At 53.2% G+C, this 230,686-nt stretch carries 205 protein-coding genes and 1 riboswitch (1 of these 206 cut by a window edge); of the genes, 80 read left to right on the plus strand and 125 right to left on the minus strand.

Annotated elements, in window-relative coordinates:
• Positions 1–127: 127 nt before the first annotated feature.
• Positions 128–625, minus strand: a complete 498-nt coding sequence (locus LGT44_RS06630; RefSeq protein WP_230330760.1) for a hypothetical protein — start codon at positions 623–625, stop codon at positions 128–130.
• 124 nt (positions 626–749) lie between these two features.
• Here LGT44_RS06630 and LGT44_RS06635 point away from each other — a divergent pair, with 124 nt between their 5' ends.
• Both LGT44_RS06635 and LGT44_RS06640 read left to right on the plus strand, forming a co-directional pair.
• Positions 750–1,703 carry a D-hexose-6-phosphate mutarotase gene (locus tag LGT44_RS06635; RefSeq protein ID WP_230330761.1) on the plus strand — a complete coding sequence of 318 codons (954 nt, stop codon included), beginning with the start codon at positions 750–752 and terminating at the stop codon, positions 1,701–1,703.
• 33 nt (positions 1,704–1,736) lie between these two features.
• Entirely contained in the window at positions 1,737–2,204 is a 468-nt protein-coding gene (locus LGT44_RS06640) for a hypothetical protein (RefSeq protein WP_230330762.1), read from the plus strand.
• Between the two features lie 7 nt (positions 2,205–2,211).
• Here LGT44_RS06640 and LGT44_RS06645 read toward each other — a convergent pair whose 3' ends face one another.
• From LGT44_RS06645 to LGT44_RS06655, 3 genes are all read right to left on the minus strand, one after another.
• The gene (locus tag LGT44_RS06645) at positions 2,212–2,634 is read right to left on the minus strand and encodes a bacteriohemerythrin (RefSeq protein WP_145469313.1); all 423 of its coding nucleotides are present in this window, start codon (positions 2,632–2,634) and stop codon (positions 2,212–2,214) included.
• Between the two features lie 98 nt (positions 2,635–2,732).
• On the minus strand, positions 2,733–3,668 hold the full coding sequence (locus tag LGT44_RS06650) for a LysR family transcriptional regulator (RefSeq protein ID WP_145469312.1): 936 nt from the start codon (positions 3,666–3,668) through the stop codon (positions 2,733–2,735).
• A 109-nt stretch (positions 3,669–3,777) separates the two neighbouring features.
• Positions 3,778–4,353, minus strand: a complete 576-nt coding sequence (locus LGT44_RS06655) for a phosphoribosyltransferase (protein WP_225691630.1) — start codon at positions 4,351–4,353, stop codon at positions 3,778–3,780.
• Positions 4,354–4,458: 105 nt separating this feature from the next.
• Here LGT44_RS06655 and LGT44_RS06660 point away from each other — a divergent pair, with 105 nt between their 5' ends.
• Complete coding sequence (locus LGT44_RS06660) at positions 4,459–5,025, plus strand: phosphoribosyltransferase (protein WP_145469310.1); 567 nt, start codon at positions 4,459–4,461, stop codon at positions 5,023–5,025.
• An 83-nt stretch (positions 5,026–5,108) separates the two neighbouring features.
• Here LGT44_RS06660 and LGT44_RS06665 read toward each other — a convergent pair whose 3' ends face one another.
• From LGT44_RS06665 to alaC, 5 genes are all read right to left on the minus strand, one after another.
• Positions 5,109–5,855, minus strand: coding sequence for a substrate-binding periplasmic protein (locus LGT44_RS06665; protein ID WP_230330763.1), 747 nt, complete (start codon positions 5,853–5,855; stop codon positions 5,109–5,111).
• Positions 5,856–5,865: 10 nt separating this feature from the next.
• Positions 5,866–6,561: a TorF family putative porin gene (locus LGT44_RS06670; RefSeq protein ID WP_230330764.1), complete on the minus strand. Its 696-nt coding sequence runs from the start codon at positions 6,559–6,561 to the stop codon at positions 5,866–5,868.
• 54 nt (positions 6,562–6,615) lie between these two features.
• The gene (locus LGT44_RS06675; RefSeq protein ID WP_230330765.1) at positions 6,616–8,115 is read right to left on the minus strand and encodes a methyl-accepting chemotaxis protein; all 1,500 of its coding nucleotides are present in this window, start codon (positions 8,113–8,115) and stop codon (positions 6,616–6,618) included.
• A 268-nt stretch (positions 8,116–8,383) separates the two neighbouring features.
• Positions 8,384–9,682: a homoserine dehydrogenase gene (locus tag LGT44_RS06680; RefSeq protein WP_145469306.1), complete on the minus strand. Its 1,299-nt coding sequence runs from the start codon at positions 9,680–9,682 to the stop codon at positions 8,384–8,386.
• A gap of 37 nt (positions 9,683–9,719) precedes the next feature.
• On the minus strand, positions 9,720–10,910 hold the full coding sequence (gene alaC / locus LGT44_RS06685; RefSeq protein ID WP_230330766.1) for an alanine transaminase: 1,191 nt from the start codon (positions 10,908–10,910) through the stop codon (positions 9,720–9,722).
• Between the two features lie 175 nt (positions 10,911–11,085).
• On the opposite strand from alaC, the gene LGT44_RS06690 reads away from it, so the two are divergent.
• Complete coding sequence (locus tag LGT44_RS06690; RefSeq protein WP_145469304.1) at positions 11,086–11,598, plus strand: glycine cleavage system protein R; 513 nt, start codon at positions 11,086–11,088, stop codon at positions 11,596–11,598.
• 54 nt (positions 11,599–11,652) lie between these two features.
• Here the strand turns inward: LGT44_RS06690 and LGT44_RS06695 are convergent, their stop codons facing one another.
• The gene (locus LGT44_RS06695; RefSeq protein WP_230330767.1) at positions 11,653–12,420 is read right to left on the minus strand and encodes a sulfite exporter TauE/SafE family protein; all 768 of its coding nucleotides are present in this window, start codon (positions 12,418–12,420) and stop codon (positions 11,653–11,655) included.
• Between the two features lie 69 nt (positions 12,421–12,489).
• Positions 12,490–13,188 (minus strand): pirin family protein, encoded by a 699-nt coding sequence (locus LGT44_RS06700; RefSeq protein ID WP_230330768.1) that lies wholly within the window; start codon positions 13,186–13,188, stop codon positions 12,490–12,492.
• A 122-nt stretch (positions 13,189–13,310) separates the two neighbouring features.
• Between LGT44_RS06700 and LGT44_RS06705 the strand changes: the two genes are divergently transcribed.
• Positions 13,311–14,318, plus strand: coding sequence for a DMT family transporter (locus tag LGT44_RS06705; protein ID WP_230330769.1), 1,008 nt, complete (start codon positions 13,311–13,313; stop codon positions 14,316–14,318).
• A gap of 69 nt (positions 14,319–14,387) precedes the next feature.
• Here LGT44_RS06705 and LGT44_RS06710 read toward each other — a convergent pair whose 3' ends face one another.
• Entirely contained in the window at positions 14,388–15,032 is a 645-nt protein-coding gene (locus LGT44_RS06710) for a nitroreductase family protein (protein ID WP_230330770.1), read from the minus strand.
• A 147-nt stretch (positions 15,033–15,179) separates the two neighbouring features.
• Here LGT44_RS06710 and LGT44_RS06715 point away from each other — a divergent pair, with 147 nt between their 5' ends.
• From LGT44_RS06715 to metG, 3 genes are all read left to right on the plus strand, one after another.
• Positions 15,180–16,088, plus strand: a complete 909-nt coding sequence (locus tag LGT44_RS06715) for a LysR family transcriptional regulator (protein ID WP_230330771.1) — start codon at positions 15,180–15,182, stop codon at positions 16,086–16,088.
• 281 nt (positions 16,089–16,369) lie between these two features.
• Positions 16,370–16,484: riboswitch (guanidine-I (ykkC/yxkD leader) on the plus strand.
• 83 nt (positions 16,485–16,567) lie between these two features.
• Positions 16,568–17,629 (plus strand): putative urea ABC transporter substrate-binding protein, encoded by a 1,062-nt coding sequence (locus tag LGT44_RS06720; protein ID WP_230330772.1) that lies wholly within the window; start codon positions 16,568–16,570, stop codon positions 17,627–17,629.
• A 139-nt stretch (positions 17,630–17,768) separates the two neighbouring features.
• Entirely contained in the window at positions 17,769–19,889 is a 2,121-nt protein-coding gene (metG, locus tag LGT44_RS06725) for a methionine--tRNA ligase (protein ID WP_230330773.1), read from the plus strand.
• A 115-nt stretch (positions 19,890–20,004) separates the two neighbouring features.
• Here metG and LGT44_RS06730 read toward each other — a convergent pair whose 3' ends face one another.
• Positions 20,005–20,997, minus strand: coding sequence for a hypothetical protein (locus tag LGT44_RS06730; protein WP_230330774.1), 993 nt, complete (start codon positions 20,995–20,997; stop codon positions 20,005–20,007).
• Positions 20,998–21,206: 209 nt separating this feature from the next.
• On the opposite strand from LGT44_RS06730, the gene LGT44_RS06735 reads away from it, so the two are divergent.
• The gene (locus LGT44_RS06735) at positions 21,207–21,995 is read left to right on the plus strand and encodes an RluA family pseudouridine synthase (protein ID WP_328296337.1); all 789 of its coding nucleotides are present in this window, start codon (positions 21,207–21,209) and stop codon (positions 21,993–21,995) included.
• A 371-nt stretch (positions 21,996–22,366) separates the two neighbouring features.
• On the opposite strand, the gene LGT44_RS06740 is transcribed toward LGT44_RS06735, so the two are convergent.
• Positions 22,367–22,945, minus strand: coding sequence for a hypothetical protein (locus LGT44_RS06740; RefSeq protein ID WP_230330775.1), 579 nt, complete (start codon positions 22,943–22,945; stop codon positions 22,367–22,369).
• A 166-nt stretch (positions 22,946–23,111) separates the two neighbouring features.
• Here LGT44_RS06740 and LGT44_RS06745 point away from each other — a divergent pair, with 166 nt between their 5' ends.
• The 12 genes from LGT44_RS06745 (at position 23,112) to LGT44_RS06800 (ending at position 32,608) form a co-directional block, all read left to right on the plus strand.
• Positions 23,112–23,360: a hypothetical protein gene (locus LGT44_RS06745; protein WP_230330776.1), complete on the plus strand. Its 249-nt coding sequence runs from the start codon at positions 23,112–23,114 to the stop codon at positions 23,358–23,360.
• A 97-nt stretch (positions 23,361–23,457) separates the two neighbouring features.
• Complete coding sequence (locus LGT44_RS06750) at positions 23,458–24,342, plus strand: urease accessory protein UreD (RefSeq protein WP_230330777.1); 885 nt, start codon at positions 23,458–23,460, stop codon at positions 24,340–24,342.
• 44 nt (positions 24,343–24,386) lie between these two features.
• Positions 24,387–24,689 (plus strand): urease subunit gamma, encoded by a 303-nt coding sequence (ureA, locus tag LGT44_RS06755; RefSeq protein WP_145469284.1) that lies wholly within the window; start codon positions 24,387–24,389, stop codon positions 24,687–24,689.
• 59 nt (positions 24,690–24,748) lie between these two features.
• Positions 24,749–25,069, plus strand: coding sequence for an urease subunit beta (locus LGT44_RS06760; protein ID WP_145469283.1), 321 nt, complete (start codon positions 24,749–24,751; stop codon positions 25,067–25,069).
• Positions 25,062–26,774 carry an urease subunit alpha gene (gene ureC, locus LGT44_RS06765; RefSeq protein ID WP_230330778.1) on the plus strand — a complete coding sequence of 571 codons (1,713 nt, stop codon included), beginning with the start codon at positions 25,062–25,064 and terminating at the stop codon, positions 26,772–26,774. Before LGT44_RS06760 ends, ureC begins: the two co-directional genes overlap by 8 nt.
• Before the next feature lie 36 nt (positions 26,775–26,810).
• On the plus strand, positions 26,811–27,383 hold the full coding sequence (ureE, locus tag LGT44_RS06770) for an urease accessory protein UreE (RefSeq protein WP_145469281.1): 573 nt from the start codon (positions 26,811–26,813) through the stop codon (positions 27,381–27,383).
• A complete protein-coding gene (locus LGT44_RS06775; RefSeq protein WP_230330779.1) occupies positions 27,373–28,071 on the plus strand; it encodes an urease accessory protein UreF in 699 nt (232 codons plus the stop codon). Before ureE ends, LGT44_RS06775 begins: the two co-directional genes overlap by 11 nt.
• 179 nt (positions 28,072–28,250) lie before the next feature.
• Positions 28,251–28,892 carry an urease accessory protein UreG gene (gene ureG, locus LGT44_RS06780; RefSeq protein ID WP_230330780.1) on the plus strand — a complete coding sequence of 214 codons (642 nt, stop codon included), beginning with the start codon at positions 28,251–28,253 and terminating at the stop codon, positions 28,890–28,892.
• 175 nt (positions 28,893–29,067) lie between these two features.
• Positions 29,068–29,637, plus strand: a complete 570-nt coding sequence (locus LGT44_RS06785) for a HupE/UreJ family protein (protein ID WP_230330781.1) — start codon at positions 29,068–29,070, stop codon at positions 29,635–29,637.
• Positions 29,638–29,862: 225 nt separating this feature from the next.
• The gene (locus LGT44_RS06790; RefSeq protein ID WP_230330782.1) at positions 29,863–30,252 is read left to right on the plus strand and encodes an EF-hand domain-containing protein; all 390 of its coding nucleotides are present in this window, start codon (positions 29,863–29,865) and stop codon (positions 30,250–30,252) included.
• A 149-nt stretch (positions 30,253–30,401) separates the two neighbouring features.
• Positions 30,402–31,088, plus strand: coding sequence for a M15 family metallopeptidase (locus LGT44_RS06795; RefSeq protein ID WP_230330783.1), 687 nt, complete (start codon positions 30,402–30,404; stop codon positions 31,086–31,088).
• A gap of 161 nt (positions 31,089–31,249) precedes the next feature.
• Entirely contained in the window at positions 31,250–32,608 is a 1,359-nt protein-coding gene (locus LGT44_RS06800; RefSeq protein ID WP_230330784.1) for an SLC13 family permease, read from the plus strand.
• A gap of 77 nt (positions 32,609–32,685) precedes the next feature.
• Here the strand turns inward: LGT44_RS06800 and LGT44_RS06805 are convergent, their stop codons facing one another.
• Complete coding sequence (locus LGT44_RS06805) at positions 32,686–33,156, minus strand: bacteriohemerythrin (protein ID WP_145469274.1); 471 nt, start codon at positions 33,154–33,156, stop codon at positions 32,686–32,688.
• Positions 33,157–33,421: 265 nt separating this feature from the next.
• On the opposite strand from LGT44_RS06805, the gene LGT44_RS06810 reads away from it, so the two are divergent.
• The 10 genes from LGT44_RS06810 to LGT44_RS06855 all read left to right on the plus strand — a co-directional run bounded on the left by LGT44_RS06810 (position 33,422) and on the right by LGT44_RS06855 (position 39,894).
• On the plus strand, positions 33,422–34,282 hold the full coding sequence (locus LGT44_RS06810; RefSeq protein ID WP_230330785.1) for a Tim44 domain-containing protein: 861 nt from the start codon (positions 33,422–33,424) through the stop codon (positions 34,280–34,282).
• 752 nt (positions 34,283–35,034) lie between these two features.
• Complete coding sequence (locus LGT44_RS06815; protein ID WP_230330786.1) at positions 35,035–35,373, plus strand: hypothetical protein; 339 nt, start codon at positions 35,035–35,037, stop codon at positions 35,371–35,373.
• Between the two features lie 94 nt (positions 35,374–35,467).
• Complete coding sequence (locus LGT44_RS06820) at positions 35,468–36,178, plus strand: hypothetical protein (protein ID WP_230330787.1); 711 nt, start codon at positions 35,468–35,470, stop codon at positions 36,176–36,178.
• Between the two features lie 83 nt (positions 36,179–36,261).
• Complete coding sequence (locus LGT44_RS06825; RefSeq protein ID WP_225693365.1) at positions 36,262–36,627, plus strand: hypothetical protein; 366 nt, start codon at positions 36,262–36,264, stop codon at positions 36,625–36,627.
• An 82-nt stretch (positions 36,628–36,709) separates the two neighbouring features.
• Positions 36,710–37,315, plus strand: coding sequence for a DUF1643 domain-containing protein (locus tag LGT44_RS06830; RefSeq protein WP_230330788.1), 606 nt, complete (start codon positions 36,710–36,712; stop codon positions 37,313–37,315).
• Between the two features lie 27 nt (positions 37,316–37,342).
• Positions 37,343–37,867, plus strand: a complete 525-nt coding sequence (locus LGT44_RS06835) for a hypothetical protein (protein WP_230330789.1) — start codon at positions 37,343–37,345, stop codon at positions 37,865–37,867.
• 172 nt (positions 37,868–38,039) lie between these two features.
• Positions 38,040–38,276, plus strand: coding sequence for a helix-hairpin-helix domain-containing protein (locus tag LGT44_RS06840; protein WP_230330790.1), 237 nt, complete (start codon positions 38,040–38,042; stop codon positions 38,274–38,276).
• Positions 38,277–38,291: 15 nt separating this feature from the next.
• A complete protein-coding gene (locus tag LGT44_RS06845; protein WP_230330791.1) occupies positions 38,292–38,699 on the plus strand; it encodes a hypothetical protein in 408 nt (135 codons plus the stop codon).
• A gap of 53 nt (positions 38,700–38,752) precedes the next feature.
• Positions 38,753–39,277: an N-acetyltransferase gene (locus LGT44_RS06850; RefSeq protein ID WP_230330792.1), complete on the plus strand. Its 525-nt coding sequence runs from the start codon at positions 38,753–38,755 to the stop codon at positions 39,275–39,277.
• A 2-nt stretch (positions 39,278–39,279) separates the two neighbouring features.
• On the plus strand, positions 39,280–39,894 hold the full coding sequence (locus tag LGT44_RS06855; RefSeq protein WP_230330793.1) for a class I SAM-dependent methyltransferase: 615 nt from the start codon (positions 39,280–39,282) through the stop codon (positions 39,892–39,894).
• 12 nt (positions 39,895–39,906) lie between these two features.
• Here LGT44_RS06855 and LGT44_RS06860 read toward each other — a convergent pair whose 3' ends face one another.
• Positions 39,907–40,584: a phosphatase PAP2 family protein gene (locus tag LGT44_RS06860; protein ID WP_230330794.1), complete on the minus strand. Its 678-nt coding sequence runs from the start codon at positions 40,582–40,584 to the stop codon at positions 39,907–39,909.
• 305 nt (positions 40,585–40,889) lie between these two features.
• On the opposite strand from LGT44_RS06860, the gene zigA reads away from it, so the two are divergent.
• Positions 40,890–42,128, plus strand: coding sequence for a zinc metallochaperone GTPase ZigA (gene zigA, locus LGT44_RS06865; protein ID WP_328296338.1), 1,239 nt, complete (start codon positions 40,890–40,892; stop codon positions 42,126–42,128).
• Positions 42,129–42,150: 22 nt separating this feature from the next.
• Here the strand turns inward: zigA and LGT44_RS06870 are convergent, their stop codons facing one another.
• Complete coding sequence (locus LGT44_RS06870) at positions 42,151–42,762, minus strand: DUF3299 domain-containing protein (RefSeq protein ID WP_230330795.1); 612 nt, start codon at positions 42,760–42,762, stop codon at positions 42,151–42,153.
• Positions 42,763–42,883: 121 nt separating this feature from the next.
• On the opposite strand from LGT44_RS06870, the gene LGT44_RS06875 reads away from it, so the two are divergent.
• The 5 genes from LGT44_RS06875 to LGT44_RS06895 all read left to right on the plus strand — a co-directional run bounded on the left by LGT44_RS06875 (position 42,884) and on the right by LGT44_RS06895 (position 50,746).
• Positions 42,884–44,335: a hypothetical protein gene (locus LGT44_RS06875; protein WP_230330796.1), complete on the plus strand. Its 1,452-nt coding sequence runs from the start codon at positions 42,884–42,886 to the stop codon at positions 44,333–44,335.
• Positions 44,336–44,407: 72 nt separating this feature from the next.
• The gene (locus tag LGT44_RS06880; protein ID WP_230330797.1) at positions 44,408–46,534 is read left to right on the plus strand and encodes a TonB-dependent receptor; all 2,127 of its coding nucleotides are present in this window, start codon (positions 44,408–44,410) and stop codon (positions 46,532–46,534) included.
• A 5-nt stretch (positions 46,535–46,539) separates the two neighbouring features.
• Positions 46,540–47,292, plus strand: coding sequence for an ABC transporter ATP-binding protein (locus tag LGT44_RS06885; protein WP_230330798.1), 753 nt, complete (start codon positions 46,540–46,542; stop codon positions 47,290–47,292).
• Complete coding sequence (locus LGT44_RS06890; protein WP_230330799.1) at positions 47,286–48,533, plus strand: FtsX-like permease family protein; 1,248 nt, start codon at positions 47,286–47,288, stop codon at positions 48,531–48,533. Before LGT44_RS06885 ends, LGT44_RS06890 begins: the two co-directional genes overlap by 7 nt.
• A gap of 149 nt (positions 48,534–48,682) precedes the next feature.
• Positions 48,683–50,746: an alkyl/aryl-sulfatase gene (locus tag LGT44_RS06895; protein ID WP_230330800.1), complete on the plus strand. Its 2,064-nt coding sequence runs from the start codon at positions 48,683–48,685 to the stop codon at positions 50,744–50,746.
• A 134-nt stretch (positions 50,747–50,880) separates the two neighbouring features.
• Here the strand turns inward: LGT44_RS06895 and LGT44_RS06900 are convergent, their stop codons facing one another.
• The 3 genes from LGT44_RS06900 to LGT44_RS06910 all read right to left on the minus strand — a co-directional run bounded on the left by LGT44_RS06900 (position 50,881) and on the right by LGT44_RS06910 (position 53,751).
• Entirely contained in the window at positions 50,881–51,906 is a 1,026-nt protein-coding gene (locus LGT44_RS06900; RefSeq protein ID WP_023010676.1) for an AraC family transcriptional regulator, read from the minus strand.
• A 36-nt stretch (positions 51,907–51,942) separates the two neighbouring features.
• Positions 51,943–52,848 (minus strand): alpha/beta fold hydrolase, encoded by a 906-nt coding sequence (locus LGT44_RS06905; protein ID WP_230330801.1) that lies wholly within the window; start codon positions 52,846–52,848, stop codon positions 51,943–51,945.
• Between the two features lie 135 nt (positions 52,849–52,983).
• Entirely contained in the window at positions 52,984–53,751 is a 768-nt protein-coding gene (locus LGT44_RS06910) for a class II aldolase/adducin family protein (protein WP_230330802.1), read from the minus strand.
• A gap of 80 nt (positions 53,752–53,831) precedes the next feature.
• On the opposite strand from LGT44_RS06910, the gene LGT44_RS06915 reads away from it, so the two are divergent.
• On the plus strand, positions 53,832–54,545 hold the full coding sequence (locus LGT44_RS06915) for a Crp/Fnr family transcriptional regulator (RefSeq protein WP_145469253.1): 714 nt from the start codon (positions 53,832–53,834) through the stop codon (positions 54,543–54,545).
• 8 nt (positions 54,546–54,553) lie between these two features.
• On the opposite strand, the gene LGT44_RS06920 is transcribed toward LGT44_RS06915, so the two are convergent.
• The 3 genes from LGT44_RS06920 to LGT44_RS06930 all read right to left on the minus strand — a co-directional run bounded on the left by LGT44_RS06920 (position 54,554) and on the right by LGT44_RS06930 (position 58,550).
• A complete protein-coding gene (locus tag LGT44_RS06920) occupies positions 54,554–55,072 on the minus strand; it encodes a YbaN family protein (RefSeq protein WP_145469252.1) in 519 nt (172 codons plus the stop codon).
• Between the two features lie 24 nt (positions 55,073–55,096).
• A complete protein-coding gene (locus LGT44_RS06925; protein WP_230330803.1) occupies positions 55,097–57,418 on the minus strand; it encodes a CCXG family PEP-CTERM protein in 2,322 nt (773 codons plus the stop codon).
• 151 nt (positions 57,419–57,569) lie between these two features.
• Complete coding sequence (locus LGT44_RS06930; protein WP_145469250.1) at positions 57,570–58,550, minus strand: GlxA family transcriptional regulator; 981 nt, start codon at positions 58,548–58,550, stop codon at positions 57,570–57,572.
• Between the two features lie 204 nt (positions 58,551–58,754).
• On the opposite strand from LGT44_RS06930, the gene LGT44_RS06935 reads away from it, so the two are divergent.
• The 4 genes from LGT44_RS06935 to LGT44_RS06950 all read left to right on the plus strand — a co-directional run bounded on the left by LGT44_RS06935 (position 58,755) and on the right by LGT44_RS06950 (position 64,971).
• Entirely contained in the window at positions 58,755–60,545 is a 1,791-nt protein-coding gene (locus tag LGT44_RS06935; protein ID WP_230330804.1) for an acyl-CoA dehydrogenase, read from the plus strand.
• Between the two features lie 26 nt (positions 60,546–60,571).
• A complete protein-coding gene (locus LGT44_RS06940; protein WP_230330805.1) occupies positions 60,572–61,354 on the plus strand; it encodes a crotonase/enoyl-CoA hydratase family protein in 783 nt (260 codons plus the stop codon).
• Between the two features lie 158 nt (positions 61,355–61,512).
• Positions 61,513–63,633 carry a methyl-accepting chemotaxis protein gene (locus LGT44_RS06945; protein WP_230330806.1) on the plus strand — a complete coding sequence of 707 codons (2,121 nt, stop codon included), beginning with the start codon at positions 61,513–61,515 and terminating at the stop codon, positions 63,631–63,633.
• A 207-nt stretch (positions 63,634–63,840) separates the two neighbouring features.
• On the plus strand, positions 63,841–64,971 hold the full coding sequence (locus LGT44_RS06950) for a CvfB family protein (protein WP_225691581.1): 1,131 nt from the start codon (positions 63,841–63,843) through the stop codon (positions 64,969–64,971).
• A gap of 79 nt (positions 64,972–65,050) precedes the next feature.
• Here the strand turns inward: LGT44_RS06950 and LGT44_RS06955 are convergent, their stop codons facing one another.
• From LGT44_RS06955 to LGT44_RS06965, 3 genes are read right to left on the minus strand one after another with little or no spacing between them, the layout of a single operon-like run.
• Positions 65,051–65,482 (minus strand): hypothetical protein, encoded by a 432-nt coding sequence (locus LGT44_RS06955; protein WP_145469245.1) that lies wholly within the window; start codon positions 65,480–65,482, stop codon positions 65,051–65,053.
• An 11-nt stretch (positions 65,483–65,493) separates the two neighbouring features.
• On the minus strand, positions 65,494–65,958 hold the full coding sequence (locus LGT44_RS06960; protein ID WP_145469244.1) for a type III secretion system chaperone family protein: 465 nt from the start codon (positions 65,956–65,958) through the stop codon (positions 65,494–65,496).
• A gap of 11 nt (positions 65,959–65,969) precedes the next feature.
• Positions 65,970–67,178, minus strand: coding sequence for a M48 family metallopeptidase (locus tag LGT44_RS06965; RefSeq protein WP_186435925.1), 1,209 nt, complete (start codon positions 67,176–67,178; stop codon positions 65,970–65,972).
• 881 nt (positions 67,179–68,059) lie between these two features.
• Here LGT44_RS06965 and LGT44_RS06970 point away from each other — a divergent pair.
• The 5 genes from LGT44_RS06970 to LGT44_RS06990 all read left to right on the plus strand — a co-directional run bounded on the left by LGT44_RS06970 (position 68,060) and on the right by LGT44_RS06990 (position 71,891).
• Positions 68,060–69,232 (plus strand): hypothetical protein, encoded by a 1,173-nt coding sequence (locus LGT44_RS06970; protein ID WP_145469241.1) that lies wholly within the window; start codon positions 68,060–68,062, stop codon positions 69,230–69,232.
• 10 nt (positions 69,233–69,242) lie between these two features.
• Positions 69,243–70,166 (plus strand): metal ABC transporter substrate-binding protein, encoded by a 924-nt coding sequence (locus LGT44_RS06975; protein WP_230330807.1) that lies wholly within the window; start codon positions 69,243–69,245, stop codon positions 70,164–70,166.
• On the plus strand, positions 70,163–70,975 hold the full coding sequence (locus LGT44_RS06980) for a metal ABC transporter permease (RefSeq protein WP_230330808.1): 813 nt from the start codon (positions 70,163–70,165) through the stop codon (positions 70,973–70,975). Before LGT44_RS06975 ends, LGT44_RS06980 begins: the two co-directional genes overlap by 4 nt.
• Before the next feature lie 109 nt (positions 70,976–71,084).
• Positions 71,085–71,441, plus strand: coding sequence for a MerR family transcriptional regulator (locus LGT44_RS06985; RefSeq protein ID WP_230330809.1), 357 nt, complete (start codon positions 71,085–71,087; stop codon positions 71,439–71,441).
• A gap of 69 nt (positions 71,442–71,510) precedes the next feature.
• Positions 71,511–71,891, plus strand: coding sequence for a carboxymuconolactone decarboxylase family protein (locus LGT44_RS06990; protein WP_230330810.1), 381 nt, complete (start codon positions 71,511–71,513; stop codon positions 71,889–71,891).
• A gap of 63 nt (positions 71,892–71,954) precedes the next feature.
• Here the strand turns inward: LGT44_RS06990 and def are convergent, their stop codons facing one another.
• The 3 genes from def to LGT44_RS07005 all read right to left on the minus strand — a co-directional run bounded on the left by def (position 71,955) and on the right by LGT44_RS07005 (position 73,647).
• Positions 71,955–72,464: a peptide deformylase gene (def, locus tag LGT44_RS06995; RefSeq protein WP_230330811.1), complete on the minus strand. Its 510-nt coding sequence runs from the start codon at positions 72,462–72,464 to the stop codon at positions 71,955–71,957.
• Positions 72,465–72,482: 18 nt separating this feature from the next.
• Positions 72,483–72,947, minus strand: coding sequence for a GNAT family N-acetyltransferase (locus LGT44_RS07000; RefSeq protein ID WP_456243404.1), 465 nt, complete (start codon positions 72,945–72,947; stop codon positions 72,483–72,485).
• A gap of 145 nt (positions 72,948–73,092) precedes the next feature.
• Positions 73,093–73,647, minus strand: a complete 555-nt coding sequence (locus LGT44_RS07005) for a DUF924 family protein (RefSeq protein ID WP_230330813.1) — start codon at positions 73,645–73,647, stop codon at positions 73,093–73,095.
• A gap of 180 nt (positions 73,648–73,827) precedes the next feature.
• Between LGT44_RS07005 and LGT44_RS07010 the strand changes: the two genes are divergently transcribed.
• Complete coding sequence (locus tag LGT44_RS07010; protein ID WP_230330814.1) at positions 73,828–75,423, plus strand: ABC-F family ATPase; 1,596 nt, start codon at positions 73,828–73,830, stop codon at positions 75,421–75,423.
• A 727-nt stretch (positions 75,424–76,150) separates the two neighbouring features.
• Here LGT44_RS07010 and LGT44_RS07015 read toward each other — a convergent pair.
• From LGT44_RS07015 to ffh, 4 genes are all read right to left on the minus strand, one after another.
• Positions 76,151–77,080 (minus strand): bestrophin family protein, encoded by a 930-nt coding sequence (locus LGT44_RS07015; protein ID WP_230333543.1) that lies wholly within the window; start codon positions 77,078–77,080, stop codon positions 76,151–76,153.
• A 25-nt stretch (positions 77,081–77,105) separates the two neighbouring features.
• Positions 77,106–78,413 (minus strand): Na+/H+ antiporter NhaC family protein, encoded by a 1,308-nt coding sequence (locus LGT44_RS07020; protein ID WP_230333556.1) that lies wholly within the window; start codon positions 78,411–78,413, stop codon positions 77,106–77,108.
• Between the two features lie 339 nt (positions 78,414–78,752).
• A complete protein-coding gene (locus LGT44_RS07025) occupies positions 78,753–80,012 on the minus strand; it encodes a hypothetical protein (protein WP_230333545.1) in 1,260 nt (419 codons plus the stop codon).
• A gap of 946 nt (positions 80,013–80,958) precedes the next feature.
• A complete protein-coding gene (gene ffh / locus LGT44_RS07030; protein WP_230331148.1) occupies positions 80,959–82,383 on the minus strand; it encodes a signal recognition particle protein in 1,425 nt (474 codons plus the stop codon).
• Positions 82,384–82,554: 171 nt separating this feature from the next.
• On the opposite strand from ffh, the gene LGT44_RS07035 reads away from it, so the two are divergent.
• The 6 genes from LGT44_RS07035 to nhaD all read left to right on the plus strand — a co-directional run bounded on the left by LGT44_RS07035 (position 82,555) and on the right by nhaD (position 88,155).
• Positions 82,555–83,352 carry a cytochrome C assembly family protein gene (locus LGT44_RS07035; protein WP_145469228.1) on the plus strand — a complete coding sequence of 266 codons (798 nt, stop codon included), beginning with the start codon at positions 82,555–82,557 and terminating at the stop codon, positions 83,350–83,352.
• Between the two features lie 97 nt (positions 83,353–83,449).
• Positions 83,450–84,736 (plus strand): HlyC/CorC family transporter, encoded by a 1,287-nt coding sequence (locus LGT44_RS07040; protein ID WP_145469227.1) that lies wholly within the window; start codon positions 83,450–83,452, stop codon positions 84,734–84,736.
• Positions 84,737–84,911: 175 nt separating this feature from the next.
• Positions 84,912–85,124, plus strand: coding sequence for a ParD-like family protein (locus LGT44_RS07045; RefSeq protein WP_145469226.1), 213 nt, complete (start codon positions 84,912–84,914; stop codon positions 85,122–85,124).
• A complete protein-coding gene (map, locus tag LGT44_RS07050) occupies positions 85,114–85,893 on the plus strand; it encodes a type I methionyl aminopeptidase (protein WP_230331147.1) in 780 nt (259 codons plus the stop codon). The genes LGT44_RS07045 and map overlap by 11 nt, the downstream gene beginning before the upstream one ends.
• 111 nt (positions 85,894–86,004) lie before the next feature.
• Positions 86,005–86,652 carry a cyclic nucleotide-binding domain-containing protein gene (locus LGT44_RS07055; RefSeq protein ID WP_145469224.1) on the plus strand — a complete coding sequence of 216 codons (648 nt, stop codon included), beginning with the start codon at positions 86,005–86,007 and terminating at the stop codon, positions 86,650–86,652.
• 249 nt (positions 86,653–86,901) lie between these two features.
• Positions 86,902–88,155, plus strand: a complete 1,254-nt coding sequence (gene nhaD / locus LGT44_RS07060) for a sodium:proton antiporter NhaD (RefSeq protein ID WP_225691568.1) — start codon at positions 86,902–86,904, stop codon at positions 88,153–88,155.
• A gap of 75 nt (positions 88,156–88,230) precedes the next feature.
• Here nhaD and LGT44_RS07065 read toward each other — a convergent pair whose 3' ends face one another.
• The 3 genes from LGT44_RS07065 to tilS all read right to left on the minus strand — a co-directional run bounded on the left by LGT44_RS07065 (position 88,231) and on the right by tilS (position 91,122).
• Complete coding sequence (locus LGT44_RS07065; RefSeq protein WP_145469222.1) at positions 88,231–88,965, minus strand: glutathione S-transferase family protein; 735 nt, start codon at positions 88,963–88,965, stop codon at positions 88,231–88,233.
• A gap of 144 nt (positions 88,966–89,109) precedes the next feature.
• Positions 89,110–89,550 carry a hypothetical protein gene (locus LGT44_RS07070; protein ID WP_225691567.1) on the minus strand — a complete coding sequence of 147 codons (441 nt, stop codon included), beginning with the start codon at positions 89,548–89,550 and terminating at the stop codon, positions 89,110–89,112.
• Positions 89,551–89,751: 201 nt separating this feature from the next.
• Positions 89,752–91,122 carry a tRNA lysidine(34) synthetase TilS gene (gene tilS / locus LGT44_RS07075; RefSeq protein WP_230331146.1) on the minus strand — a complete coding sequence of 457 codons (1,371 nt, stop codon included), beginning with the start codon at positions 91,120–91,122 and terminating at the stop codon, positions 89,752–89,754.
• 129 nt (positions 91,123–91,251) lie between these two features.
• Between tilS and LGT44_RS07080 the strand changes: the two genes are divergently transcribed.
• Entirely contained in the window at positions 91,252–92,016 is a 765-nt protein-coding gene (locus tag LGT44_RS07080; protein ID WP_230331145.1) for an EAL domain-containing protein, read from the plus strand.
• A gap of 67 nt (positions 92,017–92,083) precedes the next feature.
• Here LGT44_RS07080 and dnaE read toward each other — a convergent pair whose 3' ends face one another.
• Together dnaE and LGT44_RS07090 are read right to left on the minus strand one after the other, a co-directional pair.
• Positions 92,084–95,578 carry a DNA polymerase III subunit alpha gene (gene dnaE, locus LGT44_RS07085; RefSeq protein WP_230331144.1) on the minus strand — a complete coding sequence of 1,165 codons (3,495 nt, stop codon included), beginning with the start codon at positions 95,576–95,578 and terminating at the stop codon, positions 92,084–92,086.
• A gap of 101 nt (positions 95,579–95,679) precedes the next feature.
• Positions 95,680–96,531 (minus strand): ATP-grasp domain-containing protein, encoded by an 852-nt coding sequence (locus tag LGT44_RS07090; protein ID WP_230331143.1) that lies wholly within the window; start codon positions 96,529–96,531, stop codon positions 95,680–95,682.
• 248 nt (positions 96,532–96,779) lie between these two features.
• Between LGT44_RS07090 and LGT44_RS07095 the strand changes: the two genes are divergently transcribed.
• The 3 genes from LGT44_RS07095 to LGT44_RS07105 all read left to right on the plus strand — a co-directional run bounded on the left by LGT44_RS07095 (position 96,780) and on the right by LGT44_RS07105 (position 98,065).
• Positions 96,780–97,076, plus strand: coding sequence for a YceK/YidQ family lipoprotein (locus LGT44_RS07095; protein WP_186435924.1), 297 nt, complete (start codon positions 96,780–96,782; stop codon positions 97,074–97,076).
• 76 nt (positions 97,077–97,152) lie between these two features.
• Positions 97,153–97,548 carry a GFA family protein gene (locus tag LGT44_RS07100; RefSeq protein WP_230331142.1) on the plus strand — a complete coding sequence of 132 codons (396 nt, stop codon included), beginning with the start codon at positions 97,153–97,155 and terminating at the stop codon, positions 97,546–97,548.
• A 70-nt stretch (positions 97,549–97,618) separates the two neighbouring features.
• Entirely contained in the window at positions 97,619–98,065 is a 447-nt protein-coding gene (locus LGT44_RS07105; RefSeq protein ID WP_145469214.1) for a GNAT family N-acetyltransferase, read from the plus strand.
• Positions 98,066–98,120: 55 nt separating this feature from the next.
• Here LGT44_RS07105 and der read toward each other — a convergent pair whose 3' ends face one another.
• From der to LGT44_RS07165, 12 genes are all read right to left on the minus strand, one after another.
• Positions 98,121–99,605 carry a ribosome biogenesis GTPase Der gene (der, locus tag LGT44_RS07110; protein WP_225691562.1) on the minus strand — a complete coding sequence of 495 codons (1,485 nt, stop codon included), beginning with the start codon at positions 99,603–99,605 and terminating at the stop codon, positions 98,121–98,123.
• A gap of 81 nt (positions 99,606–99,686) precedes the next feature.
• Positions 99,687–100,925 carry an outer membrane protein assembly factor BamB gene (gene bamB, locus LGT44_RS07115; protein WP_230331141.1) on the minus strand — a complete coding sequence of 413 codons (1,239 nt, stop codon included), beginning with the start codon at positions 100,923–100,925 and terminating at the stop codon, positions 99,687–99,689.
• Positions 100,925–101,587: a YfgM family protein gene (locus tag LGT44_RS07120; RefSeq protein WP_225691560.1), complete on the minus strand. Its 663-nt coding sequence runs from the start codon at positions 101,585–101,587 to the stop codon at positions 100,925–100,927. Before LGT44_RS07120 ends, bamB begins: the two co-directional genes overlap by 1 nt.
• Positions 101,588–101,631: 44 nt before the next feature.
• Positions 101,632–102,912, minus strand: coding sequence for a histidine--tRNA ligase (gene hisS, locus LGT44_RS07125; RefSeq protein ID WP_230331140.1), 1,281 nt, complete (start codon positions 102,910–102,912; stop codon positions 101,632–101,634).
• A 27-nt stretch (positions 102,913–102,939) separates the two neighbouring features.
• A complete protein-coding gene (ispG, locus tag LGT44_RS07130) occupies positions 102,940–104,052 on the minus strand; it encodes a flavodoxin-dependent (E)-4-hydroxy-3-methylbut-2-enyl-diphosphate synthase (RefSeq protein WP_145469523.1) in 1,113 nt (370 codons plus the stop codon).
• A 5-nt stretch (positions 104,053–104,057) separates the two neighbouring features.
• A complete protein-coding gene (gene pilW / locus LGT44_RS07135; RefSeq protein ID WP_225691558.1) occupies positions 104,058–104,858 on the minus strand; it encodes a type IV pilus biogenesis/stability protein PilW in 801 nt (266 codons plus the stop codon).
• Positions 104,859–104,874: 16 nt separating this feature from the next.
• Complete coding sequence (gene rlmN, locus LGT44_RS07140) at positions 104,875–106,005, minus strand: 23S rRNA (adenine(2503)-C(2))-methyltransferase RlmN (protein ID WP_145469208.1); 1,131 nt, start codon at positions 106,003–106,005, stop codon at positions 104,875–104,877.
• Between the two features lie 83 nt (positions 106,006–106,088).
• The gene (gene ndk / locus LGT44_RS07145) at positions 106,089–106,514 is read right to left on the minus strand and encodes a nucleoside-diphosphate kinase (protein ID WP_145469207.1); all 426 of its coding nucleotides are present in this window, start codon (positions 106,512–106,514) and stop codon (positions 106,089–106,091) included.
• Between the two features lie 144 nt (positions 106,515–106,658).
• Positions 106,659–107,819: an aminotransferase class V-fold PLP-dependent enzyme gene (locus tag LGT44_RS07150; protein ID WP_230331139.1), complete on the minus strand. Its 1,161-nt coding sequence runs from the start codon at positions 107,817–107,819 to the stop codon at positions 106,659–106,661.
• 124 nt (positions 107,820–107,943) lie between these two features.
• A complete protein-coding gene (iscR, locus tag LGT44_RS07155) occupies positions 107,944–108,429 on the minus strand; it encodes a Fe-S cluster assembly transcriptional regulator IscR (protein ID WP_145469205.1) in 486 nt (161 codons plus the stop codon).
• A gap of 104 nt (positions 108,430–108,533) precedes the next feature.
• Positions 108,534–109,358, minus strand: a complete 825-nt coding sequence (gene cysE / locus LGT44_RS07160) for a serine O-acetyltransferase (protein ID WP_225691555.1) — start codon at positions 109,356–109,358, stop codon at positions 108,534–108,536.
• On the minus strand, positions 109,355–110,140 hold the full coding sequence (locus LGT44_RS07165; protein ID WP_230331138.1) for an RNA methyltransferase: 786 nt from the start codon (positions 110,138–110,140) through the stop codon (positions 109,355–109,357). Before LGT44_RS07165 ends, cysE begins: the two co-directional genes overlap by 4 nt.
• A gap of 232 nt (positions 110,141–110,372) precedes the next feature.
• Between LGT44_RS07165 and LGT44_RS07170 the strand changes: the two genes are divergently transcribed.
• Positions 110,373–111,137 (plus strand): inositol monophosphatase family protein, encoded by a 765-nt coding sequence (locus LGT44_RS07170; RefSeq protein WP_230331150.1) that lies wholly within the window; start codon positions 110,373–110,375, stop codon positions 111,135–111,137.
• Between the two features lie 90 nt (positions 111,138–111,227).
• Here LGT44_RS07170 and entS read toward each other — a convergent pair whose 3' ends face one another.
• Genes entS through LGT44_RS07220 form a run of 10 tightly spaced genes read right to left on the minus strand, consistent with a single transcriptional unit; the run spans position 111,228 to position 129,984 of the window.
• A complete protein-coding gene (gene entS, locus LGT44_RS07175; RefSeq protein WP_230331137.1) occupies positions 111,228–112,457 on the minus strand; it encodes an enterobactin transporter EntS in 1,230 nt (409 codons plus the stop codon).
• A 24-nt stretch (positions 112,458–112,481) separates the two neighbouring features.
• Positions 112,482–119,903: an amino acid adenylation domain-containing protein gene (locus LGT44_RS07180; RefSeq protein ID WP_230331136.1), complete on the minus strand. Its 7,422-nt coding sequence runs from the start codon at positions 119,901–119,903 to the stop codon at positions 112,482–112,484.
• Positions 119,900–120,118, minus strand: coding sequence for an MbtH family protein (locus LGT44_RS07185; protein WP_230331135.1), 219 nt, complete (start codon positions 120,116–120,118; stop codon positions 119,900–119,902). Before LGT44_RS07185 ends, LGT44_RS07180 begins: the two co-directional genes overlap by 4 nt.
• A 15-nt stretch (positions 120,119–120,133) precedes the next feature.
• Positions 120,134–121,429 carry an enterochelin esterase gene (gene fes, locus LGT44_RS07190; RefSeq protein WP_230331134.1) on the minus strand — a complete coding sequence of 432 codons (1,296 nt, stop codon included), beginning with the start codon at positions 121,427–121,429 and terminating at the stop codon, positions 120,134–120,136.
• A 32-nt stretch (positions 121,430–121,461) separates the two neighbouring features.
• Positions 121,462–124,608 carry a multidrug efflux RND transporter permease subunit gene (locus LGT44_RS07195; protein WP_268866405.1) on the minus strand — a complete coding sequence of 1,049 codons (3,147 nt, stop codon included), beginning with the start codon at positions 124,606–124,608 and terminating at the stop codon, positions 121,462–121,464.
• A gap of 3 nt (positions 124,609–124,611) precedes the next feature.
• Positions 124,612–125,781 (minus strand): efflux RND transporter periplasmic adaptor subunit, encoded by a 1,170-nt coding sequence (locus LGT44_RS07200; RefSeq protein ID WP_230333548.1) that lies wholly within the window; start codon positions 125,779–125,781, stop codon positions 124,612–124,614.
• Positions 125,782–125,816: 35 nt separating this feature from the next.
• Positions 125,817–126,569 carry a 2,3-dihydro-2,3-dihydroxybenzoate dehydrogenase gene (gene dhbA, locus LGT44_RS07205; protein ID WP_230331132.1) on the minus strand — a complete coding sequence of 251 codons (753 nt, stop codon included), beginning with the start codon at positions 126,567–126,569 and terminating at the stop codon, positions 125,817–125,819.
• Positions 126,570–126,571: 2 nt separating this feature from the next.
• The gene (locus tag LGT44_RS07210) at positions 126,572–127,456 is read right to left on the minus strand and encodes an isochorismatase family protein (protein ID WP_230331131.1); all 885 of its coding nucleotides are present in this window, start codon (positions 127,454–127,456) and stop codon (positions 126,572–126,574) included.
• Between the two features lie 9 nt (positions 127,457–127,465).
• Positions 127,466–129,112, minus strand: coding sequence for a (2,3-dihydroxybenzoyl)adenylate synthase (locus LGT44_RS07215; RefSeq protein WP_230331130.1), 1,647 nt, complete (start codon positions 129,110–129,112; stop codon positions 127,466–127,468).
• A complete protein-coding gene (locus LGT44_RS07220; protein ID WP_230331129.1) occupies positions 129,109–129,984 on the minus strand; it encodes an isochorismate synthase in 876 nt (291 codons plus the stop codon). The genes LGT44_RS07215 and LGT44_RS07220 overlap by 4 nt, the downstream gene beginning before the upstream one ends.
• 626 nt (positions 129,985–130,610) lie before the next feature.
• On the opposite strand from LGT44_RS07220, the gene LGT44_RS07225 reads away from it, so the two are divergent.
• A complete protein-coding gene (locus tag LGT44_RS07225; RefSeq protein WP_230331128.1) occupies positions 130,611–131,807 on the plus strand; it encodes a TolC family protein in 1,197 nt (398 codons plus the stop codon).
• Here LGT44_RS07225 and LGT44_RS07230 read toward each other — a convergent pair.
• On the minus strand, positions 131,790–132,515 hold the full coding sequence (locus tag LGT44_RS07230) for a 4'-phosphopantetheinyl transferase family protein (protein WP_230331127.1): 726 nt from the start codon (positions 132,513–132,515) through the stop codon (positions 131,790–131,792). The two genes, LGT44_RS07225 and LGT44_RS07230, sit on opposite strands and share 18 nt — an antisense overlap.
• Before the next feature lie 102 nt (positions 132,516–132,617).
• The gene (locus tag LGT44_RS07235; protein ID WP_230331126.1) at positions 132,618–134,585 is read right to left on the minus strand and encodes a TonB-dependent receptor plug domain-containing protein; all 1,968 of its coding nucleotides are present in this window, start codon (positions 134,583–134,585) and stop codon (positions 132,618–132,620) included.
• Between the two features lie 248 nt (positions 134,586–134,833).
• On the opposite strand from LGT44_RS07235, the gene LGT44_RS19970 reads away from it, so the two are divergent.
• Positions 134,834–134,962: a hypothetical protein gene (locus LGT44_RS19970; protein ID WP_255449035.1), complete on the plus strand. Its 129-nt coding sequence runs from the start codon at positions 134,834–134,836 to the stop codon at positions 134,960–134,962.
• A 66-nt stretch (positions 134,963–135,028) separates the two neighbouring features.
• Here the strand turns inward: LGT44_RS19970 and LGT44_RS20125 are convergent, their stop codons facing one another.
• Entirely contained in the window at positions 135,029–135,520 is a 492-nt protein-coding gene (locus tag LGT44_RS20125; RefSeq protein ID WP_274704259.1) for a cold-shock protein, read from the minus strand.
• A 133-nt stretch (positions 135,521–135,653) separates the two neighbouring features.
• Here LGT44_RS20125 and LGT44_RS07245 point away from each other — a divergent pair, with 133 nt between their 5' ends.
• Complete coding sequence (locus tag LGT44_RS07245; protein WP_145469187.1) at positions 135,654–135,914, plus strand: SlyX family protein; 261 nt, start codon at positions 135,654–135,656, stop codon at positions 135,912–135,914.
• Positions 135,915–136,015: 101 nt separating this feature from the next.
• On the opposite strand, the gene LGT44_RS07250 is transcribed toward LGT44_RS07245, so the two are convergent.
• From LGT44_RS07250 to LGT44_RS07260, 3 genes are read right to left on the minus strand one after another with little or no spacing between them, the layout of a single operon-like run.
• Complete coding sequence (locus LGT44_RS07250) at positions 136,016–137,908, minus strand: Gldg family protein (RefSeq protein WP_230331125.1); 1,893 nt, start codon at positions 137,906–137,908, stop codon at positions 136,016–136,018.
• 18 nt (positions 137,909–137,926) lie between these two features.
• Positions 137,927–138,661, minus strand: a complete 735-nt coding sequence (locus tag LGT44_RS07255) for an ABC transporter permease subunit (protein ID WP_230331124.1) — start codon at positions 138,659–138,661, stop codon at positions 137,927–137,929.
• Between the two features lie 8 nt (positions 138,662–138,669).
• Positions 138,670–139,587 (minus strand): ABC transporter ATP-binding protein, encoded by a 918-nt coding sequence (locus LGT44_RS07260; protein WP_225691541.1) that lies wholly within the window; start codon positions 139,585–139,587, stop codon positions 138,670–138,672.
• Positions 139,588–139,904: 317 nt separating this feature from the next.
• On the opposite strand from LGT44_RS07260, the gene plsB reads away from it, so the two are divergent.
• Positions 139,905–142,358, plus strand: a complete 2,454-nt coding sequence (plsB, locus tag LGT44_RS07265; protein ID WP_230331123.1) for a glycerol-3-phosphate 1-O-acyltransferase PlsB — start codon at positions 139,905–139,907, stop codon at positions 142,356–142,358.
• 68 nt (positions 142,359–142,426) lie between these two features.
• Here plsB and LGT44_RS07270 read toward each other — a convergent pair whose 3' ends face one another.
• From LGT44_RS07270 to ppc, 6 genes are all read right to left on the minus strand, one after another.
• Positions 142,427–143,230: a class I SAM-dependent methyltransferase gene (locus tag LGT44_RS07270; RefSeq protein WP_225691539.1), complete on the minus strand. Its 804-nt coding sequence runs from the start codon at positions 143,228–143,230 to the stop codon at positions 142,427–142,429.
• A gap of 13 nt (positions 143,231–143,243) precedes the next feature.
• A complete protein-coding gene (locus LGT44_RS07275) occupies positions 143,244–144,041 on the minus strand; it encodes an undecaprenyl-diphosphate phosphatase (protein WP_145469182.1) in 798 nt (265 codons plus the stop codon).
• Between the two features lie 20 nt (positions 144,042–144,061).
• The gene (tsaB, locus tag LGT44_RS07280; RefSeq protein ID WP_230331122.1) at positions 144,062–144,754 is read right to left on the minus strand and encodes a tRNA (adenosine(37)-N6)-threonylcarbamoyltransferase complex dimerization subunit type 1 TsaB; all 693 of its coding nucleotides are present in this window, start codon (positions 144,752–144,754) and stop codon (positions 144,062–144,064) included.
• 146 nt (positions 144,755–144,900) lie between these two features.
• Complete coding sequence (locus LGT44_RS07285) at positions 144,901–145,758, minus strand: hypothetical protein (protein ID WP_230331121.1); 858 nt, start codon at positions 145,756–145,758, stop codon at positions 144,901–144,903.
• A gap of 1,165 nt (positions 145,759–146,923) precedes the next feature.
• Entirely contained in the window at positions 146,924–147,580 is a 657-nt protein-coding gene (gene adk / locus LGT44_RS07290) for an adenylate kinase (RefSeq protein ID WP_145469179.1), read from the minus strand.
• 205 nt (positions 147,581–147,785) lie between these two features.
• Entirely contained in the window at positions 147,786–150,440 is a 2,655-nt protein-coding gene (gene ppc / locus LGT44_RS07295; protein ID WP_230331120.1) for a phosphoenolpyruvate carboxylase, read from the minus strand.
• 168 nt (positions 150,441–150,608) lie between these two features.
• Between ppc and LGT44_RS07300 the strand changes: the two genes are divergently transcribed.
• On the plus strand, positions 150,609–150,941 hold the full coding sequence (locus LGT44_RS07300) for a type 1 pili tip component (protein ID WP_225691535.1): 333 nt from the start codon (positions 150,609–150,611) through the stop codon (positions 150,939–150,941).
• Between the two features lie 11 nt (positions 150,942–150,952).
• Here LGT44_RS07300 and mazG read toward each other — a convergent pair whose 3' ends face one another.
• The 4 genes from mazG to cysM all read right to left on the minus strand — a co-directional run bounded on the left by mazG (position 150,953) and on the right by cysM (position 156,454).
• Positions 150,953–151,777 carry a nucleoside triphosphate pyrophosphohydrolase gene (mazG, locus tag LGT44_RS07305; RefSeq protein ID WP_230331119.1) on the minus strand — a complete coding sequence of 275 codons (825 nt, stop codon included), beginning with the start codon at positions 151,775–151,777 and terminating at the stop codon, positions 150,953–150,955.
• Positions 151,774–154,023, minus strand: coding sequence for a GTP diphosphokinase (gene relA / locus LGT44_RS07310; RefSeq protein ID WP_145469175.1), 2,250 nt, complete (start codon positions 154,021–154,023; stop codon positions 151,774–151,776). The genes mazG and relA overlap by 4 nt, the downstream gene beginning before the upstream one ends.
• Positions 154,016–155,347, minus strand: a complete 1,332-nt coding sequence (gene rlmD, locus LGT44_RS07315) for a 23S rRNA (uracil(1939)-C(5))-methyltransferase RlmD (protein WP_230331118.1) — start codon at positions 155,345–155,347, stop codon at positions 154,016–154,018. The genes relA and rlmD overlap by 8 nt, the downstream gene beginning before the upstream one ends.
• A gap of 213 nt (positions 155,348–155,560) precedes the next feature.
• Positions 155,561–156,454 carry a cysteine synthase CysM gene (gene cysM / locus LGT44_RS07320; protein ID WP_145469521.1) on the minus strand — a complete coding sequence of 298 codons (894 nt, stop codon included), beginning with the start codon at positions 156,452–156,454 and terminating at the stop codon, positions 155,561–155,563.
• A 200-nt stretch (positions 156,455–156,654) separates the two neighbouring features.
• Between cysM and LGT44_RS07325 the strand changes: the two genes are divergently transcribed.
• Positions 156,655–159,486 (plus strand): response regulator, encoded by a 2,832-nt coding sequence (locus tag LGT44_RS07325; protein WP_230331117.1) that lies wholly within the window; start codon positions 156,655–156,657, stop codon positions 159,484–159,486.
• Positions 159,487–159,511: 25 nt separating this feature from the next.
• Here LGT44_RS07325 and acpS read toward each other — a convergent pair whose 3' ends face one another.
• The 12 genes from acpS to rpoE form a co-directional block, all read right to left on the minus strand.
• Complete coding sequence (acpS, locus tag LGT44_RS07330) at positions 159,512–159,919, minus strand: holo-ACP synthase (RefSeq protein ID WP_230331116.1); 408 nt, start codon at positions 159,917–159,919, stop codon at positions 159,512–159,514.
• An 11-nt stretch (positions 159,920–159,930) separates the two neighbouring features.
• Positions 159,931–160,677 carry a pyridoxine 5'-phosphate synthase gene (gene pdxJ / locus LGT44_RS07335; protein ID WP_230331115.1) on the minus strand — a complete coding sequence of 249 codons (747 nt, stop codon included), beginning with the start codon at positions 160,675–160,677 and terminating at the stop codon, positions 159,931–159,933.
• A 59-nt stretch (positions 160,678–160,736) separates the two neighbouring features.
• Complete coding sequence (gene recO / locus LGT44_RS07340; protein WP_230331114.1) at positions 160,737–161,408, minus strand: DNA repair protein RecO; 672 nt, start codon at positions 161,406–161,408, stop codon at positions 160,737–160,739.
• Between the two features lie 3 nt (positions 161,409–161,411).
• Positions 161,412–162,308, minus strand: coding sequence for a GTPase Era (gene era / locus LGT44_RS07345; RefSeq protein WP_145469171.1), 897 nt, complete (start codon positions 162,306–162,308; stop codon positions 161,412–161,414).
• Positions 162,308–163,024, minus strand: coding sequence for a ribonuclease III (gene rnc, locus LGT44_RS07350; protein WP_230331113.1), 717 nt, complete (start codon positions 163,022–163,024; stop codon positions 162,308–162,310). The genes era and rnc overlap by 1 nt, the downstream gene beginning before the upstream one ends.
• Positions 163,021–163,383: a DUF4845 domain-containing protein gene (locus LGT44_RS07355; RefSeq protein WP_230331112.1), complete on the minus strand. Its 363-nt coding sequence runs from the start codon at positions 163,381–163,383 to the stop codon at positions 163,021–163,023. The genes rnc and LGT44_RS07355 overlap by 4 nt, the downstream gene beginning before the upstream one ends.
• Position 163,384: 1 nt before the next feature.
• Positions 163,385–165,184: a translation elongation factor 4 gene (lepA, locus tag LGT44_RS07360; protein WP_225691527.1), complete on the minus strand. Its 1,800-nt coding sequence runs from the start codon at positions 165,182–165,184 to the stop codon at positions 163,385–163,387.
• A gap of 693 nt (positions 165,185–165,877) precedes the next feature.
• On the minus strand, positions 165,878–167,266 hold the full coding sequence (locus tag LGT44_RS07365) for a DegQ family serine endoprotease (RefSeq protein ID WP_230331497.1): 1,389 nt from the start codon (positions 167,264–167,266) through the stop codon (positions 165,878–165,880).
• Between the two features lie 13 nt (positions 167,267–167,279).
• Positions 167,280–167,726 carry a SoxR reducing system RseC family protein gene (locus tag LGT44_RS07370; protein WP_230331496.1) on the minus strand — a complete coding sequence of 149 codons (447 nt, stop codon included), beginning with the start codon at positions 167,724–167,726 and terminating at the stop codon, positions 167,280–167,282.
• 7 nt (positions 167,727–167,733) lie between these two features.
• Positions 167,734–168,816 (minus strand): MucB/RseB C-terminal domain-containing protein, encoded by a 1,083-nt coding sequence (locus tag LGT44_RS07375; protein ID WP_268866407.1) that lies wholly within the window; start codon positions 168,814–168,816, stop codon positions 167,734–167,736.
• Positions 168,813–169,388: a sigma-E factor negative regulatory protein gene (locus LGT44_RS07380; protein ID WP_145469164.1), complete on the minus strand. Its 576-nt coding sequence runs from the start codon at positions 169,386–169,388 to the stop codon at positions 168,813–168,815. Before LGT44_RS07380 ends, LGT44_RS07375 begins: the two co-directional genes overlap by 4 nt.
• 18 nt (positions 169,389–169,406) lie before the next feature.
• Positions 169,407–170,006, minus strand: a complete 600-nt coding sequence (gene rpoE / locus LGT44_RS07385; RefSeq protein ID WP_145469163.1) for an RNA polymerase sigma factor RpoE — start codon at positions 170,004–170,006, stop codon at positions 169,407–169,409.
• Between the two features lie 271 nt (positions 170,007–170,277).
• On the opposite strand from rpoE, the gene nadB reads away from it, so the two are divergent.
• Positions 170,278–171,885 (plus strand): L-aspartate oxidase, encoded by a 1,608-nt coding sequence (gene nadB, locus LGT44_RS07390; protein ID WP_225691524.1) that lies wholly within the window; start codon positions 170,278–170,280, stop codon positions 171,883–171,885.
• Between the two features lie 41 nt (positions 171,886–171,926).
• On the opposite strand, the gene LGT44_RS07395 is transcribed toward nadB, so the two are convergent.
• Positions 171,927–172,319, minus strand: coding sequence for a hypothetical protein (locus LGT44_RS07395; protein ID WP_230331494.1), 393 nt, complete (start codon positions 172,317–172,319; stop codon positions 171,927–171,929).
• The gene (locus LGT44_RS07400; RefSeq protein ID WP_145469160.1) at positions 172,303–172,557 is read right to left on the minus strand and encodes an FAD assembly factor SdhE; all 255 of its coding nucleotides are present in this window, start codon (positions 172,555–172,557) and stop codon (positions 172,303–172,305) included. Before LGT44_RS07400 ends, LGT44_RS07395 begins: the two co-directional genes overlap by 17 nt.
• A 232-nt stretch (positions 172,558–172,789) precedes the next feature.
• Here LGT44_RS07400 and ygfZ point away from each other — a divergent pair, with 232 nt between their 5' ends.
• Both ygfZ and LGT44_RS07410 read left to right on the plus strand, forming a co-directional pair.
• A complete protein-coding gene (gene ygfZ / locus LGT44_RS07405; RefSeq protein WP_230331493.1) occupies positions 172,790–173,788 on the plus strand; it encodes a CAF17-like 4Fe-4S cluster assembly/insertion protein YgfZ in 999 nt (332 codons plus the stop codon).
• A gap of 37 nt (positions 173,789–173,825) precedes the next feature.
• Positions 173,826–174,662, plus strand: a complete 837-nt coding sequence (locus LGT44_RS07410) for an HDOD domain-containing protein (RefSeq protein ID WP_145469158.1) — start codon at positions 173,826–173,828, stop codon at positions 174,660–174,662.
• Between the two features lie 7 nt (positions 174,663–174,669).
• Here the strand turns inward: LGT44_RS07410 and LGT44_RS07415 are convergent, their stop codons facing one another.
• Complete coding sequence (locus tag LGT44_RS07415; protein ID WP_230331492.1) at positions 174,670–175,794, minus strand: enoyl-CoA hydratase/isomerase family protein; 1,125 nt, start codon at positions 175,792–175,794, stop codon at positions 174,670–174,672.
• A gap of 165 nt (positions 175,795–175,959) precedes the next feature.
• On the opposite strand from LGT44_RS07415, the gene LGT44_RS07420 reads away from it, so the two are divergent.
• A complete protein-coding gene (locus LGT44_RS07420) occupies positions 175,960–176,634 on the plus strand; it encodes a hypothetical protein (protein WP_230331491.1) in 675 nt (224 codons plus the stop codon).
• A gap of 38 nt (positions 176,635–176,672) precedes the next feature.
• Complete coding sequence (locus LGT44_RS07425) at positions 176,673–177,647, plus strand: alpha/beta fold hydrolase (RefSeq protein WP_230331490.1); 975 nt, start codon at positions 176,673–176,675, stop codon at positions 177,645–177,647.
• 70 nt (positions 177,648–177,717) lie between these two features.
• Here the strand turns inward: LGT44_RS07425 and wrbA are convergent, their stop codons facing one another.
• From wrbA to LGT44_RS07450, 5 genes are all read right to left on the minus strand, one after another.
• Positions 177,718–178,320 (minus strand): NAD(P)H:quinone oxidoreductase, encoded by a 603-nt coding sequence (wrbA, locus tag LGT44_RS07430; protein WP_230331489.1) that lies wholly within the window; start codon positions 178,318–178,320, stop codon positions 177,718–177,720.
• Positions 178,317–178,949, minus strand: coding sequence for a DsbA family oxidoreductase (locus tag LGT44_RS07435; protein WP_145469153.1), 633 nt, complete (start codon positions 178,947–178,949; stop codon positions 178,317–178,319). Before LGT44_RS07435 ends, wrbA begins: the two co-directional genes overlap by 4 nt.
• Positions 178,950–179,052: 103 nt before the next feature.
• Positions 179,053–179,913 carry a LysR family transcriptional regulator gene (locus tag LGT44_RS07440; RefSeq protein ID WP_230331488.1) on the minus strand — a complete coding sequence of 287 codons (861 nt, stop codon included), beginning with the start codon at positions 179,911–179,913 and terminating at the stop codon, positions 179,053–179,055.
• Positions 179,914–180,049: 136 nt separating this feature from the next.
• A complete protein-coding gene (locus tag LGT44_RS07445; protein WP_230331487.1) occupies positions 180,050–180,802 on the minus strand; it encodes an SDR family oxidoreductase in 753 nt (250 codons plus the stop codon).
• 121 nt (positions 180,803–180,923) lie between these two features.
• Positions 180,924–181,958, minus strand: coding sequence for a metallophosphoesterase (locus LGT44_RS07450; protein ID WP_145469150.1), 1,035 nt, complete (start codon positions 181,956–181,958; stop codon positions 180,924–180,926).
• A gap of 289 nt (positions 181,959–182,247) precedes the next feature.
• Here LGT44_RS07450 and LGT44_RS07455 point away from each other — a divergent pair, with 289 nt between their 5' ends.
• Entirely contained in the window at positions 182,248–182,757 is a 510-nt protein-coding gene (locus tag LGT44_RS07455) for a DUF4442 domain-containing protein (RefSeq protein WP_145469149.1), read from the plus strand.
• A gap of 54 nt (positions 182,758–182,811) precedes the next feature.
• Here LGT44_RS07455 and LGT44_RS07460 read toward each other — a convergent pair whose 3' ends face one another.
• Positions 182,812–183,369: a MarR family winged helix-turn-helix transcriptional regulator gene (locus tag LGT44_RS07460; RefSeq protein ID WP_230331486.1), complete on the minus strand. Its 558-nt coding sequence runs from the start codon at positions 183,367–183,369 to the stop codon at positions 182,812–182,814.
• A gap of 102 nt (positions 183,370–183,471) precedes the next feature.
• Between LGT44_RS07460 and LGT44_RS07465 the strand changes: the two genes are divergently transcribed.
• Both LGT44_RS07465 and LGT44_RS07470 read left to right on the plus strand, forming a co-directional pair.
• A complete protein-coding gene (locus tag LGT44_RS07465) occupies positions 183,472–183,714 on the plus strand; it encodes a thioredoxin family protein (RefSeq protein WP_230331485.1) in 243 nt (80 codons plus the stop codon).
• Positions 183,714–184,457 (plus strand): hypothetical protein, encoded by a 744-nt coding sequence (locus tag LGT44_RS07470; protein WP_145469146.1) that lies wholly within the window; start codon positions 183,714–183,716, stop codon positions 184,455–184,457. Before LGT44_RS07465 ends, LGT44_RS07470 begins: the two co-directional genes overlap by 1 nt.
• A 121-nt stretch (positions 184,458–184,578) precedes the next feature.
• Here the strand turns inward: LGT44_RS07470 and LGT44_RS07475 are convergent, their stop codons facing one another.
• From LGT44_RS07475 to LGT44_RS07525, 10 genes are all read right to left on the minus strand, one after another.
• The gene (locus LGT44_RS07475) at positions 184,579–185,898 is read right to left on the minus strand and encodes a tetratricopeptide repeat protein (protein WP_230331484.1); all 1,320 of its coding nucleotides are present in this window, start codon (positions 185,896–185,898) and stop codon (positions 184,579–184,581) included.
• A 12-nt stretch (positions 185,899–185,910) separates the two neighbouring features.
• On the minus strand, positions 185,911–186,537 hold the full coding sequence (locus LGT44_RS07480; protein ID WP_145469145.1) for an energy transducer TonB: 627 nt from the start codon (positions 186,535–186,537) through the stop codon (positions 185,911–185,913).
• A gap of 2 nt (positions 186,538–186,539) precedes the next feature.
• A complete protein-coding gene (locus tag LGT44_RS07485) occupies positions 186,540–186,950 on the minus strand; it encodes an ExbD/TolR family protein (protein WP_145469144.1) in 411 nt (136 codons plus the stop codon).
• Positions 186,951–186,964: 14 nt separating this feature from the next.
• Entirely contained in the window at positions 186,965–187,489 is a 525-nt protein-coding gene (locus tag LGT44_RS07490; RefSeq protein WP_225691511.1) for a MotA/TolQ/ExbB proton channel family protein, read from the minus strand.
• Positions 187,490–187,491: 2 nt separating this feature from the next.
• Entirely contained in the window at positions 187,492–188,874 is a 1,383-nt protein-coding gene (locus LGT44_RS07495) for a MotA/TolQ/ExbB proton channel family protein (protein ID WP_230331483.1), read from the minus strand.
• Complete coding sequence (locus tag LGT44_RS07500) at positions 188,874–189,656, minus strand: DUF3450 domain-containing protein (protein ID WP_230331482.1); 783 nt, start codon at positions 189,654–189,656, stop codon at positions 188,874–188,876. Before LGT44_RS07500 ends, LGT44_RS07495 begins: the two co-directional genes overlap by 1 nt.
• A gap of 259 nt (positions 189,657–189,915) precedes the next feature.
• Positions 189,916–191,295 carry a hypothetical protein gene (locus LGT44_RS07505; RefSeq protein WP_230331481.1) on the minus strand — a complete coding sequence of 460 codons (1,380 nt, stop codon included), beginning with the start codon at positions 191,293–191,295 and terminating at the stop codon, positions 189,916–189,918.
• A gap of 98 nt (positions 191,296–191,393) precedes the next feature.
• Entirely contained in the window at positions 191,394–194,372 is a 2,979-nt protein-coding gene (locus LGT44_RS07510) for a TonB-dependent receptor (RefSeq protein ID WP_230331480.1), read from the minus strand.
• Positions 194,373–194,571: 199 nt separating this feature from the next.
• Complete coding sequence (locus LGT44_RS20130) at positions 194,572–196,467, minus strand: GAF and HD-GYP domain-containing protein (protein ID WP_328296339.1); 1,896 nt, start codon at positions 196,465–196,467, stop codon at positions 194,572–194,574.
• A 120-nt stretch (positions 196,468–196,587) separates the two neighbouring features.
• The gene (locus LGT44_RS07525; RefSeq protein ID WP_145469138.1) at positions 196,588–197,565 is read right to left on the minus strand and encodes a LysR family transcriptional regulator; all 978 of its coding nucleotides are present in this window, start codon (positions 197,563–197,565) and stop codon (positions 196,588–196,590) included.
• 173 nt (positions 197,566–197,738) lie between these two features.
• On the opposite strand from LGT44_RS07525, the gene LGT44_RS07530 reads away from it, so the two are divergent.
• Positions 197,739–198,377, plus strand: coding sequence for a leucine-rich repeat domain-containing protein (locus LGT44_RS07530; protein WP_230331479.1), 639 nt, complete (start codon positions 197,739–197,741; stop codon positions 198,375–198,377).
• Between the two features lie 70 nt (positions 198,378–198,447).
• Here LGT44_RS07530 and LGT44_RS07535 read toward each other — a convergent pair whose 3' ends face one another.
• The 7 genes from LGT44_RS07535 to LGT44_RS07565 form a co-directional block, all read right to left on the minus strand.
• Positions 198,448–199,629 carry a hypothetical protein gene (locus LGT44_RS07535; protein ID WP_230331478.1) on the minus strand — a complete coding sequence of 394 codons (1,182 nt, stop codon included), beginning with the start codon at positions 199,627–199,629 and terminating at the stop codon, positions 198,448–198,450.
• An 8-nt stretch (positions 199,630–199,637) separates the two neighbouring features.
• Positions 199,638–200,102, minus strand: coding sequence for a DUF6160 family protein (locus LGT44_RS07540; RefSeq protein WP_230331477.1), 465 nt, complete (start codon positions 200,100–200,102; stop codon positions 199,638–199,640).
• On the minus strand, positions 200,099–201,532 hold the full coding sequence (locus LGT44_RS07545) for a hypothetical protein (protein ID WP_230331476.1): 1,434 nt from the start codon (positions 201,530–201,532) through the stop codon (positions 200,099–200,101). Before LGT44_RS07545 ends, LGT44_RS07540 begins: the two co-directional genes overlap by 4 nt.
• 10 nt (positions 201,533–201,542) lie before the next feature.
• A complete protein-coding gene (locus LGT44_RS07550) occupies positions 201,543–209,924 on the minus strand; it encodes a lectin-like protein (RefSeq protein ID WP_230331475.1) in 8,382 nt (2,793 codons plus the stop codon).
• A gap of 13 nt (positions 209,925–209,937) precedes the next feature.
• Positions 209,938–211,404, minus strand: coding sequence for a DUF6160 family protein (locus LGT44_RS07555; protein WP_230331474.1), 1,467 nt, complete (start codon positions 211,402–211,404; stop codon positions 209,938–209,940).
• Between the two features lies 1 nt (position 211,405).
• Complete coding sequence (locus tag LGT44_RS07560; RefSeq protein ID WP_230331473.1) at positions 211,406–212,536, minus strand: DUF6160 family protein; 1,131 nt, start codon at positions 212,534–212,536, stop codon at positions 211,406–211,408.
• 344 nt (positions 212,537–212,880) lie between these two features.
• Complete coding sequence (locus LGT44_RS07565) at positions 212,881–213,933, minus strand: DUF2333 family protein (RefSeq protein WP_145469130.1); 1,053 nt, start codon at positions 213,931–213,933, stop codon at positions 212,881–212,883.
• Between the two features lie 150 nt (positions 213,934–214,083).
• On the opposite strand from LGT44_RS07565, the gene LGT44_RS19975 reads away from it, so the two are divergent.
• Entirely contained in the window at positions 214,084–215,547 is a 1,464-nt protein-coding gene (locus tag LGT44_RS19975) for a sigma-54 interaction domain-containing protein (RefSeq protein WP_145469129.1), read from the plus strand.
• A 156-nt stretch (positions 215,548–215,703) separates the two neighbouring features.
• Positions 215,704–217,104 carry a cytochrome c oxidase accessory protein CcoG gene (gene ccoG, locus LGT44_RS07585; protein WP_230333550.1) on the plus strand — a complete coding sequence of 467 codons (1,401 nt, stop codon included), beginning with the start codon at positions 215,704–215,706 and terminating at the stop codon, positions 217,102–217,104.
• 77 nt (positions 217,105–217,181) lie between these two features.
• Here ccoG and LGT44_RS07590 read toward each other — a convergent pair whose 3' ends face one another.
• Positions 217,182–218,666 carry an OmpP1/FadL family transporter gene (locus LGT44_RS07590; RefSeq protein WP_230331382.1) on the minus strand — a complete coding sequence of 495 codons (1,485 nt, stop codon included), beginning with the start codon at positions 218,664–218,666 and terminating at the stop codon, positions 217,182–217,184.
• A 344-nt stretch (positions 218,667–219,010) separates the two neighbouring features.
• Here LGT44_RS07590 and tsaA point away from each other — a divergent pair, with 344 nt between their 5' ends.
• Entirely contained in the window at positions 219,011–219,751 is a 741-nt protein-coding gene (gene tsaA / locus LGT44_RS07595; RefSeq protein ID WP_230331383.1) for a tRNA (N6-threonylcarbamoyladenosine(37)-N6)-methyltransferase TrmO, read from the plus strand.
• 27 nt (positions 219,752–219,778) lie between these two features.
• Here the strand turns inward: tsaA and tmpT are convergent, their stop codons facing one another.
• The 4 genes from tmpT to LGT44_RS07615 form a co-directional block, all read right to left on the minus strand.
• The gene (gene tmpT, locus LGT44_RS07600; RefSeq protein ID WP_230331384.1) at positions 219,779–220,453 is read right to left on the minus strand and encodes a thiopurine S-methyltransferase; all 675 of its coding nucleotides are present in this window, start codon (positions 220,451–220,453) and stop codon (positions 219,779–219,781) included.
• 110 nt (positions 220,454–220,563) lie between these two features.
• The gene (locus tag LGT44_RS07605) at positions 220,564–220,920 is read right to left on the minus strand and encodes a VOC family protein (RefSeq protein WP_230331385.1); all 357 of its coding nucleotides are present in this window, start codon (positions 220,918–220,920) and stop codon (positions 220,564–220,566) included.
• A 117-nt stretch (positions 220,921–221,037) separates the two neighbouring features.
• On the minus strand, positions 221,038–221,607 hold the full coding sequence (locus LGT44_RS07610; protein WP_225691497.1) for a PhnA domain-containing protein: 570 nt from the start codon (positions 221,605–221,607) through the stop codon (positions 221,038–221,040).
• Between the two features lie 698 nt (positions 221,608–222,305).
• On the minus strand, positions 222,306–223,151 hold the full coding sequence (locus LGT44_RS07615) for a metal-dependent hydrolase (protein WP_225691003.1): 846 nt from the start codon (positions 223,149–223,151) through the stop codon (positions 222,306–222,308).
• A gap of 338 nt (positions 223,152–223,489) precedes the next feature.
• Here LGT44_RS07615 and LGT44_RS07620 point away from each other — a divergent pair, with 338 nt between their 5' ends.
• Positions 223,490–224,506, plus strand: a complete 1,017-nt coding sequence (locus LGT44_RS07620) for a helix-turn-helix domain-containing protein (protein WP_230331386.1) — start codon at positions 223,490–223,492, stop codon at positions 224,504–224,506.
• A gap of 132 nt (positions 224,507–224,638) precedes the next feature.
• Positions 224,639–226,135, plus strand: coding sequence for an RsmB/NOP family class I SAM-dependent RNA methyltransferase (locus LGT44_RS07625; RefSeq protein WP_230331387.1), 1,497 nt, complete (start codon positions 224,639–224,641; stop codon positions 226,133–226,135).
• A gap of 168 nt (positions 226,136–226,303) precedes the next feature.
• Here LGT44_RS07625 and LGT44_RS07630 read toward each other — a convergent pair whose 3' ends face one another.
• Positions 226,304–226,615 carry an SMI1/KNR4 family protein gene (locus tag LGT44_RS07630; RefSeq protein WP_230331388.1) on the minus strand — a complete coding sequence of 104 codons (312 nt, stop codon included), beginning with the start codon at positions 226,613–226,615 and terminating at the stop codon, positions 226,304–226,306.
• Positions 226,616–226,883: 268 nt separating this feature from the next.
• Between LGT44_RS07630 and LGT44_RS07635 the strand changes: the two genes are divergently transcribed.
• Entirely contained in the window at positions 226,884–227,315 is a 432-nt protein-coding gene (locus LGT44_RS07635; RefSeq protein ID WP_230331389.1) for a hypothetical protein, read from the plus strand.
• A 556-nt stretch (positions 227,316–227,871) separates the two neighbouring features.
• Here the strand turns inward: LGT44_RS07635 and LGT44_RS07640 are convergent.
• From LGT44_RS07640 to LGT44_RS07660, 5 genes are all read right to left on the minus strand, one after another.
• Positions 227,872–228,204, minus strand: coding sequence for a hypothetical protein (locus LGT44_RS07640; protein WP_230331390.1), 333 nt, complete (start codon positions 228,202–228,204; stop codon positions 227,872–227,874).
• A 110-nt stretch (positions 228,205–228,314) separates the two neighbouring features.
• Positions 228,315–228,737 (minus strand): hypothetical protein, encoded by a 423-nt coding sequence (locus tag LGT44_RS07645; protein ID WP_230333552.1) that lies wholly within the window; start codon positions 228,735–228,737, stop codon positions 228,315–228,317.
• Positions 228,738–228,813: 76 nt separating this feature from the next.
• Positions 228,814–229,035, minus strand: coding sequence for a hypothetical protein (locus LGT44_RS07650; protein WP_230332163.1), 222 nt, complete (start codon positions 229,033–229,035; stop codon positions 228,814–228,816).
• Between the two features lie 85 nt (positions 229,036–229,120).
• Positions 229,121–229,774, minus strand: coding sequence for a hypothetical protein (locus LGT44_RS07655; protein WP_230332164.1), 654 nt, complete (start codon positions 229,772–229,774; stop codon positions 229,121–229,123).
• An 850-nt stretch (positions 229,775–230,624) separates the two neighbouring features.
• Positions 230,625–230,686, minus strand: partial view of a gamma-glutamylcyclotransferase family protein gene (locus LGT44_RS07660; RefSeq protein WP_230332165.1) — the end only. 376 nt of this gene lie beyond the right edge of the window; the window shows 62 of its 438 coding nt (coding positions 377–438); its start codon lies beyond the right edge, outside the window; it ends in the stop codon at positions 230,625–230,627.

Raw genomic sequence — 230,686 nt, forward strand, 5'->3', positions numbered from 1 at the left:
GAATCTGACACTGTCTCAGCTGTCGATTCATTTTGCCGGGCGGTTAGACGCTCATATTGATCTGTAATTCGCTGACACAGAATTTTGAACACCCTCTATAGCACTGTTTTTTATGCCCGCCCTGCTCTTACCAGACCCCGCCGATTTCCCAGCGCTCCTTCCCCATAACCACTTCGTCACCAATACTCAAACGCATCAGTGTTTGCGCCAGCGGTGCCTGGGTACTTAGCACGGCGATAGTGCGTCCTTCTGTCACAAGCTGGCGGCCGCCAACCGGCGCTATCCACAACCAGCGCTGATTTTGCTGCGCACTTTTACTCTGAGTATCCAGTAATTGAATCAATGCGCCGGAGGCGATGGTGTCGTCTTCACTGAAGTCCGGCACCGGCCATTGGCCGATAAGGATGCGGGTTTCCTGCAGTTCGCGGATACGCTCCGACTGGCCGTGTGCCAGATAGGCAGCTTCCAGCGCCAGAGTGTCGTACTGATTTTCCGGTTTATTGCCTTCGTGGGAGGCAGTTTCCTGCGCCTGGCGGGCGGCATTGAGTGCGGCAGCAATTTCGCCGTCAATGGCGGCCAGCAAGGCTTCTTTCAGGGCGCTTTTGGCAAACGGAACTGTGTTCAAATGGATAACCGAAAAATAAAGAATTATGCGATTATAGGCCTATTCGTCGTTTATATTAATGCTTTGTCTGCGCCCTGAGTTCAGGGCTGCGTCTCAGCGAATACCCTAAGGAATAGCGCTAACCATGCCGTCTCTGTCCTCTCACCCGGTTACCACTGCAGCCTCTGCTTCCTCCGCGGCCTCACGGTTACTGGCTCACAGCCCTTTTGTTAAAGCGGTACAGCGTGATGAGCTTACCTGTCTGGAAATCCGTCATCCGCAGTTCAGCGCCGATTTGTTATTACAGGGTGCGCAGTTAATTCATTACGCGCCTAAAGGTGAGAACAACTGGCTGTGGCTGAGCGAGCAGGCGGAATACAAACAGGGCCAATCGCTGCGCGGCGGCATTCCGGTTTGCTGGCCGTGGTTTGGTAGTGCGGCGATGAATCCGGCGGCGGTAAAAGCCGCCATTACTAATCCGGAGCAGGCACCGGCCCATGGTTTTGCCCGTGCACGGCAATGGCAGCTGAGCGATTTGTACGAGGCCTGCGACCGGGTAGAAATTACGCTGACATTAAATGATCACCAGCATCCGCAATGGGCAACACAGCTGAACGCTGAGGCGCAGTTTATTTTCCGCGCCGACAGTCTGGCGGTTAATTTAATCAGCCAGAATAACGGAACCGAACCGGTATGTTTCAGCCAGGCGTTGCATACCTATTTCCCCACCGACGATGTACGTGCCACTCAGGTATTGGGCTTTGAAGGTGAGCGTTATATCGAAACCTTAGAAGGCTGGTGCGAGAAAACTCAGCAGGGGCCGGTACGTTTTAACGGTGAAACCGACCGTATTTACGATGCCACGCGTCCCTTACGTTTAATCAGCCCGCAACAGCGTTTATTACTGCAATCCTGTGGCAGCGCCAGTGCCGTGGTATGGAACCCGTATATTGAAAAAAGCCTGCGTCTGAGCCAGTTTGCAGCGGATGCCTGGATGCGGATGTTCTGTGTAGAAACCGCCAATGCCTTTGCCGATGTAATCACTCTCGCGGCAGGCGAAAAGCATTGCCTGGGACTGCAATTAAGCTCGCTGGATTAAAACGGCATTCTGCCAACATTAACAAGGAGGTTTATGGTGTCTTACGAATTAACCGTCAGCGCCCCACGTCAGGTACGGATGTTACAAATGCTGCTGTTTTACAGCATCGCTTTCCTCGTTGCCTGGCTGGTCAGCAGTGATCAGCCACCGGTCGTTCTCTGGCCGGTTACTGCGCTGGTTCTGCCATTACTGTTGTGGTTGCAGTGGTGGGAACATAAACGCCATCATCAGCAGCAACGGGTTAAAACCCTGCTGCGCTATGACGATGGGCAACTGTTTATTGCCCCGCATGCTAACCACCCGGCACTGACACTGGCCGCTGCTGATATCCGTAAGGTATTTATCGGTCCCGGCTATATTGCCGTAGAAGGAGACTACCCCATTGCCCGTTCGCTAAATCTGCCTATGCAGGCCGATACCCGGGAACGGGATAAAGCGATAGAAGATATTATTGCCGCGTTATTGCAGGATAATCCGGCGCTGGCGGTTATTCGTGAATAATCGCCTATTAATGCGCCCGTTTTTGATCCTGCTTTTGTTCCTGCTGCACTAAAAACTGCGATAGCGCCCGGTCGTAATCGTTCATATGCCGGCCAAACCAGTCTGGAATTACATCCATTAAAAATTCGAGCACACCGGTCATATCGCCACTGCTTTCATAGCCTGCCAGGGCGTCGGCAAACTGCTGCAATATACGTTGGTGTTCATGGCGGTGGGATGCAAGGGCGGGAAAGCGCAGGTATTCCATATCACGCTCTTCCTGTGCAAAGTGCTGCTGACAATGCTCATACACGCGGCGTAAATACGGCAGCCCTGCGCGCCCCATCAGCAACGCCTGTTCGGCCTCGTTCAGCAGGTTGGCAAATTCTTCGTGTTCACGGTTCATTTGCGCTAACGCCAGCGGGCGGTAATCGCGGAATTCGATGGTCATGACAGCAGATCCGCAGCAACAATCAGTAGTGGCAGTCTAACCCGCCACTACTGATTACGATGTTGATTATCGTCAAGCGAAGGCCGATCGAACGGCAATCAGCAGTACTGCGCCACATCGACAATGGTGCGACGCAACCAGCGATGTGCCTGATGGTGCTGCAACAGCGGCGACCAGGCCATTTTCAGCTCGAACGGCGGGATTTTGAACGGCGGCTCTTTCACCACCAGCGAGGCCGATTCAGCCTGCATATCGGCCACCTTACGCGGCAATGTCGCCACCAGATCGTTATTCAGCGCCAACAACGCCGGCATCTGATAATGACGGGTAAACACCGAAATTTTGCGTTTATGACCCAGCTTCGACAGTGCGTTATCCACCCAGCCCAGACGGATGACTTTCTCCGGGTCGATACCTACACCAGCCCCCATACCGGTTTTGCTTACCCAGATATGTTTGGAAGCCAGATAGGCATTGAGATCAAAATTGAGAATCCCCGGATGATCGGGGTTAATCAGACAGACAAAGTCGTCCTGCCACAGGGTCATCTGGTGGAAAGACTGCGGCATCTCGTCAAAGCGGTTAATGGCCATATCGACCTTACCGGCTTCTACGTCTTTAAAGGTCACATCCGAGGGGGTCAGTACGTCGAGGATAATATCCGGTGCTTCGGTACGCAGGCGCTTAACCAGCTCCGGCACCAGCGTGGATTCGGCGTAGTCGCTGACCATAATGCGAAACACGCGGTGGCTGCTCAGGGCGTCAAACTCTTCCAGTGGCTGTAACGCCATCTCCAGTTCGCCCAGCGCCTTACGGATCACCGGCTGCAGCTCCTGTGCCCGCTCAGTCGGCGTCATACCATCTGAGGTGCGTACCAGCAGCGGGTCACCAAACAGTTCGCGCAGCCGGCGCAGGCCATTACTCATCGCCGGCTGGGTAATACCCAATTGCTGTGCTGCTTTGGTAACACTGCCTTCGCGCAGCAGGACATCGAGGTAGACCAGCAGGTTAAGATCGATACGATCGAGGTTCACAGACATCACCCTTCAGTGTTGAAGGGCGCATTGTCGCAGGAATTCCGGCATTCACCAAGACTATACAACTGCCTTGGTGCATAACTTTTATTAATACTGAGTATAAGCTTCAGTGGTCTGCCTTACGCAGGAATGGCTCAACCCAAGGTTTATTGGCAGCGATTTCTTCCTCGCTCAGGCCTTTCAGCTCATACGGAAACACCAGCCAGTCGTCGGTTTCACGCAGACAGAAATCAGGCTTGAAATCGACCCGGTTATACGCCGGACGCTGCCACAGTGTCGCAACCTTAACCTGGCTGGGCATATTACGCTTGAGCTTGCCCTGCAGGCGGTTGATCACCGCGCTGATGTTGTAGCCGGTGCTGAATACGTCATCGACAATCAGCAGGCCATCATCAACATTGAGGTTTTCCACCAGATACTGAGTGCCGTGTACGCGAATATCTTCTGGTGACTGCACCATGCTCTGGTAGGCCGGCAGACCACGATACGAGGTGCGCAGCGCGATATGATCGGTTTTCACGCCCAGCGTCTGCAGACATTCCTGCACATAGATGCCCACCGAGCTGCCACCACGCCAGAGACCAACGATAAAGGTCGGGCGGAAACCGCTCTCAAAAATCTGCACGCCGAGGCGGAACGCATCCTGAATGACCGTTTCTTCGTCCAAAAATCGTTTCTGCATGAGGTACTCTTATGTGACAGGCATAGGAACAGAGCGTTATGATAGCACCTGACCAATTGGTCAGGTAAAGAGTTGTTTCGAAACACGACGGGAGCCGGAATCATTATGAGTGCCAAATTGTACCTAACCGCCCAGGGATTGCTGGAAGATTCTTATCATCTTGCGGCCAAGGTGCTCGACAGCGGCTTCCGCCCGACCTTTATGATTGCCGTATGGCGCGGCGGCGCACCGATTGGCATTGCGGTGCAGGAATACCTCGATTACCACGGCGTAGAGACCGACAACATTGCCATCCGTACCTCGTCCTATCAGGGCATCGACCAGCAGGCCAAAGAGGTCAAAGTGCATGGCCTGAACTATCTGGTGAAGAACGTTAAGCACAGCGACAGCCTGCTGATTGTCGATGATGTATTCGACAGCGGCCGTTCCATCGAAGCCATTATTAACGAGCTGAGCCGCCGTGCACGCCTGAATACCCCACACGATATCCGCGTTGCCGTGCCCTACTATAAGCCGCACCGCAACCAGACCGACCGCGTACCGGATTACTATATCCACGAAACCAGCGCCTGGCTGAAGTATCCACACTCGCTGGAAGGCCTGAGCAACGAAGAAATCGCTCAGGGCCGTCCGGAGCTGTACGAGATTATCAAAGATCACCTGCCAGCCTGAGAAGCAGGCAGAACTGGTATCAATAAAAACGGGCCTTAATCAGGCCCGTTTTTATTGAAAGAAACACTCATTGTATGAACGATTTATTTTAAACCGGCCAGATAATCTGCCTGAATTTTTGCAGCATCGATCTTTTTCAGACCTTCGTTAAAAATATCGGCGATTGCCTGCTGGTTCTTCTTAAAACAGATAAAGAGTTTTTTATCTTCCAGAAGCTTGTCATTGAAACTGATTTTATCCCTCAGCTTGATAAGATCAGGGTCGGTCTTAACACTGTATTCCAGCACGTTTTTATCAATCACGGCGAGATCGATACGGCTGAAGGCTGCTTTCTGAATATTGCTTTTATCGCTGATCACTTCACTGACTTTCAGCTGACCCGCCGCCACCATGGCATCAAAATCGGCCGTGTTTACATAGTCTTTCACCACGCCAACCTGATATTTTTTCAAATCATCCAGCGATGACCATGCAACCGGCTTACCCACTGGCTGCACGAAGCCCAACGGACCACTCCCCATACTGTCTGAGAAGATAAATTCAGCTGCAATATCTTCACTGTAATATTCCGGAAAGTATCCGGCGTATTTACTGCTCTCATCTTTCGCCAGATGAACTGCCCGGCTCCATGGGTAAAACTCAACCACTAATGTGTAGCCCATGGCAGAGAAAGCAGCTTTGGCCACCGCCACACTGGCCCCCTGCTCTGCCATTTGTGGGTCAGAATACGGCGGCCAACTGAGCGAGGTCAGATAAACAAACTTATTTTCAGCCTGTGCCGGAAAAATCCCACCAACCAGCAATAAAACAGCGCATAAAATATGACGCATAATATTTCCCTCACATCAGTTTAAAGCTTCGTTTAACCGACAGCACAACAGTACTGTTACCATTATCGTTAAAGTCATCGTCAATCGTGGTGGTCATTACAGTCGCTTTGATATCAAAGCCGTGGAACATACGGCTGATAGCCGCCTCAGCATATTGGTAGGATGCTTCGTTTTTATCCCAGGTCCAAATATCTTTATCACCGGATACACTGTGCGCGGCAGCAAATGCCAGCGTGTAATCGCCAAGCGGCATACTGTGTGTCAGCTTAAAAATATTATGGTCGGTATCCAGGCCAAAATATTCCGGCGCATGATACCAGTAGAGCGTTGTATTCGCGTTGAAATACAAACCTACATAATACTCACCATAATCGTAATCATCGGAATAGCTGGCACCGTGATAAGTGTACTGCGCATAACCCAGATCAAAGCCAAAGGCCGGGTTAATATCGCGGTAATAGCCCAGATAGTAATCCCACTCCAGATTAGTATCATCTTTACCACCGAAATCGACATTACTGGCCCAGGTACCAGCGTATATGCCGCTGTCGTGGCTGTAATCTAATGCTCCCTGCAGTGCAGGGCCTTTATCCGTTTGTGAAACACCGTTAAAACGGTAATCGGAAACCACTTCCAGATCAGCCGTAACTCCGGCAAAAGCAGCCATAGGAGCTACAGCAAAGACTAACAACATATGCTTTTTCATAGTCTTTCTCCACCAGTAGTCAGAGTCATACATTACCGCTGTCTGCGGCAATTTCTAAAAACGGAATTTGTGCATAAGGAACGTCAGCGCTTCCGCCTGTTTCTGTGCTTCAACACTTGAGCGCGCGGTATTGCCAATCATTTCGTTGGCGGCATCAACGCTTTCTTTAATATGTACCAGATTTTTGTTCAGCTCTTCAATCACATGACTTTGTTCACCCGATGCCTGAGCAATTTCGGCATTCATATGGCTGATCTGCATCATCATACTGACAACGCCAGCAATCGATTCCCCGACTTTTTCAATCTGCTCCACGCTGGAGGCCGTATACTCCGTGCTCTTGTGCATCACTTCAACAGCCTGACTTGTCGAAGACTGCAGACGCCCGATCATTTGGTTAATTTCATTGGTTGAATCACGGGTGCGCTGGGCCAGCGTACGTACTTCATCGGCAACCACAGCAAAACCACGCCCCTGTTCGCCGGCACGTGCCGCTTCAATAGCCGCGTTCAGCGCCAGTAAATTGGTTTGTTCGGCAATCCCCTGAATCACATCCGACACCGCACCAATATTAACACCTTCACTTTCCAGATTGCGGATCACCTCGCCTACATGCTGAATTTCACCGGATAAATTACGGATAACATCGGCTGCTGTTTTTACAGTATCCTGGCCATGGCTGGCTTCCACATTTGCTTTAGCGGCATATTCCGAGGCTTTTCTGGCGTTATCAGCAACATTTTGTGTGGTCGATGCCAGCTCGGTGCTGGCGGTAGCGACCATATCCACTTCATGCTTCTGCACATCAAAGCCCTGACGGATATTACTGATATCCTGCTGACTGGAATTGGCCAGTAATTTCAGTTCTTCTGATGAATGATTAACCTGACCAATCATATTCGCCAGCCCGGCCAGAAGCTGATTAACCTGTTCTGCCAGTGCTGCAATCTCATCACCACGACTGGTATCAAGACGCTTGCTTAAATCACCACCACCAGCTGCAAGTTCTGCCACTGCCGCAGTAATTGCAGAAATTTTATTAACCACAGAGTGCGACACCAGGAAGGTAATGAGACTGACCAGAATAATATCCAGCAGAATCATTTCAATAATCACCGAGTGTATTGCCTGATTCAGCTCTTTGCGCATCACCGAATCGTTCATCCGCAGAACAAGGTGACCAACACTTTTTTGATTGTCATTATCGTTGAAGAATAATTCAGTCCGGGTTTCCAGAGCATCATTGCCGCTATCGGCCTTGTCTTTTGCCCGCATGACCGGATCACCTTCCGGCAGCTCTACTGTCAGGCTATTGATACTCTCTGCTTCCAGTTCTGCTTCGAGGGTTTTTTCTATACTGGCGGTATCAAAATTCCAGATAAAATTCGGCAGGCTCAGACTTAGGCGAGTGGTAACCAGGTGTGCCTGTGCCTGCAGCTGTTGTTTAAGTGCCAGAGCTTTACTTTCGTAATTGTAAAAACCCATCATCAGCAGCAAAGCTGTGACAGTAACAACTACATAGACCGCCATCCGGGATTTGATACTGGTAAGCATAATTTCCTCCTGATATCAGTAAACGATAGTACAGAGAAAAATCATGACCAGAGCATTGAATAAAAAAGCTCAGAATGTCCTGAAATTCAGTTTCACCGTGCAAGGTTATCCGCTGTGCAAGGCATAGCACTGCGATTTATTACACAAACACCTATCATCCGGTTAAATGTTTGTTACATAAAATCTGGCACCCGGACAGGAGCATCCGTCAGGCATAAAAAAACGGAGCCGAAGCTCCGTTTTTTATATCTCAGCTGTCAGGCAAACCTCAGTTGAGGTGCTCCACACGAATGCGGGTCACATTACCCACCGTGCTGGACAGTGCTTCGATAGCAGCAATGGCTTCGTTCATCTGTTTTTCCACCACAACGTGGGTCAGCAGGATGATCTGCGCCAGCGCTTCGCCGTCTTTTGGCTCTTTCTGGATGATGGCTTCGATATTGATGCCACGCTCACTCAGAATGCTGGCAACAGCGGCCAGTACACCGGTTTTATCTTCCGCCTGAATACGCAGGTAGTAAGCGGTTTCCACTTCTTCCATCGGCAGTACCGCCACGTCTTCAATATCGTTGAAGGCGAGGTGATTGACGCTGGCTTCCGCCGGTGCATCAAAGGTACGGGCGAGGTCGATAATGTCGGCCACTACTGCAGAAGCGGTCGGACCAGCACCGGCACCGGCACCAACATACAGCGTGTTACCAACGGCATCACCGTTGACCATCACGGCATTCAGCACGCCATCAACAGTCGCAATAGGACGTGCAACCGGAATCATGGTCGGATGTACGCGCAGGTCGATACCTTTGTCGGTACGGCGGCTGACGCCCAGGTGCTTGATGCGGTAACCCAGCTCTTCGGCGTACTCAACGTCATCCGGAGTCACCTTGCTGATACCTTCGGTATAGCAACGGGCAAACTGCAGCGGAATACCGTAAGCAATCGACGACAGAATGGTCAGCTTGTGTGCCGCGTCGATACCTTCAACGTCGAAGGTCGGGTCCGCTTCGGCATAACCCAGCGCCTGAGCTTCAGCCAGTACATCGGCGAAGTCACGGCCTTTGTCGCGCATTTCGGTCAGGATAAAGTTACCGGTACCGTTAATGATGCCCGCCAGCCAGTTGATACGGTTGGCCGCCAGACCTTCACGGATCGCCTTAATGATCGGGATGCCGCCGGCAACCGCCGCTTCGTACATCACGCTAACGCCTTTGGCTTCCGCCGCGGCGAAGATTTCGTCACCGTGTACCGCAATCAGTGCTTTGTTGGCGGTAACCACGTGTTTGCCGTTGGCAATCGCGCCCAGCACCACGTCTTTGGCGATGGTGTAACCACCGATCAGTTCAACAACAACATCAATCTCCGGGTTGTTGATAACATCGTTCACGTCGGCGGTAACCGCCACAGCGCCGGTGTCCACATCCGGGTTCGGATGACGGGTAGCCACCTGCGCGATAATAATTTCACGACCCGCCCGGCGCGCGATGTCTTGTGCATTACGGGTCAGCACATTAAAAGTGCCGCCGCCAACTGTACCTAAACCACAGATACCTACTTTTACCGGTTTCAAGGTCGTTTCTCCTTAAGATATAGAGAGTATTAAGTTGTTAACCGCCAAAGCCATCGTTACGCAGCATCTGTTTAATGCCTCGCAGCGCCTGGCGGGTGCGCTGGTCATTCTCAATCAGGGCGAAGCGTACATGGTCATCGCCATATTCGCCAAAGCCAATTCCCGGTGACACGGCCACCTTGGCCTCGGTCAGCAGTTTCTTGCTGAACTCGAGGGAGCCCATTTTACGATAAGCTTCAGGAATTTGCGCCCAGACAAACATGGTGGCTTTCGGCCATTTTACCGGCCAGCCCAGATCATTCAGCCCCTTGCAGAGTACATCCCGGCGGCTGCGGTACATCTCGCAGATATCGCTCACCACCGTCTGATCACCTTCCAGTGCGGCAATCGCTGCCACCTGAATAGGCGTGAATGTACCATAATCGAGGTAGGACTTAATCCTTGCCAGGGCATAAATCAGATCTTTATTGCCACAGCAGAAGCCAACCCGCCAGCCCGGCATGTTGTAGCTCTTCGACAGCGAGTAAAACTCCACCGCAATATCTTTCGCACCTTCGACCTGCAGAATGGACGGCGGCTGGTAACCGTCGAACACGATATCGGCATAGGCCAGATCCTGCACCACCCAGATTTCGTGCTCTTTGCACATCGCCACCACCTTCTCGAAGAAGGCTAAATCGACACACTCGGCGGTCGGGTTGCCGGGAAAATTCAGCACCAGCATCTTCGGCCGCGGCCAGGTGGTTTTAATGGCTTTTTCCAGCTCATCGAAGAAATTCACATCCGGCGTCATCGGCACATGACGGATATCGGCGCCGGCAATAACAAAACCATAAGGGTGAATCGGATAAGACGGATTCGGCACCAGCACGTTATCGCCCGGACCCAGAGTGGCCAGCGCCAGGTGCGCCAGTCCTTCCTTCGAGCCGATGGTGGTAATCACCTCGGTTTCCGGATCGAGATCAACATTGAATTTGCGCTTATACCAGCTCGCCATGGCGCGGCGCAGACGCGGAATACCCTTCGACTGGCTGTAGCGATGGGTTCCGCCACGGGTCGCGGTTTCCACCAGCTTATCGACAATGTGTTTTGGCGTGTCCTGATCCGGGTTACCCATCGACATATCGACGATGTCCTCCCCCGCCGCTCGTGCCGCCATCTTCATTTCGCCGATCACATTGAAGACATAAGGAGGCAGGCGCTTAATGCGCGGGAAGTTAGTATCCATAACGGTGTCCTGATTCTCAGGTAATTAAAGGGGCTTCAAGGCTACTGTATCAACCGCTGGGGAACAACGATCAGTCGGCAGGAATTTGACCAGCACAGTACGTGCGGTAAATCGCATAAAGCTGTGTTAGTGTCAGAGCGACAATCTGATTGCAGAAAAAACATAAGGAAAAGCAATGGCAAACTTTCTTGTATTAACCGTTATTGCCGACGACAAACCCGGAATTGTTGAACAACTGTCAGCCACCATCGCCCGCAATGGCGGTAACTGGCTGGAAAGCCGTATGGCGCATATGGCAGGAAAATTTGCCGGGATTTTGCGGGTATCTATTCCGGCTGAACAAAGCAACAGCCTGATTGCCGAATTAAGCTCGCTCAGCTCACGCGGTATTCTGGTAAACGCCGAAACCGGCAGCGACAGCGAAGAAAACGACAGCCTCGACCTGACCCTGAATCTGGTCGGCAATGACCGTCCGGGTATTGTTAAAGAAGTATCTCAGGCGCTGGCAAAAATGGGCGTGAACGTACTGGAATTAACCACCGACTGCGGCACCGCCGAAATGTCTGCGGTGCCACTGTTCCGCGCCGAAGCCCTGCTGCGTGTACCACACAGTTTTGATACCGATATTCTGGCCAGTGCACTGGAAGCCATTTCCAATGACCTGATGGTAGAAATCCGTCTGGATTAATTCCTGCCGCGAGCCGTGCTGCACAGCGCTGCAGCACGGCCGGTATAACAAGCATCAGCCAATAACGGCCTGTCCCAGCAGCCAGGCTGAGTTACCCGCCAGCAGCCACATCATCACTTTAAAAAACACATCGCCGTCCATGCGTTTGCTTAACCAGCGGCCAAGATAAACACCGGCAAAGGCCACCGGCACCAGAATCACGGTTAACCAGCCGATATCAAAATTCAGCAGCCCCAGCATGCCGTATGGCAGCAGTTTGATCGCGTTCATCAAACCGATCGCGAGGGTAATCTGCGCCAGGAAAGATTCTTTATTGAGCTTGCCCAGTAAAAAATAAGCCTGCAGCGGTGCCGCACCGGCGTGGGCCAGGGTACTGCCCAGACCGGCAATACTGCCCAATAACCCCCCCTGCAACACCGATGCCTGCGCCGGTTGTTCTTCACTGGCTGCCGCCATGCGCCGGCCAGCCAGCCAGGGCCAGCGCTTCTGCGCCAGTACCCAGAAACCGATCAGACCAATCAGCGCCTGTACGCCACGTTCGCTGACCACTCCCAGCAATAAGGTGCCCGCCGTGATGCCCAGCAGAATACCGGGCAGCAGGGGTTTCACCAGCGCGAACGACAGGTAACGGCGATATACACGCAGGGTCATGATGTCCATCAGCAGCAGAATCGGCAGCAGAATACCGATGGCCTGCTCACCGCCGATAAAAGGTGCCATCATCGGCACTGCCACCACACCGATACCACCACCAAAACCGGATTTGGCAATGCCGGTTAACAACACGCCGAGCACGGCAATCGCAACAAAGGTCAGATCCACAAAACTATCCCGTCAGACGGAGCCGTCTCTGTACCCTCATATCCGGCTCCGGCAGCAGGCGTTGCCTGCTTAAGGTAAATCAAACAACAGGGCCTCCGCCTTGCTGTCGGCGCTGAAGGTCAGCGCCTGTTCATTGCTGATACTCACGCCGTCACCGGCATTTAATATCAGCGTGTTATCGCCGGCCTGCAGTTGCAGCGGGCCGTTAATGGCATGCACATAATAGCGACGCGCCGGGTTCAGTATCTGTTCTGCGTTTTCTGCGGTCAGGCGCACATGCAACAGCTGTGCATCCTGGCGGATACTCAGCGTGCCGTCGCGTCCGTCCGGCGTAATCACCGGCTGAATGGCCTGCTGGCGGGGAAAGCGCTTCTGCTGATAACCCGGTTCGGTATTCTGCTCATTGGGCTGAATCCAGATCTGCAGAAAATGCAGCGGCTGGTCTGTCGCCGGATTAAATTCGCTGTGCATCACACCGCTGCCCGCCGACATCAGCTGAAACTCACCGGCCGGCAAATGCTCAACGTTGCCCATCGAGTCACGGTGGGCAATGGTGCCGTCCAGCACATAGCTGATAATTTCCATATTGCGGTGGCCGTGGGTATCGAAACCTGCGCCCGGGGCAACCCGGTCATCGTTGATTACCCGTAAAGCAGACACCCCCATATGTTTGGGGTCGTAATACTGGCCAAAAGAAAACGTATGCGAGCTGTTCAGCCAGCCAAAATTGGCCCGGCCGCGTTCATTGGCTGCGCGTAAGATTAACATGTGCTGATCTCCTCTTTAAAACGCTTCACAAAAATTATTGACAAAACTCTTCATTAATCCGGACTATGCAACGCTCTTTTTCAATGCAACAGTAAAACCCCCACAGACTTCCACGGGAGGCTGTGAAATACTGCTGCGCTTTTTTTGCTACGCCTTTTTCACTGCACCCGGTGCTTACCGGTCTGCGTTACTGCCCTGCGGGCCAGTGGTTTATTGTGTCTTCAACTTCCGAATCCGTATCCACAGACGATCAGCATCACGCCCAGCTGTTGCGTGCCGACCTGATTCTGCTTGGCGTTACCCTGCTGGCTGCGGTCAGCTGGATGTTTTCCAAAGAGGCGTTAAACGAATTTCCGCCGCTGCTGTTTATGGCCTGCCGCTTTAGCGCCGCCGGTCTGCTGCTGGCGATTCCCGGCCGCCGTGCGCTGGCGGCCTTACAGGCCCACGAATGGCGCGCCTCGGCATTGGTCGGCCTGTTTTTCGGTGCCGCCATGAGCTTCTGGATCATGGGGCTGTTTAATGCTCATACCCTGGGAGAAGGTGCCTTTATTACCAGCCTGGCGGTGGTGCTGGTGCCTTTTATCAGCTGGCTGCTGTTCCGCGAACGTCCGGCGAAAAGTATCTGGGTTGCCCTGCCGCTGGCCATCGGCGGTCTGGCACTGCTGTCGTTACGTCATGGCTTTAACCCTGACCCCGGCCAGCTGTTTTTCTTTGCCGCCGCCCTGCTTTTGTCACTCACCTTTATTCTCAACGGCCGTGCCGCGGCGCGTATTTCGGCACTGGCCCTGAGCGCTATCCAGCTCGTGCTGGTCGGCGTTGTATCTTTTACCCTGTCGGCCATGTTCGAAGACTGGCCCGATACCTTTACCCCAACCATGTGGCTGTGGCTGATTCTGAGTGTGACTGTTGGCACCGCCGCACGCTTTCTGCTGCAGACCTATGCTCAGGGTCTGGCGTCACCCAGCCATGCTGCAGTGATTATGGTGCTGGAGCCGGTCTGGACCGCCATCATCGCCGCCTTCTGGTTTACCGAACGGATGGAAACGGCGCAGATTCTCGGCTGCACCCTGATTCTGCTGGCGCTGCTGGCCAATCGCTGGAGTGCTCTGCGGCGCTGGCTGAAACGCTGAAGCGGGCGCTCTGCCCGCTTTATTTCCGGTCCGCTTTTCCCGGCCCGCTTTTCCCAACTTGTTTAGCAATTAATTACTCAGATCGTGCAGCTTACCCGGACGACCATCCAGCACAGTGACTTCGCTTGCCGCCAGACGCGGCTTACGTGGCCAGTTACCTTCTTTGGCGTAACCCAGGGTCACCATCATGGCAACGCTGTAGCGTTCGCCAATGTTGAACACTTCTTTCGCTTTCGCGGTATCGAAGCCGATCATCGGCCCGGTGGCCATACCCTTACCGGCCGCGGCCGTCATCAGGTTCATGGTCGCCATACTGGCCGAGCGCAGTGCCTCATCGTGGGCCGCGGCTTTGTTATCGCCGTAGGCACCATTTACTGCGCTGACAAAGTAGTCGCGCACGCCTTCGTTATAGATACCGGCATCGACACCGCGCTGGGCGATATCCGGCATACGTTCATGGCCCTGTTCGTCGGCCAGCACCAGAATAACCACCGGAGCATCGGCCACTTTCTGCTGACCGTAGGCGATGTCTTTTAAGGTTTCTTTCGCCGCCTGATCGGTCACCACCAGATAGCGGGTATGCTGAATGTTAAAGGCCGTTGGTGCATGCTGGGCGTAATCCAGCAGCTCCAGTACTTCCGCCGTGCTGATGGCACGTTCGGTATCAAAGTAGTTCACAGAAGTACGCTGGCTCAGGGCATCAAATACGTTCATGGCGGCATCCTTAAATCGGGTATCGGTTCGGGTATTCGTTGTGTTGTTAAGGCTGTTAAGCAATGAGTGCAGTTTAAGTTCGCTTTATTCGATTAAAAATCTCATAATTTAACGCATAGCTTTCGATATTTACGAAAAGGCATTTCAATGAAAACAACCCTCGAACAGTGGCGCATGTTTAAAGCGGTGGTTGACCATGGCGGCTACGCCCAGGCAGCTGAGGCCATCTTCAAGAGTCAGTCGACCATCAGCTATGGTGTGCACAAGCTGCAGGAGCAACTGGGCGTACAACTTTTGGAAGTGGAAGGGCGCAAAGCGGTACTGACCGAACACGGCCGTATTCTGTTACAACGTGCCGAACAGCTGCTCGATCAGGCAGAGAATATCGATCAGGTTGCCAGCTCGCTTAATCAGGGCGTTGAGCCTGTTGTGCGTGCTGCCATCGACACCATCTACCCCAACGATGTGCTGTTTGATGTGTTTGAAGCCTTCTCGGCCGAGTACCCCGATACGCGCCTGGAGCTGGAAGAGTTTGTACTCAGCGGCGGTAACGAAATGCTGCTCGAAGACAGCATCGATATTCTGATTACCCCGCAACTGCCCAGTGGCTGGAATGGCGAGCACGTACACCGCTCCTGCTTTCTGCCGGTTACCAGCCCGCAGCATCCGTTGCAGCATCTGGGGCGCGAGGTCACCTACGATGACCTCACCGCTCACCGGCAGGTGGTGCTGCGCGACAGCAGCCGCAAACGCCGCAGCGAAGGTGGCTGGCTCGGCGCCCATCAGCGCTGGACCGTGACCCATACCAGCACCCGACTGAATATTGTCCGCCGTGGTCTGGGCTTTGCCTGGCTGCCGGAGCTGCTGATTGCCGACGACCTGAAAAGCGGCGCCTTGCAGGTGATTCCCTTTGCTCAGGATGCGCGGCGCTACGTCGACCTCTATCTGGTAATGGCCCATGAAGAAAGCGCCGGCCCCGCGACCCGCGCCCTCGCCCGCCTGCTAGCCAACACCGACACCGGCTGCAAAGCGGCACACAGAACAGAAACCGAATAAAGGCCAATACCCTGGCCAACACCCTGGCTAGTACCGGCAAGAGCTGCAAAGCGGCGCACGCAACAGAAACCGAATAAGCGCCCCAGAATGCAGCGACCATCTGTTCAGCTAATCATCTGTGCACTCTTTTGGGGTGCAACTGACAGCAAAATCAGCAACTTAACACTCGCCAGCCTGCCGGATGCCGCAATTTTCAGGCTCCGGCAAAACTGGTACAGCCCTTGCTGAACACTGATCAGTAACAGGAGATACTCGGCAACCGAATCCGGTTGGGATTCACAGAAATAGGTGGCTAGGGTTCCGGTTCTTTGCTGAAAAAGAACGTCTGGTCCGAGAGCAACCGACCTCAGCGTATTCACAGCGCAGGTTACACGGCGGGACAAAAGCCCGGGAGACCCACACGCGAATGCCAGCATCTGGCCGTTTCGCGCTGAGTTCTCCTGCCGTCTGATTTATGTGGATATCAAAGAGGAAGTCCTATGAAGCCGTTAAAACGTCTGCTCACTGCCAGCCTGGTCACCCTGGCCGCCCTTACTCCATTACACGCTCAGGCCAAAGACAGTTTCCGTCTGGCCTGGTCTATCTACGTTGGCTGGATGCCGTGGGATTACGCCGACAAAGCCGGCATCGTAAAAAAATGGGCCGATAAATACGGCATCGAAATCGAAGTGGTGCAGATCAACGATTACGTTGAATCCATCAACCAGTTTACCGCCGGTGAATTCGACGCCTGCGTGATGACCAATATGGATGCCCTGACCATTCCGGCCGCCAGCGGCGTCGACACCACCGCCTTAATCGTCGGTGACTTCTCCAACGGCAACGACGCCGTGATCCTGAAAGAAGGCAAAAGCCTGAAAGACATCAAAGGCCTGCCGGTGAATCTGGTGGAGCTGTCGGTTTCCCACTACCTGCTGGCACGCGGTCTGGAAAGCGTGGGCATGAGCGAAAAAGACGTATCGGTGATCAACACCTCCGACGCCGATATGGTTGCGGCTTATGGCACCGGTGATGTTAAAGCCGTGGTGACCTGGAACCCGCTGGTAAGCGAGATTCTGGCGCAGCCAAACGCAACCGCCGTGTTTAACTCCTCACAGATTCCGGGTGAAATTATCGACACCACTATGGTCAACAGCGAAACCCTGGCCGCTAACCCCGCCTTAGCCAAAGCCCTGACCGGCGCCTGGTACGAAACCATGAGCATCATGGCGAAAGACGACGCCGAAGGTAAAAAAGCACGCAGCATGATGGCCGAAGCCTCAGGCACCGACCTTGCCGGTTACGATGCCCAGCTGGCCGCCACCAAAATGTTCTACGACGCACAAAAAGCTGTGGAATTTGTGAACAGCGCCGAGCTGCCAAAAACCATGGAATACGTGGCGAAATTCTCCTTCGACCACGGTCTGCTGGGTGATGGCGCCGCCGATGCCGGCTTTATCGGCATGGCCTTCCCGAATGGCAAAACCTTTGGCGATAAAAGTAATGTGAAGCTGCGCTTTACCGACAGCTATATGAAGATGGCGGCTGAAGGAAAGCTGTGATGCCCGGCCATTGAGTATCAGGCGCTGCGCGGCAGAGTTTGCTGCCGCAGCGCTTTTAAGCCATACCGCAGCCATCGCGGCCAGCGGCAAAAATCGCTACAATGCTGCCCTTTCTTTGAATAACCCGTAGCGAATTGTCATGACCGCACAGAATCCCCGCAAAATCCTCGTCACCAGCGCCCTGCCCTATGCCAATGGTTCCATTCACCTCGGCCACCTGCTGGAATACATTCAGACTGATATCTGGGTTCGGTTCCAGAAACTGCGTGGCAACGAATGCCACTATGTTTGCGCCGACGACGCCCACGGCACCGCCATCATGCTGCGCGCCGAAAAAGAAGGTATCAGCCCGGAAGAGCAGATTGCGCGGGTAAAAGCCGAGCACGAAGCGGATTTCGCTGGTTTCCAGATTGCGTTCGACAACTTCCACAGCACCCACAGCGAAGAAAACCGCCTGCTGTCAGAAGAAATCTACAAAGCCTGCCGTGACAAAGGCCATATCGCCATCCGCAGCATCAAGCAGCTGTACGATCCGGTTAAAGAGCTGTTTCTGGCCGACCGTTATATCAAAGGCGAGTGCCCTAAGTGTGACGCCGCCGACCAGTACGGCGACAACTGCGAAGCCTGTGGCGCAACCTACACCCCGGCCGAGCTGAAAAACCCGTTCTCAGTTATTTCCGGTGCTACCCCGGTCGAAAAAGAGTCCGAGCACTACTTCTTCAAACTGCCCGATTTCCAGGAGTTTCTGCAGCAGTGGACCCGTTCCGGCACCCTGCAGGATGAAGTGGCCAACAAACTGGCCGAGTGGCTGGATTCCGGCCTGCAGGAGTGGGATATCTCCCGTGATGCGCCGTATTTCGGCTTCGAAATTCCGGATGCACCGAACAAGTTTTTCTACGTCTGGCTGGATGCCCCTATCGGCTATATGGCCAGCTTTAAAAACCTGTGTGACAAGCGCGGTGACCTCGACTTTAACGAGTACTGGAAAAAAGACTCCACCACCGAGCTGTACCACTTTATCGGTAAAGACATTATTAACTTCCATGCGCTGTTCTGGCCTTCCATGCTGAGCGCCGCAGAATACCGCACACCAACAGCGGTCAATGCCCACGGTTTCGTGACCGTGAACGGTTCTAAAATGTCGAAGTCGCGCGGTACCTTTATTAAGGCGCGTACTTTCCTGAATCATTTAAACCCGACCTATCTGCGTTACTACTTTGCCGCCAAACTGAGCTCCAGCGTCGATGATTTCGATTTAAATCTGGAAGATTTCGTGCAGCGCGTAAATGCCGATCTGGTAAACAAACTGGTCAACATCGCCTCGCGTACCGGCAACTTTATTGCCAAAGCGTCCGGCGAACTGAGCGCGACCTGCGCTGAGCCGGAAATGCTGCAGCAATTTATTGATGCCGGCGACCAGATTGCCAGCCATTACGAAAAACGCGAATTTGGCCGCGCAATGAAAGACATCATGGCGCTGGCCGACCGCGCCAACGAATATATTCAGGAAAAAGCCCCGTGGGCGATGAATAAAGAAGAAGGCCGCCATCAGGAAGTGCAGGACGTATGTTCTGTGGCCCTTAACCTGTTCCGTCAGCTGGTGACTTATCTGGCACCGGTACTGCCGGAAATTGCCGACAAAACCAAAGCATTCCTGAATCTGGACAGCCTTGACTGGGAAGCACGCCGCGAGATTCTGCTGAGCCACAAAATCAATAAATTCCAGCCGATGCTGGCCCGTGCCGAAATGGACAAAGTAACCGCCATTCTGGAAGAAACCAAAACCGAGCTGGCCAAAGAAAACGGCGAAGCTCCGGCAGTGGATAACAGCGCCGATAAAACCGCTGCGAAAAACGCCGAGAAAAAGGCCGATAAAAAAGCGAAGAATAAAGGACCAGAGCTGCGTGAAGACGGTAACGAAGTGATTGCCGACACCATCGAGTTCCCGGATTTCGCCAAAGTCGACCTGCGTATTGCCCGCATCGTTAAAGCCGAGCATGTTGAAGGTGCAGAAAAACTGCTGCAGCTGACGCTGGATATCGGCAACGGCGAAACCCGCAACGTATTCTCCGGTATTAAATCGGCCTACAACCCGGAAGACCTGAACGGTAAGCTGACCGTGATGGTTGCCAACCTGGCGCCACGTAAAATGAAATTCGGCATGTCCGAAGGCATGGTACTGGCCGCAGGCCCGGGCGGTGAAGATATCTTCCTGCTCGAACCACACGACGGCGCCCAGCCGGGTATGCGGGTGATGTAATCACAATAATGCAATAAAAAAGCCGGGCTTTAGCCCGGCTTTTTTATTGGTAATGACAGATTCACCTGACGTCAGCGATCAGCTGAATCACTCGCTACCAGATTCAGAGTGCAGTTTAAAACGCGGGAACAGAAACCACTATGTCAGCCTTCATATCATAAGCTCCCCGGCTGTAAATGCCCTCTTTATAATTGTTACCTGATACATAATAAGTTGCCGTATATTCGGGCACAGTCGCATTCGAAACACTATAAGACATTGTTTCTCCCTTACTATCAACATAGTCAAAATGTTCATGTTGGGGGCCTAAATAAGCATCCATATAGCCACCGACATAACGGGAAAAAATATAGTTTTTGTTATCGCCAAAACCAAACAAGTCCAGACTGATGGTTTCGGAATCAAAAGTACGCCCGACAGGAGTCTTGGTGTGAGTATCCTGGCAGAATGACTTCAGGTTATTTACAAAAGGTGCAGGATCGGCCAGATTTTCATCGGCAAGATCCACAGTGGTCACAATACTGCCTAGATCCGCTGTTGAATCGCTGATTTTAATCCAGGTCCAGTCTTCATCGCCTGTCTTATCATCACCGTGCTCAGAAACATCACTGCTGCCCGTCATTACATTGAATGTCGTTACATCCATCGACCTGCCGAGGATAACCGCCGTATCGGTCGTTTTCTTATAAGATCCCGATTTCTGGTTACCATAGCAATTAACGATATCGTAATAGACAGTACTGCCATCGGCAGACTGGGATCTTTCTGTTAATTTGATAATCCAGGTACGATTGCCCGCAATATCCAGATAGTAATCGCCGAAATCTTCTTTCTCGGTATATTCCGTGCTGCCAATCCAGATACCAGCCATACGAGTACTGGCGATTGGCGATAATCCATGAATTGAAACGTCCGGAGTCGTTTCCTGCTCTTTATCAGACTCCTCACCACTGCCAGGCTCCTCACCAGAGCCGCTCTGACCAGATCCCTGATCGCCCGATGACGGTGCGCCCTGCTCTGAATCCGAACTTCCCGAAGCACCGCCCCCGCAAGCCGTTAATATAAGAAAAGCAGAAACAAAGAGTAGCGTCATTAAATTTTTAAACATTAATCATCCTTATTTTTAATAATTTCCAATACTCATCAATTCAGTCACAGAGCATCAAGCGGGTCATCCTAAAGGCTGGAACAGGATAAATCCAGTTCATACCCTCAGTCATATAACCATTAAAGAATGTTAATTATGAGTTTCAGCAGATAATCCGATGCCGCGACTTATGGCTAAATGAGATATAAGAAAACTGAGGATTCTGGTTCATGTATCTGACGGACAAGACTTCTGACCATCTGGCGGTGATTAATCATTGCCAGAACCCCGCAGGTTTCATTAAATATACGCTCACTTCACCAGAGTTTATCAACGTGACTGACGTAACACCTCCTGCTTACTACATCGCCCCACGCTGCGACGAAGAACTGCAGATTCTGCACGTTGATGACGATCTGATTGTGGTTAATAAACCGGCCTTTCTCTACACAGTGCCCGGCCGCGGTCCGGAGAACAGCGATTCGGTAATTACCCGCCTGCAGCCGGATTACCCCGAAGCCGTCATTGTGCACCGCCTCGATCTGGATACTTCTGGCTTACTGGTTGTTGCCCGCTCCGAGCGCGCACGTCAGGTGCTGTCGCAACAGATCCGCGACCGTGAAATCCAGAAAACCTATCAGGCCGTGGTCTGGGGCATTATTGAACAGGACGAAGGCGAGATTAATCTGCCCATTGGCAAAGACTGGGAAAACCGTCCGCGCTGTAAAATCGACTATGAAGAAGGCAAAGCCTCGCTTACCTATTTCACGGTCGAGCAGCGCAATCCGGACACCCACCGCACACTGGTAACGCTGAAACCCGTTACCGGCCGCCAGCATCAGCTACGCCTGCATTTAAAATCCATCGGTCATCCGATTTTAGGCTGCGATTTATACGCCCACGACGAAGCCCTGCACGCCGAACCAAGGCTAATGCTGCACGCCTGTGGTTTGGCCTTTAAGCACCCGGAAGGCCATATGGTGAGCTGGGATGTGAAGAATGATTGGGGATTAGATTAACGCAGCCTTATTAAAGCTATTTTTCACTGAGGATCTGGATGTCGGGATAATCTTCCTTCCACTTATCCCATTCATCCATAAGATGAAGATGATCATAATCGTCACCCAGCTTTTCCATCTCGTCCGCTGCGTGAGTAAAAACGCAGCCAGATCTCTCAGGGTATCCGGAGATGCTTCAATCCCTATATCACTGAGCACCATACAGCCTTCAAGCTTAGTATCTTCCTTTTTAAAACCTGTTATTTTCATGATTACTTCTACATTTAACGCCCGCCATAAGCGAAGACTTGTGATTGGCTAAAATAAAATAAAATAAAACGGAACGAAGCCAACTGTTGAAAATCCGGTTTAATAGCCTTGTTCTAGCTATTCTAACCACAGCATTTTTTGTTCTTTTTACCTGAGCCACAGAAGCAGAAGTCATTTCTACCGGTGTGATTCTTTGCTACAAACAAGAGCGATGGATAAAGCAGAGAAGCCTTGTACTGAAAATTCTGAAGGTCAGATTGAGAAACTAATCCTTTGTTATCAATTCGCAATTGGTCAAGCTCTAGTTCAATACCGATGTATTCATTTATCGTCTTATTATCAATCAGAGGTATAAACTTCATCGGTAAAAAGTCATTTTTTATTAGATTTTCTACCGAGTCATCTCGTGCAAAATTTAGCAAACCTTTACGGTACTTGTTTGGTGTTACGCAGATAAGTTTCCCAGCATCAGTTCTAACGATAGCATGAGCCGTCATTTTAACTGCCACGTTACCCAGACATGAGAAAATCCACCCGAGCTGGACACTGCCCCCGTGTTCAGCTATGTGACTTCTTACGTTGTTTAAGCAATTTTTTGGTTGCGCATTTTCATCTGGTCGAACTGGAATTTTCTCGATCTTTTTTACACCGCATTTTTTCAAAGTATTCGAGCATATTTCGGGAAAATCAAAATACTGCATCTATATACTCCCGACTCAAATTTAGCTACAACAGCTTATTAGTATGCCTGCGCATTTACCCTGAGCGATTCTTTCCAGAACCTCCGGATAACTCATTAAACAATCTGAGAAATCATCCATAACTTAAAATCCCTTCCAGAAAACGCGCCCGCCGGTTAACTCCGGAATGGCTGGTATTGCCGGTACTGAAAGCTGTCACTCAGGCTATCGAACGACGGCTTTAGCTGACAAAGAACTTATCACCTGCCTGAACATCAGGCAAGGCAAAGACTGGATGCCATGCGCCTTACTGGCGCAGCCTGATCACCAGAGTTGTGCACAGCCAATGCGAGGCCTTTATTTACCCTTTTTCCTCTCCGTCAGCGGCATTTTTCTGCCCGGCAAACAAGCGCACTGCACCGCTAAATCTGACTAACCAGTCAATATGGTATCCCTCTTGCTTAACAACCCGGCATAACCCATTGCTGCCCGTTGTTATTGGGCTGGTTCTGACTAAACAGAGGAGATACGGCTTGAATCACCCCGTTCAGCCGCTGCTAAGCGCGCAGGCTGATGCACCATACTGGAACGCGCAGTTACAGCTGACCACACGCCAGACAGAAAGAGGCACCCGTTTGGTGCAGTGCGAACATAACGGCCCTCTTTATGTGCAAAAGCCTTTTTATCCAGAAGGGCCGGACTGTGCGCACCTGTATCTGCTGCATCCGCCTGGCGGCATGGTATCGGGTGATTTTCTTACTATTAATGTCAGTGCCGGGGAAAACAGCCATGTGCTGGTAACAACACCCGGAGCAGGACGTGTTTACCGCGCCCGTGCCGATGGTTTGCTGCAGCAGCAGAAAGTACAGCTAACGGTTGATAACAACGCGGCACTGGAATGGATGCCGCTGGAAACCATTTTATTTCCGTCATCGCGTGCGCAGCTGGAAACCGAAGTACATCTGGGTGAAAACAGCCGCTATATCGGCTGGGATATTGTCAGCCTCGGTTTGCCCGCCAATGGCAGCCGTCTGGATGACCTTGGTCAGCACACCACGCTGAAACAAGGGCTGCGTATTTATTATAAGCAACAGCTATTGCTGAATGAGCGCCTGAGCCTGCATCCGGGTAACAGCGAATTATTAAATGCCGCCGCCGGTTTCCGTGGCATGCCGGTACACGGTCTGTTAGTGGCCGGACCTTTTACTCAGGGCTTTTGTGAACAGGCTCTGGAGAAACTTCAGGAGCTGTGCGCCGACCAACTGGCCGGTGTCAGCCTGAACGGCCAATTTTTAACCGTGCGTTATCTCGGCACCTGCAGCGAACAAGCTCGTCTGCTGTTGAGTGACGCCTGGGCGATTATCCGCCCGCAATTAATGCAACGCCCGGCCTGCGCACCACGCATCTGGGCAACCTGATTATTTCTGAATATATAAAGAATACTGATTAACTGAGGTGAACGATGGAACTGCTACCGCGCGAAAAAGATAAGCTGCTGATTTTTACCGCAGCCCTGCTGGCAGAGCGCCGCCTGAACCGTGGTCTGAAATTAAATTACCCGGAAGCCATGGCCTACCTGACCATGGAAATAATGGAAGGCGCACGCGATGGCAAAACCGTAGCCGAGCTGATGGGGTACGGTAAAACACTGCTGAGCGCCGATCAGGTGATGCCCGGTGTGCCGGAATTAATTCATGAGGTACAGGTAGAAGCGACCTTCCCGGATGGCACCAAGCTGGTCACCGTTCATGAACCCATTGTTTAAAACGGCCTGCGTTTAAACGGCTTCAGCCGAGATGCTTAACGGTTTACAGGAGAAAGAACATGATCCCAGGTGAAATTATCGTCGGCGAAGGCGATATCGAATTAAATGCAGGCCGTGAAACGGTTCGTCTGCGTGTTGAAAATATCGGTGATCGTCCGATTCAGGTCGGCTCCCATTATCATTTTTACGAAACCAATCCGGCACTGTCATTTGAGCGGGAGAAAACCAGGGGCTTCCGCCTGAATATTGCCTCGGGTACCGCCGTGCGTTTTGAGCCGGGTCAGGGCCGTGAAGTGGAATTAGTCGCCTACGCCGGAGACCGTATTGTGTACGGTTTCCGCGGTGAAGTAATGGGCAAGCTGGAGAAAATACATGAGTAATAAAACCATGGACCGCACGTCCTACGCGCAGATGTTCGGCCCTACCACCGGCGATAAAGTGCGCCTCGGCGATACTGAATTATTGATTCAGATCGAAAAAGACTTCACCACCTACGGCGACGAAGTGAAATTCGGCGGCGGCAAAGTTATCCGTGATGGTATGGGCCAGAGCCAGCGCAGCAGTGCTGAAACCGTCGATCTGGTGATTACCAATGCCGTGGTGCTGGATCACTGGGGAATTGTGAAAGGCGATGTCGGTATTAAAGACGGCCGTATTTTTGCCGTAGGTAAAGCCGGTAATCCGGATATTCAGGATAACGTCGATATTATTATCGGCCCAGGCACCGAAGTGATTGCCGGTGAAGGTTCCATTCTTACCGCTGGCGGTATCGATGCGCACATTCATTTTATTTGTCCGCAACAGGTCGAAGAAGCCTTAATGAGCGGCGTCACCACAATGATTGGCGGCGGCACCGGGCCTGCCACCGGCACCAACGCCACCACCTGTTCGTCCGGCCCGTGGTACATCGGTAAAATGCTGCAGGCCACCGACGATATGCCAATGAATTTCGGCTTTTTAGGTAAAGGCAACGCCAGCCTGCCAGAGGCACTGGAAGAACAACTGGAAGCCGGCGCCTGCGGTCTGAAATTACATGAAGACTGGGGCACCACACCGGCATCCATCGACTGTTGTCTGAGCGTGGCGGAAAAATACGATGTGCAGGTTGCCATTCATACCGACACCCTGAATGAATCCGGTTTTGTTGATGACACCATTGGTGCATTTAAAGACCGCGTAATTCACACCTACCATACCGAAGGGGCCGGTGGTGGCCATGCGCCGGATATTATCCGCGCCTGTGCTTATCCCAATGTGCTGCCCTCTTCCACCAACCCAACGCGTCCTTATACGCGTAATACGGTGGATGAACACCTGGATATGCTGATGGTCTGTCATCACCTCGATAGCAGCATTCCTGAAGACGTTGCTTTTGCCGATTCGCGCATCCGTAAAGAAACCATTGCCGCTGAAGATATTTTTCACGACCGTGGCGCCTTCAGCATGATCTCATCCGACTCTCAGGCCATGGGTCGCGTGGGCGAAGTCATCACCCGTACCTGGCAGACGGCGCATAAAATGAAAACCCAGTTCGGCTTATTAAAAGAAGATCTGGAGATCGGCGCCGATAATTTCCGCGCGCGCCGCTACATCGCCAAATACACCATTAACCCGGCCATCGCTCATGGTATTTCCCACGAAGTGGGTTCCATCGAAAAAGGAAAACTGGCCGATCTGGTGTTATGGAAACCGGCTTTTTTTGCCACCAAACCGAGCATGATTATTAAAGGCGGCATGATTGCCGCTGCGCCGATGGGCGATCCGAATGCGTCCATCCCAACCCCACAGCCGGTGCATTACCGCATGATGTTCGGTGCCTTTGGTAAAGCTGCCGCCGCCACCAGTCTGACCTTTGTATCGGCAGCGGCATTAAATAATAACGTCGGTGAAAAACTGGGCGTCAAACGCACCTTAGCGGCCTGTAAAAACACCCGTAATATCCGTAAATCAGACATGATTCTGAACGACTGGATGCCGGACGTTAGCGTTGATCCGCAAACCTATGAAGTACGTGCCGACGGTGAATTGCTGACCTGCGAACCGGCCAGCGAACTGCCACTGGCGCAACTGTATAACTTATTTTAAACGTGCAATGTAAAAGCATCGTTTTAAGGACTGTTTATGTTGGAAGTTTATGAACGCCTTGGCACCCACTGCCATGATCCGGTCAGCGCTACGGTAGTACTGAACTACGAACAGCGCGACCGTGGCCGTCTGCGTCTGACCAGTACCGACGGCGAAGAAGTACGTCTGTTTCTGGAGCGTGGCAAGCCCTTACTGGTTGGTGAATTTTTACGCGCCACTGATGGCAAAATCGTAAAAATTGAAGGCGCTGAAGAAGATGTTGCCCACGCCAGCTGCGACGACTGGCAAACCTTTGCCAAAGCCTGTTATCACCTCGGCAACCGCCATGTAAAAGTAGAAGTGGGTGAGCGCTGGTTACGGATAAAACCGGATCATGTGCTGGAAGATATGCTGCATTTACTTGGCCTGATGGTCAGCCATGAACACGCAGTCTTTGTACCTGAGTCCGGCGCTTATGCCCCGGGTTATGGACATTCACATGGTCATTCACACAGCCACTCGCACGGACATTCGCATGGTCATTCCCACGATCATGATCATCACCACGGCCACAGCCATAAAGACGGACATGGTAAAGGGCACGAGCACGGTGACGGACATGACCACTGATAACCACGCGGCGCTGACAACACCGGGGCTGCTGCGTTTATTGCAGCTATCCAGTGTCAGCCTGCCGGTGGGTGGTTACGCCTTTTCCCAGGGGCTGGAATACGCCGTGGAAAAAGGCTGGGTGAGTAATATGGCAAAGACCCGTGACTGGGTTGCGCTGCAATTGCACGAAACCCAGGCGCTGATTGATTTACCGGTATTAAAAGGTGCGATGCAGGCGGTGACCGCAGCCGATGAAAAAGGCTGGGAAAGCTGGAACGATTTAATTCTGGCCAGCCGCGAAACCAGCGAATTACGCCTTACCGATACCGCCATGGGCGAAGCACTGGTGCGCTTATTAAAACAGCTGGACGTTACCCTGCCGCGTTATGCCAGTGAGGCAGAGGGCGATGTCAGCTTTGTTGCGCTGTATGCCTATCCGGCGGTGCAGTGGCAGATTCCGTTTACTGCCGCCGCCACCGGTCTGACCTTCGCCTGGCTGGAAAATCAGATTGCCGCCGCCACCAAGCTGGTACCGCTGGGCCAGACTCAGGCGCAGCAATTATTAAGTGATTTACAGACGCTGATTCCGGCCACTATCCGCACTGCAGAAGACGTGAATGAAGCAGAAATTGGCGGCTCGTTACCGGCATTAGCGATTGCCAGTGCGCAGCATGAGACGCAATACACGCGCCTGTTCCGATCATGAGGGCTAGTTGCATTGTCAGGACTTTGTTAAAAATTTTCTCAGGATGCTCATGTAGGCTAACTACACTGCGCTCCTTCGATAATTTTTGCCGCGTCCTGACTGCTTCACTAACGCCCTCATCGCTGGCTGTATTACACGATTAAAAATTTAAGCAAGACTCAGCATTACTGGAGAACGAAATGAAAAAACAAACATTACGCGTAGGTGTCGGTGGTCCGGTCGGCTCCGGAAAAACAGCATTATTACGCTCACTCTGTTCTGCCCTGCGTGATCACTACAATATTGCGGTAGTAACCAACGATATTTACACCAAAGAAGATGCCGAGTTTTTAACCCGTAATGAAGCGCTGTCAGCCGACCGCATCATGGGGGTGGAAACCGGTGGTTGTCCGCATACCGCGATCCGTGAAGATGCCTCGATGAATCTGGCCGCTATCGACGTATTAATGAAACGTCACGGCGACCTGGACGTGGTGTTTGTTGAAAGCGGCGGCGATAACCTGAGTGCAACCTTCAGCCCGGAATTATCCGACCTGACCATTTATGTGATCGACGTATCCGCCGGTGACAAAATTCCGCGTAAGGGTGGCCCGGGTATTACCCGCTCCGATTTACTGGTGATTAATAAAACCGATCTGGCGCCACTGGTGGGTGCCGATCTGGATGTGATGGACCGCGATGCGAAAAAAATGCGCGGCGAACGCCCTTTTGTATTTTCAAACCTGAAAAAGGCGCAGGGGCTGGACGATATTATTCAGTTTATTGTGACCGAGGGGATGCTGGAGCAAAAGACCATCCCACCCGCTAAAGCAGTCGTCTGATCTGAGCTGCTGCGCTTGGTGATACGGCGTTAAAAATGCCTTCGGGATGCTCATGCAGGCCAACTGCACTCCGCTCCCTCAGTTATTTTTGCCTTGTCTCACCGGCGCTCGCGACGCTCAGACAATCTGTGTTGCCGGTTATTTAAATTTGTAAAAAACTCCTGAGGAGAATCCTATGAAAAAAGTTCTGATCTCTGCCGCCGCCCTGCTGATGCCAGCCGCGGCCTTTGCTCATACCGGCCATGAAGTGTCTGGTTTTGCTGCCGGTATTGCGCACCCCTTTACCGGGCTGGATCACCTGCTGGCGATGCTGGCGGTGGGTCTGTGGGCCGCACGCCAGAGTGGTGCTGCCCGCTGGGCGACGCCACTGGCCTTTGTTGCCATGATGGCAGTGGGTGCTCTGGCCGGAGCCAGCAGCCTGCAGCTGCCGTTTACCGAGCTGATGATTGCCGCCTCTGTGGTGGTATTCGGGTCTCTGATTGCCTTTAACCTGAAAAAAGGCGCTCTGGCCGGTGCTTTGCTGGCCGGTAGTTTTGCCTTTTTCCACGGTTTTGCCCACGGCGCGGAAATGCCGGCAATGAGCACTCTGGCGACCTATGGCGCGGGCTTCCTGCTGGCGACTGCTGCTCTGCATGCGGCCGGTTATGCACTGGCTGCCTTTGGTCACAGCAAAGCAGCAGATATCAGCCGCCGCGCTGCCGGTGCTGCGATTGCTCTGACCGGTATTGCTTTAGGCGCAGCCTGAGGACCGGCCTGAGTTGCTGCCGAACGGTTATCTGCTGCATAAACGCTTCTCCAGCAAAGGGTTATGCAGCAGATAACTGAGCCCCTGTGCCGTGAACGCTAATAACCGCTTTTCACGGCGTAAGGCCTGCTGATCATTTATTGATCTGAGTCGTGACCATGCCTCCGCCATAGCGCTACAGTGAACGGGTATCACCTGTGTTTGCAGCCCTTAAAGGAGGCTCCCATGAAAACACGCTATATTGCCCTGCCCGTCTTGTCCGTCTTATTTTCCGCATCATTTTTACTGAGCACTGGTGCTCAGGCCGCCGATGTTCCTGCCCGTGGGCCTATAGCCTTCAGCGATTACGACACCGATAAAAACGGCAGTATTTCTGAAGCCGAATTCAATGCCGCCCATGACAAACGCATGCAAAATAACTCTGCCGCCGGTATGCCGATGAAAGGCGCCGCTAACCGCCCCATGTTCAGCCAGTTTGATACCAATAACGACGGTAAGCTGAGCGCCGATGAGCTGAAGAATGGCCAGATGCAGCATCAGCAGGAAATGATGGATATGCGTAAAGATCAAATGATGAATATGCAGAACATGCATAAGAAAAATATGCAGCAGTAGTCCGCAGGCAGGCGGTACACAAAAGCCGCCTGCCCCGATTAACACAAGACGCGACCAGCGCTTATCCGGCTTATACATAAGCTGAACAGTCAACGGGCAGAAAAAGCGTTACACTGCAGCCATTACCTCAACAGCCGCGATACGCAACAATGCCTCAGCCTCAGAATGGCAATTCCTCCGCAAACCACCAGCCACCACTTTCTGCACATGAGTTACGGCCATCCTTTGTGCGCCTCGACCAGCATATTCCTGACATTCTGATCGACCTGAAATACGCCGGTTACGATAACTTTATTGGTGCTGTGGTGGATGGTTACCAGCAGGCCTGTGCATTGCTCAGCCGTCCGGCGGCAGAAGCTCTGGCCAATGTGGCAGCAGAACTCCGTCAGCAAAACCTGCGCTTAAAAATCTTTGATGCTTATCGTCCGCAACGTGCGGTCGACCATTTTTTACGCTGGGCCAGCCGTGCCGAAGACTTCCGCACCAAAGACCGCTTTTATCCCTCACTGGAAAAACCACAACTGTTTGAACAGGGCTATCTGTTCAGCCATTCCTCGCACTCGCGCGGCAGTACCGCCGACCTGACACTGACCGACAGCGACGGCCGGGAGCTGGATATGGGTACCATCTTTGATTTCTTTGGCCCGCAGTCCTGGCCGGAGTCGGCGGACGTCAGCCCAGTCCAGCGCGCCAACCGCGATTTACTGCAGAGTGTTATGCGTCGCCACGGTTTTACAGGTGTGCGGGAAGAGTGGTGGCACTTTACTCTTGCCGATGAACCCTACCCCGATCAGTATTTTGATTTTCTGCCAACAGCAGAATACACAGAAGAGTAAACCGCTGAAGACTCCGCACAGCAGCATGGTTTTACTCATATCAGACTAAAACCTGCCGCCTGTTACCGTATTTATACCTAGCACCCCCTCTTATAAACCCGACTGGCGGCCGCCCGAGCCACGCAGTATGCTGGTCTATTACCATTAATAAAGGTAGGGGTATGTTTTCTTCCGTTTTTTTCCGGCGCTGGCGTGGGCCGCTTATTTTAGGTGCCGACATTCTGCTGTTTGCGCTGTTGCTCAAAACCCTGCCCTTTGCTCCGGCGGTGGTCACCGGGCTGAGTATTCTGGTGTTTGTTGCCGTGCTGTGGCTGACCGAAGCCATTCATGTATCGGTAACCGCATTACTGGTACCCATTCTGGCCGTCGGTTTCGGCATTTTTAAAACACCCCAGGCACTGGGTAACTTTGCCGACCCTATTATCTTTTTGTTTCTCGGTGGCTTTGCCCTGGCTTCAGCACTGCATGCTCAGGAACTCGACCGTGCTATCGCCAATAAAGTACTGAATATTGCCCGTGGCCGTCTGGTCATTGCGGTGCTGATGATGTTTGCCGTATCGGCCGGCCTGTCGATGTGGGTCAGTAACACTGCTACGGCGGCCATGATGTTGCCGTTGGTGCTGGGTATGCTCAGCCAGCTTGACCGCGAAAAACATCACCGCACCTATGTATTTACCCTGCTCGGCGTTGCCTACTGCGCCAGTATTGGTGGTATTGCCACACTGGTTGGCAGCCCGCCGAATGCCATTGCAGCGGCACAGAATGGCATGACATTTGTGGATTGGATGAAACTGGCGCTGCCGGTTACGCTGGTTCTGCTGCCGGTTGCTGTCGGCGTACTGTACTGGGTACTTAAGCCCGATCTGAACCAACGCTTCAGCGTGCAGAAAAGTACTCTGGTCTGGGATAACAACAAACGTATTACCCTCGCCATTTTTACCCTGACTGTACTGTGCTGGATATTCAGTGCGCCGTTAAACTCCTGGCTTGGTGGCCTTGCCTCGTTTGATAGCGTTATTGGCATCAGTGCGATAATCGCACTCGCGGTCAGCGGCGTTGTAACCTGGAAAGACATTGAAAAAACCACCGACTGGAGTGTGCTGTTATTGTTCGGTGGTGGTCTGTGCCTCAGCGCAATTTTAAAAACCACCGGCACCAGTGAATTTCTGGCGCACAATATCGGCGATTTTCTTCACTCCGGCGGCACTCTCGCAGCACTGCTGAGTATTGTGACCTTCGTGGTGTTTCTTACCGAGTTTGCCAGCAACACCGCCAGCGCCGCACTGTTAGTACCGGTGTTTGCGGCCATTGCTGACAGTCTGGGTGTATCACCCGTTATTCTGTCGGCACTGATTGCTATAGCCGCATCCTGCGCCTTTATGCTGCCGGTCGCCACGCCGCCCAATGCCATCGTGTTTGGCAGCGGTTATGTGCAGCAAAGTGAAATGATGCGTGCAGGCATCTGGCTGAACCTGGCCTGTATTATTGTACTGACCCTGTTCGCCCGGTTGTTCTGGTAAATACAAGCCCGTAAAAACGTATACAAAAACGGCTGTCCGCCAAAAGCGTCAGCCGTTTTTTATGCCAGAGAGTATGATCAGGCGTTGGAAGTGTTGTTACCAAAAATCCGCTTTAAGGCCGAATTAATCCAGCCTTCTTCCCGTTTCAGTACTTTTTTTACCACCGGCACATAATCAACATCTTCGTGGCGGATATGCTGAATAAGCCACGCCATTAATGATGTACGTACCCGGCGGGCGATACCAAAAGGATCACGACCGCTGGTCAGCTCTTCCTGCATACGGGAAATTTTATCTTCAAAGCGGCGATGCACCATCTGGTGCGCACTCAGCAAAACATAGCCCGCCTGATTCATTAACTGTTCTTCAAAGGCAAAATGGTCAAGGGTGTAGTCGCGCAGGCGCTCCATAACATCAAAGACTTCATCAACATCTTCAGAACCAATAGCATGGGTCAGATCATTGATGTACTGCACAATCTGCCGATGCTGAGCATCAATTACCTCAATTCCCAGATTAAGGTCAGCGGTCCACTCATACATATCCATAGCCGGAACATCCTGTCGCTGTTGTTTTTATTAATAGACTCCGGCGAGTCTAGAGAAATGGCCTGATCAGAAATTGACCTGAATCAATTCACACACACTTTGAATGGTTAAATTCACGCAAAATAAAACGTCCATCACATTTACGATTCCTGCCAATTCCCTGCATGACGCCCCCTTCTCACTGCCCTATGATGCATGCCTGAAAATGGCTTTTCTGCGGAAACACTATGCAGAAAGACCGGCATAAAAATACAACGAGGATACTATGAAAGCCTTCTGGACCCTGTTCACCGCCCTGATGCTTACCTTCGGACTCGCCAGCACCGCCGATGCGGCACGCTTTGGCTCCGGAGGTTTTGGCAAAACCAAATCTGTACCTTTCCAGCAGAAAAAAGCCACCCCGGATCAGACCCAGAAACAGCAGCCAGCCAATAGCGCCCGTCCGGGCAGTGGCCTGGGTAAAGGCCTGCTGGGTGGCCTGTTGGCCGGTGGTCTGTTCGCCTACCTGCTGGGCAGCGGCGCGTTTGAAGGCATTCAGATGATGGATATTCTGCTGCTGGCGCTGGTTGGCTTTGTTCTGTTTAAGCTGTTGCGTGGCCGCGCCGCTCAGCACAATGCGCCACAGAGTGCTTATTCCGCTGCCGGTAATGCTGCCCAGCAACGTCGGAGCTTCGATATGGGCAACCTGGCCGACAGCAGTGCTGCTCCGGCCTCTGGCAACAGCGCCGCTTTTGCTGCCGAAGCCAGCATTGATCTGCCAGCAGGTTTTGATCAGCAAGCCTTTATCGACGGCGCCTTACAGCACTACCGTGAAGTGCAGGAAGCCTGGAATCAGGGCAACCTCGACACCATCGCTGAATACGTCAGCCCGGGCCTGTATGCCGCCCTCGCCAACCAGCGCAACCGCATGATGGTGCCACCACAAACCGAAGTGCTGGATTTAAGCGCCGAAATCGTCGCCGCCGGTCAGGCCGGAGACAACGCCGAAATCAGCCTGCTGTTTAAAGGCCGCGTACGCGACCTGCTGGAAAAATCCGAAGACGGTATTTTTGATATCTGGCATCTGGAGCGCGATCTGAGCAAAGACAACGCGCCATGGTTAATTGTGGGCATTCAGGCCGAATAACCGTCGCGGTTATTTTGCCGGAACACCGGCAAATACTTTTTAGCATGACAGCAACAGGGCAGCACAATGTGCTGCCCTGTTTTTTTATGGCCGCCCGCACAGCGCTACTCAGCAGAGCCTGAACCTGCCCGACTATGCGTAATACAGCATTGCCGCCTTGTGCCAGTTGTAACTGTTTCTATCAATTATTGAATCGCTCCCTGAAGTTCAGTACTCTCGAGCCTCAGCAGGGATGCCACCATATCGTACGAACACAGCGTCCGGACACACGCCCTCCCCGCTTACAATCCCGAATGATAAAACCACGCGATTCCTGCCCTGCGTATACAAGGATGGGCGGCAGCGTGTCTGGAGTACAAGCACCACCTGAACGATTTTCACTGCCGGAAAAGTACTGAAAATCACCGACGCAAAATAATATACAAACAACCAGTATATTTTACTGTTTTCGGAATCTGATGCGCGTTTACGCTCCGGCAGTAAAACGCGCATGCGCAGATTGACACCTTCAGTTCAGAAAGAATGGAAGAAAATCAATCACTTAAGATTCTGCGAAAAGTGATAACGCGCAAAGTGTAAAGAGCGCTTGAAGGTAAAAGCGCGCATGCGCGTTTATATCCTGACAAGAAAGAAAATAACGATGATTTTTACAGCCCTGACAGTGGTTTAGGCTGGGAATCTGAACAAGGGTTTAGGTGTGTTAATGAGCATGCTTACTAAGAAACTGTTAGCATTTATGAAAGGGATTTCGTATGAAGTATCAAGGTCAGTTATATTTTAAAGATGATGATGTTATTAATGTTGTCTCTTTTATTATTCGTGAAGATAAGAAATCATTGGCCTTTGACGTAATAGCCAGTTGGGGAGGATTAGGAAAATGGAGAAGGTCTGGCGTAGCTAGTCTTAAAAGTGGTATTTTCGAATCCGAAATAGAAAAATCTCTTCAAGTGGAAACAGGTCAGCAAGGTGTTCCGTGCAAGCTTCGATTTCTAATAGAAGACGAGTCGAAAGATTTTTTAACAATTTCTGGTTCTTGGTCAGAAGATGGTGAAAAATATGAATTTGAAGGTGACTTAGAACCCAAATGCTAACAAACCGCTGAAATTCGTTAGGCCACAAAAAACGTGGCCTTCACTAGGACTCGCTTCGCTCGCCCTCTAGCGGAGCGTTAGGCAAAGGCTGAATATGAACCAACACAAAGAGTATCTAATAAAAATATTTGAAGTTGGCGCGGCGAAATTTGGCATATGCTGCTTCATAATTGCGCTCATAACACCATCACTTGGAAAGCTTGGCGTATACGCAGCCTATGCAACATATCTCGCGGCATTAGCCTGCTTCTATTTTGCTACGTTTAAAATATGGTCATCAGAGCAAATTAAGAAATCTGAGGCGCTCACAGTTCAGATACTGGAGGCAAGCGGGCGATTCTCAAGTGGTAATGGGCACTCCTTCAACAAGGCAAGCTTAAAAGCAGAGCTCTGCATAATAAATAATCAATCCACTCCAGCCAGTCTAAGCGACCTTATTTTCACCGTAGAAGAAGATAAAAAATACAAGATCAAACTGCTAACCCCAGTGAAAGCGTTTAATAAAGTAGACTCCAGCCCAATACAGAACTCCGCTGTTCTCGCACCTAATTCATCTCTACTGGTCACTCTGCAAGGAGAACTCGAAGGGAGTTTCAGCAATGCAGAAGAGCAAGCAATGTTTTTAAGAGACCACAAGCACCTGAGCGGAACGCTTAAATACAAAACAACTACAACCACAGCAACAAATGTGCTTACCCAGCCAACTGATTTCGACTTAACATATGTCAGAGAGCGCTTTCAGGGGGAGTGGCAAAAGCACAACTTCAAAGAGGCTCTAGCCATACTATGTGCCTCAGATGCCTAACAAATGGTTCAAATCGCTCGCTCCGCTCGCTGGGACGGGCTAAAGCCCGCCCCTTAACCAAACGTTAAAAGGCACCCACGGAAATGAGTAAGTTCAAGCATCATAGTAACTTTCCAAAGGAGAAACATATACAAAGCTACCTCTTTCCAAACTTGTGCTTTGAATGCTGCAAGAGCTTTAAAAAACCGCAAGCGCCGGAATTAAGAAAGTGTCCTGAGTGCGGTGGGGTTCTAATTGAGGTGGGTCGAAAATTTTCTGCGCCCAAAGCCACTGATAAGGCTCAGTGGGAGAAAGTTAGATTTTTAGTGGAGCATGGTTTCCTGTTCCAATCAGTCTACGAACAAAGGGAAGATGGTGGCTTTTATCATGTCGCATACCCAGCGTCGCTCAAGGAGGCAAAAGAGTTTGTAGTAAAGTATAAGGAGCAGGCCGTTGACTCTACCTTTTAACAAGTCAATCAACTTCGCGCCTACGGCACCGGACGCAGCAAAGCTGCGCCGGTTATTGAAACGTTAGGCGAAAAGGAACATCATGAACTCAATCAATACCGGGCAGGTTTTTAGTCATGAATTAGATGGATGGTCTGTCTCTTGGGAGAGCGATGGCAATTATCGTCATTGGTGCCACCAAATAAAAAATCCAAACTGGAATTCTTTGTTAGTCGTAATGTTTAATCCTGGAAGCCTGAGTGGAGATGGATCAAACCTAAATAAAGATACAACTTTGAGAATTCTGAGAGAAGTTTGTGGTTCAGCAAATCTAAATCCTTATGTCATAAATCTTTTTGACTATGCCAGTCCGTCACCACAGAATCTATTCGATAACTGGCACTTAAGAGATTCAAGTAGCATTGTTTTTGACAAGCTGCCGTTGTCAATTTTCCAAAGCTATATATTGGCTTACGGAGATTATGAAAACTGGGGGCAACGTGATGCCGAAATAAAAGAAAGGCAGGCATTAGTCCTTAGTCACCTAGAATCACTAAATGAAATTTTATTGCCAAAAAACAATTCAGGCACGCCAAAACACCCCATGATTTGGCAAAGACAGAAGTTAAAACCAAGCATCAGCGCGTTGTTGCAAGCAGCGCCTAACAAGTCAAAGCACTCGGACGCAGAAAGCTGCGCCGGTGTTTGAGGCGTTAGCCGTAAACGGTACATTACGATGGACGACGTTATTGAAAAAATCTGGCAGAAATTCGCTAAACAAAACTTGACTAAAAGGGATGTGGCTTTAAGAAGAGGAACGAACTATAAAAAAGCCGCGCCTTGGGTAAATGGAGTAGCAAGCCCAGCATTGCCGACAACCATGCTTTCAAACGTTACTGTTTATGAAAGCTGGTTAAACCCACACAATATGGGAATAGCTAAAAATCTAATTGCTCACAAAAAAGACTTAACAGTTCGCGAGTTGCTTTATGAGATGTGTTATCAAATGAAAGAAGGGAATACTGAATACCCCTATGTTTGGTGGGTGTGGCCACACACGTCAAAAACGCGTGCTATTCATGAAGATTCTAATGGCGTGACCTTCGTCAAACTCGGGAATAAGTGGCAAATGGCATTTTCTATTCAGGCTATGGGCGCATTAGCGGGGGCGCAAGGAGCTTCAAGTTACGAAGAGTTACCAAGGAATGCATACTTTGTGTCGTGGGAAAATGAGGAAACAGCGCGTGCCCATATGTCATAAATCGGCTAACAAATACAGCTAGCAGGACAATGATCTTGCCCCGCTTTAACGGACACCAAATTTAAACCGACGAGGTGTCCAATGCCAAAAATAACTCAGCTAAGAAAGACTTTGATTTTGACCGACATAACCACCAAATCCGAATATCCATTACCCTAAAATAAAGTAATCTATGAAATTTTCTGAACCTGAAAAAGAAGCCCTGCTGGCGCTGAAGGGCGTTGGCCCGACCGTGATCAAACGCTTTGAGGAAATTGGTATCAGTTCGCTGGCTGAGCTGGCCACTTACAACGCAGAAGATATCGCCGAGAGAGTGGCTCAGATGCTGAGAACCACCTGCTGGAAAAACAGCCCACAAGCGAAAGCGGCAATTAATGCCGCGATTGAACGGGCCAAAGCCGGTTTATAAGCGGAAATTTATGCGATGAAACGTACAACACTGAATATTATTATTTTCCTGTTGGGAGCTACCACTGGCTTGTTCAGTGCCTGGGTTTGTTCCTATCGCGAAAGTCCGTCTGCAGCAGAACAACAGCCATTACTGAAAAATGTGATGCGCTATGCCAGCACGGAAATTGCCGCAGAGAATTATGCCTGTGAAGGCAGCCCGGTTACCACAGTGGGCGCTGTTATTGCCTCGCTGCTGGAAATGAATAATACAACCAGCAGAAACCGCCTGAGTTACGGTTGTTATAACGGGGTCTGTACGCTATCGGTTTCCGATTGCAAACCCTGGCAGAATCAGGAATGTTCCACCCGATTTTTAAAATTTGAGCGCGATAATCAGCAGCAGATTCTGCCAGACAGTTTCAGTTGCCTTGATATGCCCTGAACTCTCTTTGTTGTTAAAACTCTCTTTGTTGTTAAAACTTCCTCCGGATAATTATGATCAGACCCGCTGCCGGTATCCGTCTGGATACCACAACCTCCCCCACTACGCAGCCCCCACCCGGCGCAGGCAGCACACAGGCAGCCCGCAGTGATATCGACGCTATACTGACAGTCTGGCTGGATGCGTCCGTTAAAGCCCATGATTTTATTGAGTCATCATTCTGGCAGTCTCAGCTGGATAATATGCGAGATGTGTATTTACCCAACTCCGATGTCTGGGTATTTGAGCTGAATGCACAGGTTGTCGGTTTTTATGCTCTGCATAACAACACGCTGGCTGCCATCTTTGTTGCTCCGCAACAGCAGGGTCGGGGCATTGGTAAACAATTATTAAATCACGCCAAACAGCAGCGCAATGAGCTGCATCTTACGGTATATAAAGCCAACGAACCCAGCTGTCGTTTTTACCGGAGTCAGGGCTTTACACTGGTTCGGGAACAAACCGACAGTCATACCGGACACACTGAATTACTGCTGCACTTTACGGCTCAGTCCGCCACACGTAAGCAAAGGAGATGACGATGAAGGATTCAAAGACATTCTGGGATAACAGTGCACAGCGCTATGCCAAAAGCCGGATTCAGGATGAAGCGGCCTACCGTAAGAAGCTGGAAATAACCCAGCGCTATCTGCAACCCGATTGGTCAGTACTGGAGTTTGGCTGTGGCACCGGCAGCACCGCGATGGTTCATGCGCCGTATGTTAAAGAGGTTCTGGCAACGGATATTTCCGACAATATGCTGGCCATTGCGGCACAGAAAACCAAAGATGCTGGTATCGGTAATATCCGTTTTCAGCAGGGAACGCTGGAAAGTATTAATCCACCCGTCGCTAGCTTTGACGCCGTGCTGGGGCTGAATATCCTGCATCTGCTGGAAGATCCGGATTCCGCTATCAGCGCCAGTTATAAAGCGTTAAAACCGGGTGGCGTATTTATTACCAGCACGGCACTGGTGAAGGAAATGAATATCTTGTGGCGTATGCTGATTCCGGTTATGCAGGTGCTGAATCTGGCGCCCTTTGTACATCGTTTTAATAAAACGGAGTTAGTGGAAAAACTGAATCATGCAGGCTTCAGTATCGATCATCTCTGGCAACCGGCAGCACAGTCCGTTTTTATTGTTGCCAGAAAATAATCAGAGGTTTTCTCAGGCTTTTTTATCGTCCTGAATCCGGCTGTAACCCAGAATCCAGTAGCTCATCAGCCGGTAGGTAAAATAGCAGACAAAACCGGCAAAAATCGTATCACTTAAAAAGTGTCCGCCCTGTACAATACGCCCGGCGCTGACCACAATTCCCACGGCCATACCAGCCCAGAACCAGCTGCGGCGGCGGAAAACCCAGGCAAAAGCCATCAACCAGAATCCCATCGCCGCATGTCCGCTAACGAAAGATTTACATTTTTTTGCACACTGGTCTGAAATCACAAAGGCCGGAGTAAAACCACTGTGGCCGCCAAATTCCTGCACCTGCTTTGGCCGCGCGCGGTCAAAACCTTCTTTAAATACGGTATGCACCAGAATGCCGGGGCCCGCCAGCAACGACACCAGAATAAATACCCAGGCTTTGCGCTGCGCCTGCGCAATACCGCCTTTAACAAAGGTCAGCGCCACGGCAATCAGTAAAACCGGCACCAGCACATAGGGTACATAACGGAATAACGCATACACCGACTCGCTGATCGGATGGTTGGCCAGCGGCCAGTTACCCTGTTCTGCGTCGTAAAACCAGCGGCTGACGCTCAGATCAATCTGTGGAAACGCGATAAAAACTGCGGCCAGAAGAATAAATAAAATCCAATCGATGTGCTGTTTTACAAAAGCCATGTGGGTTAAATCCGCGTTAAACATAAAGAGCGCAAGGATAACGGTTTTAATGCCAACAGCCCAGTGACCAGCTCCTGTCAGGCTTTCATCTGTCAGGCTTTCTTACAGGGCTTAACGGCACGACTTTCTTTCGTGGCTTAAAAGCACGGCTTTCTTACGCGTTCTTCCGGCGCCCTTCTGTTACTTGCGACTTACCCTTCTCTCTTCTCTCTTCTCTCTTCTTATCTTGCTTTCTCAAATCCATAAATGTTACGTTATAACATATATTAATTATGATAAATCACGCAACCCGGTACGAGGATTCTATGAACGCCCCTGCGACTTCCCCCACCCATTCAACTCCGGCGATGGCCGATACCCGTCTGCCGGTTACCGTACTGTCTGGCTTTCTGGGAGCCGGTAAAACCACCCTGCTCAATCATATTCTGCATAACCGCGATAACCGCCGGGTGGCGGTAATTGTGAATGATATGAGCGAGGTGAATATCGATGCTGCCTTCGTAAAAGACGAAGTTGAGCTGAAGCGCGGTGAAGAAAAACTGGTGGAAATGAGCAACGGCTGCATTTGCTGCACCCTGCGCGAAGACCTGTTAATTGAGGTACGCCAACTGGCGGAAGCCGGGCGCTTTGATTATCTGGTGATTGAATCCACCGGCATCGCCGAGCCGCTGCCGGTGGCTGAAACCTTTACCTTCGCCGATGAAGATGGCGTCAGCCTGTCGGATATTGCCCGTCTGGATACCATGGTCACGGTGGTGGATGCGGTGAATTTTCTGCAGGATTTTGACGCTGCCCGTTCATTGCAGGAAAGCGGTGAATCCTTGGGTGAGGACGACCAGCGCAGTGTCAGCGACCTGCTGATTGATCAGATCGAATTCTGCGACAAGCTGTTGATCAGCAAAACCGATCTGGTCAGCGCCGAACAACTGCAGCGCCTGCAGGCCATTCTGCACAGTCTGAATCCACGCGCCGAACAGATCCCGATGGTTAAGGGCAATGCGCCGCTGGATAAAGTGCTGGGCACCGGCAGCTTTGATTTTGACCAGGCCGCTCAGGCACCGGGCTGGCTGCAGGAATTACGCGGCGAGCATCATCCGGAAACCGAGGAATACGGTATCGGCAGTTTTGTGTACCGTGCGCGCAAACCGTTTCATCCGCAAAAATTCTGGGATTTTCTGCATCAGGACTGGCCAGACGGCAAGCTGCTGCGCTCCAAAGGCTATTTCTGGCTGGCCAGCCGCCCGCAATTTGCCGGTCAATGGAGTCAGGCTGGCGGAATTGCCCACCATGGTTTTGCCGGCATGTTCTGGAAAGCCGTACCCGATGAGCGCTGGCCACAGGATGAAGAATCCCTCGCCTATATCCGCGAAAAATGGGTGGAGCCTTTTGGTGATATGCGCCAGGAGCTGGTGTTTATTGGTCAGGGCCTCAACCAACAGGACGTCCACCAGCAGCTGGACGCCTGCCTGCTGAACGACGACGAACTGCTGGCCGGGCAAGAGCTCTGGCAACAACTGCCCGACCCATTCCCCGCCTGGGAGTAACCCCGCTCACGACAGTTCAGGCCTACTGCATTTTATACGGAATAATCTGCTCAACCGTCATGCGGTAGGCCGAAGTCGCTACATCATTTTTATTCACTTCCGTCAGCAGCGTGCCTTCAATCCAGAACGGATCGTAGATGGTTTCCAGCATCACACCATGACGGCTTTTGCCCAGAATCAGCTGATTCGGTGGCGGCGGCGGCAGATGAATACAGGCGCCGTAGTAAGGCACCAGAAAGAACTCGGTGACGACCTGCTGGTCATCGAACTCCAGCGGCACTATGTAGCCCGGAATACGGACTTTCTGGCCGTTAAATTCAGTGCGGATATTGGTTGATTGCAACGCCCGGTGCCAGTCAGTCTGCGGCTGATCCGGGTTTTTCCCCACTTCGCCCTGCCCCAGCGCCGCATCAATCTGATCTTCTTCTGAACCATCGGCAATCGCCGCCAGCTCAGCCGGAGGATTCGACAGCGCTTTGAAATCCTCATCCGGCAGCAAATCGGCAAATTCAATTTCGCGGTAGACCGGGTCTGCAGCCTGCGCGCTTGTAAAACAAGCTGCACAGCCGAGTACCAGCAGCCAGGAGCCAGCCGTGCGGCGACTGCCCGACAGCAGTGAACGAAAAACAGCCATCTCAGGGTTTCCTATTTTTAAAGTTATAATATAACATATCATTTCTTTGGCGCGCCGCACCTTGCCAAGCCCGGCAGCGCCAACGTTATTGACACAAGACGCAGACTATAAGGAATTCAGCATGAACCTACGAGCACAACCCCAGGTACGCTACCGTCAACGCCATTTGCTTAAGCCGGTCACGACCACCGCGTTAACCACCTTGCTGGCCCTGACCCTGAGCGCCTGTGGCGGATCATCTTCAAATGATGACGATGATGACCATGTTCACGCCGAAGGTGGTCGTTTGATTTACTCACTGTCCGGCTCTGCTGACACCCTGAAAATGTTTGATCAGACGGTTACAAGCGAGCAGTTCACCTCCACCACCGTAGCAACAGGTGCCGATGCTCAGCTGGTGCTGTCTAACGATGGTGTCACCCTCGCCATGCTGAATGGCAGTGATCTGAGCATTGTCAGTTCGGGTCTGGAGCATATGCACGGTGAAGATGCTCATACCCATGACGTAGAAGCTTTAACCGCAGCCCCCATTGCCGGTGTCGCTCAGGTCGTCGCCACAACAGACCACTTCTCTGTGCTGAAAAATGATGGCAGCGGCCTGTTGCTGGAAGCCGCCGATGGCGAAGTCGTTAGCGGGTTGAATTTACCCAATAACCTGGTCTATCCGGCTCTGGCATTGGAAGGTGGTCAGTTCATGACCTTTACGCCTAACGCGGTAACCCCGGCCAATACCGACATCACCGTGGTTAATGCTGACGGCACAACCGGTACCGATGGTCTGATCTGGGTAAGCCAGAATACCGATGGCTACTTTGCAGAATCCATGACCTGTGCCGATGGCGTAGAACAAACCGCTCAGACTGACAACTTCACGCTTGTTTTATGCGGTGATGGCACCTTGCGCTGGCTGATCAGCGGCTATGTAACCGTTGACGGTCATCCGGCAGGCGCCGGTGAAGTCCTCCATGTCACCCAGCGCTACCCTGCCACCGAAACCCGCCGTGAAGGTGCCATCGGTGAAGTCACAACAGGCAGTACCGGCTTTATCGAAAACATTACCGGTTTAACCAAAACGAACCATGAACACAGTGTTATTGCTGCCTGGTCGGCCGATCAGCTTTGGTTAGTGAATGCCCACAACGACCATCCGCACCGTGGCGATTTAGTCTCCATTACCGGTGAAAACTTCGGTGACATTATCGCGGTGAGCACAACAACCGAAGACGATGCCATCGCTCTTCTGAGCAACAGCGGCAAGCTGGCCGTGAGCCGCTTTGATGTGAATGAAAGCAGCAACCCGGTAGCCAGCGGAGAAACTGCACGGGAGCAACTGGGAGCCGCTGCAGCCATCTGGAGCACAGCGAATGCTCAGCTGCTGGCCGGTGCTTATGAGTTTCTGGTTGTAAACAGTGCAACAGGCACGCTGTACGAAGTCGATGCTCATAGTGCTGAAGACGATTATCACCTGCACTCAACGACTGCCAACAGCAACCTGAACAATGCCTTCAGTGCTGTATTTGCTCATGCAGCAGAGGAAGAGCACGCGGATGATGATCACGACCACGATCATTAATTGCTCTGCGTAACCCCTGCTCAGATAACCCGGGCCAGCATCTGCTGGCCCTTACGTTTCAGGTTCTTTTTTATGCCTCGTCTGTTTCTCGTTTTTACAAGTCTTACCTCCGCTTGCCTGTCCGTTGAGGCACTCGCTCATTCCGCCGAACTTGATACTGTTGTTGTCAGCAGTGCCGGACAGAATTCAATCTACGATGTTGCCCAGCCTGCGACCGTTCTTAATAAAGACGCGATCAACGGCAACCCGGGTGACACTCTCGGTACATTACTCGACAGCACACCAGGTATTGCCAACGCCTCCTTTGGGCCCGGCGTTGGCAGGCCGGTTATTCGCGGTATGAGCGGCAGCCGGGTAAAAATCCTGCAAAATGGCAGTGACAGTGCCGACTTATCCGCCATGAGTTCCGACCACTCACCCATGGCAGAAGCCAGCTCCGCAGAACAGATTGAAGTGATCTACGGTCCGGCCACCCTGATGTACGGTGGTGGTGCCATTGGCGGCGTGGTTAACCTGATTGACCGCCGCATCCATGAACAACCAGGCTCAGGCCTGAGCGGCGGGCTGAATATTAAAGGCAGTAGCAACGACAGCGGCCATAGCACCGATGGCTTAATGGATACAAGCCGTGGCAACTGGACACTGCACCTTGACGGTTTTCAACGCAGTGCCGCTGATTACTCCAGCGGCGAGCGCGGCGACATTCCCGCCGCCAACAACAGTGGCCGCATTGCCAACAGCGACAGCGAAGGTTCAGGTGGTGCTGTTGCGCTGAGCTGGGCGGATGGTAAACGGGGCTTTATCGGCGCCAGTATCAGCACTCTGGAATATGACTACGGCGTGCCCAATACCGATGGCGAGCCTTTCCGGGTTAAGCCCAAGCAAGTCCGTTATGACCTGAAAGGTGCCTGGCGTCCTGACCCGTCCAGCGCTTTCAGCTGGCTGGATGAATGGCGCACCGAGCTGTCATTCAACGATTATGAACACGCAGAAACCGGGGCCAGAAATGATATTCCCGGTGCCGCCACGGTGGATATCGGCCTGTTTGATCAGGAAAGCTGGGAGCTGCAAAGCCGTATGCGCCATGCGGCATTCGGCCAATGGCAGGGAACCTTTGGCCTGCAGATGAAATATCAGAAACTGGCCTTGTGCCATAATCACAGCGGCTGCAGCGGCATCCCTTCGTTTGCGGCAACCGCCTGGGACGGAGCAACCGGATTCAACCTGTTAAACCGTGAGCGCGGCGGCTTTCTGCATTCCCACTCAACGCCAATGCCCCTGAACGAAACCACGCAAACCGGTGTGTTTCTGGTTGAACAACGAGATTGGTCGCAGGGCACGCTGGAGCTTGGCGCACGCCTTGATTCTGTCAGTATCAGCTCAGACCCGGACCCGATTGACCCCAACTATCGCCAGCAACGCAGCTACTACAACGACAAAAATTTCAATCCGGCGACATTGTCGGCAGCCGGCACCTGGGTGCTGGATGAGCAACAGCGTCTGGGACTGAATCTGGCACGGGTACAACGCGCACCGGATGCCGCCGAGCTGTTCTGGAATGGTGATCACCATGCGACCTTCTCGTTCCAGCTCGACAATCCCGACCTGAGCGTGGAAACCGCCTGGACAGTGGATATTAACTGGCTGCGTGAAAGCGAACATGACCGCGTAAAAATCGCCCTGTTCCACTACCGTTTTCAGGATTACATCTACAACGAGCTGAAAGATTTCACCGACCCCTTCCACGATAATAATGTGTATCGTCAGGAGCAGGACGATGCCCGTTTTCTCGGTGCGGAGTTCAGCTGGCAGCACAACATTGACGAACTCTGGCATCTGGATATCAATGCCGATGTGGTTCAGGCGCGTCTGCGTAACGGTGATCATCTGCCACGAACGCCACCGGCCAGTGCCCTGTTTGCCATCAACCGGGAAAGCGGGCACCTGCTGATGCGCCTGGAAGGACAGGCAACAGCCAGCCAGAAGCGCACCGCCGCCAACGAAGACCCCAGCGACGGCTATACGCTGCTGAACGCCAGCCTCAGTTACCGCCAATTGTTCGCGCACAGCGAATTGCTCTGGCGCCTCGCCGCCAGTAACCTGACCGACCAATACGCCGTTAACCATGTGTCCTACCTGAAACATGCGGCCCCGCTTGCCGGGCGCAATATTCAGCTGGGGCTGAACTGGAGCTTCTGATCAACATGATCACAGCCGATCTTTCCGCAGATCAACCTGTCGCCGTACAGCCGGTGCTGGAAATCCGCCATCTGCTGCACGCCTGGCCGGATGCCCAATCCGGACAGGCAGAAACGCTGCTGGATATCCGCCATTTTCAATTGCAGGCCGGCGAGCGCTGTTTTCTGCATGGCCCGTCGGGCAGCGGTAAATCGACCCTGCTGAATATTATTGCCGGGCTCTGTCAGCCCAGTACCGGCGAGATTTGGCTGGCCGGTAAATCGCTGTGGCAACTGAGCGCACGTCAGCGCGACCACCTGCGTGCCAGCAAAACCGGAGTGATCAGCCAGACCTTTAACCTGCTGCCCTATCTGACGGTGAGCGAAAATCTGCAGCTGATGCAGAATTTTGCCGGGCAGCACAACGACCGCTACTGGCAGGGGTATCTGCTGCAACAACTGAACCTGAGCGAACAGGCTAACCAGACCGTGGCGCGACTGAGCGTTGGCCAGCAACAACGTGCCGCTATTGCCCGCGCACTGGTACACCGTCCGGCGCTGATCATCGCCGACGAGCCGACCTCGGCACTGGATAACGACAACAAAAATGCCTTTATGCGCCTGCTGCTGCAGGAGTGTTCCGCCAGCGGTGCCAGCCTGTTACTGGTCAGTCACGACCTCAGCCTGCAGCCGCATTTTGACCGGGTGCTGGATATCGCCAGCTGCAAGCCCGGTCAGCGCGCAACGCCGGTGTCAGAGAAGGAGCCACTGCCATGCTGATGCGTCTGGCCGTTAAAAGTCTGCTGCAGCGTAAACTGGCGGTGGCGCTGATTGTGCTGGCGATGAGCCTGAGCCTCGCCACCCTGTTACTGACCCGCAGTTTAAGCAGCGAGTTACGCAGCAGTTTCAGCAACAGCATCAGCGGCACCGACCTGATTGTGGCCGCCCGCAGCCATCCGCTGCAGGTGTTGCTGTATTCGGTATTCCGCATGGGCACGCCAACTCAGGCGATGTCGGCAGAGCGCTGGCATGAAATCGAACAACGGCCGCAAACCGCCTGGACCTTTCCCATCGTGCTCGGCGACTCCCATCAGGGCTATGCGGTGATCGGCACCAACGACGATTACTTCCGCCATTTCCGTTATGGCCGCCAGCAGGCTCTGCAATTAAGCAGCGCCCTGCCGGAAATCAACCTGCAGAAACCGCACTTTGCCGCACCGCTGCAGGTATTTATTGGTGCCACCGTGGCACGCGAGCGTGGCTATGCCGTGGGCGATCATCTGCACCTCAGCCACGGCAGCCATGGCCACAGCTTTATGCAACACAAAGAGGTGGATTTTGTGGTTGCCGGTATCCTGCAGCCAACCGGCACGCCGGTTGACCGCTCGCTGCATGTGCATCTGCAAACGCTGGAAGCGCTGCACGATCCGCAGCAGGCTCTGCGTCTGACAAACGCGGAATGGCAGGATCTGCCTGAGGCCGATGCAATCTCCGCGCTGTTTATCGGCCTGACCTCACGGCCGCTGTTATTTCAGCTACAGAACGTTTTAAACCAGCCCCATCAGGAACCGTTAACCGCGGTCATTCCCGGCGTTGCCCTGAGCGAATTCTGGCAATTGCTGGGTAATGCCGAACAACTGCTGCAGGCACTGAGCCTGCTGATGTTAATCACCAGCCTGCTCGGCTCGGTGGCTATGCTGCAGGTCACCGTGGCCGGACGACGTCAGGAAATTGCTCTGCTGCGTATTATTGGCGCCCGCCCGCTGTACCTCTTTGTGCTGCTGGAAACCGAGGTATTACTGCTGACGCTGCTCAGCTGGCTGCTGGCCCTGAGCATGGCCGCGGCGACTCAGTGGCTGGCCCAGCCGCTACTGGCCGAACATTACGGCCTGTTGATTGAACCACTGCTCAACCTGCAGGACGTCTGGTTCTACGCTGCGCTCAGTCTGGGCCTGGCACTGCTCGCCGGCCTGTTACCGGCGCTGTCGGCCTACCGCTTGTCGTTAACCACTCAACATTAAACTGCTCACATTAAACCGCGAGCATTAAACCGGCGACATCAGCCGGCTGGCCACTTCAGAGTGGTCAGTAAAGACAAGTGACTGACCGGCGCGAACCGGCAGCGCATCACCCAGGCTCCTACACTGAGGGATCAGCACAGGAGCTTATAATGACAATCAAACTTCCTTTCCCTGCTTTGCGCTTACGCAAACCCCGTGGCCAGCAATGCCTCAACGCCGGACTGCTGCTCAGCGCCGGTCTGTTACTGAGCGCCTGCGGCCAGTCCGATAACCAGATCAGCGTCAGCAGCGACGAACGCGCAGCTACCGCCACCACCATTGCCGCCAACCACCAGGTGGCAGAGCAACTGAACCTGAATGATCAGCAGGATTTTAACGACGCCCGCCGTGGCCTGATTGCCAGCCCGGAAAACCTGCAGGTTGCTTCGCTGGCCGACCCGGCGACAAAGGTCTGGGATATGCCCGCCTACGGTTTTGTACAGGGCGATGCGCCCGACAGCGTCAACCCCAGTCTGTGGCGTCAGGCGCAGCTGAATAATATTCATGGTTTATTTGAAGTAACGCCGGGCATTTATCAGCTGCGTGGCTTCGATTTATCCAATATGACGCTGATTAAAGGTGACAGTGGCTGGATTGTAATCGACCCGATCACCGCTAAAGAAACTGCACGCACCGCCTTTAATTTTGCCATGCAACAACTGGCAGAACGTTACCCGGGTAAACAGAATATCAGCGCTATTTTATTTACCCACAGCCATATCGACCACTTTGGTGGCGTGCTCGGCATTATCAGCCAGCAGGAAATTGAGCAGGGTGATATTCCGGTGATTGCACCGGCCGGATTTATGGAAGAGGCCACCAGCGAAAATATTATTGCCGGTACAGCCATGAGCCGCCGTGCGGTGTATATGTACGGTAAAAATCTGGCCCGCGATGAATTCGGCCATGTGGATTCCGGCTTAGGTAAAAGCCCGGCCTTTGGTGAGTTCAGTATTATTGAACCCAATCAGCTGGTCAGTGAAACCCCGACCGAGCTGACCATTGACGGTGTTCAGTTTCAGTTCCAGTACACCCCGGAATCCGAAGCACCGGCCGAGTTCACCTTTTATTTACCGCAATATAAAGCCTTCTGCGGTGGCGAAGTGGTATCGCGTAATATGCACAACCTCTACACCCTGCGCGGTGCCAAGGTACGCGATGCACTGAAATGGAGTGCCTATATTGAAGAAGCACGTAACCTGTTTGCCGATGCCGATATTTATTTCGCCAGCCACCACTGGCCGATGTGGGGCAAAGAGCGTATTCAGACCTTCCTGAAACAACAGCGCGATACCTACAAATTTATTCATGACCAGACCGTACGCCGTATGAACCAGGGCATGACACCGGGTGAAATTGCCGAAGATCTGGCCCTGCCCGAGTCCCTCGCCCAGGCCTTTTCCAGCCGGGGTTATTACGGCACGGTAAAACACAATGCACGTGCGGTTTACCAGGGCTATTTAGGCTGGTACGACGCCAACCCGGCCCGCCTTGATCCGCTGCCCGATCCGCAACGGGCCGCCGGTTATGTTGCTCTCGCCGGTGGTGCCGGAGCCCTGCTGGAAAAAGCACAAAGTGCGTTTGATGCCGGTAATTACCGCTGGAGTGCCGAGCTGCTCAACCATCTGGTGTTTGCTGAACCGGAAAACAGAGCCGCGCGTAAACTGCTGGCACGTAATTATGATCAGCTGGGTTATCAGGCCGAATCCGGTCCGTGGCGTGATGTGTATTTAACCGCGGCACTGGAATTACGCACCGGCACACCGGAAACCGGCATTAATATCGCCACCATGAAAGATATGCTGCTGCAGACGCCGGTGGCCAACTTCTTCGATACTCTGGCTGTACGCTTAAAAGCCGAAGATGCCGCCGATAAAAACTGGCGCATTAAAATTAACTTTACCGATCTGAATGAAAGCCATCTGCTGTGGGTTGAAAATGCCGTGCTGCATCATCGCCAGCTGAGCAAAGACACGCCGCTGGAAGGTGAAATCAACGCCAGCCTGAACCTGACTCACCCGCTGTTTATCAGCATGCTGATTGGTGAGGCCGGCTTAAAAGACACGCTGTTTTCCGATGACCTGAGCATTGATGGCAGCAAGATTGATCTGATGCGTTTTTTCAGTCTGTTTGAAAAGCCTGCAACATCGTTTGCGATTGTGTTGCCGGATTAAGGACTTCTTTCTTCTCGTTCCCATGCTCCGCGTGGGAACGCCCCGCTCCGTGGGGTAATGCAACAGCACCGGCAAGGGCTACCACGCAGAGCGTGGGAGCCAGATGGCAAGAGACTTTCTGCGAGGGTATTTTTTTACGCTCCGGCGCTTTTCTTTTCCTTACGGTATTGCCCCGGCGTCTGCTCAAACCAGCGCTGAAACGCGCGGTTAAAATTACTGCTGTCACTGAATCCCAGCCGTAATGCTATATCCGTTACCGGCACCGCTGTCTGTAGCAGGTAATGTACCGCCATTTCACGCCGAACTTCTTCCAATACCTGACGGAAACTGGTGCCTTCCTGTTGCAGATAACGTCGCAGCGTGCGTTCGCTCAGATTAAATACCTGTGCGGTATCGGCCAGCGTCGGTTCGCCCTGTTCCAGCACCGCCTGAATGCTGTTTTTTATCCGCTCGTGCCAGTTAAGGGCATTCATTTTTTGCAGGTATTGTTCAACCAGTGCTTCGTTGGCAGCAGCCAATTGTGAATCGCCGGGCAATGCCATTTTTATCAGCTGAGCACGTTCAAACCACAGGCAGTTGGTGGCCTGCTGAAAATTGACCGGGCACCGAAAAAATGTACTCCAGCGCTCGCCGCCTGCTGCGGGTAAAGACCGCATTAATTCAACATTCTGCACCAGCAGATTCTGCCCGGTTAATTGCCGGGCAAAGGTAACGATGGTGGCAAAAAAACCATCAACGGCAAGGGCGCTGATCGGCACTCCCGCCAGAGGATCAATGGCAAAACCGATACGGTGTGGCTGATGAATAACGCGGATATTAACGGTGTTGGAAATCATGGCGTGATAGCGCCCGATTTTTTCGATCACCTGCTGCATATTCTGGCAACTGATCATCAGCAAACCGAGGGCGCGAAAATGCATCGGCTGCACATAACGTGAAACTTCCAGGCCAAAAGCCGGATTCGCAGTAATCTGTTCCACCCGGTCCCAGAAGGCAGTCATGGTAGCAATGGCAACACGGCTGTCGGGATGCTGCTCCAGCTCCTGCAGGTTAAGGCCGACGTCCTGCAGCAAAGGCACAGGGTCGCGACCGGATTCCTGCAGGGCTTTGCAGATGGCCAGCGCCCAGGCAGCAATAGTGGAATAAGAAGGCTGATTCATGGCGAACCTGTATTGGGGCCTGTTAATACGCAGAGATCAGCCGGACGACATAACTCCGGCCAGAAAAGACTGCACAGCGGCCAATACCGTCTGGCTGTCTTCCAGTTGAGGATAATGACCAATACCCGGCAATTGCACAATGTTTTCCCCGCCCACCAGTTCACGGTAACGGGCCACCATATGCGCACCGGAAATAGGATCGGCAGAGCCATTAATCAGCGCCAGAGGTAGGCTGGTGTTCTGCAATGCACCGACCCAACGCTCACGGAATTGCCGCCGCTCACTCATATAACGGATCAGTTTATGAAAAACCCGCAGCCCCTGTTGCTGTGAAATCAATGTCCAGAAGCCCTGCAGTTCTTCATCGCTGAGTGGTTTCGCACAGATATGGGCAAAGGTTTTCTGCAGTTTTTTATAAGAATACAAACGGGCAAACAGTGGTCCCAGTGGACTGATCAGTAATTTCTGTACCAGCACCGGTTTGTGGGTTTCGGGAAACAGCCCGCCATTTAATAAAATACAGGCGCTTATGCTGCTTTTTTTGCTGCCGTTACTGGTGCCATGCTGATCAAGGTCACGGGCCAGTAATTCCTGTGCCACGGTATCGCCATAATCGTGTGCCAGAATGCTGTATTGCTGAATATTCAGATGTTGAAGCAGGGCCTGCTGTAAATCCGCCTGAAAGGCGATACGGTAATCGCCATTCTGCGGTTTGGCACTGAAACCAAAACCAAGCATATCCATCGTAATAACAAAATAGTTCTCGCTCAGCGCCTGCCACTGGTAACGCCAATCCCAGGAAGCAGTAGGAAAACCATGAATCAGCAGCAATGCTGGTTTTTTTTCATCGCCGGCGGTGCAGTAGAAAATATCCTGACCCAGTAAGGAAATACGTTTCCCCTGCTGTTGCCACTGGTTTAACGATGGTGCGTTGGCGCTCATAAAAACCCTTTTTTATTCTTATAAAAACAGAGCAGAGCTTAATTTCAGCCCTGCTCTTTGTTTCAGGGCCTGTTAACACCAATTAAACAGACCCTGGCAATAACCTTTCAGTGCACAGGTTTACTGCGCACAATATTACTGCGCATAAGGTGCCTGAATACGCTCCAGTTTACGCAATAATCCGGGCCATGCCAGTTTGCCACCGGCATTGCGGGTTACCTGCTGTGCAGCTTGTTTAATACCGGCCACAATGGCATCCGGTACCATAATTAATTCTCTGCCACCGGACTGCGCCAGTAACTGCACTTCGCAGGCACGCTGCAGAATAAACATATTCAGGAAGGCATCGGCAACGTTATCGGCACAGGTCAGTAAACCGTGATTACGCAGAATCATAAACTGGGTTTCACCCAGATCCGCTACTAAGCGGACTTTTTCTTCCGGATTTAATGCCACGCCTTCATAAGCGTGATAGCTCAGGCCGGACAACGGAAACAGCGATTGCTGGGAGATTGCCAGCAGGCCGTCTTTCTGTGCCGAAACTGCCACACCTTCTTTGGTGTGTAAATGGATCACGCACTTAGCATCATCACGGGCTTCATGTACCGCACTGTGAATGGTGAAACCGGCCGGGTTAATTTCATATTCCGACGGCATCACTTTATTGCCCTGCAGATCCACCTTAACCAGACTGGACGCCGATACTTCGTCAAACATCATTCCGTAAGGGTTAATCAGAAAATGATGCTCCGGACCGGGAACACGGGCAGAGATATGGGTAAAAATCAGATCGTCCCAACCATAATGGGCGACCAGGTTATAACAGGCGGCCAGATCAACCCGCATCTGCCATTCTTCGGCGGATACCTGTTCACGGACGCTGACGGCGTTTTGCTTGGTCATCTTAAACTCCTCTGGTTATTATTCTCACCAGCAACATACCCCGCCTGAGCGGCAAACTCTGTAAATTTTTGGACAATCCTGTGCCTGACAATCCGCCGTTATCCGCACCCGCCGAACCCTCCGTACAGCAGCGTCTGCAACTGCTGCGGCAAAGCTGGCTGGCCGAATTGCCGGACGCGGAGCTGGAACAACTGGCCCGTGCCAGTACCATTCTGCGTCTGAGCACAGGCCAGCAGGTGCATGCCCGTGGCGATCTGGCGAAAGGCTATATGGGGGTTATCAGCGGACGGCTGGGCGTCAGCACCCTGACCGATGACGGTAAAGTACTGACACTGGCCTATTTTTTACCCGGCGACTGGTTCGGAGAAATTTCTCTGATCGATGGACTACCACGCACCCACGACACCAGTGCGATGGAAGACAGCGAATTATTGCTGATCGCCGCAACGGATTTTCAGTCGTTGCTGCAGCGTTATCCGCAATTATGGCCGACGCTGGCAAAACACTTATGCCAGCGTTTGCGCCTGCTGATGGACGCGGTTGAAGAAGCCACCCTGCTGCCAATGCCGGCGCGGCTGGCGCGTAAATTATTGCAGTTACACCGTATGGATACCCGCCATTCGATGTCGCAGCAGGCGCTGGCAGAAATGATGGGTGTGTCGCGGCAGTCAGTCGCGCGGGTGCTGGCTCACTGGGTAAGCGCAGGCTGGATCAGCACACACTATAACCGCATTGATATTCTCGACAGCGGTGCTCTGGAGACAATTGCCGGCCCGGCCGGCGTACCGCGCTGAGCGGATGGTCAGCGCTGCTGTTCTGAGTGCGGAGCGGAATGAGGATGGGTATCTGATAACACCAGCGTTGGCTGGCGCAGAATATAAATACTGACCAGCGCACCGATGGCAGGCAGAATAATTTTAACCGGCAGGCGATCCACCAGCACAAAAGCCGTCAGCAGCATGGTGCTCCACATCAGCAACAGCGTATAGATTTTGGCGCGCAGCGGAATACCTTTACCATCAAGGTAATAAATCACATAACGGCCCAGCTTCGGATGCCGGATCAGCCATAAGTAAAAACGTGGTGATGTGCGCAGAAAACAGGCGGCGGCCAACAACAGGAAAGGCGTTGTCGGCAACAACGGCAGAAAAATCCCCAAAACTCCCAGCAATACACTGAGCCAACCGCAGCCAAGCACCAGCGCCCGCAGCAGCGGCTGACGTATCGCTTTTTTTTCTGCCAGCTGCGAATGCAGTTCTGCATCCGCGTCTGTCAGAGTGGCATCCGCTGTGTGAACGGATGGCTGCGGTTTATCCTGCATGCTTTTCCTGTGTCAGTTGTCGTATCAGTGCAAACGTACCCGGTATTGATAATCGAAGTATGGCTGAAGATTGCCCAGCGTGGGATTCATACTGCCATTCAAAGTCAGACGGAAATGAGTAATCGCCGGATCAAAACCATCGGCACCTGCAACAGGGGTATGGCCAAAGGTGTTACCACCATCACTGGAGAAATCCAGACTGTCTGTTGTACTGCTCAGACTGTCAAAAGTAAACGTCAGTCCGGTACGGTTATTACCGCTGCCATTAACAAAAGTGACCGGGCTGATGGTGCTGTCGGTACCCACATAAAACTCTGAGTCAGCGGCAATAGCCTGCACCAGCACGGTGCTGTCCGGATCAGAACTCAGTGTACCGGCATTACTGGCCCGTACCGAGTAATCAATCACAGCACCAGGAATGGCTTTCGGATTACTGCTGCCATTAACCGGATCAGAAATCACCTGCGCGGTGCTGTTCAGCTGCAGATCATACACGCCACTGCACTGCGAAAAACTGGCTGCCGGAATAATCTGGTAAGCTCCCGTTGTTGTGCTGCTCCAGTAGGCGCGGTACACATCGCCACCAGCATATTCCTGATGGCGGAATTCAAATTTATGATAACCACGGGCCAGACCCAGACGGACATCATTGCTGGTATTCGGGCCATTATTTGCCCCATGAGCACCGTACCAGCTAACGCGCACTGTATCGTTCAGCCGCAGTTCAACCGCATCATCACCATCCAGCGCCAGCCACCAGTCGCCATCAGTCGGCACATATAAATAACCATCAAAAATCGTCAGATAATACTCATCACCGCGGTTATCAAACGGATTGCCTGAGCCATCGACCTGACTGAATATGGTTTGCCCGTCCAGATAGGTTTCGTTGGCAAAGGTATCCACCATCGTCTGAAACTGGCTGGCGCTGGTCGGGTAATTAACGCTGCTGCTCTGGGTATTAAAAAAACGTGTCCATAATCCGGACGAGGCTGCACAGCTGCGTCCCGCTGGCAGAATCAATGTACGTACGGCAACAGAGCCTGATACCGTGTTATTCGCCGTATTAAAATCATATGCTTTACCGTCAACTGTGGCACTGAATCCGGCATTATTGGCTGAGCCGCTTTGTGCACTGATACCCAGAACCAAATCCGGATAATGATCCCCATTGCCCACCAGCTCTGAATAAGCACAGCTGATGCTGCCACTGCTGCCGGAACACGACCAGCTATTGCCCTGTACCTGCTCCAGCAATAAACCAGAATCCAGATTAAGCGTCAGAGCCGTATCAGACGGAGCGTTATCCGGCCCATTGTTGACAACAGACAAGATCAATTCACGGGGGCTGTTACGCACCCAAAGCGCCGGAGCTGTAGCGGTAACAGATAAATCCGCACTGCAGCTTTCATGAGCACCAAAGGTAATCGTTGGCAGAGCAACCGGGCAAGAACGTGAGCGAATATCAATATCGCTGGTGCGGAAAGTTGTCCAGCTCCCCCAAGGCTTACGGAACTGTACGGTAATACCACCATCACAACAGTCTTCGGCGCCAATAATTTCCAGTTTATGATAGCCCTCTGACAAGCTGATGCTGCCTTCAAGAGTCTGACTGGTATTACCCCAGTTATTATTCCACCATAAGTTTGCATTCCATTGCTCTTCAAGCCTTGTACCATTCACATATAAACCGCCGCCACGACCAAAGTCAGCACCATAACGAAAACGCCAGGTTCCGGCTTCATTAGCACGTACCTGAAAATAGCTTTCGGAATAGGCAATAAAGTTGCCATCCTGGCCACCAGGGAAGCTGCTGCTGTTACTGATATTGGTAAAATCAGTAATAAATTTACAACCATAACCACTGACATTATCACTGGCGGCGTTAAATAAACTGAAAGCCTGGTTTTTACTCGAAGGGTCGGCGGTTACCCGGCGGGTATGAAATTTAATACCCGGATAAGTAAATACGGGCGGAACCTGCGTCTGATTTGATGCTGCTGCATTACCATAGTAGAGATAGACAGAACGGTTCTGACTGGCAACCAGAGATGGAAAACGAACCCAGATACTGGCGGTTTTACTGGCCTGATTCCAGCTGTCAATCCAGAAATCCAGCGCAGTATTATCATCGCTATCGATAATGCGTAAATCGTAACCATTACTGGTCCATTGATAATCAGGATGCAGATTGCTGCTGTTAATGGTCAGCAATACCTGGTAATCGGTCAGGGTTGTACCCGAGTTTTCCTGCACACTGAGTTGTGTACGGTAAGGCCAGTCGCAAAGCAGTCCGGCATAACTGCTGTTTGCCACCATCAGTAAAACCCAGAACAACCCGCGCATTGTATTTTTCCTCCATTGACATGCGCGCATTGTACTGTAAAAGACCGATTGCGACCCCTGCCGGATTTTGTCAATGATCGCCTTTATTTGTCAGAATTTCCCTTTCAGCCGTAACCAGTTGTAACGTCCGGCATATACAGGCGTTCAGTCATCAGAAACGGCGGCTGAAACGGCGGCGATATTCGGTTGGTGTTAAGCCGGTTTTTTTGCGGAATAAACGCCGGAATGAACTGGCGTCTTCATAGCCCACATCATTCATCACCACATCCACTGTACGTTCAGTTTCTTCCAGTAATTTCTGCGCCGCTTCGATACGGATAGATTGCACATAGGTATTTGGTGGCATATCCAGCGCCGCATTAAAGCGACGGATAAGAGTACGCTTGGACACACTGAAACGGTCGGCCAGTTCATCCACGGTAAAATTACCGGCGTAGTGTTCTTCCAGCCAGGCCTGAACCTGTTTTACCAGATCATCTTTATGCGGTTTTGATAAACGCATCAGCGAATACGACAGCTGGCTGTCGCGACGATAATCGATCACAAAGGCTTTGGCAGTCTGAATGGCTGTTTCAAAACCAAAATTACGCTCAATAATATGCAGCCCAAGATCAAACCAGGCCAGACCGCCACCGGCACAATAAATATGATCATGGCGGGTAATCAGCTGATCAGCCTTAAGTTCTACCTGCGGGTAACGCTGTTCAAACAGATCTTTAAAACCCCAATGAGTGGTGGCCACTTTGCCGTTGAGAATGCCGGATTCGGCCAGTAAAAAATTACCGGTGCAATTACCGGCAATGGTCCAGCCGTGAGCATCGGCGCGGCGCAGCAGAGCCAGCAGCTGTGGATTCACACCTATCACATCCTCAACCGGGCCACCGATAGTCGGCACTACAATCACATCCACATCCTGCACATCGTCGTAACTCATATGTGCCAGCAGCTGAATGCCGTTAATGCAGCGGATAGGGCCGCCATCCGGGCTGGCAATGCGCACATTAAACAGGCGCTCCAGTTCCTGTCCCTGAATGCGGTTCCAGGTTACCCCTGCCAGACCAAAAAGATCGGCGACACCGGTCATGGCCGATGATAAGGCTTTATCAAAACCCGCGATCACTACATTAAGCATGGATGGCCCCCTTTAAAGTCTCTGCTGCACTGCACTCTGATACCTGTCATCTGCGAAATCAGGCTGACGGCATGGCTTATGTCACTATTAGCATCAAGTGTGGCTATATTGACGATTATCCGGCGGCATGACAAGCCTGATACTGGTGAAATACGTCATAGAACTCATGATTCACTTTCTATTAACCCTGCGGGGAGCCAAACCGTGTCAAAACTTATTAATCAGAAAGATCTGGAATTTCTGCTGTATCAGGTATTTCAGGCTGAGCAGCTGACCGAACTGCCACATTACAGTGAACACGACCGCACCACCTTCGATGGCATTCTGAATACCTCAAGCCGCATTGCCGAAGATTACTTTGCCCCGCATAACGCCAAAGCGGACGAACACGAGCCGCAATTCGACGGTGAAAAAGTCAGCACCATCCCGGAAGTAAAAGAAGCCTGGCAACACTTTGCCGACTCCGGTCTGCTGTGCGCCCGCCATCGTTATGAAGACGGTGGCATGCAGTTACCCTCACTGCTGCATATGGCCGCCAACGCTTACTTTATGTCGGCCAATCCTTCCACTGCTGGTTACCCCTTCTTAACCAGCGCCGCCGCCAATGTGATCCATGCCTTTGGCAGCGATGAACAGAAAGCCACCTTTGTACCGCACATGTTCAGCGGCCGTTTTGCCGGCACTATGGCGCTGACCGAACCGGATGTTGGCTCATCATTGGGCGATCTGACTACCCGCGCACTGCCAGCAGATGACGGCAGCTACCGCATTAAAGGTCAGAAGATGTATATCTCCGGCGGCGATCAGGACATCACCGAAAATATCGTGCACTTAGTGCTGGCCCGTATTCAGGGCGCGCCACAGGGTGTTAAAGGTATTTCGTTGTTTATCGTGCCGAAATTCCACACCCGTGCCGATGGTTCGCTGGGCCCACGCAACGATGTGCAGCTGGCCGGTCTGCTGCACAAAATGGGCTACCGTGGCACGACCTCCACCGTTTTAAGCTTTGGCGAAAAAGACGACTGCCACGGCTACCTGATCGGCGAAGCCGGTAAGGGCCTGATGTACATGTTCAAGATGATGAACGAAGCGCGCATCGGGGTTGGCCTGGGGGCCGCCATGATCGGTTACCGCGGTTATCTCGAATCCCTCGACTACGCCCGTAACCGTCCGCAGGGCCGTTCTCCGGCAGAGAAAGATCCGCTCAGCAAACCGCTGAATATCGTTGAACACACCGATGTAAAACGCATGTTGCTGGCCCAGAAATCCTACGTCGAAGGGTCGCTGGCGCTCTGTCTTCTGGCCGCCCGCTTAGTGGATGAACAGGAAGCCGGAGAAAACGCCGACAGCGGCATTCTGCTCGATTTATTAACGCCGGTGGTGAAATCCTTCCCGTCGTTTTACGGACCACGCGCCAACGATCTGGCCATTCAGGTGTTGGGCGGCGCCGGTTATACCCGCGAATATCCGGTCGAGCAGTGCTACCGCGACAACCGCTTAAATCCGATTCACGAAGGCACCCACGGTATTCAGTCGCTGGATTTACTCGGCCGCAAACTGTGGCAGCACAATGGCAAAGGCCAGCAGCTGTTGATGGCACGGGTACAGGCCACGCTGAAATCCGCTCAGGGTAAAGAGCAACTCAGCGAGCTGACCGCCAGCTATCAGAAACACCTGAACACCCTGCTGCAAACCACCATGGCGCTGGGCAAAGCCCTGCAGAGCGGCCAGGTCAGTGCGGCGCTGGGCAACTCGGCGCTGTATCTCGACATGATGGGCAAGATGGTGATCGGCTGGCTGTGGCTGGAAATGGCCGACAAGGCTATCGACACCTTTGGCGCTTCGGCGGCAGAAGACGACCAGCAGTTCCTCGCCGGCAAACTGCAGGCTGCACGCTACTTTATCCGCTGGGAACTGCCGGAAATTGAGCATCAGGCCAAACTGTTAGCCGGATTTGACGATACCTGCACCACCATGAACCCGGACTGGTTTTAATCAGCAACTGCACAGGACAACACACCATGACTGCCAAAGTACTCGTTGAAGCCAGTGAGCATATCCTCACCATCACCTTTAACCGTGCCGACAAACTGAACGCCCTCGACCCGGAGAGTTACCATCTGCTGGCACAGGCGCTGCACCGCCTGCAACACGACGATGACTTACGCGTCGGTGTGATTCTGGCCGATGGCAAACACTTCACCGCCGGTCTGGAGCTGGATAAATGGGCCCCGATCTTTGCTCAGGGCGGCGCCCCGCAGATGGCCGCAGGCGAAATTGACCCCTACGGTATTTCCGGCGAAACCCTGAGTAAGCCACTGATCATTGCCGTGCATGGTTTGTGCTACACCTCCGGTCTGGAGTTGTTGCTCAATACCGATATCCGCCTCGGCACCGCCGATACCCGCTTTGCCCAACTGGAAGTACAGCGTGGTATCTACCCCTGCGGCGGCGGTACGGTGCGCCTGCCGGAAGAAATCGGCTGGGCACGGGCACAGCGTTATCTGCTGACCGGTGATGAATTCAGCGGCCAGCAGGCCTACGACTGGGGCATGCTGACCGAACTCTGTGAATTCAGCCAGCTGCACAGCCGTGCCCGTGAACTGGCACAGAAAGTGGCCGCCGCGGCCCCGCTGGGTGTGCGCGCCGCGCTGAAATCATCAAAAACCGCGCGTCTGCACGGTGATACCGCTGCACTGAGCACCGTCTTCGGCGATATGGGTAAGGTGCTGAAGAGTGACGATGCCGCCGAAGGCGTACGTTCATTTATGGAACGCCGCGCGGCAAAGTTCAGCGGTCGCTGAAACAGCAACAGCGCCACAGGAAAAACCGTGATGACGGCGGTTTTTCCTGTTTTTTCATCAGGTTAAGCAGCCCAAGAGGACAAATCGGGCAAACCGGACGCAGAGATCAGATCAGAAACTATACTGATTTGGTATGACCACGCCTTCCGGAGCCTTGCATGAAATCCTTACCCCTTAAAACCAAGCTGTTTGCCATCACGCTGTCAGCCATTCTGTTGCTGGCCGCCGCCCTGACCTGGCGCAGTTATCAGGGCATCAGTTCGCTCAGCGAACAACTGCAGGAGCACAGTGAAAAAAATCTGACCGAGGCCGTTATTACCCAACTGCAGACCAAAACCCAGGCCTATGGCGAGCAGATCAGTAACTACATCAACGCCGCCTACCGCATTCCTATGACAATGGCTGCCGCCATTAAAACCGCGATTGAAAATGGTGATGGCAGCCGCGCTCAGGTCAGCGCAATGATGGGGGCCGCACTCGCAGCCAATAAGGATGTCAGCTCCACATACGCCCAGTTCGAGCGTAACGGCTTCGATGGTCGTGACAGCGAGTTCGTCGACTCAGGCCTGATTTACAACGCCGAACGCACCGGCTCACTGGAAATCTACTGGATCCGCAATCAGTCCGGTCAGGTCGAACAGCAGAAAGTCGACGATCCGGACGAAAAATACCTCGATGCCCGTAATGAATTCGGCATCCGTCAATCCGAGTGGTATCTCTGCAGCCGCGATAAAAAAGTTCCCTGCCTGATGGAACCCTACCTGTATGAGATCAGCCCCGGCTATGAAGAACTGATGACCAGTCTCACCGCGCCGATTATCGCCAATGGTACTTTCCGCGGCATTGCCGGTGTCGACGTTAACCTGCCCATTTTCCAGAAACTGGTGGATGAACTGAGCCAGTCGCTCTACAGCGGCAAAGCCCGGGTAACATTACTCAGTGAAATAGGTCTGGTGGTCGCCTCAAGCCACTACAAAGATAAGCTGATGCGGCCTTTAAAAGAGTCTCTGCCGGAAAGAGGCGATACGCTGAGCAAACTGCATAAAGGCGACGGTCTGCTGAGCGGAAAAGATAACCTGTATGTTGCCCGTGGGCTGAAAATTCCGGCCTCCAACAGTGAGTGGTCACTGCTGATCGAACTGCCGCTGAACGTTGCCCTCGCCGATCTTGAAACCCTGAAAGCGCTGGTCGCCGATGAAAAAACCTCAGTACTCAGCAGCCAGCTGCTGTTGGCGCTGATTCTCGCCGGGGCCGCTCTGGTTGCCATAACCCTGTTGATTCAGTCCATTACCAAACCCCTGGAAGTACTGAATAAACAGGTCGAGCAACTGTCCAGCGCCGATGGCGATCTTTCCCAGCGTCTGCAACTTGATACCCACGCCGAACTGATCAGCCTGAGTGGCGGCTTTAACCGTTTCCTCAGCAAACTGCGCGATCTGGTACTGGCGCTGAAAGAAGTCAGTCACGAAGTGCGCAGCGAGTCAGCCGAGAACCTGAAAATCAGCCAGAAAACCCGTAAAGCCACCGATCAGCAACAAAGTGAAATGGATAACGTGGTTACCGCGACTCAGGAAATGTCGGCAACAGCGCAGGAAGTATCACGCATTGCCTCCGACGTTGCGGTACGGGCCAACGATATCCATTCGACGGTCACTGCATCGCAGCGGAACCTGTCTTCCGCGGTAGATACGGTGCTGGAGCTGAGCGAAAACATGCATACCGCAAGCGAGTCGATCACCAAAGTATCTGCCCGCTCCGACGATATTAACCGCATCCTGGTGGTTATTGGCTCCATTGCCGAACAGACCAACCTGCTGGCACTGAACGCTGCCATTGAAGCCGCCCGTGCCGGTGAACAGGGACGTGGCTTTGCCGTGGTGGCCGATGAAGTACGTACCCTCGCCTCAAAAACCCAGGAATCGACCGAAGAAATTAACAATATGATTGGCAGCCTGCAGGGCGAGGTAAAAGCCGCCGTCAGCATTATTGACAGTGGCAGCCAGAAAGCCGGACTGGCGATGGAATCCACCCGCGAAGCCCATGGCTCTTTGCAAGAAGTAGTACAGGCGATCAGCGAAATTGCCGACCACATCCGTCAGGTAGCCACTGCAGCCGAAGAGCAAAGCTCGGTGAGCGGTGAAATTACCCGCAACCTCACCGTGATCGGTGATGCCACCACCATGCTGGCCGAACTGGCACAGGAAGCCAACCAGAGCAGCCATAACGTCACCGAACAGCTCGACCGTCTGGATAAACAACTGGGCGCATTGCGTACCTGAGTACAGACCTGCAACAGCCACAAGCCCTGCCAATCACCATTGGCGGGGCTTTTTTATCGGCCCCGCATGGATGGAAATGCCCGAACCCGGACTCTGCCTCCGCCCATGGCTGTGATAAACTGCGCGCCGCCGGCCACAGGCCAGCCTATCCTGATACAAACGACAGCATAATGCTGCCCCCGAAACACCTTGCCGCGGAATACCATCATGGCCGAACTCGGACGCTACAACACCCTGACCGTACTCGATGAACAGCCCCACGGCCTGTATCTGGATGACAACGACGGCGGCAAAATTCTGCTGCCGCGCAAACAAATTCCTGCCGGCACCCAAATCGGCGACAGTCTTAAAGTCTTTGTTTACCTTGATTCCGACGACCGTCCGATTGCCACCTGCCTGCGCCCTAAAGCACAGCTGCATCAGGTCGCCTGGCTGGAAGCCGTGGATGTAAATCAAACCGGAGCCTTTCTCGACTGGGGCCTGGCCAAAGACGTGTTTGTGCCCTTCGCCGAGCAAACCCACCGCATGGAAGCCGGTAAGTCCTACGCGGTCTATCTGTACCTCGATAACACCGACCGTATCGTTGCCAGCGCGCGCTTAAACCGTTTTATCAAAGACGAAGTCAAAGCCAACTGGCCCGGTGCTCCGGTACCGCTGGCCACCGGCGATAAAGTAAAATTACTGATCGCCCAGCGCACCGACATCGGCTACAAAGCCGTAGTCAACGACACCTATTGGGGTTTGCTGCACAACGACGATATCCGCAAAGCCATTCGTACCGGCCAGCGGGTTGAAGGCTATATCAAACGTCTGCGTGACGATCATAAACTCGATCTGATGCTGGAGCCGGTAGGCCATACCAAAGCCGACCCGCTGGCGAAAAAAATCCTGCAGAAAATGGAAGATAACCACGGCCTCTTAGGCCTCAGCGACCACTCTCCGGCAGAGCTGATCGAACTGCAGTTCGGGGTCAGCAAACGTACCTTTAAAATGGCCATCGGCAAACTGTATAAAGAACGCAAAATTGTGATCGAAGACAGTGGTATCCGTCTGGCAACAGAGGCTGACCAGAAAGCTGTGGTCAATAAAGACCTGAAAAAAGAAGCGAAAAAAGAGTCGGGTAAAGACGCCAGAAAACCGGCAAAAGAACAAAAAACATCTGCAGCAAAAACGCAGAAAACAGAAAAACCAGACACGAAGAAAACAGGTACAAAGAAAGAAGAAAGGAATCAGGACCAGGCGGATAAAAAACCGGCTGAGAAAAAATCAGCGCCTAAAGTGTACCGTAACCCAAAGACGAAAACGGAAAAAACACTGAGCCTGAAAAAGAAATCCTGAAGAACATATCCTGACAAAGCAGCAGGATAAAAAACGGCCGCGCATAACTCTGTTATCCGCGGCCGTTTTCGTTACAGCATCAGAAGTTATCAACCCCGAGCTGCTGTTCCAGATTATCCGCCATTGCGGCTACGCCATACAGCGTGGTACCGAATTCATCAGTATCCATTTCATCCAGCCACCAGTTGCCCATCGCCACCAAGTGACATCCGCCAACCTTGTCGATGGCCCAGGATGCACAGAGTGTACTGTCATTTTCACGCAACAATTTCAGTGCCATAGAAGCACCCAGTTGCTGATCCGGCATACCACTTAAATCCAGTACCGCCGAGGCAATTTCAACAATGTCTTTAGTACCGTCTTCGCTTGGGTGATGCAGCACCAGAACACGCTGTGAGCGCCCTTCGCCCATATCAAACATCGCGCTGATCATGCGCTCATTATCAATTTTCAGATTAATGCCAAGTTTGTCGGCGTGACCTGCAATGATTTCATGAAATTTGTTCGACATTTTAATCTCCTTTAAAACTCGTCCACGCCAAAACGACTTTCCATACGGTCTGCAACGGTTGATACGGCAGATACTGCCATCGCCATTTCTTTCAGATCCATAGTATCCAGCAGCATATCCACAACAGCGATCAGCAACTCATCTTCTTCACTGATGCGGGTAAATGCCCAGCGATAGTTAGCGGAGCGGCCATTCAGCTCCAGCAATTCGTTGAAGAAAGCTTTCTGATCGATATCAGATTCCTGGATGGTGCTCAGGCGAACAACCGGCGAAGAAATACATACAACTTCACTGCCATTACCCGCCTGCTGACGGTTAAAAAAGACCAGCTGTGAACGCCCGTCATCTTCAACAAACAGCATTTTAACCGAGGTTTCAGAGCGGACTTCAAAGTTCCAGCCAATCTCTTCACAGTAAGCAACAATCTTACTGGTGAACGGGTTTGGATATGGATTTGTGCTTCCATTCGATGTCATCAAGATTCTCCTTATTCGAGAAACATTAAAATTTGCTGAACAAAAGAAGGTTCAACATTCATAATTTTTGCCATTTCCGTGAGGGCATCCAGTTCACGATCATCAATATTCTGATCGGCTCTGGCGACCACAACCAGACGCTGAATAAAGGCGCAGCGGTTTGAAGCTCCCAGGGATAACAGCGGCTTTGAGCTCTCAATAAACTGTTCACGGGCAAGACCGATAGGATCTTCAGCCTGTTCCAGCAGCTGAATACCTTCGCGGTATATTTCTTCACCGGCCTGCTCGATCAGGTTTTCTGCTTCAGCATCGGCCAGATGTCCGTCCGCATAAGCCACCCAGGCGCCGCCCCAGAACATCGCCCGGTTATGCAGGGCCTGTTTCTCTTCATCGCTGACAGGCTCCATATACTCGAGTACTTTATGAATACCGTCATCAACATCGGCCAGCGTTTTATTCCCTGTTCCCTGTCCGGTTAAACGCTGAAACTCATCCGACTGGCTGTATAAATCAACGGCCATAATACGGATAGGGTTAAACGGATGGCTGGAATAACAATGGGATGTGTCTTCTGTGTTTTTTGATAACTCAGATAAATCCTGAATCTGCGCCGAGTACTCTTTCAGATCAAATTCAATAATCGGATGAGCAACACCGCAGGACAGCTTCAGGAAAGAACTGATGGCCGCTTCCGGGCTTTTACAGACAAACAGACCAGCGCGGTCAGCAGAGATTTCTGCGCGCCGGCTCCAGGACATCAGCTTCATGGCATCACTGGCATTCAGCGTGCCTTCTTCAAGAATTGCATGGGTCGGTAAAGCATAATGGCTGAATAAAGCATGACCCAGTTCATGGCCAACAACGAAGTTGATTTCGTCTTCATTCATTGAGGTTAACAGACCGGAACTGAAGGTCAGAATAATGTCATCGCCACCGGAGTAACTGCAGCTGGCATTAGGCTCAGGGCTGTTATAGATGTAGACCTCAACATTTTTATCGCCCAGATTCAGGGCTTCCTGTGCATTACGCACATACTTAAAAAGATCGGGCGCCAGTCTGGCCGTAACCCTCAGGCTGTGGCCAAGAAGACTGCGGCGATAGGAATCACGGCGGGCCTCTTTAATACGTTTTTCAGCCAGCACCTGAATTTTTTTATCAGCCAGCAGTTCATTAAAAAAACTGAGGTCAGACTGAAAGCGGATCGCATCCTCGACGTTCACTGATTGCACCTGCTTAACGTTCCAAGTTGTCAGAAAATCAGCCTGCAAAACTCACATCAACAACAGATTATTATTCCCGGCCGCTATCAGCGCACAGAGCAACCAGGAAAAGACAAACTGCTTATTGATGATATGGTTTATAAAACAGACTGAGCAGTAAGCGGCCATTCTAGACAGCCGATCCTTTCACATCAATTGATAAAGCGGTTAGAAACAATATGTTTTATTGTCAGAATCAGACTTACGTCTCAAAACGACAATCCATATATGCCGGTGGAATCCGCAGAAAAATACGCGCTAAGCCTGATCAGGCTGCTTCCTCTGCCCGGTTTTATCACAACAGAAGCTGCCCATATCTGTTCCGGCCTCGTCCGGAAGGATGAGACAGCGTCCCGGAAATGGCGCAAATCAACATGTCATTTTCTGTGTGGCGGCAAATAAGACTGGCTCCGATTGCCGGTTGACCCACTTTGACGGCGTGTTAGTCTGAGCGCGCCTGTCTCTGGTGCCGATGCTGTGAAACGAACCCTGCTTTCTCTGAACCATGTCCTGTTACTGACGATGCTGTTGCTTATCGGTCAGTCGGCTGCGCTATGGCATCAGACTCACTCAGAACAGCATCCCGCCGGTGAGCTGTGCAGTTACTGCCTGCAGGCATCCGACCTCAGCACACCCGGCCTGTCCGGCGTCAGTCCTGAAGCCCCCTGCATTCCTGGCCAGCACAGCACCATCTGTCCACCAGCGCCTGGCACTGCAACGACCGTTTTAACAGCTTCACAGGCACGCGCCCCACCCCGTTTTTCCTGAATCCGTTAAACCCAGAATCGTTACCGGTGTGTTAGCGCATACCGGTAATGCGTGTATTTTTTCAGGAGAACACCATGTCTGTATCCCGCACCGGCATTTTGCCTTGCTGTGCCCTGCTTAGCCTGTCCGCTATTCTGCCCGCTCCACTGTGGGCCGCCGATTCTGCCAATGCATTTAATCCGGCTATTGGCCTGATTCTGAATGGCACACTCGGCCACTTTTCCCGTGAACCCGATGACTACGCCATCGCCGGTCTGCCCTTAGGCGGAGAAAGCGAACCCGGCAGCCAGGGCTTTGCGCTGGGCGAGTCGGAATTAAACATCAGCGCCAATATTGATCCCGACTGGTTCGGTGCCATTACCGTCGCGCTCGGTGATGAAACCGAAGTAGAAAACGCCTACGTGCAAACCAGCCCGGCAGACGGCCTGACCTTCCGCGGCGGACGCTTCTTCTCCGGCATCGGTTATCTCAACGAACAACATGCCCACACCTGGGACTTTGCCGATACTGCGCTGGCGTACCGTGCCTTGCTGGGCACGCAATATAAAGACGACGGCGTACAGTTACGCTGGCTGGCACCGACCGAGCTGTACACCGAAGTCGGCGCGGAATGGTTTAACGGCAGTGCTTATCCGGCCGGCGGCAGTGCGAGCAAGGGTCAGGGGGCCTGGTCGGTATTTGTGCACAGCGGTGGCGATATTGGCCAGAGCAGCAGCTGGCGCGCCGGTCTGTCGTACCTGAATGCCAATGCCGATGCGCGTGAAAGCGGCGACGAAGATAACCCGGATCTGTTCAGCGGCAGCAGTAAGGTCGCCATTGCCGATTTCGTGTGGAAATGGTCACCCGGCGGCAACGCCTATAACCGCAGCGTTAAAGTGCAGGGCGAGTACCTGCTGAGTAAAAACGACGGTGACTTTACCCCCGCAGGTGGCAGCGAACTGCCCTACTCGGCCACACCCAAAGGCTGGTATCTGCAGGCAATTTATCAGTTTACCCACGGCTGGCGTGCCGGTGTGCGCCACGATCAGCTCGACGCTGGCCAGAATGATGCCGCCTTTGCCGGCACCATGCTCGACGCGCAAAACCATACCCCACAACGCAACAGCCTGATGCTGGATTACAGCAACAGCGAGTTCAGCCGTCTGCGTCTGCAATACAACCGCGATGAGTCTCAGCCACAGATCGATCATCAGTGGCTGCTGCAATACACCATGAGCCTCGGCGCCCACGGCGCGCACCGTTTTTAAGGAGAGCGTGATGAAAAAAATATTACACAAAGCACGCGCTGTTCTGCTGCCGTTACTGCTTGTTGGTGGCTGCAGCACTGCACAGGCTGCAGCGCTGAATATCTTCGCTTGCGAGCCGGAATGGGGCGCACTGGCGCAGGAGCTGGGCGGTGATAACGTTGAGGTGTTCACCGCTACCACCGCCTTACAGGACCCGCATCATATTCAGGCGCGACCGAGTCTGATTGCGAAGATGCGCAAAGCCGACCTGCTGATCTGCACCGGCTCCGAGCTGGAAAGCGGCTGGCTGCCTCTGCTGCTGCGCCAGTCCGGTAACAGCAAGGTGCAACCGGGCAAGCCCGGCTATTTTGAAGCCACCCGTTTTGTCGAAACCCTGGATAAACCGCAAATCATCGACCGCTCACAAGGCGATGTGCATCCCGGTGGTAATCCTCACATTCAGACCAGCCCGCACAATATCAGCAAGGTTGCCGCAGCTCTGCTGCCACTGTTGCAACAGCTGGATGCTGACAACAGCGCCGCCTATCAGCAGCGCGCCGATGATTTCGGCCAACGCTGGCAAGCCGCCATGCAGCGCTGGGAAACAAAAGCAGCACCCTTGCGCGGTGTTGCCATTGTGGTACACCACCGCAGCTGGAGTTATCTGCAACAGTGGCTGGGGCTGAACGAAGTAGCCACGCTGGAGCCGAAACCCGGCGTGCCCGCCAGCGCCGGGCATCTGGCGGAGGTATTGCAACAGCTGGATGCCCAACCGGCCAGAATGATCATCCGCGCGGCTTATCAGGATGGCCGTGCTGACGAATGGCTGGCGGATAAAACCGGCCTTCCGGCCATTGCCCTGCCCTTTACCGTGGGTGGCAGTGAACAGGCGCAGGATCTGTTCAGCCTCTACGACGACACCATTTCACGCCTGCTGGCTGGGCTCACACCATGAACCTGTTCAGCACGCTGGATTTATCGATCATTGCCCCGGCGTTTCTCGCCGGGCTGCTGGTGCTGACCACCCACATACCACTGGGCCGTCAGGTTCTCAGCCGCGGCATTATTTTCCTTGATCTGGCCATCGCCCAGATTGCCGGTCTCGGCGTTATCGTTGCTTACAGTCTGGGCTGGGAAGCCGGTGGCTGGCAGGTTCAGCTGATTGCCATGGCTGCCGCCTTGGCCGGTGCACTGTTGTTGTATGCCACCGAGACGCTGTGGGAAGACAATCAGGAAGCCATTATTGGCTGCGCCTTTGTACTCGCCGCCAGCGCCGGCATTCTGGTACTGAGCAGCAATCCGCACGGCGGTGAAGCGTTAAAAGACCTGCTTGCCGGGCAGATTCTGTGGGTCAGCTACAGCCAGCTGATCCCGGTGGCCATTATTTATGCGGCGGTACTGGCGCTGTGGTTCGGGCTTGGGGCTGGCCTGAGAGTTGTCCGTGACAAACAACAGAGCCCGCTGCTGTTTTATTCCCTGTTTGCCATCAGTGTGACCACCTCGGTGCAGCTGGTTGGTGTCTATCTGGTGTTTGCCAGCCTGATTATGCCGGCACTTGCCGTACAGAAAGTCCGCCAGCATCCGCTGCTGCGTGCTTACGTTACCGGGGCCTGTGCTTATGCCGCCGGGCTGATGCTGTCGGCGCTGTGGGATCTGCCGTCAGGAGCAACCATTGTCTGCACCATGGCACTGGTTTGTGGTCTCAGCGCTGCCGTGGCAAATGGTAAACTTAAGGCATCGCAGGATGCCGCCGTTCCACTGTAAAAAGCCGTTCCATTGTAAAAAGTTGCTCTGGCCGCCGGCAAACCATGCGGTGGCCTTGCTGGTCAGTCACAACCAGCCAAACATTCACTCAGACACCCCTCTTCCGCTTATGAATATCAAAGCCTTTGCCGAACAAACCGGGGTTTCTGCCCATACCCTGCGCTATTACGAAAAAATCGGCTTGTTACAGGTACAGCGTAACCAGAGTGGCCACCGGGTATTCAGCAATAAAGATCTGGAATGGATCACCTTTATTCTGCGTCTTAAAGACACCGGTATGCCGCTGCAGCACATTATTGAATACGCAGAATTCCGCGCACAGGGCGACAGCACATTGGCTGAACGCCAGCAGTTACTGCAACAGCACCACGATATTCTGCAGGCAAGAATTGCCCGTGAACTGGAGCATCTGCAGGTTCTGGATAACAAAATCGGTTATTACCGTCAGCTAACCGGCAAGGTCTGAAATCCGCTTGACTTAGAGTTAACTCAAAGCCCTAACCTGCTTTCTCTTTAACTCATAGGAAGCAGAAATATGACCAGCGTACGCTTTGAACAGGGACTGAAAAAACTCAGCGAAATTGATGGTGAAGCCGGGCATAAGGTGATCGACAGCCTGCAGGATATTTGTCCGGATCTGGCGCGCTACACCATCGAATACCCTTTTGCAGATATCTACTCCCGTCCGGGGCTGGATCTTAAATCGCGCGAAATAGCCACCGTTGCCGCGCTCACGGCGCTCGGTAACTGCCAGCCGCAACTGAAGGTGCACTTACAGGCCGCACTGAATGTTGGTTGCAGCGCCGATGAAATCAAAGAAGTGATTTTACAGATGTCGGTTTATGCCGGCTTTCCGGCGGCACTGAATGCCATGTTTGCATTTAAAGAAGTACTGCAGGAACGTGGCCTGCTGTAGTTTAGAGCCCCGCTTAGGAAAATAAACCGCCGTCAGCGTCCTGCTGACGGCGAATCCAATCAATCAACTGCGAACACTTTCCCGCTGCTGTTTTTTCACCTTTTTCAACGCCATCTGTTGTTTAACCGGCGACAGATAATCAATAAATAATTTGCCTTTTAAATGATCCATTTCGTGCTGTATGACAACCGCCAGAAAATCATCGCTTTCAATCGTGATGGCCTTACCATCACGATCCAGCGCCGACACCGTTACCGAGGTAAAACGCTCAACATCGGCATAATAGCCGGGCACCGATAAACAACCTTCCTGACCGGCTTCTTTATGTTCGCCGCGGATAATTTCCGGATTAATCAGCACCAGCGGCTCATTACGTTCTTCAGAAAGATCAATCACCAGCAAGGCTTCACGGCGCCCCACCTGAGTCGCGGCCAGGCCAATGCCATCGTCAGTGGCGTACAGGGTGTCGAACATATCGTCGATCAGCGTCTGTACGCTGCGGATATCGGTTACCGGACGGGCAACTTCCCGCAGGCGTGGGTCAGGTGCTTGTAATACGGTTAAAACAGCCATAAAAAATAGGGGTTCCTGTCAGGTTTCAGCGGCCGTTAAGGCCAGCCATTGCGCGGATTGTATCCCGTAGACGGCATGATCCACTACCCGGCCATTAAGGTTTTCACTGTTGCGGATAATGCCTTCAAGGGTCATATGCAGACGTTCACATAATGCACGGCTCGGTTCATTCTCTGCGGCAGCCGATATCTGCACCTTATGCAGCTTCAGCCGATTAAAAGCATCATCAATAAGATAGTCGACCGCCGTTGTCATAATCCCCCGCCCCTGATATTCCTTGCTCAGCCAGTAGCCTATTTCTGCTTTACCAAGGTTTCGGCAAATACTGTTGTAGCTGACATTGCCCACCACAACGCCCTGATACAACACCGCGCACGTCATCGATTTACCATCGGCATAATCATGCAGAGCGCCACGGATAAAGCGCAGGAAAAATTCTTCCGAATCGGCGTGGGGCGGCCAGGCAAGCCACTCTGAAAGCAAGCCACTCCGAAAGATAGTCGCGCTCAGCCTCAACAATCGCCAGATAGCGGCCGGCGAACGACGGCTGAACCAGAGCCAGGCTGACTGACTCATTAATATCAAGCGTAAACATAATGATTCCCTGTACCTGTAGCCTGAACAAATCCTAAAACGACGATCCCGGCTGCTGTAGAAATTCCAGCTCTTCTGCCGTTGATTCACGCCCCAGCAAGGCATTGCGGTGCGGATAGCGGCCAAAGCGCGCAATAATATCGCGGTGGCGGTGTTCAAAGTTAAGGTTATCTTCCAGCCCCGGACGGGCAAACAGACGCAGCGCTTCATCGTGAATCAGCAGCGATTCGCTGTGCATATAAGGCATATACAGAAACAGGCATTCGCTCACCGCCAGACCCGCATCAGCGTCTGCCGCCACCGCTTCCTGTGCCAGCACCAGTGCTAACGGATCAGCGGCAAAGGCACGCCCGCTGTCGCGGTAGATATTGCGTGAAAACTGGTCGAGCACAATGATTTCAGCCAGCCGTCCGCGCGCACTGACACGCCAGTGATACAGTTCAGCGGCACAGGCCGCGGCATGCACTGCGCCAAAGCGGCGCTCAATCTCCCGGTCCAGCTGCGGGTCTTTCACCCACCACTGTTTGGGGCTCAGTTCGCTGAACCAGAAGTCCAGTACGGTCTGTTCATTGATATTGTCTGTATCCATGATTTTTCTCCTGAATGTCCGGGCGGCTGGCGGACTCTCCCCTGGCTTTCACCCAGCCTCAAACCAGACGGTGAAATCATCCCAATGCGGCGCAAAAACGCCTCAGATGCTCGTTTTTTGCACGAAAAACACGTATAGTCGCGCCCTTTCGTAAAACCCTTCTTCTATCAGGATTGACCCGTGATCTCCACCGCTAATATCACCATGCAGTTTGGTGCCAAGCCTCTGTTTGAAAACATCTCCGTCAAGTTTGGTGACGGTAATCGCTATGGCCTGATCGGCGCCAACGGCTGCGGTAAATCCACCTTTATGAAAATTCTGGACGGTTCTCTGGAGCCGACCGCCGGTAATGTCAGCATTACGCCGAACGAGCGTCTGGGCAAGCTGAGCCAGGATCAGTTCGCCTTTGAACAGTATCGCGTTATCGACACCGTGATGATGGGTAACAAAGAGCTGTGGGCCGTTAAGGAAGAGCGTGATGCGATTTACGCCAACCTGGAAGCGACCGAAGACGACTATATGCGTGCCGCCGAGCTGGAAGGTGAGTTCGCTGAGATGGGTGGCTACACCGCCGAATCCCGTGCCGGTGAGCTGCTGCTGGGCGCCGGTATCGCAACCGAACTGCATGAAGGTCCGATGAGCGAAGTGGCTCCGGGCTGGAAGCTGCGTGTATTGCTGGCGCAGGCGCTGTTCTCTAACCCGGACATCCTGCTGCTCGACGAACCGACCAACAACCTGGATATCAACACCATCCGCTGGCTGGAAGGTATCCTCAATGACATGAAGTGCACCATCATCATCATCTCGCACGACCGTCACTTCCTGAACTCCGTCTGTACCCATATGGCCGACATCGACTACGGCGATATCCGCATTTATCCGGGTAACTACGATGACTTTATGATTGCCTCCACCGCCGCGCGCGAACGTATGCAATCAGAAAACGCCAAGAAGAAAGCGCAGATTGCTGAACTGCAGCAGTTCGTATCGCGCTTCTCGGCCAACGCCTCCAAAGCCAAGCAGGCCACCAGCCGCGCCAAGCAGATGGACAAGATCAAGCTGGACGATATCAAACCGTCTACCCGTCAGAACCCGTTTATCCGCTTTACTCAGGAAAAGAAACTGCACCGTCTGGCGCTGGAAGTGGAAGGCCTGAGCCACGGTTATGAAGGCGATGAGCTGCTGTTCAAAAACACCAACCTGATGGTTGAAGCCGGCGAGAAGATTGCGGTTATCGGTGCTAACGGCGCGGGTAAAACCACCTTCCTCAAGTGTCTGGTGAACGACCTGACACCGAAGTCCGGCACCATTAAGTGGGCGGAAAACGCGAACCTGGGTTACTACGCGCAGGATCACGAATACGAATTCGCCGAAAACATGGATCTGTTTGCCTGGATGGAACGCTGGAAGACCACCGAGCACGATGATCAGGCGGTACGTGCAACTCTGGGTCGTCTGCTGTTTAACCAGGACGATATCAAGAAGTCAGTGAAAGTCTGTTCCGGTGGTGAAAAAGGCCGTCTGCTGTTCGGTAAGCTGATGATGCACAACCACAACGTGCTGATCATGGACGAACCGACCAACCACATGGATATGGAATCCATCGAATCGCTGAACGCGGCGCTGGAAATGTTCGAAGGTACGCTGATTTTCGTGTCTCACGACCGTGAGTTCGTATCCTCGCTGGCGACCCGCATTATCGAAATCCGCGATCATGAGATCGTCGACTTCCACGGTACTTATGATGAGTACCTGAAGTCTCAGGGCGTGGAATAAGCGCCGGTTTTACCACGCGATACGCTGCATCAGTTCTGATGCAGCGTCATCAGACATTCAGGAAATAACCGCTCTGGTCTTTCCTGAATACTCTCGCCAGACGCAGTTATTCCCGACAGCCTTCAATAAGGTACAGCCATCAGCGTAATGCTGTTCAATTAACGTTTTAAATCATTTTGAAACGCCCAATGCCTCCCAGGGGAACTTATCCCCTTGCCGGCGGCCGACCCCAGCTTCGCGCTTTGCAGGCCTTTTTCCTCCATCCAGACCAACTCGGTCACGGCAACGCGGATAATGGGCCATCCATGGCCCTATCCGCTCGCTCTGCATCCATGCAGAGACGTACCGGCTCAGTGCTCTTCATTCCGGCGTCCTGCAGGCGCATTGATTATTCCTCCAAGCGGCTTTTCAGAACGGACATTATTGTTCGATAAAAACGACGTTGCGACTGGGATAAACCGCGCCTCTGGGCCCGCCGCAGAAACCGCTGATATGTCTGGTCTGTCCGCAGGGATGCGGACAAGCGGCTCCGGCCAGGGATGGCCGATGAGGCGCGCGGCCAGTAAAGATCAAGGTTTCAAGGATCACGGGCCAGAAAGCGCAAAGCAGGGGCCCGGGGAGAAGTTCCCCGGATTGGGGCGCAGGGGCTTGCCCCGCAAAGGCTGTTCACATGCAGTCAGCGCTGGCTGGTTATTTAATTGAGCAGTAATACGGCCATCAACCCTAATTACTGCAACACATGCTTAACCGGCTGCAGCAATGGCGGCGGGGTTTCACCCAGCGACTCAGCAATGGATATCTCGTTAATCCGGCACAGGGCATCCAGCGGCAGGTCGTTGGCGGCGCAGCCAAAAGGCTCTTCCATTTCTTCGGACAGCACATCCAGACCAAAGAAGGTGTAGGCCACGATGACGGTAAACAGCGCCGCATACCATCCCAGTGATGGCACCAGACCAAAGGGCAGTAAATAACAGTACAGGTAAGCGGTACGGTGGGTCAGCAGCGTGTAGGCAAACGGCAGCGGCGTGGTGGCAATGCGCTCACTGGCGGCCTGCACCGCAGCTAAGCGGGTTAAATGCTCGTCCAGAATCCGCAGACCCACCGCATCGATATGCTGCTGGCGGTACAGTTCACCAATAATCCGCCCGGCGCGGCGCAGGCAATATTCCGCCGGATTCTGGTGGCTGAATACGCGTTCGATATCCTCATTACTTAACCAGGGTTTCAGCTCTTTGCGGCTGTCCTGCTTACGCAATGAGCCGCGCAGCGCATGGCAATGTGCAGCACACCAGTGCAGTAAATCGTGGCGCAATTGTCCGGCCGCCGAATGTTCGGCCTGCAGATCCAGCAGGGTTTCGCTGGAGCGTGCCAGACTGCGGATTTCGTACACCATCGCGCCCCACTGCTTGCGCGCTTCCCACCAGCGCTCATAAGAGGCGTTATTACGGAAACCGAGAAAAATCGACAGCGCCACACCGAGCAGAGTAAATGGCGCAAGAGAAAACTCAGGAACACTCAGCCAGCGCAGTTCATGCAGCGCACTGACCGCGGCGGCAAATAATCCGACCGCCAGCAGGTGCGGAAAAATGCGCGGCACAACCGAACCACGAATCACAAACAGCAGCGCAATGGCATTGGGACGTGGACGGACAATCATAAAACAGCCTTTTTAAAGGCAGGACTTAACGTCCTGCGGGTTTACCAATAACAACCGAGATCAAAGCAACAGCGCCCAGCGCCCAGCAATAGGTAACCGCACTGACCAGCTGCAGCGGTGATAGCCCCGCCAGCGAGGCGGCCAGCAGCATCTGCGCACCGTAAGGAATAATGCCCTGCACCACACAAGAGGCAATATCCATCAGACTGGCGCTGCGCTTGGGGTCTACGCCGTAGCGCTCGGCAATATCTTTCGCCAGGCTGCCGGAAATAATAATGGCTACTGTATTGTTGGCGGTACAGAGGTTGGCCAGCGCCACCGACGAGATAATACTGAATTCACCGGCGCGGCGGTGATCTTTCGGAGCACTGCCTTTACGGCTCAGGCGATCAATAAAAGCACCGATCCAGGCAAGGCCGCCACCGGCTTTCATCAGTGCCGCCAGGCCACCGATAAAAATCGACAGAATCATAATTTCCTGCATGCTGCCGTAACCGGCGTAAATATCCTTCGCCCAGTTCGCCAGATGATAATCCTCTACCCGGACCAGGCCGATCACACCGGCCAGAACAATACCGGCGAACAGCACCAGTAAAACATTCAGACCGCTGAGCGCTAACCCCAGCACGGCGATATAAGGCAGCACCAGCCAGAGGTCATAACCCCTCACCTGCTGCGCCTCGCTGGCCGCGCCCTGATAAGCCAGCCATAACAGGGTGATGATCGCCGCCGGTAAGGCAATCTTGAAATTCATGCGGAATTTATCGCGCATTTCACAACCCTGGGTGCGGGTTGCGGCAATGGTGGTATCGGAAATAATCGACAGGTTATCGCCAAACATCGCACCGCCCATCACCGTACCGATGGTCAGTACCGTCGATAATTCCGTGGCCTCGCTGATGCCCACCGCAATGGGGGCAATGGCTGCAATGGTGCCCATGGAAGTACCCATGGAGGTCGCGATAAAAGCAGTCATCACAAACAGACCGGGCAACACCAGCGGCGCCGGAATCAGGCTGAGCCCAAAGTTCACCGTCGCATCCACGCCACCGATGGCCTTGGCCACACTGGCAAAACCACCGGCCAGCAGGAAAATAAGCACCATGGTAATCAGGGTGTTATCGGCACAGCCGCGAATCAGGGCATCGACGCGCTGATTCAGCGTGCCACGGGCCAGCAACAGAGCCAGCAGAATGGCCGGCAGAATCGCCACCGGGGCCGGCACCTGATAAAAGGCAAAGTCCACCCCGGCCTGCTGATAATAAAGACCGCCACCGATAAACAGCGCCAGAAACAAACCAATCGGCAACAAAGCCAGCGCGGATGGGGCCACAGCAGCCGCTGAAGAAGTGGCCGATGAAGAAGACGCCACAGCGCCAGATTCAGAAGAAGTGTTAAGACTCACGGGAGCAGTCCTGCCAGCAGATGAAAGCCGGGCATTGTAAAGGAAGCACCCGCTATCCCTAAGAACAAATAATTATGAGGGCATAACTGACCGGATTCGCTCCGGATGCCTGAGCAAATAAGCAGCGCTCAGACGCCCTGCAGAGTCACCAGTAAGCGCCACGGTCGCGACTGGCCAGACCCCGTTGCGTGAATAGATGCAGAAGGCTGTATTCGGCTTTAGCTGCGAAATCAACACAATCATTGATTTCGCAATTTAATACGGTATCTATTTGCCCACTCTCTTAGCCAGTTCTTCACCGGAGTCAAAAAGTGTCAAACCGTCCGCCGAAATGGTTAACGTGCCTGTAATAGAATTGTTCCCCTGTGTTATGCCGCCATCATCATCACTTTCATTAATAAGCGTCGCTTGGAATGCACCCGTTGATGCATTCCAGCTGTAGGTACCATATTCACCTGAGGCAACAATAGAGCCGGATTGCTTGGTATGGCCATTAAAATAGCGACCATCTGCTGTAAACACGAGGACGTTATAGTCAGTTGGATCATCCGATGGCTCATGCAGCCACCCGCCCACGATGCCTGAGGTCGCTGACCTAACTTTAGAAATTTCTAATACACCACCTTCATCAGTTGGAATACTGCTATCATTTAGTTCCACAGGGACTTCTTTAACTTTAGGTGCTTCGCCCGTTATTCCCCCTTCACCATCGCTATCGTCGATGGTTGTAACCGTTATACTGCCTGCTGCCAGGTTCCAGGTGTAGGTTCCGTATTCACCAGAAACGGGATTGATAATCTGCTCTGCTTCTGCAGCTTCGGGATTGACTGGCTCATTATTTTTGGTATGACCGACATAATAGCGACCGTCCTCCATATACCATACGACGTTATAATCCGTGTTATCGCCGGGGTTATCGAGCAACCAGGCGCCTGCCAGGTCATTACTCAACTGATCTTCAAAATGTTCGGTCGCGGCCTCTACCGAAACCAGCCCTGTAACGGGAACAGCCTGACCACCGTCGGTGACCAACGCCACGACCGCATCATTTTGTGCAAAATCGTCTGTTGGCACAGAAAAATCCACCGCTTGAGTAGCCGCAGCCGTAGCGTCTGCTGAAATGGTAATGCCGTTTTCTGGATTACCGTCTGCATCCAGGGTTTGCAGTAAACGAAGCATGTTTGTTACTTCATTCTCTTTCTGCTCGGGCGTTGCTGCATCTGCTGCTAAATCGATTGGCGTTACCGTTTTACTCGCCGGACCGGAAGGGAGTTGTACTTGGCCAATGCTAAACGTGATGGTTTCACCCTCAACGAAGCGAAACTCACCGTCCGCATTGGTGGTGCCAGTTTGAGTCTCTGTGTTGTAGGTCATGCCAGCCACAGGACTATCCAGGAAAACACCAGTCAGTACCGTTGGCGTACGCGAGTCACCATCATCTGAGCCGCCACCAGACCCTCCACCGCATGCAGCTAATGCCGCCACACACACGAACACAACTATTTTGTTTATAGGCAGGTTTTTCATAAGTAGCCCTTACTTCCTCATTGTTTGTTCCGTCAATACCACTTTACGGGCTCTAGGTTACGCCAACAATACATGTTAAACAGAAGATTGATGCACTGGATAGCACTGCAACTCTCCCCAGATCGATACCACCCATTACTAGCCTCTGGCAATATGAGCAAGCACGAATGATCAGCGAGCCTGATTTGCGTATAGCACGAAAATATACGGTATATCGTTCGACCGATTCTTTATATACGGGGCTTCGTGGACGAATCGCTGATACCTGCAACAAAGCCGCCACTCATTGCTGAGCAGCGGCTTTCTTTACAGGCCATTTGGTGGGCAGTGCCCACCCTACATATCAGAGTGAATGTGCGGCTGATTCCGTCGCGGATAAAATCCGCTCCCACAATTCGGCGTTTGTTTTATATCCGGCGTTGCGGCTGAATTCATGCACCTGCTCAATCGAGCGCTATCGCGGGCATGGCCCGCTCCTACAATTCGGTGTTTGGTTTATATCCGGCGTTGCGGCTGAATGTATGCGCCTGCAGAACGCCGGTTTGAATAATACTGCGCCGGTACGCCCCGGCATGGATACCGGGCGAGCGAATAGGGCCATGGATGGCCCATTATTCGCGTTACCGAGATCGCAGAATTATTCAGAGCGGATTAAGTCCTGCACAGCGCGAAGCAGGCCGATTGTGTGCTCCTGCACAATCTGCATTTCCGCCATCCATGGCGGTCAGGAGTAAGCGCCCGACCGGCGTGAGGGGTAAGACCCCTCAAAGAGGTCATAGGGCCGGGCGGCAGCCAAAAAGCCAGCCCGCGCAGCGGCTACAACTCTGAACACAACGCCTTTCAACACCAACAAAAACGGCTGCCGAAGCAGCCGTCTTATATCCTCTCAGGCGGCAGGCACACTACGCAGAGCGTAGTAGCGAGCCTGTCAGCACCTTACCGGCACTCAACGCATCGGCGGCATACCACCACCGAACGGACCACCGCCACCCATCGGACCACCGCCACCCATCGGGCCGCCTGGTCCACCCATACCGCCCATGGCACGCATCATTTTGCGCATGCCGCCTTTGGCGGTCACTTTTTTCATCATTTTCTGCATCTGTGAATGCTGTTTCAGTACGCGGTTAACATCCTGAATCTGGGTGCCGGAACCGGCGGCAATACGCTTTTTACGCGAGCCGTTGATTTTGTCCGGAAAACGGCGCTCTTCACGGGTCATGGAATAGATAATGGATTCCATTTGTTTGAAGGACTTTTCTGCCGCATCGGTCTGCTTGGCCATCTGCCCCATATTGCCCATGCCCGGTAATTTATCGAGCATGGAGGTCAGGCCGCCCATGTTTTTCATCTGCTGAATCTGGTCGAGGAAATCTTCCAAATCAAAGCCTTTACCGGTTTTGATCTTTTTCGCCAGTTTTTCGGCTTTCTGTTTATCGATGGTACGTTCGGCTTCTTCCACCAAAGTGAGGATGTCACCCAGGTCGAGAATACGGGAGGCGACACGATCCGGATGGAAAGGCTCCAGCGCATCGGTTTTCTCGCCCATACCCATAAACTTGATCGGCTTACCGGTAATATGACGCACCGACAGCGCAGCACCACCACGGGCATCACCGTCAGCCTTGGTCAGAATCACACCGGTTAACGGCAGCGCTTCGTTAAAGGCTTTGGCGGTATTGGCAGCATCCTGACCGGTCATGGCGTCAACCACGAACAGGGTCTCCACCGGATTAATACCGGCGTGCAGCGCCTTGATTTCGGCCATCATTTCTTCGTCAACGGCGAGACGACCAGCGGTATCCACCAGCAGCACATCGGCATGGGCACGCTTGGCGGCATCGATAGCACCGCGGGCAATATCCAGCGGTTTCTGATCCGGTGACGACGGATGGAACAAGGCACCGACATCGTTGGCCAGGGTTTCCAGCTGTTTGATCGCTGCCGGACGGTAAACGTCGGCAGAAACCACCATCACCTTTTTCTTTTCGCGCTCAGCCAAAAATTTGGCCAGCTTGCCCACGGTGGTGGTTTTACCGGCACCCTGCAGACCCGCCATCAGCACGATTGCTGGCGGCTGAACCGACAAATTCAGCTTTTCGTTGGCATCGCCCATGACCTTCTGTAATTCGTCATGAACAATTTTCAGGAACACCTGGCCCGGATTCAGGCTCTTAAGCACCTCGGTGCCGATGGCGCGCTCTTTTACCTGTTCGGTAAAGGCTTTTACCACCGGCAACGCCACGTCGGCTTCCAGCAGCGCCATACGCACTTCGCGTACGGTGCTTTTAATATTTTCTTCCGTCAGCTTGGCCTGGCCGGTAATGCTTTTAAGGGCATTCCCCAGGCGGTCGGTAAGGCTCTCAAACATCGCGATGACTCGTACCCAGATACAAAACAGCCGGCAGTATACCCCGGCAAAGCGCAGGCCCCAAACTCCGTACCTGCCGGCACAGACGGATTCTGCCGGATACGGTGACACAGTACTCTTTTACCCGTTTGCGGCATGTGCGAAACTGCCGCCCTCTGAAGAGGATTTTTCATGTCAGGATTAGTATTGGCGCTGCCCGCCGCCGGGTTTTATCTGTTTGCCGCATGGCGCCAGTGGCAGACCGTCAGCGGACAGAAAACCGCCAACCGCATGCCGGTGCTGATGAGCACCATGATCGCTGCCCTGCTGCATCTGGGCTATATAGGCATGGATATGCTGGGACGCGAACACATTAACTTCGCCATGTTCGAAGTCGGCTCACTGATCTGCTGGGTCATCACCCTGCTGCTGCTGTTCTCCGGCTGGAAGAAACCGGTCGACAACCTGTTTATCGGCCTGCTGCCAATGGCCGCCGTGATTCTGCTGCTGGCGGCGGTTTCCGGTCAGCAGATGCCACTTGAGCATCTGAGTTATGGCCTGGCCTGGCATATTCTGCTGTCGATACTGGCCTATTCCGTCTTTACCATCGCCGCGGTGCAGTCGGTGTTGTTGTATCTGCAGGATCTGGCTTTGAAAAAACGCCAGACACGGGGACTGGTACAGGCGCTGCCGCCACTGCAAACCATGGATTTACTGCTGTTTGAAATGGTCTGGCTGGGCATGATCCTGCTGACCGCCGCTTTTGCCATCGGCTGGCCTTATGTGTTCGATCTGAAAGCCCAGCATCTGCTGCATAAAGTGGTGTTCGCCAGCCTCGGCTGGATCGTGTTCGCTATTTTACTGGTTGGCCGCTACCGTTTTGGCTGGCGTGGCGTGATTGCCAGCCGCTGGACCCTGATAGGTACAGGCTTTCTGGTGCTGTCGTATTTCGGCACCAAGTTTGTGCTGGAAATGGTGTTGCAGCGCTGATTCAGCCGCTTTCTGCGCCAGCAAGCCTGCTGGCGCAGTTGACAGCCCAACATCCGCCCCTATGATGGCGGGATCTTAATGTTAAAAGGATCCCGTCTTGAGTGACGTTCCCTTAAGTGTGCTCTTCGGCATACTGGTTCTGTTAATCATCTTATCTGGATTTTTCTCAAGTTCCGAAACCGGCATGATGTCGCTTAACCGTTACCGGTTACGCCATCTGGCCAAAAGTAAGCATAAGGGGGCATTGCGTGCCACCAAACTGCTGGAAAAGCCCGATCGTCTGATTGGTACCATCCTTACCGGTAATAACCTGGTCAACTTTGCCGCCGCCGCTCTGGCAACCATCATCAGCCAGCGCCTGTGGCCGGATAACCCCGATCTCGCCGTCTTTGTTAACACCATTCTGTTTACTCTGGTGGTGCTGATCTTTGCCGAGCTGACGCCAAAAACCCTCGCCGCCATCGCGCCGGAAAAAATTGCCTTTCCTGCCTCGCGCGCATTGCTGGCGATTCAGTGGCTGCTACAGCCTTTTGTCTGGTTTGTAAACACCATTGCCAACGCCCTGCTGCGTCTGGTTCGGGTGGATGTCAACAACACCACGCCGGATAACCTCAGTACCGAAGAGTTGCGCACCATCGTGCGCGAAGCCGGCTCGATGATTCCCAAGCGTCACCAGCATATGCTGATCAGTATTCTTGATCTGGAGAAGATGACGGTAAACGACATCATGGTGCCGCGTACCGAACTGGTGGGCATCGATCTCAACGATGACCTCGACACCGTGCTGCAACAGCTGCGCACCACCCAGCACACCCGTTTGCCGGTGTTTCGTGGTGATATCAACAATGTGGTTGGCATCCTGCACACCCGTAATATCAGCCGCTTTTTAACCTCCGGCGAATTCCTCAAAGAAGATCTGGAAAAAATCTGCCGCGAACCTTACTTCATTCCGGAGAGTACACCGCTGCATACCCAGCTGTTTAACTTCCAGAAAAACAAACGCCGTATTGCTCTGGTGGTGGATGAATATGGTGACGTGCAGGGTATCTGTACACTGGAAGATATTCTTGAGGAGATTGTCGGTGAATTTACCACCGACGTGGTCTCCGCCGCCTCGCCGGACGTACATCCGCAGGAAGACGGCAGCTATATCGTCGATGGTGCTGCCTATGTGCGCGATGTGAATAAAGCGCTGAAATGGGATCTGCCGACCGATGGCCCGAAAACCATCAGCGGCCTGATTGTCGAAATTCTCGAGCATATTCCCGATGCGCCGGTCTGCCTGCGCATTGGTTATTACCGCGTAGAAATTCTGCAGATCAAAGACAACACCATCCGCGCCGCCAAAATGACCACCGACCGCAAGATCAAGCTGCCGGATTAAGGCTTACCAGCAGGCTGACGACTGCACGTCAGCCTGTTTCGTACTTCAGTTATTCCCCCTTCCGGATACTCCTGCACACAGTGCAAACACTCTGTTGCAAAAAAGCAGTATGTTCATTGCTGCCCGAAATATACGAAACGTATATACTTCGTGTAATTCAACCGGGAGCCTGCTGATGGGTATTGTTAAAATTTCTGACGATCTGCACGAAGAGATCCGTGACGCCAGCGCTTCTATGTCGCGCTCCATTAATGCCCAGGCCGAATTCTGGATCAAAATCGGCATGCTGGCCGAATTCTATCCTGACCTCACTTACCCACAGCTGACACGCAAACTGCTGAGCAGTAAAGAACTGCCACTGAAGGAGTTACTGCAACATGCTGGTTAAAATCAAAACCGCGGAAGAGCTGGCACTGATGCGTGAATCAGGACGCTTGCTGGCGCAGGTGTTTGCCATGCTTGATGACTACGTCAAAGCCGGTATCAGCACCATGGATATCAACAACCGGGTCGAAGACTTTATCGTCAACGATCTGCAGGCGCGACCGGCCAGCAAGGGGCAGTACGATTTTCCCTATGTGCTGAATCCATCGGTGAATCATGTGGTTTGCCACGGCATGCCCAAAGCCAGCCAGCTGCTGCGCAACGGTGATATTGTCAATCTCGATATCACCCTGGAAAAAAACGGTTTTATTGCCGATTCCAGCAAAATGTACTGCGTCGGCCAGATTAACCCACAGGCCCGGCGTCTGGTCGATACCACCTATCAGGCGATGTGGGCCGGCATTCGTCAGGTACGCCCCGGCGCCCGTCTCGGCGATATAGGCCAGGCCATTCAACAGGTTGCCGAACGCGCAGGCTTCAGCGTAGTACGCGAATATACCGGCCACGGTATTGGCCGCGAAATGCACGAAGAACCGCAGGTACTGCACTACGGTAAAGCCGGCAGTGGCGTGAAGCTGGAAGAAGGTATGACCTTCACCATCGAACCCATGATCAATCAGGGCGATCACCGTTTAAAACATATGAAAGACGGCTGGACGGTCATTACCCGCGACAAAAAACTGTCGGCTCAGTGGGAACACACCATCGCTGTTACGGCGACAGGTTATGAAGTACTTACTCTGCGCGATGAAGAAAAAACCGCAGCGATTTAACCATCGCTGCGAACTGACCCTGATCATGCCAACCCATGGTTTTGCCCTTTATTCACCCGGCGGGCATGCTATATTGCGCCACTGACATCCTTGCCAGTTTTTGGAGCAAACATGCGTCGTATCACCCGCGAAGAGTATCCCATTGACACCCTGCAACGTATTGTCAATGGCGTCACCTTCTTCAAGGACCTGATTCACAGCGACCCGACTCAGTTTGAATTACTGATGAGCGTGACTCAGTTTGTGACCGCCGATCAGGACGAAATCATCCTGCACCACGGCGATGACGCCAACGTGCTGTATTTTTTGCTGAAGGGTCAGCTTGCAGTGTTAGCCGATGATGACAGCGGTGAAGTGATCAACGAAATCAACGCCGGCGAAATGTTCGGCGTGATGGCCATGGTGCTGAACTTCAAACGTTCAGCCTCCATTAAAGTGAATGGCCGTACTGCCTTACTGGCCGGTATTGACTACCAGCACTTCAGCGACCTTGATGATTTCACCCTGTTTACGCTGCGCACCAAAATCAGTTTCTTCCGCATGCTGACCAACAATATCCGCTGGAATCTGGAGCGCAATAAAATGCAGCTGCCCGATCACCCGCTGGTTGGCAAAGTACGCACACTGCCCCTCTATACCGGCGAAAAAAACACCCTGGAAGAATTGCACGCCCTGCATCACCAGGCGCATGCCCTGTCCGAACTGCTGTGCGAATGGAATGATGCAATGAATGACGGCGGAGAATGGAAGGAGTACTGATACTCAGCGGTGGTACTCATTAATTTCTGGTACTGCACAGATTTCCTGCCCGCAACAGTCTGATCCGTGGCTGCACCAGAGTCTGCAGCCACGCCATACCGGACACCACCGGCAATGCCCGGCTAAGGTCTTAATCCTGCGGTAAAAAAGCACTTTGCAGCGTTCTTTTACAGTCCTACAATGCCTGCGCTTTATGACCCATGTCTTTCCCTTCCGGACACTCCGTCCGGGCGACAACGAGGTTACCTGATGCCCGATTTTTTGCCCTACCTGCTGATCGCACTGGCCTTTCTTGGTCTGCTCGCCGTTGTACTTGAAGAAGTTATCCACGTAAACAAAGCTCAGGTTGTACTGTTTTTAGGTGCACTGTCCTGGGTTCTGCTGTTTGCGTTTTCCTCAGACACCCACACCCATGAGCTGGTCCAGGAAGGATTGCAGGAAAATATCGGAGAAATTGCCAGCCTCTGGCTGTTCCTGCTGGCCGCTATGACCTTTGTTGCCTACCTCAACAAAAAAGGGCTGATTGAAAGTCTGATTTATCGTTTCCTGCCCAGGCAGGTATCCGAACGCAAACTGCTGATTATGGCTGGTCTGTTCAGCTTTGTATTTTCGTCGCTGGCCGACAACATTACGGCGACGTTAATTTCTGTTGCATTGATTCTATCGCTGAATTTATCCGCCGCTAAAACCCTGCGCTTTGCCACCGTGGTGGTGTTTGCAGTGAACTCTGGTGGTGTTGCCATGATCACCGGTGACGTTACCACGCTGATGATTTTCCTCGCCGGTAAAGTCAGCATTACCAATTTACTGCTGTTATCACTGCCAGCCCTGACCGCAGTACTGCTACTCGCCGCCATGCTGTCCTGGTCGCTGCGTGATCATGCCATTATTCAGCATAAAGAAAACGATCTGGCGCGGGTCGATCTGGCCATCGCCGCTATTTTTATTCTGACTATTCTTGCCACGATTGCCGGCAATGTCATGTTTGATATTCCGCCTGTACTGAGCTTCCTGACTGGGCTGTCGGTAATGTTTCTGGTAGCCCGGGCTTACGGCGAAGATACTGAAAACCATCCGATCCTTAACTATATCCGCCAGATCGAGTTCGACACTTTGCTGTTCTTCCTCGGTATCCTGTTGATTGTCGGCTCACTGAAAGAAATCCATGCGCTCGACAGCTTTGTGGCGCTGTACCAGCATATGCCAGCCTGGGCCGCCAATTATCTGATGGGACTGCTGTCTGCCGTGATTGATAACGTTCCGCTGACGGCCGCTCTGCTGAAAGCCGATGTAACGATGACGCTGCAGGAATGGATGGCACTGACCTATGCCGTCGGCGTAGGCGGTTCGTTGCTGATTATCGGTTCTGCCGCTGGCATTGTGGCCATGAGCAAAATTGATGAGCTGACTTTTGGCAGCTACCTGAAGTTTTTTATTGCTCTGATTATCGCCTACAGCGTCGGCTATAGCAGTGTGCTGCTGCTTGGCCACTATGTACTTTAAACAGCCATTACAGACTGTATAAAAAATGCCCGGTCTTTCCGGGCATTTTTTATTTAATCGGTTTACTGTCAGACATCAGCGATATTGAGCATAACGCAGCCGCAGCGGCTCAATAATATCCTGATGTTGCTCAATCCATTCACGCATCGTCGCTGGTGCATACTCCACCCCCGGCCAGGGCACCGGATACTGAAACGGCTGAAATAGCGGTGCAAATAACGCACAGGCCGTAAGATCGGCACGGGTGAAATGTTCGCCAACCAGAAAATGCGACTGGCTGTAGGCCAGGCGTAAATCGGTTAATACACTTTCCATACGCAGCTGCGCTTTAGCGGCATTATCCGGTGTGATTTTCATCCAGCGACGCATTCCGTTTTCCAGCTTAGGAAAAATTGAACGCAATAACCAACGATAAAAGAACGGTTTACGTGCCCCCAGCAAAGGAATGACCTGAGCTGGTTGTTGCAATAAATGATGGTAACTCCAGAGACGGACATCCGGCCCGGCTTCGGCATCCAGACGACGCTCCCACTCCAGTACCTGAGCACGCAGTTCCGGATTTTTTGGCAGCAGTGGTTTTTGCGGGAAAACCTGATCAAGATAATCCAGAATCGCTGATGAACCATGCACAACCTGTCTGCCGTGTTTCAACACAGGCACCGACGTCTGGCCACTGAGTTTTTGCATCAACGCAATATGACGGCCCGGGACAAGATTAACCGTTTTATAGCGGATACCTTTATAGTCCAGTGCCCAGCGGATTTTTTCGCAGTAGTGAGAAATCGGGAATTGATACAGCGTAATACGCATCACAAAACCTCTTTATATTTTTTATGGGCGGACTTTAACAGGCCTTACGACTTTAAAAAAGCAGCCGGCTATTTTTGGTACTGAAGAACTGTTTTATGACTATAATGATTCAGGAAGGGAAGCAGACAAAACACGGCAGCGCTGTCAGGGCAGCTTAAGCTGCAGTTCCAGTTCTGCGCCGAGGATGGTTTCATTCAGCGGTTTGGCTTTTGCCTCTTCCGACTCATCCAGATGCAGACGACCGGACCAGTGCACGGCAGATTCGCTTGGTTGCTTGCCAAATACATTCGGAAAAGCATCACTGTTACCATAACTGTAATCATCCCATTCCATATCCGGCAATTTGAGATTAAGCCGCACAGGTTCTTTTGTTTTTTCACCCATGTTGTTGTCATAACCGTCAGAAACGACGGCCTTCTCTGCCGGTGCCTGCGGAGTATTTACTTCGACCTGAACGGAAGCGTCCCCCTGATTAAACAATTGTGCCGGGGTTCTGCTTCCACGCAGAATACGGTTGTCAGTTTCATTCAGAGTGACCAGTACCAACGTGGCGGCCAGTGTTGCAAATACGATCGGATAACGCATAAAGACTAAAAGCTGCTCCCGCAGATAAATTTCAAAACCGCCCAAAAGCAAGCACACACAACAGGCTGAGCGTCAGTAAACCACAGGCGATTCCGGATAACGCTCGGCTGGTGCGCAAAATAGCCTCTAATAACGCTGAAGAACAGCGCCGGATAAGCCATTTGCAAAGCGCACAGCTGACCTTTTAAGATCCTTCAAAGCTTAAAAGATTCCCTGCCAGCGCAGAAACCTGCCCTCTTCCTCACGTCGCTCAGCAGGCGGCTGTGCCGATTCAGCTACATACAGCCCGGCCAGAGCACAAAGTTCTCCATCGCGCAGCAGGGCTGGCCAGCATTCCCGCAACCAGGGAGGAACGCCGGCCTCCTGCCAGAGATGTTTCAGTGTTTTACGTGGCCTGCCGGCTATTTTCAGCGTCATGCCCTGACAGGTCCCTGCCGGCACTAAGTGGTAGTTCCCAGGCTGCACAAGCACGTCATGCCTGCTCTCTGCCGCAGGTGCAGTGACAAGCGCACCTCCGTACCATGGAATGTGGCAGTCGTCCGCAATAACCACGTCACGGGGATCAGCACTGAACGGTGGTATTTCAGCCACCAGATACAACTGCTGCTGATAACGGCGGATGGTTAAATCTCCGAGCTGCAGTCGCGGCTGACGGTCGGGAGCGGCGGCAATCACCTCCTGTTCGATTCGTTGCAGAAATTCAGCGCCCGGCATACCGCCATTCAGACCACAGCGTGTCAGCCAGCCGCGCAACAGATAAGGCCGGTGATGCGCCGGGGCGGACAGTAAAGCCGTAACCGAACAGGAAAACCCTGCGGCAAAAGGCCAGTGGCAGGAACGCAGGCAAGCCTCTACTGCTGGCTGCAATAATTCCTCTAACAACTGCTGATCCTGTTGCAGCTGCGCAATAGAGCGCTGCAGTGCGGCGTCTTTTCCCGGCAAACGGGCAAATATCTGCGGCAGCAGCGTTTGTCGCCACCAGTTGCGTTCAAACCTCTCATCACCGTTGGATTCATCGTCAACCCAGCTCAGCTGCTGTGCTTTGGCGTAGCCTTCCAGCTGAGCGCGGTGGATGTTTAATAAAGGCCTTAACAGCCAGATGCCAGACCCCGGCTGCAGCTCACGCACGGCAGCCATTGCCGCCAGACCGGTCAGGCCACTGCCGCGCAGTAAACGCATAAAAAAGGTTTCTGCCTGATCATCAGCATGATGAGCCAGCAGCAGCGTATCGCCAGGCTGACAGTGGCGGGCGAAGGCCTGATAACGGGCCTCCCGGGCCGCCTGCTCAATACCGGCGCCATGGTTACTGACTACCACCCGCTCGCAGACAAAAGGAACCTGTAATTGCGCGCACTGCTGCCCACAGTGAGCTGCCCAGGCATCAGCATTAGCCGATAAACCATGGTGTACGTGCAGCGCCAGCAAACGGTCTTTAAGCGCAGCGTTCTGTGCCAGCAGATGCAGCAACACGGTGGAATCCAGCCCGCCACTGTAGCCAACCAGCAGTCGTCCCTGACTTGCGGACAATGATGCCAGTGCCTGATTCAGGGGATTCAGCAAAGCTTCGGACATAGCGCTGTTTCAGAAGAATAAAGCAGGGATTGTAGGCAGCCTGCGCAGCCAAGACCAGCGGGTTATGCATTGCGGCAATGTCATCCACTGACTAGGCTTAGCGGATGATGCCGAACACAGGAAAGAGTAATGGCAGATAAAAACGCCGATTGTGAACGATTACTTTGCAATCAATGCGCTGATGCCGCCAATCTGGGTTTTGATTTCACCATGGCTTTTCAGCCCATTGTGAATTGTACGACACAGCGCATTTTTGGTTATGAGGCGCTGGTGCGCGGGCTGAATAATGAATCAGCGTACTCAGTCATTTCCCGCGTTAATGACGATAACCGTTATACCTTTGATCAGTTCTGCCGCATCAAGGCCATCGCACTGGCGGCCAGGCTGGGTATTGATTCCATGCTGAGCATCAATTTTTTACCCAATGCGATTTATCAGCCCGAACGCTGTATCCGCACCACTCTGGAAGCCGCCCGGAAATATGGCTTTCCCACCGATAAAATCATGTTCGAATTCACCGAAGTCGAAAAAATCTCAGACAACGGTCATATAAAACGCATTGTTGAGTATTACCATGATCTGGGTTTCAAAACCGCGACAGATGACTTTGGCTCCGGTTATTCCGGGCTGAATCTGCTGGCAGACTTTCAGACCGATATCATAAAACTGGATATGGAATTAATCCGTAATATTCACCGGAGCAGCGCACGACAGACGATCGTACGTAACTGTCTGGCGATGTTCAGCGAACTGAATATCACCGCATTAGCAGAAGGAATTGAAACCGCTGAAGAATATGACTGGCTGCGGGATGCCGGTATTGAACTGATGCAGGGCTACCTGTTTGCCAGACCCGGCTTTGAAACCCTGCCCGAAGTCAGTTTTCCCGTTTAACCAGCCGCATATTGGTTATCGGGGCAACAGCGGTATTTTTCACACCCGCGTCGTCGCCCCCACAAGCTTATGCAAATAATAATTCCACCGCATCATCGCCATAGGCATAACGCAGTTCCTGCAGTTGCTCATCGCTGGGATTAATGCGCCAGCTGTCACCCAGCTGAATATCACAGCGCGCAACCGAGTTATAGAAATCCAGCACCACCGGGCAGCCGTTATCCATACGCTGCAGCAGGCGTTTTAAATCATTGCAGAATTCATCTTCCGAACGTTCACCATCGACACGGATACGCAGCGCTTTGGCAAAGGTCAGACGCGCCTGACTGATTTCCATGGCCGCCCGCCCGGTGGCTTTTAAACCGCCCGAATAATCATCGTGGGAAACCAATGCTTCGACCACCAGCACACGGTCTTTCGCCACGACTTCGCGCACCTGTTCATAAATATCCGAGAACAGCGCCACTTCAACCCGGCCGGTGCGGTCATCAAGGGTCACAAAGCACATATTGTCGCCGCGTTTATTTTTCATCACGCGCATATCCACCACCAGCCCCGCCAGTTTTTGCGGCGCCTTGGCTTCCTGTAAATGCGACAATTTATTCGGCACCAGCTTGCGTACTTCGTGCTCGTATTCATCGAACGGGTGGCCGGTAACAAATAAACCCAGGGTATCTTTTTCGCCCTGCAAACGTTCTTTCAAAGACCAGTCGCGCAGGTGACGGTAACGTTCGTAAGGGTCGGCACCAACGGCTTCTTCCTCCTGCACCTCACCGAATAAATCCATCATACCGGCCGCTTCGTTCGCGGCTGTCTGGCCTGCACTCTTAATCGCATCTTCCAGGCTGGCCATTAATACAGAACGTGGTGCTGTACTTTCCAGACGGTCAAAGGCACCGCAGCGCACCAGAGCTTCCAGCACACGCTTATTAATTTTTTTGCCGTCGACACGCTGGCAGAAATCGAATAAATCTTTAAAAGGGCCTTCGCTGCGGGCAGCAATAATGGCCGCAATCGGGCCTTCACCCACGCCTTTTACCGCGCCCAGACCATAAACGATGGCACCGTCATCATTTACGGTAAAACCAAACTGGCTCTGGTTAACATCCGGCAGTACCAGCTCCAGTTCCATCTCACGGCATTCTTCGATAAAGGTCACAACCTTATCGGTATTCTGCATATCGGAGGTCAGAACCGCGGCCATAAACGGCGCCGGGTAATGCTGCTTTAACCACAGTGTCTGGTAAGACACCACCGCATAAGCCGCGGAGTGCGATTTGTTAAAACCGTAACCGGCGAATTTTTCCACCAGGTCGAAAATTTTCATCGCCAGATCAGGATCAACGCCCTGCGAAGCCGCGCCGTCACGGAAGGTGTCGCGCTGCTTGGCCATTTCTTCCGGCTTTTTCTTACCCATCGCCCGACGCAGCATATCCGCGCCGCCGAGGGTATAACCGGCCAGAATCTGGGCGATCTGCATAACCTGTTCCTGATAAACGATAACGCCGTAGGTCGGTTCCAGCGTTTCTTTCAGGCTTTCGTGTTCAAAATCAGGATGCGGATAGGCCACCTTGGCGCGGCCATGTTTACGGTTAATAAAGTCGTCCACCATGCCCGACTCCAGCGGCCCCGGACGAAACAGGGCCACCAGTGCGATCATATCTTCGATATTATCCGGCTGCAGGCGGCGGATAAGATCTTTCATCCCGCGTGATTCCAGCTGGAATACCGCGGTGGTCTGGGCGGCTTTTAATAATTTATACGACGGCTCATCGTCGAGCGGAATCTGACTGATGTCGACCGGTGGCAGATTTTCTTTGGCGCGTTTGCTGTTAATGGTTTTCAGCGCCCAGTCGATAATGGTCAGGGTGCGCAGACCGAGGAAGTCGAACTTCACCAGACCGGCTTCTTCCACATCGTTTTTATCGAATTGTGTCACCAGACCGGTGCCGTCAGGCTCACAGGCGGTGGCCGAGAAGTCAGTTAATTTGGTTGGTGCAATCACCACACCACCGGCGTGCTTACCGGTCTGACGGGCAATACCTTCGAGCTTCAGCGCCATTTCCCAGATTTCCTGGGCTTCTTCGTCTTCGTCGAGGAATTCTTTTAACAGGGCTTCAGACGCCAGCGCTTTTTCCAGCGTCATGCCCGGATCGCCGGGAATTAATTTGGATAACTTATCGGCCAGACCGAAGGATTTACCCTGCGCCCGCGCCACATCGCGCACCACCGCTTTTGCCGCCATGGTGCCGAAGGTCACAATCTGCGATACCGCTTCACGGCCATAGGTGTCGGCTACGTAAGCAATTACCTGCTCACGGTTTTCCATACAGAAGTCGATATCGAAATCGGGCATGGATACCCGTTCCGGGTTCAGAAATCGTTCGAACAGCAGATCGTATTCAAGCGGATCAAGATCGGTAATTTTCTGAGCGTAGGCCACCAGCGAGCCGGCACCGGAACCACGGCCCGGACCGACCGGAATATCGTGGTCTTTCGCCCACTGAATAAAGTCCATTACGATCAGGAAGTAACCGGGGAACCCCATCTGAATAATAATATCCAGCTCAAAGTTCAGACGGTCATCATAGGGTTTACGCTTTTCGGCATATTCCGCTGAGTCTTTCGGAATACCGGCCAGCACCACGTCCAGTCGTTCTTCCAGACCCACCTGAGAAATCTTACGGAAAAAATCCGCCTCACTCATGCCTTCCGGTATCGGATAATCCGGCAGGAAGTATTTACCCAGCAACACTTCCACTGTACAGCGTTTGGCAATTTCGACGGTATTGTCGATGGCCGATGGAATATCATTAAACAGTTCCGCCATTTCTTCTGCACTGCGGAAATACTGCTGCTCGGTATATTCGCGCGGCCGGCGTTTATCTTCCAGCGCATAGCCCTGACCGATCGCAACACGGGTTTCGTGCGCTTCAAAATCTTCGGCGGCTAAAAAGCGTACGTCGTTAGTGGCAACCAGAGGCACACCGCAGCGCGCTGACATGGCGATACCGGCGCGGATAACCGCTTCTTCACCGGGACGGCCGGTACGCTGTAATTCAAAATAAAAACGGTCGGGAAAGTGCTGCAGATATTCGCGCACCAGAATTTCGGCGTCAGAAACTTTGCCTTTAATAACCCGCTGGCCGACATCACCGTCGCGCCCGCCGGATAGAATAATCAGTCCGGCATTTTTCTCGAACAGCCACTCTTTTTTAACAATGGCTTTATCGTAATGCTGGTTTTTGGCGTAAGCACGGGAGATCAGTTCGCGCAGCCCCAGATAACCATCGGAGTTCAGACAGAGTGCGGTGATGCGGAACGGCTGGGTGTTGTCGTCCGGGTTTTCCAGCCACAGGTCAGCGCCCAGTACCGGCTTAACCCCGGCGTCCATGGCACTTTTGTAGAACTTAACCAGGGCGTACATGTTCGCCTGATCGGTCAGCGCGACCGCCGGCATACCCAGCTCCGCGACTTTACCGATCAGCTTTTTAACGCGGATGGTGCTGTCGTACAGCGAAAATTCGGAGTGAACCCGGAGGTGTACAAAGCCCTGTGACATGAACGGACGCCCTGACCAGCAAAAGGGAGCATTGTAACGGATTTTGCGCCCATTGGATTCAGTTGTGCGCCGGATTCAGCACAGCCCCATAGAGCTGCGGCTTACACCACCTGAGGTAAGTCCGGCCCGCCCATGCCGGGAGGCTGATCCGGGTTTTTGAAAGGGTCAGGAGAGTCCGGCTCACCGTCGTGCCAGATGCGCCTCAGATAGTCGTGGATAGCGTCATCAATCCTGCCCTGCAGGCCGCTGAGGCCCTGATTGCCGAACAGACGGTTGAACTCGAACACATAGGGATAATGGCCTACCATGGCAATATCGAACCCGCCGTGGTCAATGCCAAGCCCCAGAGCCAGCTTCTCAACCAGCGCACAGGCTTCCGGCGGCAGAATACCGGCTTCGATCTGGCCGCCCTTGGCGACATTGTTATAAAAACCACGATCGGCCTGAATCCGCCAGTAACCGCCAATAATGCGATCGCCCACCCAGACGATGCGCAGGTCGCGGTCAATGGGCAGATATTCCTGCGCATAAATCACCGGTGACAGTGCCAGATAGCGGTTCCAGTCAGCCTGGGTTTCAATCAGGAATACACCATCTCCCATACTGCTTTTGGGAATTTTGGCGACGAAAGGCAAAGGTAAGGTATCCCATACCCGTTCGGCATTGGCCGGGGTATTGGCTTCGATCAGGGTCCAGGGCACATGCTGCGGCGCGATGGTCCGAAAACAGCGCGTCATTTCGACCTTATCATGGCCGATGTAGTAACTCGCCGGACTGGGAAATATGCGCTTTTTTAAGCCATACAGCAACGCGTTCACCTGCCAGTATTGCGGAAACAGAATGCCATCAGCCGCGATCAGCAGATCGAGATGATGATTCATCAGTTCCGGTTTCAGATACTGGGTTTGGGCGAAATGAAGGGTGCGGTAAGGATCAAAAGAGATCAGCTGCATGGATCACACTGGCGCAGTCGGAGCCTGAGTAAAGGGGCAGCGATATTAGCAATGGCCGGATTCCGGCTCAGCGAAATTTTTTGCTGCTGACGATAAAGCTTTTACTCGGCCATTGATGCTGCCCCCGCGCGGAATTCGCTCTGAACAACAAAGCACTCTATGATCAGCCTTCCGAAAACTGCAGGGATACACATGTAATGCACCGGTTCGCCACTAAGGGCTGCGGCCTGCGAAGCAGAATCCTGACCATGATGATGCTTATCAGCCTGGCGTTGTTAAATGGTTGCGGCACACTCATTGCCCGCTCGGACAGCAGCCCGGTTGATGCCCGCTACTATCCGGGTACTCAGGGAAGTCTGCTGTTGCTTGGCCTGGACGGCCATACAGGCGAAGCCAGTGGCGAAATGGTGTTCTGCTGGATGTCTGTTGTTTGCCCGCTGTTCACCCTGATTGCCCTGCCGGTTGATATAACCCTCGATACTCTCCTGCTGCCTTACGATGCCCTGAAGCCGGAAAACAGCAGCATGGCAGACAAGGCTGAATAAAGTCTCCCTGCCCCCTTGCAATAAGGACTGTATATAAATACAGTACAAGCCTTATTCATAACCGAGGGATCACATTATGTTGCATGGTAGCTGCTGCTGCGGAGCCGTAAAATTCACCCTGTCCAGCCCACCGACCATGATGGGAACCTGCCACTGCACCCGCTGCCGCAAAGTCGGAGCCAGTGCTCTGGTATTTGTTAAGCGCGATGCTTTTCAGCTGACCTCCGGCGCTGATGTAATCAGCACCTACAAACCGGAAGCGCCCTATATGTACAACCGTTGCTTTTGCTCAAAATGCGGTACATCGCTGGGCGAGGTAACCTCCGACAGCGAAACCTTTCCGGTATCTGCGAACTGCTTTGACGATGAACTGAGTCTCAGTAACAGCTTTCATGAGTTCGTTAAAGAAAAGCCGCACTGGTATAAGATAGGTGATGAAGCAAAACAATTTCAGGAGCATCCGCACAGCTGAAAAAGCCGTGTTATTCTCCGGCATCAGGGTGACGATAAGCGCAGCCCTGTTACCACACAGCAGAAAGAAAATGGATATTCAGAAAGCAACAAGCGCCGATACCGAAACTATCCAGGCATTAATTTCAGCGATCTCCGAGATTGATGTACTGCCCTTATTCAGCGCCGACGGTCAGCGTGAATATAAACAGCGCGTTCTGCCGGATATAGCAACAACCATGGATGAAAGCCGTTTCGTCACACTGAAGGCGCTGAACGCCCATCAACTGGTTGGCTTTGCAGCCCTGCGTGATGGCAATTATCTGACCCACCTGTTCGTGGCGAAACAGACTCAGGGCTGCGGGCTCGGAAAGCAACTGCTGGACGCCGTACTGGCATCCACCAGCGCTAAAGAAATCAGCCTGCGCTCGTCACTGAATGCGGCCGGCTTCTACCGCCGCTATGGTTTTAAGGCGACGGGCGAGGAAGCAGCATTCAATGGCATCCGCTTTATACCCATGACGCTGATACGCGACTGACAAAAAACTTCCATAACATACACACAATAAAAAAGGAGCCGAAGCTCCTTTTTTATTAGGTCGGTTTTTTATAGCTTTTACGTAATTGCTTACGTGCTTTTTCAATTTTAATCTTACGTTTATTTTCTGTCCGTTCCACCGCATCCGCACGCTTTTTACTGCTGTGACGGATTTCTTTCTCTTTGCCGGAATACGGGTTATCGCCCTGACGGAATTCCATACGGATCGGCGTACCTTTAATTTCCAGCACGCGGCGGAAGGTATTGGCCAGATAGCGTTTGTAGTCTTCCGGCAGTTCTTTCGCCAGATTACCGTGCACCACAATAATGGGCGGGTTAGAGCCACCCTGGTGGGCATAGCGCAATTTTGGCCGGCGGTTGCGTACAACCGGTGGCTGATGGCTGGCCGTGGCATCTTCCAGAATACGGGTCAGCATATTGGTCTGCCATTTCGCCATGGATGACTGGTAAGCCTGATCAACCGAATCGTACAGATTACCCACGCCAGTGCCGTGCAATGCCGAAATAAAATGCATTTCGGCAAAGGTTAAGAAATCGAAACGACGGTCAATTTCTGTTTTTACCCGTTCTTTGGCGTCTGCTTCCATGCCATCCCATTTATTGATGGCAATCACCAGCGCCCGGCCGGAGTTCAGTACGAAGCTGAGCATATGTAAGTCCTGCTCGACGATACCGGTACGGGCATCAAGCACCAGAATACACACATGACAGTCCTGAATGGCCTGCAGGGTTTTAATAATGGAGAATTTTTCCGCCGCTTCGGAAATATTCTTACGGCGGCGTACACCAGCGGTGTCGATCAGGGTGTATTCCTGACCGTGACGCTCGTAGGGAATATAAATACTGTCGCGCGTGGTGCCGGCTTCATCGAATACCACCACCCGGTCTTCACCGAGAAAACGGTTAACCAATGTCGATTTACCCACATTCGGGCGGCCAACCACGGCAATTTTAATACCTTTAACGTCGAGCTCTTCGTGTACTGGGGCTTCTTCGCCGGCCAGTTCACGGAAGTAGTCGTCATCGTCCTGCGGCAGCTCGCCCAGCACGTATTCGATCAATGCGCTGATGCCACGGTTATGCGCGGCAGCAATCGGCAGCGGTTCACCCATGCCCAGTTCAAAGAATTCACCCAGCACCAGATCGGGGTTTTTACCGTCAATCTTGTTGGCCACCAGATAGGCGTCTTTACCGCTGCGGCGCAGATATTCGGCAATCATACGGTCGCCGTTGGTAATACCGGCGCCAACATCGACCATAAAGAAAACGATATCCGCGTCTTTAATGGCCTGGAAGCTTTGCGCGGCCATGGCCTCGTCGATGCCCTCTTCCTGGCCGCTGATACCACCGGTATCAATCACGATGAATGGCACATCACCAACCTTGCCCTCACCGTACTTACGGTCACGGGTCAGGCCGGCAATTTCAGCCACCAGCGCATCACGGCTTTTGGTCAGACGGTTAAACAGCGTGGACTTGCCCACGTTGGGACGTCCGACCAGAGCAATCACAGGGACCATGATCAGAAAACCTCATTTAAGAAATAAAACAGGCGTCGCTATACGACGCCCGGTAAAAAACATTGGCTGATACCGCCAGCGTCAGTCGGTCTGAACGCTCAGCAGCAGCAGTTCACCGGCATTGGTATACACCAGCAGACCTTTATCCGTGGCGACTAACGGACTGCGGATGCCCATATCGCGGCCACGCAGCGCACGCCAGTTGGTGCCTTCAGTCTGATTAGGATAGTTGACGTGCAGTGGTTTAGGGCGCAACAGTTTACGTCCCACCAACTCGCCATCCACCTGATTCATAATGTGCAGATAACCTTCACCATCAGCGACTGCCAGCCAGCTGCCATAAGCACTGGTCTGCCCGAGACGGCGACCATGCAGTGCTTTCTGCGTCCAGACCGGCGCGCCACTGGCCATGTCATAGGACTGGATGTGATCACTGTCGAGGGTCAGGTACAGGTTGCCCAGCGCCAGTTCAGGACTGGTGTAGGTTGAACCTTCTTCTTCCCAGCGGGTTTCGCCATTGAGCGAAACGGCTGCCAGTTTGCCGTGGTAGCTGGCCGCATAAATAATGCCGTTATCCCAGATCGGCGCGCCATCAACATCGACCAGACGCTCCAGTTCAGAGCGTCCATCCGGCGTTGCCAGGCGCACGTCCCAGCGCGGAATACCGAGGGTCTTATCCAGTGCCACCAGTTTGCCGGTAGCAAAACCGGTAATCACCAGCTGATCCAGCACCAGCGGCGTGCCGGTGCCGCGCACGGTCAGTACCGGCATCGCGGTTTCGTAAGACCAGGCCTGCTTGCCATCCGCCCGTTCAAAAGCGGTAACACGACCGTCAACGGTGTGTACAAACACCCGCTTACCGTCGGTACCCGCTGGCGCGACAGACTCACTGGTCATGCGTGAACGCCAGATTTCAGAGCCGTCGGCACTGTTCAGGCAATGCAGAAAACCGTCACGGGTAGCAACAAACAACTGACCGTTGTCTTGCGCCACACCTGCCGTTACCGCCTGCTCCAGGTCCACATTCCACTGTTCGCTGCCATCGGCCAGATCCAGCGCGTAGACCTCACCGGAAGTGTCAGCCATAAACACGGTATCGCCGCTCACCACCGGGCGCAGACGGGTATAAGCCGTACCAGCCCCCACACCAAGCTGCTTACGCCACTCGATGGAGATATCGGTTTCATCGTTGTAATCAGGCAGCCCTGTCTCGTCGGCAGCGTCAGCCGCTTCTGCCTGATTGGCTGGCTGACTGGCACAACCACTCAGCTGCACAGCCAGCAGAGCACTCAACAGGACGACAACAGGACTCAGGCGCATCAGGCGTCTCCGCTCGCAGCCAGATTATCAATCTTACGCTGCAGCTGCTGGGTGTTCAGACCCAGATTCGCAGCGGCTTCCTGCGCACGGACATAAGCCGCACGGGCTTCGCTCAGTTCGCCTTTACGGAACAGGGCATCGCCTTTGGCTTCTTCAAACTGCGCGGCATAGGCCGCGTCCGGTACAGTCGCAACCAGCGCCAGCGCTTCGTCCATTTTTTCCTGCTGAATCAGGACATTGGCCAGACGCGCCTGAGCGGTAAATTTGATCGGACCTTCGTCAGCCGTAGCAATGATGCTGTTCAGTTCAGCAGCGGCGGTATCAAAGTCACCGGCATCGGCAGCAAAGCGCGCCAGAAACAGAGCACCAAACTGGCCATAACTGGTATTGCCGAAGTCTTTTTTCAGTTGAGTCGCCAGTGCTTCCATTTCGGCTTTAGCCGCTTCATCCTGCTGCGCCGCCGGCTGTGCGACTTTGTCGACCAGCTGAGAGTACAACATGGAAGCTGCTTCGGCTGTTGCCTGCTGATTAGCCTGATAGCTGTTCCAGCCAAACCAGCCACCGGCAACAATCACGATGGTCGCCAGCAGGCTTTTACCGTTCTCTGCCCACCATTTTTTCAGCAGTTCTGCCTGTTCTTCATCCGTACGATATTCAGTCATGCGTCCACTTCCCCAAAAAAACGAATATTGTGAGTTATTGGTTATTAAAAAGTTTCTTGTGCCAGCCATTCGCCCACGTCGTTCAGCGCCAGCGTCTGCTGCCCACCTTCACCACGCAGATTTTTAACGGTCACAGTACCGTTGGCAATTTCGTCTTCGCCCAGCAACAGTGCCAGATGCGCACCGCTCTTGTCGGCTTTTTTCATCTGGCTCTTGAAGCTGCCACCACCACAGTGGGTCTGAATGCGTAACCAGCTGTGCTCGTCGCGCAGACGGTCTGCCAGCAACAGTGCCACCTGAGCACTGCCCTCACCGACCGGACAGATGTATACATCGATGGTCTGCAGCACTTCGGCCGGAATCAGCTCCAGCGTTTCCAGCAGCAGAATCAGACGCTCAACGCCCATGGCAAAACCAACCGCCGGGGTTGGCTTGCCACCCAGCTGTTCCACCAGACCGTCGTAACGGCCACCGGCACAGACGGTGCCCTGCGAGCCGAGTTTGTCGGTGACCCACTCGAACACGGTTTTACAGTAATAATCGAGACCGCGCACCAGACGCTGGTTGATTTCGTACTTCACCCCGGCGGCATCAAGGATGCTGCGCAGCAGAGCAAAGTGCTCGCGGCTTTCGTCGTCGAGGTAATCGTGCAGCTGTGGCGCATCGGCCAGCAGTGCCTGGGTGTTCTGATCTTTGCTGTCGAGCACGCGCAGCGGATTGGTTTCCAGACGGCGCTGGCTGTCTTCATCCAGCTGGTCTTTGCGCTCGCTCAGATAAGCTACCAGGGCATCGCGGTAATTGGCACGCGCTGCGTTGGAGCCCAGGGTGTTCAGCTGTAGGGTAACCGCATCGGTCAGACCCAGCTGCTGCCACAGACGCGCGGTCATCAGAATCACTTCAGCATCGATATCGGCGGTAGCCATACCAAAGGTTTCCACACCAATCTGATAGAACTGGCGGTAACGGCCTTTCTGCGGACGCTCGTGACGGAACATCGGGCCGGTGTACCACAGACGCTGCGTCTGATTGTACAGCAGACCGTGTTCTTCACAGGCGCGCACGCAGCTGGCGGTACCTTCCGGACGCAGGGTCAGGCTGTCACCGTTGCGGTCGTCGAAGGTGTACATCTCTTTTTCGACGATGTCGGTCACTTCGCCGATGGAGCGTTTGAACAGCGCGGTCTGCTCCACAATCGGCATGCGGATTTCGTCATAACCGTATGAAGCCAGCAGGTCTTTTACTGTGCCTTCGAGATACTGCCATACCGGGCTCTGAGCCGGCAGGATGTCGTTCATGCCACGAATGGCCTGGATTTTCGTTGCCATAATATCCGTTCTTGTCTGGGTCAGCGCTCAGCTGTCGCTGGCAATCAGATTTTTGCGTTCTTCATCGAGGCTGGCGGCGCGTTCGCGGATCATACGCTCAAGGTCATCCACCAGAGTCTCGTTACTCAGTTTGCCGGCTGGTTTACCGTCGATATACACCAGATTCGGCTGGCCACCGGCCAGACCGATATCGGTTTCCTTGGATTCGCCGGGGCCATTCACCACACAGCCAATCACCGCCACACTCATATCGGTGCGGATATCATCAACGCGCATTTCCAGCTCGTTCATGGTTTTGATCACGTCGAAGTTCTGACGTGAACAGCTCGGACAGGCAATAAAGTTGATGCCGCGCGAACGCAGCTTCAGCGATTTGAGCATGTCCCAGCCCACTTTGACTTCTTCAATCGGATCAGCCGCCAGCGATACGCGGATGGTGTCACCGATGCCTTCCCACAGCAGCAGGCCAAGACCAATAGACGATTTAACCGTACCACCACGCAGGCCACCGGCTTCGGTGATGCCAAGGTGCAGCGGCTGCTCAATCTGGCTGGCAATCTGCTTGTAAGCCGCCACGGTCATAAAGATGTCGGAGGCTTTCAGGCTGAGTTTGAAATCCGGGAAGTTCAGGCGATCAAGAATATCGATATGGCGCATGGCGGATTCCACCAGCGCGGCCGGGGTCGGCTCGCCGTATTTCTTCTGCAGGTCTTTTTCCAGTGATCCGGCATTCACCCCGATACGGATCGGAATGCCGTTATGACGCGCCGCATCCACCACCGCGCGCACACGGTCTTCACGGCCGATATTGCCGGGGTTGATACGCAGACAGTCAACACCCAGATCAGCGACGCGCAGGGCGATTTTGTAGTCAAAATGAATATCTGCCACCAGCGGAATATTCACTTCTTTGCGGATTTTGCCAAAGGCTTCCGCCGCGTCCATGGTCGGCACAGAAACGCGCACGATGTCGGCACCGGCATCCTGAGCGCGCTGAATCTGCGCCACAGTGGCCGCCACATCGGTGGTTTCGGTGTTGGTCATGGTCTGAATGGCAATCGGCGCATCACCGCCGACCGGCACATCACCAACCCAGATTTTGCGGCTTTGACGACGCTTAATGGGATTTTCGAAATGCATGCTCATTATTTGGCTCCGGACAGGGAGTCCTGATAGAGACGGTATTCAACCGATTCCGGGAAGTTACGCTTCAGGTCGGTCGCCAGCGCAATCGCCCGCTGGGTGTTCTGCTGCAGCGTTGCCAGTTTAATGCCCAGCCAGAGGCTGTGTGCGGTCTGACGGGTCTGCTCACGTTGCACCAGACGCTCAAAGCGATCGTAGTATTTCAGTGACTCATCGTAACGCTGCGCTTCAAACAGCAGGGTCGATATGTTAACCAGTCCATCAACGTTATAAGGCGCAATACGCAGGGTCTGACCGTAGCTGTCGATTGCCTGCTCAGTGTTGCCTTGACGGTAAGCATTCAGCGCCAGATCGTTGTAAGCCGAAGCACGATTATCGTAATAGCGGTCGGTGGCGGCTTTATTCAAATACTCGTCAGCTTCGTCATAACGCTTCAGCTGTGAATACAGGCGGCCTAAGTGGTGGCGCGCCAGAGTAAAGCTGCTGTCGTTGCTCAGCGCTTTCTGAAAATATTCTTCCGCCAGATCCATCTCGCCTTCGGTCTGCCAGACCAGCCCCATGGCGTCGTTGGCCGGTGCATGATCAGGATCAATCGCCAGTGCTTTTTGCAGACGCTGACGCGCCCAGTCCGGACGGCCTTTCTGCAGGTAGCCCAGACCTAACTGGGTATAATTTTCCACCGCTTTTTCCGGTGATTTTTTCTTGGTAAAACGACTTTCAGTGACGGTAACGCAGGAAGCCAGCGTCAGGCTCAGCAGCACTATCAACAGGCTCGCTGCGCGTGTGGTGATTAATTTTTTCATGCCCATCCCGGTCATTTTATTGGTTGCCCTGTGAAGACTCGTCGATCTGCACCGCATTGATATAACGCTCACTGCGGCGCGTGCGGTCCTGAACTTTGCCTACCAGCTGACCACAGGCGGCGTCGATGTCGTCGCCACGGGTCGAGCGGATGGTGACAATATGCCCCTGATTCACCAGATAATCGCGGAAGCGGTACACACGATTGTTACTCGGGCGTTTATAGCCGGAGTTAGGGAAAGGGTTAAACGGAATCAGATTGATTTTGCACGGCACCTGTTTCATCAGCACGGACAGCTGCTCCGCGTGCTCCATCTCATCGTTAACGCCTTCCATCATGGTGTATTCGATGGTGGCCTTGCGACGGTCCGGTAGTTTCGCCAGATAACGGTTAGTGGCCGCAATCAGCTCTTTAATCGGATATTTTTTATTGATTGGCACCAGCTGGTTACGCAGCTCGTCATTCGGTGCGTGCAGCGATACCGCCAGTGATACATCGGTAACATCGCCAAGCTTATCCATCATCGGCACGACGCCGGAGGTGCTCAGGGTGACACGACGCTTGGACAAGCCATAGGCGTTGTCGTCCATCATCAGGTTCATGGCATCGACCACGTTGTCGAAGTTCAGCAGCGGCTCGCCCATGCCCATCATCACCACGTTGGTAATACGGCGTTCGCGACGCTCGCCCGGTGCATGGAAGCTCATAGCCGCCACGTATACCTGACCAATAATTTCCGCCACGCTGAGGTCGCGGTTAAAACCCTGTTTACCGGTGGAGCAGAAACTGCAGTCGAGCGAACAGCCGATCTGCGAGCTCACACACAGGGTGCCCCGGTCTTTTTCCGGGATATAAACGGTTTCGACGGCACTGCCGCCATCCATACGCATCACCCATTTACGGGTGCCGTCTTTGGAGAAATCTTCGTAAATCACTTCCGGCAGGCGGATCTCACACACTTCGGCCATGCGCGCACGCAAGGGCTTACCCATGTTGGTCATGTTGTCGAAGTTGGCTTCGCCATATTGATGAATCCATTTCAGCATTTGCTGAGCACGGAATTTCTTCTCGCCCATATCGGCAAAAAAGGCTTCCATTTTGGCGGGCGACAAGCCCAACAGATTAATTTTTTCTGGTGTTTCGGACATCAATTGGTTACCTGGGGCCTGTTGGCACTAGTGCATCCCGGAGGATTGATCAGAGGGCATTCCTGCCCTCTGAGTTCCGCTCATTAACGTGAGCAGATTTCGTCAGCAGCGAAGAAGTAAGCGATTTCGCGCTCAGCAGAAGCTGCAGAGTCAGAACCGTGTACTGCGTTAGCATCGATGCTTTCAGCGAAGTCAGCGCGGATAGTACCGGCAGCAGCTTCTTTAGGGTTGGTAGCACCCATCAGTTCGCGGTTAGCAGCGATAGCGTTTTCGCCTTCCAGAACCTGTACAACAACAGGACCAGAAGTCATGAAAGACACCAGATCTTTGAAGAAAGGACGCTCTTTGTGCTCTGCGTAGAAACCGCCCGCTTTTTCGTCGTCCAGTTTGATCATTTTAGCGGCAACAACTTTCAGGCCAGCTTTTTCGAAACGGGTCAGGATTTCACCGATTACGTTTTTGGCCACAGCGTCTGGTTTAACGATGGACAGAGTGCGTTCAACAGCCATTTTTAGCTCCCAAGGGTAAATTATCAGGGTTACGGAAAATAAAACCCGCGGATTATACGCACCTTTTCATTAAAGTTGTACGCGTACGCGGGCGCGCTGGCGGATTATTTGACCGCCAGCGACAGGAAATACGGAACTCAGCGATCAGCCGCGCAGCATCTGCACCACACGCGTAACTTCACTCAGGGCAAAATCAATCTCTTCGGCCGCGGTGAAACGCCCGAGACTGAAGCGCAGGCCGGCATGGGCCAGCGCATCGCTGCGGCCAATGGCCTTCAGCACATAGGAAGGCGCAACCGTCGCCGAGTTACAGGCCGAACCGGAAGACACCGCCACCTTAGCCAGCGAGGCCAGCAGAATCTCACCATCCACACCGTCAAAGCTGACGTTCAGATGATTAGCGGTACGCTGCTGCGTATGGCCATTCAGATACACCCCACCCAGCACCTGCAGCCCATCCCACAGACGTACCGACAACGCACGGATACGGGCTTCATCGGCCGCCAGCTCTTCCTGCACCAGACGTGCAGCCTCACCCAGACCCGCCAGCTGATGGGTTGGCAGCGTGCCGGAACGCATACCGCGCTCATGGCCACCGCCGTGCATCTGGGCCGCCAGCTTCACCTGCGGTTCACGGCGCACATAGAGTGCGCCAATGCCTTTCGGGCCGTAGAATTTATGCGCGGATACCGACAACAGATCGACCTGCCAGTCTCTGACGTTCACAGCAACTTTACCCAGCGCCTGAGCGGCATCCACATGCAGATACGCCGGGTGATCTTTTAACAACGCACCGATGGCGGCGATATCGGTGATGGTCCCCAGCTCGTTATTAACCGCCATCAGACTGACCAGACAGGTATCGTCACGCAGGGCATCAGCCACCTGCTGCACACTGATCAGACCATCGGCATCCGGCGTCAGATAAGTGATTTCAACCTGATGCTGCGCCTGCAGCCAGGCACAGACATCCAGTACCGCCTTATGCTCAATCGCTGAAGTAATAATGTGCAGCGGACGGCCGGCATCGTCAGCACGCAGCGCTTCGACCACACCTTTTAAGGCCAGGTTGTTGGATTCGGTTGCACCTGAGGTCCAGACGATTTCACGCGGATCGGCGGCGAGCAGATCAGCCAGCTGACGCCGGGCATTTTCCACCACCTGCTCAGCCTGCCAGCCATACCGATGGGAACGTGATGCCGGATTACCAAAGGTACCATCCAGAGTCAGGCAGGCTGCCATCACCTGAGCCACACGGGGGTCGACCGGCGTGGTCGCTGCATAATCGAGATAGATGGATTTCATGGGTCACCGCTGGAAAATCTGAAACCTGAGGCGGCGCATTGTCCGCGCTGCAGCGCTCAGGTCAAGGGGCGCTCAGGTCAAGGGGCGCTCAGGTCAAGGAGCGCTCCGGTCAAGGACCGGCCATTCAGCCGGTAATGTCTTCTGTACTCAGAACTGCATCAATACGGTTTCGTGTATTGCTGTCCTGACGGTCGGCGGTATTACGGATCTCTTTACGCTGAATCAGTTGCGCCAGCGTGATGCCGCGCAGAAATGCGTGAATCTGATCACTCAGCTCCAGCCATAAATGATGGGTCAGGCACTCTTCGCCATCCTGACAATCACCACGGCGGTTGCAGCGCGTGGCATCCATGGATTCGTTTACCGCGTCCACCACTTCAGCCACATTAATATCACTGCCATCACGGCTCAGGCGATAACCACCACCCGGGCCACGCACGCTGGCGACCAGACCACCACGGCGCAACTTGGCAAACAACTGCTCCAGGTACGACAGGGAAATGCCCTGACGACCGGAAATATCATTCAGACTTACCGGCCCGTCCTGCGCATGAATCGCCAGATCCAGCATGGCCGTCACCGCATAGCGGCCCTTGGTCGTTAAACGCATGGTCTATCCCCCACATAAATCGTGGTGGCATTATGCGTATATCCGACTATTTCAGTCAACTTTAGCCTGCATGCCTTTACACAACAAAACACGCCGGACTGGTTTCAGTGCTTTTCCACACCCGGACCAGCACTGTCAGCCGTTTCGGCACTGTCAGCATCGTCACTGCTGACCGCTTCGCTGAGGCTGACAAAGGTTTCCGCCTCAAGCTGCGGCAGCGCCTCAGAGCAGGTGCGGTCACCCAGATCGTGCAGCGCTTTGCACATGGTGTCGATTTTACGGTCCACCGCATGCATATGATCCATCAGGTTATGGATGGAACGGGCAATAGGATCGGGCATTTCGTCGGCCATACCATAGGCATCAAAGCCGATTTTCTCGGCGATTTTGCGCCGTTGCTCATCTTCAGCCGTACTCGCTTTACGCACAATACGGCCCGGAATACCGACCACCGTCGCCCCCGCCGGAACTTCTTTGGTCACCACCGCATTGGAGCCGATACGGGCGTTCTCACCGACGATAATCGGCCCCAGCACTTTGGCGCCGGCACCGACCACCACGCCATTTTGCAGGGTCGGGTGGCGCTTGCCTTTATTCCAGGTGGTACCACCCAGCGTCACGCCGTGATACAGGGTGCAGTCATCGCCGATTTCAGCGGTCTCACCAATCACCACGCCCATGCCATGGTCAATAAAGAAACGCCGGCCAATGGTTGCTCCCGGATGAATCTCAATACCGGTCATCCAGCGGCTGAAGGTCGACAGCATGCGCGCCAGCCATTTAAAGCCCTTGCGCCACAGCCAGTTGGCCACCCGGTAATGCAGCAGAGCATGCAACCCCGGATAGGTGGTGACCACCTCAAAGGTATTGCGCGCTGCCGGGTCACGCTCAAATACACTGGCAATGTCTTCACGCAGTTGTCTGATCACTCAGTATCCCCTTGTGTTTTATGGCTGGTGTCGCCCTGACGCTGTACCGCCGCCAGAATGCCACGCAAAATATTCACTTCTGTTTTGTCCGGTGCAGCGCGCTGATACAGACGGCGCATACGGGACATCAGGTGCTTCGGAGTATTGGGGTCAAGGAAGCCGATATCAATGAGCACAGTTTCCATATGACGGAACAGTCCATCCAGCTCGCCCTGGGTTGCCAGCGGATAATCCCAGGGCACGCCCCAGGCTCCGGCCTCATCTTCCGGTTCGGCTTCGGCGCGGAAATTATCCGTCACCAGTGCCAGACGCATTTCATAGCACAGCACCTGAATGGCCTGGGCAACGTTCAGGGATGAGAAGTTTTCGTCGGTAGGAATATGCACGTGCGCGGTACACAGATGCAGCTCTTCATTGGTCAGACCACGGGATTCACGGCCGAACACCAGCGCCACTTCATTACCGGCGGGAATCATTTCCGCAGCTTTCGCGGCCGACTGGCGCGGCGACATCAGCGGCCAGGGAATATGACGGCTGCGCGCGCTGGTGCCAATCACCAGACCACAGTCGGCAATGGCGTCTTCCAGCGTCGGTACGATGACCGCGTTGTGCAGAATATCTTCTGCGCGCGAAGAACGTTGGATCGCCTCTTCGTCAATGCTGGCGATCGGATCAACCAGCACCAGCCGGCTCAGGCCCATGTTTTTCATCGCACGGGCGGCCGCTCCGATATTGCCGGAGTGGGTGGTATTAACCATTACGATACGGATTTTATCGAGCATAACGCCTTGTCTGCGCCGCAACGGCGCTTATCGGAGAATGGCGGCCGGTCTGAAACCCGTGCAATCCGCAGGTTAACCTCACAACGGAGCATCTGCGGGAGCCAGGCCGGTACAGAATAAGGGGCACGAAGTGTAACGCAAAACGGGCTTCGCTAACCAGTCAGGTGCTGATATAATCCCGCGCCCGAAAAATGTTCTTTAACTTTAAGAGATAGCGATCCCTATGCAACCCATGGTGAACTTGGCGTTGCGCGCTGCGCGTAATGCTGGTCAAGATCTGGTCCGTCGCCTGGACCGCTTCGATTCGTACAAAAGCACGGATCAGGAGAAAGCAAAGTTTGTGGCAGACTGCACCATTGGTCTGGAAAAAGGCATTATTTTTGAGCTGAAGAAAGCCCTGCCTGAGCACAACTTTTACGGCCGTGAAACCGGTCAGAACGGCGAACAGGCCAACCAGCCTGTGTGGCAGGTGTGCGTCATCGACGACATCTCCAACTTCCGCGTAGGTATCCCATCTTTTGCCATCATCGTCTGCTGCATGCAAAACGGCAAAGCAGAACACTCGGTGATCCTCAATCCTATTAATGGTGATGAATTCACGGCTTCCCGTGGCCGTGGTGCCCAGCTGAACAACCGCCGTATCCGCAGCGGTAACGTTAACAGCCTGAGCGACGCCATCGTTGGTTACACCCAGCCAATGGGCAACAACGAAGCCGCCTTCGATCAGCTGCAGCGTTTACAGCGTCTGATGTCAAAAAGCTTTGACCTGCGCAATATCGGCTCCAACGCCCTGTCTATCTGCTACGTAGCCGCCGACCGTTTCCAGGGTGCCCTGCTGAGCAACGTTGATGAGTTTGCCCTGAACGCTGCCGGCCTGCTGGCTTCCGAAGCCGGTTGTCTGCTGTCTGAAGTGAGTGGCCAGCCATTGCTGCGCGCTCCGGCCAACCTGGTGGTCAGCAACCCACGTCTGCTGAAAGCCCTGCTCGCCAAAGACTGATATACCGGCCATCACCGGCAGCATGTTGTTTTCAACAGATAACGACACTGCCGGTGATCACGGTTTGCCCTGCCTCCTGCCGCACCATCACTAACCGTCAGTTTTCTCTATACCACGCAATGTTTTGTTACCCAGCAGCAGCACTCCCAGTGTCATCGCGACGGCCCCCAGAGTAAAAATGCTGCCCAGCGATGACATAAACTTGCCCAGCACACCAATCCCCAGAGTACCGAGGGAATCCCCCGAAGCATCCTGCGCCGTCCAGATACCATTAATACGACCCAGATACTGATCCGGGGTATTAATCTGCACCAGGTTGTATTGCAGTAAGGAAGCGATGGACACCAGATAGCCAAAAGCGGCGAGCAAAAACAGTGCAGTAATAAAACTGTGGTTAAGCCCCAGCGCCATCATGCAGGCAAAGGCCGCCAGACTGACAAACAGCATCACCTGCCCGGGTTTCTGCACATGGCTGGCCCAGCCACTCACCAGTGCGCCTAAGGTTGCCCCCAGCGGCACTGCGGAATACATCAGCCCGAGTTCAGCCGCCCCACCGGCAAAAGCGTCTTCTACCAGTGCCGGAAACAGCACACGAATGGCTGTGGTTAACGTCACCAGAGTTCCGGCCAGTACGGTGTAAAACACAATGCGGTTAGCAAACAGATAACGAAAACCCGCCGCCAGCGCCTTTAGCGGATGATGCTCTTCCACCTCCTGCGGACGCATGGAAGGCAACGCCAGCAAAGGAATCAGGGTCAGACCAGTGCCCAGTGCGGCAATCAGATAATTCCAGCCGACGTCGGCAAAGGCGATGATCAGCCCGCCCAGCGCCGGGGAAATAACGGTCGCCAGACGTACCGACAACATACTGACGGCACGCGCCTGCAGCAGATTTTCACGTCCGACAATAAAAGGCATGCAGGCTAACAAAGCGGTTACACCAATAGCACCGAAGAAGCCGTCCCAGACGGCCAGCAGATAAATAACCCAGAGTTGCGGCTGTGGCAGCCAGGCGTTTACCGCCAGCCCGAGAAAACCAATGCCGCACACAGCGCGGGCAAACAGAATCAGTTTTTTACGGTCATCACGGTCGGCCAGCACGCCGCCCAGCAACAGTCCGGCAAACATACCCGCACCTTCCAGCGCCATTACCAGCCCCACCTGAAACGAATCACCACTGAGCTGATACACCTGCATGGGTATGGCAACCGCCAGCATGCCCAGCCCCAGCAGGGAAATGGTACGGGCAATAAATACGTTGCGGAAATGACGGTTGGTTTTCAGCAGGCTGAAATCAACAAAGAACGATTTTTTATTCATAGCATCAACTTAAACAAAGGCCGGTCATGCACTGACCGGCGGGTAATGACGGGAGGAACCTGCGGCTTCACTGTCTCCCTCAGCAAGCAGACGGTCGAGTAACGGGCCGAGCTGCTGCAGGGATTGTGGCGAAAGGATATTTTCATGACTGGCCCAGGGCAGAAATTCATACTCGGCTCCCGGTGCATAAGGCTGCCAGTCGGCTTGCGGGCGGATATAAGCGGGCAGATCCTGGGCGGCGACAAACACGCTGAAGCGGCCGTCGTAAACCGGAGTGCGTGTCTGTTTCAGCAGACGTACCGCATCTTTGTAGTTGGCAAAGATCTGCTCCAGCATGGCGTCTTTTTCTGCCTGTGCCTGGGCCATGGCCTGCTGCTCGTCCTGCGCCAGCGTGGCACTGTCTGTTTCCGCACCGACGGCATCATTCAGCAGTTGCGCCTGTTCCCGCTCGGCACCTAAGGCTTCTTCTGCACCTTCCGGATCGTTCCAGTCGTGTACTTCCGCCGGATAGGTATCGAGCAGACCGAGGAAGGCCACCTCCTCGCCCTGAGCGCGCAACTGCGCCGCCACGGCATAGGCCACCGCGCCACCCAGCGAGTAGCCCAGCAGATAGTAAGGTCCGTGAGCCTGCTCGCGGCGGATAATGCTCAGCTGACGCTGCACCAGTTCTTCCATACTGGCGCTGCTGGCCATCAGGCCGTGCGGGCGCGGTGACTGCAGACCGATGATGGCACGGCCTTCACGCAGGTAACGCGACAGCACACTGTACTGCCAGGCAAAGCCCGAGCCCGGACAGAAGCAGAACAGCGGCTCTGGCGTGTGGCCGTGAACGTCTTTACGCGCTGCACGAAGCCTTATCACTTCGGCAAAACCATCGTGACCAAAATCGTTGCGCTGGTCGTTTTCGTTAAGCAACGCTGCCAGTCGCGCCACGGTGGGTGCGCCCATAATCTGCCCCACGGTCACCGCTCGTTTCAGTTCCCGGCGGATATCGGCCGCTAAGCGCATGGCCAACAACGAATGGCCGCCAAGGGCGAAGAAGTCGTCATCGGCACGGAGTTCCGTCACCTCCAGCAGGCGCATAAACAGCTGCGCCAGACGTTGCTCCAGCCCGCGTGCCGGTGCGCGCCCGCTGCTGCTGCCAGCGCTGCTGAGCTGAGGTTTGGGCAGGGCTTTGCGGTCGAGTTTGCCGTTGGCGCTTAACGGCAGCTTTTCCAGCGTTACCCAGGCCACCGGCACCATATGCGCAGGCAGCGCAGCACTGGCGGCGGCTTTGAGTGCATCCTCTGCCAGCGTTACGCCGGGCTGCGCCACCAGATAAGCCACCAGCTGGCGGTTGTCTTCACCGGAGCCGTTATTGCCCTCGTGCAGCACCGTTGCATGCACCACGGCATTGGCCACGCCCGGTTGCGCCAGCAGACAGGTTTCGATTTCACCCAGCTCAATGCGCTGACCGCGGATTTTGATCTGATCGTCGGCACGCCCCAGATATTCCACCACGCCATTGCTCAGCCAGCGCACCACGTCGCCGGTGCGGTACATACGACTGCCCGGCGGACCATAAGGATCGGCAACAAAACGCCCGGCGCTGAGTGCAGCGCGGCCCAGATAGCCGTGCGCCAGCTGCACACCACTGAGGTACAGCTCGCCGGTAGCCCCCACTGGGACCGGGCGTAATGTCGCATCCAGCACCTGCAGACGGGTGTTCCACACCGGACGTCCTATCGGCACACTGTTACCCAATGACACTGAGCTGCCCAACGACACTGGGCTGCCCGCAGACGACACAGCCTGTGAGGCCGGTTCGTAACTGACATCCACCGCCGCTTCGGTCGGGCCGTAGAGATTGTGCAGCTGCACGCCCTGATTATCCGCGGCGCGAACGCCAAAACGCTGGTTAAAGGCATCGGCCTGAGCCCAGGTCAGGGCTTCACCGCTGCAGAAGACCTGACGCAATGATGTACACAGCGGTTGTTCTTCACCGTACAGCGCACGCGCTGTGCTGGTAAAAATCGCCAGCATGGAGGGGACGAAATGCAGGGTGGTGACCTGCCAGCGGTTAATGGTATCGATCAGCGCCTGCGGATCTTTGTGCGCCTCAGGTGCGGCCATCACCAACCCGGCGCCCACACACGCCGACCAGAAAAATTCCCACACTGACACATCAAAGCTGCACGGCGTTTTCTGCAATACCACATCCGCTGCCGTCAGCGGGTACTGGTGTTGCATCCACTCCAGCCGGTTAACGATGGCGGCATGGCCGACCAGTACGCCTTTCGGTTGTCCTGTGGTGCCCGAGGTATAAATCAGATACGCCGGATGCGCCGGAGTGATATTCACCCGCTTAAGCTGTGCCGGATCGCTGGTCTGCAGGTCGTTCACATCCAGCAACGGGCTGTTGCCAGCCAGCGGTTGCAGCCGTGCAAACAGGGCTTCTGCCGTGATCAGCGCCGCCGCGCCAGCATCCTGCAACATAAAGCCGAGACGCTCATCCGGATAACCGGTATCCAGCGGCAGATAGGCCGCACCGGCTTCAATCACCGCCCAGATGGCCAGAGTCAGATCCACCGAGCGCGGCAGGGCCAGCGCCACAATGCTGCCCGGCGTCACTCCGGCCTGCTGCAGACCTGCAGCCATGGCATCCACCCGCGCACGCGCTGCGCCATAGGTCAGAGTCTGGTGCTCGTCGGCCACACAGAACGACTGCATATGATGCTCAGCCCGACTGCGCAGCGCCGACTGCAGGGTGGCGCCGGACAATGGCCGCTGCGTGTTATTAGCCTCTGTCAGCAGGCTTTGCTCCACCGGACTCAGCGCTGGCCAACGGGCTAACGGCACAGCGGAATTGCTATCGGCTTCAGCCAACGCCAGACGCAACACATGGGCCACGCGCTGCGCCAGCAGCGCTGCATTCAGGCCCAGCGTCGCCAGTGCCTGGCGGTCTTCTACCAGCAGAGTCAGCTGCTCGCCGGGAATCACCAGCAGCGCCAGCGGGTAGTGGCTGTAACCACGGTTATGAATAGCGCGGATATGCAACGGCTGGCTGCCATTGCCACTGAGCTCGGCGCTGGCCCAACCAGAATCCGGGTAGTTTTCCACCACCAGCAGGGTATCGAACAAAGTCCCCAGCCCGGCCAGCCGCTGAATGTCCGCCAGTCCCAGCGCATCCTGTTCCATCAGCTGCGCGTGTTGCTGCTGTATGGCCGCAAGCTGGGGCCAGAAGGCCTGATCAGCGTCGGTCTTAACCCGCACCGGCAGGGTATTGAGGAACAGGCCAACCTGATCGGCCAGACCGTTAATGGCCGCGCTGCGTCCGGACACCGGCGTGCCGAACAGTACGTCGTCGCGCCCGGTTATGCCACGCAGGACCTGAGCCCAGATGCCCTGCATCAGCACGTTGAGGGTAATCCCCTGACGCCGCAGCCTCTGCGTCAGCGCCTGGGTTTCTGCCGTGGTTAAGGTGAGCGTGTATTCGCTGACAGCGGCCACCGCCGTGCGGCTATCGGCAGCATCGAATACACAGGTCGGGCTGGCCCCCGCCAGTGCCTGCGCCCAAACAGCGCGTGCTTCAGTGTCATCACGTTGCAGCAGCTGTTGCATCAGTTGTGGATAGGACACATCCAGCGCCGGTAGCGGCGCCTGTGTCTGGTAAGCGGTGATCAGATCGCGCAGCAGCAGCGGCGTCGACCAGCCATCCACCACCAGATGGTGAATCACCAGAATCAGTTCACTGCGCGGTTCGTTGTCTTCATTCACCCCGAGATGCACCAATGCCGCTGCCAGCATCCCACCAGCACGGCCGGTGGGGTAATGCGCCTGCAGCAGCTGTTGTTCAAGCTCAGCAAAGGCCAGGGCGCGTTCGTTGGCACGTTCCTTGGCGCGTTCCTTGGCGCGCTCGCTGGCAGGCAGGATGCTGAGGTCGTGTTCGCTCAACGGCCAGTGCCGTTCCGTAACGGCCGGCATTACCAGTAACGACTGCTCCAGACTGTCACTGTCGAACAGCCCGGCCAGTTGCGGATAGCGGCCCACTACATAATTGAGCGCCTGCTGTAAGCGTTCACTGTCCACCACGCCACTGAGAGACAGGCGGGTAAAGGCGTTGTAGTTACCGCCGTCCGGGTGCAACTGGGTTTCAAACAGCATGCCCTGCTGCAGCGGCAGCAGAGGTGCGGCCTCCACCTCACGCCCATAGCGCAGCTGCAGGGTCTGGCGCTCCGCCGCGCTCAGCCACTCCAGCTCAGAAGCCGTGTTTGCCTGCAGGGGCGTCATTACAGTGGCCAGTGCGCGTGGGGTTTTAAGGCTGAACACCTGCGCCGGCTTCAGCAGCCAGCCCTGCTCGCGCACAGCGGTACAGAGAATAATGGCGCTGATACTGTCGCCACCGATGGCAAAGAAATCGTCATCCGCGCCCACCTGCCCAAGCCGAAGCACAGCGGCCATTTGCATGCACAGCAGCGCCTCGTCGTCGCTCAGTGCCCTGTTGGTGTGAACACTGCCGCCGTGCATATCCTGACTGTTCGGTAATGCCTTGCGGTCAATCTTACCGCTGACATTACGCGGGAATTCGTCCATCACCAGCAGCAACGACGGCACCATGTAATCCGGCAGCCGCTCGCGCAGCAGGCCCAGCAGTTCGCGGCTGCGCTGTGTGCGCTCGTCACCGCTCAGCCCCGGAATCACGCAATAGCCAAGCAAACGCTGGCTGTTGTTGATCGACTCCGCCAGCACCAGCGCACTTTCCACCGCCGGCAGTAGTGACAGGGCATTTTCCACCTCACCGATTTCGACGCGGTAGCCACGGATTTTCACCTGATCGTCACCGCGACCGGCAAATTCCACGCGGCCATCGCTGGTCCAGCGCACCAGATCACCGCTGCGGTACATGCGGCTGCCTGGCGGGCCATAAGGGTCGGCAACAAAACGTCCGGCCGAGAGTACGCCACGGGCCAGATAACCCGCCGCCAGACCAGCGCCGGCGATATAGAGTTCGCCCAGTACGCCCGGCGGCACCGGCTGTAAGCGGGCATCGAGAATGTAAACGCGGGTATTGCCGATGGGGCGGCCCACCAGCGGGCCCTCGCTGTCACGCACGCAGGCACGCAGGGTATCCACTGTGTATTCGGTCGGGCCGTACAAATTGTGGGCGGTAAGTTGCGGATGCTGATTCAGCTGCTGCCACAGGTTAGCCGGGCAGGCTTCGCCACCGATCAGAATCAGCGACGGCTGATGATGGTCAGCGTCCATCAGGCCCTGATTGAGCAGTTGTGCCAGAAACGACGGTGGCAGGTCGAGGGTGTCGATGCCACGTTGCCGGATCTGCTGCACCAGCTCGCTGGCGTCGCGCCGCACAGTGTCGTCGAACACATGCACTTCTTCGCCCAGCAGCAGCCAGAAAATCTGCAGCCAGCTGGAATCGAACGAAAACGAATGGGTGTGACCGGCACGCAGTGGCCGCCCCGGACAGCGCTGCGCGACCTGCTCGCGCAGCGGCTCATAAAAGGCGCTGCGGTGTGAGCTGATCAGATTAAGCAAGGCGCCGTGGTTGTTCATCACCCCTTTCGGCCGCCCGGTACTGCCCGAGGTAAAAATGACATAGGCGATATCATCGCCCCCCGGCAGCGGTCGCTCATCAGCGTTCAACCGCACGGCGGGCTGGGCCTGCAACTCTGCCAGCAACGCCGCATCGTCGAGATTCGCCCGCTTAAGCTGTGCCGGAAACTGTGCCGTCACCGTCTGCGTCGTCAGCAACAACGCCGGACGGGCGTCCTCACACATCATGGCCATACGCCCGGCCGGGTAATCCAGATCCAGCGGCAACCAGCTGGCACCGCTGTCGAGCACCGCCAGCATGGCCAGTACCGAATAGCGCGACCTTGGCAGCGCAGTGGCCACGACCTGACCACGCCCTATGCCCTGAGCCCGCAGCCAGCGGCTGAGACGTGCGACTTCTGCGCCGGCTTCAGCAAAACTCAGGCGCTCGTCGGCGCCGCTGCCAGCGGCAAAAACCAGCGCGGTGTGCGCCGGTTTTTTCTGCACCTGCTCCCAGAACAGGTCAGCGATATTGTGCAGATCCTGTGGTGGCAGGAATACCCGCCCCTGTTGCCACAGGCTCAGGCTGTGACGTTCGTCGTCGCTGAGCAGGGGCACATCGGCCAGTGGAGATTCCGGCTGCGCCAGCCAGTAATTGAGCAGGCGCACAAAGCGTTCAGCATGGGCAGCTAATTCAGCGGCAGTGTAACGGCCAGCACCGGCACGTAATTCCAGCAATAAGTGCTGCTCATGCACCAGCAGGCCGAATTCAATATCGTCTACCGGGCCGGTGGCGAGGTGATGGGTAATACCTTCGGCTCCGGCAAAATCCAGGCGGTAATCAAAGTGTTTGTAGTTCACCACAGCGCCGTATAAAGGATCGCCGGCCACGCGCTTCAGGTCGCGTGCAATCTGTTCGGCATCGTATTTCTGATGGCGGCGCACGGCGGCCATCTGTTCGTGCACCTGACGGGTTAATTCAGACAGCGAAGTCAGCGGCGCAATACTGAGTGGTAATGGCAACACGTTCACCACCGGAGCCGCAGAGGTAATGGCCGCCGAACCCAGACGGCGCATAAAAGGCACGCCAAGCACCTGAGTGCTCTGGCCGGTCATGCGGGCCAGATAAGCACCAATCAGGGCCATCAGCACATCCGGCAGACCGGTGCGTTTACCGCATTGCGCGGCAAAGGTTTTCAGCCGGCTGAGTACATCACCGGCCAGCGATAATTCCACGGTTAATAACGATGCGGCACCCGCAATGCTGTGCGGCCTGGCCGATAAGGATGCCGGTGTGGGCAGGTCGGCACAGAGCTCTGACCAGAAAGCCTTATCACGCTGGCAGGCGTCCGAGGCGCGATAAGCCTGGTATTCCGCCGTCACCTCAGTTACCGCAGTAAAGGGCGACGGCCCACAGGCGATACCCGCCAGACGCTCAGAATACAGAGCGGCAATACGGCGGCTTAAGGCATTAATGCTGAACCCATCGAGCTGAATATGATGGTATCTCTGGTACCAGAGCCAGTGCTCCGGCGCGAGCTGAATCAGCAGATGACGGAACAGAGGGGCTTCTCCGTCCACCGTCAGATGGGCGTGGCTGTCGGCCCACATATATGCAAAGGCCTGTTCACGGCCATCCGCCAATGCGGAGAAATCCAGCCGTTCACAGGCGGGAATATCCTCTGCCCTTAAACAACGCAGCGTCTGCTGACCGTCACGGTACAACGCACACACCGTATCTGCTTCCGTCATGGCCTGGCGAATGGCCAGATCAAGCAGCGCCGCATTTAACGGCCCACGGATTTCCACCGCATGAGAAATGTTATACAGGTCGCCGCTTTCGCTGACCTGATCCGCCAGCCAGATTCCCTGTTGGGTGCCGGTCAGTGCCTGCCCGTTAATATCTGCACCGCTCATTGTCCGGCACCTGCGGTAAACGGATTAATGCTGAGCCAGTGCGCCTCAATAAAATCGTTACAGGCACTGCGCGCCGCCGGACCGAATTGCGGGTGCCAGCCTTCAGGAACGGTGGCAAATACCGGCCATAAACTGTATTGCCCCGCACTGTTTTTCAGCACCAGAAATTCATGCTGGTCATCGTCGAACGGATTTAAATAGGCACTATTGCTCATAACAGATCCTGATTTTTAAATAACCGAAAAAAGGCGTTTTAATCCCGACAGTAATTCGCTGTGCCAGCACAGCCAGTCGTGACCACCACGGAATTGCTGAAAAGAAACATGCGCGCCAGCAGCATTCAGGGCATCGTGCATAGCGCGATTAACCCCAAGCATGCCGTCTTCGTAGCAGCCGATCTGCAGTTCCACATTAAGCTCACTGAGCACAGGGGCAGACGAACGCACATGGCGGGTAAGCAGACCATTGCCGGCTTCCTCATTAACATCCGGCCACCAGAAAGAGCCCGACTGACTGAGCACGTTGCCGAAGCGTTGTGGCCAGTTAAGTGCGGCGTACAGTGCCGCTAAACCACCAAAGCTCTGACCGGCCACGATGGTTTTTTGCGCAGCAGAGGAAAAGGCTTCCAGTCTTTGCGCATCGGCTAATAATTCCTGCTGCAGCATCAGCCAGAACGCCGGGTTACAGGTTAATTCGCGCGAGCGCACATCACTGCTGACCGAATCAATAAATAAATACACCGCAGGCGGAAATTCGCCACTGTGAGTTAAGGCATCCAGCTGGGTGAAAAAGCCTTTGCTGCGTGCCCAGCGCTGTCCGTCGAGAAAAATAACCAGAGGTAAATCCCGACCCGTACCACAGCGGTATAACCACACATCGCGCTCTGCGCCGAGCAGAGCGTTATGCCAGCGCCAGTGATGCAGCCTGCCTTGCGCAGGCAGGCATTTTTCATCGCGTAGCTGCGCATGCACAGCAGCACCCGGTAATATCAGCGCCGATAATTCACGGCCATTACCATCCACATGTGGGGCGCGCAGATTCAGCACATCGGCCTGACCGCTTTGCTGCAATAAATTTATCCACCAGCCGCGTACAGCTGCGGCAACATCACTGCTGCTTTGCCGCGCACTTTTGGCCGGTGGTAATTGCGTATTTTTTGCTGGCAACAGCACGTAACTGCCAAGCCAGTCGGCGGGTAATTGCGTTTGCCAGTACCAGACATCGGTACCGGTCAGGCGCACCAGACTGGTCAGCTGACGGGTCGGGTGCGGCGTGTGTGAATACACATCAATAAATACCGCTTTATAAGGTGAACAGTTTTCTGCACCTTGCGGATCACGCCACAGAAAGGTGATACCGCACTGGTTATCAGCACGGCTGGTTAGCAGTGGCGTACCCTGTTCTTTTATCTGTTTCCAGAATGCATCTGAACCAGGAACTGCGGTTATATCTGAGGCAGAAAAAACCTGTAGTAAAGCGCTCTCCTGCATTACGGCAGAAGCCTCAGCCACAGTTCCTGAGTTCATAATATTCCCGGCGTTCATTACGACACCCACACTCACTGACACGGAGGCTGCAGCTCACCCGCCACAGACGTCCCAGACAGGCTCAGCCGCTGACGCAGGCGGGCAATCAGCAGGTAACACAGAGGCACAAAGAAAATAGCCAGCGCCGTGCCGGAAATGACGCCACCCAGCACGCTGGCGCCAATGGCATTCTGTGCCGCAGCACCCGGGCCGGTAGCAAATACCAGTGGAATAATGCCTGCACCAAAAGCCAGTGAGGTCATCAGAATCGGTCGTAAGCGCTGGCTGGCGGCATGCACGACAGCAGCCATTGGCATCTCTCCGCGGGCAATTTCGCTTTCGGCAAATTCAACAATCAGAATGGCATTTTTAGCAGCAAGGCCGATGGTGGTGAGCACGCCGACCTGAAAGAAAATATCGTTTTTCATACCCAGCAACATGACCCCCGCCACGGCACCGAGCAGGCCCAGCGGAATCACCAGCATCACGGCAACCGGAATGCTCCAGCTTTCGTACAACGCAGCCAGACAAAGAAAAACAAACAAAACGGATACGACATACAGCACCGGGGCCTGATCGCCGGAAATTTTGTCCTGATAAGAAAGCCCTGCCCATTCCAGATTGGTATCCGTCATGCTGGCCGCCGCTTTTTCAATCATGGCCATGATGTCACCAGAGCTGGCTCCGGCTTCTCCGGCGCCACTGATTTCAATCGCAGGTAAACCATTAAAGCGTGCCAGCTGCGCCGGTCCGGAGGTCCAGCGAGTGGAGGCAAATGCAGAAAATGGTGTCATGCTGCCATTCACACCACGTACATACCATTCACCCAGATCCGACGGCTGAGCACGGAATGGCGCATCGGACTGCACCATGACCTTTTTCACCCGGCCGTGATGAATAAAATCATTCACATAGGCGCCGCCCCAGGCCGCACTTAACGTGGAATTAACATCGGCCGGACGCAGTCCCATGGCCGCCGCTTTTGGCTGATCGATATCGATGCGTAATTGCGGAATAATGTCGCTGCCTTCGGCATCGGCAAACAGAACGTCCGGTGATTCGCTGATACGCTCCACCAGCTCATGCGCTTTGGCGGTCAGAGCCTCAATTCCCACCGCCGCCGTATCCTGCAACCAGAATTCGAAACCGGCGCTGTCACCGAGACCATCCACCGGTGGCAGCACCATGGCGAACATGCGCCCGTCGCGTAATTCTTCATTCAGAATACGGGTTGCCCGTCCGGCAATCGCCTGTGCGGTATTGTCACTGCCAGGACGCTCATCCCAGTCGCGCAGGTTAACAAAAGCAATACCGGCATTCTGACCTGAGCCGGAAAAGCTGAAGCCGGAGACGGTATAAATAGCAGCGGTATTATTTTTTTCCCGGGTCAGAAAATAGTCTTCGATCTGGCGCATGACTTCTGCCGTGCGCTCATAGGTCGCCCCCGGTGGCAGCATATAGCGCACCATGACCGTACCCTGATCATCTTCCGGTAAAAAGGTGGTGGGGAATTTCTGATACCCGTAATAAACGCCCAGTCCCAGCAACAGATAAATAACAGCAAAACGACGCGGACGGTTAAGAAATGCCTGTAAACGCCGGCGGTAAGCAGTCTGCAGCCCGCCGATTGCCCGGGCCAGACGGGCGCTCCAGCCAGTGGCCGGTGCAGCGTCCTGCTTTGTGCGTAACAGGCTGACACACAATGCCGGCGTCAGGGTCAGTGCCACCAGAACCGACAGACCCATTGCCGATACCAGCGTCACAGAAAACTGGCGGTAAATCACACCAACAGAGCCGGGGAAAAATGCCATCGGCAAAAATACCGCGCCGAGTACCACCGCCACACCGATTAACGCACTGGTGATTTCCTTCATACTGCGCCGCGTAGCAGTCAGGGCATCCACACCCTCTTCCTGCATAATGCGTTCGGCGTTTTCCACCACCACAATGGCGTCGTCCACCAGCAGACCAATCGCCAGCACCATGCCAAATAACGTCAGGGTATTAATGGAAAATCCGCCCAAAGCCAGCACTGCGCAGGTACCCAGTAAAACCACAGGCACTGTAATGGCGGGAATTAAGGTTGTGCGCCAGTTCTGCAGAAACAGAAACATCACCAGCACCACCAGCGCCACGGCCTCGGCCAGGGTTTTAAATACCGCACTGATGGAGCGTTTGACGAAACGGGTGGCGTCTTCTGGATACATCACTTTAACGCCATGGGGAAATGAACGGCTGAGCTGCTCAATCCGCTCTTTTACTGCGGCAGCCGTCGCCAGTGAATTGGCACCGGGGGTTGTCATAATCGCCAGTCCGGACGCCGGCATACCATTTAAACGCGAAATACTGCCATAGCTTTCCTGCCCGATTTCGACCCGGGCAACATCCTGCAGTCGCACCAGTGCACCGTCAGTGCTGGTTTTCAACACCAGATTGCGGAACTCATCCACCGTCCGCAAACGCGACAGCGCCGTTACCGTAACGTTGAGCTGTTGCTGATCCGGCGCTGGCAGAGCGCCCAGTTCGCCCACCGGCACTTCCGCATTCTGCGCTTCAATAGTGGCGATAACGTCCTGCGGCATCAGGCTATAGCTGGCCAGCTTGTCCGGCTCCAGCCAGATACGCATCGCATAAGGTGAACCGAAATTCTGTATGCGGCCAACACCCGGTACGCGGCTTAACGCATCCAGCATGCTGTTACTCAGCCAGTCGGCAATATCCGAGTTACTGCGCGCGCCGCTTTCGTCATAAAACACCGCCACCATCAGAAAGGTGTTCTGCATAGCCGTCACCGAAAGGCCGTTCTGCTGAACCTGTTGCGGCAGACGATAGGTCACCTGATTGACCTTGTTCTGCACCATCACCTGCGCGACTTCGGCATCCTGACCGTGCTGAAAAAACAGCATGATGTCGGTTTCACCACTGGAAGAACTGGTGGAATTAAAATACAGCAGTCCTTCCAGTCCTTTCAGCTCCTGTTCCAGCACCTGAGTCACGCTGTTTTCAACAACAGCCGCTGAGGCACCGGGATACATCGCTCCCACGCGCACGATCGGTGGCGCAATATCCGGATACTGCGCCACCGGCAATGTACGCAGGGTCATCAGGCCGGCCAGCATAATGGCAATGGCCACCACCCACGCAAAAACCGGACGATCAATAAAAAAATGCGACACCATAATTTACTGAGCCTCCGCCTGTATCTGCAGGGTATCTGCCCAGTTGCGGGCTTCGGTAATCCGCCCCGGCCAAAGGCGCAGGCTGCCTTCCATCACCAGCCGCCCGCCATCCGGCACTCCGGCCGACACCAGCCAGTCACTGCCGGACTGGCCCTGAACATTCAGAACACTGAGCTGCGCCCGGCCATCACTGTCCAGAATCCAGGCTGTGGCATCACCGCGCTCGTTGTAACGTACGGCCTGCTGCGGGATTCTGTACAGTGCAGGTGCCACGCCCTGCTCAACCCGGGTGCGGACATACATCCCAGGCAACAGCAGGCCCTGTGGATTGGCAAACTGGGCGCGCATGGTGACCACGCCGGTATCAGCATCGACATTCATTTCCGTCAGTTTGAGCTCTCCGGCCAGTGGGTAAGCACTGCCATCCTCCAGCGTCAATCTGACCTGCTGGCTGCCTGACAGCAGTTCACCGGAAGCCAGGCGACGGCGGATATTTACCTGATCGCGACTGGATTGAACGATGTCCACATAGACAGGATCAGACTGGCGCACCGTTGCCAGCGGTTCATTCTGTCCGACCACCACTAATGCGCCTTCGCTGATCAGTGAGCGGCCGATACGGCCATCAATGGGTGAGCGGATACCGGTGCGTTCCAGATCAATACGTGCGGCATCCACTTCGGCACGCGCCGCTTTTACCTCGGCCACGCCCTGCTGATAAGACGCCAGCGCCAGCTCATATTCATGCTGGCTGACCCCTTCGCTGTCCACCAGTTGACGATAGCGCTCCACACTGATGTTTAAGTTCACCAGGCTGGCCTCCGCGACGGCCAGCCCGGCTTCAGCACGGGCAACCACCGCACGGTAACTGGCATCATCAATCTGGTATAACAGCTGCCCTGCCGTAACATCAGCGCCCTCCTCAAACAGGCGCCGCACCACAATGCCACTCACCTGTGGACGCACTTCCGCCGAACGAAAAGCCGATACCCGGCCAGGTAATTCACTGGTCAGGATTTCCGGGCCGGACTGCAGAGTGAGCACCGAAACCTTTGCCGGAGTTTCTTCGTCGGGAGCCGGCTCCGGAGCGGACGAACAGGCGGTCAATAACAGCAGCGACCACAACAGAGACAACAGACACAGCCTCCGCCGAATGGATATCGAATAACTCATGGTGGTTATAAATTCCTTCACAAAAGATGGCAGCGTCATGCCGCCAGCGTGGCACCGCCATCCACCACCAGATCATGCATGGTGATATGGCCTGCCAGATCAGAGGCTAAAAAAATAACGGCGTTGGTGATGTCGGCCGGGGTCGCGACCTTGCCCAGCGGAATACCGAGTTTGTACTGCTCGGGCAGACCGTCGATGGTGCGCTGATAGCCATCGGGGAGCATGGCACGCAGCATTGGGGTATCGGTGGAACCCGGCGAAACCAGATTGCAGCGCACAGCAAAAGGCGCCAGCTCCAGAGCCGCACACTGGGCAAAACTGCGCACGGCTGCTTTAGAGGCACAGTACGCTGCCATATTCAGCCGTGGCACATGGGACGCGTTGGACGACACAGTTACAATGCTGCCACGGCGCTGCTGTTTCATCGCCGGACTGAGTGCACGGATCATAGAAAAGACTGCACGCACATTAACGGCAAAACAGGCATCCCAATCGGCCATCGTCAGATTGCCGAGACCGCCCAGGCGTAAAATACCGGCCGCATTAATCAGAATATCGGGCACAGCATGGTGCAGATGATCCGCCACACAGGCCTGTACATCGCCGTCACGACTCAGATCAAGTGTTTGCCGGCGAAACGCATAGGCTGCCGGCGGCTGACTGAAAGCCAGATCAAAACCTGTGACGTCAGCACCCAGCATCTGCAGTTGCTGTGCAACCTGCCAGCCAATCCCCTGACCGGCACCGGTAACCCAGGCATGGCGTCCGGAAAAATCAAATGCGGCCATATTTATGCCGCCTTTGCCGCTTGCCGGCGACTAAGTAAATCCCACCAGGCATTAAAGGTGGCCTGGCGCGCCAGCTCTTCAAACTGCACGCGGATACCGGCTTTATCCCATTCACCAATCAGCTGCATTACCTGCACCGAATCCAGACCGTAATCGACCAGCAGTTCGTCGCCGTCGAATTCATCGGCGCTGATTTCCAGCAATTGCAACAGACGCGCCTGCAGACCTTCACGGGTCAGTATTCCGGCCTTGTTATTTTCAGCAAATAAATCCTGAGTTGTGATCACAGAACCGCAGCGGCCTGCCACATATTTCAGTGCCATGACATGTTCAGCGTGGGAAAAATCAGCGACCGCATCCGCCACCATAAAAGGCTGAATATCACGCATAAAGGCATCCAGCGCCGTGGTCAGGCAGCCAATATGTGCATAAACACCAACAATAATTAACTGATCACGCTGCCAGCCGAGCATTTTTTCCTGCAACTCAGAACGCTGAAAAGCGCTGTAACGCCATTTAACCAGTACAGTGTCATCTGTAGCCGGGGCAATGGCCTGAGCAATTTTGCATTGCGCAGGATCGGCCTTAGTCAGCCCCGGCCCCCACATATCATTTAACAGCGCACGCTCGGCATCGCTCTGCTCCACCGGCTGTGCTGTGTATACCACAGGAATACCCTGCTGCTTTGCCCACTGATAGATACGTGCAATATTGTCGGTAAGAGCACGCATAAGCGGGCTGTCTTTGCCGTAAAAACGCAGAAAATAATCCTGCATATCATGCACCAGCAATACCGCACGCTGGCTGTCGACCGTCCAGTTAACCTTATTTTTTGGCAGCTCGTCGGCTGCGGGCAATAAATAGGAGGTGATATCGGGAATGCTCATAAAAAAACCTCAGATAGCAGGTGCAGCAGTAAAAATCTGCTGACGTAATTCTTTTTTGTCGGTTTTACCGACGGCGGTGAGTGGCAGCGAGGCCATAAACTGAAAGCGGTCAGGCAACTTAAATTCAGCGACCCCCTGAGCACGCAGGTATTTGCGCAGCGCGACAGGCTTTAATTCACTCTGCCCTGCGGTTTTGCGCGCAACGATACAGGCCAGGCTTTTTTCACCGAGCAAAGCATCCGGCACAGAAATCAACGCTGCCTGCAATACATGAGGGTGACGCAACAGAATATTTTCAATTTCTTCAGCGGCGATTTTTTCACCGCCACGGTTAATCTGATCTTTTACCCTGCCGACTACTCTCAGGTAGCCGTTTTCGTCCTGTGTCACCAGATCTCCGGAGATATAAAATCCATCCGGATTAAAGGCGCTGGCGTTATGCTCTGCGGCGTTAAAATAACCGCGAAACGTGTAAGGACCACGGGTCATTAACATTCCGGTCTGACCACAGGCCACAGGTGTGTGACTTTCAGGATCAACGACCCACACTTCATCAGCGCTGCTCATCGGACATCCCTGAGTAGTGAAAATACGCTCATCACTGTCATTCAGGCGGGTGTAATTCACCAAACCCTCGGCCATACCAAACACTTGCTGTAACTGACAGCCAAGCTCAACAGGGACACGTCGTGCCAAAGCTTCAGCAAAACTGGCTCCGCCTACCTGCAGTAATTTAAGGCTGCTTAACTGCTGTTGATAACCGGGTGCCGCCTGTAACCACAGAATGACCGCTGATGGCACCAGCGCAGTCATAGTCACACCGTATTTTTCAATTAAGGAAAAGCAGCGCAGAGGTTCAGGATCACGCGCCATAACGACACAGCCACCGGCAAAGAAGACACCTAATGCTCCCGGCGAACTGAGCGGATAATTATGCGCCGCAGGTAATGCGCACAAATAACGTGTGGCACCATCAAGCTGACAGATTTCTGCACTGCGGCGTACGCTATAGTAGTAATCGTTATGTGTCCGGGGAATTAATTTGGGCGTACCTGTACTGCCGCCTGAGAGCTGAAAAAATGCAACCTCTTCTGCTGCACTATTACAGTCAATATCCGCGTCAACATCCACGTCAACGGTCATGGAACACAGACTGCTGAGATGCAGTGCAAAATTGCATGCCCCTGCAGAACAGACCAAATCCAGTGCCGGAGCCAGTGTCTTTAATTCAGCGGTAAAGACCTCATCGGTAAACAGCGGGTGCTCATCACTGATCACCAGTAATGCCGGATTCAACTGACTGGCATAAGCACGCAACTCCAGTTTCTGATGACTGAAAAGTGCATTAACCGGGGCAATACCGGCTTTCAGTAAGGCAAAAAAAACAATGTAAAATTCAGCGATATTCGGCAGCTGAACCAGTGCAGTATCACCAACACCTAAACCACGGCGGACAAATTGTGCTGCCAGGTTATTACTTAAACGATTCAGCTCTGCATAAGAAAAATGTCGTTCCCCACAGATAACAGCAGTACCTTGATTATCACGATGGCGCTGCAGAATATTGCTGAGCGGTAAGTCCAGCCAGAATCCCTGCCCGCGATACTCATCCTCCAGAACCTGCGGCCAACGGTTAAACGGCAGAGAAGGCCTCATGGTGTTACTCCGGAAAAATCGGCATCCAGCGCATTGAGCATGGTCTGCATTTTTGCACGGGTTTCTGCCCATTCACTTTCCGGCGACGAGTCTGCGACGATACCCGCACCAGCAAAAATCTGGATCCGGTTTGCAGTGATACGCCCACAACGGATAGTCACCACCCACTCACCATTGCCTTCAGCGTCACACCAGCCGACCATTCCTGCAAATGGCCCTCGTTCATAGGGTTCTATAAGCTGAATAAGTTTATATGCCTGAGCGGTAGGAGAGCCGCAAACAGCAGGCGTAGGATGTAACTCAGTAGCGATTTTCAATGGATTCATAGTTGCATCATCAACCTGACCATGAATACTGGTTGATAAATGCCACATAGCCGGAGTGCTGATTAATGACGGAGCATCGGGAATATCCAACTCCTCACACCAGGGAGATAAAACCTGACGAATATCATCAATTACCAGCTTATGTTCGTATGCATCTTTCGCTGAACGTAATAACTGCTCACTGACCTGGCGATCTTCTGTTGCATCAGCACGCCGGCGTGCTGAACCCGCCAGAGGATTCGACATAATTTTCCGCCCCTGCTTGCGCAGTAATAATTCCGGGCTGGCACCAATCAGCTCAGAACCATCAGCCAGTGGAAAACGAAAATGATATCCGGATGGATTTTGTGCACGTAATCGCTGAAAAACAGAACCGGCATCCAGTGGCCGGTCAAGGTCCACATTCAGAACCCGAGACAGAACCGTTTTGCGAATATCACTAAGACGGAAATTCGCCACAGCCTGCTCTACAGATTGCCGGAAACGCTGCTCACCCGGCACGCTGTCACAGGAAATAACACGCGACCTTATTGCCAAATCAGGCACTGGTAAAGCCGGCGACTCCGTCAGAAATTCGCTCTCGCGGGGTACATAAAGAGTGGCTGGCTGCGTACGATCAAATGGAATACAGCCCATTACCAAGGGTCGTTTCTGACCATAAGCGCGCGCACGATTTAATGCCGAATCAACTGAACGTAAAAACTGCAGCCGCTGAACAGCATCAACACCTACAGGCTGACAAACAGCCTCTGCGATACCCCGCGCCTGAATGCACCCCTGAGATGAAGCATAAAAAAAGCAGGCGTTTTCCACATCAGGATGAGTGCTGATGCCAGAAGCCAAAACAGGATGAGAGGAATTTTCCTCAATACCGGATACAGGCTTATTCACTTGACACCTCAACCTCAAACGCTAATGATAATGCTTATCATTTTACGGTACATCACCATCAGGATGAGTGTCAATAAACGTCAAGCAAGAATTGGCTATTTTTTTCTTCTGCTATTTAAACGGATTTTATGAAATTCTTTTTTAATCCATTCCGCCGCCAGAAACCGGGATTTATTTTTTCTCCTTTTCCGCTTTCTTCAGGTTTTCTCTCAGTAATTCTTCTTACAAATCATGCCCAGGCCGAAACCCATGATTTATTATCACTATTTAAAGCGGGCCAGATGACAGACCCAACTTTAAACAGCTCAAGGGCGCAACTGGCCGCTGACCAACTCACCGCAGATATTGCTCTTGGTAAATTATTGCCGCAGATAAATGCACGGCTGGAAGTGACCAGTACAGATGATGAGACAGGTAATAGCGGCAGCCGGTCAGGGGAAATAATTCTGCAACAAAGTCTGTTCGATCCGGTTGCCTGGTATGACTACCGCGCAGCTTATGCAGAAAGCGCAGCAGCAAAAACAGCCTTCAGTGACACTCAGCAACAATGGCTGCTGACACTTATCCGGACTTACGCAGACACCCTGCGGGCAATCGCCGCACAGGAAGCCGCCAACACTGATACCCTGGCGTTTACCGAAGCATTGCACCACGCCAGCCAGCGCCATACTGCGGGGCTTGTTGTGAAAACAGAAGTGCTGGAAGCACAGGCCGCACTCGATAATGCGCATGCAGCGGCTCATTCAGCCAAGGCAGAGCTCAGCCTGCAACTGGAAATACTAAGCCGTATCAGCAGTCAGCCAGTCAGTGCTGTTACACCATTTACACCCGGCCTTGAATTACAGCTGCCTGATGAGCAACAGCTGAACCAGTGGTTGCTGTCGGATGGAATTAATCATCCACAGATCCAACAGGCTCAACAGGAAGAAATTAAAATGCGGCTGCTGAATAAATCAGCTTCAGCCGCACATTTTCCCAAGGCCGATTTTACCGCCACCGTTCAGCATACGCAGGGTTACGGTAATAAACATGACGAAGGAACGACAACGATGCTCTCGGCCAAAATCACCCTGCCATTACTGGCCGGAGGCAGCCACTATGGTGAGCAGCAGAAAACTCATTGGCAAGCTATCGCTGCCGGACATCAGCAGGAAGAAAGCCGGCGGGCAGTACGCTTTGAGCTACGCCGCCTGTTACGACAGATACGCTATGATGTGATGAATATTAACGGACGCCGACAAGCAATTATTTCTGCTACGTCTGCCATGAACGCAACACGCAGTGCCCATCGCATTGGAACCCGCAACATGGTGGATGTACTCAATGCTCAGCGTACATTATCGGCGGCAGAAAAAGAGTTCGCCAATGCGCGTAGCGACTATATGACTCACCTGATGGAACTGAAATATTATGCCGGCGCTCTTAATGAAATAGATGTAGCTTTGATGAACCGCTGGTTTTCAGCTGACGAGAACTGAAGTAAGAACCTGTTTATCTGTCAGAATCCAGTCAGCGCGATAACAGCGTCCCTGTGTTACTCCCGGAGCCAGTGTTCTTTTCAGCGTTATATCACAATAGCCGCACTGTATTTGATCAGATAAATACAGATAATAATGAGTCTGACAAAGCGGATGAACAGCAATTACCGCAACATCGGTAAAATCAAAAACCTGCCTCACTTCCGGCCACAGGGCTTTATATAACGCTTCTTTAACAGAAAAGATCAGGCTTAATGCCACGTTTTCAGTAAAATGCAGATTGCTTTTTAACAGCAGTTTTTCAGATGCATCACATACCTGATTGAACACCGCCGCAGCGATATCCCGGCTCATTATATTTTCCAGATCAACACCCAGGGATCTGGCCGACGTTGTTCTGGCCAGCAGACAAACCGCCTCAATACACTCGCCCGTACGCACATGGCTGATCGACCCCACCACCGCTGGCGGAAACTGCGGACAACCAGCAGCATCACTGCCAATATTAAATTCCCCGCACTCACCCGCCATCCGCAAAGCCTGCCGGGCTGCCCGACGTCCGGCCAGATAAGACGCCTGACGCACAGGTGAAGCCGTTGCTATTTTCTGCGGCAATTTAATATTTTTCCGCTCAAAATCATCCGCGTTAAAATCCGAAAGCGACAACATCTGCCGGCAAAGAAATACGTCTCCCTGTGTAAAAGCCATGATCTCTCCCTGACGAACATTCTGATGGGCAATAAAAAGCACACAAGAATTTATGTGTGCTTTTTCCTTACCCGGATTCAGTCATCCTGATGCTACTGACTATCAGAAGTTATAAGTCCCACTGACGTAGTAGTTACGGCCCAGTTCGAACAGGGTATAACTCGGATCAATTTCACTCAGCTGCACATCGGTGAGGTTTTTCACACCACCACGCAGCGTAAAGGTATCAGAAACCTTACCCACAACACCCAGATCGGTGCGGTAGTAAGATTTTGCAACCGGAAACTCCTGCACCCAGGTACCACCATTATTTGCCCAGCTGGAATACTGCATACCCGCCAGATAATTCACACTCAACAAGGCAGAAACTGCATCGCTGGCCTGCCAGTCGACTGTTGTATTGGCTTCATATTCAGGGCGGCCGGTAAGCACAAACTTCTCACCTGCTGCGTCTTCATATTCGGTGTCCAGGTACGTCATATTGCCCGACAGAGTCAGATTACTGAGCACATCTGCCGAGGCTGTCAGTTCAAAACCATTGGTGTTTGCTTTAGCAACGTTGATCCATTCAGCGGCAACCGGATCATTGTTGGTATCATAAGTAATCTGGCGCTCAATCAGATCATCAATATCATTATTGAACCAGCTCAGTGCCATTTCCCAGGTATCCTGACGCAGTTCGATACCCGCTTCATAATTAATACTGGTTTCGGCTTTCAGATCCGGATTACCGGCCAGCGAACAAGCACCACCACAGCTGATCACGCGGTATTCTTCACTCAGATAGCTGCCATCCGGCGCCTTAAAGGCTTTACTCACTCCACCTTTAACGGTAAGTGCATCGTTAAACTGATACACCACATAAGCTTTCGGCGAGAAATTCGAGCCAAAAATTTCGTGATTATCCAAACGTCCGCCCAGAGTAACGAACAAATTATCAGCGACGGTAATTTCATCCTGAACAAAAGCTGCCAGTTCATCAATCGACAGCTTACCGGTTTTAAGGTAGGTCGTTTTGTCTTCAATTTCCTGATGGCGATAATCCATACCGGCAACAATGGCATTACTGCCGGCCGTTACATTGGCGTAGGCTTTGGCATACAGATTTTGTTCACCGGTATTGTGAGTCTGTGGAGCAGCATAAGATGAGTTAAAGTCTTTTACCTCAGAGTCTTCATGTTTGACGAACGCTGTTGTTGTACCCCAACCCCAGCGACCGGTGTGAGTCAGAGCCAGCTCCATACGCTCCAACTCCTGTTCACGGGTACGCGGACCGGAAGCATAAACACCCAGTGGACGATCATCTTTATTCAGCGCCAGATCAACATCCAGCGTTTGTTCTGCATTCAGATCCTGGCTCAATGTGACAAACAGATTGGTCGAGGTTTTCTCCTCCAATCGCGGAGGCTCATTCGCTTTTTTGTCGGCGCGGTCTTCATACCAGGCATCGTGTTGCTTTTGCTCAATGGCCACAAACAGACGCGAACCCGGTGCCAGCTCACCACGGACAGAAGCTCCCAAGCGCTGCTGCTGACCATCTTCACCCGATTCAATCGTACGGTATTCAGCAGATACGTTGCCGCTCCATTCCTGAGTCGGTGCTTTGGTAATAATGTTCAGCACACCACCAATCGCATCGGCACCATAAACAGAAGACATGGGGCCACGGATGATTTCAACGCGATCAATACTGTTCAGCGGAATTGAGTTGTAATCCACATCGCTGCCTTTGGCGAACGCAGAACCAGAGGAAACACGTTTGCCATTCACCAAAATCAGGGTGTAATCGCCCCCCAGGCCACGGATACGTAATTCATCACGTCCCAGGCTGTCGTTGGAATTATGCACACCTACGGTATCGCGCAGCAGATCTGCCAGGCTGGTTACCGCCGACCGTTCAATATCTTCCGCGGTGACTACCGTAGTAAAAGCCGGCACTGTTGCCGAATCCCGGGCCGACAGCGTTGCTGTCGTCACCATATTCTCTAACTCTCTGGTCTGCTCTTCTGCGGCGACAACCATTGATGCATTTGCCAGAGCAAATGCCAGTACTGAATATCTGAAGTTCATGTACTCCTCCCTAATAAATAACATTGATTATCATTTAGAACTCGGCAGATAGTATGCGACTATCACAGCCATTACAATATTTGATAATCATTCGTATTTAATAATTAGTATTGAGTACTCCAAATAAGCTGTCTGTGGAAGATTATGGCGGCCGGTAGTCGGCAAGGCACCAGTTCCTGAAAACCGGCCTGCTGGCAACCTCCCGTGCCCTGTCTACACTCAGATAAAACAACGCGGGAGGACTCGCTATGACACTGCTCTGGCAATATTTCACTCTGATTCTGCAATGGTTCGCCGAGCCCCAGGGCTGCGATGAACCCGGCCTGCATCAGACCGATACCCAGCCCATCAGTCAGGCACAAAGCCACAAGGCATAGCAGAACTAAAAACTGCCGATACAAAAAAAGCGGCAACAGCCGCTTTTTTTGTATCGGTTTCAGGCTTCAGCGAACCGCTGAAACATCTTCCGCCTGCGGGCCCTTCTGACCACGCACCACGGTGAATTTCACGCGCTGACCTTCAGTCAGAGAGCGGTGCCCCTGACCGCGGATAGAACGGAAATGCACAAACACATCTTCGCCCTGATCCCAGGTAATAAAGCCAAAACCTTTTTTCACGTTGAACCACTTAACCACACCACGCTCGCGACCATCTTCAACATCGCTTTCCACAACGGTACCACTGGAGCGGAAACGACGGCGACGGGAAGGAACCAACTGCGCTGACAGCAGGCTGGTAACCAGTGTCAGAACGGCAACAGCCAGCAGCAGCTCGGTCATACCGGCGACATTCATCAGGTTATCGGCGGTCAGCGCCGTACCGTCGGTCAATTGCAGACCTGTCACCAGCGAAGTAAAGATGCCGGCAACAATGAAAGGAACAATTGCAGCAAACACCAGCGCTACAATAATTTTACGTAATATCAATTTACCCATGCGTTCTCTCGTATCACTCGTTAATATCACAGCTGTAACAAAATCGTTGGCCCGCGGGCCTTTGACAAGTGGGCTATGAAAGCCCAATTCATTAAAAAAATCAACACGATAGCTAAAGGGTATAAACACACCTATGAGCCAACAGCCACCGGCTTCCGCTGCAGCGCCTGATAAACAACCGCTGGCGCAACAACGTATCGACGAACTGGAAATGCGTATTGCCTTCCTGGAAGACACCATCGATAGCCTGAATGACCAGGTATCGACCCTTAGCCAGGAATTCCTGCTGGCCAAACAGGCCATGCAACTGATGCACCGTAAGCTGGAGCAACTACAGCAGAACCCTTCTGCCGGCGAAGCAATGGCCGATGAACCACCGCCGCCACATTACTGATAGCCACAGAGGTGTAGCAGTAACAGGCAGACATAAAGAAGCCGGGCTAAGCCCGGCTTCTTTATTGGCACGATTAATCAAATGATCAAATGATCAAATGATCAAAGGCTCTGCCGGCGCCGCTGCCAGGCCACCAGTGCCCACAATAACAGGGTAAACAACAGCGGCAGCACAAAGATATTCAGCACTTTCAGGCGCATGCCCAGCGCTTCGATATCTTTATCCAGCTCATGCTGCACATTACGCAGTTCTTTGCGGATTTCGATTTTCTTCTGCTGAAACTGCTCCAGCGCGGCCTGCTGCTCTGCCGACAGCGTCAGCACGCCATTATCACCGTCACGCTGGTCCTGCAGAGCACTGAGCTGCTGCTCGGTTTCTTCCAGTTCCTGCTGCAGGCGCTGCTCGCTGGCCAGAAACTGTTGCTCGGCATCGCGGCGCAAAGTATTCACCCGTTCAAAGGGACGGTTGTATTGTCCTCGGGCACGCAGGCTGATCAGGTCAGCACTGCCGCCCAGATGATCGGCCAGATTCACCAGCAGGGCGCCGTTATCTGCCCAGGGAGAGGCGATGCGCTGACCAAAGAAGTTCTGCACCTGCACCCATAAACGGTCAGACAGCACGTCGGTATCGGCCACCAACGTGACCGCCAGGCGCTCCGTTGAGGCCAGATGAGTGTCGGTTTTTACGCCATCAACACCATCCGGGAAAGCAGAATCCGCTTTGCCCTGCACGCGCACGGCCAGATTAAATTCTTCATTAGCCGGCACAAAGTCACGCTGCAGCGCCATTAAATCGCCGCCCATGCGCAGCCGGTTGGCGTCCGTCAGCATGGCTTCCGTGCTGCTGTACAGCCAGGGTTCGATGCTGCTGAGCGCATTTTCAAGCGCGGTAAAATGCCCAACGCTGCTGAGGTTAATGGCTTCAAGCTGAGCGGTGACCACATCATCGGCGTTCAGGCTTTCCGGATGCAGCGCCAGCAAACCAAAGTGGCGCAGCGGCGGACGCCCCGGCCCCTGATTCACCACCAGCGCATTGGCAGCATCCAGCACCACCTGATCCGGGTTCCAGCCCACACCCCAGTTTTGCAGGAGTTTATTAAGACTGCTGGCCGAGCCGCTGTCGCCCATTCCCATCAGGCCGCCATTCGGTGCGGTTTCAGCAACCGGATCAAGAAACGCCAATACGCGTCCGCCTTTTAACGCAAACTGGTCAATGGCATACAGCGCGCTGTCGGTCAGCTCCGGCGGCTGCACCAGCAGCAGCAGGTCAATGTCGTCATCGATATGATCCAGTCCGGCCGTCAGTGAGCGCAACTCATAAGGGCCATCCAGCTGATCTATCGCCATCCAGGCTGGCGCCGGGCGGCCGGTTTGCGGGTTAAAGCCGCCGCGTACATCCAGTCCGCTTAGTAAACCAATCACCACCGGCTTGCTCTGCTGCACCTGATAAATCAGCTGGGTAATTTCATACTCAAGAAAGGCCTCGCGGTCAGGCTGCAGAAAAGGCAGCTGCGCCACCTGCTCTTTGCCTGCGTCTGCGGCTTTCTCATCTGAGCTCTGATTTTCTGCGGCTTGCGGCAGCTGGGCTTTCGCAACCAGACCGAAATACAGGTTATCGCCACTGACCGATACCGGCACGGCCTGCAGGCCATAAGCGGTGGCCTGATCTTCTTCTTCCGAGAAGGGTGCCGGGTCGATAATTTTCAGACTGAGCTTTCCGCCAGCCAGCATCACATATTCATCCAGTAATTCCCGCACACGCTGCTGATAAGCACGCACTTTCACCAGATCAGCGCTGGCCTTCTGCGAGAAATACAACTCCAGCTCAACCGGCTGGTTCAGCTGTGCCAGAATATTCCGCGTTCCCTCTGACAGGGTGTAGAGTTTCTGTTCGGTTAAATCGAGACGCGCACCACTGCCCAGCTGGTTCAGCAAAAACGCTCCGCCAATAAAGCCCAGCAACAGTGCCAGGAGTGAAAACAGTTTGAATTTCATATCGGTCTCCTGCCCTGTTTATGCAGATTTTTTAACGGTTAAAACCTGTGTTGTCGCCAGCAGCCACACAGCAATAACCAGAATGAAATAGAGCAAATCGCGGATATCGACCACACCACGCGCAAGGGCTTCAAAGTGCGTAAGGAAACTCAGGCTGGCAATCAGATCCAGCAAACCTTCAGAGGCCCAGCCGCGGAAAAAATCCAGCACCAGCGGAAAACCACTCAGCATCAGCACAAAGCAAACCACCACGGTCAGAATAAAGGCAACGATCTGATTACGGCTGAGTGCCGACATACAGGAGCCTACCGCAATAAAGGCACCGGCCATTAACCAGCTGCCCAGATAGCTGGCCAGAATCACACCATTGTCCGGCGTGCCCAGATAATTAACGGTCAGCCACAGCGGCAGGGTTAACAACAACGCCAGACCGGCAAAAAGCCATGCCGCGAGGAATTTTCCCAGTACCGCCTGCCAAAGGGTAACAGGCAGCGTCATCAGCAGTTCAATGGTGCCCAGCTGGCGCTCCTGCGACCACAGCCCCATCGCCACCGCCGGCATAAAAAACAGATACAGCCAGGGGTGAAAGTTGAAAAATGGCAGCAGATCGGCTTGCCCGCGCTGATAAAAGTTGCCCAGATAAAAGGTAAAGACGCCGGACATCACCAGGAAGATAAAAATAAAAACATAGGCAACCGGGGTTGCAAAATAAGCAGAAAATTCGCGCTTACAAATCGTCATTAATGTATTCATAGTGCTGTTCAGACTCCGGTCAACTGACGGAAAACATCATCCAGACGTCCACGCTCAATATGCAGCGTGTCGAGATCCCAGCCCTGCTGTTCAATCAGGGCATTCACCGCGTGATACGGACGCGCACCCGGCTGCGGAAACAACAGATAACTCTGCCCCTGTTCCAGCTCATCAACCTCGTTGATTTCAGGCAATGCAGAAAAGGCGGCGGCAGCATTTACCGGCTGCTGAAAACGCACCGAAATCGCCTGATGATAACGCGAGCGGGCTTCCAGCTCGGCCGGAGTGCCATCGGCGACTTTTTTACCCGCAGCAATAATCATCGCCCGCGAGCAAACCGCTGAAACTTCTTCAAGAATATGGGTGGAAATAATCACCATTTTGTCTTCCGCCAGATTAGTGATCAGCTGACGGACCTGTTGCTTCTGGTTAGGGTCGAGACCGTCGGTTGGCTCATCCAGAATCATAATGGCCGGATCATGCAACAGCGTTTGCGCCAGACCAACGCGGCGCTTATACCCTTTAGACAAGGTTTGCACTGCTTGTTTGAGTACGTCCTGCAGGCCAACCTGTTCAACCACACGGGCCAGGCGCTGACGCAGCTCGGCACCACGATAACCGCGCACCTCACCAATAAAACGCAGAAATGCCAGCACGCTCATATCGCCATAACTGGGGGCACCTTCCGGCAGATAGCCGATCTGGCGTTTCACCGCCACCGGATGCTGTGCCACGTCATAACCACCAATACAAACCGTACCGGAAGTTGCCGGCAGAAAACCTGTCAGCATTTTCATGGTGGTTGATTTACCGGCACCATTTGGCCCGAGAAAACCCAGCACTTCGCCGGGCCTGACTTCAAAAGAGAGATCGTCTACAGCGGTAAAACCGCCGAAACGCTTGGTCAGATGTTGCACTTCAATCATATCAACTCCCTATTTTGCCATGATCAGTAACGCCGGCAGGCCGCAACCACCTGCCGCACAGAACAACCTAAAAGGTAAAAACCAGACCATAAAGATGGCATTTTGTTTCCTGAAACAGCCGGTCTGCGCCATAAACAGCGACAACCGGGCCATTTCCGGACAATAACCTGTACAACCACCGATAAAGGCGCCATGACTGCCTATTACGTCACAGCCCGCGCGATCAGACCGTTTAAACCTACAGACTTGCAGGGTAAACTCCGCAGGCATTTACAACGCGGGGGCGTCACGACCCGCAGACACACCAGAGACTGACTATGAATATTATTAAAAAAATCCGCAGCACCCTGTTCCGCTGGCAACAAAAATGGCTGTATGGCGTTATCAAAACCCAGATCATCGGGCCGGATATTAAAGATTTCAACCTGGACCCTGACAAGCCAATCATCTATGCCATGCTCTACCCGTCCCATGCAGAGCAGCTGGTGATAGATGCCGAAGTCAATAAACTGGGCTGGGGCAGTCCTCATCAGGACCGCATTGAGCGCCGCCTGCCGGGTAAGCCGTTTTTTAATATTTACCGCCGCGCCGGAACCCCCTTCCGCAAACAGGGCACACCGATTGTCGCCAAGCAGCTGATCCGTCAGGCCGAATGGCTGGCAGAACAGGATGAGCGCGATATTCAGGTTGTGCCTGTGCGGGTATTCTGGGGACGGGCACCGGAAAAAGAAGGCTCTTTCCTGCGTATCTGGCTGCAGAACAGCGGTACTCTGGGTGGCCGTTTATTTACTCTGATGGCCATTTTACTCAACGGTCGTAATACCTTTGTGCATTTCAGCCGGCCAATGTCGCTGCGTGAACTGTACGAGCCGGGTAAATCACCGGAAATGCTGGCGCGTAAAGTAGCCCGCGTATTGCGTGTGCATAACCGTCAGGTTTCCGCCTCGGTACTGGGACCGGATTTATCCCACCGCCGCACTCTGGTGCATCAGATTCCGCACAAGCCGCTGGTGCTGAAAGCTATTGAAGAAGAAGTAGCGACCCAGGGCATCAGTAAAGCCAAAGCGCAGCAGAAGGCGCTGAAGTATGCCGATGAAATTGCCTCCAATATTTCCTACACCAACGTGCGCTTCCTGGATGTGTTGCTGACCTGGGTATGGAATAAAATTTACGATGGTATTTCGCTGCACAATATCGAAAACCTGAAAAACATCAGCAAAGACAACGAAATTATTTATGTGCCCTGCCACCGCAGCCATATTGATTACCTGCTGCTGTCTTACGTTCTGTATCACCACGGTCTGCAACTGCCGCAGATTGCCGCAGGCATTAACCTTAATATGCCGGTTGTTGGCCCGATCCTGCGCCGTGGCGGTGCCTTCTTTATGCGCCGGACGTTCCGTGACAATAAACTCTATGCCGCGGTTTTTGATGAATACCTGCACTCGGTATTTTCCGGTGGTTACGCCACCGAATATTTCGTTGAAGGCGGACGTTCACGTACCGGCCGCACCCTGAGTCCGAAAGCCGGTATGCTGGCCATGACCCTGCGCAGCTATCTGCGCGATTCGCGCAAGCCGATTATGTTTGTGCCTGTATACACCGGTTACGAGAAAGTATTCGAAGCCAACAGTTATCTGGGCGAATTACGCGGCCAACAGAAGAAAAAAGAAAGCCTGCTGGGTGTTGTGGGTACACTGCGTTCTTTTAAACGTTCCTTCGGAAAAGTAAACGTTACTTTCGGCGAGCCGATTTACTTCACCGAATTCCTTAATCAGCAGCGCCCGGACTGGCGTGCGGAAGATTACAGCACTTGTGATTACCGTCCGGAATGGGCACCTAAGGTAGTTGATCAGCTGGCAAAAGAAGTGGTCACCGGTATCAACAGCGCGGCCTCCGTTAACCCGATCAACCTGATTGCCCTGAGCATTCTGTCGGCACCACGTCAGGCGATGGATGAGCAGCAGCTGATTGTGCAGATGGAATCCTACCGCAATCTGCTGGCACAAACCCCATACAGCAAGCTGACGGCCCTGCCGGATGGTAATGGTGCTGAGTGGCTGGCCTATGCCGAAAAACTGGATGCCGTATCGCGCTCCAAGCACCCACTTGGCGATCTGATTCAGACCAGCGACCGTCAGGCCGTTACCCTGACCTATTACCGCAACAACGTATTGCATTTAATTGCTCTGCCATCACTGCTGGCCTGTTTGTTTGTGAACAACCAGCGCTACAGCAGCGAACAGGTTCAGGCCATAGTTGCCAGCTTCTATCCTTATCTGCAGGCTGAATTATTCCTGCACTGGAACAGCAGCGAGCTGAGCAGCGAAGTACAGCGCTGGCTGGATGCATTGGTGGATTGTGGTTATCTGCATCTGAACGATAAGGGCTACCACGCCACGCCGGCCAGCAGTAATGAATATGCTCTGCTCGAAGGACTGGCGGCTAACGTGATGCAGACGCTGGAACGTTACTTCCTCACCCTGAGCGTGCTCAGCCGTAAAGGTTCAGGCGAACTCAGCGCCAAAGAACTGGAAGAACAATGCACCCTGCTGGCACAGCGTATCAGCCTGCTGTACGGCATTAACGCGCCGGAGTTCTTTGATAAATCGCTGTTCCGCACCCTGATTCAGCAACTGGTCAGTGAAAAACTGCTGGCAAAAAACAGCGATGACAAACTGACCTTCAGCAATGAACTGGATGCGCTGACCAGCGCACTGGAAGAAGTGCTGGATGGCGCTCTGCGTCAGAGCATTCTGCGCAGCGTTTAAACCTGCTCAGAGCATAAAAAAACCGGCATCTGCCGGTTTTTTTATATCTGTAATCTGTAGCAAAGCGCTTATTCAGCGTCAGTATCTTCTGGATTCCAGGGAGCAACTTTGGCTTTAACATAAACATCAAAGCGGTTGGATTTACCGGTTAAGGCAAAGGTTGGTTTTTTACCCGCCAGAGGCTCGGCTTTACGTGCCCGCTTCACCACTACCCGGCAACGGGCACAGGCAAGAGCCCGTTCAAGCAGATCATCAGCATCAGTGTCCTGCCCTACGACATCACGGAACGCCTGCATATCTTTTTTAACCTGCGCCGTTGCTTTCGGATCGTGATCAAACATCGGATCGAGATACACCACATCCGGTTGCCGCTGCGGATCGGATTCAGGCACCAGCAGATCGTGACTGCTGCCAAAGTGCAATTCAATACGGGCAATAATATCGGCAACTTCTGCATCGTTAGCGCCCCGCGCCAGACCATCGGCCAATAAGGCCGCGACCACCGGCTGACGTTCGTGAGCACGTACGCTGCAACCCAGAGTCGCCAGCACAAAGCTGTCACGACCAAGACCTGCGGTGGCATCCAGCACCGAGGGTTTGTACGAACCACTCACTCCCACCGCTTTGGCAATATCCTGCCCGAGACCGCCGCCAAATTTACGCCGGTGCGCCGCAGCTCCGGCAGAAAAATCAACACGTACCGCGGTGCGCAGATTATTGCCCTGACGCAGGCTCAGACCGTCATAGTCAAAGCACAGATGAAAACCATCCTGCTGCAACAGGGATTTAGGTGCCAGTGTCAGACCGTAGCGTTCACACAGTTCCCGGACTTCACTGTCCGATTCACGCACCAGATTGATTAGTTCAGTCACAACCTATCCGTTCTCAGACAAAAAACAGCAGCAATACGCCACCCAATGCCAGGCGGTACAGAACAAACGGCAGCATGCCAATCCGGTTAATAAAAGCCAGGAAGTAATAAATACAGACCCAGGCACTGACCGCCGACAATACCGCCCCCAGAGCCAGCGATGTCCAGTCAACCGGCAACAGCGACTGGCTCAGTTCATGCGCTTTTAAACCGCCGGCTGCCAGAATTAACGGAATCGATAACAGAAAAGAAAAACGCGCCGCATCAACCCGGTGTAAGCCAAGTAATAACGCCGCCGTCATAGTAATGCCGGAACGTGACGTACCGGGAATTAATGCCAGCGCCTGGGCGACACCAATAATCAACGCCATCGCCAGCGTCATTTTTGCCAGGCTGATGCCCTTCCCACGTTTCTGGTCGGCAATGCCCAATAAAATACCAAACCCGATCGTGGCCCAGGCAATCACTTCAACCGAACGCAGGTTAGCTTCAATCCAGTCGCCTAATAATACCCCGGCCAAACCGGCAGGAATCGTTGCCAGCCCGACATACCAGGCGAGTTTTGCATCAGCACTGGGCTTTGCCGTCCAGCCACTTTTAAACCATGCACTGATCAGCCTGTGAATATCCTGGCGGAAATAAAACATGACCGCTGCCAGTGTGCCCACATGCACGGCTACATCAAATGCCAGTCCCTGATCCTGCCAACCAAGAACCTGTGAAGGCAGAATAAGATGTGCCGAACTGGAAATAGGTAAAAACTCAGTTAATCCCTGCAGTACCGCCAGTACAATGATCTCAATAAGATCCATAAGTTGATTCCTTAAAAGTATTAATCCCGGCGCAACAGGCTCGGTTGCTCATCGAGTTTTTTCCAGGCAACAGAATCACGCAAATAAACCGGCGGATGTTGTTCGACACTGCCAAATTCACCGCGTTGCCATGCGTCCTCAGCCAGCGCCAACATAATATCGGCCTGAGGTTGCACATCAGCCCAGTCCTGAGCGCAGGAAGCAAATGCCGGCAGAGTAAGGCCATCCCCTGCAACGATACCGTCAAACGCCTTCAGCGCCTGCAGACACTGCTCCGGACTGCCGACGTGTTCGGCTCCGATCAATCGGCAAAGTTCACCTTCACGCTGGAAATGCCCCCAGAATACCTCTCCCATATGGGCATCCATTACCGCCATCACATGGTCAGCCTGAGAACTGCGTAAAGTTTTTAATGCCACACTCTGCAATGAGGAAATACCGCAAACAGGAAGCTCCAGTGCAAAAGCAATTCCCTGTAATACCGAAGCCGCAATCCGGATACCGGTAAAAGAGCCTGGTCCACGCCCGTAAGCTATGCCCTCCAGCTCTGCTTTTTTCACCCCTGCCCGGATTAACAACTCATCCACCATCGGCAATAAGCGCTGTGCATGACGACGCGGTTGATCTTCACACAACGACCAGTATTCCGAACCACGGCTAAGGGCAACAGAACACAGAGAGGATGAGGCATCAACGATCAATAAACAGGACATAATACTTTCCGCAGCGAACAGGCGCGGCAGTATAACACAGGGCATGATTCTTCCATCCTGCTGCCCAACGCTGACTGACAGTCCCTGCAGAACAAAAATGACAGGCGAAAAAAAACCCGGCATTGCCGGGTTTTTCAATGCAGCAATCAGCTTGCTACTTTTGGCGGACGACCGCGACGCTTAGGCGCAGTACCGGCAGCCGCAGCTGCTGGTTTGGCCTTAGCCGGACGACCACGGCGCTTAGGAGCGGCACCTGCAGCAGCCGGTGCAGCGGCTGCTTTAGCCGGACGACCGCGTTTTTTAGGAGCAGCAGCAGTTGCTGGCGCAGCTTTAGCCGGACGACCACGCTTTTTAGGCGCAGCAGCGGTTGTTGCTTTTGCTGCAGCCGGACGGCCACGCTTTTTAGGAGCAGCAGCGGTTGCTGTTTTTGCGGTTGCAGTTGCTTTGGCTTTCAGCTTTTTAGCAGCAACAGAGGCTTTGCCATGTTCTTTAGTGGCATGAGCTTTAACTTTTGCAGCATCCTGTTTGCCACGGGCTTTACGCCATTTGGCTTCAAATGCAGCAACGGCTTTCGCCAGATCGGCTTCTGCTTTAGCAACCAGTGACGCTTCAAACGCTTCAACAGCCGCAATGGCTTTTGCTGCCACTTCTTCTGCTTTCGCTTCAATTTGTGCAGCTTTAACCGCAACAGTAGCAGTACGGGCTTCAGCTTTCAGAGCCTGCAGCTTGGTATTTTCTGCTTTTACTTTAGCGTTAGCTGCAGCAACTGCGCGCTTGGCAGCAGGCGTTGGTTTAGCGGTTGCTTTTTCTTTTGCAGCGGTTGCTTTAGTTGCAGCAGCATCGACTTTAGCCTGTTGAGCGGTAACCGCTGCATGGGCTTTTTCAGATGCTTTTACTGCTGAAGCGACAACCGCTGGTACTGCCTCTGCAGTTTTAGCCGCAACTGCTTTAGCAGCTGCAGGCTTACGACCGCGTTTGGCTGGAGCTTTTTTAGGTCTGGCCATAGGTGAATTCCTCTAATATTCCTGATCAGGTAGGGTAACGCTAGCACAAAATATATAAGTGCATAAGCTAACGGGAGCAATAATAGTATTTTTATTATCGAAAACCAAAAAATAATGAATCAACAATGCTATTTATGACCTGTTTTTGCCTATTCTGGTCATTGTTCTGTGATATTCCGCTGCCATTACTGAAAATAGATATGATTTTTGCATCCTCGCGTTACTTGCAATGACGTATTTAACAGCCTGCCTATTAATCTCCCGGATTACTATTAAGGCACTTCTTAAGATACTTCTTAAGGTACTTCCGAATAATTCAGCCGTGTCTTAAATTCCGCTGAAAGGAAGTTCATCGATCGATAATGTAATAAGCAGCGTCTTGGTAGTTTTACGGATCAGTTTAATCCCGGTAGTTTAAAAGCTGACAATATTTGCCTGTTGGTACCCGGTAATGGCAAAAGCAAATACGGAATCACGCATTTATGTTCTGACTCAGCAAATAAAGATGAACCTTAATGGTGCACACACCTGTTTTTAAGTTGTTGATTCTATTAAAAAACCGATACGCCCCCAGGGCCTGTTGACATTAATTAAACAGGCCTGTTATCGGATAAAAATGCCTCAGACAAGGCGCTGAGAGTGTGGGATGTTCAGCACATCCCTGTGCTTCACCCCTTCGGGGTTGGCACGCCAATCTGTTCCAGACAGATTGGTAACGGGTTAAGCCAGCGAACAGCAACGCAGGATGAGGGATTTTTAGTCATAACCCTTCGGGCTGAGGCCAGTTTTCCCCATTAACGTCGTCGCTCGTCATTTATTTAGCCCGCTAATATCAGTCCTCTCTTCTTGTTCTGAGAAAAACTGGCTCTCAGCAGATCCGATTAACTTAGTGTCAACAGGCCCTAGGTATCTCCTGCACTAAGTGCAGTCGACCCCGGCCTTCAGAAGGTACTTTTTAATCTCTGCAACACCATCAGCACGTACAGATCGGGTCGCAATAGAGACAAATAAAGCTCAATGACATTAGCCGGTGCATAAAGGAAAGGTGAAAACCACCCGCTATGATTTAAACGGCCTACCGGAACAACATCACGATCAACTGTCGCCGGATGTAAAACGCGGACATAAAAAAAGGGCCGAGGCCCTTTTTAACTTATCCGGTTATTCAGCCCTGTAAGGCCTCAAGAACCTGAGAAGTGATTTCCTGCAGTGAGCCAACACCCTGGATGTGGCTGTACTTAGGCGCATTAGCCCCCTTTTCTGCTTCCAGTTTTTTGTAGAAGCTGACCAGTGGTGCAGTCTGATCATGGTAAATAGCCAGACGCTTGCGTACGGTTTCTTCCTGGTCATCATCACGCTGCACCAGATCTTCACCGCTTTCATCGTCTTTACCTTCCACTTTAGGTGGGTTGTAAATAACGTGGTAAACGCGGCCAGAACCCGGATGAACACGACGGCCACTGAGACGTTTAACAATCTCTTCGTCAGCTACGTCAATTTCGACAACGTGGTCGATATCAACGCCCGCTTCCAGCATGGCTTCTGCCTGAGGAATAGTGCGCGGGAAGCCATCAAACAGGAAACCGTTTACACAGTCATCCTGCTGAATACGTTCTTTTACCAGACCGATAATGATTTCATCAGAAACCAGACCGCCGGTTTCCATGATTTCTTTTACTTTAAGACCCAGTTCGCTACCGGCTTTTACTGCTGCACGCAGCATATCGCCGGTAGAGATTTGTGGAATAGCAAACTTTTCACAAATGAACTGTGCCTGTGTGCCTTTACCTGCACCGGGCGCACCCAACAGAATTACGCGCATGCGCATACCCCTTGTGGTTAATAGAAACTGTCCGGCGAGTCAAAAAATTGGTTATTTTTCAACCAGTCACGGAAAAAATAGGCCTAACCTTACTCCGAGCCGGGCTCTTGCTCAAGTGATTGTGATGAAAAAGCCGGGCAGATAATGCCCGACTTTGGTATAGACCGCGCAGCACCTGAAGTGATGCCACGCCCACGACAAGGGATTAACCTGTATTACGCATCCCAGCAGCAATACCAGCCATTGTGACTTTCAATGCACGCTCCACTTCTTTACTGACCACATCCTGATCCTGCCGCTCGCGGTACAGTAATTCGGCCTGCAGATAATGCAGTGGATCTGTATATGGATTACGCACACTCATGGAGTGCTGTAAGGCCAGGTTATCCTGCAGCAGAGTCTGCTGATCTTTAATCGCCAGCACCAGCTCACGGATCTTCTGCAAACGGATACGCAGCTGGCTGCCAAGCGGCTGTAACTCGGCTTCAACCAGACGACTTTCATAATACTGAGCAATAGCCGGATCGGCTTTCGATATCACCATTTCCAGCATATCGATATAGGTACGGAAGAACGGCCACTGCGCATACATCGATTGCAGCTGTGGCAGCTCACCATGATTAACCGGCTGCGCCAGAGCTTCATCCGAACCCAGCCAGGCAGGCAGCATTAAGCGCATTTGTGTCCAGGCAAAAATCCACGGAATAGCGCGCAGTGTTTCAATACCACCACCACTTTTACGGCGCGCTGGCCGGCTGCCTAATGATAATTTACCCAATTCCTGCTCCGGCGTTGCGGCGCGGAAATAACGGACAAAATCCGGCGTATCACGCACCATAGCCCGGTAAGATTTAACCCCGGCACCCGCTAACTGCTCCATACGCTCACGCCATTGCGGCTGTGCAGCTTCCGGCGGTAACAGATTGGCTTCCAATACCGCAGAAACATAAACTTTAAGGTTACGCACCGCCACTTCCGGTAAACCGAATTTAAAGCGGATCATTTCACCCTGCTCGGTTACCCGCAAGCCACCCAGTACCGACCCCGGCGGCTGCGATAAAATCGCCCGGTGAGCAGGACCGCCGCCGCGGCCAACACTGCCGCCACGACCATGGAATAAACGCAGTTTAATGCCTTTATCCTGTGCCGTTTTTGACAGCGCTTCCTGTGCCCGGTATTGCGCCCAGACAGCCGCCAGCTGACCGGCATCCTTAGAGGAATCGGAATAACCAATCATCACCTGTTGATGACCTTTACAGTACTGGCGGTACCAGTCCACCGACCAGAGTTTTTCCATGCGCGGCGCCGATTGTTCGAGATCACTAAGCGTTTCAAATAATGGCACCACCGGCATATGATCACGCACACCACAAGCCTGTAATAACAAGGCTACCGCCAGAATATCCGACGGCTCACTGGCCATGGAAATGATGTAACAAGACACACCGTCACCGGCGCGGGTCGCCAGCACGCTCATGGTGTCGAGCACTTCCTGCGTTTCGGCCGTTGGCGTCCAGCGGCTTGGAATTAACGGGCGGCGGGATGCAAGTTCGTTCAACAGGAACTGCTGTTTCTTTTCTTCATCCCAGGATTTGTAATCACCCCAGTTATAAAAGGCGCAGATTTCCTGCAGCACATCGGCATGACGGGTCGATTCCTGACGTACATCGAGTTTCACCAGCGCCAGACCAAAGCAGGCGACCCGGCGCAGGGTGTCGAGCAATGAACCATTGGCTACCGTATCCAGCCCCTGCTCAACCAGACTGTTGTAACAGAGCATTAATGGCTGCAGTAATTCATCATCTTCCAGCAGAGGTTCGTAATCGCTTTCCGCCCCACGGGCTTTGGCGGCCGCCCAGAGTTTGGTCTGTTCCAGCCGATGGCGCAGCTGATGCATACAGGCGCGGTAAGGTTCGTGCAGATTATCCGGATAAGCGCGGCGTAATTCCGCCGAGGCTGCCGTCATCGATAACTGCATGCCTAATTGTTCAATATCACGCAGGAATAAATCTGCAGCCATCCAGCGTGCGAGAAATAAAACCTCACGGGTAACGGCAGAAGTGACATTCGGATTGCCGTCACGGTCGCCTCCCATCCACGAAGAAAAACGTACCGGAGCCGCCGTCAGCGGTAATGCGCTGCTGCCACGCTGACGCAGTTCATCATCCAGATTGCGTAATAATTGCGGCACTGCGTACCAGAGCGAATTTTCGATCACCGCAAAACCCCATTTGGCTTCGTCCACAGCGGTTGGCCGTACCTGGCGGATTTCATCGCTGTGCCAGATTTCTTCCACCACCGAGGCCAGCTGCTGCTCAATTTCCAGCAATTGCGGATGGCCGTCGCGCAGATCATCACGTTGCTGCAGTAATCGGGCAATCAGATCGTATTTCTGGATCAGGGTACGGCGGGTAATTTCGGTCGGATGAGCGGTGAGAACCAGCTCAATATTCACATCGGCGACTTTCTGACTGAGATTCAGCCCGGCGATGCCTTTCTGCTGTAAACGGTCGAGTAAATTACTGAACATCTGCTCGACATCATCGTGCAGAAAATCACTGCGCCGCCAGCTGGCACCGTGCTGCTGTTCGGCAATATTGGCCAGATTAAGGAACTGATTAAAACCACGCACCACCGGCACCAGTGCATCATCCGGCATGGTTTTCAGTAATGCCAGTAAACGGTCGCGTTCGGCATCGTCGCCATTGCGGGCTTTTTTGGCCTGCTTACGGATATCCTCAATACGTTTGAGCATACTGCTGCCGTATTGATTTTCGATCGTTTTGCCCAGCAGGTTGCCCAGCAGTTTTACTTTGTCGCGTAACAAAGCATCCAATTCAAAAGCATCCGTAGCACTCATACCTACTCCTGTCAGATCGTTTTATTCAGTGTGCGGAAAAACAGACAGATAGCAAGGAGTTACGCAGGGTGACTTTCACTGCATTTTGGTAACACTTTGTTCAGTTACAGGGCAGCGGCTTTTTTTCATTCTATTCTGATAAAACAGCCAGAGAAAAAGGAACGCCCGATGAAAGCCTCAGAATTATTACGCCACTGGGAAAAAGAATTCGGTGAACCGCTGACTGCCGCCCGCTATGAATTGCCATTAAATGTAAAAGATGCGGCCCGGCTTGAAGCACTTGCAGAAATGTTTCCCGGCAGCACAAAAGAACGCATTCTGCGCGATCTGGTCAGTGCAGCATTATCGGATCTGACCAGCGGTTTTCCTTATATTGCCGGGGATAAAGTCGTGGCGCAGGATGAAGAAGGGTATCCGGTATTTGAGGATGTTGGGCCGACACCGCAATTCCTGCAGCTGACCCGCAAGCATCTGAACAGCCTGCAAAAAGGCAAACACTGAGCGGTACTGCTTCAGTGTTTTTCCTGCTGCTTGGCAGCCTGCCAGGCAGCTTCCATCTCAGCGACGCTGGCGTTGTCCCAGCCGCCCAGGCGTTCAACCTGCGCTTCGACCTGAGCGAAGCGCGAACAGAAACGGGCATTAGTGCCACGCAGCGCGACTTCCGCATCCACCTTTAAATGCCGGGCGAGATTACTGACGGCAAATAACAGATCGCCCACTTCATGCTCCAGCCGCTCTGGGTCGGCTGCGCTGATTTCGGCTTCGACTTCGGCCAGTTCTTCACGGATTTTATCCAGCACGCCCTGCACATCCGGCCAGTCAAAGCCCACTTTTGAGGCTTTTTTCTGTAATTTGACCGCCCGGTTAAGGGCCGGCAGCGTGGCCGGGACATCGGCCAGTAAACCGGAAGGCATATTCTGCGCTACGGGTTTGAGTGCTTTTTCCTGCTGTTTGATCAGATCCCAGTTGGCGTTGATCTCTGCCTCTTGCGGGCTGACCGAGGGGTCCCGCTCGCTGTGCAGTGTGCCCTGCGGAAACACGTGCGGATGACGGCGGATCAGTTTTTCTACCAGGCGATGAATAATCGAGTTGAGGTTAAACAACTGCCGCTCATCGCCCATCTGACCGTAAAAAATCACCTGAAACAGCAGATCGCCCAGCTCTTCTTCCAGATGCGGCCAGTCCTGACGTTCAATGGCATCGGCTACTTCGTAGGCTTCTTCCAGGGTGTGCGGCAGAATGGTGGCAAAATCCTGCTTCAGATCCCAGGGGCAGCCGGTCTGCGGATCACGCAGACGGCGCATCAGGTACAGCAAATCATCAAGGCCATAACTCATGAGCCATGGCCTCCACGTACCCGGCGGGCAGAAATCACATTTGGCAGTTGCGCAATTTTGCTCATCAGCCGGGCAAAGCGCTCAAGACTCTCAACTTCGACGGTCAACTGCATATTGGCGGTATTTTCCCCCTGATTGGACTGGGTATTCACCGACAGTACATTAATGCGTTCATTCGCCAGTACCGAGCTGACATCGCGCAGCAGACCGGTGCGGTCATAGGCCTGAATCAGCATATCCACCGGATAGGTACTGTTCGGCTTATTCCCCCAGCTGACCTGCAACAGACGCTGCGGCTCCATCGCTTCAAGATGCAGCAGGTTATCGCAGTCACTGCGGTGTACGGTCACGCCACGCCCCACGGTGATATAGCCACGGATGTCGTCACCCGGCACCGGCTGACAGCACTGCGCCAGCTGAGTCAGCAGATTGCCAACGCCTTCAATATAAATATCGTCGGCCTTGGCATGACGCTCACTGTGCTCCGGCTTACGCGCCAGCGGCAGCTCCTGCTGGCTGTTGCCGGTATCGGCTCTTTTCAGCACGTTATGCACAATCTGGCCAACGCGCAGATCACCCGCACCGACGGCGGCGAACATATCGTCCACCGACTTCATATTCATGTCTTTGGCGACATCGGTCAGCGGTTCGTTCACCAGATCCAGACGATCCAGCTCACGCAGGACCAGCTGGCGGCCTTCATCGATATTCTGATCGCGCGCCTGCAGTTTGAACCAGTGCGCCACTTTGGCACGCGCGCGGGTGGTATGAATATAACCGGATTCCGGATACAGCCAGTCGCGGCTCGGATGCGCATTGGCGTTGGTCAGAATTTCGACCTGCTCGCCGTTTTTCAACAGATAGGTCAGCGGCACAATACGGCCATTGACCTTGGCACCGCGGCATTTATTACCGACTTCGGTATGCACGCGGTAGGCGAAATCTACCGGCGTGGCACGCGGCGGTAAATCCACCACATGACCTTCGGGAGTGAACACATAAATGCGGTCGGGGTTAATGTCGGCGCGCAGTTCTCCCACCAGCTCCGGCAGATCGTCCAGCTCTTCGTGCCATTCCAGCACCTGACGCAGCCAGGCAATTTTCTGCTCGTAGCCCTGATCTTTGGCGTTGAGGTCGGTGCCTTTGTACAGCCAGTGCGCACAAACCCCAAGCTCGGCATCTTCGTGCATGTTGTGGGTACGGATCTGCACTTCCAGCACCTTGCCTTCAGGGCCGATCACGGCGGTATGCAGCGAGCGGTAACCGTTCTCTTTCGGGTTGGCGATATAGTCGTCAAATTCGTTCGGAATATGACGCCAGAGGGTGTGCACAATGCCCAGTGCGGCGTAACAGTCTTTCAGTTCCGGCACCAGAATACGCACCGCACGGATATCGTAAATCTGCGAAAAATCGAGGTTCTTGCGGCTCATCTTCCGCCAGATGCTGTAGATATGCTTGGCACGGCCATAAACATCGCATTTGATGCCGGCACCAAGCAGGTCATCACGCAGGCGCTGTACCACGGTTTCGATATAGTCCTGACGGGCAAGACGTTTTTCATCCAGCAGGCCGGCAATCTTTTTGTAAGCCTCAGGCTGCATATAGCGGAACGCCAGGTCCTCAAGCTCCCACTTCAGATGACCAATACCCAGACGGTGCGCCAGCGGCGCATAGATATTGAATACTTCTTCGGCAACCTTGCGGCGCTTGTCTTCCGGGCCATCTTTCACCGCGCGGATCGCCGAGGTCCGTTCGGCCAGCTTGATCAGCGCGACACGTACGTCATCGATCATTGCCACCAGCATTTTGCGCAGGTTCTCAACCTGTGCCTGACGCTGGCCCAGCACCACTTCGTCGCGCGAATTCTGGATTGCGCTGATCGCCGCCATGCGCAGCACGCCTTCAATCAGCTTGGCCACTTCGGCGCCAAAATCGCGCTCCACACGCTGCAGGGCCAGACGCCCTTCACGCACCGCACGGTAGAGAATGGCAGCCACCAGCGACTCGGTATCGAGACGCAGATCGAGCAGAATCTGCGCCATCTCAATACCCATCTGCACACTGTCGATTGACCAGTAGGTGCGGTTGGCAATGGCTTCGTCTGACAGCTGTTTCGCCAGTGTCAGCGCGCGCCCGAGTGTTTCCGGGTCTTTTACATCGTACGCCTGCTGGATGCTGTCCAGCCAACGTGAAACATCGAGCGATCCATCATGTAACAACGGATGATCATCTCTGACCTTAACCATGACGCTTAGCCTTTCTTTCCAGTAATACCATGGTTTCTACATGGTGAGTCTGCGGGAACATATCCATAATTCCCGCCTGCCGGACCTGATAACCGGCCGCGGCCAGCACATTCAGATCCCGTGCCAGAGTTGCCGCATCGCAGGACACATAGAGAATGCGCGGCACCCGGCGTGCAATAAGTTCGTTCATCACTCCGGCCGCTCCGGCGCGGGGCGGATCCAGCAGCACCGCCTGCGGCTCAGGCAAATCCGCCAGACCACCGGCGCCGCTTAAATCGGCCTGAATCGCTTGCAAAGGTAAGGCCAGATTGGACGCCTGTGTGGCCAGGCTGTCTACCATACTTTGCTCTACCTCCACCGCCAGTACCTGCTGCGAGCGTTTCGCCAGCGGCATACTGAAGTTGCCATGACCGGCAAACAGATCCCAGATAACTTCAGCGGCACCGGGCTGCAGCCAGTCCAGCGCCTGCTGCACCATGGCACGATTGACCGCGCCATTGACCTGCACAAAGTCGCTGAGTTCCAGCCGCAGTGCCAGATCATCAACCTGATGATGCAAAGGCTCAGCCTGTTCTGGCCATAACAGCTGTGGCGGCGCATCGCGTTCGCTTTTCAGCCACAGCTGTAACGGCAGCAGGCCATCGATATTGAGCCCTGCGGCAAAGCTGCACAGTTTTTTCTCATCACCCGGCGATAAAGGCTTCAGAATGCGCAATACCAGTGCCAGCGCATTATCGGCGGCAATGGCTTCAATCTGGGTAATGACTGCCCGCGCATCAAGGCGGTTAATCTGTTCACGCCAGGCTGCCCAGTCGAGAGCCGGGTACTCGGGCAACACCAGACAGCGGTCAATATTGCTGATATGCGCAGACGAGGCTTCACGGAAGCCAACAAAGTTCTCACGGCTGTCTTTGCTGTAACGCACACCGAGGCGCGCTTTGCGGCGGTAATGCCAGGGTTCAGCCACAATCGGCGCCGACCACTCCGGCACCTCAACGCCCTGACGGCTCAACTCACGCGCCACGCGCTCCTGTTTAAAGGCCACCTGAGCGTCATAGGCCAGATGCTGCAGATCACAGCCGCCACAGCGCTGGTAATGCGGACAGTCGGGGGTTACGCGTTCAGGGGAGGTTTTAATCAGATTCAGCAAACGGGTCTGCCACACCTTACGGCGGCGACCATCGAGCACCACTTCGGCTTCTTCGCCGGGCAAAGCACCGGGAACGAAATAGACATCGCGACCCAGCCGCGCCACCCCTTCCCCTTCCGAGGTCAGGTTATCCACCGACAGCGTCAGGCGCCGTTGTTTATCTGCTGGTTTCACCAGGCACTCCTTTAATGACCAGCCAGTATCATGCACAGCAGCACGACATGGCATCTGGCGCACAAGATTGGGGCAAAGGGGAAAAGATTCAAGGGCACCTCGGAATAACTCTGCAGCACTCACGCGAAGCTGTGCAGAATGATTCAGAGGTGCTCAGGGTCCGGGAGGAACACATCGCGCAGCGACTGACGGTTATCAGCCGCTGCATAACGCTCACTTTTCAGGAGCAAAGACACCGGATGACAGATAACGGTCACCTCGGTCGCAGATGATGGCAACTATAGTGGCGTTTTCCAGCGTTTGCGCCAGACGCAGGGCACCGGCCACCGCGCCACCGGAGGAAACTCCGCAGAAAATCCCCTCACGCCGCGCCAGTTCGCGCATGCAGTGCTCGGCTTCCTGCTGACTGATGTCCATCACCAGATCCACCTGACGGGCATCAAAGATAGTCGGCAGATATTCCTGCGGCCAGCGGCGGATTCCGGGAATAGCCGAACCGTCTTCAGGCTGCAGACCAACAATCTGCACCGCCGGATTCTGTTCCTTCAGGTAACGTGAGGTTCCCATAATGGTTCCCGTGGTACCCATTGAGCTGACAAAATGGGTGATGCGCCCACCGGTCTGCGCCCAGATTTCAGGTCCGGTGCTGTGATAATGCGCCTCGGGGTTATCACCATTGCCAAACTGATTCAGCACCTTGCCTTCGCCACGCGACTCCATCGCCAGCGCCAGATCGCGGGCGCCTTCCATACCACTGTCGACCAGAATCAGTTCTGCACCATAGGCTTCCATTGCCCAGCGCCGTTCCATGGTGGCACTGTCAGGCATGATCAGAATCATGCGGTAGCCCTTAATGGCAGCCGCCATCGCCAGCGCGATACCGGTATTGCCACTGGTGGCCTCAATCAAGGTATCGCCGGGCTGAATATCACCGCGCTGTTCGGCGCGTTCGATCATGGATAGCGCCGGACGATCTTTCACCGAGCCGGCCGGGTTATTACCTTCCAGCTTGAGCAGAATGGTATTGCTGCTGTCTGCCGGTAATAAACGCTGCAGACGTACCAGCGGTGTATTGCCCACGCAGTCGGCGATGGTCGGGTACTGAATATCGGTCACGGCGATCTCTACTTATAACCAAAGAGCGCGTAGTTTACCTTTGCACCTCACCTGAACGTAATATCAATTGGTGATTTCGTTATATCGCTGTGCATACCAGCGCACAGTCCTGCTGCGGCAATGCAGGCTGCGATTGCACCCATCCTGCCTGCCCTTTACTCTACGGCTTTACCTTTCTTTAAGTTGTGTGCATGAAAAACTGGACCATCCAGAGCCGTATTCTGTTTCTCGCTTTGCTACCCGGCGTTATTGTTTCCGTTGTGCTCGGTATTTTCTTTATGGCCGAGCGTGCACGCGACCTGAATGACCTGCTCGATCAGCGTGCGCTGGCGATGGCCAAGCAGCTGGCTCCGACCTGTGAATACGGCGTGATGACCGGCAATGTCGGTATTCTGCAGAACATCGCTAACAACATGCTGGAAGAAAAGGACGTCCGCTCGGTCAGCATCTATAACCAGGATGTGGAAATTCTGGCCCATGCCGGACCGAAAATGCTGACCGAGCGCATCGGCTCAGCACAACTGCAGGCTAACCAGTTACAGCTGCTGCGTACCGAAGGGTCGGTCCGGGTACGGGCACCGATTTTTGCCCAGAACCTGGTGATTCCTGACCAGCTGTCCGATCAGTTCTATGCCGAAGAAAGCCGCCAGATCAAACTGCTGGGCTGGGCCGAACTGGAGCTGTCAAACAGCAACACCCTGCTGTTGCGCTATCAGCATATTGCGTCTTCGCTAAGCGTTATTTTGCTGGCCCTGCTGAGCTGTACCTTTGTGGCTATCCGCTTCAGCCGTCAGGTATCTGAGCCTATGGGGCGCATCGTCAAAGCCATTGGCGAACTGGAAGACGGCAAGCTGGAAAGCCGTATTCATATCAACAGCGGCGGCGAGTTCCAGCAACTGGCCTCAGGCATCAATGCCATGGCCAGTGCACTGCAGCGCGTGAATACCGAACATCAGCAAAATCTGGAACAGGCGACACAGGATCTGCAGGAAACGCTGGATGAAATGGAAATCCGCAACCGCGAACTGACCATCGGCCGTAAAGAAGCACTGGAAGCCAGCCGCATGAAGTCAGAGTTCCTGGCCAATGTCAGCCATGAAATCCGCACCCCACTGAACGGTATTATCGGTTTCAGTGACCTGCTGCTGCGCACTCATGTGGATGAACGTCAGGCTGACTATCTGGATACCATCCGCAAATCCTCCGGCGATCTGCTGAACATCATTAACGACATTCTCGACCTGTCAAAAATTGATGCCGGCAAGCTGATTATTGAGCACACCAGCTTTAATCTGCGCGATGTTCTGGAAGATGTAATGACGGTACTGGCTCCGGCCGCCTTTCAGAAAGAACTGGAACTCAGCCACCTGATTTATTCAGATGTACCGCTGCAGATCGAAAGCGATCCCTTGCGCCTTAAACAGGTACTCACCAACCTGGTCAATAACGCCATCAAATTTACCGAGCGCGGCAACGTCAGCGTGCGCGTATCGCTGATCAGCAAGGGAGATAACCGCGCCAGCATCAAATTTGAAATCCAGGACTCCGGTATCGGCATGTCCGAAGAGCAGATCAACAAGATCTTTAATGCCTTCACCCAGGCCGACGCCAGTACTGCGCGCCAGTTTGGCGGCACCGGACTGGGCCTGATTATCTCCCGCGCTCTGGTCGAAGCCATGCACGGCGAGATACTGGTCAGCAGTCACGAAGGCCGGGGTTCGACTTTCAGCTTCCATATCCAGGTAGGTATGCATGCCGGGACGGTCAATAACCTGCCCCTGCTGAGCGGTCAGCATATCGCCCTGCTGGAGCCCTCACTGCTGAACCGGATGAATACCGGTGCCCTGCTCAATCAGTGGCAGGTTGAACACCACGACTGCGAAAACCGTCAGCAATTACTGGAATTACTGAACAGCAATGAGCATGAACTGCAGGCACTGATCGTTGCCGTCAGCCGTCAACACATCAACGACCCACAGCAACGCCTGTTTATGCAGCAGCTGGCACAGTATGAACTGCCCCTGATAGCCCTGATCGACAGCGTCAGCCACGAACATCTGGAGCAGCTGAAACAACAGGGCGCCAGCAGCAGTCTCAGCCAGCCGTTCCTGCATAAACGCCTGTATCAGGCGCTGTGCCGGGCTCTCGGCAACGAGGGAACGGAATTCCGTGACGCCCAGCCCGGCAACAGCAGCCATTCCTCGGCGCAGAAACCACCCTGTGTACTGGCCGTTGACGACAACAGCGCCAATCTGAAACTGGTGGTGACCCTGCTGCAGGAGCTGGGCATTCATGTGACAGCCGCCAGCAGCGGCCGCGATGCCATTGATATCGTGCAGCAACAGACCGTCGATATGGTGTTTATGGATATTCAGATGCCGGGCATGAATGGTCTGGAAGCCACCGAGCAGATACGTACCCTGCCAGGCAGAGGAACACTGCCAATTATTGCACTCACCGCCCATGCCATGGCCGATGAAAAAGAGGCCCTGATTAAAGCCGGCATGAACGATTACCAGACCAAGCCCATCAGCCAGGAGCAGCTGGCCGCCTGTGTTGAGCGCTGGACCGGTTACCGCTCACTCAGCCCGGCGGCCGCGGCTGAAGCCTCACCGCCATCGAAAAGTCAGTGCGAATGGGTGTTTGATGCGGCAACGGCCTTACGCCACGCCAACCACAAGGTCGATCTGGCGCAGGATATGTTCCGCATGCTGCTGGATTCATTGCAGCAGGATATGCAGCATATTGTCGATGCCTGGGAAGAAGAAAATATGGATGATCTGCTGGAACGGGTTCACCGGGTTCACGGCGCTACCCGCTACTGCGGTGTTCCCTGCCTGCGCAGCACGCTGGAAACTTTTGAAACGGCATTAAAAGCCAACCGCCAGGCGGAGCTGCCAACGCTGATGCGGCAACTGGTGGAAGATGTCGCCAATCTGCAGCAGTGGGCACAAAGTAACGACTGGAAAACCACGCTGGCGGAAGCCGCCAGCAAACGCAGCGAGCAATTCACCAGCGCCTGACCTCCAGTACCTGACCCGGCAGCATTTAACTCAGCAGTGCAAAGGCCTGAATCCAGTCGCCTTCATCGGACAGGCTGACCAGCGCACGTTGCCCGCCCAGAAACTGCAAGCGCTCTGCGGCAGCCGCATGCAGCAATACCTGCGGCGCCCCCAGTTCATCACGCAGTATTTCCAGCTGCTGAAACCCCACCCCCTTGGCAATGCCGGTGCCCAGCGCTTTGGCCAGCGCTTCTTTGGCGGCATATTGTTTGGCCAGAAAGTTAAGGGGATTGGCGCGCGAACGATACAACGTCTGCTCGGCCGGGGTCAGAATGCGCTGCACAAAACGCTCACCATGGCGCTCAACAGCCTGGTGAATCCGTATGCTGTCGAGCAGGTCGGTGCCGATGGCAATCACCCCCGGCACCTGTTTCAACTCATCGGCCTGCGCCACGACAGTAGTCCTCAGCCGCGCTGTGTAGCCGCAGCCAGCAGGTCACGCATTTCACGAACCGCTTCTTTCAGGCCGACAAACAGCGCCCGGGCAACGATGGCATGACCGATATTCAGTTCGTTCATGCAGGGAATCGCGGCGATGGCTTCCACATTGTGGTAATGCAGACCATGGCCGGCATTCACAATCAGACCACGTTCATGGGCATAGGCGGCGGCTTCCTGAATACGCTTCAGCTCAAGCTGTTGCTCTGCTTCGTTTTTGGCATCGGCGTAACGGCCGGTATGCAGTTCAATCACCGGTGCGCCAACACGCAGCGTGGCGTCGATCTGGGCAAAATCCGGATCAATAAACAGCGATACTTCACTGTTAATCACCTGCAGACGCTCAACCGCCGCACGGATATGGGCTTCCTGACCAATCACATCCAATCCGCCTTCGGTGGTCAGCTCTTCACGCTTTTCCGGCACCAGACAGGTACAGGGCGGACAGACTTCCTCGGCCAGCTCGAGCATGGCATCGGTAACCGCCATTTCCAGATTCATACGGGTGGACAGGGTTTCGGCCAGCACATACACATCACGGGTCTGAATATGACGACGGTCTTCCCGCGGGTGAATGGTAATGCCATCGGCGCCGGCTTCTTCCGCCAGAAATGCCGCCTGGACCGGGTCGGGATAAATGGTGCCGCGCGCCTGACGCAGGGTGGCAACGTGGTCGATATTCACGCCCAGAAGGACGCGTTGAGCATTTTTCACAGGGACTTCCCTCTTGTCTGAACAGGCATTACTGGATGATGTTAATAATACTGATGAGCTTAACGGCCCGGCTGAAACAGTTCGCGGCTGATCAGTGGCCGCTCCAGCAGGTCTTCAAGTGCACAACGCAGCACCTGCTTGGCCGCTGCCCAGCATTGTGGCCGCTGCGCCCGGCCTTGTCCAAGCTCGAGTAAATATTCACCGGAGAACAACGGCTGCCTCAGCGCCGGAGCCACGGAGGCATCCGAACGCACAAAGCCTTCACGGGCGATAAAACGATAGAATTCAGAAGCATTGACCGGACGTCCCTCACGATCCTGTTGCCAGGAAAAACCATATCCCAGCGTCTGCAACAGCTGATATTCAAACAGGCGTAACCAGGGGTCCGGTAAACCGGGATGCTGCAGCCCTTCAAGGGTTCTGACGTAAGTCAGGAAGAGTTCTGGCTGAGCTTCATAGCGTGGTAATAAGCGCACCAGTAATTCAGCGAGGTACAGACCGCAGTACAGGTTAGCCCCCCGCAGAGAGTAAGTTTGCAGACTGCGCAGGCCGCGTAACTGCGGCCAGTCTTCGGCACGGGCCCAGTCACCCTGATAGCGCTGGTGCAGATCGGGTTGTGGCTGGCTGCGCCCGGCAACCACACTCAGCCGTCCCTGTTCTGCGGTAAATATATCCAGCAGCCATTCCTGCTCCCGCAGGGGCTGACGCTGCAGTACAAACAGCGTCTTCATAACTTAACCGATGCGGTCGTCGTAACCCAGACTGCGCAGGGCACGCTCGTCATCAGACCAGCCGGCTTTGACTTTAACCCAGAGCTTGAGCATGACTTTGCAGTCGAACAGCTGCTCCATATCTTTGCGGGCTTCCTGACCAATCTGCTTGATACGGTAACCACCATCGCCGATAACAATGGCTTTCTGCGAAGCGCGCTCTACCAGAATCAGAGCACTGATTTCGATTAACGTACCGGTGTGCACAAACTCTTCGATCTCAACCGTCATCGCATAAGGCAGCTCATCGCCCAGCTGACGCATGATTTTTTCACGCACCAGTTCAGCTGCCAGAAAGCGCGAACTGCGGTCGGTGATCTGGTCTTCCGGAAAGAAGTATTGGTTTTCCGGCAGATAGCTTTCGATCAGGTTTTCCAGCCGCTCGACGTTATGGCCGGTTTTGGCGCTGACCGGAATAATCTGGTCGAAATTATGCCGGCTGCTGAGTTCCTGCAGCACAGGCAGTAATTCTTCTTTTTCACGGACGAAATCGACCTTATTCACCACCAGAACCACCGGGGCGCGCTGGGATTTAACCGCCTGCAGCACCATTTCGTCTTCTTCAGTCCAGCGTGTACGGTCGACCAGCATCAGAATCAGATCCACGTCTTTCACTGCCGTGGTTGCCGCTTTGTTCATATAGCGGTTAATCGCTTTTTCCTGATGCTTATGCATACCCGGGGTATCGACATATACGACCTGAACATCACCTTCGGTTTTGATCCCTAAAATCTGATGGCGGGTAGTCTGCGGTTTACGCGACGTAATGGATAATTTCTGCCCGAGAATACGGTTCAGCAGTGTGGATTTGCCCACATTCGGGCGGCCAACGATGGCTACATAGCCGGTACGTTGTGTCATTATTTTTCCTCTCCTGCGTCATGCGCAGGCTCTGCTGATTCGTCAATGCCCAGTATAGTCAGAACCTGAGCGGCGGCGCTTTGCTCGGCACCACGGCGGCTGCTGCCCTGGGCGACAATCGCATCAGCCAGTTCAGGAATACGACACTCAACGGTAAATACCTGCTCGTTGGTCGGACCTTCGACGTTCAGAACTTCATATTTCGGCAGACTGGATTTACGCCCCTGCTGATATTCCTGCAGACGGGTTTTCGGATCTTTAATCGGATCTTCCAGCGTTAAGGCATCAAGGCGGGTTGCGTACCAGGACAGAATGCGCTCGCGTGCGGCTTCCAGACCAGCATCCAGATACATAGCACCAATTAAGGCTTCAACCGTATCGGCCAGAATAGACTCACGGCGATGACCACCGCTTTTTAATTCACCGGAACCCAGTAACAGAAAATCACCGAGATCAAATTCACGGGCAATCACCGCCAGTGTTTCGCCTTTTACCATGCGCGCACGCAGGCGGCTCAGCTTGCCTTCTTTCGCCTGGGGAAAACGGCGGTATAAATCTTCAGCGACGACAAAATTCAGAATCGAGTCGCCGAGAAACTCCAGCCGTTCGTTATTGCTGATGCCTTTACTGCGGTGTGTCAGCGCCAGCATAACCAGCGATTCATCGCGGAAGTTATAGCCCAGGCGCTGAGATAATTTAACGAGGGGATTATTCACTGAGTAAAATCTTTTTGCACTTGGAAACGTACCACCATATCGATATTCCCGAGATAGGTGTCACGGGCTTCATAGGTCCAGTCCAGTGTGAATCCCTGATCACCCTTGCGGATTTTCAGCTCATCGAGACTGGCTTTAATATTGTTGTCCTGCAGTCGTGTTTCCAGCAGTCGCTTGAAATCCTTAGGTCTCATATCGGCGCGATATTCGCGATCCTTGGTTACGCCATCAAGAATGGTTCCGATCAGTTTATTGTCCCAATACATTGGAATCAGAGTAATAGCTCCTTTAACCAGGAGGATACCCACAAACAATACAACCAGAATCGAAACGATTGAGAGACCACGCTGACGACGCATATTAATCATCCACTTTCAGAACGGCTAGGAAGGCAGATTGTGGGATTTCCACACTGCCGATTTGTTTCATTCGTTTTTTACCTTCTTTCTGCTTCTGCAGCAGTTTTTTCTTACGGCTGACGTCACCACCATAACATTTTGCGGTTACGTTTTTACGCAGCGCTTTTACCGTCGTGCGGGCAACAACCTGATTACCCATTGCCGCCTGAATCGCCACGTCAAACATCTGCCGCGGAATCAGCTCTTTCATTTTTTCGGTCAGCGACGCACCACGACGACGAACGTTATCACGGTGCATAATCACCGCCAGCGCATCCACGCGTTCACCGTTAACCAGCACATCCAGACGCACCAGCGGTGCTTCCTGGAAACGGGTAAAGTTATAATCGAGTGAGGCAAAACCACGACTGGCCGATTTCAGACGGTCAAAGAAATCCATCACCACTTCGGCCAGCGGAATTTCATATTTCAGCGCCACCTGCGTACCGGTGTACTGCATGTCCACCTGTACACCACGTTTTTCGATACACAGGGTAATCACGTTACCCAGATATTCCTGTGGCACCAGAATATTACATTCGGCAATCGGCTCACGCATTTCATCGATTACGCCAGGATCAGGCAGTTTTGATGGGTTATCCACCATCAGCACTTCGCCTTTTTTATTCACCACTTCATAAATTACCGTTGGTGCGGTGGTAATCAGATCGAGGTCGTATTCGCGCTCCAGACGCTCCTGAATAATTTCCATGTGCAGCATGCCAAGGAAACCACAACGGAAACCAAAGCCCAGTGCGTCGGAATTTTCCGGCTCATAGAACAGCGACGCATCGTTCAGCGACAGTTTTTCCAGCGCATCACGGAAGGCTTCAAAATCGTCGGAAGATACCGGGAACAGACCGGCATACACCTGCGGCTTCACTTTCTGGAAACCCGGTAACGCATCGACATCAGGGAATTTCGCGCTGACGATGGTATCGCCCACCGGCGCACCGTGAATGTCTTTGATGCTGCCGACCATATAACCCACTTCACCGGTACCCAGTTCGCCGGTTGGAGTCATTTTCGGCGTAAAGATACCAATGCCGTCCACCAGGTGGTCACGGCCGGTGGATTTCATGCGGATTTTGTCGCCTTTCTTGATGCTGCCGTTTTTCACCCGGATCAGGGAGACAACGCCCAGATAAGAATCGAACCAGGAGTCGATGATCAGCGCCTGTAACGGGGCATCCGGGTCACCTTCCGGCGGCGGGATATTAGCCACCAGATCTTCCAGTACATCTTCGATATTCAGACCGCTTTTGGCGCTGCAACGCACAGCATCGGTCGCATCCAGGCCGATAATTTCTTCGATTTCCTGTGCGACTTTATCCGGATCAGCCTGCGGCAGATCCATCTTGTTCAGTACCGGGCGAACTTCCAGGCCCTGCTCAATGGCGGTATAGCAGTTGGCGACCGACTGGGCTTCAACGCCCTGAGCAGCATCCACCACCAGCAGTGCCCCTTCACAGGCCGACAGCGAACGGCTGACTTCGTAGCTGAAATCCACGTGTCCCGGAGTATCAATAAAGTTCAGCTGGTAAACCTCACCATTGCGGGCTTTATAGTCCAGCGTCACGCTCTGGGCCTTGATGGTAATGCCACGCTCACGCTCAATATCCATCGAATCCAGTACCTGCGCCTGCATTTCCCGGTCGGAAAGGCCGCCACATACCTGAATAAAACGATCTGAAAGAGTGGATTTGCCGTGGTCGATATGGGCAATGATGGAAAAGTTACGAATGTGGTCCAGCTGGCTCACAGAATACAACCCGGTTGTTAATTGAAATGGTGGGCGATTTTACTTGAAAGGCAGGGCAAAGGCTATTTTGTACGCTATCCGGCAATCCGGCTGCGGCCAGCCGCCATAAACAACACAGCCCGGCCAGGGCCGTAATGCTGTTCACTTAACGTTTTAAATCATTTTGAAACGCCCAATGCCTCCCAGGGGAACTTATCCCCTTGCCGGTTGGCCGACCCCAGCTTCGCGCTGTACAGGCCTTTTTCCTCCATTCAGACCACCTCGGTCACGGCAACGCGGATAATGGGCCATCCATGGCCCTATCCGCTCGCTCTGCATCCATGCAGAGACGTACCGGCTCAGTGCTCTTCATTCCGGCGTCCTGCAGGCGCATTCATTAATCCGCTAAGCGGCTTTTCAGAATGGGCATTGCTGTTCGATAAAAACGACGTAGCGGTTGGGATAAACCGCGCCTCTGGGCCCGCCGCAGAAACCGCTGATATGCTTGGTCTGTCCGCAGGGATACGGACAAGCGGCTCCGGCCAGGGATGGCCGATGAGGCGCGCGGCCAGTAAATATCAAGGTTTCAAGGATTACGGGCCAGAAAGCGCAAAGCAGGGGTTTGGGGATAAGATCCCCAAGTTGGGGCGCAGGGGCTTGCCCCGCAAAGGCTGTTCACGTGCAGCCAGTGCAGGGCTGTGCTGGTTGCTGCAACTACTCGGTAATCCGCAGCGGGATAAACATCGCCGCGCCACGGCGCACAATGCGCATCGGTACGCTGCGGTTGGCCGGCAGCTTGGCAACCACCGTATTAAAATCGTCCATGCTGCGCACCGGATCACCGGCAATCATGGTGATGATGTCGCCGTTGACCAGACCGGCAAAGGCCGCCGGACCACGCTTCACATCACGAACGACCACGCCATCACCGACGCTTTTGCGCTGCGCGTCAGACAACTCACTGACCACCACACCCAGACGGTTGCTGGTGCTTTCTTTCGGACTGGCATTGTTCAGCGCCAGTTCGGCGCCATCGCCATCCGGCAGCACGCCAATGGTCACGTTGATTTTCTTACGCTTACCGTTGCGCACCACGTCCAGCTTGACGCCGCTGCCCGGCTTCACCCGGCCAACCTGATGCGGCAGATCGGACGACAGGTAAATCGACTTGCCGTTGAAGTGGGTAATGATGTCGCCATTTTTCAGGCCAGCCGCTTCCGCCGGACTGCCAGGCACAATCTGCGCGACCAGCGCACCGGCTGCTTTTTCCAGACCAAAAGACTCAGCCAGGTCTTTGCTGACCTCCTGAATCACCACACCGAGCCAGCCGCGGCTGACTTTGCCTTTTTCTTTCAGCTGATCGGCGACATCCATGGCCACATTGATCGGAATGGCAAAAGACACGCCCATAAAACCACCGGAGCGGGTGTAGATCTGGGAGTTGATGCCCACGACTTTGCCATCCAGATTAAACAGCGGGCCGCCGGAATTACCCGGGTTAATAGCCACGTCGGTCTGGATAAAAGGCACATAGTTTTCGTTCGGCAGGCTGCGGCCCTTGGCGCTGACAATACCGGCGGTCACCGAGTAATCAAAACCAAAAGGTGAACCAATGGCGACAACCCACTCACCCACTTCCAGCGCATCCGAATCGCCCAGCTCTACGATTGGCAGATTCTTGGCTTCAACTTTCAGCAGGGCCAGATCGGAGCTCTCATCGGCACCAATCAGTTTGGCTTCCAGCTCACGGCGATCATTAAGGCGCACAACAATTTCGTCGGCATCCTTGATCACATGATTATTCGTCAGGATGTAGCCATCTTTGGAGACGATAAAACCGGAGCCGAGCGATGCCCGCTCCTGTTCACCGCCACGAGGGCCCTGCCCCGGTGCACCGAAGAAGTGGCGGAAAATTTCCGGCACATCTTCCGGCAGACCATAACGCTGCTGAAAGCCGTTATTCTGCATATGTTGCACAGTACTGATATTGACCACGGCCGGCGAAGTTTCCTTCACCAGGTCACGGAAATCGGGTAACTCCGCCCGGGCCAAAGAGGCCAGCAACAGCAGAGGCAGCACTAACATACGGATCATCTGTGTCATGGTTTTTCCTTGCTCAAAGGTGTTCTGAGTGGATCATAGGGATACGTTCACAACCGGGCTTAAGAGTCGGCTGCCATTGTGACTGATAGCGTGCCGCCAGCTTGCGTGCCAGGGCAAAACCGCCCGCCAGCCCAGCGAGAGCTGCCACCCCAGCCCAGCCATCGCTGCCGCTCAGCTGGCCGATAACCGCGCTGCCAATCAGGCCCAGTAAAGGCAGGCCATACAGAGCCAGTGCACTCAGTGCCAGACTACCGTCGGGCAGCGTCAGCACCACCTGCTGACCCGGCTGCAGCGGTTGTTCGGTACTGACCCAGAGGCGCATCGGCCGACCAAGTTTACTCAGGCTGTGCTGACCGCAACCAGAGCGGGCATTACAGCTGTTGCAGGCACTGCGCTGCACGGCTTCAACCCAGATACCGCCATCGCCCTGCTCTATAACTTCAACGATTTCCTGACTCATCGCCTGCTTATTCCTCTGCCGCGGACAGCGCGCTGTTTGCACTGTCGGTATTCTGTTCCGCCAGAGCTGCGGGAACGACCGATGTCGCGATACGGATCATGGTATCGGCCGGTAATTCACCCACCACGGTCACCCTTAAACGACTCTGATTGTCGCCATCGGCCTCTGCGGAAGAATGCTCACGATAGCGCACAACCGCTGCGGTGGCGCCCCAGCGGCTGGTCATTTCCGGCAGGTGCTCCTGACTGACAGGATCAATAAACAAGGTAAAAGCGGCCAGACCATCACTGTACATCAGGCGTACCGGCAATTTGCTCATGGCCCCGGAGTCATCCTTTTGTTCAGCCGCCACTTGCGGCTGTGGCGAGCCGGCCTGAATCACTGCAGTAATATGAAAACCAGACGGAACCCAGCCAGGTAACCAGCCGATATCGGCCGTACTGATCTGCTCATGGTCGGGGGAAACAGGGTAAAGAGTCAGTTTATGCCCCTGATCATCGGGCTCAAAGGCAGTCGCCGGGATATCAGGACCAATCTCAATCTGGGCAAACTGGAAACGCTCCAGCACCTGTTGCTGATGATTCAGCAGATCAGAGCGCAATAACAGGCCGGTAACCTGATCAAGCCAGAGCTGATAACCATAGCGGTCCGCATCCACCGGAGTTACCTGTAAACGCTGGGCAAAACGTCCGGCAATGCGCTCCACATTGCCAAGCGTAAAATGGTACTGACCATCATCAATATCCATCACCCGGGAAAAACCGTGTAATGGGTTGCTGAGTTCGCTGTTCAGGCGTGGGGAGTGGTCGCCGGGATGAATACAGACGATGTCATGACCATGACGCACCATTTCACGCGGCAGGCCGGTAAGGTGCTGCAGTTTTTCCTGCTCCACCCCATCGATTACTGCGTGAGTAATGGCCAGAGTCTGCCATTCCTGACCATCACCATAGATTAAAACACCGCGATAATTCTGTTGTTGAAAGGCCTGGGTCATGCGTTCCAACCAGCCCCGGGCGCCTTCCTCAGCCTGCGTGCTAAGCACGAGCAGACTGAAACTCAGGGTAAGCAGTAGTCTGCCTCCCCTCATTTGCTGCCCTCAGCAGGCTGCTGGAAATCCACCACACGGGCAAAAGGAATGGCTGCACGGCTGCCGGTCATAGTCGCCTGCTCAGTATGCTGCAGCACGTACTCCTGCAGTTTGCGCTGTGCGGCTTCAAGCTGGGCAGCATCGGCTTCAGACATAGCCTGTACCGGCGCCGATGCCAGTTGCACCGCTGCAGGCATCTGCGTTTGCTGCTCAGCGACCAGGGCATCTGGCTCAACGCTGTTCAGCCTCACCCCAACAAGTACCGCCAACGTTACCGATGCGGCAACCGCTCCTGAGGCCAACCAGCGCAGCTTGTGGTTATTGGCCACAACCACCTGAGGGCGGCTCACTTCATCCATTGGCTCGCCATCCAGCGCCTGCATAATGCCACGCGACAGATCAACAGCAGCGGCAGGCTCACCGCGCATCAGTGAACCAATCATCTGATAACGCTGCCAGGTACCGCGCAGTTCATCGTCCTGCTCGAGCTGATTAAGTAAACGGCGGACTTCCAGTTCGTCGGTTTCACCGTCCATCAGGGCGGATAAGGATTCATTCATGCGTTCATTCATCGGTTGCTATCCTCCCGGTCAGGCAATGGCGCTGGCGGTATCGGCCAGCAGTGGCTGCATTTTGCGGTCAATGGCTTCACGGGCGCGGAAGATACGCGACCGTACGGTGCCGATCGGACATTCCATCACCTCGGCAATTTCTTCATAGCTCATACCTTCAAGCTCACGCAGGGTTACGGCCATACGCAGCTCCTCCGGCAGGGCTTCAATGGCGTCAAACACCACTTTCTGCAATTGATCGCGCTGCAGCAGACCATCCGGAGTTTCGATATCTTTCATATTAGCTTCGTCAGCAAAAAACTCGGCATCATCCAGATCAATATCGCGGGTCGGGGTCTTGCGCCCACGGCTGACCAGATAATTTTTTGCCGTATTCACTGCGATGCGGTACATCCAGGTATAAAACTGACTCTCACCACGAAAGCCAGGCAGTGCCCGGTAGGCCTTGATAAAGGCTTCCTGAGTCACGTCCTGAGCCTCAGCAAAGTCAGGGACAAAGCGTCCGACCAGCGCCAGAATGCGGTGCTGATATTTGATGACCAGCAGATCAAATGCGCGCCGGTCGCCCTTCTGTACGCGGGCAACCAGTTGCCGATCTGTAGATTGTTGATCTGTCATGCTTTTTTCCGCTGTCGTGCGCTGTGTCTCTACAGCCATTGCTAAGCTCATCTACCCAGCCTCCTGTATGCCAGTGTGTCGACCTGGTTCTGGGAGGATAGAGGGGATTTGTTCGGATTAGTTCCGCCAGAGTGTATCATGGGTGGCATATGTGGCCGATGACGGACAGAAAGTTATTCCCCGTACAGCGTCCGTTATGGCCCGTCCGGCACTGGCATAAGCCTCCGCGGCGGCATTATAGTGCCCACCACTTTGATACGTACAATACAGCATGAGCCAATCTTTCTCTTTCGATGTTCTTATTATTGGCAGCGGCGCCGCCGGCCTGACGCTGGGGTTGTCACTGCCTGATCACATCAATGCTGCCATCATCAGCAAAGACAGCCTGGATGCAGGCTCCACACGCTGGGCTCAGGGCGGCGTGGCGGCGGTGCTGGATGAAGACGACAGTGTTGAGGCCCACGTGCAGGACACCCTGATCGCCGGTGCCGGTCTATGCCATGAACCCAGCGTGCGTTTTACCGTGGAAAACTCCACCGCCGCGATTCAGTGGCTGATTGATATCGGTGTGCCCTTCACTCAGGACAGCCCGGATCATTTCCATCTGACCCGTGAAGGTGGCCACAGCGCACGGCGCATCATTCACGCCGCCGATGCGACCGGCCATGCCATCTCCGATACGCTGCTGGCACGGGCGAAAGAAAAGCCCAACCTCAAACTGTTGCAGAACTACATCGCCATTGATCTGATCACCCGCGAAAAACTCGGCAGCGGCGGTCATGGCTGTATCGGCGCTTATTTTCTCAATAACGATACCGGCGATGTCGACGTCATTACCGCGCGCTCAGTGGTACTGGCCACCGGTGGTGCCAGCAAGGTGTATCTGTACACCAGCAACCCGGACGGCGCTTCCGGCGATGGCATTGCCATGGCCTGGCGTGCCGGTTGCCGCGTCGCCAATATGGAATTCAACCAGTTCCACCCTACCTGCCTGTATCACCCGCAGGCCAAATCCTTTCTGATTACCGAAGCGGTGCGCGGTGAAGGTGGCAAGCTGTTGCTGCCCAATGGCCAGCGCTTTATGCAGCGCTTCGATAAACGCGCCGAACTGGCACCACGGGATATCGTCGCCCGCGCCATCGACCATGAGATGAAACGCATCGGTGCCGACTGCCTGTTCCTCGATATCAGCCACAAACCGGCTGACTTTATCAAAGAGCACTTCCCCACTATTTATGAGCGCTGTCTGGAGCTGGGCATCGACATCACCCGCCAGCCGATTCCGGTGGTGCCGGCGGCGCACTACACCTGTGGTGGCGTGGTAACCGATATCCATGGCCGCACCGATATCGAAAACCTGTATGCCATCGGCGAAACCGCCAGCACCGGTCTGCACGGAGCCAACCGCCTGGCCAGCAATTCGCTGCTTGAGTGTCTGGTGTTTGCCCGCTCCGCCGCGGCTCATATTGCCGCCAATATCGACCGTAACGAACCGGCCCCCAAAGCGCCGGCCTGGGATGCCAGTCAGGTGACCGATTCCGATGAAGACGTGGTGATTGCCCATAACTGGGACGAATTACGGCGCTTTATGTGGGATTACGTTGGCATTGTGCGCACCACCAAACGACTGGTGCGTGCTCAGCACCGGGTGCAGATGCTGCGGCAGGAAATTCAGGAGTTTTACAGCAACTACCGGGTAAGTAATGACTTACTTGAGCTGCGTAATCTGGTGGATGTGGCCGACGTGATCATCCGCTCGGCACTGCTGCGCAAAGAAAGCCGCGGCCTGCATTTCAGCCGTGACTATCCGCAACCGCTGCCACGCGCCTTCGATACCGTTCTGACGCCTAAATATCTGAAAGAACTGGGTGAACTCTGAGCCGGCTTTGCCCGGATCTGAACCCGCTCAACCCCGGAGCATCAGTGCAGATCGTTATATAACGCCGCCGTCAGGCGGCGGTAATCCTCCGCACTGCTCAGGCTGTCAGGCCGGATCATCAGCCGCTGCCAGGGCCAGAACGACCACTCCAGTATCAGCACATCCGCCCGCCTTACACTGCCACTGCGCCAGCGCACCGGCAGCCTGCGACCACGACACTCAAACCACCAGCCACGGCTGTCATAACCGAGTTTACGCACCACAGGTTGGCGCCAGCCCCAGGCTGTCAGAACCAACAGGAAAAATGCCGCACATAACCACCACAAAAACGGCAGCAGCCAGACAAGAATCAGCAGGGAAAACAACAGAAAGACGCCATCGAGCCAGCGTTGCCGACGCGATGACTGCAGTACCCACTCAGCGGTTGCGGGCATGCTCCCGCACCAGTTCAATAATGCGAGCCAGATCGGCATTATCCGGAACCTGATGCTCCATAAACCAGGTAAACAGATCCGGATCTTCACATTCCAGCAGCTGACGGTAGCGGGCCTGATCGTCCGCGCTCAGACCGGTGAAGGCTTCTTCGGCAAAAGGAACCAGCAATACATCAAGCTCCAGCATGCCACGGCGGCTGTGCCAGCGGACGCGTTTTGCTTCAATTTCGTCAGACACTCGGAACTCCCAGATAAGCAATAAAAGTAAACAACAGAAGGTAAACGGCAGCAGTCGCAGGGTGCGGCCACGCCGGTGATAAAACCGCAGTATATCAAAGCTGGCAGCGGATACCGCTATCCCGACGGTGGTATAAGCCCGATAGCCACACAATCTGCAACGTTAAGAGTATGACCAATTTGCAGTAAACTGCGGCCATATTGTTATCACCGACACAAGACCCGTATTCATTATGTCTGAAGCATCCATCGTACTTCCCGGCCAAATTGACCCGCAGGGGTTCATCCCGGAGCAACCTGCCACACAGGGGCTGACCTGGCTTTCCGCCTTTGCCCTGCTGGAAATCAGCGGCCCGGACAGTGAACGCTTTCTGCAGGGACAATTAACCTGCGATATGACCAGCCTTAAAGCAGGCCGCTGGACTCTGGGCGCTTGCTGTACTGCCAAAGGCCGCATGGTGGCGAACTTTGTGATTGCCCGCCATGGCGACAGCGTCTGGCTGCGCCTGCCTCGGGCTCAGGTCAGCGCGCTACGCCAGCATTTGGCACGCTACGCGGTGTTTTTTAAGGTCACCATGACCGAGCATCTGGACGACTGGCTGGTCACTGCCGATGTGCCTGCCGAGCTGTCTGCGTACGACGACAACCCTGACAGCCTGAGCGATGGCCGCCTGCTGCTGCACGACAGCAGTGATAACAGCCTGACCCTGCACTGGCCGGATGGCCGCGTTGAATACTGGCTGCCAGCAGAAAAAGCCAACGCCCAACTCCAACAGGCCCCGGAACTTACTGCCGAGCAGCAATGGTGGCTGGGCGACATTGCCGAAGGCATTGTCTGGGTCGAAGAAGCCAGCCGCGAAGCCTGGGTGCCACAGTTTATCGACTGGCATATCCACGAGGGCATCAGCTTCCGCAAAGGTTGCTATACCGGTCAGGAGATCGTTGCGCGTCTGCAGTATCTGGGCAAAAGCAAAAAGAATCTGGTCGCCGTGAGCACTGTCGCGGATGCCAATATCGCCATTATGACCGCCCTGCAGGACAGTCAGGGTAAGACGCTGGGCGACATTGCCGCCTGGTGCGGCCGTCTTGGCCTGGCGGTGATGAACAGCGACTGGCCAGAGAGCGGCATAAAAGCCGGGGAAATTCCCGTCACTCTCGCCCGTCTTTCCTATACTGAAGGCACAACTGAGCAGAATAACAGCGACGCTGATCCTGCCATCACAGACAACTGATCCGGCCACAGGGCCGGAGCGCTTAAGAGGCCGGCCCATGAGCAACCTGGCACAACAGGTAAAAGACGATATCGTAGCCCAGATAAAGAAGGACGAACTGGTGCTGCCCACCCTGCCCGAGATTGCTTTACGTGTACGCGAAGTGGCAGAAGATGCCAACGCCACCATTCCCCAGCTGAGTCAGATCATCGCCCAGGACCCGGCGCTCAGTGCGCGTATTATTAAGGTCACTAACAGCCCATTAATCCGCGCCAACAGCCCAGTCACCGACCTTGGCACCGCCATTTCGCGCCTGGGTATCGATTTCACCAGTAATCTGGCCATCGGCCTGGCCATGGAGCAGATGTTTCAGGCCACCCACGACATTATTGATAAACGCATGCGCGAATGCTGGGCACGGGCCATGGAGATCGCCTCATCGGCTCAGGTGCTGGCACGGCATTTCACTAAACTGCAGCCGGATCAGGCCATGCTCGCCGGACTAGTACATCAGATCGGTATGCTGCCAATTCTGGCTTATGCCGAAAATCACAGCGACCTGCTCAACGACAGCTTCTCACTGGATCTCGTACTGGAAAAACTGCATCCGTCTCTGGGCAGCTATATTTTGCGCAGCTGGGAGTTTTCGCCGGATCTGGTCAATGTACCGAAGGAATATCTGAATCTGCAGCATCAGGCCGACAGTGCGGATTACTGCGACCTGATCCAGGTTGCCACGCTGCAAAGCTACGACGGCAGCGATCACCCGCTGGCACGGATTAAGCGCAGTGAGCTGGGTTCCTATCAGCGTCTGGGGCTGGACGCCGACGATGAAGTTACCCAATGGCAGGAACTGACTGAAGAAGCCGAAGCCACGCAAAACGCGCTGCGCTGAGCGCCAACTAAATACCGGCCAGCGGGTGCTTATCCTGCGGCCAGGGAGATTCCAGCAACGCCTCAATCCAGCTGGCCGGCACATCATCCACATGAGCGTGCTGCCAGCGCGGGCTGAAATCTTTATCCACCACCATGGCGCGAATGCCTTCGGCAAAGTCCGGATGCCGCACCGACTGATAGGCCAGCACCAGCTCCCACTGCACCACCTCTTTTAAACTCATCTGCTTGCCGCGGTGCAACTGCTCCATAATCAGGTGTGCCGTTGCCGGACAACCAGCTTTAAAGTTATTCAGTCCCTGCTGCAGCCAGGCGTTGTCTGTGCTGTGCGCCGCAAAACGCGCGGCTATTTTGCTCAGATCGTCGCAGGCAAAGAGCTCATCCAGTTCGGCCTGCACCGGCTGCAGCTGGCTGGCCGGCATCTCCGCCGCTGCTGAGCCTTCAAGCTGCTGCAACAGAGAGCGCACGCAATAATGGTTTTCGGCCTGGTTATCGCTCCAGTTTTGCTGACGCAGCTGCGCCAGCACCTCATCCAGCTGGGCGTGCTGCAGGCAATAGTGAGTCAGTTTCAGGTCTTTGCAATCAACGGCATTCATATGACTGCCGGACAACCCCATCCAGTGACCGGCCGGATACGGCAAACGTGACAGATACCAGGTGGCAGCAACATCCGGGAACAGACCGATGCGGACTTCCGGCCAGGCCAGCTTCAGTGTCTCAGTACCAACGCGGTGATTAGCGCCGATAAACAGCCCTAAGCCACCGCCCATGACAAAGCCATTTCCCCAGGCAATCAGCGGCTTGGAAAACAGGTGAACACGGTAGTTTTTGCCATATTCGCCGCTGAAAAAATTGTCAGCATAACGGCAATGCTCATCGCCTTCGGCCTGCATGCTGTCATACAGCTGGCGGATATCGCCACCGGCACAGAAGGCTTTATCACCGGCACCACGCATCACTACCGCCACCAGCTTGTCGCTCTTTTCCCAGCGCTTCAGCTGCTTGTCGATCAGATTCACCATGGTCAGATCGACAGCATTCATGGCTTTTGGGGCATTCAGGGTCAGAACACCAATCTTATGGCCAGAACGGGTCGTCAGGGTGTCAAACAAAACCGGGGATTCAACAGTCAAAACAGTCTCCTTGAATGTTCCCAGGGCCTGCTCATCTTTATTAAACAGGCTCTGATAATGCTCAGTCAGCGCAGAACCGGCAGACAATCCGGCTGCCGTACGCGCATCATACAGGAGTGTTACACTCACACGGAAAGCAACCGTACGCCAGAGTGAACACCCAGCATGACGCCGTTACTGAGTCTGATCATAATTGCCGCCATTATCGGCCTGTTACTGCTGCTGATGCTAGTCGACCGAGGTAGCAGAGGCAGTGAATTATCGGCTCTGGCTGATCAGCTGAAACTGGCTTACCGGCCTTATGCCTCACTCAGCCAGCGTATCCGCGACGCGCACTTTCAGCTGCTGGATATTGGCCAGTTCCGTCACTTCCGCCATTTACTTGAAGGGCAACTGGAGAACGATGACAGCCGCTACCTTAATCTGTTTGATTACAGCCTGATCGGGGCCGGCGGCGCGTCGACTCAGACCGTTATTCTGTTGCCCTGCCCGCTGCCCGAGGCCAGTGCCTTCAGCATCTGTCGCAAGCGCTGGTTGCAGGAAGATGTGTTTTCCGAAAGCCAGCACAAGAAGCTCGTCTCATTAACGGCACAGCAAAAACCCCTGCTGCTGCGCCAGTGGCAGCTGCACAGCCAGAATGGCGAACGCCTGTGGGCCTTACTGAAACCAGAGGTCTGCGACTGGCTTTTGGCGCATCCTCACCTTCACATTGAGTGGGCAGATGGCATCCTGCTGCTCTGCCGGCCTCACCATGTTCTGCCACCGGCCCAGATCGAAGACGCCCTGCAGCACGCCCTGCAACTGATCAAACGCCTGCAGGACAGTGCCAGAACGGTCTGAATCAGTGTCTCTCAATAATAAAATTACAGGTATTTTTTATGCGGCCTATCTCAGCCATGTTTCAGGCTTCCACCCGCTTGCTTATCGGCGCCACGACCTTCGCAGCATTAATGCTGAGCGGCTGCTCGGCCAGTCAGCAGGAAGTGATTTATGACAAAGCCATTAACCTGGCCCGCAGCAGCGCCGACCTGACCCTGAAACAGGTCGCCACCGGTGATGTGGAAATGCGTTATCTGGAACGTCAGGGCACAGGGCCAACCGTCTTATTACTGCATGGTTTTTCTGCCAACAAAGATACCTGGCTGAAATTTGCCGCTGAAATGCCACAGGATTATCACCTGATTATTCCCGACCTGGCCGGTCACGGTGACACCCCGGCACCATCGACCCAGGATTATAATTTAATCCGCCAGGCTGAACGCCTGCATAAGCTGATGGCTGCGACGGGCGCTGAACAATTCCATATTGCCGGCAATTCCATGGGCGGTGCCATCAGCGCCATTTATGCCACCCGCTATCCGCAACAGATTCTCAGCCTGACCTTAATTGATGCTGCCGGTGTTGATGCGCCAGAGCAAAGCGAATATATGCAGGCGCTGGCCGAAGGCAAAAATCCGTTAATCGCTACCGACGAAGAAAGTTTTGAATACCGCTGGAATTTCGTCATGAGTGAACCACCACTATTGCCATGGCCGCTGCGTCCGGTGGTTGTGCGTAAAACCATCGCCCGCGAAGGTATTAACCGCGAAATATTCAGCGATATGCTCGCTACCCGCGAAGAGCTGGCAGCCAGCCAGTTTGAGCAACAGCTGAGCGAAAAAGTCACCATGCCAACGCTGATTATCTGGGGAGAGGAAGACCGCGTACTGGATGTATCAGCCGCACAGGTATTCAAAGAAAAGCTGCCACAAGCACAGGTAAAAATTTATCCGGGAATCGGTCATTTACCGATGGTCGAAATTCCGGCTGAAACCGCAGAACTGTACAGCCGTTTTATTGCAACCGCTGAATAATTCTGAAAAAGAGAGAATGCAGGCCAAAAAGCCCCGTTATCCGGGGCTTTTTTATGTTGTTTAATAACGTTTAAACCGGTTGCAAACGCAACAGTGTGCGCGCCATATATTCTCCCTGATAAGCGGCCAGACTCAACTCCAGCTCTGACGGCTGACGACTACCATCAGCACCGGCTATACAGGCAGCGCCCAGCGGTGAGCCGCCTTTTACCGTACTGATATCCGTTAACCCCGGAGCGGTATAAGGCAGGCCGGCAATCAACATACCATGGTGCAGCAGCGTGGTATGAAACGACTGTATCGTGGTTTCATTACCACCGCCGGTGCCGGTTGAGGTAAACACACTGGCCAGTTTTCCCACCAGTGCATTCTGCATCCACAGGCCACCGGTCTGATCGAGGAAATTTCGCATCTGAGCTGCCATATTGCCGAAGCGGGTTGGCGTGCCAAAAATAATACCGTCATAGCCGGCTAATTCGGCAACGCTGGCTTCATCTCCGGCCTGTTGCATTTTAATACCGGCTTTTTCCGCTATCTCAGAACTCAGGGTTTCCGGTACACGCTTCAGGCTGACGTCGACCCCCTCAATTTTACCGGCACCTTCTGCTACGGCCTGTGCCATGGTTTCGATATGGCCATAACTTGAATAATATAAAACCAGTAATTTTTTCATGCCGCCTCCGCCAGTTGCTGTTCAATTAATTGTTCTAACTGTTCATTGGTTAACGTGCTGGAAACCAGCGTTTTACCATTAATCAGCAAGGTTGGAATCGAACGAACATTCAGCCGCCGTGCCAGCGCTATATCATCTTCCACCAGCAGGCGAAGTTCTTCCGTTTTTACCTGTTCCGCCAGAGCCTTACCGTCAAATCCCAGCGTATTGGCTGCGGCTATCAGAGTGTCTTCACTACCAATATTTTCATTCAGCAGCAGGTGACGACGCTGAATTTCATCGAACATATCCCAGTGGGCAGCAGTGCCGTAGGTTATTTCTGCGGCCTTGGCGAACAGTGCCGCCAGCCAACCGGACGGATAAGAAAAAGGCTTGGCGCGCATGCCCTCGGTATTAAAACGGGCCGGATCATCGGCAGCTGCCTGACACTGCTGCCAGTGGCGCAGGATTTCGGCTTTTGCCAGCGCCATTGAGCCAAAGCGCTCAATCATTTCCTGCTCATTGCGCTGCAATACAAAACAGCGCTGACGGATCTGAACCTGCGGATGATCCGCCCAGCGGCGTAAACGTGGGCTGAGCACATAGCACCAGCCGCAAACAGCATCGTGGAAAAAATCGATTGTGATCATTACTGCTCTCCTGTTGCAGATATTGGACGGAGAGCAGATTACGGCCAGGGGAAAATAAAAAATAATGAAAAGAACGGCTGAATATACGCCGTTTTTTGCATGCTTATGCGGCAGGCGGGGTCTGGGTCAGCAATTCATACAGGCGGGCAACGGCAGTCAGATGTGCAAACTCCGGGTTCAGACCGATATGCAAAGCCACTTCCCGCTCATTGCCGGCTGCCAGAGTAAGGCGCTGCATCCGCCCGGTAATCAGATATTCCGGCAGCCAGGCAAAGCCCACACCGGCTTCTACCGCCTGCTGAGCAAGTGCTGCAGAATCAAGGGTCAGACGCTGCTGTGCTGCCAGCCAGCCACTGTCGCGGTTGGCGCTGCCACTATCACGCAACACGATCTGGCAGTGTTGTTTAAGGTCGCTGTCAGTGAGTGGCCCGGCGCTCGCCAGCGGATGAGATAAACCGCAGACACAGTGTTTACGCACCGCCAGTAAAGGCTCACTCAGTATGTCATGAGGTAATTGACTGGCGATGGCGACAGCAACCAGCCCCTGTTCCAGCAGCTGCGAGGCACCCGATAACGCACTTTCATAAATCTGTACCGACACCTGTGGCATTTCTGCGCTGAACTGCGCCAGTCGCGGTAACCAATATGCCGGAGGTAACAGGACATCCACCGCCAGGGCGATTTCCTGACGCTGTGCCAAAGCACTATCGGTAGCTTTTATTTCCAGCGATTCGGCGCGGGCCAGTAAAGCCCGTGCCTGCACCAGCAATTGTTCCCCGGCCAGCGTCAGCTGCGACTGACGCCCCTGAACCTGAAATAAAGGCTGATTTAATAAAGATTCCATTTTTTTCAGACTGTGCACCACCGCCGACTGGCTTTTGCAGAGAAATTCTGCCGCTTTAATGGTGCTTCCCTGCTCAGCCGTAGCAACAAAAGTGCGCCACATTTCCAGAGTAATTTTCATACTGTTTAAACCGCATACCGACCTGGGGATACAACCGTATTTCCTGACGGAAACCGGCGATGTCAGAGCTTGCTTACAGCGGAGAGCGTGGCTCTGACAATATACTGAGCAGCTCTGACAACATACGATGACGAAGTTATTCGTCCGCCCAGGATAATACCTGTCCGGTCACGGCGCCGCCATCAATGACGAATTCACTGCCGGTTGAATAGGTGGCTTCGGTAAACATAAAGCGCGCCATGCGCGCGACCTCAAGCGCCTCACCAAACCGGGGAATGGGCTGCGCCTGAGCAATCGCATCGGGCAAGCCATCGGTCATGGCAGTGCGTATTGGCCCGGGGTGTAATGACAGCACGCGGATATTGTATGGCGCCAGATCCAGCGCCGCGGCCTTGGTCAGCCCGCGTACGCCCCATTTACTGGCAACATAACCGGCAAGACCGCCATAACCCTGTAAACCTGCCGTGGATGAGGTATTTACAATGGCCCCGCCGCCTGCTTTTTTCAGCGCCGGTGTGACGCAATGAATGCCGAGAAACACACCGTATAAATTGATATCGGTAATGCGCTTAAACTCTTCCGGCGAGCTGTTTTCTGCACCACTGAAACCCACGACTCCGGCATTATTGAATAGTGCGTTCAGGCCGCCGAATTCTGTTTCAGCAAAAGCGATTGCCTGCTCCCAGTCCTTAACACTGACCACATCCAGATGCCGGTAACGCACCCGTGAACCCAGCTCCTTAGCCAGAGCATTTCCTGCATCGTCCTGTACATCGGCAATCAATACCTGAGCACCTTCCGCTGCCAGCAGCCTGGCGGTAGCGGCACCAATACCACTGGCTCCGCCAGTGATCAGTATTTTCAGATCCTGCGTTGCGATTACGTTCATAACGGTTCTCCTTGCTGATTCTGCAGCCGGCATTTGCCGGACCATGATCAAAGCATAGGCAAAAAAAATCCGCTGCCACACGGGTGACAGCGGATTATGCGTTATTGCACTAACGCCCGGTTTATTGGCGGGTCAGGGTTTTATCAAAAGCACGGGTCACTTCACCGCTGACGCTGTCAACGGTATAAGAAGTTGCACGGAATTCATCGCCAGCGATTTCGATATAGAAAAAGCCCAGCGTTTTATCCTGTTGCCAGTAAGCTGCGTTGCGCTCGGTGTCTTTGAACTCACGGCTCTTGCCACCGGCACCGGAAACCATGTGCAGGGTTTTTCCGCATTTATCCACCGGCTGCAGGAACTGCAGTTCATGATCGTGACCGGCAATCATCACATCCACTTTGTTACAGACGTGGTCTTTCAGCATGTCGTAATACACCACGCCGGCGCCCGGGAAGCCGTCATACATACCGGCGTTACCGTGCTTACCGTTGGACAGAAACGGATGATGGGCAAAGGCGATTTTCCACGGTGCGGAAGCGTTATTCAGCTCGCGGTCGATCCATTCTGCCTGGGTCTTTTTGTACGGCAGCTGCCAGTATTCGGCATCGGCATCGCCCACTGCGGCCAGCGGGTTGGAATCGAGGGAGAAGAAGTTAATCAGTGGCTGCTCTTCGTTTAACGGCGCGGAGAACGTGTAGTAACGTGCCGGCATCTGCCACTTATTGCTTGGGCGGTTCTGCTGGTAGTGATAATCCACCTGAATATCGCCTTTATCGTTATCCAGACCATCACCACCGAATAACCATGAGTTATCGTGGTTGCCCAGCGTCATATAAAACGGGAAGTTGAGGTTTTTATACGGGTCTTCAAATTTGGTCTGAAACTGAATATCCGATACCGAATCTACGCCGGCTTCATAAATGTTATCGCCCAATCCGATGGCGAAATCACAACCACGTTCGGCACATACAGATTCCAGTGCAGCAGCCACTTTATACTGACCATCACCGCCAGTACCCATATCGCCGATAGCGATAAAGCGGACGGTCTTGTTAACAGTACCCACATCCGGCAGCGGCTCCGGGGTTTTCGACATGGCCAGCGCCTGAGCGGCAACCACACTGCTCAGCAGCACGGGAAGCATCATTTTATTCATAGGTATCTCCTTTATTCAGCGGTGAGAACAACATTGTGAAAGCCGCCGCAGCATAGTGGCACCATGTTACAGCTTTGTTTTTGTTTTATGGCAATGCGGATAACAGCACAAAGGTACCAATCTCAAAAGGACACTACCGGCCAGTGGTGAGGATATAACGCAACCCGGCTCAGGGCGGCATCAAAACAGCCTGATACACCGGCCGTTAAAACGTCATTTCGGCCATATTCAACACAGGCCAGCCACTCTACACTGCGCGCCTTTACAACCAAAACCGAAGAACCCAGCTATGGCAAACACAGATAAAGCAAACCGTCCTAACCGACTCAGCACCGTCGTCAGCAAAGTGAATAAACTGCCGGTAGCCTGGCGCGCCAAGGCACTGTCACTGGTAATGGGCCGGGTGATTCCTTTCGCCGGCACCGCCGGCACCCGCGTAGAAAAACTGACCCCGCAGGAATGCGTGATCGTTATGCGCAACAAGAAGAAAGTGCAGAACCATATCGGCAGTGTGCACGCCGCGGCGATGGGTCTGCTGGCCGAGTCGGCCACTGGCTTTATGACCGGCATGAGCGTACCCGATGACCGCATCATTGTTATCCGCTCCATGCAGCTGGAATACCTCAAGCGTGCCAGCGGTGATATGAAAGCGGTGGCAAGTTTCAGCGATGAGCAGCTCGACTATGTGAAGAACACCGAAAAAGGCGATATCGAAGTACCGGTTGTGATCACCGATGGCAGCGGTACCGAAACCGTCAAAGCCACCATGGTGTGGGCGTGGACGCCGAAGAAGAAGTAAGTATGTGATGCAGCGGCAAAGGAATTGCCGCAGCCATTACGCGGGAGCAAAACGCTACTGCCGTTCATGCTCCTTACAAATCAGCTCTGCATCTTCTGCTGACAGTGGCTGTTGCAGCAGATTGCAGAAATACCCGTCTTCTGTCTCACGGTTATGGCGACACGAACGGCATATACCAAATGATTTCATCTGATTAGCGCTTAAAAATCCTGTCAGCAATAATTTCAGAGCGGCGCTGACCTGTTGCTGCTCAGCAACCGATAAATGCGCACAGGCTTTAACAAACATCGGAGAGGGAATCAGCTGCTGCAACAGCTGCTGACCCGCCTCAGTCACGCGCAGATGCGTTACGCGCTTATCCGCGGTATCCGCAACCTTTTGCAGCAATGCCTTTTTTTCCAGCACTTTCAGCGTCTGCGACACCGTGCCTTTGGTCTGCCCCAGATACTCACTCACCGCCATTGGCGTATCCGAATAGCGATTGCAGATCGACAGGTAATGCAGCGCCTCCAGCTGAACCGGCAACAGGCCGAATTCTGCGCCGCACTGGCGTGCGTCAACCCGGAGTAATTCCCCAAGCCGCTCAACGTGGTTGTAAATCAGATCAGTCATCATTGGCACATAGTATCGACTAAAAACTTTATTGACAACAGGGCAATCCGTCCCTTAGGGTTTAAAAGGTGTCGAGTCGATACATAAATTTGGAGAGAGATAATGAACAACGCCATTTTTTATCACGCCGGTTGTCCGGTATGTGTCAGCGCAGAACAGGCTCTGCTGGCCGCACTGGATCAGCAGCGCCTGAATCTGAAAGTCGTCCATCTGGGTGAAGAGCCCGCCGAAATCACAGCTGCGGAATTAGCCGGCGTAAAATCGGTACCCGCATTGCTGCTCAACGGTCAGGTGCTCCATATCAATTTCGGAGCCTCATTAGACGATTTAAAAGGAGCGCAATAATGGCTAATCATTCACTGTTGCTGGCCTTTATAGCGGCGGGATTTTCTGCCGCAGCCTGTGCGGGCGGCCACCATCACGGCGGCATACAGGCAGAAAAGAAAAATATTGAGCTGGCTCCTTTCGATATTATTCATACCAAAATCACCACTGAAGGCAGCATCGCAACCTTCCATATGGCGGTATCCGGTAATGCCGGAGAAAATACTCCCGCGGCGAGCGGACAGCTTGCCGGCAGCCATGTATTTTCCTATGTCTGGCCAACAACCATTGACAGCTACGAGGTGGGTTTTGACAAACAAGCCGGTATTCTGGCTCTGGCGGTAACCAGCCATCCGGATTTTGACGACACACCGCTGTACGATGAAAACAATGATGGCGATACCGGCAACGACGGCAATCTCTGGCACAGTCATTGGGTGGTGTTACATCCCGATGAACGCTGTGGCAAAGGTGCACTGGGCGTTGCCGATATTCCGGAAGGTGTTAAGCCGCGTTTGCCGGCAACCTGGCCGGGCCTGCCAATTCTGCTCGACAGCCCGGGCTGGGACCCGGTGTTCTCCGCCGAGCATGTGGAGGTTCGTGTTCCCTTTGCAGATATTGCCGTTGTTGAACAGGCAAACTTTGATGGTGTAACCGCAGGTTTACGGGTTAATCAGAGTGTGCACTCGCCACTGCTGTGTGTGGTGAATGTAATGGATATAGCCTCGGGCGATCTGAGTTTACCGGGCAAGGTCAATCACTGAGCCATAGCCGGACAAGGATGTCTGCTTATTCAAAAAATCAGAGGATAAATACCTGAAAAGCTCCATAAAACAGCCCCGGCAGTATTAACCTGCCGGGGCTGTTTTATAGCCGATAAAAGAATCAGTTATTCGCAGCCATATACTCACGGCGCTTTTGTTCGCCATCGATATAACGCAACCACTGATCAGCCATTTTTTCTGCTTCGGCAAACTTCTGCGCTTCTTCAAAGCTGTCGCGTGCGTATGGCAGATCATCCAGATTAAACAGAATCAGACCTTTCAGGATATAGGCCGCCGAAGGCTGCTGCAGCTTACCCAGCTTCAGCGCTTTATCGACATTATTCAGTGCCAGCTTCCATTCCTGACGTTCGGTATGAATCTGCGCCAGCTTGTAGAAATCTTTACCGGCCTGAGAGGCTTCGGCCGCTTTGGCCATTACCACAATGGCTTTATCGTATTCTTTTGCCAGCATCCAGGCATCGCCCAGCAAAGACAGATTTTTAGCACTGGCTTCAATCTTTTTGTCTTTCATGCCGTCTTCAAGAATAGCAGCAGCCTTGTACGGAATTTCCTGTCCAAGTAATGCCTGTGCCAGATTCACCAGTTCGCTTTCTTTGCTCAGCAAACCCTGCTCGTGTGCGGTTTCCAACGCCGCCAGTTCTTTCAGCGGCTGGCCAAGCTCGCTGTAAACGGCCGCCAGTTGCACCCAGTATTGGGCTTTCGGATACAGGGTCGACAGATCCTGCAGACAGCGCGCCAGATTTTTGAAATCTTTGTTCTGGTAGTACACCGCACGCTCCAGCAGCAGCCAGTTTTCTTTTGGCTGGTTGCCCTGCTCTTTGGTCATGGCGATGGCTTTTTTCACATCCGGCAGAGCCTGCTGATATTTCTCCAGCTGGAACTGCATCTGTGCCCGTAAAATAAAGGCTTCAGCATTCGGTTTTTCAACCATCGCGAACCATTTATTCAGCTCGGCCAGTGCATTTTTATAATCTTCCTGAATCAGGTAGAGCTTAGCCAGACTGTACAGTGTGGTTTGCTCCAGACTTTCCGGAATATTTTTGGTGGCAACGACGTTTTTATAAGCGCCGATAGCCTTCTTGTAATCTTCCTGATTGAAATACACATAGGCGAACATATTGTGTGTCATCGCCTGTTCGTAACTGTTGCGTTTGATTTTCTCAACCGCGTTCAGTGCCTCGATGGCTTCGGCGTATTTCTTTTCATCAGACAACGCCCGGGCAGCATCCAGCTTTTTATAGATATGAGGTCGTAAAGTCTGGGCACGGCGTACACGTTTTTTTTCTGCAGAAGAAGATTGCTCTTCTGCCTGCTGATCCTTGCTCTGCGACCAGGCTGCCGCCGGCGCAAGCATGCTTGCGCCATAGGCCAGTACCGCAGTCATCAGCACAGCAACGGGTTGTTTCATAGCATTCGTCATAAAGGACTCCTGTTATCTGCCACTCTTATCCAGTTCAAAACGGATAATGTTGCGTACGCCTTTTACCTCAACGGCTTTACCGTTTTCGATTTTCGGCTTGTATTTGAATTTGGTAACCGCCGCCATCGCTTCACGGTCAAAAATGCCCGGAGGATCGGCTTCAATAACATGCGGCTCGGTCACCGTACCCAGCGTGGTTACGGTGAATTCCACCACCACATAACCTTCAATACCTTTCTGCGCAGCACGGCGCGGATAATTCGGTGCAACTTTTACGATCGGTAAAAATTCACCATCTCCACTGCCGCCACCGAGTCCGGCATCAACGTTAAGATCGGCGCCAAGATCAAATCCACCGATATCAAAACCATCGGTATTTGCCTGTGCCATATCAGGGCGGGGCATATCCGGTTTTGGTGGTTCGGCCGGCGGCGTTGGTGGCTTCTGTGGCTTGCGCTCTTTGGTGCGGACTTCGTCGTCTGGCTTATCCATCACGAAGCTCTGAATGCGGCCAAAGTCCTGTTCGTTCAGCACCGATCCTCCGGTGCTGATCAGGCTCTGCATCATCCAGAACACCGCAAAGGTAGCGACGGCTGCAACCGCCAGCGCAGCGCCGAAGCGTAGCAAGCTGGATTGCATGATCAGCGCTCCTCAGTCGCCAGTGATACATCATAAACACCGGCCTGACGGGCAGCGTCCATTACCGCTACCAGCTGACGGGTTTTGGCTTCCTCATCGGCCTGAATAACGACAGTACCCTGCGGATTCTCAGCGTGCATGCGTTCGATATTGGCGCGTACCTGGCTTTCATCAACTTTGCGTTTGTTAATCCAGATTTCACCCATGTCGTTAATGGCAATCAGGATATTGGCACGCGGTTTGGACTGCGCTGTGCTGGCATCCGGACGGTTGACTTCGATACCGGATTCTTTAACGAACGAGGCCGTTACGATAAAGAAAATCAGCATAATAAATACCACGTCCAGCATTGGCGTAATGTCGATTTCGCCTTCTTCTGCCTGCGGGGTTAAATTCGAAAAACCACGTCTCATACTATTAATTCCAATTAGTGGTCAAAAGTTAACTGGTCTTCAAGGCGAATTTTTTCGCGCTTGATAAAACGTTCGAGCAGTGACTGGGCAAATACCCCGGTCAGTGCACCGACCATCCCGGCCATGGTTGGAATGGTGGCTTTGGAAATACCGGAGGCCATGGCTTTCGGACTGCCGTTCCCCAGAAATGCCATCACATCAAATACTTCAATCATGCCCGTTACCGTTCCCAGTAAGCCGAACAGTGGCGCCAGTCCAATCACCATTTTGATGGTGCTCATATTGGCGCTTAAATTAATGTTCAGCTGGCTGATCAGATCCTGGCGGATCTGATGCGCATGCCAGGAGCGGCGCTCACTGCGCGCTTCCCATTCCTGTACCGCGGCGGCCAGAGCCGGGCGGTACGAGAACATAAAATAAGCGGCGCGTTCGAGTACCAGTAACCAGAGGATAAAAATCAGTCCGAAGATGGCGTAGAGGACATCGCCTCCACGTTCCATAAACAGATATACCGGTTCGTACAATTCACCGAACATCATGGTTACGCCGCTGTTGCCTGAGGTTTGGTCTGCTGTTCGGACTGACGCGCCAGAATACCGGTGGCGCGTTCTTCCAGAATCATCATCAGTTCACGTGAACGGTTGTTGGTTAAGGTATGCAGGAACACACAAGGAATTGCCGCTACCAGACCCAGAACCGTTGTTACCAGTGCCTGAGAAATACCACCTGCCATCAGTTTCGGATCACCGGTACCGAACAGCGACATGGTTTCGAATACGTCGATCATACCGGTCACCGTACCCAGCAGACCCAGTAATGGGGCAACCACGGAGATAATTTTGATCCAGCCGATTGCGCGGGTTAAACGTGGAATTTCAGCGGCGATTGCTTCGCCCAGATGCAGTTCCAGGGTTTCGGTATCGGCATTTTTATTGGCATTAAATACTGCCATTACACGACCCAGAGCGTTATTTTCGTTTGGCGTGTCGTTATCCATCTGAGCACGGATTTTTCCGGCTTCGCTGTACAGTACAACCATGCGCCACAGAGCCAGGGCAATACCAATAGCACCCAGTACAATAATGATGTAACCAACCACACCACCCTGATCAACACGGTCACCCAGCTCTGGTGACTGCCCCATGATTTTCAGCAGCTGACCACGGGAAGGATCGATCCAGAAACCGGTCAGTTCAGCGCCGGTAACAGAAGCCAGTTCCGCGGCAGGATCGGTGTAACGGCTGCCAGGCTGCTTATCCAGCTCGACCAGACGACCGGCTTCCAGATCCCAGTTCAGGTATTTATCTGCGGAGACAACGTTAAAGCCGCCAACACGAATAACCTGCTCTTCCGTTGTATTACCGCTTGGCAGTACCACTTGCGCGTTGTAAGTCGATACACGGCCGCTGTAGGTCATTTCACGCTGCATTTCGAACCACAGACGTTCCAGTTCTTCAATGGATGGCAGCTTGGAAGAAGAACCTGCGGTTTTAATCAGATCGGTCAGGAACTGTTCACGACCCGGTAATTCAGAACTGATAACAGAACCTTCAAATACCGCTTTGGTATCGCCGGCCACCTGCTGCAGTACACCGAATAATTCTTTCAGACTGCCCAGACGGTTATTCAGGCGTTCCTGAGCTTCCGCCACTGCGGTTTCGTTCTGCTGAAATTCTTTTTCTTTCTGTGCGCTCAGCTGCTCGAGACGGGTGCGCTCATTCTGCGCATCCGCAACCATTTTTTCCTGCTCAGCTTTTGACTGATTGAAACGTGCCAGACGCTGTTTGAATTCTTTATCATCACGGGCCTGACCCTGTTTAACCAGATTCAGCAGAGAATCAACACTGACCGGCTCCGCCGCCTGAACATGAGTATTCAGACCCAGCACCAGAGCGGCACTTAAAAACAAAGATTGCAGTTTCATTATTTAGTCTCCTGCTGTGCTGAAGTGGGTGCGGCGACAGGCACTTTAATCAGGTCTGGTGCAGCCTGTTCACGGGCGATACGGATACCAGCCATCAACTTGCTTTTAAAGGATGCGTCCAGTGGCTCCCACTGATTAGCCGCGGTGTTCCATACACCCAGCTCCTGACCGTCCAGTGACTGATACATCAGGGAAATACGGCCCACGCGCAGGAAATCCACTTCACGGCTCTGGCCATTGGTCGCCAGCGTGCCACGGTACGATTCAATGGTGCGGCCGTAATCGACTTCGGCCTGATAGGCTTCTGTTACTTTGCGGTATTTCTCGGCAACGGTTACGTCCGAACGGCCCATCATATTTTTCAGATTGGCTACGCGCTTGCTACGCTCTTCGGCCAGAAACGGCACATCAGCGGCCACAAACTGGTCGATGGCATCAATCATGCGCAGCATCAGCGGTGTGATCTGACGTTCAACCAGCGTGACGTTTTTAATGCTGGCTTCAATACTGGCCAGCTCATCCTGCTGGGCTTTCAGCTGCTTATTCAGCTGTGTTACGTAAACATTCAGGCCGTCAATTTCTTTGACCAGGCCACGGTATTCACGCTCCTGAGCGCGGATACTGTTATCAACAGAATCAATTTTCTGCTGCGATTGCTGTGCTTTATTGGCGCGGTTAACGCCCTGATCCAGAGCACCGTCTACCGTGGCGGCAGAAGCACCCATTACCACGCCTGCGCTGAGCATGGCGGCCGCCAGAAGGTTGCGAGTTCGCAGTTGCATCGGCATATGTGTATTACCCGTTTTGTTCTCAATTCGTCTGCGTGACGCAGACTCCCCAAATTCAGAGCGCAAGATACTGCAGTTCTGTGACAGTTCTATTACATGACAGAAAGGCTGCATTTTTATGACAGGGTGTCATTTATTGCCGGAGAATCTGCACAACAGAACCCGGAGGGATGAGCAGAAGAAGAGTGCCGGGATAAGCAGGGGAGAAATAAAAACGGCGCCCTAAGGCGCCGCTTTATACTTCCAGAAAAACTTACAGTGGAGCGTTTACTGCTGTTGCACCATCCAGTGAACCTGGAATCGTCCAACCAGCCCACCATGCAGTAGTAGCCGCAGGATCTACAGCACCAGCGTAGGTAGTTGCATCAAATGCGAAGCTTGAACCATTATTAACCGCAGTGAAGTCAGTAGTAATAGTATTTGCAGTGGCTTCAGCGTTCTGCACAGCCCACTTATCATTGAAAGTCATAGATGAACTAGTTTCGATAATAGAGCCTGTCGCCGGAGCATCGTTCTTCAGAGCAGTACCACCGCAGATAACATCCTGAACAGACACATCAGTCGCTTGTGAAGTTTTAACTTCCAGACAGCCTGAAGCAAAACCAGTTACTGCAACTTTAGCCAGTGAAGTATTCACTTTACCACGCAGTTTGATGCCTGGCTGACCATCATTGATTGCTCCACCAACGATCGTTACGTTAGCAATGGCAGCCTGAGTAGCACTGGTTTCTTTTGGAATGTCGCTGTTACCTTCGATACCGCGCGGATCGTTGCTACCTGATGGGTTTGCTTCAGGATCCTGATTCTTAACGATCAGTGCATACTGAACGTTACCTTTGTAGCCTTCATCGAAGTCAATATCGTCATCATCGTTGTTGGTCAGAACAGCGTGAGTCACATTTACAGTACCACCGAACCACTCAATACCGTCATCCAGGTTATTGTGGACCTGAATGTAATCAATCACGGTACCGTGGCCAACACCTTGCAGAGTCAGACCGTTGATTTCGTTATTAGGGCCGGCCACACGACCAGCTTCAGCAATACGGACATACTTGATCACACCACTGTTATCAGCAGCATCATTACCACCGAATTTGCCAATGCCATCACCGCCTTCACCATCGACGTTACAAACAGTTCCGGTACCAAAACATGCGCCAGTATCCCCCTGACCATATTGAGGTGCGAAGCCCTGAATAACAACACCGCCCCACTCACCCAGACCATCAAAGTCAGCATCCTGATAAGAACTGAAAGTAATCGGATTGGCAGCGGTACCTTCTGCCATCAACTTAGAGCCACGGGTCACCAAAAGAACCCCAGTATTCAGTGCCTGAACATGAACGCCTGGTTGAATAGTCAGAGTTACACCGGCAGCCTTAGCAGCCGCAACGGCAGCAGCATCAGCCAAATCAACGTTACCAGCACCGATGGTTACGAAACCATCCAGGCGCCATTCTTTGTCTGCTGTCAGGGTTACGTCTTCGGTGATCTGACCTTTCAGAGTACAAACGTTATCCAAACAAGAAACGCCAGCGATATTCTTTTTACTGTTGTTGTCATCACCACCACAACCAACCAGTGCAGCGGAAATTACGGCCAGAGCCAGGTAGTTCTTTTTCAGTTCCATTTAATCTTTCCTCAGAGAGTTCATCAAAAGCCGACTCGTATTCTGATCCGGCTTTATGACACTTAAATGACAATTAATAAGTAATTTTTATGATTCAATTAAAAACTGTATTCAACGCTGGCGCTGATATTTGCACCATCGAAATAGCTTTCTATTTCTTTACCATCACGGCTGAAAACCACTTTTTCATCGGTAATGTTATTCGCCTTGGCTTTTACTATAAGATTTTCCGCTGCATCATACTGATAAACAACATCGAAACTATAACGACCATTTTCAACTTCCGGAGCCAGAGCACGGGATGTTTTATAGATACGATCATCGAAGTAATTCACCAGAAAAGTAATATTTTGACCTGTCGGAAGATGATCAAAACCAAGCTGAAGGTTGGCCAATAATTCCGACTGCCCCTGTAGCTTACGACTGTTTTTTCCTTCGAATCGGGCTGTATCATCGCTCAGATTAACGGTCGCATCCAGAAAGGTCAGATTACCGGAGACAAAACCCGACCAGGCATCACCATCCAGAGTGTTTTTCCGGAAATCAAACTCAACACCCTGAACTGTCGCTGAATCTTCATTACGGAAGGTTGAACCATCAGAAGCAGAACCTGAGCCATCCGGAATACTGCGTTCAATCGGATCTGCAATGTCTTTATTGAATAACGCGACAGAAATACTCTCTTCTTCACTGAAGTAATATTCACCACGAAGGTCAATATTGGTGATTTTTGAGATCTGAAGATTTGGATTACCGAAAATCTGCTCATCGGTTTCCGGATCATACTGTACAGAACGCGAGCGCTCTGTCAGACCTGGACGAGAGAGCGTCTGACTGACTCCCAGTCGAACCTGCATTTCCTCATTAGCCTGCCAGCTGACAGAAACTGCCGGAAGGACCTCATTTGCACTCAGTGTATCATCAGCAATACTGCTATTTGGATAGCTCAGGGTCTGTTCAGAATCTTCCAGACGGGCACCGGCCAGAATTTTCACATTCGTCAGGTCCAGCTCAGCCGAGCCATAATAAGCAAACATATCATCGCTCGCTTCATAGCTATCCGTCGGTGAAGTACGAACCTGAATACGAACATCCCCATTATCAAAATTTGCTGGACTAAGAATAGTCTCAATGTCTTGTGTAACATCAACAGTCGCAGAAGAAGTTAGATTGAAACCTATACGAGTAAGGTCTACGGTACGTTCTTTCTGAGATATAAGCATTCCTGCTTTCAATTTAATCGACATAGCATCAGTCAGCATCTCTTCGAAACTGTAATCCACCCCACCTTCAAATGCGTCCTCAGTAAGCTCGGAAAAGCGGCGTTCAACAGTAGAAGGAATCATAACATTATTAATGTATTGATAGGTTCGACGGTCAGGCTCATCACGACGAGTCTGGGCATACCCAAGACGCCAATTAACTTGATGAGACCCATCTGCAAAGAAATGCTCACCAGAAAATTGCTGAGACAAAAATTGACGCTCGACCCATTGAAGCGTAGCCGTTTCCAGACGCTGATCGTTATTCGCATCATAAACATCTGACGTGCGGACAGTATTATCCGTTTTACGCAGTAAAATAGACTTACTTGTCAGTTTAGTGTCAGAATTTTCAAAGCCGGCAACAAAATAACCTGTAGCATCAATTTTTCGCTTACTACGCTCATAGGTACCAGAAATATTCTGATCGTCGGTTTTCGCATCATGACGGGCTTCTGTTTTATCGTTGTACTGAACAGCACCGTAAAAACCAACATCGCCGGCATCTTTACTGATTAAATCACCAAATGCGTAAGAAAACCCACGCTCGGGTTTTGCCTGAATCTGATCTACACGGTAATTATTATCGAATGATTTACCCAGAGCCGCAGCTTCTGACGGCAGAGTACAACCAGAAAAATTACAGTAATTAATAGCGTCATTACCGCCATTGGTTGCACTGTCCACCAGTGATGGCAGGTCACGGCTACCATCATCCATACCGGTAAAATCGGTACTGCTGCCTTCATAACCATTAACATTACTGAAGGTGGTACGGGTATTCAGACCACCGTTAACTTTGATTTTATTGACAGGGCCATCAGGTAAGCCTTTGGTCGTCATCATGATCGCGCCACCGGTCGTATCACCCGGCAGGTCTGGCGTATAACTTTTCTGAATATTGATCCCACCTAATACACTGGCAGGAAACAGATCCAGAGGGACATCACGACGCATTGGGTCGGTACTTGGCATCAGACTGCCATTCAGTGTGGAGGAAATATAACGTCCCTGCAGACCACGCACGACCGCGAACTGACCACCAACCAACGATACACCCGCAACCCTTTTCAGTGCAGAAGCTGCAGAGGAATCACCAAACCGGGCCATCTGCTCAGAACCAATGGCATCCAGTACGGCTGATGAGTCACGTTCCTGTGCAGTTGCAGTAGACGGAATATAAGAACCAACCGCTACCACTTCTTCAATCACGCCATCACCGGACATGCTCATGGTCATGTTGACGCCGGTATTAACGTTGGACATAACGCGTACAGAAGAAACATCGCGCTTACCATAATTCGGGTGCGCGATATTCAGGGCATATTCACCGCGGGGTAATTCGAAGCTGAAGAAACCATCGGCATCAGTCATCATTGCCATTTCGGTGCCGGCAACAGAAATGCGTGCTCCGCTTACCGGGCCGCCGGTTTCATCAGATTGCAGATAACCTGAAATCTGACCAACAGCAGGAGCTTCTTCCTGACCCGGGGTGTAGATATTAATTTCCGGCATCGGCTCACCGCCGACCAGTTCAACCTGAACTTCGGCATTCTGGGTGCTGCCTGCGGTAGCAAAATCAAATTCGCCTAACCACTCACCGTATTTGGAAAGCTCAACTTTGTGATCGCCCTTTTTAATATCAAAAACGACAAAGCCCGATGCACCGACCAGTTTTTTCTGGCCATCAACGCTGACAGCAAGATCACGTACCGCGCTGCCATCTTCGGTGATATACAAAACGGCTTCGCCAGCCATCAGCTGAGACACGAATAAAGACGATGCTGCGGCAAGCAGCACACGAGTTGGTTTCATTACGCCCCCTACGAGGAATACAGGAATTAACAGGCGGCGCCGTAAACGAGTGACAGAATGGCAGTCAATTAACTGTTGTCGTCCGTGATATTCTTCTGACTCAAGCTGGAATCAGCAGCCGCACCTTAAGTGCGGTGCAGTATGTTGCGGTTATATGACATTTCGATTACAAAGCGCCGAAAGCCGGCAGGGGCAGGAATCAGATGGATTTAAGGCCGGGTAATATCTGCAGCAATGGCAGACGGCTGAACAGGCGCACCAGTGATGCATCAATTTTATGGTTTCCGGCATCGGCATGCAGAATATCAAGCGCCCGCCCGACCGGCATCGCGGCTTTGTAAGGGCGATCGGAGGCGGTTAAGGCATCAAAAATATCGCACACGGCCATCATTTTTGCGCCGACCGGAATATCAGCGGAAATCAGCCCATGGGGATAACCTGTGCCATCCAGTTTTTCGTGGTGTGCTCCGGCAATTTGCGGGATACGTTCAAGCTCCGGCGTCCAGGGAATGGTGGCCAGAAAGCGGATGGTATGGCTGACATGGCTTTCTATTTCACGCCGTTCTTCTTCGGTCAGGCTGCCACGACGTACGGCCAGTGCCAGAAAGTCCTGATCTTCCAGCAAGGGCCGCTCACAACCATCAATATCGGGGTAAACCTCACCACGCAATAATTGCAGATGCCCGAATGTACCTTCATCAAGGATGCTGGGTTCGTTGGCCAGTTCTACGGCCTGCTGCATCGCATCCAGTTTTTGCAGAGCCTGCTCTTCAGCCTGCTGCAGTTGCTGTTCATATTCAGTGTTCAGCCGCCGCTCTCGTGCAGCGGTTAATTTTTGCTGCAGAAAATGATTACGCACCCGCTCTTTCTGCAGGGCAATACGGTAATGAAAACGTACCCAGGCTTCCGGGCTGAGTTTTTTGGCTTTTACCAGCACATGTTCACGCACCCCGACTTTGCCGAAATCGTGCAGCAGTGCGGCATAACGTAATTCACGCAACTCTTCGCTGCGAAAACGGATGGCCTGATATTCGCGGCCGGTTTCACTGTGCGCCGCCTCGGCCAGTGCAATGGTAAGTTCGGCAACCCGGAATGAATGACCGGAAGTGGTTGGGTCACGTTGTTCAATAGCGTGTACAGACGCACTGACAAAACCTTCAAACAAAGTATTGATACGTTCAATCAGCAGGTTATTTTCAATCGCAATCCCGGCCTGGCTGGCCATGGTTTCGAGCAGTGTTACCAGCCGCTCGTCAAACGGCAGGGTTTCACGTTCGACGACCTCAGGGCTGCTCAGTTGCACCTGTGGACTGCGTTTACGGTTAATAAACTGGATAACACCGACAATTTTTCCATCGTGCGTGCGCATCGGAATAACCAGCATTGAGCGGGTACGGTAACCCAGCTGCTGGTCATAGGCTTTATTAAATGCAAAGCCGGAGCCTGCTGGCAGGTGGTAGACATCATCAAAATTCAGGATCTCGCCGGACAGCGCGGCAAAGCCGGCCAGTGATGAACTGTCGAGCGTAAAATGCTGCTCTTCCGAATGAAATTCCACCGAGTCATTCTGACTGAGTTTAAACACCAGCTGCCGCTCGCCGTTGTCGCCGGGTTCAATCAGAAAAATCGACGCAGCATCACAGTTAGCAAAACGCCTTGCCTCTTGCAGAATACGCACCAGTAAGCGGGCATGATCCTGTTCAGCTGACAGCGCCAGGCCGATATCCATCAGGCGTTCAAACTGGTTTTCCTGATGGGCTAGCTGGCGGGAAAGGTATTGCGATTGCTGCTGTTGCTGGTAGAGGCGCAGGGCCTGTTTTAGGGCATTGTTTAAAAAGGGTACCGGTAAAGAAACCGGCAGAAGAATGTCAGCCCCTAAGGTGCTGTGATCCAGGCCACTGTGCTGATCATACTCCAGCAGGCGGATCTGGCCTTGCGGCGCCTGCTGGCAGGCTAATGCTGATGAATATAAACCAATGTCCGCAGTCGCGGAGTCCGCCACAGCCATATAGCCGCCATCCAGCAGCGCCTGTACAACGCGGGCTGCTTCCTGCGACAAGGATTCAGGGAAAAAAAGCGTAGGTACCGTGCTCATTCGGGTATCCATCCACACATGCCGTTACCGTGTCAGCTTCCAGAATAGACCCTGACGAGGAAACATGTGCTGCGGCCCCCACGCCTCGGCCAGGGCCTGTTAACACTAATTAAACAGGCCCTAGGATTTACGCTCTTCGTTACGCAGCAATCTGGCGAAAGCCGTTATCTGCTCTTCAGTGGTTGGCAAGGCATCAAGAACCTTTTCCAGGCGCTCTGCTTCGGCCACCATAAAATCAATAAACACCCGGACTTTGCGTGGCAGGTACTGACGTGACGGATAGGCCAGAGATATTGGCTGCGGCCGCAGGCTCCAGTCGGTAAACAGCGGCACCAGCTGACCATTAAGAAACTGCTCTCCAGCCAGCAGGTAATGCACATCACCAATGCCAGCGCCCTGCACAAGACTCCCCAGACCAGCAACCACCGAGTTTGTTGAGATTGTCGGCTCAACTTTAACTTCCACAACCTCACCGGTTTCATTATGCGTCAGTTCATAGCTTTGCGGCTGACTGCCCTCGCCGATTTTGACACAACGCATCTGCGTCAGATCATTGGGATGTAAAGGCCGCCCGACACGTGCCAGGTACGAAGGCGCGGCACAGAGTACAGAATCGGATTCTGCCAGCGTACGGGCAATCAGCGACGAATCGGGCAGATCGCCCAGATATACCCCCAGATCAAAGCCTTCCTGAATCAGATTGACCGGACGGTCGGTATGAATCACTTCCAGCCGGACATCCGGATACTGAGCCTGATAACGGGCAAAGTAATGACCCATAACGCCACTGCCGGCCATCATTGGCACAGCAATACGCAATAAACCCTGTGGGTTCCCCTCGCGGTCAGAAATCATCTCATGAGCTTCGATGATTTCATGTACCAGATGCCGGCAACGACTGTAATAGGCGCTACCGACTTCCGTCATACTAAGCTGACGCGTAGTACGCTGCAGTAAGCGTGCGCCAAGGTTTGCCTCAAGGTCGGCAACCATACGGCTGACGCGTGATTTGGGCATTCCCAGCGCCTTACCGGCGGCAGTAAAGCTGCCTTCATCCACCACACGGATAAACACAGTCAGTTGATTCAGATCCAGCATGTGGATATTACGCTCCCTTTACATCGAATACCGGCTCAGGTGTCGCCAGAGCGGATAATTTTACTTATAAATCAATGAGCTACAAAATCGGCCGTTTTTCATACGAATCTAGAGTGTCTCTGGTCACTGTGGTACGATGGTATCCATTAAAAAAATAATAAAACAGGCTTACCATGAATACGTCCTGGACCCGATCAGCACTGGCTGCAGCACTCAGCACCCTACTCGCCGCATGTAATGGCGGGGGTGGTAGTGGCAGCAGCTACAGCGGCACTGATTCAAACACACCTGACACAAATAAGCAGCCGCCCGCTGTTGCCCTGACTCCGGTAGATTTTAATCGTCTGGCTGACAGTGCCCTGCATAGCTGTATTGCAGATACAAGAATTGAATATCAGGAACAGCTGCAAATGCTGGAGTGTGCGCATCTGGACATCAGCTCACTAGCAGGACTTGAGCAGTTCACAGAACTGCGGGTATTGAACCTGACAAATAATCAGCTGCAATCAATCGCAGAACTGCAAAAACTGGATAAACTGGCTTGGCTGGATATTAGCCATAACCGGTTAAGTAGCATTAACTCTCTGAGCAATCTGACGCAACTTACCAGTCTGAAAGCGAGTCATAATCAATTGAATTCTTTTGATACGTTACAGCTCACAAAGCTGAACAAGCTGTACATCAACGACAATCGGCTAAGCAGTCTGGACTTTATCGCCACACTTCCCGCTCTCAAACATCTGACTGCCGATAATAATCCTTCCGCTGTACCGGGATCGATGCCCGAGACATTAGAAACCTTCAGCATCTGATATATCGTTGTAAATAAAAAAACCTGCTAACGCAGGTTTTTTTATATGAGGAACAAACTGCCGAAGCAGCTCAATTATTGTTGTAAGTCTGAGACCAGCTAGGCAGATTAGCGACATTGCCATAGTTGGTGTTGCCACCATATATAGGATTGTTCGGATGCCCGGGGAAGTAGTTATTCGGATGATCCCCCTCCTGAGTCTTAGCAATCAAACCACCGTCACCGCCCATATTGATCCAGAAACCAGGCGATGTGACTTCAGGAGAGAACCCCTGAACAGAGCTCCACTGTATAGACCGTGTACCTACACTGAAAAAGAATGCGTTAGAGTGTTCTAAATAGTTAGATTGCACAGGAAATAACTGAGCATGAGGAGACTGGCTGATTAACGCGTCGGTGTCAGGAACAATGAGATCCAGAATAGCTCCACCAAATCCGCCACTGGTTCCTAAAAAATTCGTTGTTCGTTTATCCAACCAACCAATGGTTCTGACGCCCCCGAGCTGCGCCTCCAAATACAAATCTCCTACAGTAATACTTCCTAATTTAGCAGTAGCTGTAATGCTTGGACGGATATAACCACTGATAACATCAATAATATTTCCCTGATAACCAAAAGACTCTTCAGCTCCCAGACGGAAACCAACCAGTTTTCTTACTCCGGACGTCTCATCAAAGGCAAACTCAAAATAAGGGTTTTCCTGAATAAAGGGTAACAACTCATACTGTCCATTGCCTTTATCGCGCACCTGTCCCATCGTCACGTCACGAAGCTTAATATCGACACCGCCATCGGGCTGAAAACCGCCAGGGAAATCGAAGAAGCTCTTCTCACCACCGGTATTATGAGTCAGAGAAGACGATAAGTAGTTTTCATCAGCCAAACCTACAGAACCGCAAGGCTTAGCTGTACATGCCCAATTAATATTATCGTTATAAGTCACCGGTAATACATTGTTATAACAAACCTTATCGCCACCTGCACCACCAGTACAATTGGTTCCTTCCGGACGCCAGTAGCGGCCTAAAGAGAGCTCTGCCACGTTGGCGTTAATTTCGATGCGAGCACCTATAGTCAAACGCAACATACTAAGATCAGCACCTCCTGGTTGCGAGACCACCTGATCGGTCACCTCAAAAATAGCCTGACCATAAGTCGAAGACATTTCTGACTCATCCATTGCTTGCATGCCAGCCCACACGGAAGGGCAAATCATAACGATTAATGCCGGCAGTTTTTTTATTATTTTCATAAGCTGGCCTACTTTATGGCAAAAATATTCATGCGGGTTGCCGCCGGAAACTGCAGTGATCCGTCAACATCTACCCCCATAATAAACCGATGATTGGCACCGACTTCGCGATCAGGACCAACATAGATACCGTCCGTCGACAGTTCGTCGTAAATAATCTCGTCCGGTAATGTGACCTGAACAGCACCAACGCTGCCTGAAGGGCCAAAATCATTGATCAGATCAATTTTCATGCCCTTCATCTCAATTGCGCCGGTCAAATTATCAATCACCAACCAGTATTCCTGAGGATCTTTATAATCGGCATCAGCATTGTTGTAACTGATGCGAGTATCATCGCCAAACTCAAAACGCGCACTCAATGTAATACCGGCCTGAGCCGTTGTTTCCTGAAGCTCATTTTCGGCCAACTCACTCATTTCCGCAGAAACCAACGACGACATGAACGCAGTCAATAAAATTGCATATTTCATCGATTAAGATCCTGTGTGGTAATAACCAGACGTTGTATTTCCAACCCACGAACTTCCACAACATTTTGATTGGGAATGAAAGGTAATTGTGTTGACGGATTATCCTGATTATAAATTGCTACCTGTTCGTTATAGATAACTGTTTTCGGCACAAAGGCACGGTGCTTTACATCGTTCACCGTTGTCACGATGTTCCCGGTTTCGTCACGCAGATAAATATCTTCGGTGCCAGTGATAATTTCGGGGTCATCCGGATCACCAAAGGCCAATGACTGAATAAAAATATTCCCCTGCGGAGCTTGTCCTACATCCTGAGGAAGCGCTGCAATCTCCAGACGTAACTGTGTAGACGGAGCAACCATCACCGGGTTTTTCCAGGTACCACGTGAAATTTGTGAGAACTGTACGGTGCTTATGGTCATCGGCTGATCAACACTTCCCATTGGCAAATACATATCAACCCCCCGTAGCTCCAGTACGCTGGCTGCAGCACCGGAAGGATCTGCAGTAATACGAATAGCATCAGCACGCAAACCGGTAGTCATAGCCATCGCCAGTCCACGATCGGCGTATACCGGTGCTCCGCCATTCTGGTAGCGGGCCAGATCTGCAGCGGACAAGCGTTCCCCCTGGTTGCTGTGTGCCCAGATCATGGTACTGGTACCATACAATCGGGCACCTTCTACATCGACATAGCCCAGAAATTGCTCATCCGTCGATTTATCCCGATTCTGATCGGTAATAGCATCGAGACGAAAATGAAGATCAAACTTATCAGTAGCAAGATTCAGTCGGTCTTCCTGTTCCTGTAAGTAGGTTTGATATTCACTGGTCAGGCTGAATAAATTACCAACATTTACCGATGCATTACCGCTGAAGAAATCATTTGGCAAACCACGGTAGTAAGAGGTGCTCTGATTCGCATAGCGCGGCGTGGTATTACCAACGCCCATCCGGTTACCTGTCCACTGGAAAAAACCACGCTCTTTCTGAGTCAGATCTGCAGCCGGAAAACCAGTATAAAAAGCAACATGGGTCCGGCTTCCGGACTCATAAGTGCCATCGCCATCAGGATCAATAGAGCCTACGTGCTTTTCGGTAATTTCACGAAGTTCGCCAACCACAAAGGGGTCATCATAAGTACCGAAAAAACCACCACTATTTGCGGTGCCGGGCTCTGCTCCGGAGCGATAGAAACGCAGCTCGCTCATAATTAGCATTTCCGAATCCGGATCATCAGATAAGCGCAAACGCAGCTTAAAATCGTCAGGCTGACCATAGTTACCGGAATGAATGACCACATCATCGAAGGTGGCGCCGATGCCTTCGCCAGTGACTTCACCAAGCTGTGATTCATTCAACGGTTGCATAGCAACACTGATCGCCGGGAAGGCCAAAACTAAAGCCAGTGTACAAATATTATATTTCATAAGGCTCACCTTAATTTGACCACCATTCCCAATTCCCATACGAACAAGGTCTACGCAAAACAACATCCGGATTGTTAGCAAAACCTGTTTCTCCGCACAGTAGTTCTTCAGTATTGGCCCTGTTAATCACCCGGAATCCGGATTCCATGTAGAACCTTTGCGTATTTCGCACACTGCCCGCAGCATCACAATTTCGTACCCAAAGCTGGGCCCATTCATTACTGCTTTCAGCTTCTAGACATTGCCCAGGGCGGCCACGACTCTCTATTTGCTCGGTGAATGCGTTATATGTAAAGGTCTGATTATTCACCCCAACCGCTTTACAAGTACCGCCATCATAGCCCGAATATTGCCAACGTACTCGCCCATCCGACTCGTAATATAAACATTCATTGTTGTCATTATATTCCATACGTCTCCACACAACTTGCGGACGGAAACGGTAAGTTTGCTCCTTCACATCACCGGTAACATTACCGACAAATCGTACTTTCATTTCGACGTCAGCAGAATTTCCATCAGTTACATATGGTATAAGCAAGCGCGGGTTAAATACCGCTCCAGTGTCTTTATCCAGTGGAATTGAGCCTGTTGCATTAAAGGCTTGTTCAGGATCGCTACTTTTGCGTAATAGCGATGCCATATTCTGGCCATTAATAACCGAATTAACTGTACCATTCTGATAGAAAGTTACCGAATACAGCAAAGCTGTATCCTGAATATCGTAAATCCCATCAAAACCATTAAAGGCTGCATTCAGATTGATATAGCCATGAACCGGCTGAATATCACGGGTAATATGTTCAACATTGGTAAAGGCTGAGCTATTTAGCGCAGCGCTGCCAACTGAGTCAAACTTGGTCGCCGATGCACTCAGGAAAATATTATCCAGATAATCCCGTGTATTCTTAATACGGAACGCAACCTCGGTGAAATTCTGGGTATCTTTATTCGCATTGGCCCGATCCCCCAGACCAGCAATCCGGTCCGGATTAACCTGATCCAGACGAACTTTTACCACCCGGTCATCACCCGGCTCTACGGTGTCAATAGTATTAATCGTAAATGTACGGCTACTACCAGCATTACGGGTAAATGCCAGTGCCCCACTCACTGGAGCATTAGCTCCATCCAACTGCAGCGACAGAATATCGGTAAGATTCTGACTGCCCAGTGAGGTTGCGGATAACTCATAGGCCGTTGTGAATTCAGTGTTTTCATTCAGCGTTCTGGCCAGATTGATGGTAACGGCTGTTCCTTCATCAACGTCAAGAATATTACCAGCCGGTGCACCTGCAACGCTGGCAGTTACCAATGCTGGTTCAGTTACATCGACCATCGTCAACTGCAGATCAGCCTGGTTGATTACTTCATTATGGCCATCTCCATTTGTAGCCTGTAACTGCACAGCCACAACTTCATCAGACTCCTGTTCGCCGTCATTCTGCAGAGTAAATACAACCGTCTGCACATCCTCAGCTGCGGAACCAGAGGCTTTAGCATCCCAGTTCAGTACCGGGGTAAAACTCAGATCATTCTGAGGGGCATCGTCCGGGGTATGAGCAATTTGCACAACATTCAACTGTGCCACTGGTGCGTAAAGACCAGTGTTCGTCCGGACAACACTCACTTCACAGATCAGCTCTGCCGCTGTCGGCTTAAGCTCATCCGGGACCGCGGTAGCTGTATTGGGTTCTTTGCAAGTCAGGGTCGAACTTACGAAGCCAAATTCACCCGGTGCATAATCGCGGATTACCAGCTGCGCCTGATTCTGCGCAGTCAGTAGCGGATCCAGACCCGCATCGTGGTTCAGGCCGGTAATGGTGACCTGAAGATTAATATCCGGAGTGCCAATAGCCGGATTATTGACCACGGCAATATCAAAACACTTATCCGTACTGTCACCATCGGCAAAAGTTACCGAACCGCTGGCTGCAACCGGTTCAATACCGGATGGCAGATAATTGAAATCTGTTCCCGCAACAGCCGTACCACTGATGCTGTAATTAACCGTAACCTCTCCCTGCGCGCCGGACTCACGCACAATGCAGATGGGTTGAGTGGCAGGGTTATTTTCCAATACGACCATCGGGTCAGGACCGGTTACTGAGAAGTTACCGAACGGATTCGGTGTTACATCATTCAGACGCAGTGCATAAGTCGAATTCAGCCCCGTTCCGGCTCCTGCCGTATCGGCCAGCAACAAACGGGCAATTTCGGTACCTTCACGCAGATTGTCGTCGGCGTTATCGAGTGTAATGGTCAGACTCTGCTGACCACGGGTGTCCGCCGGCCAGCTAACCGGTACCCCGGTGCCTGATACATAAGCAGCGCCCAACGCCAGATCAGCCGGATGCAGCGGATCGGTCATATCAGCCTGGTTACCCAGGGTCGCCGTGCTGGCTGCAGCATTAATATCCACATACACCGTCAGCGGTGCCTTGCTGCCACGACTGCGCTCCAGCAACAGGGTAACGCTGCCAGCATCTTCATCCAGCTGACTACCTGCCTGAACAAACTGCACATCGCCCAAAGGAGGCGTTGGCAGAACCTGCAGGCGCTCTGCGCCCGTCAGAACACGGTTGAAAACCTGAATATCATCAATCAGACCGGTGAAAGACTCTGCCGCTCCTGGAATATTACCGACGTAAAGATTACCAGTGTTGATGAGCGATTGTTCACCGCTAGCAAAGGGGTAGCTACCCGCCAGTTCGCCATCCAGATAAATATCCAGCCCATCCGCGCGTTTGCTGTACACCACATTCAACCACTGGCGGAACGGGATATCGACAACATTGACGCTGCGGTTATCGCTCTGATTGGTGCTATTGGTCGCGTGCAGGCTCTCGGCATCCGGATACAGGAATATGCCCGGCTGACGTTCCAGACCGCCATCGCCTTTTTGCAGGATTCCACGCCATGCACCGCTGGCCGCTTCTTCGATACTGATACGGAAGGCCACCGTGTACTCCGCGACCGGTACGTCCAGACCACCATCTGGCTGAGCCGCCAGACCCGGAACTACCATAACATCCGCCGCCGACAGGGCCAGCGCACCACCCACAACCGGTGGTAACGGAGTCACACCATTATTCAGTGCGTTATGGCCATTACCGGTCACATCCCGCTGCGGAGAAGCTGAGTCATTAAAATTCCAGGCTGCCAGTAACGGAGATTTCACCCGTACGGTAATAAAGGTTTCAGACGTTGCCGCCAGGGCTGTACCCGGCGGGATGTCTGTTGCAGAAATTTTGAAGACCAGCACAGCATCCTGATTCAGCAACACCGGACTGGTGTACGACGCAGTCAGAACGGCACTACCTGCCGCACCGGCCACCAGAGAGCCAGAGCTGACAACCACATCTGAATCAGCCACATTACTGAAACGGCTATCAGACACCAGGCTCCAGCTGGCACTGGCAATTCCCACTTCTTCATCATCTTCCAGCAATGCATGCAGCTGAATATTGCTGGTGTTTTCTGCCACCACCAACGCCGTCAGGCTGGTATCAGCCACCGGTGCAAAGTTGGTTTCCGGGCCGTTTATTTGCCAGTTACCTTCATCTGTGCGGTCCTGGGCGTTGATCCATATCTGACTGATACCGGAGAGCTCCATCGCCAGACGCAGCTTGGCATTCTGTACAGCATCAGTCGGAGCCGCATAACGCCAGTCACTACCAAGTGTCTGACAGGCAGTAAAACCTTCCGACCAGCGCACACTGGTATCAGCGGTGGTATTTACCAGACGCCATTCATAACCATTGGTACAGGCGTAGCCACGGGAAACCGGCGTACCACTGGTGTATTTGCAACTATCTGCATACCAGGTGCCGGAACCCGCCACCACACGATCCAGATAGGCACAGTCATTATTCTGGTCGAGCAGACTGGCAACGCCCCAGTCACTGTAGGCCTGATACGCACGCCAGTGACCTTCCACATCCTGATCACTCAGGTTAATCCAGGCATCCCGTCCGGCCGCAGCAATAACGGCTGCCAGCGTGTTCTGATCCATGCTGGCCGAATGAGTGCCATAACCCTGAGGTACAAAAAATTCACTACCCGGATATTCCCGGGCACAGGCAGAAAAGCCTTCCGACCAGATGCCAGCAGCGTTAGTGATATTCCAGCTGATGGTACTTCCGGTGACAGTACGGCAGGCAAAAGCAGCATGCTCCACGGAGCATTTTCCGGCATACCATTCGCCATTTTCAGCAATGCGGCCACAATCACGGTTACCGGAGTTAGACGGTTCTCCACTGCGCCACCAGGAGAAGCGTAAACGGTTGGCAATCCACTGTGACTCCAGCGCCGTATCCGTCAGATTTATCCATGCCGGCTGTCCCCCCATCTGAGCAAGCAACTCTGCCATTTCATCCGGTGAGCGCGGTACGGCAAACAGACTGGCATTCTGGTTATCACAGGCTGCAAAGCCTTCATCCCAGCGTCCATTAAGACCGGTAATACTCCAGCTGCCATCGAAGCAGGCGTAACTATAAGAAGCGTTACAGGAAACATCTGTCCAGGAACCATCCGGATGCAGTACCGAGCAATCGGCATTATTCAGATTGCGGAATACCGGTTTTTGCCAGATACCCAGCTTCAGGCGATCAGCAAACCAGCGGCTGTTGGCCGAGGTAATGGCATTAACGTAGTAATAATTAATCCAGGTATTTTTCACCTGCGCATTGGTATTGCGAATAGCGGCATCCAGTGCGAATTCTTCCGCAGCAGTCACCGGCGCGGAAAAATAATACTGCTCGCCAAATTGCTCTTTGCAACGGCTGTTGCCCAGATCATAAGACCAGTAATCCTCGCCAACCTGAGGAACAACCTGCAGCGAACCATTTACCAATGCGCCTTTTGAAGTCGCTACATTCCAGGCCGCACCATCGGTACAGGCATAATGAGCAGCAAAACTCGTGCAGCTGGCAGTACGCCACGGATTGTTCTGACCTGCGGCAGTCGTGGATTTGTACGCACAGCTGCTCAGCGGCTCCTGCCCCGGATAGGCTGAGATCCAGTTAGTAAACGGCTGATTCTTACGGAAGTGACGGCCATCGGCAGCACCAGAACGATTATCTTCATAACCGCCATCGTTCATATTCAGCCAGACACGGGAAATACTGTTGCCGCGTTCAGCAGAGGCCAGCAAGCGGGCGAAATCGATCTGAATAGAATCATTTATGTTAAGCGGTGCAGCAAAGACAAAATTAGAACCATACTCATTAAAACAGGCTTTATGACCATCCGCAGGATTCGCCGCCGTACCTTGTGAGCGGGTAACTTTCCAGACATAACCATCATTACAGGCCCATGAATATTCAGCAGCACTGGTACAGGCGGTATCCGACCAGAGGCCACTGCCATCCTGATATACGCAATCTTCGCCATACAGTAATGCAGTTTCATCTGCGGCAGCCAGTCCGCCATTATCCGGCTGACCAGCAGCCCAGTTAGGATACTGATTGATCGGCGCAGCATTCAGAGTCCAGGCACCTTCTTTCATGGCATCAGTCGCATTAACCCAAACCTGTGCAACCGCCCCCATCGCATTTTTCGCCGCCAGATTTTCGTTATAGGTTGCCGGAGCTGCGAAGACCCAGCCGCTTCCCAGAGCTGCACAAGCAGCAACAGCCTGGGAGAAGTCTTCGAGCGCACCCTGTAAAACGGAAATTTGCCAGTTACTGCCGTTACGGCATAAATAGGCACGATCGGTCCCCGAGTCACAACGTTCGTCAGCCCAGCTGGCGTCAGCATCATTATTCAACAGTGCACAGTTTTCGCGGATACCGCCATTGGGTTCAACGGATGACCACAGCGGAGTTTTCAGACTGCGCTGATTCCACTCCCACACGGCCATATCTTCCAGCCGGTTGCCGTTGATCCAGAAATTACCGCCGACTCCGGCCAACAAGGCAAAGTACTGCATTTGCTGTGCATCATCGAGGGAACGGGGGGCATTAAACAAATAGCCACTGCCCAAAGTATTACAGGCTTGCTGTCCGGCTGAGAAATCCGTCAGATTGATAGTATTTTCCGTGAAATACCAACGCCCACCGGTTGTACAAGCCACCGGTAATGCATCAGCACAATTACGCGTCCGCCACTGTGAGTCGGTAACATCCGCCGCCACACAGCGCTCAGTACTGTTGGCAGATGGCTGCCCTGTTGCCCAGTTATTAATATCAACATTCAGCCGCCAGGTACCTTCCGACTCCTGGTCATTAACATTGATGTAAACGTTATCGACAGCAGCCGCTGTCATTGCCGCAACCAGATCATTACGCTGACTTAGTGTGACCGGTGCATAAAATTTAAACTGGCCACCAAAAGATTGCTCACAGACAAGCGACAGTGCCGTTGGTGTCGTAAAGCTATAGCCGGTTGAGGTAATGCTCCAGATTCCGTTTGCACCTACATAAGGGTTGTAGCAGGCCAGGGGCACAGAACTGGCGCACGGCAGATCATTCCATAACCCTGTGGTACGTTGCTGAACAGCACAGTCTTCATTACCACCGGCGTCATTCGGTTCACCAGCATTCCAGAATGGAGCAATAACATCAGCACCCAGATTGTAAACAAAGGTTCTGTTATAACGCTTGTCATTTATATTGATCCAAACATTACCCGTAACACCACTATCCTGAGCAACACTCAGAAGGTTCATGCTTTGTCTAAAAGTAATAGGAGCCGCAAAACGGAAATTACCGGATACCCCTTGCTTGGAAATTGCAGCACAAGCATTCTGGGCATTACTAAGGTTTTCATTGGTCTCGCTGTCAGCTCCAATACCTACCGCTGCTGAGGATATTGCCCAATCAAAACCATCGAAGCACGCAACCCGGCTACTGACTGAGCAACCTGTGTCATCCCATAATCCAGCATTTCCTCCGCTGGTATACATCTGCACACAACCGCCACTGTCGTTGGGCTCTTTCCAATCAAAATTTGAGTAAATAAGTTTGTTTGCCGCACGGGCCTGAGCAATATTAATATCAACGCCATCACTATAGCGTTTCCAGGGGCCTGATAAATCTTCATTATCATTATTAAGAGTGTCGTACCAGACGCCTCCCGCTAAATTCGATCCGCCAACATCTGGTTGCTCATACCCCTGATTCCACAACCACAAACCTGTATCCTGCACCCGTTTAAGATTCAGCCAGACTTTAGTGTCGTTGCCCTGAGCCCGGATCAGCTGACTCACCCGTATACGTTCCGGCTCAGTTACCGGGGTTTTCAGCCGATAATTGGCAAATGTGTTTGTTCCTGTAGCAGAGTTTGGACGGCTACAGGCATCCAAAGCCTGATTGCTGAACTGATGTACGACATCACGGAAAATCCAGTTTGTCCCGTCGCTGCACAACAGCTTGGCACGGCTATCGCAGTCCGCAGCCAACCAGCGCCCATCACTCTGACGCGCAACAGCACATAAACCACGATTCACATCCGGCTCACCAGTAGCCCAATCAAACAATCCGTGATTCAGCATCCAATAGCCTTCAATGCTGTTATCACGCGCATTAATCCAGGCAGCAGAAACTCCGGCAGAAGACAGTGCGTTGCTCAAAGCCGTGTTTTGAGAAGAGGTACGAGGTGCAGCAAACTGATAAAAAACACCGAAGCTTTGCTGACACACCTGAGTTAATTTTTCGATAGCAGTAAATGCTACTGGAGAGTTTACGATTTGCCAGTTGTCGAGCGTACCGTTAGCACAGGCAACCGCATATGAAGCTGAACAATCGGAAGCACTCCAGTTTCCTGCGCCATCAATAACAGCACAATCGCCGGCAGTGCCCGAAGGCTCTCCAGCCCCCCAAAAAGGGGCAATGGCTGAAGAGTTTTTATTAATTGCCCAGACATTTTCAATTTTCATGTCCTGAGCATTGATCCAGACACCATTAGTTACATTGGCGGCACTGATGGCAGAAGACAGAGCATTACGTTGCGCAAGCGTAACCGGTGCTGAAAAAGAGGTATTAGCAGGACAGGCGTTCTGAGCGCTGCTGATATTTTCGGCTGCATTATTGTCTGCCCCCATGGCAACACTGGCAGAGCTGATCGTCCAGGTCGTGCCGTTAAAACATGCAACCCGTCGGCTCTGTTCACAACCAAGATCGTTCCAGGTACCATCCGCAGCCTGAGTGGCACAATCTTCGCTGCTGGAATCATTCGGCTCATTATCCTTCCAGAAAACAACGGTATCGAGATTAATTTCAGCCGCCTGCGCACGGGTAATACTGCCACCGTTATAGTCGACAGGTGTTCCTGTATTACGTACCAGGTCATACCAGACAGATGCCTTCGACGAAACGCTTGCTCCCTGAGCAGCAACAGCAGTCAGAGCAAACGTCAGTGTGAGAAATATTTTTTTATAATTGTTATTCATATACTACAGGCCCTTACTGGAGCGGTTCTATCCGGAAGTAACTACCCGGTTGCAGCGAAAGATTATTCATAACCAAACGGCCACTTTGCCCTTGCTGAATTAAACCATCACCGACACGAATGGCATTGATATTGGCATCCATACTCTGATTAAGAATACCGATATGCAGACCTTTACTGGTCTGGTCGATCGTTTGCGACACAGAGACATTATTCAGAACAACTTCGGCGGTCAGTACAGGATCAGGATCACCATTATTTACCGCAGGGTCGTCTTTAATGGTGAGGTCAAAGCTGGTTGTTCCTGCGATGGTAAGATCCATCTGCATGCCCTGAGCGCCAGAACCCGGCAAGGTATAGATCTGCTGCTCTATACTGCCACCATTCAGATTAAGATTTTCGATTGCATATGATCCCATGCTCAGAGATTCATTACTGCCGTCTCCGGAGCTCAAGGTCAGCGCACCAATAATCAGATCCAGATCACTGACACCATAAATGGTAGCATCGATACCTGTTGAATAACCGTTATCGGTAAAATCCGTCTGATAGTTAATTTCACCATTAGTGCGCAGCTGGACATTGCGCATATTCAGGCGCTGATCTCCTGTGCGGTAAAACGCACTACCAATATTAAGATCTGCGTTAATAACACCTTTCAAACCATCGACACCAGGCGTGTCATTCGCGGCAATCGTGATATAACCGGTATTAATAGTAATATCGGAATAGCCCACATCGCCAAAATTATTGGCACCAAAAATGTTATTTCCGGCAGGGTCCAGCAGCGAAATATTTTTGATTTCAAAGCTGCCACTGGTTTCACCAAGTTCCAGTTTTAATTTGTCACTATCGCCTGTCAGGAACAACTCACTACGAAATTCCGATTGTCCGGTTGCAGGCAAAAATACAACATCCGAAGAAAAAGTCAGGCCATCCTCATCAAACTGATAGGTCAGACCACTACCCGCTTCCATCACGGTACGGAAAGCAATTTTAGAGCCGGCAACATCATTGAGGAGTACCGTCTCCAGGTAACTGTTACCAACAAATTCCCAGACCGAAAAACGCATAGCTCCGAACAGAGTCCGCCCACTAAGGGATATCTCACCCAACTCCAGATCCAGTGTATTAATATCGCTGCTGCGGATGCTGACGTTACCGCCACTGTCGACATCAATATCTGTACGGATCGTATCGACACCAATCATATTGCCCGCGCCATCGGTTTCGATGGTGCGTAATTTCAGACTGCCGATTTCCAGATAATCTTTACCTTTACCGTCTTTATCGTTTTCAGTAAACCGGATGGCCCCTGTTGTCAGAAAATCACCATTCGGATCCTGCGTAGTCATTTCAATAGTAATACCCGATTGCCCCGATACGGCAGCCATAAACTCATCACCGAGAGGCTGCATCGCCATAAGAGGCGAACTTCCTGCGATCACAAAAGAGAACGTAACCAGGTTGCGTAAAGTCATATCAATGTCCCTCAACCTGTAAATAACTGTTATTGGTCAGGTTCATCTGAATATCCATCGTGCCGATACTCACCGGATTTACAGCGGTGGCCACCTTATCACTGCGCTGCAGGGTAACATCCTGCATCAGCATATTTGCCGTTACGCCACTGGCTGCATCAGTATTATCAAAATCAAAAACCAGCCCACGCTGACCATCAACATTCATACGCATGCCTTTGACGCTGAAGTCGCTTAACAGGCTGATATTTGCTGACATTTCAAATACATTCGGGTTGGGATAAGAGCCATCCACCTCACCGGCGATATACACGTAATCAAAGTGAGAACCTTGTTTCAGCACAGCATCAAATTCGAGGCCATATTCACTGGCACCCCGGGCATTTTTAATCAACAGATAACCACCGGGAGTCAACACGATATTCCGTAACGCAGCACTATTAAGAACATCATCACCAACCCGGGCGTTATAGAAATTGATATTGCCACCGGTCGTAGTAGGAAGGCCCATACGTAAACCTTCGCCAACTAAGTCGAAGGTAATATCTTTAAGGAAAAGACCCCCACCATTAGGGTCGCGAGGGTCGCTAAAATCGACGGTAGTAGTAAAACGGGCGCCGTCATCTTCGATATATGTTTCATAAGACATCGAATTAGGAATATCCAGATCCAGCGTCAGGCCATTACCATCAAAGCCGCCGGCATACAGGTAAGTAACCATAGAGTCGCCAGCGCCTATCTGGAAATTGCCCTGTCCAAAACCACCAAGGGAATATTCATTGATGGCAATGGATCCTATTTCCACCTCAACCGGCAGGTCACGATTGGTGAACACCAGCGCCTTACGGCCACCAACATCTTTTACTTCAAGATCAACCTGAACCGGCCGGTTGGTTTGGGTGTAAACGCGGATTGGCGACATAGAAATACTGCCCACGGTGCCATCTGCACCCAGGCCGTCGTCGTCGATATAAGAAATGGAATCAATACGCGCGTCGTATTCCGACGTATAACGCAACCCCTGAGCCTGACCTGTCACTTCCGACAGCGAGCTTTCATCCAGCGCTTCAAGCGCAAGAGCAGGTGAACCGGCCATCATTGTGGCCAGGATGAGACAGCACTTTGATGCCATCTGACTCTCCCTAATTTTTTATTGTTGTTATACGTACGGACTAGCGGTGATACGAACGTGCAAGATACCAGAACCAAAACAGCCGTTCCACTTATATGCTGGACGATTGTTTTACTTCAAACACGAAAAAATAAGAAAAAAACATTAATATTCAACCACTTAGATAGCAGCTAAACATTATGTAAAGTTCGCAGAAATTGGCCAGATTGCGTCAATCGGAAGCAGCAAGCTCAGGCGTCAGGCAGGCAGAAAAAAGCATGGGTTACATGGCGCCAGAAAGTGGCCCGAGGCAACAAATCAGGAGGGGGTTCCGGGCGGATCTGGCCACCCGGAGATCAATAGAATCAGCCCTGCGACAACAGCTCGCGCAAATCCAGAATGGCGGCGTTGGCACGGGAGATATAAGACGCCATTACCAGAGAGTGGTTGGCAAACAGACCGAAGCCACTGCCATTAAGAATCATCGGTGCCCACAGCGGCTCCTGGGTTGCTTCCAGCTCACGGATAATCTGCCGCAGGCTGACCAGCGCATTCTTCTTATCCAGCACGTCACGGAAATCCACTTCAATCGCACGCAGGATATGCGACAGCGCCCAGGCCGTACCGCGCGCTTCATAAAACACATCATCCAGCTGCGTCCATGGGGTTTTCACTTCCTGATCGTAATCCGCCGGCGTTGACTGACTGGCGGCACTGTCGCCGGCCAGATCGGTGTTCAGACGGCGCTTGCCCACAGAAGCACTCAGGCGCTGCGACAGGCTGCCCAGGCGGGTTTCCACATCAAACAGCCACTGGCGCAGGTTATCGGCGCGGGCATAAAACTGTGCCGTCGGTTCTTTCGGATCAGCCAGACGGTGCAGGTAGTTATCCAGTGCTTTCAGGCCGCGCTCGTATTCCGCTTCAGAAGAAGGAACTGCCCAGCTGTTGTTATCAAAGTGCAGCTGTGGCTCCGCCACCGACAGATCCTTATCTTCGGTGGACTGACTTTGCGAGCGGCTGAAGTCTTTACGCAGGGCACGGGTAAAGTCACGCACCTGAATCAGCACGCCGTATTCCCAGTTAGGGATATTGTCGAGCCACAAGCCCGGTGGGAAAACATCATTGCTCAGATAGCCTCCCTGCTTGTTCAGCAGAGCCGCCGTAACTTCCATCAGCGTTGCGGTGGTCGTAAAACCAACCACCGGCTCAACGCCCATCGCCTCAGCACGCTGCATAGCGCGCTCGCGCACCGGGAACATATCCGGCTCAGAGCTCCACAGAAATCCCAGAACAATGCATACCAGCAGATACACCACCAGCCCCAGCAGTACCGCGCTGCGTACCACACCACCATCAGTCCACCAGTCCTGCAGACGCTCACGCATATCCAGAATTTTGTTCTGCAACTGCCCCTTCATATCTTCCTTTCCTTTGTCTGTATCGCAAAAAACAGCAGCAAGCCTACCCGCCACCGCCCGTTCGGACAAGCTGCACACAGCTGATATACTGCGGCAACTCAATTAGTCTGTACCGCTTTGGCGGTTAACCCTGTCAGCCGAGGCCAGGCCATGTCCGCCAGTCAGAATTCCCCAGCCCAGAGCCACAGCGCACTCAGCCACAGCGAACTGAGCCATCGCTATCAGCGTATTCTTGAGGCGATGTCTGAAGGTGTCTACGGCCTTAACGCTGCAGGCCACGCGACTTTTGTAAACCCGGCGGCCGAACGTCTGACCGGCTGGAGCCAGGCCGAAATCGAAGGCCAGAGTATCCACCGCTTTCATCATCACAGCCATGTGGATGGCCGCCATTATCCGCAGGAAGATTGCCCGATTTACCAGACCCTGCAGACCGGCATCACCGCCTACAGCGATCAGGAAGTCTTCTGGCGCAAAGATGGCAGCTGGTTTCCGGTGGAATATTCCAGCACAGCCATCATCGACAATGGGGTTATCACCGGCGCCGTGGTGGTGTTCAAAGACATCAGTGAACGCCTGCAACATCAGCGCTCACTGCAGGCTGCCCTTGATCAGGTAGGTCAGCTGCAGCGCCAGCTGCAGGCCGAAAACCAGTACCTGCAACAGGAGCTGCGTGATCAGCAGGGCGAATCGGAACTGCTCGGCCAGAGCGATGGTATGCTGCAGCTGCAGCACAGCATTCGTCAGGTCGCGCCTACCCCCAGCTGCGTGCTGATTCTGGGCGAAAGCGGCAGTGGTAAAGAACTCGTCGCACGCAGTCTGCATCAGCAAAGCCCGCGTGCAGCCAAACCCATGGTGCGGGTGAACTGCGGTGCCATGGCCGAAAACCTGCTCGAGAGTGAACTGTTCGGCCACGAACGCGGTGCCTTTACCGGCGCCCACCAGCGCCGTATCGGCCGCTTTGAACAGGCCGACGGCAGCACTCTGTTTCTCGATGAAATCGGTGAATTATCCGCCGCCGCTCAGGTAAAACTCCTGCGCGTGCTGCAGGAGGGTGAAATCCAGCGTCTGGGCAGCCAGCACACCATTAAGGTAGATGTCCGTATCATTGCCGCCACCCACCGCGATCTGGCTGCCATGGTACAGAGTGGTCAGTTCCGCTCCGACCTGTATTTCCGCCTCAATGTCTTCCCTTTGCACGTACCGCCTCTGCGTGAACGCCAGGCTGATATCCCGCTGCTGGCCACCCACCTGCTGCAGCGGCTGGCCAGCCGTCTGAACCGCAAGGCGCCGGCCCTGCAACCGGCACAACTGCGCCAGCTGATGAACCATCCCTGGCCGGGTAACGTGCGCGAGCTGGCCAACGTGCTCGAGCACGGCCTGATTCTCAGCAGCGACCAGCTGCAACTGCCGCTGTTACAGAGCATGACCAGCCTGCAGGACCACAACGGGCAGGAGACAAAGCCACTCCCTCTGCAGGAAGCCGAGAAGCAGCATATCCTGCGCGCCCTGAACTATTGTGGCGGTATGATCGGTGGCGATAAGGGCACCGCGAGACTGCTGGGCCTGCCGGTTTCCACCCTGCGCTCACGCATGAAAAAGCTGGGCTTACTGTAACAAGAAGCGACATATCGCACAAAACCATATATCGACTCCGGATATCGTTTTCGTATCTGAGGTAATGACCAGAACCCCAGTATTTATGCGCCCTGAATAACTGGTACGCCGGTTGCCATAGGAGCCTGTCAAAGATTTTCACAGGTTCTGATGGTTATGATCCCCCGCATTCCCCTGCTCTCCGCCTTGTTCACCGCCGCCCGCCGCCGCCACGACAACCGTATCCCCCTCCATATGATTGACGAGCCGCCACACCGGGTGCGTCTGGCCAGCGGCCTGTTCCGCAACTGGCGCCGTGCTGTTGGCTGGCCGCTGCTGGCAGTGTTCTTTATCACCCCATGGCTCAGCTGGCAGGGCAAACCTGCGGTGTTTTTTGACCTCAATGCTCAGCAGTTTCATATCGGCGGCTGGCTCCTGTGGTCGGAAGATCTGTTGCTGCTCAGTGGTCTGCTGATCGGCAGTGCCTTCGCCCTGTTTTTTGTTGCCATGTACGCCGGCCGCCTGTGGTGTGGCTTCAGCTGTCCGCAGACGGTGTGGACCTTTATGTTTATCTGGCTGGAAGAGAAAATCGAAGGCTCACGCCAGATGCGCCGCAAGCTGGATCAGGGTAAAGGGACCCGCCAGCAGAAGGTTCGCAGGGCACTGAAGTTTGTTGCCTGGGGATTGCTCAGTCTGGCGACCGCCATAACCATCATTGCCTACTTCTACCCGCTGGCGCAGTGGTGGAGTGATGTTATCCAGGGAGATATCAGCAGCGTTGCTATGTTCTGGCTGATCCTGATCAGCACCCTCACCTTTCTCAACGCCGGCTGGCTGCGTGAATCGGTCTGCACCCATATGTGCCCCTATTCCCGCTTTCAGTCGGTGATGTTCGATAACCAGACCCGCACCGTACGCTACGACAGCGCGCGTGGCGAACCCCGGGGTAAGCACAACCCTGACAATACCAACAGCGGCGGCGATTGCATCGACTGCGGTCTGTGTGTGCAGGTCTGCCCGACCAATATTGATATCCGTGACGGTCTGCAGATTGCCTGTATCGACTGCGGTGCCTGCATCGATGCCTGTGACAAAGTAATGCTGCAAACCGGTCGTGCCACCGGCCTGATCACCTATCAGCCAGAGCAACAGCTGAGCCCGCTGCAACGCTGGCGTCTGTGGGGTTATGGCGCACTGGCACTCAGTGCCTTTGCCGTCATTCTGGTCACAACCTTGCAGCAACCTCCACTGAGTGCCAGCCTGGAGCGCGACCGCCTGGCTCTGTACCAGCTGACACCGGACGACACCCTTATCAACCGCTACACCCTGAAGCTGCACAACCGCAGCCAAGACGCTATGCAGCTGACGGTTTACGATCAGCAGCAGATCCTGTTGCACACCACCCTCAGCGCCGGTCAGCGCGCCGCCCACAGTCTGGATATCGAACGCACCACCGACACCCCAAGCCAGGCGCTGGAGTTACGTATTGAAGACCAGCGCAGCGGCTATCAGCAGGAACTGCCAGCGCGCTTTACCAACCCCAGAGTGCGTACCACCAGCCTCGCGGCAAACAATTAAGGGCCCGATCAACGCCCACAAAAAAGCCCGTATGGAGTTCCATACGGGCTTTTTTTAAGACCGGTTAAAAGCGTCTGTTACATACGATAGTTCGCCTGGAAAGACAGACCCAGTGCATTCACGTCGAATTCACCTTTCAGGTTGTCGGCGCCTTTCTGCTCATCGTCCAGATCGTAGTTGTACTCGTCGATCTTGGATTTATCGATAAACAGGTACGCCACGGCCGCATCAAAGCTCCAGCTGTCGTTCAGGTTGTAGGTGGCACCTGCAGTCAGCCACTGACGGTCGTTATCCGGTACACGCGCAGTACGGTGCTCGTCCTTAACCGGTGAAGCGTCAAAGGCGTAACCGGTACGCAGCGTCCAGTCCTGATTCAGGCTGTACTCAGCACCCACAGAGTAAGACCAGGTGTCATGCCATTTTTCAACGATATGGCCAACGTAGTTCTCACCCAGACCACTCAGGTCATCGATGATGCCGGACTTGGTCGCGATCACATCGAAGTATTTGAACGAAGACCAGTCAGTCCAGGTGGCACCGGCCAGCAACTGCAGACGGTCATCCAGCTTATGCGCGATGCTGAAGGTCGCAGAACGCGGGCCGGTCAGAGGTACACGGGAGTCCTGCTTATCGACTTTACCGGTGTATGTGTTGGCCGGATTGTAACTGCCAGTTGCTGCGGCAATAGCTGCATCCGCCAGAACAATACCGTTGTCATCCGGATCCAGTAGTGGATGACCTTTCAGGTCTGCATTGTAAACTTCAACGCCATTAGACTGCTTAAACTCAGACTTACCTTCCAGATCAAAGTCGATCTCAGAGCGGTAAGCAAAGCCCAGTGTGGTCGACTGGCTGGCATCCCACATGACACCGAAGTTCCAGCCATAACCGATATCATCGCCTTTGACTTCAAACTTGTTTTCGTAACCTTTGTACTGAGGATCGGTAGCACCAGGAGCGCCATAAGGAATTAGATCCAGTTCTTTGCTCAGCAGACCCTGAGCGTAAACAATATCAATACCCACACCGAATGACAGGGTATCGCTCAGCTGATAAGAGAAGGTTGGCTGAATATCAATGGCAGACAGCTGAGTCTCATCGGCAAAACCGCCGGCCAGAGAGCCGCTTTTGTAATCCGTTGCGGTACCGAACGGCGCGAAAATGCCCAGGCCCACGGCCGCTTTGTCATCCAGCTTGTGCACGATATAGCCAAACGGAATGACTTTATCCGGCATAAAATCGCCACCGTCGTTATACACACCGGCTTCAGCAGTATCGCTGGTCACCAAACCAGTCGGGTTGGTGCGTACACCTTCAAAGCTGCCTTCCAGCTGCAGATAAGTAAAACCAAAGCTGGCCTGGGAGCGCTCAAGACGGCTCATACCGGCCGGGTTAAAGAACACCACAGAAGCATCGTTGGCAACCGCTGCGCTACCGGCAAAGGCACGGCCGGCGCCACTGGCGCTTTGCTCATTAATTTTAAAACCGGAAGCCTGAACACCGGCGCTGAACAGGGAAGCTGCCGCTACGGCAACCGCCAGAACGGATGGTTTATTGAACATCTGAACACCTTGCTGAAACGCTATGTGAACCGCCCGGTCAGGAGGACCCCACAGGCGGAATAACCGACGGATTTATTACTGTTCGTCGAATGCGGCGGCAGTATGCCAGCACAAAAACGGCCAATTTGTATCAGTTAGTAATCATTGGGTAACTTATTGAAACAAATTAGGCTTCAAATGACTTTTTTGAACATCCATGTTCAGTATTGAAAAAAACACCACGGAACCTGTGCGCCATTGCAGGGTCGGCGCAACGCCAACACAAGCTCTGCACAAAATCATGGCGGGGTCGTATGCGCGAACCGACCACAGGTATACTGCCGCTTTTGCCGGAATAATCAGTCATGAGCTCAGCAGCTATACATTCTGCAATCGGCCCCACCAGCGTGCAGCCCGTCGCCATTGCACGTACACCGTTTGCCGAAAAATTTGCCATACCGCGCCAGCCACAACTGGCATCGGCTGCACGGGCGGTGATTGAACTGCTGCCTCCTTACAATCAGCCGGAGGCCCTGTTTGGGCTGGAGCAGGTCAGCCATATCTGGCTGCTGTTTCAGTTCCATCAGGCACCGGCCGATGATCCTGCAGCACCGCGGCTGCGGGTACGGCCACCGCGTCTGGGCGGCAACGAGAAACTGGGCGTATTCGCCACGCGCAGCACCCACCGCCCCAACGGTATTGGCCAGTCAGTGGTCAGGCTGGAAAAAGTGGAAGGCACGCGATTGTGGGTATCCGGTGTCGATCTGCTCGACGGCACGCCAATCATCGATATCAAACCCTATGTGCCCTACGCCGACAGCATCGCAGACGCCGACAATGGCATCGCCAGTGAGGCACCGGCCACCATCAGCGTCAGCTGGCAGCCAGAGGCTTTAGCGGCAGCACAGCAACAGGCACAAAGACTGGGGGAAGACGTGGCAGCACTGATTGAACAGTGCCTGGCTCAGGACCCCAAACCGGCCTATCAGCAGCCCGATCCGGAGCGTCGTTATGGTGTGCGGTTCTGGGATATTAATGTGGTCTGGCATTACCCGCAAAGCGGCGGGATTTGTGTTCTGTCGGTTGAGACTGACGGAGCCGTATAAGCACCGCCACAGCGCCGACATCCGCACTCAGCGTAAAAAATACAGCCGCTGTTTAAAAGATGTCAGGCCACGGGCCTTAAAACGTGGCTCCTGTTCAATCAGTTCACGCTCATCGGCCAGGTTCAGCGTATACAACGCATCGTAGTGAGCATGTACTTCGGCGTCACTGAGGGCAAACGGCGGGCCGTCCATCTGACTCTGATCATAATCGAGGGTCACCAGCATCTGCGGTGCGCCATTACTGATGCTGTGCAGGTGCTGGCTGTATTGCCGGCGCATGCTTTCCGGTAACGCCACCAGCGCCGCACGGTCATACACCGCATCAATATCGCCACCCAGTTCGCGCTGCAGTAATTCCCGGCTGACGTTAAAGAAATCACCGGCAATCAGTAAGACGCCGTCGCCACGATAAAACACCTGCTCACCTTCACGGCTTTTATTAATGGCGATCTTCAGCTCCGCAGTCAGCTGAGCGGCCAGTTCGTCCAGCGCAATTTCACTCAGCTCAATGCCAACCACGCTGTAACCGGCTTCACGCAACCAGAACAGATCCAGAGTTTTTCCACACAGCGGCAACAGCACTTTGCTGCCTGCGGCCAGATGCATATCCGGCCAGTATTTCAGCAGCACTTTATTCACCTCGTCGAGATGAAAACCAATCTCTTTTTTTGACCATTTGTCGTGCCAGAATTCGCTGTGCATAAATACCCCATCTGCCAATCTCAACACGCCGACAATGCGACGCAAAGGTTGTTTATAACCGATCAGACATACTTATTCCAATCCGACTCTGGTCGCCTCTGCCGGTCTGCCTATTCCGCAGCTTTATCCGACCAGACCGCCAGCTCATTGCCACCGGGCTCAGAAAAATGGAAACGCCGGCCACCGGGAAAGCTGAATACCGCCTTTGTTATTTGCCCGCCAGCCGCTTCCACCCGTGCCAGACAGTTTTCCAGCTCCGCAGAATAAAACACCAATAATGCACCGGCCGCCGGAGTTTTATCCCGGTCCAGATAAAAACCGCCGTCGAGCCCGGCTTCGCCAGCAAAGAACGCACTGTACTCCGGGCCATAGTCCTGAAATGTCCAGCCAAAAACCTGCTGAAAAAAGGTTTTACTGGCCGCCAGATCGCAGCTGGAAAACTCAACGTAATTTAATTTTTCCTGCATATATACTCCCTGTATCAGATACTGTCTGACTGTGAATAAAGTCCATCAACATAGCCTGAATAACGGCCACAAAAAAGCCGGAATAAATCCGGCTTTTGAAACGATCCATTTCCTGACTCAGGCTTTTTTGGTGTAAGCACTGATAATCACAATACGCGTACCGTTGACCCGACCTTCAATATGCTCCGGGTTATCAGTCAGGCCAATACCACGCACCATGGTGCCGCGCTTGGCAGTAAAGTTGGCGCCTTTTACATCCAGGTCTTTGATCAGGGTAACGTTATCACCGGCCTGCAATACAGCACCGTTGCTGTCGCGGGTTGGCTCACGGTCATCATCGGCTGCTGCGGCACTGGTTTCTGCCCATTTGCGGGTGTCGTCTTCCATATACATCACGTCAAGCAGATCCTGCGCCCATGGCTCAGCCGACAGACGCTTCAGCATACGGTAAGCCAGCACCTGTACCGCAGGAACCTGGCTCCACATGCTGTCATTCAGGCAACGCCAGTGGTTAGCATCCGGCTCAGCCCCTTCAACCTGGGCTTTACAGGTCGCGCAGAGAACAACACCGCTGTCGACGGTCAGCTGGCTGTGTGGCGGCACCAGAAAAGGGGAAAGATCGTTGGCAGAAGTACACAGCTCACACTGATTAGCCGCGCGCTGCAGCAGACTTTGTTCGATGGACATAAGCATTACCCTTAAATTAAGGCGGGCTATTATGCACAAAAACACCCTTTTTGTCGCCTGTGTCAAAAACTGTAAAGCCCCATCAGGGCGTAATGCTGTTAACTTAAAGTTTTAAATCATTTTGAAACGCCCAATGCCTCACAGGGGAACTTATCCCCTTGCCGGCGGGCCGACCCCAGCTTCGCGCTGTGCAGGCCTTTCTCCTCCATTCAGACCACCTCGGTCACGGCAACGCGGATAATGGGCCATCCATGGCCCTATCCGCTCGCTCTGCATCCCTGCAGAGACGCACCGGCTCGGTGTTCTTCATTCCGGCGTCCTGCAGGCGCATTCATTATTCCGCTCAGCGGCTTTTCAAAACGGACATTTTCAGCTGGAAGAAATGACGTTGCGGCTGAGATAAACCGCGCCTCTGGGCCCGCCGCCATGAACGATGATTTTTACGATCTGACTGGCATGGATGCCAGACAAGCGTATGTGGCCATGGATGGCCAATATACGCGTGGTCAGTAAAAAACGAGTGAATAAGGATTACGGGCCAGAAAGCGCAAAGCAGGGGCCCGGGGAGAAGTTCCCCGGATTGGGGCGCAGGGGCTTGCCCCGCAAAGGCTGTTCAAATGCAGTCAGCGCTGGCTGGTTGCTTAATTGAACAGCATTACCGCGCGAGCGGGGTTTTGTTTGCATCCTTTAATCTGGATTCAGTTCATCTGCAGAGCAGCAATATCGGGGAAGCGTTCCTGCCAGCCGTCGATCAGGTCATGTTGGTCGATATCCCACGGATGGAAGCCATCCTGGAAGAACAGACGCATCGACTTCAGGTTGTCACGCAGAATGCCTTTTTTACCCCAGAAGAATCTTGTCGCTTCAACCCACTCTCGCAGACTGGGAAAATGTCGGTCAGCTTTCAGCATCAGGAACTGATAGTACGCCAGACGAGAGAACAGGCCGATAATGGAAATAAACATCACGCGTTTGCGCAGTTTTTCGTTATTCACTTTCAGACGGTAAATATCGAAGGCCACCGCCTTGTGCTCGATTTCTTCCACCGCGTGCCAGATCAGCATCTGGCGGATGGTCGGATCAACGTCATCAAGAATTTCCGGATTTTTCAGCAGAAACTCGGCCATGGAGGCGGTGAAATGCTCCATCGCTACCGTGAGTGCCAGCTGACGGCCACGACCCAGCGTGCGCTTAAGCATGGCTACCCGTTTCTGTAGCCGGGCCGTAATTTCGTGCATCGGAAAGCCCATCTGGTCGATGGTATTGTTCAGCCCTTCATGGGAGTGGCCGTGGTGTGCTTCCTGACCGATAAAACCGCGGATCTGCGCCAGCAATACCGGGTCTTTGATTTCGTTCTGATAGTTACGCACCGAGTGAATAAAGAAGCGCTCGCCATCCGGGAACAGTGCCGACAGCGCATAAAAAAACGTGCTGACCAGCGAGTTATCTTTAAAGGTGTACTTACGCATCGGCGCGGCGGTATCGAACGCCATGCGCCGTGGTTTGATTTCTACCGACTGTGATTTATTGTTGTGCTCAGTCATGGTGTTACTCCAGAGATAGAACAGGGTCTGCCGGCAACCTGAGCCTTATAACGCGACGGATCGAGGGAGGCTGCAGACAGGTTATTGCTGTAACCGGGTACAGCGTCGTTGTCATTTAACATTAGCCGGATAAAAGTGCCGGATAACAGTGGCCAGATAAGACATCCTGACATGCTCAGCACTATGACATACTCGGGCAACTGTCCCCCGGTGATAAGCTTGCAGTCTCCAGTGCAAAAAGCGCAAACGCAGTCGTCGGAGCAGATCCCCGACGGATACAGCAATACCGGCACAAAAAAGCAAAAACAATAACCGCAGAAACAGGCATAACATCAGGCATGAAGACCATCGGCACCGGCGCCTACAGCATCTCCTCCGACTATCTGATTCTGCTGACCGAACTGGCGTTCGAGCGCGGCATATCGGCCGCCGATCTGTTGATTGATTCAGGCCTGCCAGAACAGATTCTGTTCCAGCCCGGCGTGCCCGTTGGCCATGAATCCTGCCTGAAGGTTATTGAACGCTTCTGCCGCCTGACCAATGACCTCGGTATCGCGCTGGAATACGGCAAGCGCATGACCCTGTCCAAGCATGGCGCCCTGGGCTACGCCGCGCAGTACAGTGCCACCATGGGCGATGCGGCATTAAAGGTGATGCGCTATGTTGAAACCCGCGCCCAGATTTTCGAAATCGCCCGCGCCAGCAGCGAACATCACCGCCACCTGACCATTACCCCGCGTTTTGATAATCCGGTTGCCGGCCCCTTTATTACCCTGGCCTTTCTCAGCAGCGTTGAAACCATCTGCCGCACTCTGGTCGGCAGCTATGGCCTGACGGCTGAAAGCTGCATCCGCATGGTCTGCCCGACCGATCTAGCACAGCAAAACACCCTGCCGCATTGCAGCGTAATCGGAGAACAGCGCGACAACAGCCTGACCTGGCCAGCCGATGCACTGGAACATCCACTGCCCTTTTTTAACCCGGAGCTGGAAACCCTCGCCGAGCAGCAACTGCAGAACGCACTCACCAGCCTGACCCAGAGCGGCTCTGTCAGCGGCAAAGTACGGGAAATCCTCAACGACCGGCTGCAGGATATGCCCACCGTTGAGCATGTGGCCTCCATGCTCTGCATGTCGGCCGCCACCCTTAACCGCAAACTCAAAGCCGACAGCAGTAGTTTTCAGCAGCTGAAAGACGATGTCCGCTACCGCCACGCCCAGCGTCTGCTGAAGCAGGAAGATCTGGCCATCGACCTGATCGCCGAGCAGCTGGGCTACAGCGACGCCAGTAACTTCGCCAAGGCCTTCAAAGCCTGGTCCGGCGTATCACCCTCGCAATACCGGCAAAGCGCCTGAATCCGGGCGGTTACAGCAACCGATAGCTAAAAAGAATTAAGATCCCCCTACCTATAAACTCTTTTAACTGGTCACATTCCCGGCTTTTCCGTATCTAAGGCCCCTTTCGCTCCGCAACGGCAGATACTCTCTATGCGCAAATCTCATGGCCCGGCCAAAAATTCCGGCTCCACCTTCGGAAAAAGCAAACAACGCCCGGCCAAAAGCCAGAGTTCGCGCCCGCCGCAGAAACAACGCCAGAGCCGTGCCGCTTCAGGTTCAGCTAACGGCCGCCGCGGCAGCGGTGATGAAGCGCGTATTATCCAGCTCTGGTCACAATGGCAGTCACAGGCGGTAAAACCGCCGCTTGATCGCTGGCTGCGTGGCCAGCTGCGCGCACCGCGTCAGGCCGACAGCGCCGACAACAGCCGCGCCCTGAGCGAAGCCATGTTCAGCGCCCTGCGCTTTCAGCAACTGGCCTGTGCACTGGAAGATATGCTGAACGAACGCAACGGCGTCAGCGCCAGCCATGCCGCAGAGCACGACTGGCAGAGCTGGGATGAGCAATGGCAACCCGCCGCCGCCGATACCATGCACCCCAGTGCGTTCTGGTACTGGATTCAGCTGCGCAGCCTGCAGCCCTGGAATTTCGTGCGCATGGTGCGCCAGGACGAACAACGTGCCCACCTGTTTGCCAGCATTGAACATCAGGTAAAAGCCAAACCTTTATCCCCGCTTGCCCTGCTCTGGCACGGCGTGCGTCCGACCTTTCTGCCGCTGCTGCAACAGCGCGCCAAACGCAGCCAGTGGTCAGACAGCGACCTGCAGCGTTTCCTGCAAATGCAGAATGGCTTCCCGCCGCTGTGGTTACGCATCAACGACCTGCGCCTGAACGAATTACCGACCGACGCACGGGAGCTGAAAGCCCTGCAACTGCGCCTGCAGGAAGAAGGCGTCAGCGCCCAGCTGCGTGACGACCACCTCTGCGCCAGCGGTGGCCGCGGCGTGAACAGCAGCGAGCTGTACCGTAACGGCGTGATCGAAATTCAGGATCTGGCCAGCCAGCAGATTGCCGCCGCACTCGATGCCCGCCCCGGCGATAAAATCTGGGATGCCTGCGCCGGTGCCGGCGGCAAAACCCTCGCTCTGGCAGCGAAGATGAACAACAAAGGCGCCGTAGTCGCCACCGACCTGCATCAGCACAAACTGGATGAATTAAAACGCCGCGCCAGCCGCGCCGGTGCGCGTAATGTGCGGACTTTTTTGTGGGATGCCACTGCACCACTGCGCCTGCCACAGGAAATTGCCCGCCAGCAGGGCTTCGACAAAGTTTTGGTCGATGCTCCCTGCAGCTCCGCCGGTACCTGGCGCCGCAATCCCGATGCACGCTGGCGCTTTAACAGCGCCGACAGCAGCGAACTGCAACAGATTCAGCGCAATATTCTGACCCAGGCCGCACCGGCCGTGCGCCCCGACGGCATACTGGTGTACGCCACCTGCAGCTGGCAGGTAAGCGAAAATGAAGACATCGTCAGCGCCTTCCTGCAGGCCAACCCGGCCTTCAGCCTGCAAAGCCAGCAAATGTTAGGTGCACCGGAAGATGACTGCGACTGTATGTTTGTAGCGGTGATGAAGAAGGCAGGCAGCTGAGCGGTTTTATAGCCGGAGTGACAGAGTGTCACTCCGGGCTGCAGCTTAATTGGTTAGTGTTTTAAGCTGTAATGTTGTAGCGATTGGGGCAGAGGGCTTAATGCCGCCAGCAGTGGCCGAGCATAGCGAGGTCCAGCGCACGTAGTGCGCGTAGCTGCCAGTCCTTGTTCATTGCTGCATGTAGCCTTTAAATTCTTGCAGACTATTAGCAATTTTAATTGCCGTATCTGGTGACAGGCCAATACACGGCATGTAAAACACCTCTTCGGATTCGTTTACTACCAAGAACTCACCGCCACCGTTGCCGCCAAATGTTAAGAAGCCAGGAGCATATTCGGTTATCTGATAATCACGATTAAATTCTTCCAGTTCTTCCGGCCGCCACAAGATATACCATTCTGGTTCTATTGCGAGCTCACCTTCGAGGTAGCCTTCTTCTAACCAACACTTCAGAACTTGTTTGATAGCTTCGATATTCATGATTGCCATTTAACGCCGCGCTCTGCGGCAAATTTGTAGCGCAGCGGAAAATTTGTCCGACAGCAGCGCTTTGTTATGCTTAGAACTCAAGTTTTTTACCCATGGCGGGTAATATTACACCCACCAACCGCCTCGAAAAGCCCTTATTTTCGTAGAAACACTTTAGTTTTAGCAGACATAGCAGCATATAAATATATCGTATCTCTTGGCACGATTCCTGCGAAAAGCTAGAGAGTTCATTTAATTTTAACTATTTGAGGATTACCCCATGCGAGATGTTTTTGATTCCACGAAACGAAGAGCGACGTCTGCGGCACAACATAACACTACTACAGCAAACCCTCACACTCTAGAGACAACGCAGAGAGCTATTAGGGATCGAGATCAAAATGTTGGTGGAAACAATCCGCACCGTCAATCTGTTGCGGCAGAACAACGAGCTGCTGTTTCGGGCGCGCAGTTCGAAGCACGGGTAGCTGCTTCTGCAGCTGTCGTCAATGCTGGCGGAACATTTGATGCTGGCCATCAGACAGCAATATTACAAGCCAAAACTGCAATGAAAAATGAATTCGAAGCGTCACTTAGCGAGCTTCGTAAAACAGCCCCACCCTTTATGCAAGACCAAATGAGAAATACCAGGTTGCAACGAGTAGGACGAGCAACGATGCCAGAAAGAGGTAGCATTGAGGATATAGACTGATATATTTACTGCATAACGTCGCAATAAAAGGCGAGCGTAAGCGAGTCCAGCCCACGCTTTTTGTGGGCGATTTTTCATTGCCTTGTTATGCATTAGCACGGCTCTGAGCTATAGACTTTGCCCTCTTTGGTGCTTACACCAAAGTTGCAACTATATGTTTTATCTTTTCTAAAGTCACACTCGAACACATCCTGACTCTTTGTCATTGTTCCGTCATTTATACATTCGTTGTATCCGGGTTCAGATTTCATTTTTTATATATTCCTTCAGCAGCATCGCCAGTAACAAAAAACGATATTCCTTATATATCATGTTTTTCACTTTCAGGAAGATGCCCCAAAAAAAACAAACAGATGTCCATCGATGGAATGCAGGACCAGATTTTTCACTTGAATCGCAGAAGAAAATAAGAAAATTATTAGAAGGATAGTTTTCATAGCTTTATGCACAACGCCTTTGTAATAGGCATTTTTGTGTAGTGTAGTTTGCGGTAAAGTGCGAAGCCACCGAAAAACTAAGCGAAGCAAAAAAAGCATATTGACAAAATTGTTATGAATTAGCATTCACCGGCTCGCTGTGACATACATAGGCCTTGATTGGGCTGCCAAAGCCCCCTGGGCATATTGGAAACTCCAACTCCATTATCAATAGGTTTTATGGTAATACCGTTAAGTAAACAAAATGTTAAAATTGACGCACCAAACAAAGCAAAGAAAACTCCTGGAGCAACATCCCTCAGGTTTAACTCCTGATGCTCCCCCGTTTTGATGCTGAGTTCTCCCTGCTTAGTTTGAACGACAAAAAATAATCGATAACCTAAATAAATGCAGAGAATTCCACCTAAAACAATAAGAATTCTGTAAATCATAAAAAGGTGTACATGGTCCATCTTATTCTCCAGTTGCCCTAACGCCTCAAACACCGGCTTGGTGAAGTTGGCGGCTTTTTTGCGCAAGCGAAAAAGGTGACAGCTTTACCAAGTCCGCGTACTTTGACTTGTTAGGCCGTGACTTTCGCACTGGCACTCTCCGCCTGGACAGCTAAAACTGCACCAGACATAAAATCTATTGCTGTAAGCCAGTGAGGCTCAGCCGTTTGACTTGGCTCGAGCATAATGACACCTTCAGCCCAATCTTCATCTACCCAGTAGCCAAGCGAGTTAATACAGTCATCTTCGGTAAAGGGCATTTCTGAATCCCGAGGCATGAAACGGAACTCACTTACTTCTTTGAACTCAATGACCAATGCCTTTGGAGTGTCTGAGCTGACCCAATCTCCATTTGAGCGTTGCCAATTTAATACTAACCTTCGGTGCTCAACAGAATAATCCAGATTCGTGAAATCGAAGTTATTATGCAAATCAAGTTCGTACCCTTCCAGCACAAGATATATTCCATCAACGATTTTAAAGTTTCGATTCATAGATTACTCGTAGGCCTAACGTTTGTGGCACAGGCGAGGAACGAATCCCGTGCCCGCACTTGCTACATTGCGGGTTCTACTCATCGCGAAGCCTATTTCTAGCGGCCTCTATAATTCGAAGCCAATTCTTGTCGAAGGGTTCAGCTAGTTGCTTCTCAAAGACACAAGTTAGATTCCAAAGGGCTCTTTCCTCTGCTTGGTCCTGAATAGAAAGCTTATCTTCATTTGAAAATCTAGAAAGGAAATCAAACAATACTAGAGCTTCATCCTTGGTAACTTTAAGAGTAACTTCGTCCATACATCCTTCATGCAATTAACGCCCGCCATCACCGGTGGCAAAACCGGAGCAGCGCGGAGATTTTGGCATCCGGTGCATGGGCTGGTTATGCATTTGGCACATCAAGCCTCAGCATCATTCCGCCTGGGCCCTCTTCCCGGTCAAGCCCAGGTAGCTTTTTCAATTCGCCGATTATTGCCAGGGCCTCATCATAAAGGAGTCCGATGTTAACGTTCCATTTCAGGTTATAGAACATTCTCTCCGACGAAATGTAGACGCGCACTGGATATACTGGTGGATCAGTCACTTCCCAGTGGGAAAGGATCATATTGTATGCAGCCATTGGGCTGGGAGGAATTTTGGCTTTAGAAAGCTTCACGTTGGCTTCATCTAGATATTCGTCAAAGTGTTCAAGAGTGTTGCGTACTTTGTGATTCAGTATTTCTTCCAGCTCTATATCGCCGATTAAGTCCTTTAACCTTTTCGCCCTTTCTTTCCTAAGACGGCTTTGCCCGCCCGACTCACCGTTCAACTTCGCAGATGGAGTTACAATCATCTTCTTGATGTTCGCCGCATCCGCAAGGATAGAGGCAATCACCGAGTGTAATTCAGGGCTAACCTGTAACAGGTAACCGCTTTCTGGGATCCTTGCTTCCTCAAAAAGATGCTCTGCTTTACGTATCAATGAGCTCGAAAGCCACCAAAGTTCATGGACGTACAGTGCTGAAAGCTTTCCATTATCGAAGGTTACGTCCGTCATTTGATTCCTTGGGCTCGATTGCTAATAAGTGCATAACAGTGTATTAGTGTGCGTGCGCATTTATCCTGAGCGACTCTTTCGAGAAAGCCTGCGTAATTCATTGACTCTTCTAAGAAATCTTTCATAACTTGAAAATCCCTTCCAGAAAAACGCGCACGCCTGTTAATTCCGGCTTTCTGTGCAGCTAACTTTACACCCGGCTTGTAAAGCCCTCCTGTAACCCTGAGGGAAAGCTATTGATTCATTTGACGTTTAAGTTACTACCCTCTGACAAAACGGGCAAGCGCGAATGCAAAGCGTGCCTGTTTTCAAAAGAATTCAAAAATATACTGTATATACATCAGTATCTCTTTACATTCAAAGTTACGAGATCGCCCACAGGAAAGCCGCCACTCATTGCTGAGCAGCGGCTTTCTTTACAGGCCATTTGGTGGGCAGTGCCCACCCTGCAATGCTAACGGGACAGCCACCCTCGGTGTGAAAAGCGGAATCGCGGAGAGGGTTTTCTGCGCCTCTGGGGCCGCCGCAGAAACCGCTGATATGTCTGGTCTGTCCGCAGGGATGCGGACAAGTGGCTCCGGCCATGGATGGCCGATGAGGCACGCGACCAGTAAATATCAAGGTTTCAAGGGTGACGGCCCAGAAAGCGCGAAGCTGGGGTCGGCCCGCCGGCAAGGGGATAAGTTCCCCTGGGAGGCAACAGGCCTGGATGTTAAAAACACTGTTTTTTGGTTATCGCCGGTGGGCAGTGCCCACCCTACCCGCTGATTAAAAAACCGTTAAGCCGTGAACGCTTTTCAGTAACCCGCCAGCGGCTCCAACCCCGCCACAGAACGGTTATGAACGCTTTTCAGTAACCCGCCAGCGGCTCCAACCCCGCCACAGAACGGTTATAGCGATACACCCAGGCGC

This window comes from Thalassolituus alkanivorans (assembly GCF_020447205.1).
Taxonomy (GTDB): Bacteria; Pseudomonadota; Gammaproteobacteria; order Pseudomonadales; family Oceanobacteraceae; genus Venatoribacter; species Venatoribacter alkanivorans.

Bases quoted from the DNA above. Each gene is read 5' to 3' on its own strand.
- LGT44_RS07355 (WP_230331112.1), bottom strand. From the start codon at position 163,383: ATGCGTCGTCAGCGTGGTCTCTCAATCGTTTCGATTCTGGTTGTATTG.
- wrbA (WP_230331489.1), bottom strand. From the start codon at position 178,320: ATGAAAAAATTACTGGTTTTATATTATTCAAGTTATGGCCATATCGAA.
- LGT44_RS06925 (WP_230330803.1), bottom strand. From the start codon at position 57,418: ATGCGCGGGTTGTTCTGGGTTTTACTGATGGTGGCAAACAGCAGTTAT.
- LGT44_RS06675 (WP_230330765.1), bottom strand. From the start codon at position 8,115: ATGCTTACCAGTATCAAATCCCGGATGGCGGTCTATGTAGTTGTTACT.
- LGT44_RS07630 (WP_230331388.1), bottom strand. From the start codon at position 226,615: ATGAATATCGAAGCTATCAAACAAGTTCTGAAGTGTTGGTTAGAAGAA.
- LGT44_RS06760 (WP_145469283.1), top strand. From the start codon at position 24,749: ATGATCCCAGGTGAAATTATCGTCGGCGAAGGCGATATCGAATTAAAT.
- LGT44_RS07285 (WP_230331121.1), bottom strand. From the start codon at position 145,758: ATGGCCAGACCTAAAAAAGCTCCAGCCAAACGCGGTCGTAAGCCTGCA.
- LGT44_RS06715 (WP_230330771.1), top strand. From the start codon at position 15,180: ATGAAAACAACCCTCGAACAGTGGCGCATGTTTAAAGCGGTGGTTGAC.
- LGT44_RS06895 (WP_230330800.1), top strand. From the start codon at position 48,683: ATGACAATCAAACTTCCTTTCCCTGCTTTGCGCTTACGCAAACCCCGT.
- LGT44_RS07555 (WP_230331474.1), bottom strand. From the start codon at position 211,404: ATGACTTTACGCAACCTGGTTACGTTCTCTTTTGTGATCGCAGGAAGT.
- LGT44_RS07615 (WP_225691003.1), bottom strand. From the start codon at position 223,151: ATGACTGAGCACAACAATAAATCACAGTCGGTAGAAATCAAACCACGG.
- LGT44_RS07180 (WP_230331136.1), bottom strand. From the start codon at position 119,903: ATGAGCGGTGCAGATATTAACGGGCAGGCACTGACCGGCACCCAACAG.
- LGT44_RS07605 (WP_230331385.1), bottom strand. From the start codon at position 220,920: ATGCAGGAAAAATTAAATTACGTTGAGTTTTCCAGCTGCGATCTGGCG.
- LGT44_RS07210 (WP_230331131.1), bottom strand. From the start codon at position 127,456: ATGAGCATTCCCGATATCACCTCCTATTTATTGCCCGCAGCCGACGAG.
- dnaE (WP_230331144.1), bottom strand. From the start codon at position 95,578: ATGTCACAGGGCTTTGTACACCTCCGGGTTCACTCCGAATTTTCGCTG.
- LGT44_RS07380 (WP_145469164.1), bottom strand. From the start codon at position 169,388: ATGAATGAACGCATGAATGAATCCTTATCCGCCCTGATGGACGGTGAA.
- LGT44_RS07395 (WP_230331494.1), bottom strand. From the start codon at position 172,319: ATGCCCGCAACCGCTGAGTGGGTACTGCAGTCATCGCGTCGGCAACGC.
- LGT44_RS06955 (WP_145469245.1), bottom strand. From the start codon at position 65,482: ATGTCGAACAAATTTCATGAAATCATTGCAGGTCACGCCGACAAACTT.
- LGT44_RS07525 (WP_145469138.1), bottom strand. From the start codon at position 197,565: ATGCTGGATCTGAATCAACTGACTGTGTTTATCCGTGTGGTGGATGAA.
- LGT44_RS07015 (WP_230333543.1), bottom strand. From the start codon at position 77,080: ATGATTGTCCGTCCACGTCCCAATGCCATTGCGCTGCTGTTTGTGATT.
- plsB (WP_230331123.1), top strand. From the start codon at position 139,905: ATGAATATTATTAAAAAAATCCGCAGCACCCTGTTCCGCTGGCAACAA.
- LGT44_RS07250 (WP_230331125.1), bottom strand. From the start codon at position 137,908: ATGAAATTCAAACTGTTTTCACTCCTGGCACTGTTGCTGGGCTTTATT.
- bamB (WP_230331141.1), bottom strand. From the start codon at position 100,925: ATGCGCCTGAGTCCTGTTGTCGTCCTGTTGAGTGCTCTGCTGGCTGTG.
- LGT44_RS06700 (WP_230330768.1), bottom strand. From the start codon at position 13,188: ATGTTAATCTTACGCGCAGCCAATGAACGCGGCCGGGCCAATTTTGGC.
- LGT44_RS07650 (WP_230332163.1), bottom strand. From the start codon at position 229,035: ATGGACGAAGTTACTCTTAAAGTTACCAAGGATGAAGCTCTAGTATTG.
- LGT44_RS07635 (WP_230331389.1), top strand. From the start codon at position 226,884: ATGCGAGATGTTTTTGATTCCACGAAACGAAGAGCGACGTCTGCGGCA.
- LGT44_RS07435 (WP_145469153.1), bottom strand. From the start codon at position 178,949: ATGATCACAATCGATTTTTTCCACGATGCTGTTTGCGGCTGGTGCTAT.
- map (WP_230331147.1), top strand. From the start codon at position 85,114: ATGCTGGTTAAAATCAAAACCGCGGAAGAGCTGGCACTGATGCGTGAA.
- der (WP_225691562.1), bottom strand. From the start codon at position 99,605: ATGGTCCCTGTGATTGCTCTGGTCGGACGTCCCAACGTGGGCAAGTCC.
- ccoG (WP_230333550.1), top strand. From the start codon at position 215,704: ATGATCCCCCGCATTCCCCTGCTCTCCGCCTTGTTCACCGCCGCCCGC.
- LGT44_RS06835 (WP_230330789.1), top strand. From the start codon at position 37,343: ATGGACGACGTTATTGAAAAAATCTGGCAGAAATTCGCTAAACAAAAC.
- ndk (WP_145469207.1), bottom strand. From the start codon at position 106,514: ATGGCTGTTGAACGCACTCTGTCCATCGTTAAACCAGACGCTGTGGCC.
- ureC (WP_230330778.1), top strand. From the start codon at position 25,062: ATGAGTAATAAAACCATGGACCGCACGTCCTACGCGCAGATGTTCGGC.
- LGT44_RS06785 (WP_230330781.1), top strand. From the start codon at position 29,068: ATGAAAAAAGTTCTGATCTCTGCCGCCGCCCTGCTGATGCCAGCCGCG.
- rpoE (WP_145469163.1), bottom strand. From the start codon at position 170,006: ATGACAGATCAACAATCTACAGATCGGCAACTGGTTGCCCGCGTACAG.
- LGT44_RS07025 (WP_230333545.1), bottom strand. From the start codon at position 80,012: ATGAAAAACCTGCCTATAAACAAAATAGTTGTGTTCGTGTGTGTGGCG.
- LGT44_RS07410 (WP_145469158.1), top strand. From the start codon at position 173,826: ATGAGCAACCTGGCACAACAGGTAAAAGACGATATCGTAGCCCAGATA.
- zigA (WP_328296338.1), top strand. From the start codon at position 40,890: ATGAACGCCCCTGCGACTTCCCCCACCCATTCAACTCCGGCGATGGCC.
- LGT44_RS06800 (WP_230330784.1), top strand. From the start codon at position 31,250: ATGTTTTCTTCCGTTTTTTTCCGGCGCTGGCGTGGGCCGCTTATTTTA.
- LGT44_RS06970 (WP_145469241.1), top strand. From the start codon at position 68,060: ATGTCTGTATCCCGCACCGGCATTTTGCCTTGCTGTGCCCTGCTTAGC.
- LGT44_RS06660 (WP_145469310.1), top strand. From the start codon at position 4,459: ATGAGTGCCAAATTGTACCTAACCGCCCAGGGATTGCTGGAAGATTCT.
- LGT44_RS07235 (WP_230331126.1), bottom strand. From the start codon at position 134,585: ATGAACTTCAGATATTCAGTACTGGCATTTGCTCTGGCAAATGCATCA.
- LGT44_RS07245 (WP_145469187.1), top strand. From the start codon at position 135,654: ATGAGCCAACAGCCACCGGCTTCCGCTGCAGCGCCTGATAAACAACCG.
- LGT44_RS07045 (WP_145469226.1), top strand. From the start codon at position 84,912: ATGGGTATTGTTAAAATTTCTGACGATCTGCACGAAGAGATCCGTGAC.
- LGT44_RS06940 (WP_230330805.1), top strand. From the start codon at position 60,572: ATGACTGCCAAAGTACTCGTTGAAGCCAGTGAGCATATCCTCACCATC.
- entS (WP_230331137.1), bottom strand. From the start codon at position 112,457: ATGAATAAAAAATCGTTCTTTGTTGATTTCAGCCTGCTGAAAACCAAC.
- fes (WP_230331134.1), bottom strand. From the start codon at position 121,429: ATGAACTCAGGAACTGTGGCTGAGGCTTCTGCCGTAATGCAGGAGAGC.
- LGT44_RS06945 (WP_230330806.1), top strand. From the start codon at position 61,513: ATGAAATCCTTACCCCTTAAAACCAAGCTGTTTGCCATCACGCTGTCA.
- LGT44_RS06850 (WP_230330792.1), top strand. From the start codon at position 38,753: ATGATCAGACCCGCTGCCGGTATCCGTCTGGATACCACAACCTCCCCC.
- tmpT (WP_230331384.1), bottom strand. From the start codon at position 220,453: ATGCACAGCGAATTCTGGCACGACAAATGGTCAAAAAAAGAGATTGGT.
- LGT44_RS06880 (WP_230330797.1), top strand. From the start codon at position 44,408: ATGCCTCGTCTGTTTCTCGTTTTTACAAGTCTTACCTCCGCTTGCCTG.
- LGT44_RS07055 (WP_145469224.1), top strand. From the start codon at position 86,005: ATGCGTCGTATCACCCGCGAAGAGTATCCCATTGACACCCTGCAACGT.
- LGT44_RS07365 (WP_230331497.1), bottom strand. From the start codon at position 167,266: ATGACACAGATGATCCGTATGTTAGTGCTGCCTCTGCTGTTGCTGGCC.
- LGT44_RS07325 (WP_230331117.1), top strand. From the start codon at position 156,655: ATGAAAAACTGGACCATCCAGAGCCGTATTCTGTTTCTCGCTTTGCTA.
- LGT44_RS07610 (WP_225691497.1), bottom strand. From the start codon at position 221,607: ATGTCCATCGAACAAAGTCTGCTGCAGCGCGCGGCTAATCAGTGTGAG.
- LGT44_RS07065 (WP_145469222.1), bottom strand. From the start codon at position 88,965: ATGCGTATTACGCTGTATCAATTCCCGATTTCTCACTACTGCGAAAAA.
- alaC (WP_230330766.1), bottom strand. From the start codon at position 10,910: ATGGATACTAACTTCCCGCGCATTAAGCGCCTGCCTCCTTATGTCTTC.
- LGT44_RS06640 (WP_230330762.1), top strand. From the start codon at position 1,737: ATGGTGTCTTACGAATTAACCGTCAGCGCCCCACGTCAGGTACGGATG.
- iscR (WP_145469205.1), bottom strand. From the start codon at position 108,429: ATGCGTTTAACGACCAAGGGCCGCTATGCGGTGACGGCCATGCTGGAT.
- LGT44_RS06830 (WP_230330788.1), top strand. From the start codon at position 36,710: ATGAACTCAATCAATACCGGGCAGGTTTTTAGTCATGAATTAGATGGA.
- LGT44_RS06855 (WP_230330793.1), top strand. From the start codon at position 39,280: ATGAAGGATTCAAAGACATTCTGGGATAACAGTGCACAGCGCTATGCC.
- dhbA (WP_230331132.1), bottom strand. From the start codon at position 126,569: ATGGCCGCATTTGATTTTTCCGGACGCCATGCCTGGGTTACCGGTGCC.
- LGT44_RS07200 (WP_230333548.1), bottom strand. From the start codon at position 125,781: ATGAGTTATTCGATATCCATTCGGCGGAGGCTGTGTCTGTTGTCTCTG.
- LGT44_RS07460 (WP_230331486.1), bottom strand. From the start codon at position 183,369: ATGACTGATCTGATTTACAACCACGTTGAGCGGCTTGGGGAATTACTC.
- LGT44_RS06825 (WP_225693365.1), top strand. From the start codon at position 36,262: ATGAGTAAGTTCAAGCATCATAGTAACTTTCCAAAGGAGAAACATATA.
- relA (WP_145469175.1), bottom strand. From the start codon at position 154,023: ATGGTTAAGGTCAGAGATGATCATCCGTTGTTACATGATGGATCGCTC.
- LGT44_RS07655 (WP_230332164.1), bottom strand. From the start codon at position 229,774: ATGACGGACGTAACCTTCGATAATGGAAAGCTTTCAGCACTGTACGTC.
- LGT44_RS06920 (WP_145469252.1), bottom strand. From the start codon at position 55,072: ATGCAGGATAAACCGCAGCCATCCGTTCACACAGCGGATGCCACTCTG.
- LGT44_RS07100 (WP_230331142.1), top strand. From the start codon at position 97,153: ATGTTGCATGGTAGCTGCTGCTGCGGAGCCGTAAAATTCACCCTGTCC.
- era (WP_145469171.1), bottom strand. From the start codon at position 162,308: ATGACACAACGTACCGGCTATGTAGCCATCGTTGGCCGCCCGAATGTG.
- LGT44_RS07640 (WP_230331390.1), bottom strand. From the start codon at position 228,204: ATGGACCATGTACACCTTTTTATGATTTACAGAATTCTTATTGTTTTA.
- tsaA (WP_230331383.1), top strand. From the start codon at position 219,011: ATGAGCTCAGCAGCTATACATTCTGCAATCGGCCCCACCAGCGTGCAG.
- recO (WP_230331114.1), bottom strand. From the start codon at position 161,408: ATGAAGACGCTGTTTGTACTGCAGCGTCAGCCCCTGCGGGAGCAGGAA.
- tsaB (WP_230331122.1), bottom strand. From the start codon at position 144,754: ATGTCCTGTTTATTGATCGTTGATGCCTCATCCTCTCTGTGTTCTGTT.
- LGT44_RS07505 (WP_230331481.1), bottom strand. From the start codon at position 191,295: ATGGAACTGAAAAAGAACTACCTGGCTCTGGCCGTAATTTCCGCTGCA.
- LGT44_RS07215 (WP_230331130.1), bottom strand. From the start codon at position 129,112: ATGAGGCCTTCTCTGCCGTTTAACCGTTGGCCGCAGGTTCTGGAGGAT.
- LGT44_RS06745 (WP_230330776.1), top strand. From the start codon at position 23,112: ATGGCTGGTATTGCCGGTACTGAAAGCTGTCACTCAGGCTATCGAACG.
- LGT44_RS07090 (WP_230331143.1), bottom strand. From the start codon at position 96,531: ATGCAGCTGATCTCTTTTGATCCTTACCGCACCCTTCATTTCGCCCAA.
- metG (WP_230330773.1), top strand. From the start codon at position 17,769: ATGACCGCACAGAATCCCCGCAAAATCCTCGTCACCAGCGCCCTGCCC.
- LGT44_RS07545 (WP_230331476.1), bottom strand. From the start codon at position 201,532: ATGAAATATAATATTTGTACACTGGCTTTAGTTTTGGCCTTCCCGGCG.
- LGT44_RS07620 (WP_230331386.1), top strand. From the start codon at position 223,490: ATGAAGACCATCGGCACCGGCGCCTACAGCATCTCCTCCGACTATCTG.
- LGT44_RS07300 (WP_225691535.1), top strand. From the start codon at position 150,609: ATGAAAGCCTCAGAATTATTACGCCACTGGGAAAAAGAATTCGGTGAA.
- LGT44_RS07485 (WP_145469144.1), bottom strand. From the start codon at position 186,950: ATGAGACGTGGTTTTTCGAATTTAACCCCGCAGGCAGAAGAAGGCGAA.
- ygfZ (WP_230331493.1), top strand. From the start codon at position 172,790: ATGTCTGAAGCATCCATCGTACTTCCCGGCCAAATTGACCCGCAGGGG.
- LGT44_RS07420 (WP_230331491.1), top strand. From the start codon at position 175,960: ATGACGCCGTTACTGAGTCTGATCATAATTGCCGCCATTATCGGCCTG.
- tilS (WP_230331146.1), bottom strand. From the start codon at position 91,122: ATGTCCGAAGCTTTGCTGAATCCCCTGAATCAGGCACTGGCATCATTG.
- ureG (WP_230330780.1), top strand. From the start codon at position 28,251: ATGAAAAAACAAACATTACGCGTAGGTGTCGGTGGTCCGGTCGGCTCC.
- ureE (WP_145469281.1), top strand. From the start codon at position 26,811: ATGTTGGAAGTTTATGAACGCCTTGGCACCCACTGCCATGATCCGGTC.
- adk (WP_145469179.1), bottom strand. From the start codon at position 147,580: ATGCGCGTAATTCTGTTGGGTGCGCCCGGTGCAGGTAAAGGCACACAG.
- LGT44_RS06985 (WP_230330809.1), top strand. From the start codon at position 71,085: ATGAATATCAAAGCCTTTGCCGAACAAACCGGGGTTTCTGCCCATACC.
- mazG (WP_230331119.1), bottom strand. From the start codon at position 151,777: ATGAGTTATGGCCTTGATGATTTGCTGTACCTGATGCGCCGTCTGCGT.
- LGT44_RS07375 (WP_268866407.1), bottom strand. From the start codon at position 168,816: ATGAGGGGAGGCAGACTACTGCTTACCCTGAGTTTCAGTCTGCTCGTG.
- LGT44_RS07645 (WP_230333552.1), bottom strand. From the start codon at position 228,737: ATGAATCGAAACTTTAAAATCGTTGATGGAATATATCTTGTGCTGGAA.
- LGT44_RS06790 (WP_230330782.1), top strand. From the start codon at position 29,863: ATGAAAACACGCTATATTGCCCTGCCCGTCTTGTCCGTCTTATTTTCC.
- LGT44_RS06905 (WP_230330801.1), bottom strand. From the start codon at position 52,848: ATGAGCGCCAACGCACCATCGTTAAACCAGTGGCAACAGCAGGGGAAA.
- LGT44_RS07225 (WP_230331128.1), top strand. From the start codon at position 130,611: ATGACAGACCCAACTTTAAACAGCTCAAGGGCGCAACTGGCCGCTGAC.
- LGT44_RS07095 (WP_186435924.1), top strand. From the start codon at position 96,780: ATGATGATGCTTATCAGCCTGGCGTTGTTAAATGGTTGCGGCACACTC.
- LGT44_RS07560 (WP_230331473.1), bottom strand. From the start codon at position 212,536: ATGGCATCAAAGTGCTGTCTCATCCTGGCCACAATGATGGCCGGTTCA.
- LGT44_RS06690 (WP_145469304.1), top strand. From the start codon at position 11,086: ATGGCAAACTTTCTTGTATTAACCGTTATTGCCGACGACAAACCCGGA.
- LGT44_RS07255 (WP_230331124.1), bottom strand. From the start codon at position 138,661: ATGAATACATTAATGACGATTTGTAAGCGCGAATTTTCTGCTTATTTT.
- LGT44_RS06950 (WP_225691581.1), top strand. From the start codon at position 63,841: ATGGCCGAACTCGGACGCTACAACACCCTGACCGTACTCGATGAACAG.
- ffh (WP_230331148.1), bottom strand. From the start codon at position 82,383: ATGTTTGAGAGCCTTACCGACCGCCTGGGGAATGCCCTTAAAAGCATT.
- LGT44_RS07530 (WP_230331479.1), top strand. From the start codon at position 197,739: ATGAATACGTCCTGGACCCGATCAGCACTGGCTGCAGCACTCAGCACC.
- LGT44_RS07080 (WP_230331145.1), top strand. From the start codon at position 91,252: ATGGCAGATAAAAACGCCGATTGTGAACGATTACTTTGCAATCAATGC.
- LGT44_RS06990 (WP_230330810.1), top strand. From the start codon at position 71,511: ATGACCAGCGTACGCTTTGAACAGGGACTGAAAAAACTCAGCGAAATT.
- nadB (WP_225691524.1), top strand. From the start codon at position 170,278: ATGAGCCAATCTTTCTCTTTCGATGTTCTTATTATTGGCAGCGGCGCC.
- LGT44_RS06775 (WP_230330779.1), top strand. From the start codon at position 27,373: ATGACCACTGATAACCACGCGGCGCTGACAACACCGGGGCTGCTGCGT.
- LGT44_RS07425 (WP_230331490.1), top strand. From the start codon at position 176,673: ATGCGGCCTATCTCAGCCATGTTTCAGGCTTCCACCCGCTTGCTTATC.
- LGT44_RS07005 (WP_230330813.1), bottom strand. From the start codon at position 73,647: ATGGATACAGACAATATCAATGAACAGACCGTACTGGACTTCTGGTTC.
- LGT44_RS07230 (WP_230331127.1), bottom strand. From the start codon at position 132,515: ATGGCTTTTACACAGGGAGACGTATTTCTTTGCCGGCAGATGTTGTCG.
- LGT44_RS06815 (WP_230330786.1), top strand. From the start codon at position 35,035: ATGAAGTATCAAGGTCAGTTATATTTTAAAGATGATGATGTTATTAAT.
- LGT44_RS19975 (WP_145469129.1), top strand. From the start codon at position 214,084: ATGTCCGCCAGTCAGAATTCCCCAGCCCAGAGCCACAGCGCACTCAGC.
- LGT44_RS07445 (WP_230331487.1), bottom strand. From the start codon at position 180,802: ATGAACGTAATCGCAACGCAGGATCTGAAAATACTGATCACTGGCGGA.
- LGT44_RS06860 (WP_230330794.1), bottom strand. From the start codon at position 40,584: ATGGCTTTTGTAAAACAGCACATCGATTGGATTTTATTTATTCTTCTG.
- LGT44_RS07455 (WP_145469149.1), top strand. From the start codon at position 182,248: ATGGCAAACACAGATAAAGCAAACCGTCCTAACCGACTCAGCACCGTC.
- LGT44_RS06710 (WP_230330770.1), bottom strand. From the start codon at position 15,032: ATGAACGTATTTGATGCCCTGAGCCAGCGTACTTCTGTGAACTACTTT.
- LGT44_RS07165 (WP_230331138.1), bottom strand. From the start codon at position 110,140: ATGCTCGATAAAATCCGTATCGTAATGGTTAATACCACCCACTCCGGC.
- LGT44_RS07465 (WP_230331485.1), top strand. From the start codon at position 183,472: ATGAACAACGCCATTTTTTATCACGCCGGTTGTCCGGTATGTGTCAGC.
- LGT44_RS07625 (WP_230331387.1), top strand. From the start codon at position 224,639: ATGCGCAAATCTCATGGCCCGGCCAAAAATTCCGGCTCCACCTTCGGA.
- LGT44_RS06735 (WP_328296337.1), top strand. From the start codon at position 21,207: ATGTATCTGACGGACAAGACTTCTGACCATCTGGCGGTGATTAATCAT.
- LGT44_RS06980 (WP_230330808.1), top strand. From the start codon at position 70,163: ATGAACCTGTTCAGCACGCTGGATTTATCGATCATTGCCCCGGCGTTT.
- nhaD (WP_225691568.1), top strand. From the start codon at position 86,902: ATGCCCGATTTTTTGCCCTACCTGCTGATCGCACTGGCCTTTCTTGGT.
- LGT44_RS07185 (WP_230331135.1), bottom strand. From the start codon at position 120,118: ATGAGCAATAGTGCCTATTTAAATCCGTTCGACGATGACCAGCATGAA.
- LGT44_RS06810 (WP_230330785.1), top strand. From the start codon at position 33,422: ATGAAAGCCTTCTGGACCCTGTTCACCGCCCTGATGCTTACCTTCGGA.
- LGT44_RS06930 (WP_145469250.1), bottom strand. From the start codon at position 58,550: ATGCTTAATGTAGTGATCGCGGGTTTTGATAAAGCCTTATCATCGGCC.
- LGT44_RS19970 (WP_255449035.1), top strand. From the start codon at position 134,834: ATGACACTGCTCTGGCAATATTTCACTCTGATTCTGCAATGGTTCGCC.
- LGT44_RS07275 (WP_145469182.1), bottom strand. From the start codon at position 144,041: ATGGATCTTATTGAGATCATTGTACTGGCGGTACTGCAGGGATTAACT.
- LGT44_RS06840 (WP_230330790.1), top strand. From the start codon at position 38,040: ATGAAATTTTCTGAACCTGAAAAAGAAGCCCTGCTGGCGCTGAAGGGC.
- LGT44_RS07550 (WP_230331475.1), bottom strand. From the start codon at position 209,924: ATGAATAACAATTATAAAAAAATATTTCTCACACTGACGTTTGCTCTG.
- LGT44_RS07260 (WP_225691541.1), bottom strand. From the start codon at position 139,587: ATGATTGAAGTGCAACATCTGACCAAGCGTTTCGGCGGTTTTACCGCT.
- LGT44_RS07565 (WP_145469130.1), bottom strand. From the start codon at position 213,933: ATGAAGGGGCAGTTGCAGAACAAAATTCTGGATATGCGTGAGCGTCTG.
- LGT44_RS06665 (WP_230330763.1), bottom strand. From the start codon at position 5,855: ATGCGTCATATTTTATGCGCTGTTTTATTGCTGGTTGGTGGGATTTTT.
- LGT44_RS06720 (WP_230330772.1), top strand. From the start codon at position 16,568: ATGAAGCCGTTAAAACGTCTGCTCACTGCCAGCCTGGTCACCCTGGCC.
- LGT44_RS07480 (WP_145469145.1), bottom strand. From the start codon at position 186,537: ATGCAATCCAGCTTGCTACGCTTCGGCGCTGCGCTGGCGGTTGCAGCC.
- LGT44_RS07590 (WP_230331382.1), bottom strand. From the start codon at position 218,666: ATGTTCAATAAACCATCCGTTCTGGCGGTTGCCGTAGCGGCAGCTTCC.
- LGT44_RS07195 (WP_268866405.1), bottom strand. From the start codon at position 124,608: ATGGTGTCGCATTTTTTTATTGATCGTCCGGTTTTTGCGTGGGTGGTG.
- LGT44_RS06645 (WP_145469313.1), bottom strand. From the start codon at position 2,634: ATGACCATCGAATTCCGCGATTACCGCCCGCTGGCGTTAGCGCAAATG.
- LGT44_RS06890 (WP_230330799.1), top strand. From the start codon at position 47,286: ATGCTGATGCGTCTGGCCGTTAAAAGTCTGCTGCAGCGTAAACTGGCG.
- LGT44_RS07450 (WP_145469150.1), bottom strand. From the start codon at position 181,958: ATGAATAAAATGATGCTTCCCGTGCTGCTGAGCAGTGTGGTTGCCGCT.
- LGT44_RS06870 (WP_230330795.1), bottom strand. From the start codon at position 42,762: ATGGCTGTTTTTCGTTCACTGCTGTCGGGCAGTCGCCGCACGGCTGGC.
- hisS (WP_230331140.1), bottom strand. From the start codon at position 102,912: ATGGCAACGAAAATCCAGGCCATTCGTGGCATGAACGACATCCTGCCG.
- LGT44_RS06670 (WP_230330764.1), bottom strand. From the start codon at position 6,561: ATGAAAAAGCATATGTTGTTAGTCTTTGCTGTAGCTCCTATGGCTGCT.
- LGT44_RS07495 (WP_230331483.1), bottom strand. From the start codon at position 188,874: ATGAAACTGCAATCTTTGTTTTTAAGTGCCGCTCTGGTGCTGGGTCTG.
- LGT44_RS07170 (WP_230331150.1), top strand. From the start codon at position 110,373: ATGGTGAACTTGGCGTTGCGCGCTGCGCGTAATGCTGGTCAAGATCTG.
- LGT44_RS06885 (WP_230330798.1), top strand. From the start codon at position 46,540: ATGATCACAGCCGATCTTTCCGCAGATCAACCTGTCGCCGTACAGCCG.
- ppc (WP_230331120.1), bottom strand. From the start codon at position 150,440: ATGAGTGCTACGGATGCTTTTGAATTGGATGCTTTGTTACGCGACAAA.
- ispG (WP_145469523.1), bottom strand. From the start codon at position 104,052: ATGCATTTCGAAAATCCCATTAAGCGTCGTCAAAGCCGCAAAATCTGG.
- LGT44_RS06635 (WP_230330761.1), top strand. From the start codon at position 750: ATGCCGTCTCTGTCCTCTCACCCGGTTACCACTGCAGCCTCTGCTTCC.
- LGT44_RS07490 (WP_225691511.1), bottom strand. From the start codon at position 187,489: ATGATGTTCGGTGAATTGTACGAACCGGTATATCTGTTTATGGAACGT.
- LGT44_RS07440 (WP_230331488.1), bottom strand. From the start codon at position 179,913: ATGAAAATTACTCTGGAAATGTGGCGCACTTTTGTTGCTACGGCTGAG.
- LGT44_RS07470 (WP_145469146.1), top strand. From the start codon at position 183,714: ATGGCTAATCATTCACTGTTGCTGGCCTTTATAGCGGCGGGATTTTCT.
- LGT44_RS07105 (WP_145469214.1), top strand. From the start codon at position 97,619: ATGGATATTCAGAAAGCAACAAGCGCCGATACCGAAACTATCCAGGCA.
- LGT44_RS20130 (WP_328296339.1), bottom strand. From the start codon at position 196,467: ATGAGCACGGTACCTACGCTTTTTTTCCCTGAATCCTTGTCGCAGGAA.
- LGT44_RS06820 (WP_230330787.1), top strand. From the start codon at position 35,468: ATGAACCAACACAAAGAGTATCTAATAAAAATATTTGAAGTTGGCGCG.
- LGT44_RS06845 (WP_230330791.1), top strand. From the start codon at position 38,292: ATGAAACGTACAACACTGAATATTATTATTTTCCTGTTGGGAGCTACC.
- LGT44_RS06740 (WP_230330775.1), bottom strand. From the start codon at position 22,945: ATGCAGTATTTTGATTTTCCCGAAATATGCTCGAATACTTTGAAAAAA.
- LGT44_RS06795 (WP_230330783.1), top strand. From the start codon at position 30,402: ATGCCTCAGCCTCAGAATGGCAATTCCTCCGCAAACCACCAGCCACCA.
- LGT44_RS07035 (WP_145469228.1), top strand. From the start codon at position 82,555: ATGTCAGGATTAGTATTGGCGCTGCCCGCCGCCGGGTTTTATCTGTTT.
- LGT44_RS06910 (WP_230330802.1), bottom strand. From the start codon at position 53,751: ATGACCAAGCAAAACGCCGTCAGCGTCCGTGAACAGGTATCCGCCGAA.
- LGT44_RS07070 (WP_225691567.1), bottom strand. From the start codon at position 89,550: ATGCGTTATCCGATCGTATTTGCAACACTGGCCGCCACGTTGGTACTG.
- LGT44_RS06805 (WP_145469274.1), bottom strand. From the start codon at position 33,156: ATGGATATGTATGAGTGGACCGCTGACCTTAATCTGGGAATTGAGGTA.
- LGT44_RS06875 (WP_230330796.1), top strand. From the start codon at position 42,884: ATGAACCTACGAGCACAACCCCAGGTACGCTACCGTCAACGCCATTTG.
- LGT44_RS06655 (WP_225691630.1), bottom strand. From the start codon at position 4,353: ATGCAGAAACGATTTTTGGACGAAGAAACGGTCATTCAGGATGCGTTC.
- LGT44_RS06975 (WP_230330807.1), top strand. From the start codon at position 69,243: ATGAAAAAAATATTACACAAAGCACGCGCTGTTCTGCTGCCGTTACTG.
- pilW (WP_225691558.1), bottom strand. From the start codon at position 104,858: ATGAAAAAATTAATCACCACACGCGCAGCGAGCCTGTTGATAGTGCTG.
- LGT44_RS07500 (WP_230331482.1), bottom strand. From the start codon at position 189,656: ATGCAACTGCGAACTCGCAACCTTCTGGCGGCCGCCATGCTCAGCGCA.
- LGT44_RS07370 (WP_230331496.1), bottom strand. From the start codon at position 167,726: ATGAGTCAGGAAATCGTTGAAGTTATAGAGCAGGGCGATGGCGGTATC.
- def (WP_230330811.1), bottom strand. From the start codon at position 72,464: ATGGCTGTTTTAACCGTATTACAAGCACCTGACCCACGCCTGCGGGAA.
- LGT44_RS06730 (WP_230330774.1), bottom strand. From the start codon at position 20,997: ATGTTTAAAAATTTAATGACGCTACTCTTTGTTTCTGCTTTTCTTATA.
- LGT44_RS06960 (WP_145469244.1), bottom strand. From the start codon at position 65,958: ATGACATCGAATGGAAGCACAAATCCATATCCAAACCCGTTCACCAGT.
- LGT44_RS07535 (WP_230331478.1), bottom strand. From the start codon at position 199,629: ATGAAAATAATAAAAAAACTGCCGGCATTAATCGTTATGATTTGCCCT.
- ureA (WP_145469284.1), top strand. From the start codon at position 24,387: ATGGAACTGCTACCGCGCGAAAAAGATAAGCTGCTGATTTTTACCGCA.
- LGT44_RS20125 (WP_274704259.1), bottom strand. From the start codon at position 135,520: ATGGGTAAATTGATATTACGTAAAATTATTGTAGCGCTGGTGTTTGCT.
- rlmN (WP_145469208.1), bottom strand. From the start codon at position 106,005: ATGTCCGAAACACCAGAAAAAATTAATCTGTTGGGCTTGTCGCCCGCC.
- LGT44_RS07475 (WP_230331484.1), bottom strand. From the start codon at position 185,898: ATGACGAATGCTATGAAACAACCCGTTGCTGTGCTGATGACTGCGGTA.
- LGT44_RS07120 (WP_225691560.1), bottom strand. From the start codon at position 101,587: ATGACTGAATATCGTACGGATGAAGAACAGGCAGAACTGCTGAAAAAA.
- LGT44_RS07540 (WP_230331477.1), bottom strand. From the start codon at position 200,102: ATGAAATATGCAATTTTATTGACTGCGTTCATGTCGTCGTTGGTTTCT.
- LGT44_RS06900 (WP_023010676.1), bottom strand. From the start codon at position 51,906: ATGAATCAGCCTTCTTATTCCACTATTGCTGCCTGGGCGCTGGCCATC.
- LGT44_RS07510 (WP_230331480.1), bottom strand. From the start codon at position 194,372: ATGAAACCAACTCGTGTGCTGCTTGCCGCAGCATCGTCTTTATTCGTG.
- LGT44_RS07150 (WP_230331139.1), bottom strand. From the start codon at position 107,819: ATGAAATCCATCTATCTCGATTATGCAGCGACCACGCCGGTCGACCCC.